Origin of the sequence: Neorickettsia risticii str. Illinois, assembly GCF_000022525.1 — a bacterium.
In the GTDB taxonomy this organism is placed as follows: Bacteria; Pseudomonadota; Alphaproteobacteria; order Rickettsiales; family Anaplasmataceae; genus Neorickettsia; species Neorickettsia risticii.
The window spans coordinates 346,029-576,714 of the sequence record NC_013009.1; the positions used below are offsets into that span (position 1 = coordinate 346,029).

Annotated in this window: 183 protein-coding genes, 9 tRNA genes, 1 other RNA gene and 1 pseudogene (2 of these 194 only partly in view); 98 read left to right on the forward strand and 96 right to left on the reverse strand. The window is 40.4% G+C overall.

Features of this window, described 5'->3' with window-relative positions; translation table 11 throughout:
• Positions 1–1,202 carry the 3' portion of an ABC transporter ATP-binding protein gene (locus NRI_RS01715; protein WP_015816266.1) on the forward strand. The gene continues 472 nt to the left of window position 1, outside the view, so the window shows 1,202 of its 1,674 coding nt (coding positions 473–1,674); its start codon lies beyond the left edge, outside the window; the stop codon is at positions 1,200–1,202.
• Positions 1,203–1,272: 70 nt separating this feature from the next.
• Here NRI_RS01715 and NRI_RS01720 read toward each other — a convergent pair whose 3' ends face one another.
• The gene (locus tag NRI_RS01720) at positions 1,273–3,099 is read right to left on the reverse strand and encodes a ribonucleoside-diphosphate reductase subunit alpha (RefSeq protein ID WP_015816217.1); all 1,827 of its coding nucleotides are present in this window, start codon (positions 3,097–3,099) and stop codon (positions 1,273–1,275) included.
• A gap of 367 nt (positions 3,100–3,466) precedes the next feature.
• On the opposite strand from NRI_RS01720, the gene NRI_RS01725 reads away from it, so the two are divergent.
• The 3 genes from NRI_RS01725 to NRI_RS01735 all read left to right on the forward strand — a co-directional run bounded on the left by NRI_RS01725 (position 3,467) and on the right by NRI_RS01735 (position 5,028).
• A tRNA-Met gene (locus tag NRI_RS01725) sits at positions 3,467–3,540 on the forward strand.
• An 85-nt stretch (positions 3,541–3,625) separates the two neighbouring features.
• Positions 3,626–3,973 carry a histidine triad nucleotide-binding protein gene (locus NRI_RS01730; protein ID WP_015816218.1) on the forward strand — a complete coding sequence of 116 codons (348 nt, stop codon included), beginning with the start codon at positions 3,626–3,628 and terminating at the stop codon, positions 3,971–3,973.
• A gap of 257 nt (positions 3,974–4,230) precedes the next feature.
• Entirely contained in the window at positions 4,231–5,028 is a 798-nt protein-coding gene (locus NRI_RS01735; protein WP_148205714.1) for an exodeoxyribonuclease III, read from the forward strand.
• A gap of 203 nt (positions 5,029–5,231) precedes the next feature.
• Here the strand turns inward: NRI_RS01735 and NRI_RS01740 are convergent, their stop codons facing one another.
• The gene (locus tag NRI_RS01740; protein ID WP_015816268.1) at positions 5,232–6,041 is read right to left on the reverse strand and encodes a ComF family protein; all 810 of its coding nucleotides are present in this window, start codon (positions 6,039–6,041) and stop codon (positions 5,232–5,234) included.
• 191 nt (positions 6,042–6,232) lie between these two features.
• On the reverse strand, positions 6,233–7,129 hold the full coding sequence (gene secF / locus NRI_RS01745) for a protein translocase subunit SecF (RefSeq protein ID WP_015816269.1): 897 nt from the start codon (positions 7,127–7,129) through the stop codon (positions 6,233–6,235).
• Positions 7,130–7,497: 368 nt separating this feature from the next.
• Here secF and NRI_RS04230 point away from each other — a divergent pair, with 368 nt between their 5' ends.
• Together NRI_RS04230 and NRI_RS01750 are read left to right on the forward strand one after the other, a co-directional pair.
• Complete coding sequence (locus NRI_RS04230; RefSeq protein WP_238523032.1) at positions 7,498–7,644, forward strand: hypothetical protein; 147 nt, start codon at positions 7,498–7,500, stop codon at positions 7,642–7,644.
• Positions 7,645–7,661: 17 nt separating this feature from the next.
• Positions 7,662–9,918 (forward strand): annotated as a pseudogene (locus tag NRI_RS01750) (NADP-dependent malic enzyme).
• A gap of 150 nt (positions 9,919–10,068) precedes the next feature.
• Here NRI_RS01750 and NRI_RS01755 read toward each other — a convergent pair.
• Positions 10,069–10,449: a DUF2628 domain-containing protein gene (locus NRI_RS01755; protein ID WP_015816272.1), complete on the reverse strand. Its 381-nt coding sequence runs from the start codon at positions 10,447–10,449 to the stop codon at positions 10,069–10,071.
• Positions 10,446–12,356: an ATP-dependent zinc metalloprotease FtsH gene (ftsH, locus tag NRI_RS01760; protein WP_015816219.1), complete on the reverse strand. Its 1,911-nt coding sequence runs from the start codon at positions 12,354–12,356 to the stop codon at positions 10,446–10,448. Before ftsH ends, NRI_RS01755 begins: the two co-directional genes overlap by 4 nt.
• A gap of 288 nt (positions 12,357–12,644) precedes the next feature.
• Here ftsH and ytpR point away from each other — a divergent pair, with 288 nt between their 5' ends.
• Together ytpR and ftsA are read left to right on the forward strand one after the other, a co-directional pair.
• Complete coding sequence (gene ytpR, locus NRI_RS01765; protein WP_015816273.1) at positions 12,645–15,275, forward strand: YtpR family tRNA-binding protein; 2,631 nt, start codon at positions 12,645–12,647, stop codon at positions 15,273–15,275.
• Positions 15,276–15,349: 74 nt separating this feature from the next.
• Positions 15,350–16,555, forward strand: coding sequence for a cell division protein FtsA (gene ftsA, locus NRI_RS01770; protein ID WP_015816287.1), 1,206 nt, complete (start codon positions 15,350–15,352; stop codon positions 16,553–16,555).
• Positions 16,556–16,875: 320 nt separating this feature from the next.
• Here the strand turns inward: ftsA and NRI_RS01775 are convergent, their stop codons facing one another.
• Entirely contained in the window at positions 16,876–17,289 is a 414-nt protein-coding gene (locus NRI_RS01775) for a DoxX family membrane protein (RefSeq protein WP_274377736.1), read from the reverse strand.
• A 206-nt stretch (positions 17,290–17,495) separates the two neighbouring features.
• Between NRI_RS01775 and NRI_RS01780 the strand changes: the two genes are divergently transcribed.
• From NRI_RS01780 to NRI_RS01805, 6 genes are all read left to right on the forward strand, one after another.
• Positions 17,496–17,888 carry an NADH-quinone oxidoreductase subunit A gene (locus NRI_RS01780; protein WP_049751170.1) on the forward strand — a complete coding sequence of 131 codons (393 nt, stop codon included), beginning with the start codon at positions 17,496–17,498 and terminating at the stop codon, positions 17,886–17,888.
• 180 nt (positions 17,889–18,068) lie between these two features.
• Positions 18,069–18,572, forward strand: coding sequence for a NuoB/complex I 20 kDa subunit family protein (locus tag NRI_RS01785; protein WP_015816275.1), 504 nt, complete (start codon positions 18,069–18,071; stop codon positions 18,570–18,572).
• Between the two features lie 15 nt (positions 18,573–18,587).
• On the forward strand, positions 18,588–19,148 hold the full coding sequence (locus NRI_RS01790; RefSeq protein WP_015816289.1) for a complex I 30 kDa subunit family protein: 561 nt from the start codon (positions 18,588–18,590) through the stop codon (positions 19,146–19,148).
• 6 nt (positions 19,149–19,154) lie between these two features.
• Positions 19,155–19,237 (forward strand) — tRNA-Leu (locus NRI_RS01795).
• 70 nt (positions 19,238–19,307) lie between these two features.
• On the forward strand, positions 19,308–20,312 hold the full coding sequence (gene gap / locus NRI_RS01800; RefSeq protein ID WP_041351605.1) for a type I glyceraldehyde-3-phosphate dehydrogenase: 1,005 nt from the start codon (positions 19,308–19,310) through the stop codon (positions 20,310–20,312).
• Between the two features lie 315 nt (positions 20,313–20,627).
• Positions 20,628–21,764: a phosphoglycerate kinase gene (locus NRI_RS01805; protein ID WP_015816290.1), complete on the forward strand. Its 1,137-nt coding sequence runs from the start codon at positions 20,628–20,630 to the stop codon at positions 21,762–21,764.
• 103 nt (positions 21,765–21,867) lie between these two features.
• On the opposite strand, the gene ispH is transcribed toward NRI_RS01805, so the two are convergent.
• Positions 21,868–22,779 carry a 4-hydroxy-3-methylbut-2-enyl diphosphate reductase gene (gene ispH / locus NRI_RS01810; protein ID WP_015816277.1) on the reverse strand — a complete coding sequence of 304 codons (912 nt, stop codon included), beginning with the start codon at positions 22,777–22,779 and terminating at the stop codon, positions 21,868–21,870.
• A 219-nt stretch (positions 22,780–22,998) separates the two neighbouring features.
• Here ispH and NRI_RS01815 point away from each other — a divergent pair, with 219 nt between their 5' ends.
• The 4 genes from NRI_RS01815 (at position 22,999) to NRI_RS01830 (ending at position 26,434) form a co-directional block, all read left to right on the forward strand.
• Entirely contained in the window at positions 22,999–23,295 is a 297-nt protein-coding gene (locus NRI_RS01815; protein ID WP_015816278.1) for a hypothetical protein, read from the forward strand.
• On the forward strand, positions 23,292–24,002 hold the full coding sequence (locus tag NRI_RS01820; RefSeq protein ID WP_015816292.1) for a uroporphyrinogen-III synthase: 711 nt from the start codon (positions 23,292–23,294) through the stop codon (positions 24,000–24,002). The genes NRI_RS01815 and NRI_RS01820 overlap by 4 nt, the downstream gene beginning before the upstream one ends.
• A gap of 93 nt (positions 24,003–24,095) precedes the next feature.
• Positions 24,096–25,268, forward strand: a complete 1,173-nt coding sequence (locus NRI_RS01825; protein ID WP_015816293.1) for an EAL domain-containing protein — start codon at positions 24,096–24,098, stop codon at positions 25,266–25,268.
• A complete protein-coding gene (locus NRI_RS01830; RefSeq protein ID WP_015816294.1) occupies positions 25,265–26,434 on the forward strand; it encodes a 1-deoxy-D-xylulose-5-phosphate reductoisomerase in 1,170 nt (389 codons plus the stop codon). The genes NRI_RS01825 and NRI_RS01830 overlap by 4 nt, the downstream gene beginning before the upstream one ends.
• A 195-nt stretch (positions 26,435–26,629) precedes the next feature.
• Here NRI_RS01830 and cgtA read toward each other — a convergent pair whose 3' ends face one another.
• Positions 26,630–27,655 carry an Obg family GTPase CgtA gene (gene cgtA / locus NRI_RS01835; protein WP_015816281.1) on the reverse strand — a complete coding sequence of 342 codons (1,026 nt, stop codon included), beginning with the start codon at positions 27,653–27,655 and terminating at the stop codon, positions 26,630–26,632.
• A gap of 519 nt (positions 27,656–28,174) precedes the next feature.
• Here cgtA and NRI_RS01840 point away from each other — a divergent pair.
• Positions 28,175–28,849: an SDR family NAD(P)-dependent oxidoreductase gene (locus tag NRI_RS01840; protein WP_015816282.1), complete on the forward strand. Its 675-nt coding sequence runs from the start codon at positions 28,175–28,177 to the stop codon at positions 28,847–28,849.
• A gap of 96 nt (positions 28,850–28,945) precedes the next feature.
• Positions 28,946–29,869, forward strand: coding sequence for a tyrosine-type recombinase/integrase (locus NRI_RS01845; RefSeq protein WP_015816296.1), 924 nt, complete (start codon positions 28,946–28,948; stop codon positions 29,867–29,869).
• 218 nt (positions 29,870–30,087) lie between these two features.
• On the opposite strand, the gene NRI_RS01850 is transcribed toward NRI_RS01845, so the two are convergent.
• The gene (locus tag NRI_RS01850) at positions 30,088–30,810 is read right to left on the reverse strand and encodes a phosphoribosylformylglycinamidine synthase subunit PurQ (protein ID WP_015816283.1); all 723 of its coding nucleotides are present in this window, start codon (positions 30,808–30,810) and stop codon (positions 30,088–30,090) included.
• Between the two features lie 91 nt (positions 30,811–30,901).
• Complete coding sequence (locus NRI_RS01855; RefSeq protein WP_015816297.1) at positions 30,902–33,655, reverse strand: hypothetical protein; 2,754 nt, start codon at positions 33,653–33,655, stop codon at positions 30,902–30,904.
• A gap of 455 nt (positions 33,656–34,110) precedes the next feature.
• On the opposite strand from NRI_RS01855, the gene NRI_RS01860 reads away from it, so the two are divergent.
• The 5 genes from NRI_RS01860 to NRI_RS01880 all read left to right on the forward strand — a co-directional run bounded on the left by NRI_RS01860 (position 34,111) and on the right by NRI_RS01880 (position 39,473).
• Positions 34,111–34,545, forward strand: coding sequence for an acyl carrier protein (locus NRI_RS01860; RefSeq protein WP_015816298.1), 435 nt, complete (start codon positions 34,111–34,113; stop codon positions 34,543–34,545).
• Positions 34,546–35,793 carry a beta-ketoacyl-ACP synthase II gene (gene fabF, locus NRI_RS01865; RefSeq protein WP_015816285.1) on the forward strand — a complete coding sequence of 416 codons (1,248 nt, stop codon included), beginning with the start codon at positions 34,546–34,548 and terminating at the stop codon, positions 35,791–35,793. It abuts the gene before it with no gap.
• A gap of 12 nt (positions 35,794–35,805) precedes the next feature.
• A complete protein-coding gene (hemF, locus tag NRI_RS01870) occupies positions 35,806–36,645 on the forward strand; it encodes an oxygen-dependent coproporphyrinogen oxidase (protein WP_148205715.1) in 840 nt (279 codons plus the stop codon).
• Between the two features lie 44 nt (positions 36,646–36,689).
• A complete protein-coding gene (locus NRI_RS01875; RefSeq protein ID WP_015816286.1) occupies positions 36,690–37,271 on the forward strand; it encodes a retropepsin-like aspartic protease family protein in 582 nt (193 codons plus the stop codon).
• Positions 37,272–37,448: 177 nt separating this feature from the next.
• Positions 37,449–39,473 (forward strand): inverse autotransporter beta domain-containing protein, encoded by a 2,025-nt coding sequence (locus tag NRI_RS01880; protein WP_049751171.1) that lies wholly within the window; start codon positions 37,449–37,451, stop codon positions 39,471–39,473.
• Between the two features lie 282 nt (positions 39,474–39,755).
• On the opposite strand, the gene NRI_RS01885 is transcribed toward NRI_RS01880, so the two are convergent.
• Positions 39,756–40,292, reverse strand: a complete 537-nt coding sequence (locus NRI_RS01885) for a HesB/IscA family protein (protein ID WP_015816314.1) — start codon at positions 40,290–40,292, stop codon at positions 39,756–39,758.
• Positions 40,293–40,651: 359 nt separating this feature from the next.
• Here NRI_RS01885 and NRI_RS01890 point away from each other — a divergent pair, with 359 nt between their 5' ends.
• The 6 genes from NRI_RS01890 to NRI_RS01915 all read left to right on the forward strand — a co-directional run bounded on the left by NRI_RS01890 (position 40,652) and on the right by NRI_RS01915 (position 45,575).
• A complete protein-coding gene (locus NRI_RS01890; protein WP_015816301.1) occupies positions 40,652–41,809 on the forward strand; it encodes a deoxyguanosinetriphosphate triphosphohydrolase in 1,158 nt (385 codons plus the stop codon).
• Positions 41,810–41,863: 54 nt separating this feature from the next.
• Positions 41,864–42,580 (forward strand): DNA repair protein RecO, encoded by a 717-nt coding sequence (recO, locus tag NRI_RS01895; protein WP_015816315.1) that lies wholly within the window; start codon positions 41,864–41,866, stop codon positions 42,578–42,580.
• 164 nt (positions 42,581–42,744) lie between these two features.
• Positions 42,745–43,060: a transfer-messenger RNA gene (gene ssrA / locus NRI_RS04105) on the forward strand.
• Between the two features lie 7 nt (positions 43,061–43,067).
• Positions 43,068–43,529 (forward strand): ClpXP protease specificity-enhancing factor SspB, encoded by a 462-nt coding sequence (locus NRI_RS01905; protein WP_015816316.1) that lies wholly within the window; start codon positions 43,068–43,070, stop codon positions 43,527–43,529.
• A 238-nt stretch (positions 43,530–43,767) separates the two neighbouring features.
• Positions 43,768–45,141, forward strand: a complete 1,374-nt coding sequence (gene lpdA, locus NRI_RS01910; protein ID WP_015816317.1) for a dihydrolipoyl dehydrogenase — start codon at positions 43,768–43,770, stop codon at positions 45,139–45,141.
• A gap of 80 nt (positions 45,142–45,221) precedes the next feature.
• Complete coding sequence (locus tag NRI_RS01915) at positions 45,222–45,575, forward strand: YraN family protein (RefSeq protein ID WP_015816304.1); 354 nt, start codon at positions 45,222–45,224, stop codon at positions 45,573–45,575.
• Between the two features lie 175 nt (positions 45,576–45,750).
• Here the strand turns inward: NRI_RS01915 and mgtE are convergent, their stop codons facing one another.
• The 4 genes from mgtE to mnmA form a co-directional block, all read right to left on the reverse strand.
• Positions 45,751–47,064, reverse strand: coding sequence for a magnesium transporter (gene mgtE, locus NRI_RS01920; RefSeq protein ID WP_015816318.1), 1,314 nt, complete (start codon positions 47,062–47,064; stop codon positions 45,751–45,753).
• A 172-nt stretch (positions 47,065–47,236) separates the two neighbouring features.
• A complete protein-coding gene (locus NRI_RS01925) occupies positions 47,237–48,346 on the reverse strand; it encodes a phage major capsid protein (protein ID WP_015816305.1) in 1,110 nt (369 codons plus the stop codon).
• 176 nt (positions 48,347–48,522) lie between these two features.
• Positions 48,523–51,240 (reverse strand): UvrD-helicase domain-containing protein, encoded by a 2,718-nt coding sequence (locus NRI_RS01930; RefSeq protein ID WP_015816319.1) that lies wholly within the window; start codon positions 51,238–51,240, stop codon positions 48,523–48,525.
• Between the two features lie 108 nt (positions 51,241–51,348).
• A complete protein-coding gene (mnmA, locus tag NRI_RS01935) occupies positions 51,349–52,455 on the reverse strand; it encodes a tRNA 2-thiouridine(34) synthase MnmA (protein WP_015816306.1) in 1,107 nt (368 codons plus the stop codon).
• Positions 52,456–52,605: 150 nt separating this feature from the next.
• Between mnmA and NRI_RS04110 the strand changes: the two genes are divergently transcribed.
• The 3 genes from NRI_RS04110 (at position 52,606) to NRI_RS01945 (ending at position 55,306) form a co-directional block, all read left to right on the forward strand.
• The gene (locus tag NRI_RS04110) at positions 52,606–52,776 is read left to right on the forward strand and encodes a zinc-finger domain-containing protein (RefSeq protein ID WP_015816320.1); all 171 of its coding nucleotides are present in this window, start codon (positions 52,606–52,608) and stop codon (positions 52,774–52,776) included.
• Positions 52,757–53,446, forward strand: a complete 690-nt coding sequence (dnaQ, locus tag NRI_RS01940) for a DNA polymerase III subunit epsilon (protein WP_238523033.1) — start codon at positions 52,757–52,759, stop codon at positions 53,444–53,446. Before NRI_RS04110 ends, dnaQ begins: the two co-directional genes overlap by 20 nt.
• 222 nt (positions 53,447–53,668) lie before the next feature.
• Positions 53,669–55,306, forward strand: a complete 1,638-nt coding sequence (locus NRI_RS01945) for a M24B family metallopeptidase (protein ID WP_081436402.1) — start codon at positions 53,669–53,671, stop codon at positions 55,304–55,306.
• Positions 55,307–55,381: 75 nt separating this feature from the next.
• On the opposite strand, the gene NRI_RS01950 is transcribed toward NRI_RS01945, so the two are convergent.
• From NRI_RS01950 to NRI_RS01970, 5 genes are all read right to left on the reverse strand, one after another.
• A complete protein-coding gene (locus tag NRI_RS01950) occupies positions 55,382–56,167 on the reverse strand; it encodes an alpha/beta hydrolase (protein WP_015816308.1) in 786 nt (261 codons plus the stop codon).
• 186 nt (positions 56,168–56,353) lie between these two features.
• Positions 56,354–56,893 (reverse strand): c-type cytochrome, encoded by a 540-nt coding sequence (locus NRI_RS01955; RefSeq protein ID WP_015816322.1) that lies wholly within the window; start codon positions 56,891–56,893, stop codon positions 56,354–56,356.
• Between the two features lie 144 nt (positions 56,894–57,037).
• Complete coding sequence (gene purN, locus NRI_RS01960; protein ID WP_015816309.1) at positions 57,038–57,616, reverse strand: phosphoribosylglycinamide formyltransferase; 579 nt, start codon at positions 57,614–57,616, stop codon at positions 57,038–57,040.
• Between the two features lie 59 nt (positions 57,617–57,675).
• The gene (locus tag NRI_RS01965; protein WP_015816323.1) at positions 57,676–59,196 is read right to left on the reverse strand and encodes a leucyl aminopeptidase; all 1,521 of its coding nucleotides are present in this window, start codon (positions 59,194–59,196) and stop codon (positions 57,676–57,678) included.
• 46 nt (positions 59,197–59,242) lie between these two features.
• Positions 59,243–59,315: transfer RNA gene (locus tag NRI_RS01970), tRNA-His, on the reverse strand.
• A 317-nt stretch (positions 59,316–59,632) separates the two neighbouring features.
• Here NRI_RS01970 and aspS point away from each other — a divergent pair.
• On the forward strand, positions 59,633–61,429 hold the full coding sequence (gene aspS, locus NRI_RS01975) for an aspartate--tRNA ligase (protein WP_015816310.1): 1,797 nt from the start codon (positions 59,633–59,635) through the stop codon (positions 61,427–61,429).
• 347 nt (positions 61,430–61,776) lie between these two features.
• On the opposite strand, the gene NRI_RS01980 is transcribed toward aspS, so the two are convergent.
• Complete coding sequence (locus tag NRI_RS01980) at positions 61,777–62,757, reverse strand: Mur ligase family protein (RefSeq protein WP_015816324.1); 981 nt, start codon at positions 62,755–62,757, stop codon at positions 61,777–61,779.
• 336 nt (positions 62,758–63,093) lie between these two features.
• Between NRI_RS01980 and pstA the strand changes: the two genes are divergently transcribed.
• From pstA to NRI_RS02000, 4 genes are all read left to right on the forward strand, one after another.
• A complete protein-coding gene (gene pstA, locus NRI_RS01985) occupies positions 63,094–64,221 on the forward strand; it encodes a phosphate ABC transporter permease PstA (protein WP_238523035.1) in 1,128 nt (375 codons plus the stop codon).
• A 6-nt stretch (positions 64,222–64,227) separates the two neighbouring features.
• Positions 64,228–65,241, forward strand: a complete 1,014-nt coding sequence (locus NRI_RS01990; protein ID WP_015816325.1) for an ABC transporter ATP-binding protein — start codon at positions 64,228–64,230, stop codon at positions 65,239–65,241.
• Positions 65,242–65,253: 12 nt separating this feature from the next.
• On the forward strand, positions 65,254–65,409 hold the full coding sequence (gene tatA, locus NRI_RS01995) for a twin-arginine translocase TatA (RefSeq protein ID WP_011451871.1): 156 nt from the start codon (positions 65,254–65,256) through the stop codon (positions 65,407–65,409).
• A 279-nt stretch (positions 65,410–65,688) separates the two neighbouring features.
• A complete protein-coding gene (locus NRI_RS02000; RefSeq protein ID WP_015816312.1) occupies positions 65,689–66,459 on the forward strand; it encodes a thiazole synthase in 771 nt (256 codons plus the stop codon).
• Between the two features lie 286 nt (positions 66,460–66,745).
• Here NRI_RS02000 and folP read toward each other — a convergent pair whose 3' ends face one another.
• Positions 66,746–67,531 carry a dihydropteroate synthase gene (gene folP / locus NRI_RS02005; RefSeq protein ID WP_015816327.1) on the reverse strand — a complete coding sequence of 262 codons (786 nt, stop codon included), beginning with the start codon at positions 67,529–67,531 and terminating at the stop codon, positions 66,746–66,748.
• A gap of 244 nt (positions 67,532–67,775) precedes the next feature.
• On the reverse strand, positions 67,776–68,336 hold the full coding sequence (folK, locus tag NRI_RS02010; protein ID WP_015816328.1) for a 2-amino-4-hydroxy-6-hydroxymethyldihydropteridine diphosphokinase: 561 nt from the start codon (positions 68,334–68,336) through the stop codon (positions 67,776–67,778).
• Positions 68,337–68,351: 15 nt separating this feature from the next.
• Here folK and metK point away from each other — a divergent pair, with 15 nt between their 5' ends.
• Complete coding sequence (gene metK / locus NRI_RS02015; protein WP_015816329.1) at positions 68,352–69,584, forward strand: methionine adenosyltransferase; 1,233 nt, start codon at positions 68,352–68,354, stop codon at positions 69,582–69,584.
• A 2-nt stretch (positions 69,585–69,586) separates the two neighbouring features.
• Here metK and NRI_RS02020 read toward each other — a convergent pair whose 3' ends face one another.
• The 4 genes from NRI_RS02020 to NRI_RS02035 all read right to left on the reverse strand — a co-directional run bounded on the left by NRI_RS02020 (position 69,587) and on the right by NRI_RS02035 (position 72,733).
• Positions 69,587–69,991: an IS1/IS1595 family N-terminal zinc-binding domain-containing protein gene (locus NRI_RS02020; RefSeq protein ID WP_448605933.1), complete on the reverse strand. Its 405-nt coding sequence runs from the start codon at positions 69,989–69,991 to the stop codon at positions 69,587–69,589.
• 18 nt (positions 69,992–70,009) lie between these two features.
• Complete coding sequence (locus NRI_RS02025; protein ID WP_238523036.1) at positions 70,010–70,429, reverse strand: YbaB/EbfC family nucleoid-associated protein; 420 nt, start codon at positions 70,427–70,429, stop codon at positions 70,010–70,012.
• Positions 70,430–70,673: 244 nt separating this feature from the next.
• The gene (gene dnaX / locus NRI_RS02030) at positions 70,674–71,885 is read right to left on the reverse strand and encodes a DNA polymerase III subunit gamma/tau (protein ID WP_015816333.1); all 1,212 of its coding nucleotides are present in this window, start codon (positions 71,883–71,885) and stop codon (positions 70,674–70,676) included.
• A gap of 188 nt (positions 71,886–72,073) precedes the next feature.
• Entirely contained in the window at positions 72,074–72,733 is a 660-nt protein-coding gene (locus NRI_RS02035) for a CADD family putative folate metabolism protein (protein WP_238523037.1), read from the reverse strand.
• A 327-nt stretch (positions 72,734–73,060) separates the two neighbouring features.
• On the opposite strand from NRI_RS02035, the gene htpG reads away from it, so the two are divergent.
• The 3 genes from htpG (at position 73,061) to NRI_RS02050 (ending at position 80,893) form a co-directional block, all read left to right on the forward strand.
• Positions 73,061–74,923: a molecular chaperone HtpG gene (gene htpG / locus NRI_RS02040; RefSeq protein WP_015816335.1), complete on the forward strand. Its 1,863-nt coding sequence runs from the start codon at positions 73,061–73,063 to the stop codon at positions 74,921–74,923.
• Between the two features lie 203 nt (positions 74,924–75,126).
• The gene (locus NRI_RS02045) at positions 75,127–76,350 is read left to right on the forward strand and encodes an ankyrin repeat protein (RefSeq protein WP_015816336.1); all 1,224 of its coding nucleotides are present in this window, start codon (positions 75,127–75,129) and stop codon (positions 76,348–76,350) included.
• Between the two features lie 151 nt (positions 76,351–76,501).
• Positions 76,502–80,893, forward strand: coding sequence for a hypothetical protein (locus tag NRI_RS02050; protein ID WP_015816337.1), 4,392 nt, complete (start codon positions 76,502–76,504; stop codon positions 80,891–80,893).
• A 43-nt stretch (positions 80,894–80,936) separates the two neighbouring features.
• Here the strand turns inward: NRI_RS02050 and lnt are convergent, their stop codons facing one another.
• Both lnt and NRI_RS02060 read right to left on the reverse strand, forming a co-directional pair.
• Positions 80,937–82,355, reverse strand: a complete 1,419-nt coding sequence (gene lnt, locus NRI_RS02055; protein WP_015816338.1) for an apolipoprotein N-acyltransferase — start codon at positions 82,353–82,355, stop codon at positions 80,937–80,939.
• Positions 82,352–84,814: an AsmA-like C-terminal region-containing protein gene (locus NRI_RS02060; RefSeq protein ID WP_015816339.1), complete on the reverse strand. Its 2,463-nt coding sequence runs from the start codon at positions 84,812–84,814 to the stop codon at positions 82,352–82,354. The genes lnt and NRI_RS02060 overlap by 4 nt, the downstream gene beginning before the upstream one ends.
• Before the next feature lie 177 nt (positions 84,815–84,991).
• Between NRI_RS02060 and ribD the strand changes: the two genes are divergently transcribed.
• On the forward strand, positions 84,992–86,071 hold the full coding sequence (gene ribD / locus NRI_RS02065; RefSeq protein ID WP_015816340.1) for a bifunctional diaminohydroxyphosphoribosylaminopyrimidine deaminase/5-amino-6-(5-phosphoribosylamino)uracil reductase RibD: 1,080 nt from the start codon (positions 84,992–84,994) through the stop codon (positions 86,069–86,071).
• A 23-nt stretch (positions 86,072–86,094) separates the two neighbouring features.
• On the opposite strand, the gene ligA is transcribed toward ribD, so the two are convergent.
• The 7 genes from ligA to leuS form a co-directional block, all read right to left on the reverse strand.
• Complete coding sequence (gene ligA, locus NRI_RS02070; protein ID WP_015816313.1) at positions 86,095–88,107, reverse strand: NAD-dependent DNA ligase LigA; 2,013 nt, start codon at positions 88,105–88,107, stop codon at positions 86,095–86,097.
• 14 nt (positions 88,108–88,121) lie between these two features.
• Positions 88,122–88,448, reverse strand: coding sequence for a dihydroneopterin aldolase (locus NRI_RS02075; protein ID WP_081436403.1), 327 nt, complete (start codon positions 88,446–88,448; stop codon positions 88,122–88,124).
• On the reverse strand, positions 88,429–89,538 hold the full coding sequence (gene carA / locus NRI_RS02080; protein ID WP_015816343.1) for a glutamine-hydrolyzing carbamoyl-phosphate synthase small subunit: 1,110 nt from the start codon (positions 89,536–89,538) through the stop codon (positions 88,429–88,431). The genes NRI_RS02075 and carA overlap by 20 nt, the downstream gene beginning before the upstream one ends.
• A gap of 11 nt (positions 89,539–89,549) precedes the next feature.
• Entirely contained in the window at positions 89,550–89,780 is a 231-nt protein-coding gene (rpmE, locus tag NRI_RS02085; RefSeq protein ID WP_015816341.1) for a 50S ribosomal protein L31, read from the reverse strand.
• Between the two features lie 68 nt (positions 89,781–89,848).
• Entirely contained in the window at positions 89,849–90,082 is a 234-nt protein-coding gene (locus NRI_RS02090) for a hypothetical protein (RefSeq protein ID WP_015816344.1), read from the reverse strand.
• Positions 90,083–90,269: 187 nt separating this feature from the next.
• Positions 90,270–90,821, reverse strand: coding sequence for a DUF1013 domain-containing protein (locus NRI_RS02095; protein WP_041351615.1), 552 nt, complete (start codon positions 90,819–90,821; stop codon positions 90,270–90,272).
• 108 nt (positions 90,822–90,929) lie between these two features.
• A complete protein-coding gene (leuS, locus tag NRI_RS02100) occupies positions 90,930–93,425 on the reverse strand; it encodes a leucine--tRNA ligase (protein ID WP_041351464.1) in 2,496 nt (831 codons plus the stop codon).
• 178 nt (positions 93,426–93,603) lie between these two features.
• Here leuS and NRI_RS02105 point away from each other — a divergent pair, with 178 nt between their 5' ends.
• Positions 93,604–94,053 (forward strand): hypothetical protein, encoded by a 450-nt coding sequence (locus NRI_RS02105; protein WP_238523038.1) that lies wholly within the window; start codon positions 93,604–93,606, stop codon positions 94,051–94,053.
• Between the two features lie 80 nt (positions 94,054–94,133).
• Here the strand turns inward: NRI_RS02105 and NRI_RS02110 are convergent, their stop codons facing one another.
• Entirely contained in the window at positions 94,134–94,751 is a 618-nt protein-coding gene (locus tag NRI_RS02110) for an XRE family transcriptional regulator (protein ID WP_015816348.1), read from the reverse strand.
• Positions 94,752–94,979: 228 nt separating this feature from the next.
• On the opposite strand from NRI_RS02110, the gene ccsA (NRI_RS02115) reads away from it, so the two are divergent.
• The 3 genes from ccsA (NRI_RS02115) (at position 94,980) to NRI_RS02125 (ending at position 98,651) form a co-directional block, all read left to right on the forward strand.
• The gene (ccsA, locus tag NRI_RS02115) at positions 94,980–95,681 is read left to right on the forward strand and encodes a cytochrome c biogenesis protein CcsA (protein WP_015816349.1); all 702 of its coding nucleotides are present in this window, start codon (positions 94,980–94,982) and stop codon (positions 95,679–95,681) included.
• On the forward strand, positions 95,662–96,540 hold the full coding sequence (locus tag NRI_RS02120; RefSeq protein WP_015816350.1) for an aspartate carbamoyltransferase catalytic subunit: 879 nt from the start codon (positions 95,662–95,664) through the stop codon (positions 96,538–96,540). Before ccsA (NRI_RS02115) ends, NRI_RS02120 begins: the two co-directional genes overlap by 20 nt.
• A gap of 512 nt (positions 96,541–97,052) precedes the next feature.
• Complete coding sequence (locus NRI_RS02125; protein WP_015816351.1) at positions 97,053–98,651, forward strand: hypothetical protein; 1,599 nt, start codon at positions 97,053–97,055, stop codon at positions 98,649–98,651.
• 336 nt (positions 98,652–98,987) lie between these two features.
• Here the strand turns inward: NRI_RS02125 and NRI_RS02130 are convergent, their stop codons facing one another.
• From NRI_RS02130 to NRI_RS02140, 3 genes are read right to left on the reverse strand one after another with little or no spacing between them, the layout of a single operon-like run.
• Positions 98,988–100,361: a PleD family two-component system response regulator gene (locus NRI_RS02130; protein ID WP_015816352.1), complete on the reverse strand. Its 1,374-nt coding sequence runs from the start codon at positions 100,359–100,361 to the stop codon at positions 98,988–98,990.
• 51 nt (positions 100,362–100,412) lie between these two features.
• A complete protein-coding gene (locus NRI_RS02135; protein ID WP_015816353.1) occupies positions 100,413–100,691 on the reverse strand; it encodes a hypothetical protein in 279 nt (92 codons plus the stop codon).
• Between the two features lie 4 nt (positions 100,692–100,695).
• On the reverse strand, positions 100,696–105,456 hold the full coding sequence (locus NRI_RS02140) for an NAD-glutamate dehydrogenase (RefSeq protein WP_015816354.1): 4,761 nt from the start codon (positions 105,454–105,456) through the stop codon (positions 100,696–100,698).
• Between the two features lie 227 nt (positions 105,457–105,683).
• Here NRI_RS02140 and NRI_RS02145 point away from each other — a divergent pair, with 227 nt between their 5' ends.
• A complete protein-coding gene (locus NRI_RS02145; RefSeq protein ID WP_015816357.1) occupies positions 105,684–105,959 on the forward strand; it encodes a hypothetical protein in 276 nt (91 codons plus the stop codon).
• A 77-nt stretch (positions 105,960–106,036) separates the two neighbouring features.
• Here the strand turns inward: NRI_RS02145 and NRI_RS02150 are convergent, their stop codons facing one another.
• The 5 genes from NRI_RS02150 to NRI_RS02165 are packed head-to-tail and all read right to left on the reverse strand — an operon-like array spanning position 106,037 to position 109,697.
• Positions 106,037–106,963, reverse strand: coding sequence for a hypothetical protein (locus NRI_RS02150; protein WP_015816358.1), 927 nt, complete (start codon positions 106,961–106,963; stop codon positions 106,037–106,039).
• A complete protein-coding gene (locus tag NRI_RS04255) occupies positions 106,963–107,796 on the reverse strand; it encodes a glutamate--tRNA ligase family protein (RefSeq protein ID WP_187145999.1) in 834 nt (277 codons plus the stop codon). The genes NRI_RS02150 and NRI_RS04255 overlap by 1 nt, the downstream gene beginning before the upstream one ends.
• An 8-nt stretch (positions 107,797–107,804) precedes the next feature.
• Positions 107,805–108,263 (reverse strand): glutamate--tRNA ligase family protein, encoded by a 459-nt coding sequence (locus tag NRI_RS04260; protein WP_015816360.1) that lies wholly within the window; start codon positions 108,261–108,263, stop codon positions 107,805–107,807.
• The gene (locus NRI_RS02160) at positions 108,260–108,736 is read right to left on the reverse strand and encodes a Na+/H+ antiporter subunit E (protein ID WP_041351467.1); all 477 of its coding nucleotides are present in this window, start codon (positions 108,734–108,736) and stop codon (positions 108,260–108,262) included. Before NRI_RS02160 ends, NRI_RS04260 begins: the two co-directional genes overlap by 4 nt.
• Entirely contained in the window at positions 108,729–109,697 is a 969-nt protein-coding gene (locus tag NRI_RS02165) for a ribonucleotide-diphosphate reductase subunit beta (RefSeq protein WP_041351468.1), read from the reverse strand. The genes NRI_RS02160 and NRI_RS02165 overlap by 8 nt, the downstream gene beginning before the upstream one ends.
• Before the next feature lie 237 nt (positions 109,698–109,934).
• Between NRI_RS02165 and nusA the strand changes: the two genes are divergently transcribed.
• From nusA to NRI_RS02195, 7 genes are all read left to right on the forward strand, one after another.
• Positions 109,935–111,548, forward strand: coding sequence for a transcription termination factor NusA (gene nusA, locus NRI_RS02170; protein WP_015816363.1), 1,614 nt, complete (start codon positions 109,935–109,937; stop codon positions 111,546–111,548).
• A gap of 9 nt (positions 111,549–111,557) precedes the next feature.
• Complete coding sequence (gene infB, locus NRI_RS02175; protein WP_015816364.1) at positions 111,558–113,882, forward strand: translation initiation factor IF-2; 2,325 nt, start codon at positions 111,558–111,560, stop codon at positions 113,880–113,882.
• 8 nt (positions 113,883–113,890) lie between these two features.
• Entirely contained in the window at positions 113,891–114,184 is a 294-nt protein-coding gene (locus tag NRI_RS02180; protein ID WP_015816365.1) for a ribosome-binding factor A, read from the forward strand.
• Positions 114,156–116,180 (forward strand): RecB family exonuclease, encoded by a 2,025-nt coding sequence (locus NRI_RS02185; RefSeq protein WP_015816366.1) that lies wholly within the window; start codon positions 114,156–114,158, stop codon positions 116,178–116,180. The genes NRI_RS02180 and NRI_RS02185 overlap by 29 nt, the downstream gene beginning before the upstream one ends.
• Positions 116,181–116,220: 40 nt before the next feature.
• Positions 116,221–116,496: a hypothetical protein gene (locus NRI_RS04175; RefSeq protein ID WP_238523042.1), complete on the forward strand. Its 276-nt coding sequence runs from the start codon at positions 116,221–116,223 to the stop codon at positions 116,494–116,496.
• 195 nt (positions 116,497–116,691) lie between these two features.
• Positions 116,692–118,137 carry an IMP dehydrogenase gene (gene guaB / locus NRI_RS02190; protein WP_015816369.1) on the forward strand — a complete coding sequence of 482 codons (1,446 nt, stop codon included), beginning with the start codon at positions 116,692–116,694 and terminating at the stop codon, positions 118,135–118,137.
• A 245-nt stretch (positions 118,138–118,382) separates the two neighbouring features.
• Positions 118,383–120,863: a hypothetical protein gene (locus NRI_RS02195; protein WP_015816370.1), complete on the forward strand. Its 2,481-nt coding sequence runs from the start codon at positions 118,383–118,385 to the stop codon at positions 120,861–120,863.
• A gap of 4 nt (positions 120,864–120,867) precedes the next feature.
• Here the strand turns inward: NRI_RS02195 and NRI_RS02200 are convergent, their stop codons facing one another.
• Genes NRI_RS02200 through recA form a run of 4 tightly spaced genes read right to left on the reverse strand, consistent with a single transcriptional unit; the run spans position 120,868 to position 123,243 of the window.
• The gene (locus NRI_RS02200; RefSeq protein ID WP_041351617.1) at positions 120,868–121,305 is read right to left on the reverse strand and encodes an MlaD family protein; all 438 of its coding nucleotides are present in this window, start codon (positions 121,303–121,305) and stop codon (positions 120,868–120,870) included.
• Positions 121,306–121,327: 22 nt separating this feature from the next.
• The gene (locus NRI_RS02205) at positions 121,328–121,591 is read right to left on the reverse strand and encodes an NADH-ubiquinone oxidoreductase subunit NDUFA12 family protein (protein ID WP_015816372.1); all 264 of its coding nucleotides are present in this window, start codon (positions 121,589–121,591) and stop codon (positions 121,328–121,330) included.
• Between the two features lie 9 nt (positions 121,592–121,600).
• Entirely contained in the window at positions 121,601–122,221 is a 621-nt protein-coding gene (locus NRI_RS02210; RefSeq protein WP_041351469.1) for a ribonuclease D, read from the reverse strand.
• 38 nt (positions 122,222–122,259) lie between these two features.
• On the reverse strand, positions 122,260–123,243 hold the full coding sequence (gene recA / locus NRI_RS02215) for a recombinase RecA (protein ID WP_015816374.1): 984 nt from the start codon (positions 123,241–123,243) through the stop codon (positions 122,260–122,262).
• A gap of 206 nt (positions 123,244–123,449) precedes the next feature.
• Here recA and NRI_RS02220 point away from each other — a divergent pair, with 206 nt between their 5' ends.
• Positions 123,450–125,009: a sensor histidine kinase gene (locus NRI_RS02220; RefSeq protein ID WP_015816375.1), complete on the forward strand. Its 1,560-nt coding sequence runs from the start codon at positions 123,450–123,452 to the stop codon at positions 125,007–125,009.
• A gap of 54 nt (positions 125,010–125,063) precedes the next feature.
• A tRNA-Ser gene (locus NRI_RS02225) sits at positions 125,064–125,153 on the forward strand.
• A gap of 304 nt (positions 125,154–125,457) precedes the next feature.
• Here NRI_RS02225 and NRI_RS02230 read toward each other — a convergent pair.
• Positions 125,458–126,222, reverse strand: coding sequence for a succinate dehydrogenase iron-sulfur subunit (locus NRI_RS02230; protein ID WP_015816377.1), 765 nt, complete (start codon positions 126,220–126,222; stop codon positions 125,458–125,460).
• A gap of 280 nt (positions 126,223–126,502) precedes the next feature.
• On the opposite strand from NRI_RS02230, the gene dnaJ reads away from it, so the two are divergent.
• Positions 126,503–127,642: a molecular chaperone DnaJ gene (dnaJ, locus tag NRI_RS02235; protein ID WP_015816378.1), complete on the forward strand. Its 1,140-nt coding sequence runs from the start codon at positions 126,503–126,505 to the stop codon at positions 127,640–127,642.
• Between the two features lie 71 nt (positions 127,643–127,713).
• Here the strand turns inward: dnaJ and der are convergent, their stop codons facing one another.
• Positions 127,714–129,135: a ribosome biogenesis GTPase Der gene (gene der, locus NRI_RS02240; RefSeq protein WP_041351470.1), complete on the reverse strand. Its 1,422-nt coding sequence runs from the start codon at positions 129,133–129,135 to the stop codon at positions 127,714–127,716.
• 663 nt (positions 129,136–129,798) lie between these two features.
• Here der and ileS point away from each other — a divergent pair.
• The 3 genes from ileS to NRI_RS02255 all read left to right on the forward strand — a co-directional run bounded on the left by ileS (position 129,799) and on the right by NRI_RS02255 (position 134,752).
• Complete coding sequence (gene ileS, locus NRI_RS02245) at positions 129,799–132,936, forward strand: isoleucine--tRNA ligase (RefSeq protein ID WP_015816380.1); 3,138 nt, start codon at positions 129,799–129,801, stop codon at positions 132,934–132,936.
• Between the two features lie 2 nt (positions 132,937–132,938).
• A complete protein-coding gene (gene pyrE, locus NRI_RS02250) occupies positions 132,939–133,562 on the forward strand; it encodes an orotate phosphoribosyltransferase (RefSeq protein WP_015816381.1) in 624 nt (207 codons plus the stop codon).
• A gap of 161 nt (positions 133,563–133,723) precedes the next feature.
• Entirely contained in the window at positions 133,724–134,752 is a 1,029-nt protein-coding gene (locus tag NRI_RS02255) for a hypothetical protein (RefSeq protein WP_015816382.1), read from the forward strand.
• A gap of 83 nt (positions 134,753–134,835) precedes the next feature.
• On the opposite strand, the gene ffh is transcribed toward NRI_RS02255, so the two are convergent.
• From ffh to NRI_RS02280, 5 genes are all read right to left on the reverse strand, one after another.
• Entirely contained in the window at positions 134,836–136,185 is a 1,350-nt protein-coding gene (gene ffh, locus NRI_RS02260; RefSeq protein ID WP_015816383.1) for a signal recognition particle protein, read from the reverse strand.
• A gap of 6 nt (positions 136,186–136,191) precedes the next feature.
• Positions 136,192–137,514, reverse strand: coding sequence for a hypothetical protein (locus NRI_RS02265; RefSeq protein ID WP_187146000.1), 1,323 nt, complete (start codon positions 137,512–137,514; stop codon positions 136,192–136,194).
• Positions 137,515–137,649: 135 nt separating this feature from the next.
• On the reverse strand, positions 137,650–138,315 hold the full coding sequence (locus tag NRI_RS02270; protein WP_015816385.1) for an RDD family protein: 666 nt from the start codon (positions 138,313–138,315) through the stop codon (positions 137,650–137,652).
• A gap of 5 nt (positions 138,316–138,320) precedes the next feature.
• Positions 138,321–139,331 (reverse strand): methyltransferase domain-containing protein, encoded by a 1,011-nt coding sequence (locus tag NRI_RS02275; protein WP_015816386.1) that lies wholly within the window; start codon positions 139,329–139,331, stop codon positions 138,321–138,323.
• Between the two features lie 171 nt (positions 139,332–139,502).
• Positions 139,503–140,483 carry an NAD(P)H-dependent flavin oxidoreductase gene (locus NRI_RS02280; RefSeq protein ID WP_015816387.1) on the reverse strand — a complete coding sequence of 327 codons (981 nt, stop codon included), beginning with the start codon at positions 140,481–140,483 and terminating at the stop codon, positions 139,503–139,505.
• A gap of 170 nt (positions 140,484–140,653) precedes the next feature.
• Between NRI_RS02280 and ftsY the strand changes: the two genes are divergently transcribed.
• A complete protein-coding gene (ftsY, locus tag NRI_RS02285) occupies positions 140,654–141,598 on the forward strand; it encodes a signal recognition particle-docking protein FtsY (protein ID WP_041351471.1) in 945 nt (314 codons plus the stop codon).
• A 122-nt stretch (positions 141,599–141,720) separates the two neighbouring features.
• On the opposite strand, the gene NRI_RS02290 is transcribed toward ftsY, so the two are convergent.
• From NRI_RS02290 to odhB, 3 genes are all read right to left on the reverse strand, one after another.
• Positions 141,721–142,362 (reverse strand): RlmE family RNA methyltransferase, encoded by a 642-nt coding sequence (locus NRI_RS02290; protein WP_049751176.1) that lies wholly within the window; start codon positions 142,360–142,362, stop codon positions 141,721–141,723.
• Complete coding sequence (tmk, locus tag NRI_RS02295) at positions 142,334–142,933, reverse strand: dTMP kinase (RefSeq protein ID WP_015816390.1); 600 nt, start codon at positions 142,931–142,933, stop codon at positions 142,334–142,336. Before tmk ends, NRI_RS02290 begins: the two co-directional genes overlap by 29 nt.
• Before the next feature lie 209 nt (positions 142,934–143,142).
• A complete protein-coding gene (odhB, locus tag NRI_RS02300; RefSeq protein WP_015816391.1) occupies positions 143,143–144,426 on the reverse strand; it encodes a 2-oxoglutarate dehydrogenase complex dihydrolipoyllysine-residue succinyltransferase in 1,284 nt (427 codons plus the stop codon).
• 265 nt (positions 144,427–144,691) lie between these two features.
• On the opposite strand from odhB, the gene NRI_RS02305 reads away from it, so the two are divergent.
• The 4 genes from NRI_RS02305 to NRI_RS04120 all read left to right on the forward strand — a co-directional run bounded on the left by NRI_RS02305 (position 144,692) and on the right by NRI_RS04120 (position 148,567).
• A complete protein-coding gene (locus NRI_RS02305; protein WP_238522972.1) occupies positions 144,692–146,011 on the forward strand; it encodes a TldD/PmbA family protein in 1,320 nt (439 codons plus the stop codon).
• 317 nt (positions 146,012–146,328) lie between these two features.
• Entirely contained in the window at positions 146,329–146,889 is a 561-nt protein-coding gene (locus tag NRI_RS02310; protein ID WP_015816393.1) for an SCO family protein, read from the forward strand.
• A 168-nt stretch (positions 146,890–147,057) separates the two neighbouring features.
• Positions 147,058–147,132: transfer RNA gene (locus NRI_RS02315), tRNA-Pro, on the forward strand.
• Positions 147,133–147,157: 25 nt separating this feature from the next.
• On the forward strand, positions 147,158–148,567 hold the full coding sequence (locus NRI_RS04120) for a replicative DNA helicase (protein ID WP_187146001.1): 1,410 nt from the start codon (positions 147,158–147,160) through the stop codon (positions 148,565–148,567).
• Positions 148,568–148,697: 130 nt separating this feature from the next.
• On the opposite strand, the gene NRI_RS02325 is transcribed toward NRI_RS04120, so the two are convergent.
• From NRI_RS02325 to ndk, 5 genes are all read right to left on the reverse strand, one after another.
• Positions 148,698–149,216: an HK97 family phage prohead protease gene (locus NRI_RS02325; RefSeq protein ID WP_015816395.1), complete on the reverse strand. Its 519-nt coding sequence runs from the start codon at positions 149,214–149,216 to the stop codon at positions 148,698–148,700.
• Positions 149,217–149,504: 288 nt separating this feature from the next.
• Complete coding sequence (locus NRI_RS02330; RefSeq protein WP_015816396.1) at positions 149,505–150,422, reverse strand: RluA family pseudouridine synthase; 918 nt, start codon at positions 150,420–150,422, stop codon at positions 149,505–149,507.
• A 125-nt stretch (positions 150,423–150,547) separates the two neighbouring features.
• Entirely contained in the window at positions 150,548–151,492 is a 945-nt protein-coding gene (gene trxB, locus NRI_RS02335; RefSeq protein ID WP_015816397.1) for a thioredoxin-disulfide reductase, read from the reverse strand.
• 8 nt (positions 151,493–151,500) lie between these two features.
• Positions 151,501–152,103 carry a peroxiredoxin gene (locus NRI_RS02340; RefSeq protein WP_041351627.1) on the reverse strand — a complete coding sequence of 201 codons (603 nt, stop codon included), beginning with the start codon at positions 152,101–152,103 and terminating at the stop codon, positions 151,501–151,503.
• 153 nt (positions 152,104–152,256) lie between these two features.
• Complete coding sequence (gene ndk / locus NRI_RS02345) at positions 152,257–152,676, reverse strand: nucleoside-diphosphate kinase (protein WP_041351476.1); 420 nt, start codon at positions 152,674–152,676, stop codon at positions 152,257–152,259.
• Positions 152,677–153,155: 479 nt separating this feature from the next.
• Between ndk and murJ the strand changes: the two genes are divergently transcribed.
• The 3 genes from murJ to NRI_RS02365 all read left to right on the forward strand — a co-directional run bounded on the left by murJ (position 153,156) and on the right by NRI_RS02365 (position 157,016).
• Positions 153,156–154,640: a murein biosynthesis integral membrane protein MurJ gene (gene murJ, locus NRI_RS02355; RefSeq protein ID WP_238522973.1), complete on the forward strand. Its 1,485-nt coding sequence runs from the start codon at positions 153,156–153,158 to the stop codon at positions 154,638–154,640.
• A gap of 213 nt (positions 154,641–154,853) precedes the next feature.
• The gene (locus NRI_RS02360) at positions 154,854–156,281 is read left to right on the forward strand and encodes a proton-conducting transporter transmembrane domain-containing protein (RefSeq protein WP_015816401.1); all 1,428 of its coding nucleotides are present in this window, start codon (positions 154,854–154,856) and stop codon (positions 156,279–156,281) included.
• A 108-nt stretch (positions 156,282–156,389) separates the two neighbouring features.
• Positions 156,390–157,016, forward strand: a complete 627-nt coding sequence (locus tag NRI_RS02365; RefSeq protein ID WP_015816402.1) for a hypothetical protein — start codon at positions 156,390–156,392, stop codon at positions 157,014–157,016.
• A gap of 12 nt (positions 157,017–157,028) precedes the next feature.
• Here the strand turns inward: NRI_RS02365 and NRI_RS02370 are convergent, their stop codons facing one another.
• The 6 genes from NRI_RS02370 to NRI_RS02395 all read right to left on the reverse strand — a co-directional run bounded on the left by NRI_RS02370 (position 157,029) and on the right by NRI_RS02395 (position 162,244).
• On the reverse strand, positions 157,029–157,610 hold the full coding sequence (locus tag NRI_RS02370) for a hypothetical protein (protein ID WP_015816403.1): 582 nt from the start codon (positions 157,608–157,610) through the stop codon (positions 157,029–157,031).
• The gene (locus NRI_RS02375) at positions 157,607–158,773 is read right to left on the reverse strand and encodes an NADH-quinone oxidoreductase subunit D (protein ID WP_015816404.1); all 1,167 of its coding nucleotides are present in this window, start codon (positions 158,771–158,773) and stop codon (positions 157,607–157,609) included. The genes NRI_RS02370 and NRI_RS02375 overlap by 4 nt, the downstream gene beginning before the upstream one ends.
• Before the next feature lie 79 nt (positions 158,774–158,852).
• Positions 158,853–158,925: transfer RNA gene (locus tag NRI_RS02380), tRNA-Asn, on the reverse strand.
• A gap of 602 nt (positions 158,926–159,527) precedes the next feature.
• Positions 159,528–160,775 (reverse strand): serine--tRNA ligase, encoded by a 1,248-nt coding sequence (gene serS / locus NRI_RS02385; RefSeq protein ID WP_015816408.1) that lies wholly within the window; start codon positions 160,773–160,775, stop codon positions 159,528–159,530.
• A gap of 229 nt (positions 160,776–161,004) precedes the next feature.
• Positions 161,005–161,922 (reverse strand): tRNA (adenosine(37)-N6)-dimethylallyltransferase, encoded by a 918-nt coding sequence (locus tag NRI_RS02390; protein WP_015816409.1) that lies wholly within the window; start codon positions 161,920–161,922, stop codon positions 161,005–161,007.
• 13 nt (positions 161,923–161,935) lie between these two features.
• The gene (locus NRI_RS02395) at positions 161,936–162,244 is read right to left on the reverse strand and encodes a hypothetical protein (RefSeq protein ID WP_015816410.1); all 309 of its coding nucleotides are present in this window, start codon (positions 162,242–162,244) and stop codon (positions 161,936–161,938) included.
• A gap of 510 nt (positions 162,245–162,754) precedes the next feature.
• Here NRI_RS02395 and ccsA (NRI_RS02400) point away from each other — a divergent pair.
• A complete protein-coding gene (gene ccsA, locus NRI_RS02400) occupies positions 162,755–164,500 on the forward strand; it encodes a cytochrome c biogenesis protein CcsA (protein ID WP_274377738.1) in 1,746 nt (581 codons plus the stop codon).
• Here ccsA (NRI_RS02400) and NRI_RS02405 read toward each other — a convergent pair.
• On the reverse strand, positions 164,497–165,489 hold the full coding sequence (locus NRI_RS02405) for a hypothetical protein (RefSeq protein ID WP_015816412.1): 993 nt from the start codon (positions 165,487–165,489) through the stop codon (positions 164,497–164,499). The genes ccsA (NRI_RS02400) and NRI_RS02405 overlap by 4 nt on opposite strands.
• A gap of 732 nt (positions 165,490–166,221) precedes the next feature.
• Here NRI_RS02405 and ruvA point away from each other — a divergent pair.
• A complete protein-coding gene (gene ruvA / locus NRI_RS02410) occupies positions 166,222–166,803 on the forward strand; it encodes a Holliday junction branch migration protein RuvA (protein ID WP_015816426.1) in 582 nt (193 codons plus the stop codon).
• Positions 166,804–167,114: 311 nt separating this feature from the next.
• Positions 167,115–168,110, forward strand: a complete 996-nt coding sequence (gene ruvB, locus NRI_RS02415) for a Holliday junction branch migration DNA helicase RuvB (RefSeq protein WP_015816428.1) — start codon at positions 167,115–167,117, stop codon at positions 168,108–168,110.
• Positions 168,111–168,349: 239 nt separating this feature from the next.
• Here the strand turns inward: ruvB and NRI_RS02420 are convergent, their stop codons facing one another.
• The 6 genes from NRI_RS02420 to rpsD all read right to left on the reverse strand — a co-directional run bounded on the left by NRI_RS02420 (position 168,350) and on the right by rpsD (position 173,787).
• Positions 168,350–171,073, reverse strand: a complete 2,724-nt coding sequence (locus NRI_RS02420) for a 2-oxoglutarate dehydrogenase E1 component (RefSeq protein WP_041351485.1) — start codon at positions 171,071–171,073, stop codon at positions 168,350–168,352.
• Between the two features lie 184 nt (positions 171,074–171,257).
• Positions 171,258–171,845 carry an L-threonylcarbamoyladenylate synthase gene (locus NRI_RS02425; RefSeq protein WP_015816430.1) on the reverse strand — a complete coding sequence of 196 codons (588 nt, stop codon included), beginning with the start codon at positions 171,843–171,845 and terminating at the stop codon, positions 171,258–171,260.
• A complete protein-coding gene (locus NRI_RS02430; RefSeq protein ID WP_015816431.1) occupies positions 171,842–172,636 on the reverse strand; it encodes an MBL fold metallo-hydrolase in 795 nt (264 codons plus the stop codon). The genes NRI_RS02425 and NRI_RS02430 overlap by 4 nt, the downstream gene beginning before the upstream one ends.
• Complete coding sequence (gene iscX, locus NRI_RS02435) at positions 172,633–172,836, reverse strand: Fe-S cluster assembly protein IscX (RefSeq protein WP_015816432.1); 204 nt, start codon at positions 172,834–172,836, stop codon at positions 172,633–172,635. The genes NRI_RS02430 and iscX overlap by 4 nt, the downstream gene beginning before the upstream one ends.
• Before the next feature lie 241 nt (positions 172,837–173,077).
• Positions 173,078–173,160: transfer RNA gene (locus NRI_RS02445), tRNA-Leu, on the reverse strand.
• A gap of 9 nt (positions 173,161–173,169) precedes the next feature.
• Positions 173,170–173,787 carry a 30S ribosomal protein S4 gene (gene rpsD / locus NRI_RS02450; RefSeq protein ID WP_015816434.1) on the reverse strand — a complete coding sequence of 206 codons (618 nt, stop codon included), beginning with the start codon at positions 173,785–173,787 and terminating at the stop codon, positions 173,170–173,172.
• Positions 173,788–174,143: 356 nt separating this feature from the next.
• Between rpsD and NRI_RS02455 the strand changes: the two genes are divergently transcribed.
• Positions 174,144–174,680: a cell division protein FtsQ/DivIB gene (locus tag NRI_RS02455; protein WP_015816435.1), complete on the forward strand. Its 537-nt coding sequence runs from the start codon at positions 174,144–174,146 to the stop codon at positions 174,678–174,680.
• A gap of 261 nt (positions 174,681–174,941) precedes the next feature.
• Here NRI_RS02455 and NRI_RS02460 read toward each other — a convergent pair whose 3' ends face one another.
• From NRI_RS02460 to NRI_RS02470, 3 genes are all read right to left on the reverse strand, one after another.
• A complete protein-coding gene (locus NRI_RS02460; RefSeq protein ID WP_015816436.1) occupies positions 174,942–175,484 on the reverse strand; it encodes a GTP cyclohydrolase I in 543 nt (180 codons plus the stop codon).
• The gene (locus tag NRI_RS02465) at positions 175,468–176,277 is read right to left on the reverse strand and encodes a F0F1 ATP synthase subunit gamma (RefSeq protein WP_041351490.1); all 810 of its coding nucleotides are present in this window, start codon (positions 176,275–176,277) and stop codon (positions 175,468–175,470) included. The genes NRI_RS02460 and NRI_RS02465 overlap by 17 nt, the downstream gene beginning before the upstream one ends.
• 469 nt (positions 176,278–176,746) lie before the next feature.
• Positions 176,747–177,595: an FAD-binding protein gene (locus NRI_RS02470; protein WP_041351492.1), complete on the reverse strand. Its 849-nt coding sequence runs from the start codon at positions 177,593–177,595 to the stop codon at positions 176,747–176,749.
• A 95-nt stretch (positions 177,596–177,690) separates the two neighbouring features.
• Between NRI_RS02470 and NRI_RS02475 the strand changes: the two genes are divergently transcribed.
• Positions 177,691–179,244, forward strand: a complete 1,554-nt coding sequence (locus tag NRI_RS02475; protein ID WP_041351494.1) for a hypothetical protein — start codon at positions 177,691–177,693, stop codon at positions 179,242–179,244.
• Positions 179,245–179,364: 120 nt separating this feature from the next.
• On the opposite strand, the gene NRI_RS02480 is transcribed toward NRI_RS02475, so the two are convergent.
• The 4 genes from NRI_RS02480 to NRI_RS02495 all read right to left on the reverse strand — a co-directional run bounded on the left by NRI_RS02480 (position 179,365) and on the right by NRI_RS02495 (position 185,685).
• A complete protein-coding gene (locus NRI_RS02480; protein WP_015816442.1) occupies positions 179,365–180,303 on the reverse strand; it encodes a fructose-bisphosphatase class II family protein in 939 nt (312 codons plus the stop codon).
• A gap of 345 nt (positions 180,304–180,648) precedes the next feature.
• On the reverse strand, positions 180,649–183,132 hold the full coding sequence (gene topA, locus NRI_RS02485; protein WP_015816444.1) for a type I DNA topoisomerase: 2,484 nt from the start codon (positions 183,130–183,132) through the stop codon (positions 180,649–180,651).
• A 256-nt stretch (positions 183,133–183,388) separates the two neighbouring features.
• Positions 183,389–184,684: a hypothetical protein gene (locus NRI_RS02490; RefSeq protein WP_015816445.1), complete on the reverse strand. Its 1,296-nt coding sequence runs from the start codon at positions 184,682–184,684 to the stop codon at positions 183,389–183,391.
• 371 nt (positions 184,685–185,055) lie between these two features.
• The gene (locus tag NRI_RS02495; RefSeq protein ID WP_081436405.1) at positions 185,056–185,685 is read right to left on the reverse strand and encodes an O-methyltransferase; all 630 of its coding nucleotides are present in this window, start codon (positions 185,683–185,685) and stop codon (positions 185,056–185,058) included.
• A gap of 414 nt (positions 185,686–186,099) precedes the next feature.
• Between NRI_RS02495 and acnA the strand changes: the two genes are divergently transcribed.
• Positions 186,100–188,817, forward strand: coding sequence for an aconitate hydratase AcnA (gene acnA / locus NRI_RS02500; protein WP_015816447.1), 2,718 nt, complete (start codon positions 186,100–186,102; stop codon positions 188,815–188,817).
• Positions 188,818–188,986: 169 nt separating this feature from the next.
• Here the strand turns inward: acnA and NRI_RS02505 are convergent, their stop codons facing one another.
• Both NRI_RS02505 and NRI_RS02510 read right to left on the reverse strand, forming a co-directional pair.
• The gene (locus NRI_RS02505; protein ID WP_015816448.1) at positions 188,987–189,958 is read right to left on the reverse strand and encodes a class I SAM-dependent methyltransferase; all 972 of its coding nucleotides are present in this window, start codon (positions 189,956–189,958) and stop codon (positions 188,987–188,989) included.
• 262 nt (positions 189,959–190,220) lie between these two features.
• Positions 190,221–192,857: a valine--tRNA ligase gene (locus tag NRI_RS02510; protein WP_015816449.1), complete on the reverse strand. Its 2,637-nt coding sequence runs from the start codon at positions 192,855–192,857 to the stop codon at positions 190,221–190,223.
• A gap of 294 nt (positions 192,858–193,151) precedes the next feature.
• Here NRI_RS02510 and prfB point away from each other — a divergent pair.
• The 5 genes from prfB (at position 193,152) to mutL (ending at position 203,230) form a co-directional block, all read left to right on the forward strand.
• Positions 193,152–194,250, forward strand: a protein-coding gene (prfB, locus tag NRI_RS02515; RefSeq protein WP_148205718.1) for a peptide chain release factor 2 whose coding sequence is annotated in 2 segments (ribosomal slippage) — positions 193,152–193,220 and positions 193,222–194,250 — 1,098 coding nt in all. Because the reading frame shifts where the segments join, the coding sequence is not laid out codon by codon here.
• 223 nt (positions 194,251–194,473) lie between these two features.
• Positions 194,474–195,865 (forward strand): hypothetical protein, encoded by a 1,392-nt coding sequence (locus NRI_RS02520; RefSeq protein WP_015816452.1) that lies wholly within the window; start codon positions 194,474–194,476, stop codon positions 195,863–195,865.
• A gap of 203 nt (positions 195,866–196,068) precedes the next feature.
• The gene (locus NRI_RS02525) at positions 196,069–199,314 is read left to right on the forward strand and encodes a hypothetical protein (protein WP_041351497.1); all 3,246 of its coding nucleotides are present in this window, start codon (positions 196,069–196,071) and stop codon (positions 199,312–199,314) included.
• A 603-nt stretch (positions 199,315–199,917) separates the two neighbouring features.
• Positions 199,918–200,850, forward strand: coding sequence for a hypothetical protein (locus NRI_RS02530; protein ID WP_041351499.1), 933 nt, complete (start codon positions 199,918–199,920; stop codon positions 200,848–200,850).
• A 424-nt stretch (positions 200,851–201,274) separates the two neighbouring features.
• Positions 201,275–203,230, forward strand: a complete 1,956-nt coding sequence (gene mutL / locus NRI_RS02535; protein ID WP_015816415.1) for a DNA mismatch repair endonuclease MutL — start codon at positions 201,275–201,277, stop codon at positions 203,228–203,230.
• 250 nt (positions 203,231–203,480) lie between these two features.
• Here mutL and bioB read toward each other — a convergent pair whose 3' ends face one another.
• Positions 203,481–204,458, reverse strand: a complete 978-nt coding sequence (bioB, locus tag NRI_RS02540) for a biotin synthase BioB (protein WP_015816456.1) — start codon at positions 204,456–204,458, stop codon at positions 203,481–203,483.
• A 582-nt stretch (positions 204,459–205,040) separates the two neighbouring features.
• Between bioB and NRI_RS02545 the strand changes: the two genes are divergently transcribed.
• On the forward strand, positions 205,041–206,222 hold the full coding sequence (locus NRI_RS02545) for an aminotransferase class I/II-fold pyridoxal phosphate-dependent enzyme (RefSeq protein ID WP_015816458.1): 1,182 nt from the start codon (positions 205,041–205,043) through the stop codon (positions 206,220–206,222).
• Positions 206,219–206,866 carry an alpha/beta fold hydrolase gene (locus tag NRI_RS02550; protein WP_015816459.1) on the forward strand — a complete coding sequence of 216 codons (648 nt, stop codon included), beginning with the start codon at positions 206,219–206,221 and terminating at the stop codon, positions 206,864–206,866. The genes NRI_RS02545 and NRI_RS02550 overlap by 4 nt, the downstream gene beginning before the upstream one ends.
• Positions 206,867–206,977: 111 nt before the next feature.
• Here the strand turns inward: NRI_RS02550 and bioC are convergent, their stop codons facing one another.
• Positions 206,978–207,730: a malonyl-ACP O-methyltransferase BioC gene (gene bioC / locus NRI_RS02555; RefSeq protein ID WP_015816460.1), complete on the reverse strand. Its 753-nt coding sequence runs from the start codon at positions 207,728–207,730 to the stop codon at positions 206,978–206,980.
• 458 nt (positions 207,731–208,188) lie between these two features.
• Here bioC and bioD point away from each other — a divergent pair, with 458 nt between their 5' ends.
• The 11 genes from bioD (at position 208,189) to secD (ending at position 218,777) form a co-directional block, all read left to right on the forward strand.
• A complete protein-coding gene (gene bioD / locus NRI_RS02560) occupies positions 208,189–208,959 on the forward strand; it encodes an ATP-dependent dethiobiotin synthetase BioD (RefSeq protein ID WP_238522974.1) in 771 nt (256 codons plus the stop codon).
• Positions 208,960–209,184: 225 nt separating this feature from the next.
• Complete coding sequence (bioA, locus tag NRI_RS02565) at positions 209,185–210,528, forward strand: adenosylmethionine--8-amino-7-oxononanoate transaminase (RefSeq protein ID WP_015816462.1); 1,344 nt, start codon at positions 209,185–209,187, stop codon at positions 210,526–210,528.
• Positions 210,529–210,727: 199 nt separating this feature from the next.
• Positions 210,728–210,801, forward strand: a tRNA-Val gene (locus NRI_RS02570).
• Positions 210,802–210,943: 142 nt separating this feature from the next.
• The gene (locus NRI_RS02575; protein ID WP_015816463.1) at positions 210,944–211,174 is read left to right on the forward strand and encodes a hypothetical protein; all 231 of its coding nucleotides are present in this window, start codon (positions 210,944–210,946) and stop codon (positions 211,172–211,174) included.
• A gap of 221 nt (positions 211,175–211,395) precedes the next feature.
• Positions 211,396–212,163: a cytochrome c oxidase subunit II gene (coxB, locus tag NRI_RS02580; protein ID WP_015816464.1), complete on the forward strand. Its 768-nt coding sequence runs from the start codon at positions 211,396–211,398 to the stop codon at positions 212,161–212,163.
• A 28-nt stretch (positions 212,164–212,191) separates the two neighbouring features.
• Positions 212,192–213,751, forward strand: coding sequence for a cytochrome c oxidase subunit I (gene ctaD, locus NRI_RS02585; RefSeq protein WP_015816465.1), 1,560 nt, complete (start codon positions 212,192–212,194; stop codon positions 213,749–213,751).
• 9 nt (positions 213,752–213,760) lie between these two features.
• Positions 213,761–214,669, forward strand: a complete 909-nt coding sequence (gene cyoE, locus NRI_RS02590) for a heme o synthase (RefSeq protein WP_041351501.1) — start codon at positions 213,761–213,763, stop codon at positions 214,667–214,669.
• A 14-nt stretch (positions 214,670–214,683) separates the two neighbouring features.
• Positions 214,684–215,205, forward strand: coding sequence for a ubiquinol-cytochrome c reductase iron-sulfur subunit (gene petA, locus NRI_RS02595; RefSeq protein WP_015816467.1), 522 nt, complete (start codon positions 214,684–214,686; stop codon positions 215,203–215,205).
• Positions 215,198–216,430: a cytochrome b gene (locus tag NRI_RS02600; RefSeq protein WP_015816468.1), complete on the forward strand. Its 1,233-nt coding sequence runs from the start codon at positions 215,198–215,200 to the stop codon at positions 216,428–216,430. Before petA ends, NRI_RS02600 begins: the two co-directional genes overlap by 8 nt.
• Before the next feature lie 11 nt (positions 216,431–216,441).
• The gene (locus tag NRI_RS02605; RefSeq protein ID WP_015816416.1) at positions 216,442–217,212 is read left to right on the forward strand and encodes a cytochrome c1; all 771 of its coding nucleotides are present in this window, start codon (positions 216,442–216,444) and stop codon (positions 217,210–217,212) included.
• A gap of 56 nt (positions 217,213–217,268) precedes the next feature.
• On the forward strand, positions 217,269–218,777 hold the full coding sequence (secD, locus tag NRI_RS02610; protein WP_015816469.1) for a protein translocase subunit SecD: 1,509 nt from the start codon (positions 217,269–217,271) through the stop codon (positions 218,775–218,777).
• A 283-nt stretch (positions 218,778–219,060) separates the two neighbouring features.
• Here secD and ubiG read toward each other — a convergent pair whose 3' ends face one another.
• Positions 219,061–219,753 carry a bifunctional 2-polyprenyl-6-hydroxyphenol methylase/3-demethylubiquinol 3-O-methyltransferase UbiG gene (gene ubiG / locus NRI_RS02615; protein ID WP_015816417.1) on the reverse strand — a complete coding sequence of 231 codons (693 nt, stop codon included), beginning with the start codon at positions 219,751–219,753 and terminating at the stop codon, positions 219,061–219,063.
• A 194-nt stretch (positions 219,754–219,947) separates the two neighbouring features.
• On the opposite strand from ubiG, the gene NRI_RS02620 reads away from it, so the two are divergent.
• A tRNA-Arg gene (locus NRI_RS02620) sits at positions 219,948–220,024 on the forward strand.
• A 295-nt stretch (positions 220,025–220,319) separates the two neighbouring features.
• On the opposite strand, the gene NRI_RS02625 is transcribed toward NRI_RS02620, so the two are convergent.
• From NRI_RS02625 to NRI_RS02655, 6 genes are all read right to left on the reverse strand, one after another.
• Positions 220,320–221,255 carry a beta-ketoacyl-ACP synthase III gene (locus NRI_RS02625; protein WP_015816471.1) on the reverse strand — a complete coding sequence of 312 codons (936 nt, stop codon included), beginning with the start codon at positions 221,253–221,255 and terminating at the stop codon, positions 220,320–220,322.
• Positions 221,256–221,671: 416 nt separating this feature from the next.
• Positions 221,672–222,724 (reverse strand): phosphate acyltransferase PlsX, encoded by a 1,053-nt coding sequence (plsX, locus tag NRI_RS02635; protein WP_015816419.1) that lies wholly within the window; start codon positions 222,722–222,724, stop codon positions 221,672–221,674.
• A gap of 25 nt (positions 222,725–222,749) precedes the next feature.
• Positions 222,750–222,941, reverse strand: coding sequence for a 50S ribosomal protein L32 (gene rpmF, locus NRI_RS02640; protein WP_015816472.1), 192 nt, complete (start codon positions 222,939–222,941; stop codon positions 222,750–222,752).
• 243 nt (positions 222,942–223,184) lie between these two features.
• The gene (locus NRI_RS02645) at positions 223,185–225,839 is read right to left on the reverse strand and encodes a hypothetical protein (RefSeq protein WP_238522975.1); all 2,655 of its coding nucleotides are present in this window, start codon (positions 225,837–225,839) and stop codon (positions 223,185–223,187) included.
• Between the two features lie 257 nt (positions 225,840–226,096).
• A complete protein-coding gene (gene nuoE, locus NRI_RS02650) occupies positions 226,097–226,615 on the reverse strand; it encodes an NADH-quinone oxidoreductase subunit NuoE (RefSeq protein WP_015816473.1) in 519 nt (172 codons plus the stop codon).
• 11 nt (positions 226,616–226,626) lie between these two features.
• Entirely contained in the window at positions 226,627–228,003 is a 1,377-nt protein-coding gene (locus NRI_RS02655; protein WP_015816421.1) for an ABC1 kinase family protein, read from the reverse strand.
• Positions 228,004–228,299: 296 nt separating this feature from the next.
• Between NRI_RS02655 and NRI_RS02660 the strand changes: the two genes are divergently transcribed.
• From NRI_RS02660 to NRI_RS02670, 3 genes are all read left to right on the forward strand, one after another.
• Positions 228,300–228,842, forward strand: coding sequence for a hypothetical protein (locus NRI_RS02660; protein ID WP_238522976.1), 543 nt, complete (start codon positions 228,300–228,302; stop codon positions 228,840–228,842).
• Positions 228,843–229,162: 320 nt separating this feature from the next.
• The gene (locus NRI_RS02665; protein ID WP_015816423.1) at positions 229,163–229,459 is read left to right on the forward strand and encodes an HU family DNA-binding protein; all 297 of its coding nucleotides are present in this window, start codon (positions 229,163–229,165) and stop codon (positions 229,457–229,459) included.
• Between the two features lie 40 nt (positions 229,460–229,499).
• Positions 229,500–230,225, forward strand: coding sequence for a YebC/PmpR family DNA-binding transcriptional regulator (locus NRI_RS02670; protein WP_015816476.1), 726 nt, complete (start codon positions 229,500–229,502; stop codon positions 230,223–230,225).
• A 187-nt stretch (positions 230,226–230,412) separates the two neighbouring features.
• Here the strand turns inward: NRI_RS02670 and groL are convergent, their stop codons facing one another.
• Positions 230,413–230,686, reverse strand: partial view of a chaperonin GroEL gene (gene groL / locus NRI_RS02675; RefSeq protein ID WP_015816424.1) — the end only. Its footprint extends 1,373 nt past the window's final position; 274 of the gene's 1,647 nt are visible here — the last part of the coding sequence; its start codon lies beyond the right edge, outside the window; its stop codon occupies positions 230,413–230,415.

The window sequence follows — 230,686 nt, forward strand, 5'->3', positions numbered from 1 at the left end:
TTCTTGCCATTCCTGTTCTTCTAGTGCCGCTCTTATTGGTTGGTGCAAGAGCAAGGAAATTATCTTCTCTTTTCGCAGGCAAAACTGATAATTTTCATGCTGAGCTTAGAGAAAATATCGGTAATATTCAAATGATAAAGTCCTTTTTGAAAGAAACATTCTTTCTGGAAAGATTGCAGGATTTATCTAAGGGGTGTTCAAGTAGCTTTGTTCAGTATGTGATCATACGTTCTGTACTTATAGGTATCGTTGTGGCAACTGCCTTTTTAGGAACCGTATTTTTTATGGATTTTGGTTTAAGGTCTGTCTATGCAGGTGAAATAAACATTGCTACTCTCGCTGAGTTTGTTTTTTATGCATTATTTGGATCCAGTTCTATAGGGAGGGTCATGGAGCTTTATCCGGATCTGCGGCAGTTTTTGAATATACGCACCAGGGTTGAAAATTTATATAGCACGATTCTTGCCTCTAGTGAGGAAGAAGTTGGGAAGAAATTGAAGCGTTTTGAAAAGCTCGAATTTAAAGATGTCGGCTTTTCATACACTGTTGATGGCTCAGATGCTGTTTTTAAAGGACTTAATTTCACTGTAAATCGCGGGGAAAAAGTAGCCTTTGTAGGTGCTTCTGGAAAGGGAAAAAGCACAATTTTTTCTCTTATTTTGAGGTTTTATACCACTTTTAGTGGCAGCATACGGATCAATGACATTCCGGTTTCTGAATTGTCTCTTGCTTCGATCCGATCACTTTTTGCATGGGTTCCACAAGAGTTAAGCATAGTTTCTGGTAGTCTTATGGAAAATATTTGTATGCAAGCTTCGATAGAGCAGAAAGAGGAATCTCGCTATAAAAGTGTATGTATGGCCGCGAATATCCACCAATTACCTAAAGATACGCATATTACGGATCTTTCTAGGGGGCAAAGGCAGCGTATTAATATTGCTAGAGCGCTGTTTGCTGATAGGCAGGTAATTTTACTTGACGAAGCAACATCTTCTTTAGATACACAAAATGAAAAGGCGATAGAAGCTGTTATTTCTAATACGTCGCGTGATAAGACGGTTGTTATTATCGCGCATAGATTCTCCAGTATTAAGTGTGCGGATAAGATAATCGTTATAGAAAACGGAAAAGCAACCGCGGTGGGAACACATGATGAGCTGCTTGCTAGCAGCCCATTTTATAAGCAGATGGCAGAAGAGTAGGCTCACCTCAGGGTAAAAGGAAGGCCTTGCCTTGAGGGGTTCTTCTTATAGATACGACCCACGGCGTGAGCTATTGGCACGCGATGCAATCATCCGGTTCACCAACAGGAGAAGGAGTATCACTTTTATGTTTGTATTCCTGTGATATTTTATATGTACGCTGTATGGATTTTGACCGGCAATAGTACAGGCTTTTTAGGCCTTTTTTCCATCCGAGAAAGTGTAGATTACTCAGTTCTTTTTTGTGTATATTAGAGTGTAGAAAGAGATTTACCGACTGGGATTGGCATATGTAGGGTGTACGATCGGCGGCGAGTTCGATAATCCACCGTTGATCCATTTCATATGCTGTTCGAAAAACCATCTTTTCATTCTCATCGAGGAAGTCTAAGTGCTGTACAGAGCCCTCATTAGAAATAATGGAAGACCATACACAATCCGTATTCTTCCCCTTGCGTTCTAGAAGGGCAGCAAGATGCTTATTTTTGACAATAAAAGATCCACTTAAAGTTTTTTGTGTGAAAACATTTGCTGCGTATGGTTCAATACCTGGTGAAGTATTGCCCGCAATGATCGAGATGGATGCGGTCGGCGCAATAGCCATCTTATGGACAAACCGCTCCATCATATCGCAATCCACTGCATCTTTACAGGGACCCCTCTCTAGCGCCATTTCTTTCGAAATCTTATCTGCTTCGTGTTTGATTTTTTTAAAAATTTTCAAGTTAACACTTTTTGCAATTGCCGATTCAAACGGAATACTCCTACTTTGTAGGAAGGAGTGAAATCCCATCACACCCAAGCCTATACTTCTTTCCCGCATGGCAGAATATCTTGCCCTGTGCATACAATCAGGCGCTTTTCTAATAAAGTCCTCCAGCACGTTGTCCAAGAAATGCATCACGTCCCGTATGAATTGCTCATCATGCTCCCATTCATCAAATTTTTCTAAATTTAGGGAAGAAAGACAACAAATAGCAGTCCTATGATTATCGAGGTGATCTTTACCCGTTGTAAGTGTTATCTCGCTGCACAGATTTGACATTTTGACTTCGAGACCAAGGGTTTTATATACATCAGGCCTTAATTTCTGGACCGTGTCAATAAACAAAATATATGGCTCGCCAGTTTCGAGACGGGCTGTTAGTATTCTTATCCATATGCCTCTTGCTCCGACTGTTGCTATCACGGAACCATCCTTTGGACTGATAAGATCCCACTCTTTATCCTCGAGGACAGCTTTCATAAAGTCGTCATTTATAACGACTGCGTGATGTAAATTAAGTGCTTTTCTATTCGGATCACCACCTGTTGGTTTTCTAAGGTCTATAAATTCAACGATTTCCGGATGGTTTACTGGTAAGTAAACGGCTGAACTTCCACGCCTAAGTGAGCCCTGCGATATTGCAAGAGTTAATGCATTTTGTACAACAATAAATGGAATAATTCCCGAAGTCTTACCACTACATTTTACTTTCTCTCCTATTGAGCGTAAGTTACCCCAATAACTTCCGACCCCACCACCATGTGACGCGAGCCATACATTTTCATTCCAGAGTCCGACAATTCCCTCCAATGAGTCTTCTGTTTCATTGAGGAAGCATGAAACCGGGAGTCCACGACTTGTACCACCATTGCTGAGAATAGGTGTAGCAGGCATGAACCATAAGTTGCTCATATAGTCGTACAGTCTACATGCATGTTCCGGGTCATCGGAGTAATATTGAGCTACTCTTGCAAAAAGGCCCTGATAATCTTCGCCATTCTGTAAATACCTATCTTTGAGAACTGCCTTTCCGAAATCTGTAAGAAAAGAGTCCCTTGCATGCAGTGTACGGATTTTTTTCTCATCGTGGTCATGATGCTTCCAATGAGAAATGGCGGAAGGATCTAACATTTTAACTTCTTTGTTCATATGAGGTGATATCATTTCCCTAGACCAGTGCCGTGACGACGTACATGGCCATAAAGCCTATATATAGTGGAAAGATCAACAGATGCTACCATATTTATAATGGAAATCAATATCGGGTAAGCGTAAAAAATTAGTAGCGCGAGGATGTTTTTGTTATGTGAAGCGGTATAAATAATAAAATTGTTTATTTTATTTTTCGACAAAGATTAGCAACTTGAGCTTAAATAAGCAGTCTTTTGACGGGGAAATTGATTAATATGCTACGATAAAAGTTATCATTGAAGAAGAATAGTTATTACTGTTGACAACCTAATTGCTTATGACAGATAATGAAAGCCGTGCATTCTGTCGCGGAATGGAGCAGTTTGGTAGCTCGTCAGGCTCATAACCTGAAGGTCGCTGGTTCAAATCCAGCTTCCGCAACTTGTTTTTCTAGTAATTTTTTATTAGCTGTTTCTCTCTCCACCTTTTTTGGTGGCGGGATTGTTTCTGTTTTTGGCGTGGGTCTATGTATGATCAGCAAAATGTTTTCGCAAAGATATTGCGCCGTGAATTACCCTCTAGAGTCGTTTACGAAGATGATGAGGTTCTAGCCTTTTACGATGCGTTTCCTAGGGCTCCCGTGCATGTCCTTGTAATACCGAAAGGGCAGTTTGTTTCTTTTAGTGATTTTATAAGCACAGCGCCGGTTGAAGTTGCTTCTTTTTTTTCGAGGGTTGCTCATGTTATTGACCTTTTGGGTGTGAAAGAAGCCGGGTACAGACTTGTTACAAATCATGGCGAAGATGGCGGTCAAATAGTAAAACACTTTCATGTACATATTTTGGCTGGTAAGAAAATGTCTGATGTAGCTTAGCTACTCATGGTGTAGTCGCTCGAATTTTCTCGGTCTACATCTTTCATCTGGGTATTGCGTTAGGCGAATTTGTTAAGGAGATAAAGAGTCGGGTTTTGTTGGTGTTGTCCCAGTTTATTCCCAACAGTGTAATTTGTAATAGTTGGAATGATTTGAAAGCTCCAAGATCTGGTTTGCCGGGTGGTAAGCAAGTCTGGTTGCCGTATTTGCAAGGCTCATGTACAATCTCTTGACTTTCTTTTATTCTTATTACGCCTTTGAATATTCATAGGATGCTCAAAGTTGCTACCTGGAATGTCAATTCCATAAGGCAACGTGCCGAAGCTGTCTCAGCCCTTCTTGTTTCAGAGGATCTCGACGTGCTTCTTTTACAGGAGCTTAAGTGTCAGGAAAGTGATTTTCCGTTACACGTTTTTCACGATCTTTCCTATAACGTTATTTTAAAGTGTCAAAAGGGATATAACGGGGTTGCGATAGCGTCTAGATTGCCAATTACAAAGATCTCTGATGAGATTTATATGGATGGTGAAGCGCGATATGTAGAAGGAGTAATAAGTTTTTTTGATAAGTGTATAAGGTTAATAAGTGTATATGTACCGAATGCACAAGCAGCAGGCTCACCGCGCTTCGAATATAAAATGCAATTCCATGATGCACTTGCTAGAAGGATCCATTGTTACCTTCTAAATAATAATGACATTATTCTTTTAGGTGGTGACATGAATGCTGCACCAGAAGATATAGATGTGTATGATCATGTGAAGCTCGATGGATGTACTGGCTTCCATATTGAGGAGCGTAGTAAACTTAGGGAATTACTCAACCTTGGACTGTTTGATACATTTAGAATGAAATACCCAACTAAGCAGGAGTTTAGTTGGTGGGACTACAGAGGTGGTGGACTGCAGAGAAATGAAGGGATGAGGATAGACCACATTCTTGCTTCTGCTGAAGGTATGGATCATCTTTTAGATTGCTATATATTGAAAGAACTGCGTCACATAGCAAGGCCTTCTGATCATGTGCCAGTAGTGTGCGTTCTTAATGGATTCTGAGAAACGTGGCCAGAGTTACTTTTAGCATTGTCTGAGTGGATAATTGCTTGTTTTTCTCGCAGATTGAATAAATTAGGTTTCTCCACACTTTTTTATGGAGTTCTTAGGTTTGTTCTTATACGGAGCAAGCAGGCTGAACTTTTCTGTTATCAATGAGTGATTTTTGCTGTGTGAGTGGAAGCTCTCCATCTTTTAGGCATTTGCTAATACAGGATCGACCTCGCTACAGCAATGACCACTATTTTCTTGGGATTGTATTTTAAAAGTGCATCTGCACAACGTGAAACTGTAGTACCCGTAGTTATAACGTCATCAAGTAAGATGATAGATGCGTCCTTGATTCCAGCTTGGTTTCGTACTGTGAACGCATCCTGTAGACTTGTTTTTCGTTGATGTGTAGAAAGATTAAGTTGTGGTGGTGTGTTTTTTATTTTGTGGAGGACATCCAATCGTACTTTTACGTGTATCAACTTTGTCAGTTGCATAGCGATCAATGCTGATTGATTGTACTGTCTTTGAAACAATCTAATACGGTGTATCGGTACCGGTATGATAAAATCACACTTTTCGAGATCTTCTTTAAAATGCCGTAGGATCATTTTTGCCAAAGATTTTGTTATGAATGTTCCATCATGAAATTTGATTTTTTGCATGAACGCTGAAACATAAGCATTATAGACAAATACAGCTTTTGCTTCGTCAAACTTAGGTTTCGATGCAGCACATGTGATGCATAAATTGGAGGTCTTCATCTTCTTACCACAACAGTAACAGTGTAAGTGATCCTTCAAGAGATGAACTTCATTTCTACAAGGCTTGCACATACCATATTCTACTAGTTCTTCTTTACTGGAGCAGATTATGCAGCAATCCGGGAAGAGGAACGTAAGAAAGCTTTTAAAAGTGCATTTGATTAGTCTCACGGTTTTGCTAAAGCTATTTCGCTTGAAGATAAATCGTTGATTTTTGTATAGGTCGCTCAAGAGAACTAAAAACCGTTTTTCATAGTTCATGACAGTGATGCAAGCCTTTTAAAGTCCTCCTTTAGTATTCGAGGAATTAGTGTAAAGGAAGAGCTTATTTCGGCTGATTGCATTGAAAATGGTTTTACACATAAGTCACTTAGCTTGTATCTTTATTCGTGAAATACTGACGCTTCCAACTCTAATGCGGAGAGATGCATAAAATTCATCATATGTAGAAATCACGAATTCTCATGAGTCACTTCATGTACATTCTTTCCTAGGAGTGCAAGCGGTGCCGCGATAAAAATCGAGGAGTAAGTACCTATAGCTATACCTGCTAGTATTATCAAGGAAAAAACTCGTATATCTCCGCTTGAGAGAAATGCCACTGGTGCTATTGCAAGCATTGTCGTTACAGAGGTAAGAACTGTCCTGGATAGAGTCGTGTTGACGCTTACATTAATGCGCTTGGCTATGTTTTTTATGCCAATGTTCTCACGCAACTTATCGAAAATAACTACAGAGTCATTTATAGAATACCCAACTATTGCAAGCACTGCAGCCACCGAAGAAGTGTTGAACTCCAATTCATAAGCAGAATAGAGGCACACAAGCAAAATAATATCGTGCAATGTCGTCAGGACACCTGATAGCGCAAAGGCAGGAGTAAACCTAAAAAATAAATACACAAACATTGCAAGCACTGAAAATATAATTGCTAGACCACTCCTGTATATAAGAGACTTGCTTATTTGTGGGCCCACGCAATCTATTTTGTCGTAGCGAAAATTATACGGTTTGAGGAAGGATTTCATTTTTGTCAGGCCATCCTGAAAATCTTGTGATCGCACCTTTATCATGATGTGCTTTTGATCTTCCAAGTAATGTATAGATGCAGTCGGTAAACTCTGATTTTTCGAGAAATCGTCTCTGAGTTGTGTTATATCGATGCTTTTCTCGGAGTATACCTCGAGTACCATTCCACCTGTGAAATCAATACCAAAACTCAAACCCTTTGTTTCAAGAAATACAAACGCCACCACCAGCAGAGTCGAACTTATGAGGAAGGCAGCTTTCTTATACTTGGCAAAGTCAAAACTGCATCCATCTAAGAGGCTGCTTATGATGAATCTCACCTACGGTACCCGAAAACAGAAATACTATTACCGATGTGTGCAAATTGCAAATTCACGCTCCGTTAGGTGCGCATAATCGTAATCTTGCATTATCTAATCACCTTAGTGCTTTACTTATTTGGGCCAACTCTAACAATGTAATAAAACCTCCGGCTTAATAGTGCGGTTCTTTTTCACATTTTGATTGAAAGGGTGCATCTTTTATACAAGTCTCATCTTCTTTCGAGTACATTTTCACGTTTGTACGGAAGTACATATCTGGATTTGGTGTGCAAAAACGGATACACAGCTCTTAGCACGTTTTTAACACAACATACTGTATGTGCATATCTTAGCTTTTGGATTGGTCAGACATGTTTGTTTTGTCTGTGAAGCGAAGTTGTTTAGCTTTTGGTAGAATGGGGTTTTTTCTAGAACGTAGCGGAATTCTTGTAGTGGAAGATACATTCTACTTCGGTATACAGAACGCTTTCTTTATTCCAAGGAAATGTCTTGTGTGCTATAAGTTTGTGTGATCTATGTGCATCGTGTTATGGAAGAGGAAAGGGACGATCTTGGTATACAAGCGTTGCGGTATCACTCTAAGGGTAGACCTGGTAAATTGGGGGTTCATGCCACAAAGCCTCTTCTTACGCAGGAAGATTTATCACTTGCCTACTCGCCTGGTGTAGCACATCCATGTTTGGAGATAAAGAAAAACCCTCTAGATGCATATAAGTATACCTCTAAGGGTAATTTAGTTGCAGTTATTTCAAATGGGACTGCTGTTCTCGGTTTAGGAAACCTTGGAGCAATGGCTTCTAAACCTGTGATGGAAGGAAAGGCTGTGCTATTCAAAAAGTTTGCTGATATAGACTCAATTGACATTGAGGTCGACACTCAGAGTATAGAGGAATTTATCCTCACAGTGAAGAACATAGCTTCTACTTTTGGTGGTATCAATCTTGAAGATATTAAGTCACCAGAGTGTTTTGAAATAGAGGAACGTCTAGCAGCAATGCTGGATATTCCAGTCTTTCACGATGATCAGCACGGCACCGCAATTATCGTATGTGCGGGTCTTATAAATGCTGCTGACGTTACTAAGAGAGAGGTAGAGGAACTTAAGGTAATCGTGAACGGTTGTGGTGCAGCAGGCATAGCATGCATCGAGTTAATGAAGGAGATCGGAATCAGTGATATAGTGGTCTGTGATCAAAGTGGTGTTATTAAAAAAGATAGAGATTTTCATGACGGTGACCGAAAAGCTCTTTATGCCGTTGATGTAAGTGCAAACACGCTTGAGGAGGCACTGGTCGGCGCTGATGTCTTCATTGGTTTATCTGCTGCAGACGTCCTAAAGCCGGAGTGGTTAACTGGAATGAATAAGGATCCGATAATTTTTGCTTTGGCTAATCCGGATCCTGAGATAAAGCCAGAGTTAGCAAAGAAGGCACGTCCGGATGCAATAATAGCAACTGGCAGATCGGATTATGATAATCAAATTAATAACGTTATGTGCTTTCCATACCTGTTTAGGGGAGCACTTGATGTTGGTGCGAGTAAATTCAATAGTGAAATGAAGCTTGCTGCTGTGCATGCAATTGCTGCAATAGCAAAAAAGCCAATCTCGATGGAAGTAATGGATGCCTATGGGGATTCTCATATGCAATATAGTAAGGAGTATATACTCCCAAAGCCTTTTGACAAGCGTCTTATTGCCGAAATCGCTCCAGCAGTTGCGCGTGCAGCAGTTGAGACAGGTGTTGCAAAGAAGCCAATTTATGATTTTGATGCGTACAAGGATGATTTAGTCAGACGGTTGGCTTCGGGTTCAACGACCCTATTCGGGATGGTGAGCAGTGTGCTCAGGGATAATGGGAAACGCATCATTTTTGCAGAAGGTGAGGAGCTTAAGAGTATTCGAGCTGCGCTTCAGTGGCGTGACATGGGGTACGGTACTCCCATTCTTGTTGGGAGAAACAGTGTTATAGAGGCAAAAATGGATGAAATGAATCTTCGTAATCGTGAAGGTTTTGAAGTAACAAATACGGCTGTTTCACAGAGAAGTGGCGAGTACATAGAGTACATGTACGGTACCTTGAAAAGAAAAGGATTTCCTTATGAAAGATGTGTCAGGGATGTTGAAACGAATAATGACGTGTTTGCAGCTTGCATGCTTGCACTGAACGATGGAGATGCGGTGATCACTGGCCTAACATGGAGTAACGCAGAGGATCGTCTTAAGAGTATTGTGCCAATCGTCGGTACTGCAGGTGTTGTTTTTGAAATGTCGATTATTGTTGCTGATACAGGCACTTTTTTTTATTTGCAATACTGGCATTAACGATACGCTAGATGCAGGCGATATTGCTGAAGTAGCAATAAAAGCTGCTGAAGTAGTCAAAAGTATGGGATGCGTTCCAAGAGTTGCTGTGATAGCAAATTCGAATTTTGGGAGTGTAAATAGTCCTAGTGCACTGATGGCACGTGAAGCAATTGAGATATTAGATGATTTTGGTGTTTCGTTTGAATACGAGGGCGAGATGGATCTTGATATTGCTTTAAACGAAAAATCTAAAAGGCTTTATCCTTTTTCTAGGCTTACGGATCGTGCGAATGTGCTTATTATTCAAAACGTAGAAATTGTCGATGCAGTGCGTAAGTTCTCCAGTGAGGTTATGGGAACAACTGTTATTGGACCTCTGTTGTTTGGATTAAAGAGATCCGTGCAGATAGTGCGGCCGTCGTACGGTGCTACGGATATCCTAAATCTTGCTCTAATTGCTGCAAAGACAGGCTCTCTATAAGTCAATTTTCATTCGCGGGCTTATATGGACTGACTTCGTGTGTTACGTCCTCATCGCTTTTTGTTATTTTTCAGGCTTTTTCTGCCATGAATTCGATCTCACTCTTCGCAACACAATTCTTATCTGCGTCCTTCTTTGGATAATACTCATCTAGATAAAGTGTCCCACTTCTCTGAAAAGCCTTAACTGAGCTGCTGTCATGTTCTCTGCCATGAGTATTGCATACAATCTATAGCCACTTCTTATTAGATGCTTCTCCCTGATTTGGTGAGCAAAAGCCCCTAAAAAGAAAGAGGGAATTCCTGACAGAACAGAAGATGCTGCTGGCGCAAGTACTATTGAAATCTTGTACACCAATACCTGGAGTAACACAAAGATTATTAGGAAACGCCACATCCCATGAAAAGCAAGCCAAAGATGTGAGAAGAAAAATGCCCAAAACGAAAACGATGAGCTCAGGCAAACAAACCTTACCTTTTCATGAAGTAAGCCTTCGGAATCTATGTTATGGTAAACGTAAAATGCCTTCATTCCTTGTCTCCAGTATCAAGATCGGATTCCAATTTTTCCAATGTTTCCTTGTCTACTGTATCATCCTCAACATCTAATGAAGATTTAGAAACAACCTTTTTATCATCAGCAGTCTTTTTGAGGAATGGCTTCCCTTCAAGTAGATCAGACAATTCCTGTCCTGTAAGGGTCTCATACTCAAGCAATGCCTTTGCTATCCGATGGAGTGATTCTATATTCTCATTGAGGATTTTAGTGGCTTCTTTAAGGGCATCCGTAATAAGTTGCTTCACCTCACTATCAATGAGATTAGACATCTCAATTGAAAGGATATGGTTATTTGGATCATTTTGTTCACCGTAAAGGAGTGGACCGACTTTTTCACTCATTCCCCACTTTGTAACCATTGATCTTGCGAGATGAGTTGCTTGTTTGATATCTGAGGCAGCACCACTGGTGGTTTTATCATCTCCAAAAATTACCTGTTCGGCAGCTCTTCCACCCATTGCAACAATTAAATCGGCGTGCATCTTCGCTCTGGTGAAGGAAACACGGTCATGTTCGGGAAGTCGCATCACGAGTCCCAGAGCTCGTCCACGTGGGATAATAGTTGCTTTATGTATTGGATCAGATGCTTCAAGTTTTAAGCTAGTAACAGCATGTCCTGCTTCGTGATATGCAGTCAGTAACTTTTCTTCTTCTCTCATGACAAGAGATTTTCTTTCCATTCCCATGAGTATTTTATCTCTTGCGTATTCAAAATCCTCATTAGTTACTACTTTCTTGTTCCTGCGAGCCGCGATAAGCGCTGATTCATTGACTAGGTTTGCAAGATCTGCGCCAGAGAAGCCAGGTGTACCTCGCGCTATAATTGAAACCTCTACGTTTGGTGCAGTAGGAATCTTTTTTAAGTGAACTTCTAATATTTTTTGTCTTCCTGCTATATCAGGAATAGAGATTGTTATTTGTCTATCGAATCTACCTGGGCGCAATAGAGCAGGGTCAAGCACATCTGGTCTGTTTGTAGCAGCGATAATGATGACACCCTCATTTGCTTCAAAACCATCCATCTCGACTAAGAGTTGATTCAGGGTTTGCTCACGTTCATCATTACCGCCACCGAACCCAACTCCACGGTGGCGTCCAACTGCATCAATCTCGTCTATGAATATTAAGCATGGGGCATTCTTTTTGCCCTGTTCAAACATATCTCTGACCCTACTTGCGCCAACACCGACAAACATCTCAACGAAATCTGAACCAGAGATGCTGAAGAATGGAACCTTTGCTTCTCCAGCAATTGCCTTAGCCAGCAATGTTTTGCCGGTACCTGGCGGCCCTATCAGTAAACATCCCTTAGGGATTTTTCCGCCTAATTTTTGAAACTTCTTTGGTTCCCTTAAAAACTCAACAATCTCGGCGAGTTCTTCTTTTGCTTCGTCTATCCCTGCAACATCATGGAAAGTTACTTTATTGCTTCTGTCACTCAGAAGTCTTGCCTTTGATTTTCCAAAGGTCATGGTCTTGTTGCCCCCGGCTTGCATCTGCTTCATAAAAAAGATCCACACACCGATTAAAAGGAGCATTGGAAACCAAGATATAAGAATGTTGAAGAGTAAACCCAGGAAGCTGTCTCCAGAAGCTACCTGAAAGTCAACATTATTTTTTCTTAGGAGGGGAATCAGTTCCGTGTACTGAGTAGCTTTCGTGTAAAAACGCGTTCCGCTTTTTAATACGCCCGATATGTCATATCCTTCTATGACTATTTTCTGGACTTCCCCCTTCTCTACGAGGTCCAAAAATTCTGAAAACTGAATTTTCTCGTTTCTGATTCCAAAACCAAAGTTCAATGCAACCTGTCCAAACAGAAGAGTTACAAGGATTATTATCCCCATCCAGAGAGAAAGGTTTTCTAAAAGTTTCTTCATTGAGCTTTCGGCTTAAAAAGGAAGATGTAACCCTGATTATAAAATTTTTCTTTTATTTATCAATTGTGGCGACGTCTGACTTTTCCTTGCAATCTCTGCAGTTGTGCACACAAAATAACTTTATTAATTTGTCTAGGAGTGGATTTTGGTGTTATGGCAATTTTTCCATGCAAGGAAGGACGCTTTTAAGATCAGCGTACCTAATGCAGTGATATTTGACATAAAAGAGCTTTCATAAATGAGGCAATATCATGCTATCTTTAATAGCTCTATAGTCTTTTCCTTTGTATGAAATTCACTTTTGGGTGGTTATTAGAACATCTAGATACGACGCTTTCTTTAGAGCAAATTGTGGAAGCACTGATATCTTTGGGTTTTGAGGTGGAAAATTGTCATTCGATAGGGAGAGGTTTTGTCGTAGCACAGGTTACTGAGTGTCGTAAGCATCCAGGAGCAGATAGATTGACTCTCTGCAAGGTTTTTGATGGTACGCAAGAACTACAGATTGTCTGCGGTGCACCAAATGTGAGGGGTGGTCTGAAAGTTGTACTTGCGCAGGTCGGTGCGGTTCTACCGTCCAATATGATGAAAATTAAGAAGAGTAAAATCAGAGGATGCGAGAGTCTAGGAATGCTCTGCTCTATAGAGGAGTTAGGACTTCCTGGAGGGGATAATGGAGGTATTATTGAGCTCTCTGATGATTATAGAGTTGGGGATACTTTCACAGTTGACCCACTTATTGAAATTGCTGTTACACCTAACAGGGGCGATGTGTTAAGTGTGCATGGCGTAGCAAGGGAATTAGCTGCAGGAGGATACGGTGTTCTCATTGACACATGTAAAGCATCCTTTGATGGTTTGTACGCAGAGTGTAACTATAAAAACAGGTGTCGTGATTCTGGTGAAGCAATCAACATTACAGCCAATCATGATGGTAATGTTTTTCATTCTCATATTACTGGTTCTCAAGGCAGTGCAGTGATTGATGAATTAGCTGGTAATCTCCTTAAGAAGGATACGAGTGTAGAAGGTGATGCCAATATTCTATTCAATATTTGTGACACCACTGCTTGCCGAAAATTTTCTGGATTAGTGATCAGAAACGTGAAAAATTGCATCTCTCCAGACTGGCTTAGGAGTAAGTTGGAAAGAGTAGGTGTAAAATCAATTTCTGCTCTCGTGGATATAGCAAATTATGTGATGTTCTCGTATGGGTCACCATTGCACATTTATGACCTAGATAAAATTGCTGGTGAGACTCTACAAGTATCCGTATCAAATGAGGAATCCTACTTGGCTGCCTTGAATGATAAGGAATATCGAGTCCCACCTGGGTCCATAATAATTAGGGACCGAGATATGCAATTGCAGGCAGTTGCTGGAATCATAGGAAGTAAATTAAGCGCTTGTACATTGTCGACACGAAATATTTTTGTCGAAGCAGCTGTGTTTGATCCAGTGATGGTAGCTTCTACAAAAAGGGCTATGAAAATTAATACAGAATCTGCTTATCGGTTTGAACGTGGCGTGGATCCAGATTTTACAGAGAAAGCACTAGGGCTTGCCGCTCAGCTGATATCTGATGTTTGTGCTGGGAAAAAAGAGAAAATAGAAAGCTTTTTCACTAAAAATGAGAGAAAATTCATAGATTTTTCTTTATCGTTTTTTACCGAACTCACCGGTATAGAGATCGATTCGGGTAGGGCAATTCAGATTCTTAAAGGACTGGGATTTGAAGTCCATGAGATACGTACGCCTCATGACTGTACGTATAGCGGGTCATATTCTGATAACACTAATATCGGGAATAGAAAAAATTTAGCTACCGAAGATTCCATAGGTGATACTCATGTTTCAACTGCTGAGTTTGGGGTTGGTTCAAAAAAGGATTTACAGATTTTCAGAGTTGTTCCTCCTAGTTGGCGCAATGATGTTACGACTCAGGCATGTATAGTTGAAGAGCTTCTTAGAGTATATGGTTATGCTCAACTTCGTAGTACTCCTCTGAAAAGTAAGATACCAGTAATTTTCGAGACTTCCAAGGAAGACAGGATCAGAGAATTATTACTGAATAGGGGTTTTTCTGAGGTAGTAACATGGCCCTTCATGTCAGAGAAGAAGTGTTCTGCTAATCGAAATGTCTTGCATATAAAAAATCCATTAGGTGCTGAGTTTAATGTTATGCGACCTAGTATCGTTCCTAATTTGCTTGAAGTTGCGCAAAGGAATATCAAAAACGGGCTTCACATCATCAAGATTTTTGAAATAGGTAAAATTTATTCAACTATTTGTGAGGAAAAGATGCTTGCAGGGCTAATGTGTGGTGACTCATTTCCTAGAAATATGCATGAAAAAGCTCATAAGATGGATTTTTTTGACGCAAAAGCTGATGTAGAAGCACTTCTAACCTCTTTAGATTTAGGGGGGAGATACTCTTTCGAAAAATGCGATGGGCCGTCCATATATCACCCTGGGAAAGTGGCCAATGTAAAAGTTGAAGGTAGGGAAGTTGGTTTCATAGGGGAATTGCATCCAAGGATTGCCTCAAATAGGCAAATTATCGTATTTGAGTTATTTCTAGCCAAACTTGCCTGCAGCCTTAAATTGAAGGAAAACACTTTTGGCAAATTTCCTATTGTCGAAAGGGATTTTTCCTTCGTATTTGATCTGGACAAAGTGCCACTTTGGGGTGATATTGAGAGGGGTTTGTACTTGATCAGTGATTTCATCAAAAATGTGACTCTCTTTGATAAGTATGAAGGTGATTTTAAGGGAAAACGAATGCTGTCATTAGCCTTTCTCGTGAGTATGGAAAACCAAATACAGGGTTTGTCGCAGGAAGAGATAAAAAGTCTCAGTGATCAAATTATATGTTTTATAGAGGAAAAGTTTTCGGGAACCTTGCGTTTGAGTTGTTGAGTATCTCAAATAGCCTAAGTGTAAAGTTAATCCGAATATGATAACGGGGATTCTGAGGTAAATTTTACTAGAATATGGAAATAAGATTGCAGTCATTGCACGACGGAGCGCGTTTTACCATTCTTGATTTAGGTAGTGATAGACTCAAATGTGCAACTTTTAAGTTCACAAATGCTGGGGAGCTCGATCTGATTGGTGCTGCTGAGGTACCTACGGTTGGTATAAGGGGAGGTGCCGTAGTCAACATAGAAAAGGCGAAGCGCTCCATAATGGACGTTTTGGAGGCAGCTGAGAGAGTTTCAGATGAAGCAATAGATGATGTGTATGTTATTACTTCTGATACTAGTATTACGGGGAGGCATTACGGAGAAAAAATCGAAGTCAAGGATAAGAAGATTTCTGCTGCAGATGTAGAGCTTATTAGGAAAAAAATCGCTGATAGGGCGAGTACTCCAATAATACACATGTCTCAACAAGAGTGTTTTATAGATGGGGTGCAAAGCGTCTCTAATCCGATTGGAATGTATGGTAGGTGCTTAAGTGCGTCGTTTTATGTCGTGAGTGGCGTTAAGACTATGATGCTTAACTTAGAGAATCTTATATCTCAGTGCAGCTTGAGATTTTTAGGATGTTCATTCGCTCCATATTCAGGGGGTTATTCCGTATTATCCAATGATGAAAAGGAGGTTGGTGCCCTTGTCGTCGATATGGGTGCGGTTTCAACAACTGGTGCTGTCTTCAAAGATGGTCGTGTGTGTCATGTTGCTGGTGTTCCTATTGGTGGATCAAACGTTAGTAAGGACATAGCTTTTGGACTGAATATTGGTGTTTCAAGTGCGGACCTGCTAAAAAAAGACAGAGCAGCTCTTTTCTTGGATAAAAATAATGAGAGCAATCGCGTGGATCTTTCTCTTTTTTCTGATGTTTCACATCTTAAAGAAATTAGCATACGTGAAATTGCAGATATGGTTATTCCCCGTTTGGAAGAGACTTTCGAGTTGCTCAACGAGAAGCTTAAGGATGTTAATTTTTCTACGGTTGTGCTTACTGGAGGCGGTAGTAGGATAGGGAATATCAAGTATATAGCAGAAAAAGTTTTCTCAAAAAAGGTGCGTACTCATGGGAATACAAAAGCGCGCAATACCCATTATGGACCTGAATACAGTGCAATTTTTGGTCTTGCAACAATGATTCTTGATTTGCGCAAGGAAGCATTGGAGAAGAAGTCGGTAGGTTACATAAGGAAGATTCTGAACGCTGTTTCCATGAGGGGTGAATAGTAATGGGCATTGAATTTTCACTATAGGGAATTTACATATCTCGATTGCGCTTAGTATTTTTTTAGATGCTGTGATTCTGTGTGATACGTCCTTTTGGGAGATTCATCGAGTAATTGAGCATTGCAAATTTAATTATGGACGGCATATGGTGTCATGATATGCTGCTGGCGAGAATTTTTCCTATGCACGTTTGTTTCAGGAGGTGTTTAGATAGTTTAGGGGTTTAAATCACTTTGCATACTTCACTTAATAACACCCACCTTGGGGCAGATTAATGAGCGAAACTTGTATTACCTAATTGCACAGAAAATAAAAAAGATCTACGCCGACAAATAGTTGTGTTCCATTTTTTCTGCGTTCGAAAGAGTCGACTGGGAAAAGCTAAATCCAAAAAGAGCAAGAACACTCCCGGCTACCAACCAATGAAAATACCCCGAAAGACAGCTATGAGATAGATAAACAATAGTAGTTGCAACAAGCATTTGAAAAGATGCCACTCTGCTGAGGAGCCCAAGGCTAACTAAAAGCGCGGACACAACGTCGCTTGCTGTGCATAAAACCGCCAATAAAACACTTCCCAATAACGAAAATTTATATTCACACAAAGAAAGCAGAGAGCAAGACAACAAGGTCGACAATCTAGAGAGACCGCAATAGAGAAAAACCCCCACCATCCAGAGTCTTACAGTCAAAACCAGCAGTGGGACAAAATATTCCTCGAGAACTACTGGCACGCATCTGAGGACACTAAAGAAAAACCGCGTTTTGGAGTCCAACCTTAAGAAGCGAGAAGCATAAAACAGATGATATTGATCGTATACCTATTCCTCCATTAAAGCAAGAGGGCTAAATCTTAGCTACAGCGAGCGTAGAGCGAATGTACACTCACCACGGCCACACTGTAAAGTCGTTATCTAGCTCTATTTATGTGCTCACAAAGATGTTAGAATCCCCGATTGTTGAAATAGGAAAGTGGGTAATGGAAGGCTATATCTTCATCGGCCTCTTTTTTGTTGTAGCGTGCTTCATTAGCTGCGTGATGCTTATCTTGCCGGTTTTTATTGCGCCTTCTTCACATGAGAGGCATAAGGGTGATAGCTACGAGTGCGGCTTTGACAAATTAAGCTCTACTGGTGAAAGATTTAATGTTCGATTTTATTTGGTGGGAATACTGTTTATTGTCTTTGATCTGGAGATAATTTTTCTTTTCCCATGGGCCGTAAGTGCTAGAGAGCTTGGTCCTGCAGCTTTTGTTTCGGTATTAATCTTTCTCGTTATTTTGACTGTCGGATTTGTGTATGAATTTGTTTCTGGTGCACTAGATTGGAGGTAGATGCTCTGGTTGAAAATTGGTTGTATCGGTAGAATCTTTTTTAGGCACAAAGATGTGTTGGTTTGTCTCATGCGACAACCCGCTATCAGTGATTGTTTTATCTTCTTGCGTTGGGTTGTGTCAGTTTCGGTAGGTTGTAGGAGTGATCTAGACTATTTTTGTTCAATTACTTGATGCTTTATGGGAAATGGTTTCAGTGATATAAATGCACTTTCTAACGTTGGCAGTGATGGTTATCTTGTTGCTAAACTTGACGACCTTATAAATTGGGCTAGGGCGGGTTCTTTATGGCCGATGACTTTTGGTTTGGCGTGTTGTGCGGTTGAGATGATGCATTTTACTGCTAGCCGATATGATATGGATAGATTTGGAATGATTTTCAGGCCGAGTCCAAGGCAGTCTGATGTTATGATCGTTGCTGGTACCCTGACCAACAAAATGGCACCAGCCCTCCGTAGGGTGTACGATCAAATGGCCGAGCCCAAGTATGTAATCTCAATGGGAAGTTGTGCTAATGGCGGGGGATACTATCATTATTCCTATTCTGTCGTAAGAGGTTGCGATAGGATTGTGCCCGTAGATGTATATGTTCCTGGTTGTCCGCCTACTGCAGAAGCGCTTTTGTACGGTGTTTTATGCCTTCAGAAAAAGATAAACCGTCAGAGGAACTTTATCAGGAGATAAACCGATTTACCGAATATGACTATTGACACAAGTAAAGTTGATGCTCTAATTAATGCACCTGAGAAATGTACTGTTAATTCTTCGCTGGAGTCCTTAGTTGAGCTTATTTCTTATCTGTCTTCCTGTGGCTTTGAGCAGCTGATTGATATTTTTGGGATAGACTATCTAGAGCGAGAGAAAAGAATTGAAGTTGTGTACCTTTTGCTCAATTTAAAACGTAACAGAAGATGTTGCGTGAAGGTGTCTGTAGATCCGGCCTCTGAGAAAGTGCCTACGTGTTGTGGTGTTTTTTCGGTTGCGAATTGGTTCGAAAGGGAGGTGTATGACATGTATGGTGTGGTTTTTGAAGGCCATCCTGACCTTCGTAGGATACTTACCGATTACGGTTTTGAAGGTTTTCCGATGTTAAAGGACTTTCCTCTTACTGGTTATAAGGAGGTGAGGTACGATCTTGAGTCGAAAGAGGTTGTTTATGAGAAAGTTGATCTTTCTCAGGATTATAGGTCCTTTGATTCTCTCACTCCGTGGAAAGGAATAGGTCACCCAAGTGGTGCCTTCGATGGAAAGAAGGAATAGTTATGTGCCCTTGTGGCGGAACGGTAGACGCGGCAGACTCAAAATCTGCTATCCTCACGGATGTGCTGGTTCAAATCCAGTCAAGGGTATTTAGAGTTTTTTTATGTTCCTCTAAGTTTTTTGTTTTATGATTTCTTCGCTGGTTCTTTGATTGAACAGATGAGAATAGCAATTAATGGTTTTGGTCGTATAGGTAGGGCGCTTCTGAGGATATTAATAGGTTCTCCGCGTGACGAATTAGAAATAGTGGCTGTGAACACGCCTAGCACAGTTGAAAATTGTCTGCATCTTTTGAGATATGATTCTGTACACGGAAAATTCGACTGTTCGATGTCTTTAGCTGAGGACAATGTGGCTATCCTAAATGGTGTACCAGTTCGATTTTCTAGCGAGAGGGATATATCGCTTCTTGATTGGCGTGCTATAGGTGTTGACACCGTTTTAGAATGTAGTGGGGTTTTTAATTCTCACGCCAAAGCGTCAGGTCACATTAAAGTTGGTGCAAAAGCTGTTTTAGTTTCTGCACCTGTTTCGGATGCTGATTCTATAATAATTTATGGGGTGAATCACCATGCTTTAACTCCTTCTGATAGAATAATTTCAGTTGGTTCGTGTACCACTAATTGTCTCGCGCCGCTAATCGAAGTAGTGCATAAAAATTTCGGTGTTGAGGCCGCTTTCATGACTACCATACACTCGTATACGAATGACCAAAATATTGTTGACAATAGTCATAGAGATTTGCGTCGTGGTAGGGCTTGTGGGACATCAATTATACCGACCACAACGGGGGTGACAAAGATTGTGGGGAAAATATTCCCGGATTTAGATGGGAGAATTGATGGTGTTGCAGTCAGGGTCCCAACTCCCAATGTTTCAATGGTGGATTTGACAGTTACCACTTCTAGATCGGTTACTACTGATGAAGTAAATAATTTATTTATCAAAGCAGAGTCTTCCTATTTAAATGGCGTTCTCTCGACTTGTGCTGAACCACTCGTCTCAGTGGATTTCAATAAAGATCCTCATAGTGCAATAGTTGATCTTACTGGCACTTATGTTGTTGGGGGTAGGTTGCTACGTTTGGGTGCTTGGTATGATAACGAGTGGGGTTTTTCTGCACGCATGTTGGATGTAGCTAGGTTTATCAGCACTAAATTATAAGGTCCTCTCATCTTGATTTGAGCTGTTTGCGAAATAGAGTAGTTTTTATTATACGCTGATGTAGCAAAAGGGTCTTTTTGATGCTTTCAAGCAGTTTAGTGTCCATATTTTTTATATAGTCAGTTTGGATGGGAAGATTGCTTACTGTATTACAGTGTCAAAATTCGTTATGTTGATGGGATAATTTTTAGTGTAATTTCGTTGTGTTGCATGGGGCGCTTCTTCTTAAAGTGCACATTTAAGTTGTATTTAGCGCTGCAGAAGTGACATGGCTGTCTACGTAAGATGTAATGAATGTTCTAAAGTTATCGGTAAATGATTGAGATAGAAGATATAAAAGAATGCAGAGTGGTTCTTCGGGTCGATTTTAATGTTCCGGTTAACCAAGAGGGTTTAATAACTGACTTTTCCAGGATTGCTATAGTTTTGCCGACCATAAATCTACTTTTAAGAAATGGTTGCAGCATATTATTGGTCTCTCATTTTGGTAAACCAACTGCTGCTATTAAGGAGAAATTCTCATTTGAAAGAATCATCAGGCAGATTTGTCAGTTCACTGGCTTAGATATAAGGGTTGTATCAGATCTGAGTGATGAACTTCTGCTCGGACAAGGGGAGATTGTACTTTTAGAAAACGTGAGATTCTTTGCTGGTGAGGTGGAGAACGATTCTGAATTTGCAATGCTTATTGCAAGATACGGTGACGTGTATGTAAATGATGCTTTTTCTGTTTCGCACAGGGAGCATGCCTCCATAGTAGGACTACCACAATTTCTTCCATCTGCTATGGGTTTGGCATTTTTACGGGAATATCAAGAGCTAGATAGTGCAGCTACGAAGGGTACTGTTGCAGTAATCGGTGGCAGTAAAATTTCGACGAAGCTTCCATTAATACGAGGTCTTCTAAAAAAAGTAAAAATGGTCATATTGGGTGGTGCTCTGGTAAATGTGATATTGCGTTCTAGAGGGTATAATATAGGCAGATCCATGTGTGAGGATTGTCACTGTGATATTTCATTACCTGAACTTTTTATACCGTTTGATTTCGTTACCTCACGTGGGGTTGATGATCAAAATTTCCACTTTGCCGATGCCAGGATGATCCCTCAAGATGAAATGATTTTGGATATAGGGCCGGCATCACTCATTGCAATGAAGGGCATTCTTTCAAAAGCAGAAAAGATTTTATGGAATGGTCCAATTGGCGCCTTTGAATTTGAACCGTTTTGTACCGGTACACATGAGTTGGCTAGATTTGTTTCTTTTCTAACAAAGAATGCAAATATTAAGAGCATAATAGGAGGAGGCGATACCTTAGCCGCAATTAAGTCAGTCCAGGAGCCATGTTTTTCCTATATATCTACATCTGGTGGTGCTTTTCTTAAATTTCAGGAGGAGGGTACACTTCCCGGGATAGAAGCCATCAAAAAATGCGAGGTACAATCTCGATAAATTGTGGGCAGCAAATGTATATAAGAGAAGTATAAAGTTGTATCCGACAGTGAAGGTGGAAGCACTATAAATCGCATAGGAATTGAGGTTCCATCTTACTTCTCTATATAAGCGGGAGCTTGAATTGTACTTTCTCTTTCTTAAATTCGAAGTCCGAAACTTCTGCAGAAGGAAACCTTTTTTTCAAAAATGACACAAGATCTTGTACAAGTATTTCCGGAGCAGAAGCACCCGAACTGATTCCTACTCTTTCTACTCCTTCAAACCAGTCGGGTTCGACCTCCTTGCAATTATCTATGAGAAATGCTTTTTGGCATATTTCTGATGAGACCTGCATTAGGTTCCTTGAATTGGAACTGTTGGTAGAGCCAACTATCAACATTAGATCCACTTCTTTGGCAAGTGCTTTAACAGCTTCTTGTCTGTTTTGAGTCGCATAACATACATCAGACTGTCCGACAACATTTGGGAACTTTTCTTTTATCTTGTTTATCATTGTTGATGTGTACTCAAGCGCAAGTGTACTCTGTGTGACATATGCCAACTTTCCGTTTATTGAGGGGAGATTGTCTATATCTTCAGGCTCTTGGACGATGTAGGTTTGTGTTTTAGTTCTTCCAACCGTTCCAATTATTTCAGCATGATTTCTATTTCCTATGACTAGAATAATGAAACCTTCTTTTTCAAATCTCTGAACCTCACGATGGATTTTTGAGACCAGAGGACAGGTTGCGTCTACAAGTACCAAATCTAGTGACTTTGCGTATTTTTCAATTTCTTCAGAAACACCGTGTGCGCTAAAAATCAGTACTGACTTTGGTTCTGCTTTAGTGATGTCTTCTATAAAGGCTACGCCTTGCGCTTTGAAATCCTGAATGACACGGGAATTATGAACTATCTCATGGTAGACAAAAATTTTTTTTTCTGGATATCTTCTTATTGCTATCTCCACTGTTTCTATTGCACGTTCCACCCCTGCGCAGAAGCCCCTAGGGCAAGCAACGAATATTTGCATCTTAATTTTTTCTTTACAGCAATAGCCTGTGTACCCGGTAGCACTCAGCAAGGAATTTGTCAATTCTCATAGGGTTTTTGCGCATTTTTGTGTTAGGATCATTATGGTCCAAGTGAAATTCTCTGACTAGCTTTGTGAATTTTCCAAACAGAGATATCCTTGACTTGGAGGTCTTTGTAAGTGCTGGTAGCGGTGAGTCTTTGAGAATTCTTCTGTCAAATGAAAAAGTTTGGGACAGCGCTGTGTCAGTTTGATCGAGATTTAATTCTGCAATACGGTGGTGCTAGATTCCTTATCTATTACCATTGGGGTGAAATCATCGGTGAAGATAAGAGATTCGATGGTGTAACAGTAAGGCGAGTTTCGTATAGCGGTACTGGAAATATTATAGTTCACGTGTGTGCGAGAAATTCTGGAAATGCAGTAAAGCTTCGCCACTGTATCGATGAATTGGAGGAACGGATAAAATTGTGTGCTAGAATTGGATGTGGGATCAAGGTAGTGTTGTCGCTATGATCTTGATAACAAGGCCAGTCGAGGATGCCATATATTTGCAGGAGCGGCTACAAGGTTTGAAAATAGAAAGTCTTGTGGAACCACTCTTTGTACTGCAACCGCTTTGCTTTGATGTTGCCACACTCGTTGCTGCAAAGGTGATTGTCAGTAGTAAAAATGCCATTAGAGCCTTAACTTGGTCCAAGGCCAGTAAAGATTTACAATTGTACGCAATGAGTGACAATATTGCTAAGTTTGCAATTTCTAGTGGATTTTCTAATGTTCTTTCGTGCGGTTGTAGTACAGCTAAGGAATTAGAAGCTTATGTGCTTTCTTACTTTGGCAAAGATGAGAGGGTTATTTATCTTTCTGGAGCGGAAATAACTAGAGATATTGTTTCCAGATGTTCAGAAAAGGGTTTTAGATGGGTAGAGCGACGAATCTGTTATATGATGTGCCCGCTGAAAGAGTTTTCCAATAATGTGTATGTTGCGTTAAGGAGAAAGAGAATTAGTGGTGTAACCTTGTTTTCAGTGCAAGCAGCGGTTTTGTGCAAATCATTGTTTCTTAACCATGGCATAACTCCGAATTTTTTCTCTTATTTTGTTATGAGCCATAGAATAGCATCGACTTTGGATTGTGATACAGTTTATGTGTCTAGTGTGCCTACTTTAGATGCCCTTGTTGATGTAATAGAAAGGCATTACTATGTTGGGCAGAGAGCTTAACTCACTAGAGTTGTACTTTACTGTGGGTTTTTTAGGTGGTACTTGGTCGCTCGTCTTCCTGTACAGGTGGGTTGTATTTGAAGGACTTTTGCAATGTTTGAGGAGTGTAGCTACTTAGTAAAAAAGAGGATCTTACAGTCTAAATCGGGTGTTTTTCTTGTTGCAAAAATATCGAATCCTCTTGCTTATAAGGTTTTTTCTTATGATCAAAGGAAATGTGAGTGGTATTTAGTTGAGTTGGAAAAACAAATGCTGGCAGCTGGCCTGAATGTCATAGCGTTCAAGCCACCGGTTATCCTGATTCTTGAGAGTAGTGGAAGCTCTGTGTGGAGCATATATGAAAAGATAACAGAGGTTGCTTCTTCCGTATTTCAAGAGTATGTGAGTTTTGCAGTGGGTTACTATGTTTTTTCATGTGAGGCACCAAATGAAGTGATAAGTAAGGCTTTTGCGGCTGTGTCTTTTGGTGAAAAAGAAGGTAGTGGGATCGTTAATTATGCGAGCTGTGCTTCAAGATTAAAAGAATTCTCGAATGCAGTTGCGAAAGCTACAGTGTTACACAACGCTCTAAAGAACAACGAGTTATTGAATGTCTTTCAGCCAATTGTTGATACAGAGACCTCATGTGTAATTTTTCATGAATTCCTGCTGAGGGTTAGAGGCGAAGAAAGCATTAGGAGTTGTATAGTTGCGGCAGAAAAAACACATTTAATTTCTGTGGTGGATAAGTTTGTTTTCAAGCGCGTTGTCGAACTTCTTGAGCGTCATACTGATCTAAGATTGTCATTTAACCTTTCTATGTTAAGTGCAAGTGATGCACTACAGACAGAGGGATTTTTACAATCTTTTGCTACACTGCAATTCGTTGCGAAGAGGCTTGTCGTGGAGATTACAGAGGGGATACTGTTGCATGATACAGATAGGATGTTTGACTTTATCTTTAAGTTGAAATCTCTTGGATGTGCTATAGCTTTAGATGATTTCGGAAAGAATTTCTATCTTCCTTTCTCGCAGCTTGAGAAGTTGCCAATAGATTATTTGAAGCTTGATAGGGAATTTGCTGGGGAAATTAAAACTAGTAAGAATGCTTCTATTTTTATTAAGAATATTCTTGAGATTGCAAACAATCTAAATATTAAGGTAGTTGCAGAATTTGTCGAAGATAAAAGCGTGTTTGATTTATTCAAGGAATTGGGAATCAGATATATGCAGGGTAACTACCTACAAGAGGCCAGTTCAGAGTTGAAAGACACGGTTAATGCATGAAAAAAATTTCTATTTTAGGTTCGACTGGTTCGGTTGGCTGTCAGTCTGTTGATGTAATTTCCCGTTTCTATAGAGATACAATTAAGGTTGACGCACTGAGCTGTAACAGTAACCATGCATTGTTAATACAGCAGGCACGTTTATTGTCTCCACAAAAGGTTTTTGTTGCTGATGAGTCTTCTTATAAGGAGGTCAAAACTGCATTAGGTTCGCAAAATATAGAAGTCATACTTGATCGAGGGGTCGAAATAGGTACTGCACTCTGCGATAACGATATGCTTATTGTAAGCATTTCTGGAATTGCCGCTTTAAACCCAATATATAGCGCTATAAGTCGGGGGATTAAAGTTGCGACCTCCAATAAGGAAAGCCTTGTGTGTGGAGGTAGTCTACTCTTACCTTTTGTTGATAAGATCATTCCTTTGGACTCCGAGCATCATGCTATAGCTAAGTTGCTGCGTTCCAAGACGCCTACGTCTGTTTCGGGGATTACTTTGACTGCCAGTGGGGGACCGTTTTTTCGAAAAGAGAAGAGAAATGTCACGGTTGCTTGTGCTCTTGCTCATCCAATCTGGAAGATGGGTAAGAAAAATTCAGTGGATTCTGCCACTATGATGAATAAAGTTTTAGAAGTCGTAGAGGCGCACTACCTTTTTCGAATACCTAAAGAGAAAATTTCTGTTCTGATACATCCAGAGGCTCTAATACACGGGATGGTTGATTTTTTAGACGGTTCTCAGCATGCTTTTATATCCTTACCAGATATGAGAATTGGTATAAATAACGCGCTTGCAGGATTGGTTGATGGTGGTTATGAGAACACCTATGCCTACGGTAGGGTTCCCTTAGTGATGAGAAAACTTACATTCTATGCCGCAAAGGAGGAAGAATTTCGAGCGCTAAAATTTCTTGGAACCGATCAAGAAATTGTTCTGAGTGCGGTAAATGATCTTGCTGTGGAGGATTTTCTTGCTGGGAAACTGGATTTTCATAGCATACCGGACTTCATTTCTTCCGGGTTGGATAGATTTCAATACAATAAAGCTGATGTAAAAAATATTGGTGATGTTTTTTCTATTTATGGTAAAGCTCAGCGTGTATGTAGGAGTGGCAATAGTCGATCATTTTTCACGAAGAGGTATCACCCATTGGTATCAGGTGCGTAAACTTGTGCTGTAGATGTTTGTGCCTATTGCTTTTCTGAGGTGCCTTTCCGTACAGCAAAAACGGACTCTCTCTCATAAGAGCTACTGGGGGCAAGATCTACTAACTTTTGTTTGTGCAGTGCTACGCTTTTTATCGGAGCAGTCCATGTAAGACCTACAGTAAGTTTTTCCCTTTTATGCTAAAGAATGTGGAAACTACACTTCTAGTGGATCATATTTGCCGCGTGATTTGTTTTCCGATTGGTGAAGTTCGACAAGTTTTTGAGCGGCCTTCAGAGAGGACTCAAGTTCCTCATCGATACCTGTGTGCAAGGTAAGCTTTCCGGTTCTTTCCTGAATATATTGGCACTTTTCTTGTACTTCATCTTTACCAAGTAGATCTGATTTTGTAATAAGGACAAAGTGCTCTTTTGTTTCCAGGTTTTTACTATATAGAGAAAGTTCATTCGATAAGAGTGTATAAACTGAGTAAATGTCCTTTTCGGTTCCATCTATAAGATATATCAATGCCTTACAGCGTTCTATATGTTTCAAAAATTTGAACCCTAATCCAAGGTTTTTGTGGGCTCCTTGGATAATACCAGGAATATCTGCTACGACTATTTCGTGGTTATTTATTTTTGCTATTCCGACGATTGGCTCAAGTGTTGAAAAAGGATAGTCAGCGATTTTTGGTTTAGCGTTCGAACACCTAGACAAAAACGTAGATTTTCCCGCGTTTGGGAGTCCGACTAAACCGATATCTGCTAATATTTTCAAGTTTAAAATTACGGTTTTCTCTTCGCCAGGTTCACCATAGGTAAACTCGGTTGCAGCGCGGTTTAGTGAATTTTTGAATGTTGCATTACCACGACCGCCTTTTCCACCGAAAGCAGAAATAAAGCTTTGTTTGGGTTGCTCTAAATCAGATAAGAGTACTCCATCCTGCGTAAGTATTTGAGTACCTATAGGTACCTTACAAACCAAATCAGAGCCACTTTCACCACGTTTATTAGATTTTCTTCCAGGTTTTCCGTTTTCAGCTTTGAGGTGAACCCTATGTCGGTAATCCAGTAATGTGTTTAGATTCTCATCTGTGATAAAGATCACGTTTCCTCCATCTCCACCACAACCACCATCCGGTCCACCAAACTCAACAAACTTCTCCCTACGAAAACTTGAACAGCCATCGCCACCATTTCCTGCCTTCAAAAAGATTTTTACTTCATCTATAAATTTCAAATTCCACTCTCCATTTAAGGTGCGTTTTATTTACTGCTCGTACTCTGAAAATTGTCTCCTGTGAGGTTCATTGTATAGTAATTTCTTGTTTTTACCTAAATACAGCTCCAAAAGGTAATTAGCATTCTTTTTTGCTGTGTAGAGTGAGAATTGTTGTCTACTCAAACATATAAATTTTTATTTTCTTGTCCAGATACAAAGTAACTCCACCTATAAGTAAGGTTCATAGAATAAGACTATTCTGTGCAATGAAGCAGCTTTTATTGAGCGAGGATAAATATCAAAGAATTTTAAATAAGATTATTAGAATGAAGTTGTCTTATGTAATGAGGTCGCTTTTTTCGATTCGGCGAGATAAATATGGGAGGTTTTAGGAAAAATATTCTTTTTGCTCTTTTACAAAGAGTATAATTTAGGATTTAAAACGAGCATGTTCACTGTACATGTCGTAGTTTGTTTTACAAAGCTACTGTCCCTATTATAAGATCTTGTACAGGCTTTTTTGTTGAAGAGACTTTTATGATGCAGGGAAAAATAGTCTTAGTGACTGGTGTGTGTAACAGGGTCGGAGCATCTATAGCGCGGAGATTTGCTTCGGAAGGGGCTTCTCTAATTTTGCCTGCAGCAGATCTATCAGATCTTGATGAGTTAAATCAAGATATAAAAAAATTGGGAGGAGAGTCAATCCTGGTTCAAGCGGATGTATTGGATGTTTCTCAGATGGAGTCGCTTAAAAATGCTATCTCGGGTACTTCAAAAAAGTTAGATGTTCTTATCTCTGCGCATTTCTATACAAGTGAGCCTAACCTCTTAGTAGATTATGAAGTTGATGAGTGGAGAAGAATAGTGGAAGAAAATTTTTCTTTAAATTGGTATATGCTAAAGAATTTTGATGGGCTTTTGAAACGGTCTGAGCACGGTAGAGTGGTTTTTCTTTCTCTTGAGAGAATTGTTGGAAAAAATCCTTTATACTTTTCCCCCTACGTTGCAAGCAATGCAGCTCTTGCTCAGCTTATGAAAGGGTATGCCAATGATGTTCTAAATTACGGGATGTGTGTGAATATGGTTGCCCTAGAGGGATACGAAGAGGATATTTCTGTGGAACCTCAGCCCGAATGTGCAGAACTTTTCCTTCGGTTGAGCTCAGTACACTATAAGATCTCTGGTAGGAAGCATTATGTTTCTTATGCCTAAATTTAAATATTAATTTTGCTTGAATTCAGCTTTTACTTAGAACTTCTTTGTTCTTTTTAAAAAGTGTCTCAGTACTGTAAGTTTTTCCTATGAATCGTGGAGTGTAGAATTGATCCCTCGGTTTACGCTATTCTTGATGAGTGGACAAGATGGTTAGGTAGTGTAAAGTGCTTTTCTAGTAATACATTGGTTGCCTACAGTAGAGATACAATTGCTTTTCTAGATTTCCTTTCCACTTTTAGAGGGGAATCTGTGAATTGTGCTAGCCTGGAGGGCATAGATGATAAGGATTTGCGTGCTTGGCTTGCAAGTAGAAGAAAAAATTCTATTTCTTTTCGCACAAATGCGAGAGCTTTGTCTTCAGTAAAGAGCTTTTTTAGGTACCTTGCAAAGCATAATGGAATTATAAACGAAGATGTCTTGGGTGTTGTATTGAGGTTTAAGCCGAATACATTACCACGTTCTCTGACTTTTAAGGAAATAATAGAATTAATTGAGAAATTTTCTTTCTTGAAAACAGGTTGGATAGTAAAGAGGAACATTGCTCTATGCTATTTGTTATATGGTTCTGGCTTGAGGATTAGTGAAGCGTTAAGTCTGACAGTTGCGGATCTTGCCAATACTGAGATCAAGATAATGGGGAAGGGTAGTAGGGAAAGGATGATTCGGTTATTGCCCATAGTCCGTGTTGCATTAGCAGATTACATTGCTTCATGTCCGTTTCAGTTGGATGGGGGCGGTTTTCTTTTTTTGGATCGAAATGGAAACAAGCTTTGTAGGACTGCTGTAGCGGGGGCTTTTCTCTCAATCCGCAGACGATTCAATCTGTCGAACCATATCACGCCGCACGCGCTGAGACACAGCTTTGCTACGCATTTACTTCAGGAAGGTGTTGGTGTTCGTAAAATACAAGAATTATTAGGGCACGCTTCACTTGCGAGCACTGCGGTCTATACAAAACTGAATGCTGAATCGCTCATGGAAAAGTATAGGCAATTCTGCTTGAGAGACAGGGATTGAGCTCTATCTAAGAAGAGCTGAATTGTGCAAAGTTAGTTTAATCAGGGTGCTTTTTATTTTGATGTTCCTGTTTTTTGTACACTTTTAAAGTTGGTGCGGAGAAATAGAAGGGTTTTTTGCTCATGATAAGATGAAACGCATGGCTCGTTATCACGACGCGACTGTAAGACGTACTAAAAACCTAGACACACCGAGGCAACGCAGCCAAAACAGAGGGTTTAGTGAAAGTAACCATATGCGTTCTTAAAAATTTGCATTCCAGGGCCATCCTCGGGGGTTGGTAAGCACTTTCTTCTGTACTCCTCTCGAACTAGATAGTAGTCGTCAGTTTGTACGAGGGAAATCGCCCTTTCTGGATGGGGCATGGTGATCAGCATCTTTCCGCCGTACGCGGTGACCGCAGCAATTCTGTTGTAAGAACCATTAACATCCTGCTTATATCGCATGGCGACACTGACTTTCAGATTGCTCTTATCTAAGGGTAGTAATTTTCCTTCACCATGCGCAATTGGTAAACGGATTTTATGGATGCCTCTCATCCAAATAGAACCACTTTCGGGCACTTCAATGTCTTGCCATCCACATTGATACTGGTTCGACGTATTTGCTTCAAAAGTGACTTCCAGATCCTTGATCAAACGCGTAAGTATCTGAGCGCCGTTACATATACCTATGACTAGTTTGTCTTCGTTGAGGAAATTCTCCACCCTTTCTAGTAAGGGGATAGTTTTACACGCGAATGCGTTTCCCGCGCCTGTATTATCAGCAAAAGAGAAACCACCAGGAATCGCCAGAACTTGGTAATCGCGAAGTTTATCAGGGTTGTTGAGTAAATCATTCAAGTGCAGCATGCTTCCAGTAAAACCGGACAGCTTGAACGCCCGAAGTGTCTCATCCTCGCAATTGAGTCCATACCCAGATAGTACAAGTACACTAGCCATCTTCTTCTCAAAAATCGGAGCGTAGTGTAACACACTCACGTACAAAATACATATCGAAATATCTAACGTTATTAGGTTGTCTTTATAGTGTTCATTCCCTTTGATGGGAATCGCTCTGAATTTTAGTAGCGCATGTATAGGCAATACAAGATATCAGCGCACCGGTTAGGATACTACCAACAGCTTGTAGTGCTTCAGGGATATTTTTGAGTCTTGGTATTAAAGGAATGAGTATATAGATTATGGCTGCCAGTACTACAGCTGCAGCTGTGGCAATGAACATGTTTCTTACACGGCTAGACATTGGTAGTCCACCTTTTTTTGGCGTTGTTGCTTTATCTTTACTTCTGCTCCGCTCAAAAAATGAACTAACATTTCCCGAAAATCTTTGTAATATTCCCGGTTCAGCTTTATCTGTAGCGGTTTTGTCTGCAGGTGTATCGTCTTTTCCAGTAAACTTACTTAAGAAGCTTTTTGGGAGAGCTGGTTCAGGAATTTTTTCTTCTTCTATGATGATTTTTAATTTGCGTCTTATTTCCTCCGCTAATCTCTGAATTTTACTCCACTCTTGAGTGAATATGTTCAATTGCATTACTATTCCCTCATCGAAGCAGTGTACCCCGTGTATTTTGGGATCTTTTTCTAGTTTAGTTTTACGGCCACTTTCAAGAAATTGTTCACTCCATGAAAGTTTTACCGCTGGTGTAGATGCATGTTCCCCGTCGATAGTAGTTTGAGAATATCCAAGGAGAGAAAAAAGAGCTCTACCTTCTGTCTCTAAGGGTAATGTGGCTATTACTTCTTGAGCAATTATTGTTATATTTGCTTGAATGTCTGGGATCTTAGCTGCTGTTTGTGCTACCCTGTTCATTCCTTCTTGTGTTAATTCTGTAAGGCGATCACTAGAGACCTCGCAACTGCACCAGTTGTCTACAGAGTGATGTACGTGCGTGAAGATCGGCCTATTTGGAATGATATCTTGGGTTTCTGCATTGAGTACCATCATCACCAAGGGTGCAGTTTCTGCTTTAATTTTTCCTACACTTGCATTGCAGAGCGATCTAAGCTGCGGTTGTATTTCAGCATTTGGGACGAGTTTGCAAAACTCAGCTGTGCATTGGTATTTATTCAGTGCTTCTTGTAGAGCTTTCACCAGACGTGGGAGTAAATCTTCTGGATTATGCGCATCAATAGCCATGCTGCCTCTCCCATCCGTGGCTAATGCGCACATTTCGTAGTAGTTATGTTTACGATAGATAGATTCGTTTCTAGCGCAACAGTTACTCGTCTTAGGAAGCGTATCGACTAAACTGGCTGAAGCTCCTAAGTTGCTGTAGAGGTAATTTAATAAACATCTGGTCCAAGGCCGCTTCAATAACTCAGTCGGAACTTGAACAGCACATCTCCTCTCTACTAGATCAAATAATATTTTGAACTGGGGTGGTGGAGTGCCTCCTGAAAGTGGGGGAGTGGTGCAATCTATAATTGCCTTGAGTAAGCTATTGGCAGCTTTAAAATGTGGTGTGTATTCCAGCGAAAGTGCACATATTTCTTGAATGAAAGGGAAGCACGCACTTTCTCCGGTAGGGAAATTATTGAGCACTAGGATTGCACCTTCACCGTGGTCTTCTAATCTTACTTCTTGGTAAGGTACGCGTAATCTCGGTTCTGTAGGAGATGTCAGACTTGCGCAAAACGCATGCAAAGCCTCTCTTTGTTGAGGTGATAAAGATTCTACCTTGTAGAGGATTTGTGAGCATTGTGCCCTTTCCTCGCTAAGTGGAACAATCGATGATGCTGATGGACCAATTGCGGCTTGTGTTGCGGTGGTTGCTCCTGTGGCATAATCAGCCGCAGCGCCTCTTTCAAGAGTTCCTGGAGCTATCGGAGTCAGTGATGGGGTTGTCCCAGTAACATTCATAATTGCTCTAGCCAGGATTTGCATTAACCACGGCTCAGGAACCCTTGCTGCGGCTATCCACTCATGTATAGCCCTATAACTTCCAAAAGGAATGCTTTTTTGGGATATATTTTCACATTTTGGTTTACCCAGATCATCTATATGCCTTATGAAATTTACGCTTGCATCCAGGTAACTTGCACTGACAACTACTATGCTTTCCCCTATATCTGATGAACTGACATTTACATTTTGCAATCCGAAGACGCTAGCTATTTCTGCTGCATATGCGTTTGCTAACTCCATTCCAGGTTGGATTTCTTCTTTGAGGACCTTAGCTTCTTCAGCTTTTAAAAGCTTTCGTCGGGCTTCTTCTGCACTCTCCCCTGGAAGAATTTTGTCGAGTGTTTTTGCTGCTTTTTCTACGCTTGCTTTAGCCTTTTTCTTCAATGTACTGCTGCTGGCTGCAAGACTTTGTGACCAGCGTTGAAACACCTTTCGTGCTTTCTGAAGGCGTTCTTGTTGTTGTGAATCCGGTGCGGCTTGTTGAGGAGTAGCATCTAACTGTGCAGGCTCCTCTGGTTGTGGTTCTTCTTGTTGTTGTGAATCCGGTGCGGCTTGTTGAGGAGTAGCATCTAACTGTGCAGGCTCCTCTGGTTGTGGTTCTTCTTGTTGTTGTGAATCCGGTGGGGCTTGTTGAGGAGTAGCATCTAACTGTGCAGGCTCCTCTGGTTGTGGTTCTTCTTGTTGTTGTGAATCCGGTGGGGCTTGTTGAGGAGTAGCATCTGACTGTGTAGGCTCTTCTGGTTGTGGTTCTTCTTGTTGTTGTGAATCCGGTGCGGCTTGTTGAGGAATAGCATCTGACTGTGCAGGTTCCTCTTCCTGCGAGTATTCTTCTTGTTGTGTGTGTTGAATATCCAATTCCTTTTTGTCAGGTGGTAACATCGACGTACTCCTTGTTTATCTAGATCATAATGAAAAACCACCATCGGCCCTCGACACTGTGGAGAGTAAAGCTTTGAAATGGTACTTCTTGTATTTGATTTGGAAATCTCATTCAGCTTGTAATGCAACTAGGTGCATTATCTACTCTTTTTATGCGCTAACAGAGCAGTTGGTTTTAGCTATTTCAATACAAAGCGCAATGCAGATTAGACTAAGGTAAACCATTTTATATTAGATTTTAAGGTAAAATCCCATTTTGGAGTTACATAATGATAAATAATTTCTAATTTTTCTTTATAAATTTTTTTTAAAGACAATTTATCGAATTGTGATATGCCGAAGACAAAACTTTATTCTGGCAAAACTGACAGGAGTTTTGTAAAAAATAAAATTCGAATGATTGCAGTAGGATTTTCATTAAGATATATTTGTCCTGGATCTAGCGTTTTGTTTTAATGGAAGCAACACAGGAAAAACTTAGGAAGATCGTTCTTGAGCACACAGTTAAGGTCTCTGTCATGGGTGCTTTGAACCTTTCGGATGAGAAGTATGATGAAATAAAGTTGGAAACAGACCTTAGCTCTGAGCTTGGTATAGATAGTCTCGATGCTGCAGAAATCATCATGCGCGTTGAAGAGGATCATGATCTTGAAGAGATTCCTGAAGATTATGCTAGGAAGGCGAACACAGTTAAACACATTTATGACTATCTTCTTGAGCACTGTACTAAACCGTTAGATAAGTTAATTGACTTCAGCAAGAAGGACGCTCTCTTTAATAAATTTTTGGCTAGTGTTTCTGAGTCGTTTGATTGCGAGCTTGCCAAACTTGAGACTGTTTCCAGCATGAGTGATTTAGTCTCTATGCTTATTTCCCCCTCAGCAAAGTAAATGTCAAAGAGAGTTGTAGTAACCGGGTTGGGGTTGCTTACCTGTCTGTCCAGTAGTAGAGAAGGATCTTGGAGTCTGCTTCTTGAATCAAGGTCTGGTGTGCGGACGCTTTCTACTATAGAAACAGAGGGTCTTCCCGTTACTATAGGTGGGGAAGTATTAGAGAATGGAGAGGATGGCTTTGACTGTAAAAAATTTGGTGACCCACGAAAACATGATCGCTATATATTATACGGTATAGCTGCATCTAGAGAGGCAATACAACATTCGCAATTGCTGGAATATCCTTCCTTAGACAAGAGAAGGGTCGGTGTATCGATAGGTTCCGGCATAGGAGGGTTACCACTCATCGAGAAAAACTCAATTCTTCTACGTGAAGAGGGTATACGAAAGGTGAGTCCGTTTTTTATCCCGGCGAGTTTGATCAATCTTACTTCGGGTAATGTTGCCATTGAAAATGGATTTACTGGGCCAAATGATGCCTTGGTCACTGCATGTGCAACAGGCGCTCACGCGATAGTTAATTCTTGGCGCATAATTGCCAACGATGAAGCTGATGTTATGATAGCTGGCGCTTCTGAAGGGGCTTTATGTCGAGTTGGTATAGCTGGGTTTGCAAATATGAAAGCCCTTTCGAGGCGTAATGATGAGCCGGAGAAGGCATCTAGGCCGTGGGATGTTGATAGGGACGGTTTCGTAATGAGTGATGGTGCGGGGGTTATGGTGCTCGAAGAGTATAGCCATGCAAAAAAACGTGGAGCGCGAATTTATGCTGAGTTAATGGGTTTTGGTGTTTCTGGAGATGCATATCATGTCGCTGCTCCTAACCCGGATGGAGATGGTGCGCTTGCTGCAATGGCCTCTGCAATAAAAATGGCAGGAGTTAGACTGAACGAGATTGATTATATTAATGCACACGGAACGTCCACACCAAATGGTGACGCTGCTGAGTTGAATGCTTTAAGGCGTTTGTTTGGCAACTCCTTAGGAATGGGTGTGTCTTCAACAAAGTCATCTATAGGGCATGCTTTAGGTGCTGCTGGTGGTATAGAAGCGGTTCTCTGTGTACTCGCTATGCGTGATTCAGTAATGCCTCCAACACTCAATTTGGATAAACCTGATGATTGTGCCAGTGGATTTAATTTGGTACCACACACGCCCCAAGAGAAAATTCTGCGGTATGTACTCTCAAATTCTTTTGGGTTCGGGGGAACTAATGCATCATTACTGTTTGGGCAATGTTCATAATTGGGGGTCTGTGTGTTAGGTGAGAAAAAAGATACAGCAGCTGCCTGGTTTAGGGAGTTGAGGGATCGTATAAGGGATGAGTTTATTGCTATAGAAAAGGACTTTGATCCCAATTTTCAGTCGGGTTTTGCAGTAGAATCTTGGGAACGAGAAGGCGGCGGAGGCGGTGAAATGAGTCTCATGTACGGTACTGTATTTGAGAAGATAGGTGTAAATATATCAACCGTGCATGGGATTTTCAGCGAAGACTTTGCGTCCAAAATTCCTGGTGCAGCAGAAAATGGAGGGAAGTTCTGGGCTAGTGGTATTTCATTGGTGGCGCATATGAGTTCTCCACTTGTTCCTGCAGTGCATATGAATACACGCATGATAGTTACCGATAAATACTGGTTTGGTGGTGGTGCAGATTTGACTCCTATGTACTACAACGAGGAGGATGCAAAGAGCTTCCACGCTGAGTTTAAAGAAACGTGTGATAGACATGATAGCAAGTATTACGATGAATTCAGTAAGTGGGCAGATGAATATTTTTACATAAAACATAGGAATGAACCTAGGGGAATAGGGGGAATATTCTACGATTACTTAAGAACAGATGATTGGGAGAAGGATTTTGCTTTTACAAAAGATGTTGGTAAGTGCTTTCTTTCTGTATATCCAAAGATAGTGAGGAAAAATATGCACCTCTCTTATACAAATGAGCAAAGGCAGTTTCAGCTTCTCAAGAGGGGTAGGTATGTTGAGTTTAATCTTCTATACGATAGAGGTACCGAGTTCGGGCTCAAGACAGGTGGTAATGTGAAAGCAATCCTAATGTCCTTGCCTCCTGTAGTGGAGTGGAGAGATTTTTAAAGGTAGTTTGCTATCCTTTTTCGTACAGTAGTTTAGTCTAATACATGGAGTTTGTTTACCTGCTTGTTGTTCTCGCCGTTTTTTTCTTTATTTGTTGGCAGACTTCAAGCAGGTCGGGTTCTGGTGGATTACTCAGTCTCCTTGTTTGGGGCATTGTGATATGTCTGGTGGTCTCCATATACAACACTGGGGACCGAATTTTTCAAAACAAGCTGCTTGGTGAAATCTATGAGAAAGTTCAAAGTGGAATGTCAAATGAGCAGGTTGGTTTTAGAAAAGCAACGGATGGGCACTTTTATGTCGATATTGTTGTTAGTGGTGTGAAGCTAAAATGTCTGGTTGATACAGGTGCCTCAGATACAGTGTTATCACAAAAAGATGCTATAAGACTGGGAGTCGATCCTAGAACTCTCAACTACAGCAAGGAATATAGTACTGCTAACGGAAAGATAAGGGCAGCTCCTGTGATCTTAAGAGATGTCTATCTAAGAAGTTATTATCTCCCTTACTTGGAGGTAAGTGTGTCGGGAGTGAGAGAGCAGGAAAGATCTCTATTGGGTATGTCATTCTTAAAACATTTTGATTTTTTTATAAAAAAAGATGTTTTATTTTTGCTACAAAAATAATCTTCGAATTATCTAGCAAAAATTGGCGGTTTGTATTACTCTTACCTCGGAATTATTTTTAATATATTGTAGATCTCTTTTAGAATCCAAAGAAAATTCATTTGTGTATTAAGAGGTTTGCTGAAAATTAAAACTTTCCTGAAAGAATGTGCAAAATTTCTTGTAATGCCGTTATTGATGAAAAATTTCAGAAGTGTTTCTAAGGCAAGGTTATTGCTCTTCCTCTCTGGTTTTTGCCTTGCAGTTCCCGCTCCGCTGAATGCGTCGAATCTGAAAAATGGTGATGAAGTTGTAACTGAGACTATTTATTCGAAGGGGAAAGGCGTGTACTACAAGAAGGTTGCTGGTACAGGGCTTTTGAGTAAAGTAAGTACAACATTCAGTGCATTAAGAAATTCCAAGATTAGTGATGAGAAACACTTCGTTGACAGGGAAGGTAGTGCTATCAAGTTCAATCGTACACCGCACGATTCGCAGGGTAATTCTTCCCAATCAACAATTCAAGCGGATAAATTGCAAGGTGGAAATCTATCTCGAGCAGAAGGTTCAACGTTAAACCTTCATAAAGCTAATGTCTTTGGTCTTGAAAAAGTAGCAACGCAGGATGATCCGAACAATAAAAATCGTCGTACAATTGGTGCACGCTTTACAGTCACTAACGAGTTTAGTGATTCAAATGGCAATGCGGTAAATATGTCCGAGTTTGGCGCTCTTTTGCCACTGTTATCCATAGAAGATAATCTTATTTATATTGATCTTAAATCGAAATTGTACGATGCCAAAGAAGGTGAGGTCAGTACAGGAGTTGTTTTTCGTAGAAAAATGTCCCCTTTGCTCACGGGAGGTATAAACTTATTCACAGATGTACGCTTCTTACCTGAGGGTAATTATAGATGGTACTCGCTAGGTGGGGAGATATTTTTCAAATCTTTCTCTTTAAATGGTAACTATTACCGTTCTGATAAAAAAGGTAATCTTTCGGTTGTTAAAGGCTTGGATTTAAATTTTACAAGTCCGGGAAAGTCAACTGTTATCCTTAATGAGAAGGTTCCTGGCAATGGCTATGATCTGGGCCTTGGTTTGACTCTTAATAAGTATATTCATGTTCATGGTAGTGCATTTTCCTTTAACAGTCCTCATAATAAAGAAGAGAAATTTTCTGGTTATAGGGCTGGCATAGATCTTTCATTTTACCTGAATGAGCGCTTCAGTGTGCTGGTATCACCAGAGTTTGTAAGCGATAATGAGAAGAATAGATTCTCAGTCAATGTTGGGTTTGATCTACCAGTTGGTAAGGATTACGCAAGATTGTTGGGACATGTGAGGAGAGATAGGGATGTGGTATTGTTCGATACTGATAATTCCTATCCTGTTAATGCTGTGTTCTTGAATGTGGAGAAAGAACACAAAATTGAAGAGATAGTTGAAGTCTCTAAGGGAGATGAAATAAAAAGCAGAGAAAAGCCTACTACTGACGGTGATTCAAGTGCGAAGGGTGAGGAAGCTGAGCAGCTAAGGAAACTATATGTTATCAAGGATGATGGAAAGACCGAAGATATCACTCTACCCAAAGAGCTTGACTACGTAATAGTTGCGGATGGAGCAGTATTAAAAGTGCATATACCATATTTAGGTGGAGAGAAGGTAGTAGATTATCTTATCCCTAGAAGTAAGAAAACGCTTAAATTCAGCACAGATGATAAGGGAAAAATCTCACGCTCAATTATTAACGGCGTGACGGTGGATTTAGGTGATTCGAGTAAATATACTCTGACAGACGTTGTGTTCAACGCAAGTCTTATCAAGAGTGATAAGGAACATCCATTCCAGAATGATGAAAATGTAAATATATTAAACTCTGAATTGGGATTTTCACATGCTAAGCTAAAGTCCGCGTTTTACTCAACTAAAAGTGATACTAAAGAGGGAAAACCAGTGGTAAATTACACGCTTAGGAATGTACGCATAGAATTGCCTAATGTTGTCCATGATCCACAGAACCCAGCTAAGAGTGATTTTAAAGCTCTCTTTGCGAGTGATCTCGATAAGATGGGCAAAATTGATGTCAAACTTGCAGGTGAGATCAAGGTAGATACAAAGACCTCGATTGACGCCAGAAAAAAGGCAGAAGAGGAAGCGAAAGCTGCCTCCGAGGCTCAAAATGGTAAAGCCAAACCTGTACCACCAGCTCCGGCTGCGTAGTGAGGATAGGTGAAGTTTATTTGGTGAGACGCACTAGAATAAAACCCAGGTTGGTGGGCAAAGAAAACAATGGCATGGACAAAAGCAGGCCTCAGAAAATTTGCTGAGGTCTTATCGCTTGAAGTGATAAGGCCTCACTCTTTGAGTTTGCTTCTTAGCTTAGTGCTTTTTTGATTACTGCTCTTCTATGAGCTAAATGAACTTTGCGCAGTAAATGGTTGGTCTTCTTCAGTTGTAGGTTTAGGTGGATCACCTTGAAAATTCGTTTTTTATGAAAGCTTCTTAGAGGCCAAAACTATTTCCGCAGCTGCAGGTGGATTGTGAATTAGGATTTTTTATAACAAACCTTTCTCCGACGAGCTCTCTTACGTAGTCAAGTTGGGCGGAGCGGATTAATTCCAAAGACGCGTTGTCTATTTCAAGGATAATCCTTCCGTTCCAGGTAATGCAGTATTTTCCTTCTTTGCTTGTGTGAGTCATCTCATCTTGAATAGTACCTGTAGGATTTTGGCTATGGTATGCTTCACCTTCACTTTGAAAGCAACTTGCTGTGCTACGAACTGTTTCCACATCATATTTGGAAATTATGCTTTGCTCATGCATTAGGGGATCGGAAGCATTTAAAGAGCCATTCTCCTTAGGAAGGTCGCGATTTGGGCACAACACTGCGTTATCACAGCTCTTGATCTCGAATTTGTATTCAAAACCATTACAACCACCGGGCTCCACGGTTATGCTCAAGCATTCCCCACTTTTTGTAATTGCTAGTATCCTTTTCAGCGCTGCATCAGTGAGTGAAATCTTTTTTTCTGTTTCCACTGGAAGGATTGATGTACCTCATTTAGAAGACCTAAGTATAACATTTTTTTTACTTGCAGAATGAAGCTTACATTGTTCAAGGTTTTAGAGTTGGAATTTTTTTAAAAGCGACGGTTTCAAGAAGTGCGGACGTAATTTTGTATGAGCAATGATGGGAAATAGATGTATCGAATGAATGCTTAGAAACAATATCTCTTGTTATAGACTATATGAAGATTTCCTTAGTTGTGTAGTTAATTTGATTAGTATAGTTCTATAGACGGGGTGTTATCTATTTAGAGGCAATGTCTTTTGCTATAGACTATATGAAGATTCCCCTAGTTGGGTAGTTGATTTAACCAACGTGCTTCATAGATAAAATGTTATCTTCATATTCGTCATTTCCAGAAAGATCTAAGGGAAGGTTATTTCTAGAAAAAGAGGATCCTCAGCGCGATTGTTATCAGAGGGACAGAGATAGGTTGATACATTCTTCAGCTTTTAGGCGCTTGATGTATAAAACGCAGGTCTTCAGCTATTGTGGCGACGATCATTATAGGACCCGTCTTACGCATAGTCTTGAGGTGTCGCAAATTGCGCGCTCTATGGCTAGGCTTCTTGGGGTTAATGAAGATTTAACAGAAACCATAGCATTGGCTCATGATATAGGGCATCCACCGTTTGCGCATATAGGTGAGGAAGCTCTTCAGGAAGTTGCAGCTGAACACTATAGATTTGAGCACAATGCTCAGGTTCTGAGGATCTTAGGAGAGTTTGAGCATCAGTATATGGATTTTAATGGGCTCAATCTCACTTGGGAAACAATAGAAGGTTTGGCAAAGCATAATGGTCCGATACAGAAGCCACACCAAATAATAGAAGAGTATGATAGATTGCTTAATCTAGAGCTTAACAAGCAACCTTCCTTGGAGGCTCAAATAGTATCGTTAGCTGATGATATTGCTTACAGCTCGCACGATATAGATGATGGGCTTTTATCTGGTGTGATCACTTACCAAGATTTGCGACATTTGCCTATTATAGGAGAGAATATTTTGAAATTCGAAAAGGCTTTTCCTGAGGCAAGTAAGAGTCAGGTGATGTATAAGGCTCGGAGGCGAATGATAAGGTTTCTGATTCATGATGTAGTTGATGTAGCACGGGAAAATATAAAACGTTATCTGCTAAAAACTGTAGATGAGATAAGAGAGTTAGGATTCCCGGCTGCGAATTTTTCAGAGAAAGTGGGCAACGAGATGAAGGAAATTAAAGCGTTCCTGTATAACAATCTCTACTTTTACTACAGTATAAGAAAGAGCAGGGTAAAACTTAAAAGAATAGTAAAAGAATTATTTGAAGTTTTTTTCCACGACCCTCAGTGTCTACCGAAAGATTACTACGAAAGGTTCCGTATAGCTGACTCTACGAACAAAAAAGCTCAGCTGGTGTGCGATTTTATTGCGAATTTAACTGATAGCTCCGCAATTAGAGAACACAGACAATTCTTTAGTACCTGTGTCCTTGAGCGGGATTACTGATTTCTTTTCCGCTGAATAGGTAACAATTTCTAGTTAGTAGTTAGTGATAAATCGATGCAGTGGGAGAATGAAGGTATAGTTTTATCGAATAAAGGACTCGTTGAAAACAAAGCCGTAACGACTTTGTTTACTAAGGATTATGGGTTAAAACGCGGTTTATGTAGTAGGAAAGCAACAATTGATGTGGGGAACGTAGTCTACTGTAAATGGAGTGCTAGGTTGGAATCACAGTTGGGCTACTTCAGAGTTGAAGTAAAAGAGATAATTTCTCCGTTTTTGTTCACCGATTATAAAAAGTTGAAGCTCCTTAATGCGGTTTTAAGTATTTTGCTTAAGGTTCTTCCAGAGAATGAACCACAGAAGGAAATTTATAAAATATTTATCCAGTTGTTACAGGCATTTAAGTCGGAGACTTCTTGTTATTATAGGCAGTATATAGAAATGGACTTATCAATATTACGGCATTTAGGGTTTCAATTGGATTTGTCTCGTTGCACTGTAACTGGAGAAACAAAAAATTTATTCTATATTTCCCCAAAAACTGGTAGAGCTGTTACGAAAGCGGTCGGTGAAGCATACAAGGATAAACTACTTCTATTGCCACCGTCGCTATACAAAATTGCTAATGGCTTATCGCTGGAAGATGGGATATCTAAAGAGGAGTTCTTGGATTGTATCAGAGTGACAACTTTTTTTCTTCGGACATTCCTGTTTTTCTTACTACATTTGGACCTTCCATATCATAGAAAGTCTGTGTTGGATGGGATATGAGCATTTTTTCTTCTGGCACTCATACAGAGTTCTCATAGGAGTGTGCTGGAATATAAATTACAAGATGTGTTTTGTGGTCGTAGGTACCCCTCTCATTGTAGGTGTATTTTTGGTGAAAATCGCTATTATGAGAAAGGTGATGGTACATAACAAGCTGGAAGTTAACAGTTGAAGTTATTGCATTTGTTTGATACAATACACGGCGCGCTATTTTGCGCTATAACAATAAATGGTTTTTCGTAATAAGTATCTTGGACCCGAAGGCAGAATTCGGCACCTCCACCGTTTTGCGGGGGTGAGTTAGTTTCGACAGGTATTAAAAGCTAAACTTTTGTTCGGTTGAGTGATCCCGTGATTCACGACACTTTTTATAAGTGCAAACGACAATTTTGAAGCTGATTCTGCTGAGTACGCAGTAGCTGCCTAGTTTATAGGTAGTACAGCGCGGTTTGGGGCGGCCGGTCAACAGAACGCCCCAATTTTGTTTATGAAAGAGATTAAGTATAAGGCACTGGTAAACACCGCGATGCTCGGTGTTGTTCGCTCTGTGATGAAAGACGTCTCCGCTGGGGAAGCAGCAAACTTTTTCATTACTTTTTCTACACGAAATGCCTCTTTGTCAGATAGTCTGAAGAAAAAGTATCCGTGTGAGATGAGCATTATTTTGCAAAATCAATTTAGGAATTTGCAAGTTTCTTATGAGAGGTTCAGCGTGGTGCTCAGTTTCTCTGGCGTTGAGGAGTGCATTACTGTGCCCTTTTCGTCGATCTTGTACTTCCTTGATAGGGAGTGCAATTTTGCTTTGGAATTTCATGATTTAGCCAGCGAGGGTAGTGTAGATGAAGTTGATTCTTGTGATGCTGGTGGTGCTTATGTTCCTGGGACCGGTACTAAGGGGGAGCAACAGGGGAAGATAATAGATATTACTGATATGTTGAAGAAAAAGTAGTTTCTGTGTAGATTTGTTGGTCGTCAGCGTGTAGAGGTATATATGCCCTTCGTGGGGCTGCCTTTCCTTTTTGCAAGTGTTGGTGTTTGAAGCTGTGCGATTTTTACTCTCTCCTGTTTGTTTTCGTTGTATTCGGTCGAGCTTGCGTAGCTAAAATAAAAAAATTGAGTTGTGCTTACGTCAGTTGGGTTTGGCTTTTAGATGAGTTTACATAATTTAAAGTTGGTTTTGGCTCTCTATGTACGATGTTATAGTAGTTGGTGGTGGTCCGGCCGGGTATCCTGCAGCGATTCGGGCGAGTAGGAGTGGTCTTAAGGTTGCGCTTGTTGAGAAAAATAAATTGGGGGGAGTGTGCCTCAATTATGGGTGTATTCCAACTAAAGCGCTTTTACATGTTGCAGAGAAGTATCACTTTGTAAAAACCGGAGCGGCTGAACTAGGTATCAATGTCTCTGGTGTCTCTCTTAGCTTTGGTAGTGCGATCGCGTATGCTCAAGAGAAAATTAAGAAACTTGCTGCTGGTGTTTCCTACCTTATGAAGAAAAATAAGGTAGAGATTTTTTATTCTAGTGGAAGAATTTTGCCTGGTAAAAAAGTCGAGTTAGGGGATTTAGGTAAGACGATAAGTGCAAAAAATATCATTCTTGCAACCGGGAGCACTCCGAGAGAGATTGCAGGTCTAGAATATGACCATGAACTGATTTGGAATTACAATGATGCAATGACGGCAAGTAAAATGCCCGAATCGTTGTTAGTGGTTGGAGCCGGCGCTATAGGTGTCGAATTTGCATGTATTTACAATGCCTTTGGCAGTAAGGTGACTATCATAGAAATGCAGAGCCAGGTTCTTCCAGCTGAGGATACTGAAATCAGTAATCTTGCTGAAGCTGCATTTAAAGAAAGTGGAATCACTATACAGAAGGGTACTACTATTCAATCCTTAAAGAAGGATAAAGATAAGGTTCTTGTAGCATTAAGCGATGGAACCAATCTCGTGGTTGAAAGAATTTTGGTTGCAGCTGGTGTAGAGGCGAACTCTCAGAATCTTGGCCTTGAACAGATTCCTACAATAAGGATGAATAAGGGTTTTGTTTCTGTTGATGAGTACTGTGAAACAGGTGAATCTGGTGTATATGCGATTGGTGACTTAAGGGGATTCCCTTGTGTTGCTCACAAGGCAATATATGATGCATATGTTTGTACGGCAAAGATAGCGGGAAAAGAACCCATTCCTTTAGAAATGAATAGCATTCCTAGTTGTATTTATTCCTTTCCTTCAATTGCAAGTATTGGTTTGACGGAAGAAGCCGCTGTAAGAATGGGTCATAAAGTGAAAATAGGCCGTGCAAAAGCTGAAGGAAACGGCAAGTCAGTTGTACTTGGTAAGGATAAAGGCTTGGTCAAAACAGTCTTTGATAGCAAAACAGGGGAACTTTTAGGAGCTCACATAATTGGTTATGAAGCAACGGAGATTTTGAATGGTTATATTATTGCAAAAGCTTCGGAAGCAACAATTGAAAGTTTGAAGGCTGTTGTTTTTCCCCACCCAACTGTTTCTGAGATGATGTATGAGGCAGTACTAGCAGCAGATAATGAAGAAGTTCATTCATAAAATACAATTTTCTATTTTCTATAGTAGAGATATTGCTTTATTTATATTGTCTTTTCAGAAGGTAGATTTAATATAACTAAATGTCGCAAAGGTTGGCTCATAGCTCATTAAATGGTTTAGTAGGCCGTTTAGCGGAAATGATAGTGGCTCTACATCTTTCGATTAAGGGATATATGCTCTTATGTAGACGTTATAGGAATCCACATTGTGAACTTGATTTAGTCTGTATCAAGTCTGGGGTTCTACTTTTTGCAGAGGTGAAATTTCGGAGCTCGCTGCAAGCAGTCGAAACCACGGTAGATTACAGCCGTATGGAAAGGATGTATCCAGCTTCTGAGAGTTTTTGTAGTGAGTTTCAGTTGTACTACTACCTTGAAAGAATCTTTAAAGTCTTTCTCATAACCCCCTCAGTGATACAAGTTATAACGCTGTAAGCTGCTGTATAATAGGTGCTAACTTTTATTAATATTTTTTTGTGTGCTATACGATTCTGGCTTTTTAGGGGAAAATTTGGAAATCTCGCAATTTCTTTAAGTAGATTAGATGACCATCGAAGATAGAGGATTTATAGGGTTCTCTACCGAGATAAAGAGCTACTTTGCGTTCCAGCTAGACAAGAATAATGCTTGCGATCGAAAGGAGCACTACAAATGCCAGGATGTCCGTAAAGGAGCTAGTGATGATCGAAGATGAAAGAGCAGGGTCACCACCAAATTTCTCAATTATAAACGGAATTGCAGCCCCAAAAGATGTGGCAAGTGCAAACACAAGGGTGATAGAGATAAGAAAAGTAGATTCCAAGGCCAGATTGTGAAAGCGTAAAGCTATTATTACTACCATTAGTGCCGACATTACGAGACCGTTGCACAGCCCTACAATCAACTCTTTTACAAAAAGGCGTAGAGCATTACCTTGACAAAATCTCTTTGTAATTAGCGCTCTAACCGCAACTGTAGATGCTTGTATGCCTGCGTTTCCACCCATTGCAGCAATTATGGGCATAAGAATTGCAAGTTCCACGTGTTGTTGTAATGTTAGCTGGAAAAAGCCGATTATGTAAGACGAAAAGTTGATGCTTAAGAAGGTCACTATGAGCCATTTAATTCTGCGCATTACCGTGTTTGCAACGTCTGAGTTGATGTCCGATTCTGAGACTTTACCTGCATGCAAGATATCTTCTTCTGCCTCTTCAGAGATTACGTCCACTACATCGTCTATTGAAATTACACCGACAATGCTTTTACTTCTATCGACCACAGCGATTGAACGTAGAGAATAATCCCTAAAAAGGCGAGCTACTTCCTCCTGATCTTGACCTGTCTCTACAGTTGTTATATTTGTCTGCATCAGCGTCCTTACCAAGGATCTGCTCTTTGCACATAAGATATCATTAAGAGAGACACTCCCTATTGGGCGATTTTCCTCATCTACAACAAAGATTTCGCTTATATATTTTGGTAGCTGCTTTTGAACACGAATAAACTGTAAAACTTGTTCTATGCTCCAGTCTTTTGGGATAACAATGAAGTCTTTGTGGATCAACCTTCCTGCACTTTCTTCAGGATAGGCAAGAATTTCCTTGATTACTTTTCCTAGTTTTGATGGGAAAAATTTAACGATCTCTTTTACAAAATCCTGTTCGATTTCCTCAAGTACATCAACTATTTCATCTACTGGAAGAGAGGTAATAATTTGTGCGAATCCTCGAACACCAACTGTCTCGACTATTCTTCTCAATAATTCAGTTGGTATCTCCGCTAAAATATAAGTATGATGAATTAAGTGCTTGTGCATGAAGTGTTCTTGAACCTCACTTTTTGCGTTTATAAACGCATCTACAAGCTCTTTTTGATTCTGTATTCTATCTTGCTCAGGTATTTCCTCGGTAAGCTTCTTTAGGATAAGAGGGATAGTATCATTCATCTTCTTAACATTTACATCAGAATTCTCTAAAAAAGCTTATCTACCAACAAATTTCAGAGTGTCTGTGCCTGAGGGAAAGTGTACACCAATACTATTGTTGGTGTACACAGTTGAAACCTGGCCTAATGAAGTTTAGTCTCTAGTAAGCTAGGCACAATAGTCAAGTATTTATTTAGGATTTCATTTCCAATAAAACAAAAGCCTTTGGATTAATTACCTTTGCGCCAACCCTCTTAGTAATATAGAAAGAAACATAAGGTTTTGCGGAGTATGGGTCTCTTAAAACCCGCATTTCGCTTCTATCGACGATTTGATATCCGCGCTTGAAATCTCCAAAAATGATTGGATATTTCTTTGCCGAGCCTTGAGATTTATCAGATGTCGGTATTATAGGCATTTCTGAGCATTCAGTAACAGGTATTCCCATTAATGTATCGGGTTGACCTACTGAAATTCCTGGCTGGAACATATAGTGTCCTGTCTGTTCATACTTCAGACCTCTTATTAACTGGATACTCGCACTGTGCATAAGAAATGTTCCATTGACGGAAAACTCTCTTTGTAAGGAGTAATACAGATTCAGAAGATCTTCAGGAGTTATTCTGTCTTTCTCCTTGCTTGTGATCTTACAAATCTGGGTTCCGGTAGAATCTGTATTATGTTGAAGTATTCCGTGTGGTTTATTTTTTCCATCACCGGTAATAAAGGTTTCGTTTTCGAGTTGTGTAAATGCCAAAGCAGCCTGTTCAATTAACCACCTTTCTACGTTTATAGATGGATCATCAAGGACTTTTTGGGTGGTCTTTGGTTGTGTATAGAGCTCATAGGTATTTATTTCTGTTGTGATTATATGCTCTTTTGCATTGCTGTTACTTATCTCATCTTCAGAAACCCATTGTGCCTCCAATGCATCGCCGTTGCTGATGTAGGTTATACAGTCTGTTGAGATCATATTAACAGATGCTAGTTGTCTGATAGGAGAGAGCTTCTTCATATGCTCATGGATTGAGTTAATTAAGGTATCTGCGAGCGGAAAACCATTACTCTTTATTTCAATAGAATTTGTTGAGCCCTTCTTAAGATAACTCTTGAGTTGCTTCTTATAATGACAATCTTCGTGTATTTCGGTCGAAGTAAAAGGTCGTTTCACAGCCAAGTCATAGCCGTCTTCTAAATTTTTCAATCTTTTTTCATAACTCTGCAATCTTTCATTTTCTTTTTCTTTGAAAGATTTAATCTCTGTTTCGAGGCTTAGAAGTAAATTATTTACTGTTGTGTCCATTTAGTTGATTATAAATGAAAAATTTAGTTTATTTCGTTTATCTGCTTATGAGGAAGCAGAACATTATTACTACATAGGAATTTAGGTCTTATGGACAAAAGTGAGTCTAAGTACATTAGGGAATGTATTGGAGCAGTGGTACTTCAGAAGTGCTTTGGAAAGTTTTTTATAACTATCTAAAGCCAAATTATTTCAGTTATTATATTCTTTTCTGGGTAGATTGCTTGCATAGCCTCTTTGTATCGATGCATTTGTTTCTCTATGGCAAGATCGATGTTTTTATCTTTTCCAGTTTTATAATCTCTAATCGTTATTGTATCCTTTTCGAATTTCACATTATCCATTCTGAGTAGCTCGCCATCGAAACAGACTTCCAGTTCGTTTTTGCCACCTGCTTTGCGATTTTTTTCAAGAAAAAGCAAAACTGTTTTTTTGATTTCATTTTTTTGCTCGCTTGACAATTCTGGAGAATACTCTTCCAGAAATAAATCTGTCCATTCTTCAGCTTTTTCAACTTTAGAAATGTATTCGAGAATCTTATGTATTAATTCGCCCCGGACAATCTGAAAGGTCTTCTCAGAAACTTTTGTTACATCATCGATGCCATTTTCCGAGGTTTCATCTTCTTTGCAAGGAAATTTATATGAGTTTGCTAAATCACTTTCCTTGTTTTGTAGCTCTTGCGTATTTTTCTTGCAACAGTCGCTATCTCTTTCTCTGAGTAGACTGCGGTTTTCGTGTGATCTATCTACCTTTTTTTTAATTTCTACAGGATATAGCAGATCATTTGTATGGTAATATGCTCCATCTTGATCTTGTGAGCCTATTTTTACGATTCCGTTACTGCATGCTTCATACCAAGAATTCTTTTTAACTTGTTTACCAGTTCCCATAATGTACAATTCGTCCTCTGCACGTGTTAGGGCAACGTAGAGGAGTCTCAGGTGTTCGTATCGGAGCGATTCCTTTTTTATATTCCTAATTTCCTGTACGACTCTAATATGATTTTCGGATGAGAGGAGTGGTGTTCCATCCTCAGTAAAGAAAAAAATATCACGATTTTGTGGTACGTAATTACTGTCTACTATAAACACAATAGGTGATTGCGTACCTTTACTTCCATGAACGGTTGAGATAGTAACACCGTTTTCGTTGTTGCTTTTGATTTTTAGACTCGCGTCTTCACCAGAAAAGATGTAAACAAAATCATGTATACATTCCTGTTCGAGCGTGTTGTCTAAAAAGATGTCAATATAATATGGGGTTTCGCTTCCATAGTGTTTGGCTAATGTATTGACAGTCCTTGCGTCAAGGACTCGTGAATATATGTCGAAAGTCGTGCCGTAAAGTTCAAGCCACTTCTTAAGGACTTTTCCTGCATACGTGCCACAAATCTGCTCGAACAGTCGTTCCTTTCTTTTCTCAGCTTTGAGTTTTAGTAGAGCATTGTGGCTCCAGGCAAATATAGGAGATTTTAAGAGTGTGATCAGAGCTTCATCATCGTGTTTATAGATAAGAAACTTTCCTAGATTTATAAGAAGCTCAAACAGGGGATTGTTTTTTACTGTGAATTTACCCGTAAAATTCACGGGGATATTAACTGCACTAAGCTGCGTGTAAATATGGTCAACTAAATTGGTTCTGTGTGCAACAAGGATCAATATGTCACTTCCTTTTACAGGTCTGTTCTTTGCTTTAAGCATTCTACTCCTCTTAAGCCAATTTTCTATGGTTTCCCTTATAGAAATTGCCAGTTGAAGTTCTGCATCGACTTCTCGATCTTGTAGTAACGGTATTAGTTCTATGTAGCCCGGTGCTTCAGCTCTATTTGTATTATGGCAAATCTTTTCACTCGATGTTGTACAAAGTTGGACGTTTTCAAAGACGCTGTCAACGAATCGTAGAATAGCTGCAGATGATCTATAGGACTTTGCTGTCGTAACCTGAACAAGCTTATTTTGGGGATCTCTTTGTTTAAGTATGTCGTAAAACGCAAGATATATATCGGGACTCGCCCCCTGAAACCCATAAATGGACTGTTTGTAGTCACCAACTACGAAGATACTCTTATTATTTGTTTCATCTATGAGAAAATCCCTACAGAGATTGGATATGATATACCACTGTTTTAGGTTATTGTCTTGCGCTTCATCGAGCAGGATATGGTTTATTTTCGCGACAATTTCATAAGCATTCCATATTTCCATGTTTATAGCAGTTTCTATGATTCCGTTATGGGAAATGTAGTGCTTTGAAATATTTTGATTAATTTCTAAAAATTCAGCGAATGCCGATAATATATCTATACTTTCCGTTGCTAATTGTTCCAGTGGATCATTCTTAAGTTTCTCGATTATTTTTCTGTAGTCTAGGTGAAAGTTACTTAGCAAAGATGCTAGCATTTCATGCAATTTTCTCTCGGTTGTGTTTTCCGCGGTTTTCTTGGAAAGTTGACACCTTTCCCAAATAAACCGTGCCAGTAATTGGCAAAACATGTGTTGGTTTTCCTCATATATTTCTTTTGAAAGATGTTGTGGGTCAGACATTCTGATTGATTGCCAGCAGAACGAGTGTAGTGTCTGTATTTGAATAAGTGCATCGGCTGTGTGTACAAGTTTCCGGACATAATCCGGATCTTTTACAGTTCTGTTAATTGTGGAAAGCAAATACTCGTCCATCTCTGTATCATTCATTACAGAGAGCTTTCCCAGTATAGCGAAAATGCGGTTGTGCATTTCTGCTGTTGCTACCTTTGTAAAAGTTATGCACAGTATATTCTTCTCTTTGCTAACCAGCAATGATATTGCCCTCTTTACAAGCAAGGCAGTTTTGCCGCAACCGGCAGATGAATTAATCCAGACTGAGACATTGGGATCAGTAACTTTTTCTATCATTTGTCATAGCTATAGCAAGTGATACCGTTCAGGTAACCATGACAGAGCACCAAAAGATGTGCAATAGGTGGATAAGTAACGCTGAAAGAATTTTGATGTGAGACATGATCATATGATCCATCCACCGCCCAATACTTTACTTCCATGATACATAACACAAGCTTGGCCAGGAGCTATAGCACATTTGGGTTCCTCAGCTAGGGAGACCTTTAGGAGATCACTACTTGGATAAAGATATCCTTTTACCGTATCAGCGCCAGAACGCAGTTTGACCTCGCATTCTAGTCCAGCGGTTAATTCTTTTCCATCAAGCCAGTTTACTTCTTTCACGTAAAGTGAACGTTGTTGCAATTTATCACGTGTGCCAACAATTATGATGTTATTCTGAGCATCAATTTTTACTACATACAGTGGAGTAGGAGATGATAATTGTAAGCCGTGTCTTTGCCCAATGGTATAATGAATTGTTCCATTGTGTGTGCCGAGGACTTCTCCATTTGTTGAGAGTATTTTTCCTGGTTTCTGTGCATCCGGCCTAAATTTCTTTATCACATCCGCATAAGATTTTCCATTTACAAAACAAATATCCTGGCTTTCTGGTTTTTCCGAGATATCCACACTTAGTTTTCTAGCTAAGTCTCTTGTTTCGCTTTTTTTAAGATTTCCTAAGGGGAAGCGGAGAAATTCTAATTGTTCACGTGTAGTATTGAAGAGAAAATAGCTTTGATCTTTTGAAGGATCGATACCTTTATGGAGCTCTACACCATTTGTTGTGGTTAGTCGCCTTACATAGTGACCGGTTACGAGTGCATCGACGGATAGATTTTTAGCAATTTTCATGAGATCCCTAAACTTTACTGTCTGGTTGCACTTTACACATGGTATAGGAGTCTCTCCTCTGAGATACGACTTTGCAAAGTCTTCTATCACTTCTTTTCTGAAAGTTTCCTCCATATTTACCACGTAGTGTAAAAAGCCGAATTGGGCTGCCACACGTTTTGCGTCAAATATGTCCGACCCTGCACAGCAAGTTTTTCTGTTTGTTTGCGTGGAAGTGGAATTACTATGAAGTTGTAATGTTACTCCTATGACCTTGTAGCCAGCTCTATGTAGATAAGCGGCAACGGTTGAGCTATCCACACCACCCGACATAGCAACCATTACTTTTATGTCACGAGATGCTTTTCCGGGAATGATTTCTACAAGTTCTTGCATTAATTTCACAAACAGTTAACGAGCTATTATAACAGGATCATGATCTTGCTTAACACCCGATTAATATGTCCCTGTTTTACAATTTAAATTTGTTGTTTATTCTATGTGCTGTACTAACGATGGAGTTGTTTCTGTAGAAGGGAATTAAATATGGAAAAAATTATTCGCTACACATCCAGTACTAGAGTTGCCTGTTATGGAGAAGAAAATTCAATGCATCCACTTGTTTACCTAGATCTGCAAAGGGACGGGCGGGTTACTTGTCCTTACTGTGGTGCTATATTTGTTCACAGGGGTACAAATGATGACTCAGAGACGTAAAGTTATTCTAGATACCGAGACCACAGGTCTCGATATGAAGAATGGAGATCGTGTCATTGAAATTGGCTGTGTCGAGATGGTGGATTTTCGAATTACAGGCGAAATCTTTCATATTTATTTGAATCCTGAGCGTGAGATTTCAAAAGAGGCAACACGTGTACACGGTATCACTTTTGAGCAACTTGCTGATAGTCCAAAGTTCATCGATATAGCAGATGATTTTCTACAATTTATAGGTTCATCAGAAATAGTCGCTCATAACGCAAGTTTCGACATCCGTTTTCTCAATTCTGAACTTATTCGTGCAAGGCAGAGAAGATTGATCAAATTGGAAAATGTTATAGATACTCTTGCTATGGCGAGAAAGATATTTCCAGGTTCTCCGGCTTCATTAGATGCACTATGTAGGAGATTTAGAATTTCACTTGAGCAGAGAGAGTTCCACGGAGCTCTATTGGATGCGCAGCTTTTAGCTCGTGTTTACATAGAATTGAGTAAGGGTAGTCAGGTTAGTATGAGCTTTTTAGAAGGATCTAGCGCAAGTTCTGAGAAAAAAATGTTCAAAGAACGCGAGAAGCTCATTATTACGCCTGAGGAGTCGCTTGCGCATAGTGAACTGATCAAGCGCCTTAAAGATCCTCTTTGGGATGAAATTTTGGTGGAAGAATAAGAGTCATCTACCGATAGAAGTCTGCTTTAACTCGGTTTTTTTGACTAGTATACGCTGTGTATTTATCTTCAGTTTCAGCTTTATCTACTGTGAGTGCGAAAGGTGGTTTAGTGGTTATTTTCTTTCTTTTAAGAGCACAAAGCTTATGGTGATTTCTATGACCTACATATCCAAGACTGGACAAGAATGCTAAAACACTTGGTTTAATTTTCTGTGATTAGTGTGATAACGCCTGAAGAGAAATTGTCTGCTCTAAGGAGAATAATGGAAGATAAAGGGATAGAGGGTTTTCTTATAACTATTAGTGATGAATTCTTACTTGAATCTCCTCTTCCCTATAATAACCGCCTTAAATGGCTTACTGGATTTTGTGGATCGTTTGCTATGGTCCTCATTACTTGCGAGAAGGCGTATTTCTTTACTGATTCTAGGTATTTGATTCAAGCAAAGCTTGAAGTTTCTGAAATATATACGCGCCTGCAGTTTAGTCTTGCTGAAATTGAGCGTGTGATAAAGGAGAATTGTATTCGGAGAATTTGTTACGATTCAAGATTGCTTAACCGAGCTATATTGAGCTTCTTCCGGTGTCAGATGGAGCCTTTAAATTGGAATCCCATTGATTCCCTCTGGGATAGAGACACAATTTCTGTTGGAAAGGTCGTAGTTCACCCACTTTGTTATGCAGGGTTATCTAGTCAGGAAAAGTGCAAACAAATTATCAACGTAACAGGTGGAAATAACTATTTTTTTTCTAATTCAGAATCCGTATGCTGGTTAGCAAATATACGTGGTTCGGATCTTGAATATACACCTGTAGTTTGCTGTAGAGCCATTCTTTATTCAAATGGGTTGCTGAGGATCTTTCTACGTGGCCAAGTAGAGGATCTACCTTTGTTGGAAAGTCATATAGAGATTTTGCGATTGGAAGAATTACAGTTTTACTTGACCCAGTTAAAATCGGTAGCTCTAGATGAGCAGAAGATAAATATTTACTACTTAAATCTAATAAAAGATACAGATGTGCAAATTACTCATCTGCAGGATCCATCGGTTATTATGAGAGCTTGCAAGAACCGCATAGAACTTGAAGGTAGTATAGCAGCTCATAAAAGAGATGGCTTGGCTCTGACAAAGTTTTTAAACTGGCTAAAAGTAAATGAGTCTTCAGATGAATTAGCATCAGCAGAGATGCTATTAAGTTTTAGAAAAGAGCAGGATCTGTTTTTTTCCCTAAGTTTTCCTACGATTTCTGCATTTGGTCCACATGGTGCGATAGTTCACTATACTCCCTCTAAAAAGAGCAATCTGCAGTTCAAACCCGGAAATCTATACCTGCTCGACTCCGGTGCTCAGTATTTGGATGGCACCACAGACGTGACACGTACTGTTGCAATAGGGGAACCAACTGAAGAACAAAAGTTTTATTATACTGTTGTCCTGAAGGCGCACATTGGGCTTGCTAAAGCTGTGTTTCCAGTTGGTACTACTGGTAGACAGTTAGATGTACTGGCTAGATCTCACCTGTGGAGTTACAAACTGGATTATGCTCATGGTACTGGTCATGGGGTTGGAAGCTTTCTTAATGTTCATGAAGGGCCGCATTCATTTGGAAGTGAGGTTCCGTTAAAAGTAGGTATGATTATTTCAAATGAACCTGGTCTCTATTTAGAAGGGAAATATGGCATAAGACTTGAGAATCTTATGTATGTCAAAGAAGCTGGAGATGGTTTTTTGAGTTTTGCTCCTCTTACTCTTGTTAATTTTGATGAGAATCTAATACGACATGATATGCTTTCCGATGGTGAATCACAGTGGCTAGAAGATTATTCGTATTTAGTCAGGACAATACATAAGTGTTAGCACTTTTCTCTTTGAAAAAGCAAAGCAACGTACCTAGAAAACAACAAGTTAGGTCTAAAAGTGCGCGCGGTTTACTTACTTTTTGCTAATCACACTTTTATTTTCTTGAGGACAAAAAGAATGAGGCCTGCGCATTTGAGCTATCGCTTCCTCTAAAACACTCAGGCTGATAGGATCATTCATCCTGTGATCAGCATTACGGAGTAAACGGACTTCTGCGTGAGGAGCAGCTACATGTTCGAGTAGCCTGATGGATTTCTGATATGAAACAATGTCATCAGCGAGACTATGTAGAAGAATAACTGGACAGGAAATGCTTAAAACTTTGTCCAATATTAGGTTTTTTTTGCCATCCTCTAAGAATGACCTAGTGACTAGGAGCTCCCTGCCATTATCAAATGAAAAAACAAAATAACCTTGCTCTATAAGTTTTTGGCGTGTTTCAGGAGTAAGTTGTTTGTCTAGATCTTCTGTAAAATCAGGTGCAGCAGCAACCCCGATTAATCCCTTCACCTTTTCTGGTAAAGCCTTAGCCAATGCGAACATCATCCAACCACTCATGCTTGAGCCGATTAAAATCTGCTTGCCGGTGGTCACGTTTTTTAGCACTTCGAGTGCGTTTTGAGTCCAGATACTTATGCTGCCATCTTGGAAGTCTCCATCTGATAGGCCATGGCCAAAGTAATCAAATCTAGTAAAAGTAATCCCGTTTTCTTTGCAAAAAAGCCTTAAATGTTCCGATTTGGTGCTTGTCATATCTGATGCACGACCGCACATGAAAAGAATTCCATCATCAGAACGGCCTGCAAAGGTTTGATAAGCTATTTTTCCTGTTGGTGTAGACAAATATTGTGTAGACATCAAATACCCGATCTGCAAGAACTGTGCAATTCTAACTTGTCTTTTGTGGAAAGAAAACAATAAAGGAGCAGAAATCCTGATCCTATTGACCTCTCGATTCTAGAGCAGGGGTGCTGAACTCTAAAGAGCTCAAAAGCATACCACCCAGCTCTCAATATCACCAAGAGTCGTAAAGAAAGTTCATATTTATTCTGGCAGCGGGACGGGTGAATCAGAGAGACTACGTAGGTATAGTATTACATGTGCTATATCCTGAGGATTGGAAAGTCCCGCAAAGGACATTTTGGTTCCCTTGATGTACGAGGCTGGTTTGTATAGTAGATGTATCATTGAGCTATAATCCCAGGTACCACCTTTTTCCAGTAGAGCTTTGGAATATTTAAATGCATCCCCCAAGTGAGCTTTATTTTTTCCCAAGATATCCCAAAGATTGGGACCAACTTTGTTATGTCCACCCTTTTCAAAGGTGTGACAGGCAACACACTTTTTAGATAATTTTTTGCCCTCTTCTATATTTGCATCTTTAAAGAAGGTAGCCATATCAACGGTTGCCGGATCAAATTTATTTTTTTGTGAGTCTACAGTTTCAGCATTTGCAACTGCATATTGGTAATGTGCAACCTCTTTGGGATGGTAGAGAACGTCCACTATGTTGCTTACCGACAGAACCGTTATTCCAAATAGAAGCACAGATGCAAAAAGCTTATTAAATTCCAGACCTTTCATTAGAAAAATGATGACAACAGGCGTATCGCATGAGGAAATGATACACGAACTAACTATCTTTCTTCAATGGGCACAAAAAGCAGGTTGTGTATTTTTTTTATGTAGACAAGTTGCAGTCTTATTTATTATTTCTTCATTTGCGTTTTATTCCTGTAAAAAAATGAAATCTGCCCGTATATTGTCGGTGAGTACCTTTTCAACGGCAATTGGAAAACATTTGTGCTCAGCTTTGAGTATTCTCTTGCTTAGTGATTCGACGGTGTCGTTTTCAAGTACTGGCACAGCAGCTTGGATAATTATCTTTCCTGCATCAACCTCAGGGGTGACATAGTGCACAGTGCATCCAGCAATCTTTACTCCTGCTGCCAATGCTTCTGCTTGGGCATTTAATCCCCTGAATGAGGGTAGCAGAGAAGGATGAATATTGATGATGTCACATCCAACTCTCGATATGAAGTCCTTACTCAGTATTTTCATGAAACCGGCCAAACATATAAGATCCACCTTTACGTATGACAGTACACTGAGTATTTCTTTCTCTGAGGTGCAAATTCGTGTTTCTACACCATAAGTGTGGGCTATGCTAATACCACCGGCATTGGGCTTATTTGAAATGACAAGAGCAACAGAGAAAAATTTTTTTCCTTCATTTTTCGAAAAATCCAGCAGGGAGTTCATGTTTGAGCCCCTGCCCGAAATAAAAATAGCAACCTTTTTTCTCATTCAACCTTCAAAACGCAGAGCCTTATTTTCCGTTATGGGTACGTAAGTAAAGCAAAGATTTACTTAGAAGTGTCTTTAGCTGATTCTGATATAAATTCCGTTAGTAGTCGTACACCAAACCCAGAAGCTCCAGTGCTAGAAAAATGGGAAGTACTGTTATTCCATGCAACGCCGGCAATATCGAGGTGAGCCCATTTTGTTCCGTCGTTTATGAATCGTTTCAAGAATTGAGCTGCTGTTATGCTGTCGGCGCCATGGTTTTCTGTGGAGATGTTCTTCACATCTGCGACTTCTGAATTCACGAGATCATCGTAATTCTTTGACATAGGCATTCTCCATAGTTTCTCACCAACCTTTTTCCCAATATTTGCAAGGTTTTCGGCAAGTACATCATCATTGGAGAACAATCCGGCATGATCGTGTCCTAAAGCAACAACTATTGCTCCTGTGAGTGTAGCTACGTCTATTACTTGGTTTGCTTTTAAGTGTTCTTGCGCATACCACAACGCATCTGCGAGTACCAATCTACCTTCTGCATCAGTGTTGAGTACCTCAATTGTTTTCCCAGAGGCCGACTTCACTACATCTCCTGGACGTTGTGCGACTCCCGAAACAGCGTTTTCAACGATTCCGAGTACGGCCGCAACATTGGCTTTCACACCTTTTTTTGCTACAGCATGGATTGCGCCCAAAACTGTCGCAGAGCCAGCCATATCCGATATCATATGCCACATTCCACGTGCTGGCTTAAGTGAAATACCACCGCTGTCAAAAGTAACACCTTTTCCTACAAGAGCAATGTAAGGTTCATCTTTGTCCACTGCACCGTTGTATTTTACCACCGCTAGTCTCGAAGGATATGCACTTCCCTGACCAACGCCTAAAAGTGCATTCATGCCTAACTTCTGCATGATCTTTTCATCGAGTATTTCAATTTTTAGGTTTGGAGCTGTTTTAGTAATTTCTCTTACAGCATTGGCGTAAGTTTCTGGATTAAGGTGATTTGCGGGTTCATTTATCAGATCCCTAGTTAATTTAATTGACTCAATTAACGGCTCGACTTTCTCTCTGAAAACCGAACAGATGTGTTCGTAGTTCTCAATTCCAATTACAAGTCGCTCTAGCGTTATGCTCTTATCATCGACCTTTTTCGTTTTATATTTATTAAATGAGTAGTCTTTTACCTTTGCCCCAAAAGCCAGATCCAAGGCATAGTCATCTTTCAAACCATCTAAAAGTACTGTCGCAGAAGAAACATTATTCTTCTTCATGAGCGAAGCAATCTGCGTTCCTATTTTCTCTGCGGTGTGAGCACCAAAATCTTTTTGCTTTCCAAGTCCAATGAGACACAGTTGTTGCAGTTTTGGATACCCTTCGACAAGGTCACTGAGAAAAATACAAACGTTTTCGCCAATTTTTCCGGTAAATGAAGTCGAAGCAATGCTTTTGGAGATAAACGAAGAGCTTTGTTGATCCAAAATAGAAATCCTTCCAAAGAACTCAGAATTTTCATACAGTCCGCTGAATAGAATAGGCTCACTTTGCATTGCCTCTACTGGACTCAAAAAAAACACTTCCATAATAACTCCTAGAAAAAGAATAGCGCAGTGCTCTGAAAAAACGACGGGCGAACGACCAGATTCGAACTGGCGACATCCAGTACCACAAACTGGCGCTCTACCAACTGAGCTACATCCGCCAAAGTGCACGTCACGGCAAATGGCGATTATACTTTAACATCTTTTGTATATCAAACAGTATTCCAGATAACCTCGAGGTTATGGAGGTGTCGGGTGTCAAATGCATTGCAGCAGCACATACCTTTTGTGTGTTGGGGTAATTATTCATGTGTGGGTCTCTTATTCAATCGTAGAAGTATCACAGAAGCCTCCTCAGGATCTGAATGTTAGATTGAGTTTCATCAGGAAGAGGATATAATTTTCGGGGCTGTGCATGGGTGGACAGAGTGATGTGTTTTTGCACTCATGCAGGGGTTTTCCTTACCGCAGTGGATCGATGATAAGGGCCTTTCATAGGGGGATTGGATTGCTGAAGTCAAGTTATAGAGATTGTGGAATTGGTGAAATATCAGAGGAGCACGTTGGTGAGGTTATAAAGCTCGCTGGATGGGTTTTTAGAAAAAGGGATCATGGTGCGATTCTCTTCATTGATCTGAGAGACGCTTATGGTGTGATACAACTTGTCGCATCAGAAAGTATCGATGGATTTGAAGAGCTCAGATGTGTCTCCTGTGAGAGTGTAATCACCGTTCAGGGTTTGGTTTCGGCAAGATCACCTGAAACGATAAATAATTCGCTTCAAAATGGTAAAATAGAAGTTATTGTTAACTCCTGGAGCGTGAATTCCCATGCTTCTTCATTACCACTTCAAGTGGATTCCGAGTTTCCTTATCCCGAGGAAACACGCTTGAGGTATAGGTATCTCGATCTTAGGAGAGACAAACTCAAGAAAAATATCATACTTCGTTCAAAGATTATTTCTGAGATACGGAAGTTTATGGAGGGCGAGGGTTTTACAGAGTTTCAGACACCAATACTTACTGCTACCTCACCAGAAGGGGCTCGCGATTATATTGTTCCCAGTAGGATTCACAAGGGAAAGTTTTACGCTTTGCCTCAGGCGCCACAACAATTCAAGCAGTTGCTTATGGTTGCTGGTTTTGATCGATACTTTCAGATAGCACCATGCTTTCGTGATGAGGATTCTCGAGCGGATAGATCTCCTGGGGAATTTTATCAATTAGATGTGGAGATGTCCTTTGTGGGACAAGAGGAAGTGTTCGAACTGATGGAACGCCTTCTAACGCATATCTTTTCAAAGTACTCAAATAGAAAAGTGTCTGGGAGTTTTGAGCGTATCCCATATGAGGAGTCGATGCTTCTATATGGGACGGATAAGCCTGACCTTAGGAATCCAATAAAAATTGCTGATTTTACTTCCATCTTTGGGGAATCCGGTCTTGCAATTTTTGCAGAGCAAATACAAAAAGGAGCTGTTGTTCGTGGGATTCCAGCCCCAAATTGTGGAAATAAACCAAGAAAGTTCTTTGACGAGATGATAAAATATGCTACCACAGAGCTCTGTGCTCGTGGGTTAGCATACCTTTGTTTTGATAGTGGGATTCCTAAGGGACCGATTGCAAAGTTTTTATCTTTTGAACAAATAAGTGAGATTGCCAAAAAGGCTTGTCTTAGCAAGGATGATGCGATTTTTTTCTCATGTGATGCCGAACAAGCAGCTACAAAGATTGCTGGTGCCGTTAGAAAGAGACTAGGACTAGAACTTTCTCTGATTGACAATACAGAGTATAAGTTTTGTTGGATTGTTGACTTTCCATATTTTGAACTAGATGAAACTACTGGGAAATTAGATTTTTCTCATAACCCTTTTTCTATGCCTAAGGGTGGTTTGGAGGCTCTTAACGGAGATCCGCTCAAGGTTGTATCACAGCAGTACGATATTGTTTGCAATGGGGTGGAACTATCGAGTGGTGCTGTAAGAAATCATAAGCCAGAGATAATGTATCGTGCTTTTGATATGCTTGGCCTGGATAAGGAATATGTTAATCGTGTTTTTGGGGCTTTAATTGAATCATTTCAGTATGGCGTACCGCCACATGCTGGGATAGCACCTGGAATAGACAGGATGGTGATGCTTATTGCAGAAGAGGAAAATATAAGGGAGGTAATTGCATTCCCAATGAACCAAAGATGTGAAGACTCTCTAATGAGAGCTCCTTCTCCTGTGGAGACAGAAAGATTACTTGAATGTGGTGTCAAATTGGTAGAGTAGGGAACAGTAATACCGAGTGCCTGAATCAGACGTGGGAGTACTAGGATGTATTTTTTTCCTTTGATTTTTTACCTATCAAATCTTACTCCGCCGGCCAGCTTACTAGTTCTGTCTTTCTTATCCTTTGCAAAAGTTTCTTTGTTCTTTGTAAGCTTGCGCAAGCTGGAGTTTTGAGGGCTAACGATTGCGACTATATTGTCGTTAGTTGGCAGATTTTCCTTATTAAAATCTCCTATTAGTCTTCTATAGATAACCAGCGCAATTAAATTTTTTTAACTAATCCGTTAGGGGCATGATGGAGTCGTAATTTGTGTCCCAAGCACTAGGTACCGTGATATTTTTTCCATTTATGTAGTAGCCATATTATTTTGTGGTTCCATTTTGGATTGAAAGACAGAGAGAGTGTTATTTAAACTATTACGAGTAACTTTTAGTTTTAAGGCTTTCATTACGCCTATCGTAGCAAGCACTGCACATTTAAGATGTTGGTTGTGATCAGATAGTTTATATGTTTTTTGCGATCTACCTATCTTCACTACAGCAGTGTTATTTGAATGGCTAAGTAATCGGACATCGCAATTCTCATTTCCCCCAAAGGAGATGATTGTTGCTTTGTTTTTTCTTGCTTCTTGGAGGAGTAATTCAGTATAAGGTGTATCAAAATTAAGCACGGCTACACACCCGTTTTGAAAAATTTTTGCTTTTTCCCTTACAGTGGATTCTCTTAAGTCTATCGACCTAGCTGGGTGGAATCTGATATCCGTTATTACTCCTACCTTTGGAAGTGTAATTTGATTAAATAGATCAATATTTCCACTGTGAGTTGTATCAACTTCTAAAACCAAAAACTTGCATGGAAAATCTGCGTTTAATATACCCAGAGTGAAACCCGTAAAATCCCCAGCACCATCTTCGTTATAGCATGTTTTACCGTAGTTCTTGAGTAATGTAACAATTAAATTTTTTGTTAAGGTTTTACCACTGCTGCCAGTGATGCCTATAACAATTGGTTGATAATTTCTTATTAAGATTGCAGCTAATTTTTCCATTGCTCGCAGTGGGTCATCAACCTTAATGATAGGAATTGGAACTTTCGGGCATGCGGTATCTTTCTTCGTAATTATTGCCAATGCACCATTCAAATATGCAGTCTCTATAAGATGATGGGTATCATGGTTCTTTGCATCTGCTGTAACGAATATTTCACCCTTTCCAACTTTTTCATAATCCATCGAAAACTTGCTTCTCGAGATGTCAATTTTTGCTTGGTATTCACAAATTAGCTCTGCCTTCAGAATGCTTCTAATGAGATCCGCAGTTAGTAACATAAGCAGTACCTATTGACCACGCATTGGTAGCAGATATTAGGTATTTTACGATAAAAGTAAAGCAAAATAATTTATTTTTTTTATATTTAACGTAATATTTACATAACAAACTAACTTAAATATAGAACCGAAAGCATAACATATAAATTTTATTGGGAATATCGATTTTATGTACTTCGAAAAGGTGGCATAATCCGTTTTTTGCTGATTAAATTTGAGTTCATTCTAGTTGTAAAGGTATAATGGAGGTTCCGGAAAAACTTGTCTGTAATGAACATAAGTTACCTTCGTTTGAAGCTTAATACGCGTAGTTTTACCAATAGGTTTTTCTCATTTATGTGCGTTTTTTGCGCCTTTCTTCCGGTAGTTTTCCTTTTTGTACTCCTCTTTAGTACTTTTTCAGGAGCATATAAAGCTCTTCAGCAAACAAAGTTTGCAGTTGACCTGGAGAAGGTAGGTGTTGCATCTGGTAACTCTCGTTACGAGATACGGGAAAAGTTCATAAGCTATTTGAAAGATCAGCTTCCATGGGAGGAAGATCCTTTTACTATAATGAATTTTTTTAGTAACTATGCGGTAGACGAGGTGTTAGAAGCCTTGAACGTTGGAGAAAAAAAGGTTTGGACGACAATTTCCGGCGAAGCAGATACAGTCCATAAATATGGACACTCCGGGAGTCCCGGAATGAAAAAGGTTGTCCAGTATTTTTCCGAGCACGGACTTTTGAAAAAGGCATTCAATTATAAACTTTTCATTAATCCTGATTCTAGAGATAGTAGCCAAGCTGGTATAGTAGGTGCACTAATCGGGTCTTTGTATACTGTATTTGTTAGCTTGTTGGTTTCTTTTTTTATCGGTGTTCTGACGGCTTTGTGGCTTGGTGAATACAGCAGTAGAAGCAGTATCACGAGAGTCCTTGAAGTGAGTATTAATAACCTTTCATCTACTCCGCCGATTGTATTTGGTATACTTGGCCTAACGTTCTATATAAATTTCCTTGGCTTGCCTAGATCTTCCTCTCTGGTTGGAGGACTGACCTTAGCATTTATAATGTTTCCTATTCTAGTGACTTCTTCTTTACATGCGATCAGGAGCGTACCCGATAATATAAAGCAAGCTGCGTTTGCTCTGGGTGCATCAAAGGTTCAGGTTATCCTGCACCATGTATTACCCATTTCAATGCCCGGCATAATGACCGGAACCATCTTAGGGATTGCAAGGATTTTAGGAGAGTCAGCACCTCTACTGATGATAGGAATGGCTGCGTTTGTTGGTAGCATTCCGGAAAGCATCAAAGAGCCGGCAAATGTTTTTGCGGTGCAGATCTACATATGGGCGACTAGTCCTGACGTTTCAACAAATGAAAAGACTTCCATTATGGTACTTGTGCTTTTGCTTTTACTTCTTACGCTTAACTGCGTCGTCCACTTTATCAAAAAGGTATTTCACTACGATTTCCACTAAGATATTATGAGTTTGTCTCTGAAAGACATTTCGCACCGTTACGAGCATTTTTCTATAAAGAAGGTTTGTTTTGAATGTTCTAGAGGGAAAATTGTTTGCTTAGTCGGTGAGTCCGGAAGTGGGAAGTCGACGCTTTTACGTTTAATAGCTGGTCTGGAAAATCCTTTTTTTGGTACCATAAAGATTTTGGATAGAAAAGTCTTTGATCATGTAGAGAAAATTTCTGTCCCGACTGAGAACAGAAATATTGCAATGATTTTTCAGCACTCTTCACTTTTTCCGAATAAGACTGTGCTTGAGAATGTCCGTTTTGCTTTAAAAAAGACTGGAAAGGGTAGGATTGCTGAAGAAATGATTGAGTTAGTTGGAATGACAAAGTACAGTGGTGCTTTGCCTTTTCAAATCTCCGGGGGACAGCAGCAGCTTGTCACATTGGCTAGAGCTTTTGCGCAGTTTCCTGACATCCTCTTGTTGGACGAACCATTTTCGAATTTGGATACCACCTTACGGACGAAAATAAGGGAGGATATGATTTCTCTCATCAGTAGCAAGAATCTCACTACCGTCATTGTGACACACGATCCCTACGAGGCGTTAGAAATTTCCGATACCATAGTTGTTATGGATGAGGGAAAAGTCGTTATGCAAGGTGTCGCAGAAGAAGTTTACTACAATCCCGCGGATAAAAAGACGGCTGAACTCTTTGGTATCATTAATGTGATAGAAGGGCAAATTATTAAGAATAAGTTTTGTTGTGATTTTGGAAGTTATCAATTAGAAGGTGAATTTCCTGACATTGAAAGAAAAAATGCTTATGTAAGGCCGTGTGGCATAAGAGTGTGTTTCTCAGGAGAAGGGCGTGAGGCGACAGTCTGTAAGGTGAGAAGTTTTTCTAAAATATTTAATGTTGAGTTATCTGGAAAAAGCTACTGGGTACAGGGCTCCGTGGATGTTTTGCCAAAAAAGTATGATAAAATCTTCCTTCGATTAGATCATAAAGATCTAATTTTTTTTGATTGATAAGGAGGTTATATGTCATTAGGACCCTGGCAGATATTGCTTGTTTTTCTTATAATTCTCGTTCTTTTTGGAGCTGGAAAGTTGCCTCAAGTCATCTCGGACATAGGTAGAGGACTTAGGACACTAAGAGAAGAGCTTAAAGATTCTGAGAAAAAAGCGGAGCGTTAGCGTCTCTCGTTTTTATTCTGGTGGCAAAGCAACTTTTGCTTTGCCACTCCTGAGTTAATCGGACTTTTTCTAGCTGTGCTTTTAACTGCTTGCAGTTGGTTCTTTTCTCCGTCCTGTTTGGTTCTGGGGATGCCTGTTGTTGGATTGTCCGTTTTTTTGCTTAGGGTGAGACTATTTGATCTTCTGTGTTCTGAATAGCGAGGTTTGAAAAAGCTTGTCTTGGATCCTATTTAGCTGGTAATCTTTTTAAGTCGCTAATGATTCGAGATCCCAGCATTTATGCCCGACCACTTAGAAATTGCAGGAAGAAATTTCACCTCTCGTTTGATCGTTGGTACTGGTAAGTACAAGAGTTTCGATGAGACTGTTAAAGCAATAGAAGCCTCTGGTGCCGAAGTGGTCACAGTTGCTCTAAAAAGGGTGAACATTACTGATAATAAACGTGAAAGTTTGCAGGATTATCTCGATCCTAAGAAATATACTTATCTTCCTAATACTGCCTTCTGTTTTACTGCGGAAGAAGCAGTTCGGCATCTAGCTCTGGCAAGAGAAATAGGCGGCTGGAACCTTGTTAAAGTAGAGGTTTTTTCAGAGAAGGAGTTTCTTTATCCGGATATGCAGGAGACGTTAAAAGCAGTCAAAATTTTGGCTGGAGAAGGATTTCACGTTATGCCGTACTGCAATGATGATCCCGTAATGTGTAAAAGGCTAGAAGAAAGCGGTGCGGTTGCGATTATGCCACTTGCAGCGCCGATAGGTTCAGGTTTAGGTATACAGAATCTTTTTAACTTGAAGGTTATTGTGAAGCAATCTAAGGTTCCGGTGATAGTGGATGCTGGAGTTGGTACGCCATCAGACGCTGTAATAGCAATGGAAGCTGGTTGCGATGGGGTTCTTATAAATACTTCAATAGCAAAAGCGCGTTTTCCTCTTCAAATGGCAAAGGCGATGAAATATGCTGTTCATGCTGGTAGATTAGGCTACTTGGCTGGTAGGATGTCACCTCAACAGTTTGCTTCTCCTTCCTCAAATAGTTCGGGTATTGTTTGAATTTATTGTTAGATATGCTCCTTGTCCAGAAAAGAATTTGAGGCCCTTTTAGTTTTCCGCTGCCCCTCTCGCATGTGTGTACATATTGCATGCATTTCCTAGGAATGATCCGTTAGGGAACAATGAATCTTCAGTCTGGGTTTTGCTGCTTCTAAATTTCCAGGGTAGTACTCTGTCTGTTCTGCGCTTTCCTCTGATATTTTTTGTTAGAACGACAGCTTTCCCACGCTAACACATTTTTTTCTTTGGAATAAGTTCTTCCAGATGAAGAATTCAATATAATGATTTAAAAGAAGTTTGAACGTAACACATGGTGTTCCTTTACTGAGTGCACCCTTATGTACTCAACTTTTTTTGTAAGTAAGATAGCGGATATAGGAAGGGTGAAATTTACTCCAGGACACTGATCATTTAAGTGCTTAACGAGCCTTTTGTTTGAGTGACCAGCGAAAATCGGCAAGGAGAAACACCTTAGGCTTTCTACACTCTTTATAATTGTATAGCACTGCTGATTCGTTTTCCCAAAGCCTAAACCTGGGTCGATTAGGATATTTTTCCTTGGTATACCTATTGACTCCAAAACTGCTAATTTTTCTTCAAACCAGGTTTTTAAGGTTTCAATGACATCTATATTATCCGGAAGGTTAAGATCCCCTTTTACTGGTATGGTTAATGCATGAGGTAAGACAAGTGGAAAATCTACCTTGCCTTTTCTAACAAGGAGTTTTGCTACTTCCTCTATATTTTTCTGACTGTTAATAAATGTAACGCCGTTTTCTAGAGCAAATTCCACCGTTTCTGGATTGTAACTATCGATCGCTGCAACGATACCATGCTTCTTACATAGCTCTACTATCTCCGGTAGGATTCCGTCTAGGCGGTTTATTTCTTCCCTCTGTGAAATTGGATCTCCATCTGGTCTTGTTGACTCCGCACCCATTTCTATTATATCAGCGCCATTTTGTATCATGTGCAGTGCGTGCCTTATAGCATCATCCTTCTTAAAAAATTTTCCTCCATCGAAAAATGAATCCGGGGTAATATTTAAAACCCCAACGATTTTTGAAATCATTATCTTAAGTTTTATACAAATATAGAGCAGGATATACAACTTATATACGCTCCAGTATAAGGGAGTCAACAGTATACCTGCTTGGTTCAAGATCTACAGATTCGGATCAGTTATAACTACACTTATGCTTATAGTGTATTCACTGAGGTGACATTTTCGGACAAGTGAAATCAATCGGCATGGTAATAGTGAAACAGGAGATCTTATAGGTACGGTAATGGTGTATATACCTTATACGCGAGAACTAATATTCTTTTAGTTGGTGCGAAAACTTTGTGTCTTTACTTTGTGGACTAATGTGATCTTCAGAAGTGAAACTCCTTCTAGTGTTTCTATTGTAATTAAGCAAAGCCTGCCTCATGTTTATTTTACAGATTGGATGACGCAGAAGAGGTAATATTTCTACTGTTGGTTTGAGCGTAAAGTACCGGTTCAGAACTTCTTTGTGCGGGATCCTGAGTTGTTTTTCGAGTAGGATAGCCTTTCCCCAAAATAAGATATCGATATCTATAGTTCTTGGGGAATACTTACCTAATTTGATCCTTTTCATCTGCTTTTCTATCTTTTTGAGGCGATTCAGTGTCTCGAATGGCCCGAAGAGTGCTCTTCCGATAACAACAGCATTGTGATAATCCATATTCCACTCTTCAGGAGCATTCTTTGTTAGAAGCGCTTTCGTTTTAATCATTGGAGAAAGTATTTTTCTTGTCACAGGTAACTTTCTTACCGCAGCTAAAATATTTTTTTTCGTATCACCTACGTTTGAACCCAGGCCAAGTACTACTAAATAATTTCTCTGAAGCATCACCAGAGGATCATAATGGAAAAGTACAGGGCGGTATTGTATAATGCCTCCCTGAAATATAAAAGATTTTCCTATATTTTTATGCATTTTGGGTTCAGGTATTTTAGCAGCGAGGCGGTTTTACCTGGTCATCCTGATAAGATAGCTGATCGGATCTCAGATTTGGTTTTGGACACTTATCTTCAAAAAGATCCTTCATCCAGAGTAGCAGCTGAAACAATGGTGACTCCGGATAGGGTTATTGTAGCTGGTGAGATCTACGGTCCAGAGATTACCAATGCAGAGCTGGAAGAAAAAATTCGCTTGTTTTTAAAAAGTGTAGGATATGAAAAACACTTATTGGACTGGGAATCTTTGGAGATAGTTAATCTTTTACATGAACAGTCCCCCGAAATTTCTGCGGGTCTACGGCGTTCAGCTAAGCTAGGCGCCGGTGATCAAGGTATCATGTTTGGATACGCAACTGATGAGACGCCTGTTGGTATGCCGGCCCCGGTGTATTATGTGAGGGAAATTATTCGTGCCATAGGAGAAAATCCTCTCTTTGGGCCAGATGGAAAAAGTCAGATTACAGTTGAATACGATTTTTCTGGGAGACCAGTTGGAGTTACCAATGTAGTTGCGTCAGTACAGCATCCGGTAGGGATGTCTACACAGGATGTCAGAAATATGTTGTTGGAAAAGATAATTTCTGTTTTACCTAAGGATTGGTCATTTTCAGCGGATAGTGTCATTATTAATCCAGCCGGTGCATTTACAATAGGTGGTCCTAAAGGGGACTGTGGTCTGACTGGAAGAAAGATAGTTGCAGATACTTATGGAGGTGTAATTCCAAACGGTGGTGGTGCATTTTCTGGTAAAGACGCAACTAAGGTTGATCGTTCTGCGGCTTATCTTGCGCGGTATATTGCGAAAAATATAGTTTTTTCAGGTGTGGCAAGCAAATGTGTTGTACAGTTATGTTACGCAATTGGGATGGACGCCCCATTAAATGTGCAAATTTCCACGCCCGGAACTACTGCCTGTGACGAGGAGATTTTTTCTTTGATTGGGGATAAAATTGATTTCTCTCCTTTAGGTATATCCGCCCTTCTTCATCTGGATAGGCCGATATATCTAAAAACATCGACAATGGGTCATTTTGGTCATTCATATAGTCCTATGGATATGTCTTTCAAGTGGGAAGATCTCGACTTAGTTCCCGCAATACAGGAGAGACTAAAAGAAGTAAAAGAAAGAGTAAGTTGATCTCACTTTTCGCTGGCTGGCTTGCGTATGGTGATACAAATTAATTCCTCCGTGATGCGTGTCAGTATGACCTCCGTCTCGCTACCTAAGTCGGCACATACTATTTCAAGATTACTTCTCTCTGAAATGCTCGAGGTTTTCTTGGAAAAATCTTCCCCGAATGAATCACTAAACTGATTAACCCATCGCATTACCGTCGGTGGGGATACCGAAAATATCTTTGCAACGGAGTTCATCGAGATCCCAGAGAGAAAAAGCTGCACGGCATGCATCTTTAAACGAAGTGGTGCTCCGTGCTTTTCGTTCCTGCTGAACTGACACCCACAATTCAAGCACTTATACCGTTGCTTTTCTTTTGTTTTACCGCTCTTGATAAACTTCACACTGTTGCACTTTGGGCAATGCACTGCAGAAATTCTCGGAATTCAGAAAGGTGGCTTTTTCATGTCAAAAGGCATTGGAAAACCTTTTAACAAGTTATCTTCAAAGGATTCTTCATCCTTTGAAGCGAGATCTTTTGCGTGATTGTACGCAGCAATTATGAGGTCTGAGAGGATGCACATATCTTCTTCCAGCTTCTCATCTATTATTATTTCTTTAAGGTCAAAGTTTCCATCGATTATAACCTTAACCATTCCACCAGCAGCCTCACCTGTATAACGAGCATTATCCTTTTTTTGTTTGATATCACTCATTTTTTTCTGCATTCCTTTGAGCATTCCCTGAATGTCCATACGAATTACCCCACAATAGTCGATTACTCTCTCCCTGAGGGGATAGTAGCATTCCTTCCTTAATTTTGCCAGCTTTGCGTTTTTATTGAAGAATAAACAAATTTGAAGCATAAACAGGTCTGTATAGTACAGTAGAGCCTTCAGAGGGTTTACTCTAGATTTTTCCTATATAGAGAACAATCTATCTTGCTATTGTCTTAAAAAAATCTTTGTCCCACACACTGTGCTGTGTTTGTGTTGAATATTTCTCATCCGTTCACTATGAGAGACTGTCTGGCTAATTTTTATATTCGAAAAATATAGCTGCCAACTCAGCGACTACATGCTTGAGGGTTGCAGCTTCTATAGCTATTTATTAGTCTAACAATTCTGAACCACCAAACTCTTTAAGTATATAGTTGGTCAACTCAGCAGAATTCGTACTGTTGTTCTTAGATATTTCAGAATTGCTAGGAGGCGTTGTACACACTTCATTTGAAAAAATCTTTATAATTTCTCCTGGAGAAGGTAAGTCGGCTATATATGACATTCTGATTACAGCAAGCTCAGCAACATTGTGATCGCAATTAAAAGATTTAATTTCCTCAATGCTGGAAAGCATGCATTGTGCAAGTCTACAAAAAAATCCAGACTTACTGTCATCTCTAGCGGTGAGTTTATCCTGGATCTTTTCGTTTATCAATGCCACAAGCTCCATAAAAATTGTAAGCATCTCGTGCCCTTTGGAGTACAAATCATTTAATTTACCAAGCGAGGTTTTGCAATCACCTGCAATGATGGAGTCCAATAGCATGTATACTTCAGATAGGTCTGCAAGACCCATCTTGTTTCTTAAGACATCTACTGTGATTTTTCCTTCAGAAGGATGAAGAGTAACTTGTTCCAGAAGAGATAAAGCATCTCTAAGCGAGCCATCCGCTTTTTCTGCAATGAATTTTATGGCATCTTGAGCGATTTCAATTTGTTCTCTCTCAGCAACTTGGGTGAGTCTTTCCGTGATTACGAACCTACTTAACCTCGAAAGTCGATAATGTTGGCATCTTGAGATTATAGTCGCAGGAATCTTTTGCAATTCCGTGGTTGCGAGGAAAAATTTTACATGTTGCGGTGGTTCTTCAAGTAGCTTCAACAGTGCATTAAAGGCACTTTGAGAAAGCATATGAACTTCATCAATGATATAACTTTTGTATTTCGAGAGAAGCGGCTTGTAAAGCGCACCTTCTATCAACATTCGAACATCTTCGACGCCTGTATTGCTTGCTGCATCAATTTCCAGAACGTCCGGATGGGATCCATTCAGTACTGATAAGCAAGAATCACATTTTAAACAAGGCAGAACATCCATCCGATTTGAGCACAGCAGAGAAAGAGTCACTGCTCTTGCTGTTGTTGTCTTTCCCGTTCCATAGGGACCTGACAGCAAGACAGCACCAGCAACCTCATCTCTCGCTATTGATGCGGAAAGGCACTTGACCAGAAAATCCTGCCCAACAATTTCATTGAGTAGACGCGGCCTATATTTGTTTGCAAGCCCTATGTAACCCATCCTAACGCGAGACAGACCCATTACAAACCATACACGGAAAAACTATGTCCACGCAACAGCTGCAGACTTTCCACCTAAGCCCACAAAATTGGGCTTAGGTGAACTATAGAAAAAACAGGCAGCCACTCTCACCCCGGGAAAAAAGCGAAGAATACTCGAGCAAATTCAAACGTAACAGCATCTCTTTCCAGACGAACGGGACTAAAAAGTCAAACGTTCAGATGCCCACCTTTTAATCTGATTTCTTCCATTCCATCCAGAAATCTCCACAAAGCAGAAGCAAGCTCAAGAGCTCCTTTCCTTGCTGACTCTTTCTCGTGCTCGTCCATTTCTTTGATAAGATCTTCACATTCTTGAGAGTGCCACTTATCTGCTTCTTCATGCACGGAAAAGAACTTCAGCGCCCTTTCATCATTCACAGAATGGAATTTCTTCAGGCTGGCTATTTTTACACGTGCTATTTCGGGAATTTGTCTTTCATACGCGTATAAGGCGCCTATACCTTCAGCGACAGAGCTATTTGACAATCTAAAAAATGTGCTGCTTAAGTTCTTGGTTGTTTCAAGCAACTTTGCATTTCTAACTTTTTTACTCTCTAATCCGATGAAGGAACAAAAATCCAACCACAACTTTGGGTGATTTTCCTCTCCCTTTTCCTCATCGATTAAATTGTCAAGCAACACCTGCCTAGTCTCCATATCCAAACATTTTGAATGAAGAGTACTAAGGTACCTAGGTGTCTCATTGACGTGATTAAAGTACTGGCAAGCGTACTCTTGTAAATCTCTTTTAGATAATTCCCCTCTTTCCCAAGCTTGATAAAAGCAGTGTCTAAGGAGGGATTTAGGTTCTAATTCTCTTGCAAACATCGGAAGACAGAAAAAAGCACAAGCAGAAGTAAAACACAATATTGAACTGTTTTAAAGTGTTCACTTGACACTAAAAGTAATTAACGGTCGGCTGTGTATGGCTAGATAAATTCCTGCATTCTTGAATATAACATTCGTGTAACATAGGACCCTCTGAGTGGAAAAAAATCTCAATAAAAGCTGCTATCCCACTATATGGGTGGTTCTGTAGTACAAAGTCTCCTTTATTTTGTCTTTTCGATCCCATGGTAACGTGTTTGGGATTGAAATTATGAAATAAGACACTTATATCTTCTCGAGTAGACTTGGGACTTTTATAGCTAATTCATGGAGAAAACAGAGCATAAGAATACTTATTCTTTTGATGCGGATGCATCGAAGGTTTTGAATTTGGTTATACATTCTCTTTACAGACATAAGGACGTTTTTCTTAGGGAGCTCATCTCCAATGCGTCTGACGCTCTGAATAAACTACGTGAGGCATCTTACTTTGATCAAGAATTACTTGAAGATAACCCTGAGCTTGAGATTCTTATCTCTCTTAATAAGGAGAAAAAAACATTAGAGATCTCGGATAATGGGATCGGAATGGACGAAAAAGAGCTTGTAGACAACTTAGGAACAGTAGCCAGATCTGGAACTGAGAAATTTTTGGAATCACTTAAGGACAAAAAAGTCGATTTAATAGGGCAGTTTGGGGTTGGATTTTATTCAGTCTTCATGGTGGCAGATAAGGTTGAAGTGGAGACAAGAAAGGCAGGTACAAAAAAAGGTTATATTTGGGGATCTCGTGGAAGAGATAGCTTCTATGTTGATGAACTTGGTGGAGGTGTTTCTAGGGGAACAAAGATCAGAATCTATCTCAAGGATAATTCTGAGGAATTCTTGGATAAGTTCAAGCTAGAGCACGTTGTTGTAACAAATTCCAATCATATTGCCTTCCCAATATACCTGATTGACGAGAAGGGTGAGAAAGATCAGATTAATTCTGCGAGTGCTATATGGACGAAGAACAAAACTGAAATTACTGATGAAGAACATCAAAACTTCTTCCGCGATGTTGCACATGTAGGAGGAAAGCCATGGATGATCATCCACAATAAAAATGAGGGTAGCACTGAGTATATAAATTTGCTCTACGTGCCGTCCATAAAGCCGTTTGATCTCTACAATCCTGATAGGAGGACTTCTGTAAAACTGTACATAAAAAAAGTTTTCATAACCGAAGAGAATGTACAGTTAATTCCTCAATACTTGCGGTTCCTAAAGGGTGTAGTGGACTGCGCTGATCTTCCACTCAATATAAGCAGGGAAACACTTCAATATAATAATGCACTTGTTAAGATAAAGAAGTCCTTGACTAATAGGGTGCTTAATGAGCTTAAAAAAAGGGCAGATAGCAATCCTGAAGAGTATATCTCTGGGTTTTGGAACAATTTTGGGGCTGTTTTAAAAGAAGGCCTCTGTGAAGCTATGCCAACAGATGAAAGGGAGCGTTTATTTGCTTTGTGTCGTTTCTATTCTCTGAAAAAGGAGAAGCTTGTCAGCTTGGATGAATACATACAGGATATGCATCCGGAACAGAAAGAAATCTACTGTCTAGGCAGTACAAGCTTGGAGAGTGCTAAAAATAGTCCTCAGCTTGAGGGTTTTGTTAGCCGTGGGTTGGATGTGTTGTTTTTTACTGATCCAGTAGACGATTTTTGGATAAGTGTTTCTCATGAATATAAGTCGTACAATATTAAATCGATTACCAGGTCTAGTATTGATCTTGATGCTTTTGCCGAACTTGAAAAAGCAGGACAAGAGGTTCAACAGCATCACGATAAAGAGATAGATCGTTTGATAGCAAAAATGCAAGAAGTCTTGAAAGATGAAGTTGAGTCTGTAAGAATCTCGAAGAGACTCACGGAAAGTCCTGTGTGTCTTGCCGTTCCAGATGGTGCAATGGATATAAGGATGGAGAAGTTTATGCTTGAGCAGAAGCAGCTTCATTCTAGATCAAAAAAGATTTTGGAAATCAATACTTCTCATCCTGTCATTGGAAAGATAATTGGGAAAATCGATCTTCCTGAAGTAGATGAGTGGATACTTCTTCTCTATGACCAGGCGTGCATTTTACAAGGTGATGAAGTAAGCAATCCCATGAGAATGTCTAAGGCGCTAACCAAGCTGCTTTTGATGACATGATCTGGGGTGGCTGTCTTGTAAGTATAGTGCACTAGAAACCGTTTTTAGATGCTGAGTTTGTTAGTAGCATTTTTTTAAACTGTTTTGGGTATAATCGGCACCTTATCCTTGGGTTTGCCGTTCTCTTCTAGAAAAGGATGTGTTAGGCTGTTTTGGGGTTTCGTTTTGTTGTGTTCAAGCGATTTTTTGCTTTATAGTGGGCTATGCAGGGTCTATACAATAAACTTTTGGATGCTATCAGTTGTGGCAATAACTCTCTTTTCTCTCAACTCACTAGACGTGTCGAATTTGATTATTCGGGGGCTGCTTATGATGAAGTCCCTCTTTTTAATGCAGTAGTTTCAGCTATTTGTATAGAAACTCCAAAAGACGAGAAGAGCATTGCCGATTTGCTTTCTGTACGAACAAAAGAATCGGCTACTGCAATTGCAGGATTAAAGGCAAGAATAGCGGGTAGAGAGGAAATTTTCGGAGATTTATGTAAACATCTTCGTGTAAATAGTTTGATAAATTTAGCAGATTTTGCCACTGGTCTCACACCGATACAAATTGCTTTGGATGCTAATAACGTCACTTTAGTAAATCGATTGTTCGTGAACGGTGCGCTGAGGGATGCCAGATGTGATATTGATGGGGTTTCTGGTTGTACTTTGTTTATGAAAGCGCTTAGTTGTGCAAGTAGTAAGACTTCTGTGGAAATGTTAAAAGCGGTTGCTCGTGGCACGTCTGATGTTCGGCAGTTGACTACAACAGATAAGACAGATAAGCAGCTAGTAAGTGACCTACGTAGCTATTTTCACTCTCTTGCGTCGAATTATGAAGAAGCATTAGCAGTTTTAATATCTTCAGACTGCGACGGGAAAAACATATATCATAGGGCAATTCAAAAAAATGATTCTGAAGCTTTGCAGTGGTTGAAGAATCTTCTTCTATCAGAGAAACCCATCATTGAGGAGGCACAGGAACTTCTGGATGATATTAATCTGTCAAGTAAATATAAAACACAAATTCTGCAAAGTGCTCGTTATGCGAATGATAGGTTTGTCCGTAGAAGGAAAGCAGTAGGTGCAGCGGATGTGGTATTTAATATGCCGTGTGAAGGCCTCACTCCAACGGAGTTCATAGTAAGCAATATGCCTTTTCAAGCTGCTGAAGAGTTTGCTAGGAATGCAATGATTGGAAGCAGTGCTGGAAGTACTTACATGTCTCTTGCGGAAATAGTTGACGGTGGGACGGATTCGCCTGAGTTAATTGAGATTGCTGATGCAATGGTTCGTTGTGCTCCAGAGAACGTGTGTGCAAAGTTTTTTGCTGGTCGCTCTGGTTCGATTCTTTTGAGAAAACTTTGTGATTTTTGTGAAAAGCGTGATGGTGCTATAAGTGAAAAGTCACTTATTGCTTTCTTGATAAAAAATCGCTTTCCCTAGCTGCCTAGAACTTGTCGCGGAAGGTAGGATCAATGTTGAGGATATCCTACATGAGGTAGTTGAAAGTCGTGACCCCAACAGGATTGCTGATATTGCTGTTTATGCTCCACCGAAATTTTGGGAGCACGAGAATGAGGCAGGATATAATCCATTGGAGCTTGCTATTGCAAATGATGATCCTGCTTGCGTTGATGCGATTCTTCAAAGCTTACAAGGTACCTTGGCGACTGCAAGTACTCAGGAAGAGGTCAGCGCGAACCAGGAGTGTATAGATAGGCTTCTTACAAGGGTTGGTAAGATATCTGGAAAGGCAGTCTTGCACTTTGCTGCTGAAAAAGCCCCTGAGCTGGTGGATAGGATTCTTGACTTATCTTCTAATGGTGAAGCCTTATTAGGTATTAAGGATGCAAGAGGCCTCTTGCCGGTCCACCATAACAGAGATATAGAGGCTTTTTATCGACCTTTGTGTGCGAAAAAATACGGTGTATCCGATACGGGACCAACAGCGGCTCAGATTGACGATCTGAAGGAAAGTGTCATACTCCATAAAAAAATTGCTGATGGGGATAAATCTGTCCTGCAAACACTATTTTTGGAAGATGAATCCAATGTCTACAGATGCATAGATACCGCTGGTGGTACGAAAAGCATTCTTGAAGTGGCTGCTGAAAGCGGTAGGTCGGATTTGGTCAGGTTCATTCTTCTAGAACATAAGAAATTACAGGAAAAAAGTAAAAACAAATGTAAGGAACTTGAAGCTGAGCTTGAAAAAATAGCAGTCCTCCAGATTCCTGAAATGCGAGAAAAGTTCAATGATCTGGAAGCTGAAAGGATGTTTCAAGACGGGATGCAGCGCGCTAGGTCTGATTCAATGTCTAGCCATGCTAACGCAACGCTGTTAAGGGTGCTTAGTACCCAGGAACCACAAGATTGGCATCAAGAAGTAATAAATAGTGCAGATTTACGTGAAGAGACGCTTGTTGCAACACTTTTGGATAGTGGTGCAAACCCACTAGTTACAGCTGTACAAAGTGGTAACAATCCGGTTGCACAGAAGATATTGTCAGAAGCCAAAGAGTGCGCAGATGATGATCTCAAGGATAGTCTTATCAAAAATCAAGATGTTGTGGGCCTTTTGAGGTATGGCTTTGGATCAGCTGGCTTATATGATGCTACTTCTACTCCGTCTAAGGATCCTGGAAAGTACAAGGCAGAGTTTGAGCCTTCAAGAGCCGCTTTTGCACTTGTGCGTGAGGAAATGAATGTTCTTAGGGCACAGGTTACCTCAAAGTTTTCTGGTAAGGGTGCTTTGCTTACCTATGCGCATGCTCTTTCCATGGATACACCTGAAGCAGATAATATAAAAGATAAGTTAAATGGCTTTGAAGATGGAGACAGAGCGCTTCTTTCAGTGCGTAGCCCAGATGGTCATAACATAGGCACTCTCATTGCTGCCTTTGGTGGTATTGCGCAATGGCAAGCATACGCGAACAAGTATAGCAAGCTAAAGGCTGCAGATAGTGGTGGTGTTTCTCCTGCGGCGAACGTGTCTGCTGATATAGGCAGTCCCTTCCAGGTTGCGCTTCTGGCAAAGCACTTTGCAAACAGTGGTCCGGAAAAGAGAAGGAGGGCAATCCTCTTTGATTATTTGGTACAGCACTACTTAGATGATGTTTTTACTCCAAACGTGAATGGGGAAAATCTTTTGCACACGGCTGTCAGATGTAACGATGTAGAGGTGCTAGAGTTGATGTTGACGCATGCTGCCTATACAAGTACCGTTACTTTTTCCGCCTTGAATCAACGGAACGGGGCTGGTAGGAATGTTCTGGAGCTTGCTGTTTACATGGATAATGCTTCAATGGTTAAAGTGATGCTTGAGAGTGTGTTGGCACGCCATGGGGCCGGTGCTACGAGCACTTTACTTCTCAAATCGCACCTCTTACATACTGCGGTGGCGACAAATAATGAGGCGATGCTTAAGCTGATTGCAAGCATGCAAAAAATGCTTAATGTGATTACTGCTCCAGAGCAGAAGCTCTTATTGGAGAATCAGAAAGATCCGCAGGGTAGGGATCCATTTGTTCTTGCTGTAGAAATGGGAAACTTTTCTGCTGTGAAAGTGATGCATAAGGCTGGACTGCAAATGAATGTGGAGAGTGTTAAAAGAGCAATTGCAGGGCTTCCAGCCAGCTTTGATGAAAATGAGTTGAACAAATTGATTGAATTTCTCAAGTTGAATAAAGGTGAGTCAGCTGCGCTTCTTGCTGAACGTGAAAAGCGTTTAAGAGAAACTCTTCCTCCAAAACCGCTATTGGCTGCGGAGCCCCAAAGCGCTAAAGTAAGAGAGGGATTTATAGATCAGGTGTGCTGCCTTGCAGAAAATGAATCTAAACTATTCAAAAAGCAGTCTTCTCACGCACACAGTAATGTTCTTTCAAAATTTCAACAAGAGTATAACAAGAGCGCTGCGTCTTTAAAAGAAGATATTACGAGTGACAGGATAGATGCTGCTCTTGCTAGCATGCGCTTGTATGCAGGTCTTATGGACTCTGCAGATGACAGGGGCGGCATTATAAATGCAATACTAGAATCCAATAACTTGCAATTAGCTAAGATTGCTGTGCAAGGTTCAAATAAATTCATAAAGAACTCTAGTGGTGATAACTTGCTGAATTGTATTATAAAGCGTGCTAGCGATGAAACCTTAAGAGAATTGGTTGCCGAGTGTATGAGGGCTGGCTATAGTATTGCTGAGATTTCAGGGGATGAGACAAGCACCTTTCAACTACTAGAAGCAAGAGATCCAACCTTTGCAGCGGGATTAAGAAGTACGTATGAAAAAGAAAGTGCTAAAAGCACCAGTCTAATGAATTGTTTGGAGGATGTTCTGCAGTCTGCAAATGTAGGTGAGAAATCACGTGCAGCTTCTGCATTGCTAGCAGAAATGAATTCTTTTCCCAAAGGCTATAATTTCCCTGTTTTTTCACAGATATTTTCGCAAATACTCAGTGAGGAGATTCATGGTGAGCACTCGTTGGTTACGAAGCGTCTTGGTATGCTCTGCTATTTTTTCAAGGGAGTTTCATACTTTGGAGAAAAAAGCCCCGAGAACGGGGATACAGTTCTGCATATGTTATTTAAAGTGCTTAAAAGCGCTCCCGCAGCTATTGTTGAGGTACGTGATGCTCTTAAGGCTGTTCTTGCAAATGAACATTTTTCTCCTGAGTTACTTTTGGAGAAAAATTACTATGGTGTTTCGGCCTTGGATGTGTTAGCAGGTGTAAAAGGATCGGGGTACCTTTTAGATGTCATTAGGAAAGCTGTTCCAGATTTTGAGGATAAAATTAGCTTTGCGAGAATGTTGATGCTTTCTGTACTTGAGGCAGACTTAGACGAAACCAGAGAATTTTTGGAACGTCATCAGGGTTCTCTCTTAGATGTTAATGCTGAAGATGAAGATGGTATCTCCAGTCTTGAGTGTGCCATTTTGAACAGTAATGTTCCTATGTGCAAGCTTCTCCTTGAATATGGTGCAGAAATAAATACGATTGATGCTTATGGACGCAATTTTCTTGATAAGCTACTTGATCATTCTCTTGAGATAGGTGTTCAGCCTAATCCTGAGATGGTGTCTCTACTTGTAAGTAGAGGTGTAGATTTGATGCACTCTAGCGGAGGTTTAACTACTTTAGAACGATTCAAGAGGTTTGAGCAGAAAAGAGATGTGCACCGTGCTCGTTTAGCTGTCCTGATGGATAAGCCTGAACTCTGCCAGGATGATTATACGGAGTTGCGCGTTTTAATGAATGCACAGTTGGACCGAGATTATTGTCAGATTCTCCATGAGGCTGCACTTGAGCGTGAGCGACTTAATAAAGAAGTGAGCGGACAGGTCGCAAGTGCGTTATATGTTGCAAGTAGTGTTACCTTTGTCAAAAATATAAAGTCAATTGTAAGTGCTCCATTCAGATTAGCAAAAGATAAAAGTGCGGCAAGCATTGTTGGAGGTGTGTTGTGTGTCAACGTTGATGAGAATGCTTCTATTGATACTGATGAACTTTTTTCTTCTGCAAAGCCCTATGGAATACGGTGTAGTAATTTATCGTTCAATGGGGGCAAGGATGTCGTTAAGGTAGAAAGGAGAGCGGATGGTTTAACGAACTATGTTCCTAAAAGTGGGTGTGTCATTGTCTCGGTTGAGGCGAAAGTGAAGGGAAATGACAAGAAAGTTGACATATTCATGAATAGTGATGGTTCTATTTCTTTTGGTTCCAGAAAGAATTCTGATAAGTTGACTTCTCTTTTCAAGGAGGGCAAGATTGACTTCACTTCTTCGGGCGTATATGTCGATGGTATACCACTTGAGAAAGCATTCGGTTCAGCGCCTAAAAAGCCTGTAGTGCATAAACAACTTCATGAGGTAGCAAAAACTTTGAGGGAGGCCGGTGCTTCAGGCGCAGAAGATGTTCATACCCACCAGGGGCACGCACCGACTGGTGGGACGCAGCACGTTGCAGAGCGCAGAGGTGATATAACATAGAAACCGTTATTTAATGTAATGGCCGGCTTTGTACATATTATAATTACCAAGGGCAGAGTCTGTTAATGTTATGGATGAGTGAACTGTACAAGGTCTTCTTTTTATGTTTTTCAGGTATTGCGATGTCTAACACTCCTTCAGAGGAGTAGTCTATTTTTTCCAGAATTCTTCCATATGGGTCAATGACCGCAGAAATACCGGTAGTAGTTGATCTCACAACTGGAAGGCCATATTCTATCGCTCTGATACGTGCCATTTGTAGGTGTTGGTACCGTGCAGTGCTATTTCCAAGCCAACTGTCATTCGTAAGGTTGACTATCCATTCGGCAGACTTTTTTCGGCCAACAAAAGTGCTAAAAATACTTTCGTAACAGAGGATTGGTGATGCCTTGATGCTATCTAACACCTTGGTGTTATCATTACCCCGAGTAAAACTACTCATGCCATTAACAATCTTTTTTATTGGTATTATGTTTTCAAGAGGTACATATTCTCCAAATGGGATAAGTTTGACCTTGTCGTAATATTCTGCGATAACCCCATTGCGAAGTACAAAAATTGAATTAAATAACGCGTTTTTATCTCTACGTGTTCCGGCAGCTATGAGAGGTTTTCCGAGAGCTTGACTCACGTAAAGCGTTATATCTGTTTCAGGTCTCGAGAAAAGGAACGGTAATGATGATTCTGGCCACACGAAATAGGTGATTTTTGCTGAAGGTCTAGAGGTGCTCAATTGAATGTACTTTTTGAGTACCATCTTTTGAAATTCGGCTGTCCAAACCTGCTGATGAGAGATATTTGCCTGCACTATTCTCACGACTTTTGATGAGTATTGTGTTGGATAAAGGCTCAAACGTCTAAGGCCAAAGCAAAAAACTGATATGAATAAAATGACTGAACAAACACAGTAGATTCTGGCTTTTTTTGAATCTTTGAAAAGAAGTTCTCCAATTGATCCAGAAATAAATGTTGTGAATGCTGTAAGTCCAAAGATACCAAAAAGTGATGTTAGCTGAAGAATCTCTAGATGGTTCCATGAATAACCAATGAGGTTCCATGGGAAACCACCAAAACACACTTCTCTTAGGTACTCTGATCCTGTTATTATGATAGAGAAGCTAAGTGGATTTTGCATTGCGATTGCCTTAAATAGAATAAAGGCGCACGTGAAATAAAGAGAAAGAAAAATAGAGAGTACAATAGGAACTGGTATGATCAGCCACCATAAATTTTGTATATCTGTCGCTAATGCAAAAGCAATCCAATATAAAGAAGTCAAAAAAAAGGCACTTCCAAAATGGACAGAAAACAAGAAGGTTTCCCTCATAGAAGAAGATAACCTTAGTTGTTTATATACAAGTGCAAGCGCAAAAATCAGAATGAGCGTCAAGTGAAAGGGTGCAAACCCAAGCGTCATACACACTCCTAGGAGTATTGATAAGTATTTTTCCGATACCTTCATGTATAATTTGCTTTTGCTTCCCTGAGAGTCTCGAATATCGTTTTATTATCAAAGAAGATTCTCGGTTTCCACAGGCTACCTTCAACATTAATGTCAACGGCGATTGGATTGCCGTTAAGATTAAAGAAAACACGTGCAATAGAGGAATTTTTCATATCAATAAGACCGAAATGCGATGAAAAAACACCACTAGTTGCCTGGGTTATAAAACTAAGTGATGCACCTATAATACCGTTGGCAATGTTTCCTGAACCGTCAATTTGAAAGAGGGGAGTAGCCTTCTCAAAGAAACCAACTCTGATAACCTCATCCAATTCTTTTATTGAATTTGCTTCAACTAGTTTCTCTGGAAGACCATCTATATCACCCCCTTCTAGAGAAATACTAGGAGCATTAAAAGTGATTTTGCCGTTCAGATTTCTAACTATTTGAGCAATACTAAAACCTTTAGAAGAAAGATCACCCCGGATATTTGCTTTGCCAGAGACGTAATCGATTTTGAAATGTTTTTTTAAAAGTTCTCCGAGATCTAGGTTAACGGCCGCTATCGATGCAATGATGCTATTTTGTCCTTGGGTAAAAGTGAGATTTGCAACCATTTCAAGGAGTAAGTCTTCTTTTTTGACAGAGAACTTAGTTAGTTTGAGTGTTCCATTTTCTGTCTCTGCTGAAATTGCAAGATTCAAAGGGGGCTCTTCATTATTGATAGCAAAAATATTATTACACTTGAGATTAAACTTGCCACTTAGATTATTAGGAATATAAGGGAAAGAATCTTCGTTCCACTGTATTTTGAAATCTTTGTTGTTTTCTTTTAGAACGTTAAACAGGCTCGGGGGCTCAATTATGCTTTTATCGAATTTATTTCCATCAAGATCTATTTCTAGAATATTTGCATCCTGAGCAAACCTCACCCTCCCTGTAAAACCCATTTTATCCGAATCTACAGATATATATGAAGCATTATTCCTATTTTTTATGTGGTGAACAAAATCAATATGGGAGATTTCATTCTTTCCAATTTTTGTATTTTCTAGCTCGAACCTGACCACCGTATCCAATTCACTAAAGTGATCAAGGAATGCACGAACATTGTCTTTGATAAGCTCTTTTAGCTCCAGCGAGCTGGCTTTGAAATCAGTCCTTATTTTCTTTAGGAGTCGATTGTACTGAATTACTGCATCAACCGCTATTTCATCTGTGAGAAATTTACCACTATTAATGAGGAACATATCCGGGGCAAAAATAAAATTAACTGAAAAATTGAACTGCTTTCCTATCAAATTTGTAATATCCACATACCTCGTCAATAGTGGTGTACCGTTGATCCATTCAGGAACTGTACCAACGCAGTTCCCCTCTGCACGTAGGATAGGATGTTCCCTCAGATTTCTTTCGACAACACCTTTTGCAGTAAACGTCCAATTTTTTGATTGAGAAGAAAAATTATCAATATACGAGAACTTACCTTTATCAATGAAATCAAATTGGATCCCTACAGTTTCGGCCTCCCTAAGCTTAATTTCGTGTGCAACAAACTTTAATTCTCCTTCCCCAAGAAAGTCTCTTTGGATATTTAGAAATGCTAAAAGAGTTCCTTCGGGTGAGCTATTTGTTACACGGCTTAGGTCCACATAACTACTATTGATCTCAACTTTATTTTTTTCGTTATTTTGCGAGACATTGATCACCGACTTCACTAAGTCCGAATCAATCGTTATCAAATAGTTGTTTTTGTTCTGTTCGTAGTGACTACCAATGACGAAGCTGCTATCTTCCTTCGGGTGATAGGAAATACCTGTAAATGTAGAGAGGATTCTAAGTAGATCGTTCCCGCTGCCCGAAATGTGTTTTTCTTTTTCTGAAAGCAATACCTCTATTTTATCCTTCTTACTCGAGAGCTTTACAAGCGATTGGTTTTTTTCTTTTTCCAGGCTTAAAAGAATGTTGTAAGACACTTTATCAGGTCTACCAACTTCACCAGAAAATAGGACTTCTTTCTCTGAAGCAGAAAATGTCCCATTTTTTATGTAAGTGTTAATTGAATAATCGGGGACAATGAGCTCTACATTTTGAAAGTGTAAGTTGTGAAACTTCAGCACAGGGAATTCATTCGTGTCGCTTAATGTGACTTTTCCATTTTTGAGCACAATTTTCGAAATCCGAGGCTTGCCGAAAATGAATGAACTTGGTTCGAAGTCTATATCAAGTTCTTCGAACATATACCGGGATCCAGACACATGCTGAAGAAAATTTAAGGATGTAATTTTCAACCCCAGATTTAAAAAATTGATGGATATATCACCATGAACTTCGATATTTCCACCGAGTAGATGGCTTATTTCATCGAGGTATTCTCTCTTATGAGAGTTAAGTTTTATAACAAATCCGCCAAGAAAACATAAAATCATCATCAAAAGAAAACAAACGACAATTTTAGGAAGACGGTAAGAAGCCATATTCGAAACCAGAGGATAAAACTAAAGAAGATTAACAGAAAAACTCTCTCCCAATTAAAGCTAGCAAATAAAATACTAAAAATCGTTGTTCTGCAGAGAGATAGATGATAGTTTTGTTGCTGTCATTCCCGTATTTACATGAGTTTTCCCAAAACACACGGCCGTATTGTATATTACATGGAAGCGGCAGTAAATGCTTCGCTTTTTGGACAAGGTTTTACTGCTGATAATCCCTCTGTTGGATGCATTATCGTGAAGGATGACGAGGTAGTTGGAAAAGGTGTCACTGGGATTAATGGTTCTCCACATGCGGAAGCGGTTGCTCTGAAAGTTGCCGGTATAAAGGCAAGAGGCGCCGACTTGTACACCACACTCGAGCCCTGTGCACATCACGGGAGAACAGCACCTTGCACAGATTTAATTATTGGATCCGGAATAAAGAACGTCTTTATCGGAACTAGGGATCCAGATACCAGAGTTAACGGTAAAGGGATACAAAAGCTTCGGGAAAGTGGAATTGTTGTTACTACTGGAATTTTAAAAAGGGAGTGCTGTATTAGCAACATAGGGTATTTTTACCGTCAAGTTTTTGGGAAACCATTTGTTACCCTTAAGACTGCAACTACCCTTGATGGAAAAATTGCTTGTTTTAATGGCAAAAGCACTTGGATTACGAGTCCTGCTCTGAGGAGAACAGTACACATGCTAAGACGTATATCTTCGTCTGTTATGATTAGCTATTCAACTCTTAAACATGATGATCCACAGCTTAGCTGTAGGCTACCTGGTGTGAAAAAAGAGTCGATTAAAGTAGTGCTTGATACTCGAGGTGAAATTTCTTCTCCTAATTTTAAAATCTTTAATGACGGCATTGTCTGGTCATTCGGTAAAAAAAATACATTCAAACATAAGAATTTCTTTAATTTTGAAGCTAATCTAAACGGGGAAAAGTTGGATCTGGGAGACATCTTACAGCAACTTGGAACGATGGGTATTAATAGCGTGTTGGTAGAATGTGGAGGCAAATTATTTTCGTCGTTTGTAAATGGAAATTTATTCGATCAGATTATCTGGTTTAGATCCAATAAAGTTGCTGGTGGTGATGCACTGAGTTGTTGCAGTAATTTGAATTTCGATCATCCTTCGAAGTTTATTAAATTAAGAAAAACCAACGAAATAAAAATTCACGATGAATCAGTTGAGTTTTTCGCTAATGATAATTCTGGGAGATTCAATACTGTTTTAGGAAGTTTATAGTAGCTAAAAAATCACTTTATCCATTAGTTGGAGCTTGTATCTCTCTTAAGAGCAGGTGTGTTGTTCCCAGTTGTGAATTCTATGAGGGTTTTTTCTTCTATGATTGCAATACCAAGTTCATTGGCTTTTACTAATTTTGAGCCCGCCTTTTCTCCAGCTACAACATAGTCGACTTGCTTGGAAACACTGTTCAAAACTATACCACCAGCTTTTTTTACGATCTCTTTTGCTTCTTCTCTAGTAATTGAGAGAAGCGTACCTGTAAAAACAAATTTTTTCCCACTAAGTGGGCCACCTATACTAATGGCATGATCAGTAATCATGACGTGATTAGATAAACTTTTTACCATATTGCAATTATCTGGATCACTGAAAAAATCCAGTAAAGATTCACAGACACAACTTCCCATACCATCGAGATTCCTGATCTCATTTTCAGTTTGAGTGTCGTCTTTGAGTATGGACATTTTGTCAAACCAGTTGGCAAAACTTTTGAACTGCTGTGCAAGCATATAAGCAGTCTTTTCACCTACATTTTTTATTCCAAGGCTAAAAATAAATTTTTCCAAACTTATTTTCCGAGACTTCTCAATGCTTGTGAGAATATTATCTACTGATTTTTCTCCCCAACCATCATATTTTTTGATCTCATCTCTGTGCTTATCTAAGCAAAAAATATCTGCTGGTTCTGAAATAAATTCCTTCTCAATAAAAAAAGAAATGTGTGATGTCCCTATACCATCTATATCGAATGCTTGCGCTGAGACAAGATGTTTTATTTGCTGTATTACCTGTTCAGTACATTTTTTGCGATTATTGCAACGAATCGCCGCTTCGTTATTTTTTCTTATCAGTGTAGAAGAACAGGATGGACATTTATCAGGAAAGATAAACCTCTCCTGATTAGTTCTATACGAGATGTCTACTTCAAGTACTTTTGGAATGACGTCTCCAGCTCTTTCTACGGTTACCAGATCTCCTTCGCGGATGTCTTTTCTTGCTAGTTCGTCTTCGTTGTATAGGCTTGCCCTTGATATAACAACTCCGCCTATGGTAATCGGTTTTAAGTGAGCAACCGGCGTGATGATACCTGTACGCCCAACGCTGAGCTTAATTTTTTCAAGTATAGTCTTGCCTCGATGTGAGGGAAATTTATGCGCTATGGCCCATCTAGGTGCATCTGATAGCGTGCCCAGCCTCGCATGTAACTTGAGGTTATTCACCTTGTAAACCAGCCCATCTATATCGTACTTGATTTGCGAGCGTCCACGATAAACTGAATCGTAAAAGCTCATGATTTCAGGCACTTTTGATGAAGCTAGTCTCAACGGATTTGTCATAAAACCGCGCTCACTGAGAAAATGTAACACATCTTCCTGATGTTCTATTCCATCGATTTTGCTGATGCTATAAGCGAAGTATTGCAGATTGCGTTCCTTCGTTATTTCAGGATTAAGTTGCCTAAGTGACCCCGCAGCAGCATTCCGAGGATTTGAAAAGCCTTCAAGAGTTTGAAAAGTATCATGGTCAAGGAAAACTTCTCCACGTACTTCCAAAAGATCTGGTACATCCACAATTTCTATAGGGAACCCATTGATAACTTTCATGTTATCAATAATGTTTTCTCCTATTTTCCCGTCTCCTCTTGTTGCACAAGAGAGCAGTTTTCCATTGATGTAACGTGCAGAAAATGACACGCCATCTATTTTAGGCTCACATAGGAATTCAAGTTCATTTTTGAGATTAAGGAATCTTTTTGTTCTTTCTATGTACTCTACCAGTTCTTCTTCCGAGAAGATGTTGCGTAATGAAAGCATAGGAGACAAGTGTTTGACTTTTTGGAACTTCTCGGAAGCAGGATAGCCAATAACCACCGGAAAGCCTAGACTCGGATTTGCTTCCAGAAGCTTAAGATAACGGCCCTTAATGGAATCATATTCAGCATCTGTTATCTCCGGACTATCATCTTGATAGTACTTCTTATTGTGTCGTAGGAGTTTCTCGTAAAGCTCTTGAATTTCCTTCTTTGCTTTCATTGAACGTGGTGCTTTTAAGAACCGGTTTCACTATCATATTCCACCTGCACGGAGGCAGACTCAAGCAGTTTAAAAAAAGACGGTTTTTTTACTTCAAGTGATAATTTAATTGGAGCAAAACAATTAATCAGTGTTGCAGCAAGAGTCTCTGCTAAGTCCTCAACATACTCAAAATGCACATCAGCAACGGACAAGGCAAGGCGTTCAAGAATCAAGCTGTAATCAAGTAACTTATCTGAATAGAGAGTAATGTTAACCAAAACTATTCTTCTCACAACCCTTTCCCAAGAACGGATTCCTAATCCCGTATGTAGAGTAATTCTATTGAGAACTAATTTCATCAAAAAATTTAGTAAAGATATAGTGAGAGTCATGCGTCCCTGGCGAACCTTCAGGATGATATTGAACAGAAAAGATTTTTCTGTCTTTTATCTTGATTCCCTCCACAGAACGGTCAAACAAGGATCTGTGTGTAACAATAATATCTTTATTATTTAACGTCGATTCGTCTAATACAAAACCGTGATTTTGACTTGTGATTTCTACCTTTTGCGTCTCAAGATTGATAACAGGGTGATTAGTTCCTCTATGTCCTACAAGCATCTTTCTTGTTTTACATCCAAATGCGAGAAGCAGTAACTGGTGTCCTAGACAGATTCCTAAGACCGGTAAATTAGATGCAAGAACTCTTGAAAAATCCTCACACAACTGTAAGTACGTCGCAGACGGATCACCCGGACCATTCGAGAGGACGATGCCAGCAAAGTCCTCCGACTCCAAAGCAGACGAAAACCCTTTTTTTCCATCTACTACCACAACTGCAAAATATTTTTCCAGATTTCTTATGATGCCGTCCTTTATGCCAAAGTCGACTACACAGACTTTCTTTCTCTTATCACCAGCACAGTAGGGTGAGCATCGCGCATTTCCACTTGCAGATATAGCTAACTCATTTCCATTCATATCCTCAGCTTCTCTAAGAAGTGAGAGAGCTTCATCTACACCGATGTCATTAATGGGAAAAATGATACCGCCCTGATTACCCTTTAGGCGAACTAACCGAGTAATCGCACGCGTATCAACTCCGTATATTGCTGCAATACCATTATCTTCTAGCCAGCTAGAAAAGCTTCTTATCTTCAAATGATGCAAGAAATCCTGTGGCCTTTCTCGAAAAATCAGTCCCCTAGCAAAAACACGGGAAGACTCATTGTCACAGGAATTAATTGCAACATTCCCAATATGGGGAAAAGCAAAAAGAATGATTTGACCAGAGAAAGAGGGATCAGTGATGGTATGCTGGTAGCCTGTCATACCAGTAGTGAAACATACCTCACCAACCGCAACGCCCCTCCTGCCATACGAAAATCCGAAAAAACACTCACCACCGGCAAAAGCGAGACAGCTATCGTATGACAAGTTCTTGTTCATCCTCGAGCAAATTACATGAAGTCCTCTCCAAACTTCTCCTTGAATTTATTGACCTTACTAGTGGACCTGATGCTTGTAGAAGCAGATTTTGTCCAGGCCGGGTGAGTTTCAGGAGGCCAGTCGCCAGCATTGTGAACAATAACCTCACCTTCTTTACCAATGGTTGACTTTACTTTGAGTCTCATTCCATTGGTAAATTCAAGGATAACATCGTACACTGCCGGATGAATGTTTTTTTTCATGAGCTAAGACTCTTCGGATCGACAACGGAATAACATTCTAACCGAGTAAACCAGTTTCAGCAACCGAGTTAATGTCCTCCCAAAAAATCAAAATCCATAAAACCATAAATCGTAGTAGAGCATTCACCGCCGTTGCGAATAATCTCGTCCCGTTCTTCCGGAGTCGGATCTACCACGTGCTCTTTTCCATCCGAATACCGAAAGACCATACAACAAGGCTTTACCGCTTGTTTCGCACGTTCCATATGCTGTTCTATGAACCACTCGTCATAAGCCTCAAATGGATCAAGATTTTTTGTCATACATTAAAACCACTAGGACTAACAATATGTTAACATATTAATTGAATAGGACCACCAAGCCAACTAAGCTTGATCGTTGCAAAAAACTCAAGAGATAAACAACTCAAGCACTCACGATGCCATTCGAAAAAAGCTCTGCGGCGAAACCGCAATCGTGCAAGGAGAAATAGGCAAATGCACCCTTTAGCTACATAGAATCTTCCATACTTTCCTCGATCTCACGAAGGCGCTGTTCACTTTGCTCTGAAATCTTCACTTTTAGCAAGGCTTCATCTAAGTCCTCCTGCGAGTAGAGATTGAACAAAATCGGATCACGAGGTTTTAGGTTTTCATAATTCCAATAAGTCCTATCCCTAATGGACTTTACAATTTTTGCAGTAGTCCCTATGAGGGATACTATCTGTGCATCACTCAACTCAGGATACTTATTGATAAGCCACAGAGCCGCATCCGACTTAACCCTACGTTTAACAACGGGGGTATATGCCCTGCCTTTTCTTTTTCTCTTATCAACAATGGATTTAATACACAACTTCCTACTGGGATCGTTCTCACAAGCTTCTATATCAGCTTGCTCCACCTCTCCCGTAATACGAGGATCGCATCCTATGAGACCGTGTGCGACGGTGCCATCCGCGATACCCTCTACTTCTAAAACGTGCAAACCGCAAGCTTGTGCAATTTGTTCAAAAGTCAGAGCTGTCTTATCTACCAACCAGACAGCTACTGCTTTGCGCATTAAGGGCGAAGCCATAATTAGTAAACCACAATAGTGAAACCTAACCGTAATTCCGCACGGCAGAATATATCAAGAAGGTATCTTAAATTTAACGTTCTAAACATTCGGTTAACCAGAACTGCTGCAAAGAAAATTAACCATCTTACCAGGAACATATATAACTTTATCAACTACGGCATTCTTGATCAATCTTTTTGCTAGGGAAATTATCTCTTCTTCAGAAGAATCTTTCTTCACTTCTAACAATTTTACGAATTTTCCATTCTTCCGCACCATTAATGTGACCGCATCGCTTTGAATGAGTACTTCATTATAAGCAACCCATGGGGAGCCGTATAGAACGACATCGGTTTCAAGCTTTGAGGCCAAATATTCAGCTAAGTGTGGTACAAATGGTTCGAGTATCCTCAAAAGTATGTGAATCGTTTCTTTAGATAATGCTCCGGACGCACTCAGCAAGTTGACCAACTCGTGAATCTTTGCAACTGCACAATTTAATTTTATTTCATCAATGTATTTCGTCATATCGGAGATAATCCTGTTAATCTGGATTTTAACGTTCTGCTCTGTTTGAACTTCAGCACTGGTTTTACTGGAAAGATATCTTTCTACAAGATTTTTGATTCTTTGCAAAAACTTAAACGACGCATTTATGCCCCTATCTGACCATCCAAAACTGTTTTCTGGAGGATTATCAGAAAGAATAAAGAACCTTGCTGCATCAGCACCATATTTTGAAACTATTTCGTCAAGATCCACGATATTCCTTTTAGATTTACTCATTTTCTCCATTTTACCAACCAGAACTTTTTCACCTTTTTCCAGCAGTAATTTTGCTTCCTCAGGGTACAGATATTCACCGGAAGAGTTCTGGTAGCTCTCATGGCAAACCATACCCTGTGTGAGTAGACTATGAAATGGTTCCACTACATCTACGTATCCACATTTGTTTAAGGCGCGCGTAAAGAACCTAGCATAAAGCAAATGTAATATTGCATGTTCTATTCCGCCGATGTACATGTCGACAGGAAGAAAATATTCGCAAGACTCCTTATCTATTCCTCCCTCTTTACTGCAAAAGGCCGCAAAATACCAAGAAGATTCAAAAAATGTATCGAAGGTATCTGTATCTCTAACTGCAGGACCACCACATTTTGGACAATTTGTATATTTCCATGTTGGATGGTGTTCTAGTGGATTACCTTGTACTGTGAAATTTATTTCTTCTGGAAGTGTAATAGGCAGATCTTCAACTTTTACTGGTTGCATCGAACACTTTTCACAGTACACAACCGGAATCGGACAGCCCCAATATCGCTGCCTTGATATTCCCCAGTCTCGCAATTTGTACGAGTTCTTTGCCTCACCGATACCAATCGAAGAAATTTTTTCAATTATAAATTTTCGTGCCTCTATCACCTGCATTCCATCCAGGAAATTTGAATTACACATTACTCCTTCTTCCAAACAGTAGGGTAGTGCAATATTTGTGCATTTTGCTGAGATAACTCTTAAGCACGGTAAGTTGTATTGCTGTGCGAATTCAAAATCTCGTGTATCATGAGCTGGGCAACCAAATATTGCTCCCGAACCGTATTCTGCAAATACAAAATTTGCTACGTATAAAGGAAGCTCACCGCCAGAAAAGGGATGCTTCACTTTTATTTTTGTTAGAATGCCAAGCTTTTGCCCATCAACTTTCTCAAGATTTACCGTCCCAGACAAGTTTTTGTTGTCATCGCAATGATCTGACTCACAGGTAGTTTGCGTGCACAGTATTTCTCTCTCTGCATTACTCAATAAATTTAGTTCATTAACCAAAGGATGATTAACTGAAATAGCACAAAATGAGGCACCAAAGATCGTCTCGGGTCTAGTAGTGAATACCTCAATAAATCTTTGCTCATATCCGCTTATAGGAAATTTTATCAGTGCCCCTTCAGATTTTCCTATCCAATTTGCTTGCATAGTTTTAACCTTCTCTGGCCAGCCAGTAAGCGAATCTAATCCCTTCAGGAGTTCTTCGGAAAAGTCGCTAATTTTAAGGAACCATTGCGGAATCTTTCTCTTCACGACAACCGCACCTGATCTCCAACCACGCCCATCAATGACCTGTTCATTTGCAAGGACTGTGTTATCGATAGGATCCCAATTTACTTCGGAATTTTTTTTGTATGCTAAACCAGCTTTTAGAAAGGCCAAAAAAAATTTTTGTTCGTGCTTATAATACTCAGGAGAGCAGGTTGAAAGTTCTCTGTTCCAATCATACGATAGACCTATACTCTTGAGAGAGGTTCGCATCTTTGCAATATTTTTTTCCGTCCATATCCTTGGGTGGATATTGCTACTTATCGCGGCTTTTTCAGCTGGTAGACCAAACGCATCCCAACCAATTGGGTGTAAGACATTGTACCCCTGACTTCTCTTATAACGTGCTAAGACGTCTCCAATAACGTAATTTCTCAGATGTCCCATGTGTAGTTTTCCCGACGGGTAGGGAAACATACTCAGAACATAGTACTTTTTTCTTTTGAAGTCACAACTGGAAAAATCCCATAATGATTGAGAAAACTGTTCTATTTCCTTAAAATTGTAATTCGACATGTATCCCAACTGTAAGCAGTCTGAACAGGATTCTAGCACAAGACAACTTACATGACACAATAAATGCATACATGCGTGTTAATTCTCTTTCCTTTTTTACTTTACAGCATTTTCTTATATCTAAATTTAAGTAATATTTGCAATATTTTCTGTATGAAATAAGGGAATGTATATAAATATGGGAAACTTTAATATTAATAAATTTATAACTTGCTTTGTAATTGGAGTAATACTGTCTGGCTGCATCACCTTTGACCCCGTATATAGAACATCATATAGCTTTATTCCTCCAAAAAGTCAGAACGGAAGGGAATGTGCAAACAAGTGTCTGCTCATGAAACAAACGTGTCAAAATTCTTGTAATAAGAGTAATGATACACAAACAGCAAATATCCTCATCAACATAGGAAAAGAAGAAAAAAAGGAAAAACCCAATTCCTCAGATAAATTCCACGAAAGCAGTAGTTGGGAGATGGATGAGTACCGCAAAAGAGTACAAGAAAGGGCAAGATATGAAAGATGCCAAAACTCTTGTAATTATGATCACAGATTATGTCACACGAACTGCGGCGGTGAGGTAATAGTAAAAACAATGTGTGTACAAAATTGCAACGAAGAAAAAAAATAACGCCGTACCGGCAAAGCATACTACTCATAAATTTTGTTTCTTACAGAGCAGTCAGACTGTTCTATAAGAAACTTAAAGTGTTACAATCTCCTGAGTGTAAAGATTACTTTACCTATTATGTCAATTTCGTCAAAGTGTTTGATATAGGTTGAGTATTTCTCATTATCCGGGGTTATCTTAACGTCTTGGCTTCCAAAGATATGTTCAACGCTTCGCACTATACTGTTGAACTTATCGCGTATAAGAAAGACCCCGGACTTCATTCTATCGCCCTGAACAAATTTTTTTATTATCAAAGTCTCATTTGGCATTATGCTTGGCGACATACTATCGTCATACATAATGCAGGAGTATAGTTTACCTGCCTCGCTTATATGTTCTTCGCAAAAGGCCCTGTTAAAGAGAAAGCTAACACTGAGCTGATTATCTAGGCTATGCACGGGTAGATAGTTTTCGTAATCTATTGAATCTGGTGATACATTTATAAGATAAGAAATCGAGATACCTAATTCCCTTGAAATGGAATTAAGCTTTTTTGAAGTAGGATTTTTTGACTTACCATTCAATATGTCGTATACGAATGATTTTCCGACCCCTGCTCTCTCAGCGAGTTCTCTCGCATTAATGCCGATTTCTTCCATCCGCTTCCTTATTTTATATGCCATTACATTCGTTATCTGGTCAGCGATTTTTGTCATGTCTGCTGCTCAATCAAAAAAAATATACCGTGGATGTATCACAATTTAAAATTGTGCACAATCTTTTTTGTACAATTCTTCACAATTATTTATTAAAATAGATGTAAATTATCAACTTCAAGCAGAAACATAGTAATTCTTATTCTGATCTTAATCAGCACCAATGTTTAGTTCTATTAGGCGTTAAGCGGTTGTATTCAATATTTAATGTAACAATTCCACTACACGATGAAAAAAAACTTCCTCGATACCAGTATATCAAAAAAGTGTATTTTTAGCTTGATATTCGCTTTATGCGTTTTATATTCATTCGCTTTTTATTTTGTATTTTCGTCTCCTATTGACCAATTACACGGTAACTTAGTACGGATCATGTACATTCATGTTCCCGCTGCTTGGCTCGGTATAGGTCTGTACTGCGTCATTGGACTACTGAACTTGCTGTATTTATCCTTTTCTGTGCTAAGGTTTGGTGTAATTGCATATGCATTAGCACCAATCGGTATGGTTTTCTCCTTAATCTGTTTGATTACTGGAGGTCTCTGGGGAAAACCAATATGGGGAGCATTTTGGGTATGGGACGCCAGATTAACATCAATGTTAGTCCTCTTTTTTTTATATTTGGGTTACTACATACTCTGGGACTACAAGGAATTTAACATCAAATTGGCTGCTATACTTAACTTAGTTGGTTTGGCAAATATCCCGATTATTAAACTCTCAGTTTATTTGTGGGCAACATTACATCAGAAATCCAGTTTTATAAGAAGTGGTGGTATATCAATTCATCCATCAATGCTTACGCCTTTGTTGTTGATGTTTCTAGCATCCTTTGTGTTGACACTCCTATTATGGTATTTTAACGCTCGTGCAACGCTGAACTTAAAGAAAATAGAGAAGCTGCTTTTATATGAGAAGTCTACTGACTAATAACGATATTACCGTTGATGAGATTTATGAGATCTTCGATCTGGCTGCTTTCTATTTAAAGAATGGAATTAAGAATGATCTGCTTGGAAAAGTGGTTTTCTCGGTTTTTTTTGAGAGCTCGACACGCACCGAAACTTCTTTTTCGCTTGCTGCAAGTAAACTCGGTTGCCTAGTTGAAAAAGTAAATGTAGCAACTGTCGCACTAAAAAAGGGTGAGCACTTAGTGGATTTTTTTACTTCCTTAAATGGCCTTTCACCAAACGCGTTCATAATACGACACAGCCAAAGTGGTGTTCTTCATATCTTAGAAAAATATATTGATTGTTGCATTGTTAATGCAGGTGACGGGACAAACGAACATCCAACGCAGGGATTAATAGATGCATTTACCGTGCTCCTACTGAAGGAAAAGATAGAGGGTTTAAATATACTTGTCTGTGGAGATATTATAAGGAGTAGAGTTGCTCATTCTACTATACCTATACTCCAAAGACTTGGGGCAACCGTTTCAATTTCTGGACCGCTGAGTTTTATGCCCACAATCCAAGTAGAACAAATTATTTACTATGATAACTTTCCTGCAGCGGCTAAATCTGCTGATGTCATAATAATGCTGCGTACTCAGACCGAACGTACGGGACAGAAAGTTTTGGCTGGTACTACGGCCCCTTTTTGTCTTGATGAAAATATTCTGAAAGATTTAAGTCCTGACGTGCTTATAATGCATCCGGGACCTATTCATAGAAATTGTGAGATTTCAAATATTGTCCTTGATGACCCTAGGTGTGCAATACTTACACAAGTGAGGAATTCCCAATATGTAAGAGCAGCTGTATTGAACTTTCTCATAAAAAGTTAGCACCTATCATTATCAAGAAAATGAACTTGGAAAAGGGTGGATGCTCCTCTGGACTACTATAATAAGTTCTCTGTAGCAGTGAAGTTTGGCTGATGTCATGGTGTTGCCACATATTCGGAGCGCAAACATAGAACAAAAGGTTTCATCTGGTACTATGGTTCCAGGATGAATTTTGCCAGTTTTTCAAGTTTTATATTTTGGTAGGACACTTATACGCTACTACAACTCATTAGGTTCTTCGTGAAACATTAAGTTAGACGCTTTTTACTACCTAACTTGGAGATAATGAGAATTAACTCTAATGTGCTTTATCCATGCAGTATCTTCTACAGCGCCTGACCTAGAGTTCGAAAAATGCTGAATCTGTCAATGAGGAGAAAATTTCAGAATTCCTACAATTTCCCAATTTTGATCAAGAATTTTACTAAAAAATAAATTATTTTACATCTATAAAAGCCGTCGTGTTTATTGTTATAATTTATTAATAAATTTATAAAAAATGCTATTTTTTTATGCAAGGGCAAGAGAACCGACTCGTAAGTTATCTCACCCACGGGGGATGTACGTATAAGTTACTTCAAAAAGGAAGTAACTTAACTTTAGAAGTCGAAAACTCATCTGGCCAAAAAGCTAGCGTAAACGTAGATGGGGTTGATTCCTCATCTTTTACACCAAAACTTGATCCACTCTCTAAAAGTAATACAGCCCAAGTTGCGCTAACATTTAAAGAGGCTGGAAAAACATTTAAGAGCTCCGTTTATCTATATGATAGTAGCAAAGTTTCATTGACGGAGCAGGGTAGTGGGTATACACACCCGGGAAAACTGTTAAATATAAATGTCTGTGGGCCAGTAAACCGTGAAAAACTCTGTGCAGTATATGATGAATCCGGCGTTATAAAAGTTCAGGTCCTTTCTGTAAATAGTGACACAGGTGCCATTGTAAGTAGTGGCACTTCAAAGACAGTAAAGGGCTTGGAAAATAGAGTGACAGCAATTTCTGCAGCAGAAGTAGGAAGAGGGCAGCGCATTGTAATACTTGCAAAAGATGGCACTACTTTGAAAAGGGGTAGTTCTACAGGAAGTAGTATTACTATGTCCACATTTACACCCACTGGTGGATTAAGTGGAAACAAAGTAGAAAAAATCATTCTCAACGCGTGTAAAGAGAACAAGGTTTGCGCAATTGTAAGTTGTGCAGATGGAAAACTATATTATTTGAAGTCCGGCAGTAATGATATCAGTAATGCTGCGGCTGAAATTATGAGCAGCACAGGCAACACTGCAAACCTGAGCGTAGACCCAGAATACGATAGTGGTAGTACTGTAGCAAGGTTTAATGTCTTTGTAACAGAAGGCGAAGGTAGCGTCAAAAAAGCTACCTTCGCCATTACTGGAAATCAATGTGAGAAAAGTAATAGCGTTACTGTCACAGAAGAAATCAGCACAGTACGTCCATTAACTGCAACAACAGATCAAGCAGGCAGAGAATCTACAGAAATAAGCAGAGCAGTAACCACGTCTCAGATAGCGGTGACCAATTCAAGCAGGGAATTCAGGAATACGAATAGAGCGATCACATCGGCATCCACAACCACTCAAAAAACAACTACGTCCGTCGTAGTGAGAAGAAAAAATATTACTCCTCATACTAGCTCTAAGTCGAACACCGCATCCAGAACCCCCAGTAGCAAAAGAAGAGCAACTAAAACTACAGATATAACCCCTCGAAAACCCACTCCAATTGCATTAGAGAGCTCAAGTACTGCCTTTTATACCCAAGCAAATGCTAGACAATTGTTTGGTGATACGACTGTCGGAAGAGGAAGCACCTCGACGACAGTTGCACCTTCCAATGCAGGCAGCGCAGGTGCTGTGCTTGGTATGATAGCTGGAGGTGTGTTTTTCCTTCTACTTCTTGGGTTCCTATGGCTTATACATCGTGTATGTCGGAGAAGAGCCAGAATGAGACATCTCTTAGAAGCAGAACTTTCAGCACTCGCAATGGAGAACCTTAATCCTTCTGAGGATGAGAATTCCGATACCGAAATACCCGGCCCACTACAAGAAACAAGCACAGAACGTGGGCCTGAGAATCACAACCAAAAGTAACTTACTCTAAAAATGAGAAAAAAAATTTCCATCACCTTTGATTCCTCATTACTATAAAAGAAAGTCGTATTGTCAACCCCCTCTTTTACCTTTACTTATGCACAATAGAAAAACGATTACGTGTTAACACTGATAAAATACAACTCTGATATTGAAAACTATGCCATAAACAGATGACTAAAACGCCCACAAGTACTCGGTATTGCTTCATATACATGGATTGATCGTACAACCAAAAACCTCTTTTTATGTACACAAATACTTGGAGACCAAAGCACTACTTTAATATCAAGAAAATTTAGGTATTCAGAGGTCTTAATGAGACATAAAACAGATTCATTGGTGACAATGATCAGACATTACCACCCGGTTTCTACCTTTCTCCTTTGCGATGTAGAGGTTTGCGTCAGCTCTGCCTATTAAGGTTTTCGTAGTATCCTGAGGTTGATATTCGGACACTCCTATACTAACAGTCAACGGAACTTTTACTTCATCATTGATAGTGCTAAATTCCGTTTTCTCAACAGTTTTTCTAATTCGTTCAGCAGTAGCAAAAGCATCTTCAAGCCCGATGTCAACAAGAACAACTACTATTTCCTCTCCTCCAAATTTAGCCACCAAGTCATTAAGCCTGAGACAGCCTTTTAAACATGTAGCAAGTTGTTTTAAAACAAGATCACCAGAAAGATGCCCACAAGCATCATTGATTTTTTTAAAGTAATCAATGTCTATCATCATTAAGGAAAAGGTCTTATTTTGTGACTTCGTTAAAGTCGCTAGAAGCTCATCCATGTACTTTTCAAAATAGTATCTATTGTACAACGATGTTAGCGGGTCTATGACGGCCATTTTAAGACTGTCTTCCACATTTTTTTCGATTATATCTTGGTATTTTTTCCGCTTGACCTGCGTAGTTACTCTAGCAATGAACTCGCTTTTATTAACTGGAACGCATATATAATCATTTATTCCAAGTTCTGTTATCTCAGTGATTAAGCTTTCATCGTCTTCATCATCAACTATAGCTATAATCGGTATAGACCTTGTCTTGAGTTGGCTTTTGATCGCAGAACAAAGTCTAAGCAGATCCTTAGAGAGACTGATATTCACTATCAGAACATCGAAAGTCGTATATTCTGCTTCTTTTTCAGTAAGATAAAGTACGTGTGGAAATGTTGGCTTAAGTATTTCTTCTAGCTCTTTAGATTCAGAATACTGTTGATTAACTATTGCAATCACTCCAGACGAGACATTCTCCACATAATTTATAATTTTACTTTCCGTGCCGCTGGTAATTTGGGATTTAGTACTTATTCTGAGACGTACTTCATCCAGGACAGTTTTGAATCGTAATAGAGACTTTATTCTTATGAAGAGAGTAAAGTCTTTCGCTGGTTTAACAAGAAAATCGTCAGCTCCACTACTTAGACCTTCCACTTTATTTTCAATATCGTTGAGCGCAGTGACAATAATCACTGGAATGTGCATGGTGGAATAGTCACTTTTCAGACGTCTACATGTTTCAAATCCATCCATTTCTGGCATCATCACATCCAGCAAAATCACATCCGGCTGGTGCTGTCTAGCAAGCTCTATCGCGGCAACCCCAGAAGAAGCAGTAATCACTTGATAGTACTTCGCTGTTAATTTGATTTCTAATATTTTAATATTGCTTGGAATATCATCCACAACCAGAATTAATGCAGTCATTTTCTTTTCCTTTCACATTCAGGTAGCAAAACGATACACTCCACCGCACTGTCATTCAGAATCACCCCCTTCGATTTTCTTTGCATCTTTTTCTTCTATCTGCAAATCCAAGGGAAATTCATAAGCTTCGTATATCTGCTCATCATCTCCAGTAATAGATTTAGAATGGATAGGTCGGTGAAGATAATCTATCCACTCCTTTTTTAGTAGCTCAAAGCGCTCATGGAGACTTCTGAGTGTCCTAAAAATTTCTCTTATGGACGCCTTATCCAAAAAGAAGACTGCTATTCCAAGAATTACAAGGAGCTCAAAAAAGCCCACTCCTAACATAATACTAATACTCCTTCAACAGCATTGAGCGTAAACGCTTTACAAGCACCATGAACTTATTCATATCAAGTTCTCCAGAAGACGCAACGTCGTTATAAAATGACTGATAGCGCTCAAGTTTTGTAGAGTACTTACTACTCCACTTTTCAATTGCCTCAGTATAATCAATGTCCTCGGTAACATATTTTGCAATTTCACGAGTAAAGGCAAACTGTTCCTTGCAGAGTTCGTCTAATAGACAATACACGGACATTCTTTGCCAATAGGAGGCATTCTCGAATTTTTCACATGCCATTTCCCTTAAAGAGGAAAGAGATAAAGCTGCACCTATATTAAAATAAATCCGTCCAACAGTCAGACAATCTACATTGTGGCCATCATTTTCAAGAATGATCTTACGGGTCTGTGCAATTCCCAAAGCAGCTGAAACAAATTCCAAGCTTGCTAATTTAGCACTCAGTTCAACTGGCAGGCCAATAGCTTCAAATGAAGAAAGTGAATCTTGATATTTTTTAAGGGAAGCAGCGTCAAGGATTTCCACTAGTTTTGCAGTTATTTCTCTAATTTCTTCAGAAAAATCTTCTACAACTGAAACAACACTTATTGGATTAGGATAATTTCTGAGCAACCAGTGCACTGAACGGTTTAAAAACTGCACGAAAATCGAATCAATACAGTAAAAAGAATGAATATCCACTTTCCCTATGAGATTCTCCAGCTCATCAAAAATAGGAGAGAGCTCATATATTTCCACAACTGCAACGAGCACACAGATTACCTCTTTAGACGAGAAACCAGTGTTTTGTACTGCATTTTGCACAAACGTACATCCAAATCTGTTGACAATGTCATTAGCAAGCTTAGTCGCAATGATCTCACGTCTAAGTGGATGATTTAAAATTTCATCTATGAATCTTTCCCGCATCAAAGTTGGAAAATAATTTATAAGGTAGCGGTTCAAAATTTCTTCATCCGGCAGGTTAGAAGTTATGATTTTTTCATAAATGTACATCTTGCTGTAAGCTGCCAACACAGCTAGCTGAGGTCGCTCGAAACTCCTACCTTCTGCAAAAAGGCGCTTTATTTCCTCATCGGAGGGTAAAAACTCTACCTTCCTGTCTAAAAGACCCACTTTAACTAGCTTGTTCAGTAAACTTTGATATTGCTCAAGTTGTCTACCGGCTCTCATTGTCTCCATAGCCATCATAAGAGACTGAACCCTGTTAATATTTAAGAGTATTAATTTAACTACTCCTGGCTCTATTGCTGCCAGTAGAGTATCTCGCTCTTCAAGTGTAATCTTTCCTGATCTTACAGCGCTGGATAGAGCAATTTTGATATTAACCTCCATATCCGAGCACGATACACCAGCACAATTATCTATAAAGTCGGTGTTTATAATACCACCCCTTGCAGCATATTCTATCCTACCGAGCTGCGTGCAACCTAAGTTTCCACCTTCAATAAAGATTGAAGCTCTAATATTTTTCCCATCGACCCTTAAATTGTCGTTGGACTTATCTCCGACTACGTCGTTACTTTCCTGAGAAGATTTAACATATGTTCCTATTCCACCATTCCAAATAACATCCACATCTGCCTGAAGAATATGTCTGATCAACTCATCGGGGGTAAGGTTATTCTTGTATATTTTGAAAAGATCTTTCATTTCGCTACTGATCCGTATGGATTTTTCACTGCGCAAAAAAACACCTCCACCACTGGAAATAAGAGAAGCATTGTAATCTTTCCAAGTTGATCCAGGTATATCAAAAAGCCGTTTTCTTTCCTCGAAAGAGTCTTTTGGATTAATTGGATTCGGATCTACAAAAATGTGCACATGATTAAACGCAGCGACGAGCTTTATTTCATCTGACAGTAGCATCCCGTTTCCAAATACGTCGCCGGACATATCGCCTATACCAACAACCGTGAACCCTTTTTTCTTCAACTCACCAAACTTCTCCCAGAAAGCCATCTCAAGAGAGATCCATGCACCACGAGCAGTGATTCCCAACTTTTTATGATCATATCCACGTGAACCACCCGACGCAAAGGCATCCCCGAGCCAGAAACTATACTCCGAGGAAACCTCGTTTGCGTAATTTGAAAAATTAGCTGTCCCCTTATCTGCAGCAACCACAAGATAGCAGTCATCCCCATCGTAAGCAACAATATCCTTTACTTTTTGACACTTTCCATCAACAATATTGTCTGTAAGATCAAGTAAGCCCCTCAAAAAATCCTGATAATATCGGATTGCCGTTTCAGCCATAAGCTTCCTATCTTCTATGCTTTTCTTGATAATGAAGCCGCCCTTTGAACCAACCGGAATGATAGCAGTGTTTTTTGCCATCTGGGCTTTCATAAGCCCGAGAATCTCAACACGAAAATCTTGAATTCTATCAGACCATCTGATGCCGCCACGTGCAACCTTTCCACCCCTTAGGTGTATTGCTTCGAATTGACTGTGGTAAACAAAAACCTCTACAAAAGGTTTAGGAAGAGGCATGTCAGCAATTTCCTTAGAGGAAACCTTAATTGAGATATACTCCTTGTTCATGTAATAATTTGTCCGCAATATCGCGAAACAGAGCCCTGCAAGACCTCTAATGATATTGTCATAAATGATGTTAGTCACCGACGATAAAAGCTCCTCAAGCTTTGCCTTCAGTATCTCAATTTTTTCACTTCTTACAGTGTTGTCTACTTCCCGCGAAAAACGCACATGGAACATCTGGACAATCAACACTGCAGCTTCCGGAACATGTGACAGCGCGGCCTGTATATAAGCAGGATTATACTTAAAAGATACCTGCTTCAGGTATCCAGCAAAAGCGCGCAATAAAACAACTTCACGCCAAGATAAACCTGCCAAGACTATCAGAGCATTGTAAGCATCATTTTCTAGCTGCTTATTGAGAATCCTCAGGAGTGAATCCTCAAACTTGTCTTTTATTTGAGAAAGAGGAAAAAGCATCTCTTCACCACTTTTAAGGAGAAAATGGTGTATCATCACCCTAGGTGTGCACTTGATCTTGTAGCAATTATGCTCTACCACTTCCATCGCCATATTTTCTATAACTAGTATCAGCTGGTAGAGTTCTAATTTCCCTTCAAGAAAATATATCTTCAAGTAGCGCTGTTTCCCTTCTTCATAGAGTTTGACTTCTATAAGTTTCTCTTGTGTGACATTGCATATTTTTCCAATATCTCCGTAAGCTGAGGTAACATCGAAAGATTCCTTATAACTTTCTGGAAATTTCTCAACGTACTCCCTATATTTTAGTTTTTCCTCCTTTTTAGCTGTGGAATCTGTTATCAATTGTCCGAGCTCATCTTCCCAGTCTTTTGCCATGAAGGTAAGGTTTCCTTCTATTTCTTCATCCGTACATGAGGAAGTAAAAGAATCAACATTAAACACAAATTGCAGTCTAACAAGCCCAGACTCTCCAATTACAACACATTCATCCGCAAGAGTACCATTCAGCGTTTGTATGAGAAAATCTCTGATCTTATAGCGCAGTTTCATACTAAACTGTGCATTTGGAACAAAAACCACGCAATAAACAAACATCCCGACTTCGTCTCTTCTAAGAAAAACCTTCAGACTTGGCTTAACAGCTAAAGAGATCATACCTTTGCAGATTTTGTGGAGCTCCTCACTTGAGGTCTGAAACAGCTCACCTTTCGACATGCCCTGCATTAGCGCTAAGAGGGACTTGTGATTATGTCCACCCTCTACAAAACCTGACATTCTTTCGATGTTTTCTATTTTCCTACGCAGAATAGGTATCAGCCTTACATCTCTGTAGTGTGCTAGAGAGGTAAACAAACCAAGAAATCTTTTTTCTCCGATTACTTCTCCATTTTCTGAGAGACGCTTTATTCTTACACAATCGGCATTGACCCGCCTATGGACACGAGAAACATATCTGGATCTACCAATATGGAGAACACCTTTATACTCTCTAAACTTATCATCACCACCAAGCTCTCTTTCAAATTTCGAAATACCAAGAGAAAGGGTAGGCTCTTTTTCAAGTTTTTTACCCACTAGGGTATACTCGTCGTAACCTAGGAAGATGAAATTATCATCATTCAACCATTTAAGGAACGCAGTAACTTCATCACTGAGAGAACAGCTTGGATTTTTTTGCTTGGCAGGATCAGAAGAATCAATTCTTTGAATCTCATTTTCCAAAACAGTAAGCATTTTTTTCCAGTCAGCAACCACAATTGCAACAAGCCTACTTACATCTTCGAGCCTTTTCTGTAGCTCGGAGATTTTTTCAGAGAATGCAGAACTGACAAGAAAGTAAATGAAAGACTCATTCTTACAGTTACCAGGACTTTCCTTCTTATATATTTTTGTCAATTTTCCGTCTTGGTTTCTTTCAACTGATAAAACAACGTTCAATCGTCTATATATAGTGAAACCACTTGCCTTAATTTCTTCAGTAAAAGAGTCGACTAAAAACGGACTATCAGGATTTAAGATTAATATCGCTACCCGGTCCTTTTGCAAAATATCACATACTTTCGGCGAGCTAATAATCCTTATTTTCCTTTGATCTCCCAAACGCTCCTTCAAAAAACCATAAGCTTCATTTGCAATCTCAGAAAAGAGTTTTACTTCTATGTATTTTTCCGTTGGTAGCGTCGCATAAAACTGTTCCACAAATGATACGAAATTTTCGGACACCCCATCCTCAAAACACGAGGCTATGGCTGCGACAAATTGGGGATATGTGTTTTTTTGCATGTTACTCTGATGGCTGCGAACCGGACTACGTCATTGTAGCACAACTTTTCTTTATTTTTGGTTGTAAAAATAAAGCCTACATTTTTCTTTACTGTGAAATAAAAAAGTCATCCGTAACATAGCATATACTGCACCACAATATGAAGGTCATCCATTATGGAGATTGTCTTTTCTTGCAAAGCAATGTTAGAATCCACGTGCTGTTTTATGAAACGAATCTTTAGTTTATGCGGGATCATATTCTTCTTAAGAGCGCAGCTCTTGCTGGGATTGTTCTTTCGGAAGACGATTTAAGGGAATTCTCACCACAAATAGAAAGTCTCCTTACTTGGGAAAAGGGGATTTCAAAAATGGTAAAGCAGAGAAAGGGTGATCCTAAAACAAGAACAACAAAAGAGAAGCTTTTCACATTCAGCTTTGAAGAAGGATCTCACTGCGATGAAATACGGTCGCATGTTAAGACTGAGTATGGGTATTTCGTTGTCCCGAAAGTAATTGGTTAATCTCTTTTGTTTCTTGGTTTATACAAACTCGGGTCCGTTTTTTCTTACTCGTCCTCAGCTCTGTAGCATCTGGTTGACTATCTGAATATGAGGATGGTCTCCTTCATATACGGTATAACCTCTACACTAACTGCGTTCTCACCTAGGTCCATTCTTATTGTTTTTGGAGTAACTACATGCTTAAGCTCGATCTTTCGTCTATTAATCGCTTTATCCAGCCCCTTTTCTTTTAGATACGCTCTGGAGCACGCTATCTTGTGCATATTGTGATCAAGGATTATGATCTTCTCCGACGTATTCTTCAATATAATCTCTGTCCTCTTATTATAAAGCTCGACGATAGCGCTATTTTTTCTAAGACCTGCATTATCCTGTCCAAATAATGCAACCACGTCACTGTCGATTCTAGCATCAACAAGAAGAGATTTAGTGTCTCTTTCAACTTCAAAAACACAACTTTTACCCGGTAAACTAATGAACTCCTTCCAGTTCGAATATTCTTCATTGTAAACTTCATGAGCCGCGTTCTTCCCGTACAATAAAAACGGCGAGCTATCAAGAATCTGCTGCGTAAATCCCAACTTCTTCCTGAGATATGTGTTTTCTTTTTCTAACTTACTAACACTTTGCAAACTCACAGAAAGATCCAGGAATAATATTGCACTCTTACTACTTTCTACTTTACAGAGAACAGCAATCATAGAGATCTCCCCGGTTTTACTTTTCAAAAAGAATTTTCCATGTTCTAAATGCTCCCCAAGTGCTTTTTGAAGAGCATCACCGTTTGTGAAATTCTGTAGAAATTCTGCCAGCGAATAATATTGCTGTCTATCTAGCTCAAGCTTGAAAATCTCTGTATCAGATGCAGAGTCACGGATATAAAAATTGTCACAACTTTTAACTAAACAATCAGTAAAAGAGTCTTTACTTTTCGTACGACGCCTGATCCTACCGCTTTGAAAGAGTACAATCAATAAAACGGCTAATATTATTAACTCAAACATCAACTAAGCGAATCATTCAGTCTGATTAATATTCTCTTTCTACCTATAAAGGGAAGGATAACTGCCATCTCAGGCCCACGCTCTTTTCCAGTCAATGCAAGCCTAAGATTGGTATGAATCACTTTTTTATTATATCCATAGTTTTCTGCGATTAGCTCAACCCACCGCCTATATGTCTCGTGAGAGACTTCTTCCTGAGGAAGTACTGATATAGCGTCTCTGACAAGTTGTGCATCGCACCCCATACCATGGTAAACCTTAGCCTCAGTAGTACATGTTTCCCACCAATAATTTACTTCAGGAATATTTCTCACATTGCTTTTAACAGCATCCCAAAAAGTCTCCGACACACCACCTAAACGTTTTGCAAGATCCTCATAGTTGGAAAGACGTAAAAAATCAGTGTTAAGGCTATAAATTTCATCTTCCAAAACAGCTACTGATGAAGATGAAGAATAATTTTCCAGATTAAAATTGCTATAATTCCTATAATTCTTGAAAGTGCTTTGAGACTTGCTACCCAGATTTAACAAGTACAGACATATGACTTCGGGTTCTATGTAGTTTTCCCTAAAAGTTTGTATTTCATTACCGCCAGCTCTTTTAGACATCTTTCCAGTTCGCATTTTAAGCAGTGGCATATGAGCAAACTTTGGAATTTCAGTGCACCCCAGTGCTTCAAACATCTGTATCTGCACAGCAGTATTAGAGATATGGTCCTCACCACGGATAACAGTGCTAATTCTACACTCAATATCGTCAACAACTGAAGGCAACATATACGTATAAGTGCCGTTTTCTCTTATGACAATCGGATCACTCGTGCTATGCAAATCTATTACTATTTTCCCCGAAGTTTATCCTCCCATGTAACTACTCGCTCAGGGTCTAGTTCAAAACGATAGTATGGGGGCCGAGTTGAATGTTGAGGTCCACTTTTTTTTCTGTATACAGGTGGAAGACCACGAGCCAAAAGTGCTCTACGCTCTATTTCGAGCTCTTCAGGTGACTCATAACAGGGGTAAATCCGACCACTTTCTTCAAGTCTAACTACTGCATTTGCATAAAGCTCACACCGCTCAGACTGTTTTATACAAAGATCTTCCTTGATACCAAGCCATGATAGGTCTGTAAAAATCTTGTCCACATATTCACTTTTGATTCTTGTGACATCCGTATCATCGATTCTTAAAATAAATTTACCTCCAGAAGATCGAGCTGCAAAATATGCAATTAGCGCCGTTCTTGCATTTCCTAAATGAATAAGTCCTGTCGGACTTGGTGCAAAACGGGTAATCATCTGAGAAGAGAATTAGAAATGCGGCGCTTCATCTCAGATATCCCAGAACTAAAATCTTCACTGAAACAATGAAAGCAAATCCGCTGCTTATCCATCATAACAGTCACCGTACCGGGAGTAAGCGTAACAGAAAGCCCAAAAATAACATTGATGACATCATCCTTGAATAACTCCTCCTCAACAAGGAGTTGTCTATTACAATTAAGATTCGGTATACGCCTGGAGTATACAAGTTTTAAAAGTGAGAAGGACGACAAAAGGATCTGTACTAGGAGCCACTGCAGGTATTTTAAGAAGCGAAAAGAAAAAACAACAGAGAAATCAAGTGAAGATCGCAAAAGAAACAAGTACGAAAAATAAGAAAGTGCTGCAGCACCTAATCCAAGAGCAAAAAGGAACATCGACTTTTGCCCCGAAATAATCAGCCAAAATACAATCAGAGAAAATATCGGAAATATGAAGCCCTTACGCATCACTAAAATTGAACGCCTCGTCCCAAGTACCTTTCGTTGCAGCTTTAGAATATTCAGTAGCTTTATTTTCAAAAAAATTAGTGTGTTCAACTGTATTCAGTACTGCCTCTAACCAGAGCAAAGGATTAACTTTCTGCTCATATATCTCTGAAAAACCCAACTGCTTCAGCCGTAGATTTGCAATGTATCTGATGTACTCCTTTACTTCAGATGCCTTTAAGCCTTCTACATCCCCCATCTCGAAAGCAAGATCTATAAATGCATCTTCATGATGAACCATGGCATCGCATATCTCTCTGATCTCTGCTTCTAATTTTAACTTGTCAATATCGTTCTCAAGCAGAAAAGTACGGAAAAGCTTAGTAATCGAGTTAGAATGTAGCGTTTCATCACGAACAGAATAGGCAATAATTTGCCCCATACCCTTCATTTTATTGAAGCGCGGAAAGTTTAACAGAATCGCAAATGATGCAAATAATTGAAGTCCCTCAGTAAATGCTCCATATACAGCAAGGGTCTTTGCTATTTCAGTTGGACTGTCCATCTTGAAAGCCTTTAGATACTCGCATTTTTCCTTCATTTGTCTGTATTTTGTAAAGGCAAGGTACTCTGTTTCCGGCATACCAACCGTATCTAGCAAGTGTGCATAAGCAGCTATGTGTATGGTTTCCATATTTGCAAAAGCAGTAAGCATCATACAGACTTCCGGCGGCTTGAAAACACCAGCATAGTGCCTCATATAACAGTCGTGGACCTCAACATCTGCTTGAGTGAAAAAACGAAAAATCTGAGTCAGCAAATTTTTCTCCGTACTACATATCTTATGATGCCAATCCTGCACATCGTCAGCCATAGGAATCTCTTCTGGCAACCAATGGATTTTCTGTTGTATTTCCCAAGCTTGGTATGCCCAATCGTACTGAAACGGTTTATACGAGAGACGGGGCTCTAGCAGGGACATATCATACCTCAAATAATGGAAGGAAGAAGGAGTGCCATTGTCTCAAATTGATCCACAAAATTCAAGGGATTACGTACGCAATAAAATTGCCAATTCGATCGACACCATATAACCGCTATAACAGTTCATATTGCCTTTTAAAGTGTTTAAGCTTACCATGTTCTACTCAGGGTGTAAGAGCTTCTCCCCTGGTATCAGTCTTTTGTTTGAGCACAGTAGGCAAGTTTTAGTTCAGTTATGTCTTTTTCCGATAATGGACCCAGTAATCTCCAAATTGTGGAATCCATAAATTCTGTTGCAGAAAAAGAAGGACTCAATCCTGACGCTCTGTTTCGCGCAATAGGAATCGAGTTAGCACATGAAATAGGGAAAAGGCAGTATGGGGATCATAGAATTTTCGTTGAGATAGACAAAAAAAGTGGCGAGATAATTGTATCAAAGCGACTTCTTGTAGTCGAAGATTCTGATAAAGCCCGTATGCTTGAGCAGCTGGAAGTCACTACTGAAGAATTCCCTGATTCGCCCTCGTCGTTTGGTGTACAGGAGAAAATTCACCATGATGATATAATTGACTTGTCGACCGCAAAGCTGAAGTACCCGAATGTTGAGCATAAAGCGGGTGATATAATCACGGAACGTTTACCCTCATTTTCCTCTGGATACATAATTGCCAGAGTCATGAAAGCGAAGCTTGAGCGCCTCATTACATCGTTAGTGCGGGAAAAACAGTACCACTGTTATAAAGGCAGAGTTGGGGAGATTGTTACGGGCATCGTGAAAAAATCCATCGACTTTAAGGCGGGTAGTCGAAGCATTATCGTCGATATTGCAGGAGTAGAAGGCCTTTTACCTTATTCATCACTAGTGAAGGGCGAGAGCTTTAGGCCCGGTGAAAGAGTCAAGTGTGTGATACAAAAAGTTGAGTATTCAGTTATCAAACCTCAAATCCTACTCTCTAGGTCTAGTGGCAGTTTTGTTGCTCAGCTCTTTTCTCAGCAGGTACCGGAAATATACGATCGTGTAGTAGAAATAAAGAAAGTTGCCAGAGATGCTGGTTCCAGAAGCAAGGTTGCTGTCTTTTCATCAGATAGAAACATAGATCCAGTTGGAGCATGTATCGGCATGGGTGGAAGTAGAATAAACGCCGTAGTAAGCGAGTTGCACGGTGAAAAGATAGATGTAGTCGAATATTCGAGCGATACTGCCACCTTTCTAGCGAATGCCCTTAAACCAATCAGGCCAGTCAAGATTGCTGTAAACGAAGAGGTAAAAAAGATAGAACTAGTTGTCCCTGATGAAAGTGTTAGCCTTGTTATAGGACGCGGTGGGCAGAATGTATACTTGTTATCCTCTCTTCTTGGATATCGTGTAGAGGTCCTTAGTGATGCCGAAGTTTCTAAAAAGAAAATGGAAGAATTCATCTCAGGGACCGCACGCTTCGTAGAAGCACTGAATGTCGAGGAAGTAATAGCTCAACTATTGGTTACTGAGGGATTTTCGACAGTCGAAGAAATCGCTGACTGTAATACGTCAAGGCTAGCCTTCATTGAGGGATTTGATGAGGATGTCGCTGAAGAGATAAGGAGCAGGGCGGTTGAGTATGTGAATGAGCAACCTAAAAGAACGCAGGCTCTAGTGGAAAAGTATAAAGCAAATCCGAATATGCTTGCCCTTTCAAGCTTTGACACGGGATTACTTGAGGTACTTTTCTCGTCTGGACTGACGGATCTTGAAAAGGTTGCCGAGTTATCTTGTGATGAATTAAGAGAGGTCATCGGAGATAATGGATTTGCTGTACCGTTGCTAGAACAGCTTATCATCAGATCAAGGGAAACTCTGGGTTGGTTGTAGTGCAAGCATATGGATACTAAAAAAAGGCTCAGCTTGAATCTGAAGAACGGGAAGGAAGAATTGTCGCGCAGGGCGCTGAGAGAGTTTATCGGCAAGTCTTCTGCTGGTAGCAATGCTCCAGCTGCAGGAAGCAGTGGGGATCGCACGAGTCATCTAACCAGACAAGAAGAGCGGAATAGGTTGGATGCACTTCACAGATACCGGAAAGCGAATATGTCGGTAGCTGCCCAGCAAAATTCTGCACAAGAAGAAGTAGTAGAAGCGTCCACACAAACTGATCCCGCTTTACCAGCAGGAGCAAAGATATCCTCAACTCGCACTAGTGACTCACGCTTACCAGAAGTAAATGTGCAGGAAGGTCCTCCATCACTTGTACAATTGGATAAGCCAGAAAGTGATAGCTCTTCTTTGAAAAAGGGTAAGAAAGGACATAAGACTTCACATCATAAGGATGGATGGAAGAATCAAGAGGTAAGGAAGCGGAAAGATCCTTTAGACCTTGAAATAAACTTGCAAAATGTTGATGGAAAAGATCATATTGGGAAGGCTTCCTTGAGATCACCGAGTCTGAGAAAAAAATCATCTAAGAGTTCCTATAATTCGCAGCCAAACACGAATCCAAAGCGCGGACAGCTCATCATGATAGATAAGCGCTCAGTAACACTGCGAGAGCTTTCTGTATTACTCTCTGAACCCATGGTGCGGATGAGGATGATCCTAAAAAAAATGGGGGAGATTTGGGGAGAAGATGATTGTCTTAAGCAGGAAACTGTTGAACTGTTGGCACTGGAACTTGGTCACGAAATAAAGTACAAACCCTCTACAGCTGAGATCTTTGCCGCCACAAGAAGGAACACAGATGAATCTGATCTAAGGCCAAGAGTTCCAGTAGTGACTGTCATGGGACATATCGACCACGGGAAGACAACTTTATTAGATGCACTAAGGAATACGAGTCTCACAGCAACTGAAAGTGGAGGTATAACGCAACACATAGGAGCTTACCAGGTTCAGGTGGGTGATAAAAGTATCACTTTTATAGATACGCCAGGGCACGCCGCCTTCACCTCAATGAGAATGAGAGGTGCAAAGGTTACCGATATAGTCGTTCTTGTCGTTGCAGCAGATGATGGTGTGAATGAGCAGACTGTCGAAGCAATTAAGCATGCAAAAGCAGCAGATGTGCCAATAATTGTTGCAATAAATAAGATCGATAAAGAAGCTGCTAACTCTGCAAGAGTTTTCACTGAGCTTGCGCAGCATGGGGTGATAGTGGAGGAAATGCATGGTGATGTTATGAGCGTCAACATCTCTGCAAAAAATCATACCAATCTGGATAAATTGAAAGAACTGATCTTAATTCAAGCCGACTTTCTTGACTTAAAATATAATCCTAAACAGAATGCAGAAGGTGTGGTTATCGAATCTAGAGTTGATAGAAAGCGCGGCGCTTTCTCTACTTTGATAGTAAAAGAAGGTGAACTGAAGACTGGACAGGTAGCCGTACTTGGATCCTTCTACGGGAAGATAAGAAGCATGATGACTTCGTCAGGGGAGGTTGTTGGAAGTGCAGTCGCAGGAACTCCTGTTGAAGTGATGGGTTTAAGTGAAGCTCCGGAGCCGGGTACGTCGTTTTTCGTTGTCAATAGCGAAAAAGAAGCAAAAATGGTTGTCAGCGGCCACGAGCATGTAAAAGGGGATTCCTATAAAAGACCTTTGCGTGATTCATTTGAAAGCGATAAGCATAAGCTGAATTTCATAATCAAAGCCGACGTAAACGGTTCAGTGGAAGCACTTGTACAGTCAATAAGTGGGCTTTCTCATCCAGAAGTCGATATTGCTATCATACACACTGGTATCGGTGATATAAGCGACTCTGATGTGTTGCTTGCGCAAGTGTCTGGTGCATATATTGTAGGTTTCAGGGTTAAAACAGAAAAAACCGTAAAGGATTATCCGAAGATTATTTTTCAATCGATCATATATGACGTAATAAAGAAAGTTCAAGAAATGATCGAGCTGCTTGTCTCACCAAAGACAAGAGAAGTTGTTTTAGGCTCCGCAGTAGTCAAAGAAGTCTTTACACTTTCTGATAAATCTAATGTCGCGGGATGCCAAGTAAAGTCTGGAGTAATCAAAAAATCTGCTTCTATAAGGCTTTTAAGAAATGGAGAGAATATAAAGGATCTTTCAATAAAATCGTTAAAGCGCTTCAGGGAAGAAGTAAAAGAGGTAAAGTCTGGTTATGAATGCGGGATCCTGCTTAATGGATATAACGAGATCAAGGTTGGTGACATCTTGGAGTCGTTTGGGCTGCTTTCGAATGAGGAGTAGGAGCTTATATGCAACCAATAAAAAAGTTACGGGTTGAGTCTTTACTTAGAAGAAAAATAACTGAAATTATTAATAAAACTTTTGGCCCGGTGGCTGCAGTATCGAATGTAGAAATAACAGATAACTCGAGATTTGCGATGGTGTCACTCCAATTATTTAATGGGGCCCCGGAACCGCGCGAAGTAGAAAACGGTATAAAAGCAAAAATAGGAAAATCTCTTGAGATGCGCAAAACACCAAAGCTGCATTTCATCAGCGTAAGAACATGCCTCGATGCTTTACAACCTGCATCTCAAGAATGACATCTATGACGCGATAGTCAGTTATCTTTTCTCAAGGGACAATGCTTCGAGTGATTTCTCGCACTGCCTAGTGTTGACACCGAATTACTCATTCTCCTATTCACTAAAGAAATCTTTTACTAAACCATGTATTTTACCTAAAATTGTTAGTACTGATGCTGTTTTTCAAGACTTTGCCATTAAAAATGGATATTTTAAATATCTAAATTTTAGCAAGAAGGCGGTTCTAACGCTGTACAATCTAATGAAGGATGAGAAGCACTGCTCAATAGAAGAGGCTATGCGCATTTTCACTAACCTTCAGCAAGGTAAGATAGAACATGACGATTCCATTCACAGCGAAATCTATAAAAAGTTCACTTATCATCGCGAATATAAGGAGTTTAAAGAGCTCGCACTGGATCTGATCTTTCGTGATTATGAAGAGGTGATAGTCGCAGGGATATATATTACTGATGAAACTTCCAGATATATTTACGAAAAGGCGTTAGCAAATAATTGTCCAATTTTTATTTATGGTCTAGAGCCAACCTATGACGCTGCACCAGAGCATTTCCTATATCAAACCTTGAATTTTCAAAAAGAAAAGAATCTTGGAATCGCATCCTTAAAAAAAGACAGAACAGTATCGCAGCTAAACACTGACCTGGATCCAAATTTTTTCCCTGAAACAAAAGAAAATAAGGAAAAATCTCAAGTCAGATACGATTTACGCTTTTGCGAAGAGAGTAATGAACACCATATGGTAGAGTCTGCTGTAACATATTTAACAGATTTCTACCCAGATGTAGCACTTGTGACAGCTAACTATTGCTTAGTTAAAAAGATTGGAGCAAGGCTAAGCAACAAGGAAAATATCAACCTCATATTTAAGGAAAAATACACAGCCCATCCAGATGGAATTTTTCTCTTAAAACTTTTAGATACGGCAATACTTGGTGAAACTGATATCAGCTTCATTGCACTTTTGAAGCATCCGTATATCTACGAACAAAACACCGAAATCATTGATTGCATAGAAGATTCAATTATAAGGACGACAAAAAGTAAACAAATAACACAAGAAGCACGACTTTTCTTGGAAAAAACAAAGAGGTGGGGCAAAGGCTTTCTCCATGCAAAAAACTTTGCTGAGTATCACATCAAGTGGTCAGACGCAATTACAAATCGTATTACCTGTAAAGGAAAAAGAATTCTCGAATTTATAAAGAAATACTCACCAAGATTCACTGATATATATGAGTATAGACAAGTATTATCATTTTTTCTGGGAAGACAGTATTTTTATCCATTCACAGATAACAAACGGTTCATTAATGTTTTCTCGCCAAAGGAAGCATCATTCCTAGCATATAGGAATGCAATTCTCCTTGATTGCACTGAAGAGGACTTTCAAATAAGGGATCCGTTAGTGATGCTAAACTTATTTCATATCCTTAGCACAAAAAGAAGTATTGTTATTTTTAACAAAGAGAAAGCGCTCTCTAGGTTATTCTTACAAATTCAGCACTCATGTGCAGGTAACTACGAGATAAAAAAAGAACCAACTCAACCAATAGAAACAGTAGCGGTTGTAAAAGAGAAACTTTTCGTGCCAATGGAAATGCTTCCTAAAAAGCTTTCTCCGACCATGATAGAGTTACTCATCAATGATCCTTATAAATTTTATGTACGCTACATACTGGCAATCAAAGAGACAAATTCCGTAGTAGTAAAGCCAGGCCAAAAGGAGTTTGGGTATATAATGCATAAGGTTTTTCAAGGTGCAAGTAAAACTCACTTTTCTAAAGAAGAATATACAAGAATTTTAGGAAACGAGCTCAAAATATATGCAACGCGGTACCAATACGTAAAAAATTTATGGCTGCCACGGGGATTAAAGATCCTCGAACAATTCGCTACTTTTCACAATGAAAGACTAGGAGAAATCGATACACTAGAAAATGAAAAAGAGCTAAGCATTTTTATCGCAGATGGATTAGAACTTTTTTTGTAGATTTGATAGGATAGAATCCCTGAAGGATGGTACAGTAAACATTGTAGAATTCAAAACGGGTACTATACCAACTTTTAAGGACATAAGCAGTCTTGCAAAGCCACAACTTCCTCTTCAGGGGCTGATATTACAAAAAAACAGGAACGTGAGATTCAATTCAATGATGTATTGTAAACCTTCAACTGAGAAAGTGACTGTGAAAAAACTTCAATCGCCAGAGGAGACAATAGCAGAGACACAAGAAAAGTTAACGACGCTAGCACAGATATATCTTTCCGGAGAGTTTGATTTCCTCGGTAATATACCGAAAAACTAAATTGGTTAGATGCAATTGCTGAAACCACTAAGCTGAATTTAATGGGAAGGGGAACCCAATTTAAGAAAAACGCTTTCGAAATAAAATTGCTTTAAGTCTGTCATGCGACTGTCAAGTATCTGAACTGTAGGATAATACCGAAAAAGTAAGGTAGCCTTACTTTTATTTTTTTGATAAAAATGCTAGGAATTAATGATGGAACAGGGATACACATTCGATGACGTACTGCTCGTCCCTAAATATTCAGAAGTTCTTCCGCGAGATGTAAGTACGGAGACTTACCTCACGCAGGAAATAAGGCTTGGTGTACCTATCGTCTCGTCCGCGATGGATATGGTGACGGAGGCTCGTCTTGCGATATGCCTGGCTAAGCATGGGGGAATTGGGATAATTCACCGAAATATGACTCCGGAGGCTCAGGCTCTAGAAATTCGCAAGGTAAAGAAATATGAGAGCTGGATTGTTTCTGATCCCGTAACAGTTTCCCCAGATGATAGATTGGAGAAAATCTCAGCACTTAAAAGGCAACATGGCTATTCTGGTTTGCCCGTTGTAGATGAAAAGAACAAACTCATAGGAATACTGACAAATAGAGACGTGCGTTTTGTTGAAGATGGTTCCAGAAAGGTCTCGGAGCTCATGACAACAAAAAACCTGATCACAGTAAAAGAAGGAATAACCTATGATGAGGCTAGACTGTTGTTTCATAAACACAAAATAGAAAGACTGATCGTGGTTGATGAGGAATTTAGGTGTGTTGGCTTAATAACAGTCAAAGATATCGCTAATACCAATGCTCACCCAAATGCTTGCAAAGATTCGAAGAGTAGGTTGAGAGTGGGTGCAGCAGTTGGTGTGACAGGTAGCTTCTTGGAAAGGGTCGATTTATTAGTAAGAGAAAATGTAGACGTCGTTGTGATAGATACTGCCCATGCACATACAAAAATCGTTGGGGACGCAATAAAGCAAATAAGGAGCCACTTTGGAAATATACAGCTTATTGCTGGAAATATTGCAACTGCTGCAGCTGCAGAATACTTGATCAAAATGGGTGTGAATGGAGTCAAGGTTGGCATCGGTCCTGGATCGATATGTACAACTCGTGTAGTCACAGGGATCGGAGTCCCTCAATTCACAGCTATTCTAAATGTCGCAAGTGTATGTAAAAAAACAGATGTTAAGGTCATTGCAGATGGTGGTATACGCTATTCAGGTGATATCGCTAAGGCGCTTGCAGCTGGAGCAGATTGCGTGATGATTGGCTCCTTATTTGCCGGAACTGATGAATCTCCAGGGGAAGTAATATTATATAAGGGACGTTCATATAAGAGCTATAGAGGAATGGGCTCTGTGGGTGCTATGAGCACTGGCTCCTCAGATAGGTACTTCCAGAATTCCTCAATGAAGCTCGTACCTGAGGGAGTCGAAGGGCTAGTACCACTAAAGGGCGCACTCAGCGAGACAGTATATCAGCTCGTCGGCGGTGTAAGATCCTCTATGGGCTATACTGGCTGCAAAAACATCTACGAAATGAAAAATAACTGTAGTTTCATTCACATAACCACCGCTTCAAATAATGAGGGACATCCACACGATATCGTGATAACTCACGAATCTCCCAACTATTCCAAAACTCACTAAATCAAACAAACCGTTTGGTGTCTACTTAGGTAGTTCTCTTTAGTTCAAATTTTATACTATTTTAGATTTTTTATATCTATGTAATATATCTTTTATAAAATTATTTTAACAGATATGTTATGAATTGCTTTCTAGCAAAATAAATGTAATACTAGAAAGTGTATCCTTTATATTCTATGCCAATAATATTTGGCCTGGGTCTTTGTTTGTATACACGTATATTCAGTTACATATATTTAATTGTCGTGCCTAGTTTCTACAATGATCATAATGCTCCTCCCTTCGCAACTACAGGAGTACCAATCAGTGGTGCTTTTTCTGAATTCAAAGCGGTTCTAAGTCCTAGAGAAAATGGTGACTTTAGGGGCCAGAGCATTCTTGTGCCAGGTTACTCTCATTCTCCAACGAGCTTTGACACTTCTAGCTCAAGTGAAGATGAAGATATTTCCGAGGTGGAATCGTTGTTCTCAACCTCCACTTCTTCTCAGGATCCTCAGAAAGAAAATCTCCACTTCGGACAAGTCCTATCTGATGCAGGATCAGTTTCTTCAAGTGTCACTCCTACTGTTGAAGAAGATTCCAGTACACGTGAACCTGAGATACTCATTGAAGATGGTGAACTTCACACTATTCCAACTCTGGAACATCAGCACCCACCTTCTTATACGAGTCGTGTTTTAAGCGGCATAACACAGAATACTTCCGCTGCACTGGATATAGCAGGAGGCTATGTGCAATCCTTCTCTTCTAACTTAAGCGGTGCTTTTGGCGGCTTAATGCAAGGTACTTCAAACGCTTTATATGCCGCAGGAAGCTATATTTACAATAGTGTGGCTCCTGTTTCTTCAAGTGTCACTCCTACTGTTGAAGAAGATTCCAGTACACGTGAACCTGAGATACTCATTGAAGATGGTGAACTTCACACTATTCCAACTCTGGAACATCAGCACCCACCTTCTTATACGAGTCGTGTTTTAAGCGGCATAACACAGAATACTTCCGCTGCACTGGATATAGCAGGAGGCTATGTGCAATCCTTCTCTTCTAACTTAAGCGGTGCTTTTGGCGGCTTAATGCAAGGTACTTCAAACGCTTTATATGCCGCAGGAAGCTATATTTACAATAGTGTGGCTCCTGTTTCTTCAAGTGTCACTCCTACTGTTGAAGAAGATTCCAGTACACGTGAACCTGAGATACTCATTGAAGATGGTGAACTTCACACTATTCCAACTCTGGAACATCAGCAACCACCTTCTTATACGAGTCGTGTTTTAAGCGGCATAACACAGAATACTTCCGCTGCACTGGATATAGCAGGAGGCTATGTGCAATCCTTCTCTTCTAACTTAAGCGGTGCTTTTGGTGGCTTAATGCAAGGTACTTCAAACGCTTTATATGCCGCAGGAAGCTATATTTACAATAGCAACACCTCCCAGACAGCTTATAGCAGGTTTCAGAACTACCTTGGCAATGGCGCTGAGAATATGAGGAATGGGTTCAGTAAAGTTGGAAAAAGGATTTTGTCGTCGACTGCACACAATGTTGTGAATAGTGCCTTTCCAGAATCCATGGAAACATTACAGAACCTTAATCGATTTTTAAAGGATGGAAGTGAACTGTCGTCAAGGATAGAGAAATCCTTAATATCGGGCATAAATAATGCTGTCACACATCTGGAGGATACAAGCGAAAATGTTTCAGCTGCTGCAGCTGCATTCTCCGAGTCATTCAATGGAACTTCGCTCCACATAACTCGGTTGTTCCATATATTTATGGAGCTGAACAATGCTGTCTTGCGTCGTAATCGTGAGGGTGTTGTTGATGCGCTTGAGAAAATGCTCAAGCAGGTAGCAAAACTTCAAGCTTTGTGTCTTTTGAATAGTGACACTCAAGAGAATCATAATGATAAACTCACGCATTTAGACCGTCTTTCTATAAAAATTGCGCGACTTTTATCCATAGCTAAGGGAAGTGATACTTTATATTCGTGGGATTGTATATATTCGTGGAATCGTAATAAACTATATACTTTCCTTGAATTAGACAAAATAAAAGAATATTTTCCTCGTTCCAGTAATATCCAAGACACGATCGAGCATATGCATGGTGTAATCCCTCGCGTTAGAATGGCCTGTCTTGATACATCCAAGTCTGCAAATTCGCTCTCTGTTATTTCGGATAACATAAAGCTTTTTAGTCTGATCGGTAGTGTTCAGATTTTACCACTTGCAGCGTTTGTGCTTCGGTGCTCGGTCAATCAGGATAACAATGTTGCTTATGTGGCTTGCGCGGTAATGCAGGCTCTCGCTGTTGCAATAATATTCACGCTCACGGGTAGATATTTTCAGGAAGCAAAGCTTTTTAAAAAACTCGACAACAACGGCATTGCAAGCGATCATGCCTCAGTTACAAAAGTCTGTGCTGCGCGCACAATCATAATTGGAGCATTCTCGGCTTTACCTGTAGCATTGATAACACTTGGTATTTATACAGCAGATGCTGCAACCACGACAAAGACCCACATAGCATTGGTATCTACACTCTTCGTCCTTTCATTAGCTCTGAGTATAGTCTTGCCCGTAGTATACAAGGTATATCCACAACGTCAGGAAGAAGCGGGTCCGCATACACCTAATCACCCTTCTGTGCATCCGGACAGCAAAACTCCCCCTAGCACTAGTATTCCGTCTAGCAGCGTCGTCACTCCTACCAACAGACAGAGGTAAGCGTCTATCTAAGCTTTAGCGTTATTATCGACCTAAGGATTTTTTCCATATCCAGTGCGGAGCGCGTCCTCTCAAATGTTCCGCCTGGTGGGAGTACCTCACTGCTTGTACCCGGGTCTATGTTAATGTGCTTTGTGGTAGACAAGATGTTTCCTGCCGAAACCATTGCTACGCTATCACTCGGCAGGCGAATTCTTTCACTAACACACATTCTTATATGCACCATAAATGAGTCCTCTATGGAAACCTCTGTAACTCTGCCAACCTTTACACCAGAAAGGAAAACATCGCTGCCGATTGAAAGACCCGATGCATTATCAAATATAGCATTTAATTCATAACAATCACTTCTTTTTAGAAGAGAGAAGTTACTACTCAGAAAAACAAAAATAAGAGCCGACACTAAAAGAACAAGTGTCCCAGAAAAAAACCTCAGATCCATACCGATAAGCGACACTACTATGCTATGGCCTCCACGGTACATAAGGCAAAGCACCTACTTCATCCCTTGCCGAAGTCTCACCCAACCCACAAAACCGCGATGCTTCAGTAGAGGATGAACCATCCGGAACAAAATCAACAGCGTGGTGAAGCCAAAGATGCCACTCAAAAGCAATCTTGGTTGGATCACACTCACTTGTTGCATACCGAACAAACCTCCGACTACCACGCTTGTAATAACGATTCCCTGCATTATCAACACCAACCAGCGTGTCCTTACAAAACATATTTAAACCTCAAATCTTATGGCTGAATATATCCTGATTCTCCCATCCAAGTAAATCTAGTTCTGCTCTATAGGGTAAAAACTGGAAACACGCCTGCGCAAGCTCAATCCTCTTTTCTCTCTTTAACATCACATCCAAGGCTTCTTTTATTGCATGCAAATACAACACATCAGAGGCAGCATAGCTCATTTGTTCTCGCGTCAAGGAGGCTGAACCCCAATCCGAACTCTGCTTACCCTTGTTAAGCCTCACACCCAATAGATCTGAGCAAAGCTCCTTAAGACTATGATGATCTGTATACGTTCTAACAAGTCTGGAAGCTATTTTCGTGCAGTAACAATTCTCTGTCAAAACACCAAGGTAGTGGCGCAAGATCGCTATATCAAACCTTGCAAAATGGAAAATCTTGATGACCGCAGGGTCAACGATCAAACTCTTGAGCCGTGGAGCAGAATAGTCCGTACCATTGAACCTCACCAGATGGGCTGTACCATCACCTGTAGACAGTTGCACAAGACACAGTCTGTCCCTTCGATTTACGAGCCCCATAGACTCCGTGTCAACTGCAATCGCGTCAGACAGAGGGAAGTCAGCGGGCACATCACCCTCATAGATATAATACTTATTCACGGTCGGTAAAAAAACTAAAATATAAATCACACTGCACGCTACGTTGCAATAAGCAGCAGGGAATCCCTCACTTTCCCCTCTAACTCCGCTGCTAGCTCCTTATTCTCTTTTAAGAACTGCTTCACATTTTCCTTACCCTGACCAAGCTTAACATCCCCGTACGAATAATATGAACCTGCCTTTTCTATTATTTTGTTGCGTACACCAATCTCGATTATTTCACCAAACTTCGAAATACCCTCAGTGTAAATGATATCAAACTCAGCTTGTTTAAACGGAGGTGCTACCTTATTTTTAACCACCTTTACCCGCGTCTGGTTACCCACAACATCCTCTTTATCCTTAATTGAACCAATTTTGCGAATATCAATCCTGACGGACGAATAGAATTTCAATGCATTGCCCCCCGTCGTTGTTTCGGGACTACCAAACATAACACCAATCTTCATCCGGATCTGGTTAATAAACACAACAACGCAGTTGCTACGAGATACGGAAGCTGTGATTTTTCGGAGTGCCTGACTAAGCAACCTAGCCTGAAGCCCAACATGTAGATCCCCCATTTCTCCTTCTATCTCTGCTCTTGGGGTAAGAGCAGCAACAGAATCGACAACTATCACATCAACTGCACCAGACTTAATAAGACTGTCTACTATCTCCAAGGCTTGCTCGCCAGTATCCGGCTGCGAAATTAATAGCTCTTCAATTTTAACACCTAATCTTTTTGCATAAACAGGATCCAAAGCATGCTCAGCATCAACAAATGCACACGTTCCGCCGTTTTTCTGCGCTTCAGCTATTATGTGAAGCGTAAGCGTAGTCTTCCCAGAACTTTCCGGTCCAAATATCTCAATAATTCGCCCCTTTGGTATACCTCCACCGAGAGCACTATCCAACCCTATGGAACCTGTAGAAATACACTCCACCGAAGCCGGCTCCTGACTAAAAGTCATTATGGAACCTTTCCCAAACATTTTTTCAATCTGAGCCACAACGCCCTTAAGCGCATCTTCCCTGTCCATTAAAAATCAACTCGCAACCCTCACGCTCCCAGACATTGTATGACACAATTTACTTAGGAACAATGCCATTACTACACTAGCATCAGCTATGTAAATCTCTTCTACTCCGTCGTACCTCTAAGCTACATAATTTAGCAAACTATCTATATTTTTCATTACATTTGGTTATTATAAGCAGAGAAAGCACCATATACAGTGTATACAAAATGATCTTTCACAAATATGATCCCAAACCTGAAAGATACATTCGGTACGTTAAATTACTTCTTTCGGTTCTTGCACTGGTCAGTTTTTATTTTTCTTTGACCCACAATAAAGACGCCATCACAAACCATAACGCAATCCGTTCTATTGAGTCCTCTGTCATATTCAGTGTTGCACAGAACACAATAGAAAGTTTCTACTCGGCTGTACAGAACGAGATTTCCATTGTTCGCTTCCTCGTTGAGAGCGGAATGCCTATCAGCTCAAACAGCAAGCACTTAAGCACGCTTCTTCAGTATGGTGAATTCATCGGGCTTGGTGAAAGTGGTAAGACAACTGGATATGAGTTCGGCCCGATACGGACGGAAATCTTTAAAGACATGCCAAGTGAATTAGTTACAATCGAAAATATTTCTTTAAAAAACTCTTCGTGTCTTCAGCATAAAAATTTTGATCAATTGGGTGGTGAAGTACGTCGTATGGTATATTACCTCCCGGCTGTGGCTCTTCTAGATAAACTAAAAGGAGCTTTGGTTGGACTAGAAGGAAAACAAAATTTCTCCATTGTAGATAAAAACTATAATGAGATATATCGACCGGATCCCCATATCCAAGATAGGAGTATGAAAGAATGCAGAAGTATTTATTCCTCCTTGGATAACGAGCTGTACTTTTGTCAATACGGACCAAGTCACGTAACATATGGTAGCGTCATTGCAAGGGTTATCAGTATTCTGCTACCTTTGTGCATTATTCTTTGGATATTTATCTTTTTAAAAAGGCTTGAGTTTGTATTTGTAGATAGCAGGACGCGTGGTTCAACAGGGAGGGAAACCAAAAATTCTTCCGTTCTAGGTCAAATAGCAACAAACTCAAGTCATTTTATTTCTTGCATCACACATGAATTGCGCACACCCCTAAATGTGATAATCGCATTTTCGGAGATGATAAAAGACGAGTGCCTTGGAACCATCACAAATAAAAAGTACGTATGCTATGGAGAGGAAATTTATAAATTTGGAACGAGCTTACTAAAAACCGTTGATAACCTAATCGATATAACAAAATCAAATAGCATGCTCATGATTCCGAAAAAGGGTTATGTGAGTGTCCAGCAAATAATAGCGGAAGCCGTAAGAAATTGTAGAACCTTCGCATTAACAAAAGAAATATCTCTTTGTAAAAGTATTGATGCAGATCTTCCGGAAATTTTTTTAGACCGCGATCAAGTCAAAAAGGCAATTACTAATATCTTAAGCAATGCAATTAAATTCAGCGAAAATGGCGCAACTGTTTCAATAAGGGCGTGTCAAAATTGTGAAGAAGGAAGCATTTCTATCACAATTGAAGATTCGGGAAGCGGTATGAAAGTTGTCAATGGTGTACCACAGTTAGAAAATTCCCTAACAAAGAAGGCAGATGGATTGGGAATAGGGTTGTTGTTATCAAGAAATATCATTCACCTCAACAACGGTTCTCTTGAGATATACTCTCAAGTTGGAAAAGGAACGAAAACCACAATTACCTTCAACCAGAAGCAAGCAGATGAGATGAAAAATTAGCGTGTCCTCATAACACGAATAGTAAAATGCGCAAAGATATTATACAATCTGCACGGAAGAGTGGCCGAGTGGTTGAAGGCGCACGCTTGGAAAGCGTGTTCAGGTGTGAACCATCTGACAAGGGTTCGAATCCCTTTTCTTCCGCCGCTGCTTGCTATGGCATACTTTCTACTTAGAGACTCGTTGTGATTGTCATAAATAGTTTTAGTGCACACTGCTCTCAAGAAGGGGCATGATAGCACAAGTTGTGAAAGCTCACTCAAGCATTAGCATCCTGATACGCAAAGAGCAAAGCTCCTAACCCACTACTTCTTCGTCCTTCACCGGAAAACACCAGAGACAGTTGCTATCCTCTAAATACCGCATGCACGCTGCCTCGCTGAGAAAATATAACCTCAAAGCACGAGCCAGGACCGATATGTAAAACGACACAAGCAAGTAATCAAAATTACCCCAAAACAATCATCTTCTTTATTTCGGCAATTGCCTTAGCCGGATTCAGACCTTTAGGACACGCCTGTGCACAATTCATGATCGTATGGCAACGATATAACCTAAATGAATCCGTTAAAAACTCAAGCCTCTCCTTCTTTTTTGAATCTCTGCTATCAACTAACCAACGATAGGCTTGTAGCAATGCAGCAGGACCAAGGTACTTATCACCATTCCACCAAAAACTTGGACAACTCGTCGAACAGCAGGCACATAGAATGCAATCATGCAGCCCAGTGAGCTTTTCCCTTTCCTCAGGCATCTGAAGATGTTCTTTTCCATCATTACTTTTTTCGGAGTGCAACCAAGGCTTTATGGAACGATAGTGCTGAAAAAACACGGTAAGATCGGTAACCAAATCCTTTAACACTCTCATATGAGGAAGAGGATAAATTCGAATCTCACCCTTGATTTCATCCATGCGTTTTGTACATGCAAGCGTGTTACGCCCATCGATGTTCATGGCACATGAGCCACAAACCCCCTCTCTACAAGAACGTCTGAAAGTTAAAGTAGGATCTACTTCATCTTTCACTTTGATGAGAGCATCTAAGATCATGGGCGAGCAGTCCTTCTCGTTCACGTAATAGATATCCCTTCTCGGGTTATCATCACCAGGAGAGAACCTGTACACGACTAACTTTCTTGCACCAGAAGAAGGAGAATTGTGAACTTTTCCCTCAACGACACGTGAATTTTCAGGTAGCCTAAACTGCGCCATGCTATAAAAAGTGATGAACCTGAACGAGATCCTAGCATTTTATCAGGAACAGGTAAATAAAGCGCGATTTAGACATTATGCCACAGCATAAATAAGATCATAGTTACGCATAGTTAGACAAGCATATGGATTAAAATGCCAATGCATCCTCCACCTTAATATTCTTTCATAAGGACAATACCAAAACTCATGATCTTACTTTTAATTATCACCTTGTTTTTTCTGATTACTATCCTTACCTATTGTAGGATTGCTGTTTACACTGATAGGTTCTCTTAGAATGCCAGAAAAGAAAAAAGATTACTACGAAACACTTGGCGTGAGTAAAAGTGCCTCGACCGAAGAAATAAGGAAGGCTTATAAGAAGCTTGCACTTCAATACCACCCAGATCGTAATAAGGGTGATAAGGAAGCAGCGGAAAAATTTAAAGAAATTGGTGAAGCGTACAGCGTCCTAAGTAACCCTGAAAAAAAGGCATCCTATGATCAATATGGACACTCGGCATTCAACGGAGGCGGTTTTGGAGGGGCAGGTGGTTTCTCTGCAGACTTCTCTGGCATGGACTTCTCAGATATTTTCAACGATCTTTTCGGAGGGGGAAGGACGCGTAGAACAAAGGCTGATTTCAACGAAATCATCAAGGAGGACGGCTCAGATTTGCGATATGATGTATCAATCACTCTAAGGGAGGCATTCGAAGGTAAGGAAGTAAAAATTTCCTACACAAAACTAGCAGAATGTGAGCAGTGTGGTAATACAGGATGTGAAGGAAAAATCAAACCGGTGCAATGCAGTACGTGTAATGGTGCAGGATCAATCAGGTCACAACAGGGCTTTTTTACTGTAGAAAGAAGCTGCAGTACCTGCAACGGCAGTGGAATGATTATTGAAAATCCATGCAAAAAATGTGCAGGCACAGGACGAATCAGGAAAAGTGTAACCACTTGTGCAAAAATACCGCGTGGAATAAGTGACGGTGCAAAAGTATTACTTAGAGGTCAAGGGGAAGCGGGCTCTAGAGGAGGTAAGCCAGGTGACTTGTATATGATTGTCCATATTAAACAGGACGAATTTTTCACACGTAAAAACAATGACCTTTATTGCGAAGTTCCAATAAGGATGTCTTTGGCAGCCCTAGGTGGAGAAATAGAAGTTCCATCATTAGAAGGTAAAAAGTTCAAGATCAAACTCCCAGAAGGATCTCAAACAGGTGATAAACTTAAACTCAAAGGAAGAGGTATGTATCTCCTTAACTCGGAGTATAGGGGTGATATGTATGTTCGACTCACTATAGAGACACCAGTAAAACTTACGAAAAAACAGAGAGAAATATTAGAAGAATTTGAGAAAGAATCGCTTGGGTGCAGCCCAAAGTCTGAGAAATTTTTTAGTAAGATTCGCTCTATGTTTGGCCTCTGAAAACTGGACCGTTTTAGTACTTTATTGATCTACCTGATGCCATTGTAAAACGCTTAAATTCGGAGTATTACTTACGAGGACTTTCCCATGCTGCTCTTACGATAAGTAGGTCTAGAACCAGGTGACGATCCTCTTCTGGATATCGATTCCATGTTTTTTTGTTTAGGAGGCCTGCTTTCCACGTATGGATTGGCGTTCTTTTTTAAAGTAAGGGTCACTGGAATACCATAAATCCGAAAATCTCTAACAAGTGAGTTCCTTATGTAATTTAGATATGACTCAGCAACAAGTTCAGGACGATTTGCACTCAGCACAAAAGCAAACTTATATAAGATTTTCTTTATATATTTAAGTTTCACTGGTTTGGAGTTCACCATAGGATGCGGGTGATGACGTATAATTTCTTGGAGCCACACATTCAATCGATGTGTCGGAATGTTTCGTTTTGAGTCATCATACAGCCTCCTACATTCGTCTAGTATGCAGGAAAAATCGCTCTCATGGAGACAGGAAATAAAAAATATCGGTATCTGCGAAGCAATTAATTTTTGCGCTTGCAGACTAATAAAGTCCTTGATACTTTCAAGTTCAGTTGCATTGACTGCATCTTTCTTATTCCCCACGAGTATCATTGGCTTACCTTGTTCTAGGATCTTATTCATAAGAAGGAAATCCTGTCGCTCCAGCGTGAAATTCGATATATCGCACATAAAAATCACTACATCACTCTCTGCTGAAGTACGTAATGCCCTTGAATTGCATATTTTTTCCAATCCATCAGTGACTCTTTGTTTTTTTCTCAAACCGGCAGTATCAACAAGTTCGAAGGTTGTACATTTCCACTGAAACTCATCACTTATCGGATCCCTTGTAGTACCTGCTATTGGTAGCACGAGGACACGATCTTTACCTATAAACTTGTTCATTAAACTGGACTTACCAACGTTTGGCTGACCTAAAATAGAGACTCTAATTCTCCTTTGTTTCTCAGAATCATTTTCCGGAATATCTAATTGCTCGGGTATAAAGGACTCGATATAAGAAATGAGCTCACTGAGACCTAATGAATGCTCGGCAGATATTAGAAAAACATTCTGAAAGCCAAAAAGTGAACAATCATCTCTATCCTTACGATCACTCTTGTTGCAAACCAAAACTATTTTACTATTTCCAGCATTCCTTCTAAGCCAACTGGCAAAAAGCATATCCTCGGAATCGATTTTATTATCAATCACAAAAAGAATCATATCGCTTTCCTTTATTGCGTACTCAGTTCTTTCAACCGTTTCTGGATGTTGTGGATTGAAACCTGCAGTATCAAGTAGAAGAAATGATTTCCCCTCGTTTAGTGAAATTTTTCTAACAACCACATCACGAGTGACTCCTTTTCTGTCCATGGTAATTGAACGTTTTTCCCTCGCCATCTTATTGAATAATGTCGATTTACCAACGTTGGCCTTTCCAACTATGGAAACTCTAAAGACGGACTGCATATTAAAGACGAAAAGGAGCAACTAGTTAGATGTTAACTTGTATGGAACACATCTAATAGCAATATAGCTGAATAAAGCTCAAAGAAGGAGAGGGCAAGATACTTTTGCTAATCCGCACATAACAATACTCATAAGAATAGACCAATAATATTCACCCTTGAGGAAGCTCAATGAAATAGCCACAAAAGTATCATTCTGTATAAACAGTTATAGAACATTGATTAGATCTTTTCCTAGAGGTTACCTAATCTGCTTTGCTAGAACCTTATTAACCCCAGAAATGGAAAGGGGAAAGCCTAGAAGGGTAGAACTTTGAGTTAAGAAAAAACGCAAGCGAAAAGTGAGAGTGCACTAATCACAGAGAGAACCACATCTATAACATCAAATAAAAGAAACTAGGAGATCCCAGTTTCGTACAAACAGGCTTTTCAAACAAAGGCAGCACAAAACCAGCCCTATGAGCATTATTAAGGCTGAATACGTCATGAATGAAAGTATCAGTTTAAGAAGGTTATGGAAATGATTTTAACACATACAAACCAATCATAAATGTGAAGTTCCCGTTCAAAGATTATTAAAAAAGGCCGATCTTGTCGTAGTACAACCTAATTGTGCTGCTACGCCCAATTAGCTAGAATTCTATGCAGGCATTACTAGTTCAAAATGAGTAACTCTTCTTACCGAGAAATTTCTCAAAATCTTTCTTTTGCGAAGATAGAAGAACAGATTCTGCAATTTTGGGAGAAAAATAGGGTTTTTGCTCATTCTGTCTCTTCAAGAACAGATAATGGAGAGTTCGTCTCTTATGATGGACCACCTTTTGCAAATGGATTGCCACATTATGGACACCTTCTTACCGGCTTCATTAAGGATACCGTAGCCAGATATCAGACGATGCTCGGCAAAAAAGTGGAAAGGAGATTCGGATGGGATTGTCACGGTTTGCCTGCGGAGATGTACACCGAAAAAACACTTAAGATTTCAGGAAAAGAGGCAATAAAAAACTTCGGGATAGATAAATTTAACGCGGAGTGCAAAAAATCAGTTTTACTTTTTTCATCTGAATGGGAGTACTACGTCACTAGACAAGGAAGATGGGTCGATTTTCACAACGACTACAAAACTATGGACCTTTCCTTTATGGAATCCGTCATTTGGGCATTTAGGGAGTTGTATAAAAAAGGTTTGATTTATGAATCCGTAAAGGTAGTGCCTTATAGCTGGGCATGCCAGACACCATTATCGAACTTCGAGACACGGCTGGATAACGCCTATAGGGAGAAAAAAAGTAAGTCTGTGACAGTCGCCTTTGAATTGGAAGAGGATTTATTTGGTGACGGTAAAACATCTTACCTGTTAGCATGGACCACAACACCTTGGACCCTACCTTCAAATATGATGCTTGGTATATCGGAGCATGTTGTCTATACCCGTGTTGAAAAGGATGGTAAGTACTATATCTCTTCTCAATCTTCAAACAAGGAAGTAGGTGGGATAATAGTTCCAAGCGAGCTCCTGGTTGGTAAAAGGTATAAGCCACTTTTCAAATTCTTCGCACACGAAAAAGAGAATGGTGCCTTTGTTATACAGTATGCAGACTTTGTAACGGACGAAGATGGAACCGGAATAGTACATATAGCACCTGGATTCGGTGAGGAAGACTTTGAGCTGGCGAAAAAACACGGGATAACAGTCGTTTGTCCTGTCGATGATGGAGCTAGATTTACATCTGAAGTGCCACAATTTGCCGGTAGGCATGTCTTTGAAACAAATGAGGATATCATTCTCATACTCAAAGAAAAAAAACAGCTCATTAAAATCGAGGAGTATGTTCACAGTTATCCACATTGCTGGCGTACTGATACTCCACTCATATACAGGGTTGTTCCGTCATGGTATTTGAGTGTCAGTAAAATAAAGGAGAGGATGCTCGAACTCAACGACAGTATTAATTGGATTCCTGCACACCTTAAAGAAGGTCTGGTAGGCAAATGGCTAGAAAATGCAAAGGATTGGGCAATTTCAAGAAACAGATTTTGGGGAACACCCGTACCAATATGGAAATCTACGGATCCATCTCATCCAAGAATTGATGTATATGGAAGCATAACTGAAATTGAGAAGGACTTCGGTGTGAAAATTACTGATCTACACAGACCTTTCATAGATACATTAACAAGAAAAAATCCGGATGATCCTACAGGGAAGTCATCCATGGTAAGAGTCGAATCAGTTCTGGACTGCTGGTTTGAATCAGGTTCAATGCCTTTTGCACAAGTTCACTATCCTTTTGAGAACAAAGAGTGGTTTGAGAAAAATTTCCCATCAGATTTCATTACAGAATATGTTGCGCAGACCCGTGGTTGGTTTTATACGCTCATGGTTCTTTCTGTAGCGCTTTTTGACAGCGTGCCGTTTAAAAATTGCCTTGCCCACGGGGTGATATTGGATAAAGACGGAAAAAAACTCTCTAAAAGACTGAATAATTATAAAGATCCAAAAGAATTATTCGACGAATATGGAGCTGACGCATTGCGCTTCCTAATGTTATCCTCTTCAGTAATGAATGGGGGTACTCTGTTGATAGACAAAGGTGGAGAAATAATCAAGGACGTTATTAGACTTCTTCTAAAGCCTCTCTACAGCGCATACAACTTTTTTGCAACGTATGCAAATTACCACTCAATACGTGTCCCGAATGGCATGAATGATTCCGCCAATTTACTCGATAGGTACATCTTGTCAGAGTACAGAGCATTTTCACAAAAAATTAGAAATGCAATGGATGGCTATCACATACAGTCTGCATGCAAAAATGTACTTAGTTTCATCGATACGCTCAATAATTGGTATATTAGACGCTCTAGGGAAAGGTTCGTGGCAGGAGAGCAGCAAGCCTTCGAAGTCCTACATTTTGTTCTTTCAGAAATGCTTAAGATAATCGCGCCGCTCCTTCCAATGAATGCGGAAAAGATTTGGATGGCATTGCACAATGATAAAACGACATCTGTACACCTAGAAAAATACCCAGAGGTTAATGTTTTACCTGAGGACGAAGAAATCATACAAACAATGCAATTAACAAGAGAAATATGCAATACAGCCTTTTCCATAAGGAACAAAAACGCCGTTAGAATAAGGCAGCCATTAAGACATCTCGAGGTTATAGGTAAAGTCAGCTCAACATTTACAGGAAACACCGAACTATTATCTATCCTGAAGGATGAGGCGAACGTAAAGTGCATTACCTTCAAAGAAAGTGATCCTCAAGTAAGGCAATCACTTAAACTAAACTTTCACGTTTTAGGCAAAAGATACCCAAAAGAAGTAAAACACATGATCAATGAACTCAAAAGTGGAAATTGGGAAAGTATACTCTCTGGCGAAGTATATCTCGGCGGTAGACTTCTGAAAAACGATGAATACGAGATTTCGGTTGTCTCCGAAAGCAGCAATACGGGACAAGTCGCTTCGTTTTGCCTAGCTGTAAAGTTGGACTTAAAACTAGATGAAGAACTGATGTCTGAAGGGAGATTCAGAGATCTAGTACGCATGATACAACAAACCAGGAAATCAGCTGGTCTAACAATAAAAGAAAAGGTCACAATAAAAGTGTATGCTCCAGCAGAATATCTTGACACACTTGAGAAGTTCAAGAGCTCGCTAATTGTATCAACATATGCGAATCAAATAATTGCAAATAGATCAAATAATTTCTCTGATTGCTCATTTATCGAAGAGATTTCACAGAAAATAAAAATTGGTATAATGAGGGAGGATAGCGCGTGCGGACATAGTTGATAATGGGGGTTTCTAACAAAGGCCAGGTGGAAGAAGAAGCACTACTTGATGAGCTTTACAACTCTGGCGCCATATTAAAGGGGCATTTCCTCCTTTCTTCCGGACTGCACAGCGATACGTATATACAGTGCGCTCTTTTACTGCAAAATCCACGGCGTACCTTTAAGTTCGCATCAGCTTTAGTGCAACTCATCCCTGAAAAAATCAAGAGTGCGATCGACTTAATCGTCGCACCAGCACTCGGTGGATTGATCATTGGATATGAGGTAGCACGCTTATTGGATAAAGATTTTGTCTTTTTTGAACGGTTTAACGGGGAACTCACTCTGAGACGCGGTTTTAAAGTCGAGAGTAAACAAAACGTTCTGCTCATAGAGGATGTAGTCACTACAGCCGGTTCTTCTATAGATGTTATACAAAAAATCCATGACCGCGGTGCAAGTGTAATCTTTGCAGCTTCAATAATAGACAGATCTGGAGGAGCCGCAGAAGAACGTTTTAAAAAGCACAGTTGCGAATTCCTTAGTGTCGTAAAACTAAGTTGTATCACATTTGATACAGCAAATATCCCGAAAGAATTGAGCAATGTTCCTTGTATAAGGCCGGGTTCTAATAATCTTAATTGACGGACACGTACTGAACAAATTCTAGCCAAGAATATCAATCTGCGTGGTGGTTCGCCATTTATTTTCCATAAGCAAAATTATGTGTGTAAGCGTTTGAGATAGACTAGAAATAACATCAGTGTTAGTTTAGAAAATTAGTATGTTTTGATAATGCGTAATGTATGGATCTACAAGAAATACAAAAGTTGGAAACCTCGCTCTTTAAGTTGCGCAAATCCGAAGGAGAGAAGTGGAACTTTAAATTGTTAAGCTGGTCTCAGAAGCGCGGTACTTTGAGTCTAGAATTCTCGGGTGCTGATGATGAGCACCTGGTTGTGGCGGTCGAGAAGAATAAGGATGGCTCTGTTGCCACTGGCAAGATTTTCACCAAAGTTCAGGAAACTATTGATTTAGGTGCCGACTACGCTTCCATACTTTTCTATGATGGTTCTACAGCAGCTCTGGTAACTGAGGGAAAGCCGTTTCAGCCTTCTTCCTTGCTCGGTTACTTTGGCGCTTTTTTTCAAGGCGTTAATTGTCGTCTTTCCCAAGTTAATTATCACGTCCTTAATGGCACGCTTTGTCTCTCTTTGTCAGGAGCTGTTCGTTCTCCCACAGTTGATGGGAAGTTTCTTTTATGGCCCTTCTCACAAGCTGAAATAAGTGTTGAAAGAGTGCGTGGGTCGTCACAATGCCGTTGCACAGTCAAAAAAATAAAGGCGGTAGAGCGTAATGCAAATTTGCATTACAGGTTTAATATTCCCGGTGCTTATATGGGTTTTGATAATAAGGATGCCCAGTATTTTATATCTGGGCGTGGGATACTGCTTTCGCACGGCGAGCTTTCAGACTTCTCAGATCAATCAAAATGTTTCGCTGCTCCTATGGGGATATTGAATAGCTTGTTAACTTACTTGAATAGGAATTGCACTTTTGCGCAAGTACGGTCATGGCTTTTCCACAGTGGAAAAGAGCCGGCTTCTACTGCTTCAGCTAATGCTATAATTCATTCAGGCCAGTGTAGCTCCCAAGATAATCAGTTGGCTCATCAGAGACTGAGTAAAGCCATCGACTCCAAAGTGGATAGAGAATCCGAGAGTAAAGGCCTTCCTCATACAAGAAAATTATCTACCGAAGGCACTTCCAAACCGGTATCTGAGATGAGCGACGCTTCAACAATAACACATTATTTTCCTAAAGTGCGTAGGTGATACGCACGGGGGTCCCGCTTTTTACTTCTGATTCCTCGGATACTACCCATCTGTGGGGCCCCCTTCTCTCTTTCTTGTTTACGTTATTTCCTGAGTAATTCTTCGAGATCGTGCATGGCTTTGTCATTTGTTGCGCCTACTTTTCCTATTTTTAGAGCGAGCAGGCGAGCTTTCTCAAAGTTTTTTATTAACTTGTTTACTTCGTATATCTTGACTCCCGACCCGCTTGCTATGCGTGATTTGCGTGACTGGTTAATTGAATCGAGACACGCTCTCTCTCTCTTTGTCATACTGCCTATCATGGCCAGATTTTTCTTCAGGGTTGTATCATCGACGAGGTGCTCTGATGGAACCTTATTAACTCCAGGAATAAAACGTAAAAGTTTAGCTATTCCACCAAGCTTATCGATGCTTTTCAGCTGTAGCACAAGATCATCATAGTCGAACTTACCAGCTTCGATTCTTTTTCTCATAGAACCTATTCTCTCTTCACCAACTTCAGACGAAGCATATTCAACCAGGGAGGCAATATCTCCAGCCCCCATTATTCTTCCCGCCATACGTTCCGGGTGAAATTCTTCTAAATCATTAACCCTTTCTCCAGCACCACAAAATCTAATGGGAAGACCAACAGATTGCCTAACTGAAAGCACTGAACCAACGCGTGCATCGCTGTCCAGCCTGCTCACTATTACCCCAGTTGTACCGATCTCTGAGTGAAATGTCTTCGCAACATTAAGTGAATCTTGCCCCATCATCGCATCTAGAACCTGAAATATCTCGGAAGGCTGTAAGCAATTCTTAATCACTCTCAACTCTTCCATAAGCACGGAATCAATTTGCGAACGTCCAGCAGTGTCAACTATGAGTACATCATAATTTTCATTGCTATTATTGAATAAATCTAATGTTTTCTTTACGATCGCATCGACATCCTCACCTTCCACTATAGGAACACTATCGACGTCAATTTGCTTTGCAAGAATTTCAAGCTGTTTCCTGGCTGCAGGCCTATAGATATCTACAGAAGATAAAAGAATATTTTTTTTAAATTTTTTCCGAATCAACAGAGCTAACTTTGCTGCAGTTGTCGTCTTCCCAACTCCCTGTAAGCCAACAAACATAAATATCTGTTTCCCAAATTTCGGGAATTCAAATTTCTGCGATTCACCTCCCAAAATTTTTACCAATTCCTCTTTTACAACACTTCCGATTACCGCTGGTGTCGAGATCCCCTTAACACGAGACTTCCCAATAACCGATTCTTTTACATTTGCGATAAACTGTTTAGTTACAGGAAGACTAACATCTGCCTCGAGAAACGTCAGACGCAATTTCCGAACAAAATCGTCAAACTCCTTTTCGGTAATCACTCCTCTGTTCTTTATTCCATCCAGTGCACCACCAATTTTTTTAGAAAGTGAATCAAACATAACAAATCAAACCCCTGCAAAGAGAAACAATACAACAACAATGCTCATTAAAAAAATCACAATACTAAGCGACAATGAGTCTAAACAACTACAGGTCGTTGGAATCACTGATCCAAACAAAGCGCACAGTCCTCGAACAGCCGAGTTCCAAAGAAAAAACAAATGCTTTTCCATTTTTGAAGTAAGCCGATTAAGTGCCAGTGAACTCGATCGTAGTAGTGCATTCAATTCTAAAAGGAGCATATGCACCGTACCTGAGAAAAGAAAATATAGGACGGCAGTACTAAGAACTACCGCTAGCACTATAAAAAACTCAACAAGATCATGAAGCCAAGTGGTGAAAGAAAGAAACAAATAGATACAAACGCACGCAATACAGAACCTTTCACCTAAAGAAGCTTCAAAAGTTTTGTTGTTGATCCTTCCACTGGCAGCATAGCAACAGTATAACAACCTTACTGGTATCATAGAAGTGAAAAGAGCTTGCAAAAAGAAGACTGTGATTTTTCCTCCGTATCCAAAGGACTGCAAAAAAAGAAAACCAGAGCTCAAAGGAGAAATAAAACTCGCGGAAATTGCAATAAAAGATGCAAATAAAGGAATCGGTGAAAGAAAGCGAAATTTTGTCACTTTTGTAAATGTATCTACACCCGACCTCAAAAAGAGTGAACAAACAAAATACACCACCAACTGATAAACAGCAGAGATGAAAATACAATGATATACATAACTTATAGAGCAGTGCAGTATGATACCTGTTAAACCCACCTGCCCTATTTGGTTTACCATAAGTGCATCTAGTAGCTTTTTCTCAATCGTCATCCGGTAAAATGCATATAGCAACGTGAAAAAACTTAAGACGAATAAAAATTCACTGTGGCCAATGCCGATTTTCCCAATTAAGGCTAGCGGCAATGTATATGTGAAGATGCTAAAAAATGGAAGGAAGAGTGCTCCAGTACTTACATACGCACCTTTCATTACTGGAGCCATGATAAACACACCAGCATAGAGAAAAAGTAAACTTCCGAATAACTTTCCCTTCACATCATGAAGATGTAAAAAATTAATGTTATCCGCCGCAAAAGAAAGGTCATGAGGTATGAGCACAGCCATAGCAGTAGCTACGGCAAAACTGCATGCCGCATATGTAACGGCTCCTTTTACATTACCCCGCGAAGCAATTAACGTCGAGTATATCAGCGAAAGAGTCTCAAGGCCCAATAAAATATAAAATAAGTTGTTCTGAAAAAATGTAAAAAGACAAGCAAGTAAAATTAATGTGCTGCTGACTTTCTCAAAAGTGTTCAACTTAAAGAAAAAAAACACAAAGATACAGAAAAAAACTGAAGTCGCAGAAATAAAAAAAAGACTGCTCACAGCATCAAGCACCACAGAAGGATCCTTAAATAGTAACAGGGAAGGAGAATTTACTAAACCGGTTTTCTACAGAGAAAGAGCATCTCAATCCGGGATATGAGTTGAATCCCCAGCTTTACCCTTGCAAGTTGCATAACGAAAAGCGTCTTTTTTAAAAATCTCAGCACTATTCGACACAACCACGGTTCCAGCGAAAATATCATGCCAGGTTCTACTTTTCTTATCAAAAATGCTCCAGAGTATGCCGAGGAAAAACGCAAGCAAAGATAAAGGTAACATAATTAATCTTTTTATACACGCAGAGACCGAAGGCTTTTCCAAGGTCTCATCGTCAAGAAGCCTTAACCTTAAAATCCACTTGCCCGGCGTACAGCCAAACCTGTGCCAACATGTAACAAATAGTATTGCCAAAAGTATCAACTGAAACACTTGTACTACTAGAACACTCTTATAGAACCCTGTAATAAGAGCCCTTTCTGCCTGACTTATAGGAAGACTAAATCTATACCTTTCAAGAACCTCGACTGGAAACTGCAAATCAACTAAAAAAGAAAGTAAGTACCCACTAACCTTCAATATCAGAACGCAAAAAAGAAGGTCCGTAATCGTACTGACGGAACGTTTAAATTGACTGGCGTAAATGACTCCCCGCCGATCAGTCTTGCTTTTATGAGGAAAAGAAAAAAGCCTATGAGGAAAATCAAAGATTGATTTTATAACACTAGGAAACAGTGAAAAAAGCTTATTCATAAGAGCTAAGAGATAGCACAATCCCCCTTGACGTAGAACGCCATGATTCCGCTGCATGCACTTTTGAAAGTACACTTTCTAACTATGGAATTTTTCAGAGCAAGACCTTCACCCAGATTTTTCATGTATTCATAGGAGTAATAGAATAGAGACCTATTAACATCAAAGACATAATCATGAATCTCCTGTTGCTTTGCCGCACGCACCAGAACTGCTAGTACACCTCCATCTTTTAAGATAGTAATACAACTCGGTATAACATCCGATAAATCACCAAGGTAAGAAAAAGAATCAGCTGCTATCACAAGATCGTATTTATTCTCTTGAGAAAGAAGGAATGACTTTATGTCATTACAGATAACTGAATCAAAAACCGGCTTTCCATCAACCAAACATCGTTTTGCAACTTCCAACATGTTTTCTGATATATCAACGCCTGTTGCCTCGCCTACCACACCACTTAATTTCAGGAAATGTGTGCAAATACCTGTTCCACAACCAAGATCCAAAATTGAAAGCTCATCAGAAGTAAGCTTAGTACCGATAATCGCTTTCAGCCCTTCAAAAATAAGCTTATGTCCAATGTACCTTCTACCTATAAGAAACCTCTCAACATACTCCTGCGCCAAGTGTTCAAATCTTTCTTTAACGATAAAGTTCGGGATCCTATTTATTTTTTGACCATTAAGAAAATCCAAAAAGAACCTCACCTCCTCATACTCTCTCCCTTTAGAGACAATACTCTCAAATATAGCCCTAGCTTTCTTCGTTTCTCCGGAGATCAAAAAGCATCTAGCTAGATTATATGGAATCAATGGTTTATTCCGGTACAAACCATTAAGCATCTTAAAACGAAACTTGGCATCACCAAGATTACCTCTATAGAAATGATAAAGACCTAGAGAAACATTATTCTTATAAAACTCTCTAAAATTAGAAGAAGAGTGAAAGTTATCCTTGATTACTTCATAAAACTTCTCCTTCTCTCCAAAGAGACTACAGAACCGCGTTAACAAATCGGAAATCTCCCGGTAGATCCGCGACAGTAAGAGAAGAAACGAATTAAACACCGAACCAAATATTCAAAGAAGCTAAACTAAAAATACAGGAAAAACATTTCTCCACAAGGGCTATTAACGCAAGGAAGACTTAACTATTAGTTTACCAGAGAAATTTCCTGCATACATTCACACACAACTGATTAGATCATTCAATATCTCTCTTACCGGACGCTCGCCTTTAACTAAACCCACAACCTCACCCGCCATCACCGAGCCACGTTCGGTATCACCTTCTATTACAGCTCTACGTAGACTTCCAGCCCAAAATTTTTCTATGGCAAGCTGTGCTTCCTCCTTAGAAATATGAGCAGAATCAAGCTGCCTAATTATTTCTCTTTGAAAAACTTTAAATTCTTCAGTTGCATCGTTCTTTAGTAAACGAACTGGGATAACGGCAAGCCTCGGATCCAGCTGCTCTGAAACAACCGCATCATGAGAAGAGGCTGCTACACACTTTGCTTTAAATCTTGGGTGCGCAATGGATTCTTTTGCACAGGCAAAAAGCGTCCCAACTTGACAACCAGCAGCTCCCATTTCTAGGTAACTTTTCACGATAGCTCCAGTACCTATTCCCCCAGCAACAAAAATAGGAACGTCGCGAATCTCCGGCAAAATTTCCTGAGCAAGCACAGATGTACTTACCCTAGTGATATGACCACCGGCTTCCCTACCCTCTATTATCAGGGCACTTGCACCGATTCTACACATTTTTTTCGCGATCGAGATGGAAGGTGCAAATACAATAACCTTAATCCCATGATTCAAAACAAGACTTAAAACCTGTTTTGATGGAATACCACCTGCTAAGATTACATGTGTAACGCCAGAACGAATGCACACATCAATCAGCTCAGGTAACTGAGGGTGCATTAAAACTATATTCACACCAAATGGATTAGAACCAACGAGCTCTTTTGTAAGGCATATTTCTTGTTCCAGTTGATCTGGAGACATCGCAGAACACGCTAATACACCAAATGCGCCAGCATTGGAAATAGCAGAAACCAAACGGTGCTCAGAAATCCAACTCATTGCTCCTCCCATAATGGAATACCTGGTACCAAGGAACCCTTTACCACGATTCCAGCAATCTATAAGGGAAAACATAAACCGAATTTCTCTTTTTATGTGCGAAAATTCTCCTATAACACCTTAGGTATTGCAATACCAGCGCGACCCACTTTACTGACTATTAAGAGGAGCTACTGTTTCTGAATTTTAGAAAAAAATATCCTTATGCAGAAGTTTCTATGTTAGAGTGAAGTCTCATGGAGTAAATGAGGCTTATAATCGTGTTAAAAAGTGTCTTTTCCTCAATTAGAAATTCGATCGCAAAGAGTAGAGATTACTTGTCAAGTGGAATCGATAATATTTTTGCAAAAGAGAAAATAAGTGAATCCACTATTGAGCAGTTGGAAGAACTACTTCTTTCCGCTGATATTGGTCCCACTGTGACCGAGAGAATCGTTAAAGCGGTCAAAAAAATTAAAGTAAAAGATGGCGAGTCACTTGAACAAGTGAAAAGTATTACACGTGAACAAATAAGGAAAGTACTTGATCCCACCTCAAAAAAGCTGATTTTCCCACAGACCGGACCGCAAGTCATTGTATTTTGTGGGGTGAATGGCAATGGTAAGACAACCACCATAGGGAAATTAGCATACAAATTTATTCAAGAGAATAAAACGGTCATGATTGCTGCATGTGATCTTTTCAGAGCAGCCGCAATAGAACAACTGCGTTTCTGGGCGGAAAGAGTATCTGCGACATTTTTTTCAAGCGAAACAAGCAAAAATGCCTCTGGTACTGCTTATAAAGCCTTAGAAAAAGCTCTAGAAGATAAAGTTGATGCACTTATAATAGATACTTCTGGCAGGTTACACACACAGAATGACCTCATGGAAGAACTCAAAAAGATATGTAGGGTACTTTCGAAGCTAATGCCCTCAGCACCCCACGAGGTCATACTGGCTCTGGACGCCAGTACTGGGCAAAATGCTCTAAACCAAGTGCAGGTTTTTAAAGATGCGGTCAATCTCACTGGACTGGTCGTGACAAAACTAGATGGCACGTCCAAAGGAGGAGTGATTGTAGCTATAGCTGAAAGATATCCCAACCTTGGTATATACTTTGTGGGAACAGGAGAAAAAATAACTGATCTGGAAGAATTCTCTTCTTCAGAGTTTGTAGATGCTTTGCTTGAAGTAAAAACTACATCTTAATAGAACTTATTACCACAGAATCAGGACTTCAAAAATTCCACGGATTTTTGCGGCACGTAATCTGATAGTAAGCATTCCATTTTACCACCAAAAAGAGATTTCGTACTGTAGAAATAGACAGACTAAGCAAGCTTACCAAGGAAAATAAGGTATATTTCCCGAGAAGCCTTCCTACTGGCATCCGGTTTGAAATACTCTATTTTCTTAAACTTTTTCTTTAGCGAATTAACAAATCTATATTCGTCCTCACTACCCCTAAGGATCTTGATTACCACTGTACCAAACTTCTTCAAACTACTTTTTGCATACTCGAGAACTAGCTCAGCCAATCTTATGGATGAAATGCTATCTGTAACTCTGCTGCCAGAAGCGCTTGGTGCAAGATCCGAAACAATAACATCTAATTCAACACCGCTAATGTATTCATAGAGCTCTTTACGCTGCAACTCTATATCCAATTTTATGACCTCAACCCCAGGGATAGGATCCATATCAGCCAAATCAACCGCAATTAGCCGTCCAGTACCATTCAAAGCATTTGCGATTACTTGACTCCAACCACCAGGTGCACTTCCAAGCTCAAGCACAACAGAACCCTCTCGAATGAGGTTAAACTTCTTATTTATCTCTAGAAATTTGTACGCTGCTCTCGACCTGTATTGCTCAGCTTTTGCCTTTTTCACAAAAGGGTCATTAACGTGCCTATAAAGCCACCGACTTGAAGAAGCAGTGCGTCTACTTATACGCCGAAGTTTGTTTTTCACTTATTTTTCCTTGCACTATCTTAACGATCTCCTCACTCGTACGACCGACTCCCATGCGTTTAATAACGTGAATATTCGAATACGTATGTGCAATTTTCTCATATCCCATGCATACGTTCGAAAGGTACTCTCTAGGCATACGTTCAAAGTTATCACGACCTAATTTTTTACGACCAGATCCCGAAAGAAGCAGAGTTAAATCGGGTTCAACCAGACAACCGGAAAGCTTATGTAAATCCAAAATTGTCTGCAGGTCAATTTTCTCCCCATATCCCTGATATGCTAAAGTCGAATAAATGAACCTGTCGCAAACGACAATCTTACCTTCTTTCAACGCCGGTAGTATTACTTTATTGTAATGATCAACACGTGCACCAACTATAAGCAATAACCGCGCCATAGGGTCTATAGAATCATGGAGGATCATGGACCTTAAACTTTCGGCAAATGGAGTACCACCAGGCTCCCTTGTTAAAACGCAAGGATACCCATTTTTTGCAAGAAACTTACTCAAAAGCTTCACCTGTGTACTCTTACCAGACCCATCAATCCCCTCGAATACTATAAACACACTACCTGCACAAACCAGATAAGAAAAACAAATCTTCCTGCGAACCTGCCTCTAGAAAATAGCATCTCTGCACATTACACCCTAATTCTTTGTGCAACTAAGAAATCCCACTCTTACTGAAAAACGGCGACATAACAACGCAACCAAAGTAAATAAATTCCCCTAAGGCAAAAGGTCAAGTAACACTTGAACCATCTTTAGAAACTCTACTAGACTTTGAGTAAGAGCCTCTCAGGATTTTCCAAACACTCTTTCACACGAACAAGGAAGCTAACTGCCTCCCTACCATCAACTATACGGTGATCATAAGAGAGAGCAAGATACATCATTGGCCGCACAACAATCGCGCCATCAATAACAACAGGCCTTTCTTTTATTGCGTGCATTCCAAGTATGCCAGATTGTGGAGGATTAATAATTGGCGTTGACATGAGTGAACCATAAATACCACCATTAGAAATGGTGAAAGTACCACCCTGCATATCGTCTGGCTCTATTTTGCCATCCCTAGCCTTTTTTCCGTATTCAAGTATTTGTCTTTCAATTTCTGCAAAGGAAAGATTCTGCGCATTTTTTATTACTGGCACAACAAGACCATTCTTTGTACCAACGGCAACCCCGATATTATAGTAATCTTTGTAAACTATGTCCTTTCCACGAATCTCGGCATTAATTTCCGGAAAAGCTTCAAGCCCACAAATAACAGCTTGTACAAAAAACGACATAAAGCCAAGTTTCAAGCCATGGACCTTTTCAAAGGAATCCTTGTAACGCTTTCTTATTTGAATGACATTCTCCATATCCACTTCATTGAAAGTCGTTAAAATTGCAGCTGTATTTTGTGATTCCTTCAGTCTCGATGCGATTCTTTGTCTCAACTTAGACAGCGGTACAAGCCTTTCAGGGAACTTAGGAGCTAAAGAACCACTACCAGCAACTGCACGCTGTTCTGATTCCGAATCTTGTTTTTGGGCTGGATCACCGTAAAAAAGTCGACTTAATACATCAACTTTCCTTATCCTGTTATCTTTCCCAGTACCAACAATATCCCTTGGGGATAACGACTTCTCTTCCAGCAGAATTCGCGCAGATGGTGCGTCCTGCTTTGCATAAACTAACTCAGAAGATTGCAGCGATGAAACATCCTTTCCTGTGCTTACACCTAATGCAGTTCCTCCTGCAATGGCAACAGATGGTGGAACGATATTACCACCATCAACCCCAGGTGAAATTGGGCTGCCTCCATCGGAAGCAACAACATTTTCGTCGATTAACCCGAGAACATCGTCTACTTTCACCGCTTGCCCTACCTCAACATTGATTTTACTCAAAACTCCAGAAACAGGAGCAGATACTTCTACGGCTGCCTTATCGGTTTCAAGCTCAAAAAGTAACTCGTCCTCCCTCACGGAATCACCGATATTTTTAGTAATTTTCACAACGGATGCCTCCGCAATTGATTCACCCATTCTTGGGACGAGAACTTCTTTCATGTTTTAGTTAATACAAATCTAAATGTTTATAACCAGCACTCAGAGCCAATTATAAACCTACTCTAACTGAATGGACATAGCTTCTCGCAATTTCATTTCTTCATTACATAAATGATGAATGAGATCAAATTATTACATTTATGATGTTTGCCAGCTAACATTATTAATGTAATAAAATCTATAAAACATCAGCGAATGTAATAACAATGCATTGCGAATTGAGGGAAAGATACTTAGCTTTTATAAAGATCTCAAAAATACCAAAATGAACGTCATAAATTGCATAGAACTCATATTAAGCGAAGCAAGAAAACGAGATTGCCAAGCAGATTTATTAGCGACTCAAACTAAAAGCACGATTGTGAACGCAAGAAACTTCGAGATAGAAAAATTAGAAGAATCCTTATTCTCGAGCATTACGTTTAGACTAATAAAAGATAAGAGGGTAACCTCTATAAGATGCGATCCTTCCGCAGATGTCCGACGCCTAGTTTCGCAAGCATACGATGCATTAGCATATATTCCAGAAAATGAATACGTTTCACTACCACAAAATGTAGCAGTAGTCGATGACGTTTATGGTACTCACACTGACCACAACTTTCCCGATAAATTAAAGGAGTTGGCAATCGAAACTGAGCAAATAGCTCACTCAAATGGGAAACTAAAAACCACAGAAACCATTGAATTTGGAAAAAAAATCATAAAAAAAATAGTTGCAAATACGAATGGGTTTTCTGGGACCTTTGAAAACCAACTATTCTCTGCCGTAGTAAGCTTAGTCGCGGAAAATGAAGGCAATCTAAATGCGGGTTATTCGTACATCACTAGCAACTCGCTTAAAGACCTTGTCCCAGCAGAATTAGCAGCCGAAGCAGAAAAAAGAGCTACAGAAGGCCTAAAACCGCAGAAAGTCTCAACGTGCAAACGAGAAGTTATATTTGACGCAAGGTGCGCTTCGAGTTTCCTCAATAATTTTAACAGTTTCCTTAGTGGCAAGTCAGTTACCCAATCAGCAACTTTCTTAAAAAGCTATATGGATAAAGAGATACTTCCAAGCAGCATAAGCATATTCAACAATCCAGAAGGAATAAACTGTAAAATCGAAACACCAGCCTTTGATGATGAGGGAAACTACACGACCAAGCGCTTTCCGCTAATAGAACGAGGAGTATTGAAAAACTGGATACTTGATCAGTACAACGCCAACAAACTCGGCTTACAAGCAAATGGCTTTGCTAAACGCACCTTTAGTGGAAGTATCTTTCCTTCAGTAACAAACATTTATCTAGAAAGCAGCGACACATATTCCGAAAGAGAACTGATAAGTAGAATTAAGGAAGGGTTGTATGTAACAGGCTTATTTAGCTGCGGTATTAACCCAATAACTGGAGACTATAGCCAGGGAGTTCAAGGATTATGGATTGAAAATGGACAACTTTCGTTTCCCGTGAGCGAGATTACGATTGCTGGACAACTAAAAGATGTTTTTAAAGAAATTATCGCAGCCAATAACATAAAGTTTTTTGGTAGAGCGAACTCTCCTTCTCTATATCTCGGATTCATGTCTATCAGTGGAACATGAAATAAAGATATTCCCTACTTTAAAATGGGTCTTTTAAAAACCCTATCTTAAAGTAGGGTTTTATTTTCACCAAAACTTATGGCTATCCCATATAGGAACTATTTACAAGATCAGATCTCGATAAAATGTCTACATTAGTAGCTCAAGTAACACTTTAACTATAAAAATTCACATAGCAACGCTTTAATGTATTACTTTAATATACTCGAATAGACTCCCTTTTCACCTATATTATCAATACTGATGATACTTTTTTTTTACTTTAACAAAAATCTCAGCTATAAAGAAATGAGCTGTATGCGCATGATGGTAAAAAGATGATCAATAAAATCGGTTTTATTTTTAGATTGCTAAGTGTTGCTTTGCTTTTGGGAACCTCATATCAAGCAAAAGCATTAAACAAAGAAATTACGACCTCACAGATAGAGATAGGTGGAACGTTTAAACTAACCGATCAGAATGGCCGTCAAGTCACGAACGACATACTAAAAGGGAAATATACTCTCGTGCTTTTTGGCTTTAGTAGATGCCCACATATTTGTCCAGGACAATTAGCTCTTTTAGAAAAAACGCTCGATGCGTTCCCAAAACTTCAGGCACTTTTTATTACTCTAGATCCTGCAAATGACACAGTGGAAGTGCTAAATAAATTTAGTCGCTCATTTCACAAGCGAATACTTATGCTTACAGGTTCAAACGAGATGATAGAAAAAGTTGTCAACGATTATAAAGTTTATGTAGCAGCGGATGAGGATCCTGAAAAATTCAATCATTCAGCACTTATGTATCTTATGGGACTAGATGGTCGTTATATAAGTCATATAGCACCTCGCAGTGAAGATGAATTACTCGCATTTGTAGATCACTATACAATATAATTCACTCGGGCATAATTTCACTTTTTTTAGCTAATTGAACTTCTACGTATACACGCTTGCCCGTTTCATCTTTTCAAGAACTCGCTTTTGAAAGCGGGAGACAAAATTAATGTGCGTGCTCCTGAATTGACTATAAATAAGCTTTGATTTAGAATCTCGAGCTGTGTGCGGAGTGTAGCACAGCCTGGTTAGTGTGCTTGGTTTGGGACCAAGAGGTCGGGGGTTCGAATCCCTCCACTCCGACACTTTTCTGCATTATCAAAAAGCATTGAGTAATTCTTCCGCTGAGCTTCCTAACAACATTGAAGCAGAACAACTTATACTCGGTGCTCTACTCACTAATAACGATGCCTGTGATGAGATAGAGGAGCTTATCTCATCATCTTCTTTTTACGCTCCGGTACATAGAAAAATCTTTGAAGTTTTGCTTCACCTTAGATCAAAAGAACTCGTTGCTAATCCCGTAACCCTAAAGAATTATCTTGAATCAAGCAATGAATTAAGTGCTATTGGTGGTCAAGAATATCTGCTCAATATAATTGAAAAAGCTAGTATTGTAGTGGATGTATCAAGTTTGGCACGTGTAATACAAGAGCTTTATATAAGAAGACAACTAATCGTTTTGGCACAAAAAATAATTTCTGGTGCCACCGGTGAACAGAGTAATACAACTACAAGTGAGCAGATAGAAGAAGCTGAACATTCTTTATTTCAACTTGCAAGCTCAGGTGAACTTGATCCATCTTGCTTACACATTTCTAAACCGATTGAGATCGCGGTTGAACGAGCAAAAATTACTTTCAAAGCAAAGGTCCCATTTCAGAATACTTCCACCGGCTTCAGGGATATAGATAATCTTTTAGGCGGGCTACAAAATTCAGACCTATTAATAATAGCAGGACGTCCATCTATGGGTAAAACATCTTTAGCCATAAGTATGGCACTACGGGTAACTAGAGAGTTACAAAAACAAGGAATGTCCGCGTGCTTTTTCTCTTTGGAAATGTCAGCTGATCAAATTGCTTCTAGAATGCTATCTGTGCATTCTGGAGTCGATGCATTCAGCATTAGAACAGGTAAAAAGTTTTCTGAAGAATCACTGAAGAAAGTGATTGAAAGTAGCAAAGAATTATCGGAATTACCCCTTTTCATAGATGATACTGCTTCTGTATCAATCTCAGCACTACGCACAAAACTACGCAGACTACATCGAAAGACAAAACTTGGGGCAATTTTCATAGATTACCTGCAACTTTTGCGAGGCTCTAAGGGTACAGAGTTCAATAGAGTACAAGAGGTCTCCGAAATCACTAAGGGACTAAAATTAATCGCTAAGGAACTTAATGTACCAGTTGTTGCTCTCTCGCAGCTCTCCCGACTGGTTGAACAGAGAGAAGACAAACGTCCGCAACTTTCTGACTTGAGAGAGTCGGGTTCAATAGAACAAGATGCAGACGTTGTAATGTTTGTTTTTCGCGAAGCCTATTACATGATGCGTAAACAACCTTCAAGTGATGATGAAAATTATGAGAATTGGCAATTCAAGATGGATGAAGTAAGAAACAAAGCTGAGATAATAATAGCAAAACAAAGGAACGGTCCAGTTGGGACCGCCCTACTTTTTTTCGATCAGTCAACTACAGTCTTTGATGATCTGTCCCTCTTTTCAGATGACTGACAGGCAGTTTGATGCACTTTTTCATGCTGTATTATAAGTGCTTTTTAAAAGGCTTACCTGTTTAGGACCATACTTTTTTTGAAGAAAGCGTAATAGTCAAAGGGATCCCCCATAAAGAAACAATAAATTTTTAGGCAAATTCCTTTCTCACTATTTCTATTAGTCTTGCTAACCTTGCTTCTAGCAACTGGTCCGCATCATATTGACTTTTCACGGAGCTTACCCTTGCATACTTGTTTGCTGGAAAAGTCACGAGGCTTACCTCTATGAGTTTCACAGCTGTCATAATTCTCGCTCCTGTATGCTTATCCATCTTATACTTTTTTGGTATGTATCCAATTGATAGCCCGTTTAGTACTCCTGCCTTGAGCAGCTTATATGCTTCATACCCCTGATTTACCTCCATAATTATATGACCTTTTAAATAAAGTCCTTTCTCAGTTTCCTGCATTTCAAGAACTTTCCCAATAGGTTGATCTTGCCTGTGTTGCCACAAAAGTGGTACACACTTCGTCAAGTCAAAAGCACCACTACTGATAATATCTCCTTGTTCATCAACTACATCAAAGACGCTAGCATAGCCATAAAAAACACCTTCTTCGTTGAGGTTCTTTGTATCAATGTCAAAAATAACTTTTTTTTCAATCACAATTGCGCATATATAGGAAAAGCATCATTTTAATAGGAGAGATTTCTTAAGGTAAGCAAATCACATGAATTGGATTCCCATAAATCGCGATTAATACCTGCATCATACAAACAGTTTCGTAGAAGTGCCCCTTCTTACATCGGACTCCTCTAATCCACTTTTGTGCAACATAGTTATCGCACACCATAAATCATTTTCACCCGTGAATGAGACCTTTTAGTTCCAACTACTGCAATGTCTTGCAAAAAGGCATTGCTAGTGAAGATCTTTAAAATACAACAAATTGGATCACATTATCGCGAGATTTTCGGCAAAGTGAACTGGTAGCTCCGCAGTGACTTTTATAATTTTTCCAAAAAGTTCAAACTCTATTTCGCATGCGTGCAGGCATAATTTCTTATTCACGGAGCATTCTAAAAAGGCTTCTCTTCTTCCATATTTTCCGTCATTCAATACCGGATGCCCAATACTTGCCATTTGGCTTCTAATCTGGTGTTTTCTTCCGGTTAAAGGAAAGAGTTCAATTAGTGACGCATTTTTGAATTTCTTGATAACGTGAAACTGTGTAATAGCATGTTCACCATTGCCAATATGGTTGCACTGCATTACTTCTTCACCCTTAAAAAGGACTTTGTTTATGTAGCAATCAACTGCCCCTTTTTTTTCCTTCAACTCTCCAATCACTATAGCAAGGTACCTTTTTTTGACGAGCCTGTTCGAGAACAGTCGCCACAACTCTCTAGCTGCATCGAGCGTCTTTGCAAAGATAAGTACGCCAGTAGTATGTTTATCAAGCCTGTGAACAACACGATATTCAGGATTGATAGATTTCATCGCATTATCTATGCTCGTTGTAATCCCGTAACCCGACTGAACAGGAAATCCAAATGGTTTATCAATGGCTAACACATTTTCGTCCTCGTATAACATGAGCGACGCAATAAACTTGACAAACTTACTGTCAACTACCTTTGAGCTATCACTCGGTATTTCTCTGGGTGAAGATAGAATTTGGAGAAAATTGGCACTAAGAGTCAGCGAATCGCCTTTCAAAACAGCAGCAGAAGCCTTAACCACAACATTATTAAGCTTCACTGCTTTCTTTCTCAATGCCTTTTGAAGTGCAGACTGAGGAAACGGACCAAACGTATCTCTCAGATATTTATCTAATCGTCGACAGTCATTTTCAACAACAAAACTTTTCACCAGACCGAACTACCACCAAAAGGACTACAATGCCAAACAAAAAGCGAACACTCTACAGACAAAACATAGACAGTGCTCCACGGCTTGCACACACATTTTATAAGCTAACACACAAAGAGTATAAACTATATGCAGTCAAGGAACTTCATGGCATCAAGGGCAGCCATACAACCGGTTCCAGCTGCGGTAACAGCTTGTCTGTAGACGGGGTCCTGAACATCGCCACACGCAAAAATACCGGACACGCTAGTAGAAGTATCTGAGCCGGCTGTCTTGATGTACCCAGCAGAATCCATTTCTAAGATACCACTGAACAGCGCGGTGTTTGGAGTATGACCAATAGCAACGAACACCCCGGAAACAAGTATCTCCTTAAAAGTACCGTCTATCAATGAGCGGACACGCACGCCTGTTACCTCAGGTGGCGAGTCGCGGCCAAGGACCTCATCAAGAACAGAGTTCCAAATTAACTCTACCTTTGCATTTGCAAAAAGGCGCTCCTGAAGAACAGCCTCTGCTCTAAGACGGTCCCTACGGTGAAGCAGGTAAACCTTTTTAGCATGCCTGGTAAGATAGAGCGCCTCTTCTACAGCGGTATTTCCACCACCAATAACAATTACGTCCTGGTCACGAAAAAAAAAGCCGTCACACGTCGCACAGCCGGATACTCCATAACCCTGGTATTTCTTTTCGCTCTCAAGACCCAACCACTTAGCCTGTGCACCTGTTGCGACAACAATACTTCTAGCACGATACTTATTTCCGCCCTCTCCTCGAAGAATAAATGGAGAGCTATATGGAGCTTCAACTTGTGAGATGTGGTCATTAACAAAACGGCACCCGACGTTCACAGCTTGCTGCTGCATTTGCTCCATGAGCCAAGGACCCTGAACAGGTAGAGCAAAACCCGGATAATTTTCGACTTCGGTTGTTGTACTAAGTTGCCCACCCGATTGGTTTCCACTGACTATAATGACGCTGAGAGATGCACGCGCTGCATATATCCCAGCCGTACATCCAGCTGGCCCAGACCCGATTATTAGTACATCGCTTTCAAGAGCATCACGCATCTCTCTACTCAAAGCTCATCCCTATTGGAAGCTAGATAATCGGAAACACTCTCATGCGTCGCCTTGATCGCTTCCTTGCCCTTACTCCAACCTGCCGGACAAACCTCTCCATTTTCGTCACTATACTTGAGCGCATCCAAAGTACGGAGAACCTCATCGACATTCCGACCTACGTTCAGGTCATTAACATGAGCAACTCTGATAACAAAATTCGGATCTATGATAAATGTACCACGAAGAGCAACTGCATCGTCTAGCAAAACTTGGTAGTCACGTGAAATAGACTTTGTTATGTCTGAGACCAGAGTGTAACCAATACTCCCTATTCCACCATCTTTTACAGGCAGGCTACGCCACGCAAAGTGGGAAAAATGGGAGTCAACACTAACACCTACAACAACCGCGTTTCTCTCGATAAACGCAGGAATCCTATTACTGAAAGCAATAATCTCCGTTGGACAGACAAAAGTAAAATCCAATGGATAAAAGAAGAGCACCCCATATTTGCCAGACAATTCACGCTGAAGATTGAAGTCATCACAAAAAGAACCGTTCTTGAGTACAGCCTTTGCTGTGAAATCAAATGCTTTCTTACCAACTAAAGTAGACATACCAATAAGACCACCTCCAAGAAGGGCATTGTATACCATTTACTTTGAAGCTTAAAGTATCCTAAAAATTTTTTGTTTCAGATACATAAGCAATGTGAAAATACACACTGTGCTCGAACTTTTAGTCAAAAGAGCAATAGTGCTTTCGGGATATCATCTTTCAAAAATCTCACACCGACTAAAAAAGAATGCAATTTCATTTTTAGCATTCTCTTCGCTGTCAGATCCGTGAACGCAGTTTGCATCTATACTCTCGGCAAAGTCACCACGGATCGTCCCCTTTGCAGCCTTCTTTGGATCCGTATCACCCATAAGCTTTCTATAGCGATGAACAGCATCATCTCCTGATAATACTTGAACTACAACAGGAGCAGATGTCATAAAGTTAACCAGGTCGTTGAAAAAGGGCCTATCCTTGTGGATCACATAAAAAGCTTCGGCTTGAGCACGCGTCAGATGAAGTTGCTTCATCGCGATAATCTGCAGACCAGCAGCCTCAATATAGGCATTAACCTTACCTGTTATATTCCTGGAAATAACATCTGGCTTAAGAATGGACAAAGTTTTTTTCATAACTAATGCTAAAATGCTCTTTTTAACAACCAAAGGGCTTGGACTTAACGGATTTAGAAATCCACAACACTTCTGTACACTACTATACTCTAGTTGCGATACTCTACCAAATCATGAATCCCACATCGAAGAGTTAGATGAATTTTTACAAAAACACCTGTCGGAACACGCAAAACACGCGGGAATATCGGCTAATCCTGCAACAAAACTGCTTTCAATCCAACAGATGTATAAATTTATTTATATAGCCAAATGCTGCACATATTTTTGCACACAGAGATGGAAAAATGGTTCACTATCTTTTGCCAACAAAAAGTTCTTTCGTTAACAGGAAAAAGGAAATTGACTCATTTCCTGCTTACGTTATTTTCTTTCTTTAAAATAGGATCTCCGTTCACTCGGTATGAATTATGAGAAAATATTTTTCAATTCCAAGTAGTGTAATTTTCCTATCGAAGTTCTTGCACGTAATTAGAGATATGCTAATCGCAGTAGTCCTAGGAACGTCAGCATTCGCAGATGCCTTCTTTGGAATATCAAGAGTACTAAGCCTAATAACATCTTTATTTGCAAATGGTATTTTCTCTGCAGTTTTTTCACCGATTTTTTCGCAACTCTTGAAAGAAAATCGAAATTCAGCATTGCAATTCTCACATGAAATTCAATTGATACTTGCTTTCACAGGAACTGTTGTATTTATAGTTGCAGAGATATTTACAGAAAAAATTTTGTTTTGTCTGATACCAGGAATGCTTTCCTCTCCAGCAAGAGATTTCGTTATTACGACTGCTAAAATCGCATTTCCACTCATTCTTTTTATCCCGCTTACGTCACTTTACTACTCGATGCTATATGCACGAGGAAATTTTGCTTTCATAACCCCATACACGATTATAACGAATACTACCTTGATAGCAGTAATCCTTTTTACAGGGAACAATAGTACTCTTCTCTTACCTAATATGGGCTGTGCTATTGCATTGTCCGGAATGATACAGATGCTTCTATTTTTATATCAACTTGAAAAAAGTGGCCTAATCCCAGTTCTTACACAATTTTCACTGAGTAAGAATATAAAGAACTTTTTCAAATGCTTTCTCCCTTCAGCACTTGCATCAGAAGCGCATCAAATAAATACTTTGGTTAGCATTTTTTTTACTAGTAAGATTCCACAAGCAATTTCTTCACTATGCTACGCAGAGGGAATAATCCAGCTGTTTTTCGTTCTCACAAATACATCACTTGGGGAAATAGCAGGTTCCTCATCAATTACATTGACACACAATACGGAGGAGCTAATAAAAATGCAGAATAAAGCTCTCAAAAAAGTGATTACCGTATGCATCCCAGTAACAATCATGTTAGTTTTCATGGCGGAACACATTACTACGTCATTATTTCTACTTGGAGGAAAATTTGACCTCCAATCTGTAAAACACACGACACACACGCTAGAAATACTCGCTTTTGCCCTCCCAGCACATGCTTTGAACAAAAGCTTCTTGGGACCCTTTCTTGCCTTTGACAAACTAAAAGCTCCAATGAGCTTTACCATTGCTTCGGTGGTTTTAAATGTTACCATGAGCATAATTCTGGTGCCGCACTATTCATATACTGGAATAGCAATAGCCTTGTGTACCGCAGCATGGCTGAATACGCTTTTAATTATCGTCTACTTAAAAAGAAGGAAAATATTTAGTTTGAATGAGAAAATTCCACGTTTATTAAGCACAGTCTTTTTCGCGGCTTCTATAACAATTTTCTTCATACAGATTTGCGAAGCATTCATAGAGAGCCATCCAGGCATATCAACAATTTACTCACTAAGGCTGGCTTCTTTGGTGACCGTCTGTATATCAAGTATATCCATCTACTATTTTTCGCTTTCACAGCTTAAAAAAAATTCCATGGAAGGGAAATTGATCATTGAGCTTAATTATTATTGCCTATGGCCATTCTCGTAGGATACTTGGCGACTGCGAACTAAAAAGTCGACAGGATAGTTTCAAACAAAGCTAAAAACTATCAATTACCCCGGAACATTCTACATAAACTTTCTTCTATTTGTGATAAATTTACCACATGACTTACTTACTCTTCGCACAAATCCTACCTTACAGTAGGCAACTCACAAAATTTCCATATGCTTAAACAAATAGATGAGTTACAAGTGAGAAATGAGCGAATCAGGTTTTTTATGGGTTACTGCGCTGGCACACTTGTTCGCATTTTTGCTGTACTACACAGCAGGACGGTGCAAGCCCGTTTTTTACTATACAATTAGCACCTTTACTGCAACATTAAGTTTTGTTGCTGCAGCAGTGCTAGCAATAAAAGGTGAGCCACTTGCGATTGAAGTGTTTCAAATCACGCATCACATAGGAATCGCATTCGGGTTGGATAGAATCACACTGACGTTTGCCTTGTTATGCTCGCTACTTAGCATACCAGCGACAATATATGCAATCAGCTATATGTACGCAATCAATGGAAGAAGAAAAGCCGTATTTTTCGCACGGATTCACCTTTCGCTTGCTATTACTATGCTTTTAGCATTCTCAGGAAACTTGGTTACGATGTTTATTTTCTATGAGCTACTCACCCTCGCGACCTACACACTTGTAAATCACGACAATACAGAAAATAGTCTCAGAGCTGCACGAACTTACCTAGCATATCTAGTTCTTCCGTCAGTCGGATTACTATTACCCGCTATCCTAATTACATACAAGATTACTGGCAGCTTCACCTTTGATGCAAGCTTACACATAAGCATCGTCGGACTTCCAAGGTTAGCACTATTCTTGATGTTCGGGTACGGAACTGCGAAAGCTGCAATCTTTCCTTTACATGGTTGGTTACCAAGAGCCATGGTCGCACCAACCCCTGTAAGCGCGTTGTTACACGCCGTTGCAGTTGTCAAGGCTGGAGTATTTTGCATGCTGAAGGTTGCGAAATACGTTTTTACAATATCTGATCCGGCCAATGTGGTTCTCATGACACCAATAACTTGTATTTATGCCTTTACGATCATCTTCGCATCTGTCGTTGCACTGAAAAAACACTCCCTCAAGGAAATCTTAGCTTATTCTACTATTAGTCAACTCTCCTATATTGGAATTACTTTAAGTATATTCACTGAAAACGCGTTCCATTATGCAATTCTATATATGATCCTACATGCCTTTGCGAAAATAACACTTTTTTTTACTGCAGGAGCTATATATGCGAGAACCGGAAGAACAAGCATCAAGCAACTCCACGGAATAGGAAGAGAAATGCCTATAGCAATGTCCTCATTTACAGTAGGAGCACTTACAATGATAGGACTCCCACCTACTGCGACCCTTCTATGCAAGGCTGACATTTTATCAGAGGCATTGGCACAAGGTAACTACATACTTATTGTCACTTTAGTTATAAGCACTGCTCTTAATTGCGGATACTTCTTACCAATTATCTTCAATGCGTTTTTCCGTGAACCTATAGTAGCCACTTCTATTGCAAAGACTCGGACTAGACATACACTGTGCGATCCGCTTGCACTTTCATATCTCTTTACTGGAAGCGTCTGTATCGTTCTTTTTGTATACAAACTTTTTTAAACAGTAGTGTTTATACAACAGCAGCTTAAACACCGCTGCCCTCTACTAGTGGCTGTAAATACTCATTTAACCAGGTAGATATATGATTTCGGTTACTTAAACGACAAGATGCTTTTTTACAGGGTACTTTTATTTTCGTATCTAATCGATTCACTACTCACATTAATCCCAAAGCTGATATTAGCAGTAGCATACCTTTTTTTCTCAAGTGTGATACTTATCGCTCTTCTTACGACTAGTATTTCCACTACCAAATACGCAATTCTGAACCCAGGTGAGAGTCTTCATTATCTGCTTGGGTACCTAAAATGGCTATGGTTGAATAAAAGACATATCAGTCTAGAGTATTTCTTTTATACACTTGTTTCGTTTATTACACCTTACTTGAGTTGGAAATACATAAAAAAGACAGCAAAAACAACAATAGGAAAACTCAGAAAAATTGGAAAACAATACTTGAAAGTTCTAAAACCACAAATATTAAAAAAATTACTATCTAAGTGTGCGCGATATCGTGCGAACCAACCTGTGCCCCCATGGAAAAAGGGCATAAACAAATTGAATAATCGGAGTGACACGTTCAACGACACGTGCCACCATACTTCATACATAGAAGATAATGCAGTACCAACGCACCCGTCCCACGAAAACAGACAGGTACAACAGGAAATGGACCAACAACAAGAGAGTAACGACGACGCCCCAATTAGAAACAAACCTACTGAAGACAAATAAAAGGAAGTAGTGTTACGAGTCAGATACAGAACGCTGATAGGAAATGGCGCCTAAAAGTCTATTAGAAAGGCTTCTTAGATACGGGTTCACATCAACAGATGCTCCTAGGTTACTTAAAGACACCTCTGCATTATCTACCTTACCCTCCAAAAATTGCATAACTGCACCCAGAAACTGTGAGGTTGAGGCATAAATAAGATGGTTCTCAACGTGCCGATCGAGCAATTCGAGGTTCAACTTAGAAAGTTCACGAATGTACACATAAGGTGAATTGAGACAGACAAAATTGTACAACTCTTTCCTTTTTAAATCATCTAAGTACTCAGGCGGGAAGCTAGCAAGGTAGATAGCAGCAATACTTGCATAGGGCTGATGCTTCGCAGCCACGATGCTTTGTAGTTTTCCCTTTGAATCACGAAGATTTTCTGTGCTGAGAGCGTCGTAAAGCAAGATACTCTCCCTAAGTGCAGGAGCCTTGTCGAAATGTTTGTATAAACCAAAACTACTCAGGCCAACAACACACAAAAAAAGCAGCAGTGATACTAAATAAAAACTCTTGCTCCTCTCAAAAATTAGACCGTACCAATCGATCATCTGTCTACCTCACCAAAAACAATGTCCAATGACCCAAGAATAGCAGGTACATCAGCAAGCAGATGTTTTCGGGAAAGAGCATCAAGAGCTTGCAAATGGACAAACCCAGGTGCACGGATCCTGCAACGATATGGCTTATTCGTACCATCGGAAACAATATAAACTCCAAACTCCCCTTTTGGAGATTCTACCGCAAAATATGTCTCTCCCTCTGGAACATGATAGCCCTCTGAATAGAGTTTGAAGTGATGAATAAGAGCTTCCATGGAAGTTTTCATTTCAGCACGACTCGGTGGAGCAACTTTCCTATCATCCACCACAACTGGCCCTTCTGGAAGCCTATCTATACACTGTTTGATGATTTTAACTGATTCATACATTTCAGCCATCCTCACCAAATATCTATCGTATGAATCACCGCAATTTCCTACTGGAATCGCAAAATCCAACGACTCATATACTTCGTACGGCTGACTTCTGCGTAGATCCCAAGGTATGCCGGAAGCACGCAAAACTGGGCCAGAGAAACCAAGCGCAACTGCTTCCTTTTTACTTACTTTACCTATATCAACTAAGCGTTGCTTAAAAATTGGATTATCCGTAAGAACATCTGCAACATCGTCAAGCTTATGTGGGAAACTTTCTAAGAAGGACATTATTTCTTCATCGAGACCATCTGGTATATCGGCAGCCAGCCCACCAGGACGTATATATGCAGCATGGAACCTCGCCCCAGAAGCCTTTTCATAGAAAGAAAGCATCTTTTCACGCTCCTCGAACATCCAAAACAAGGGATTCATAGCACCTACATCGAGCGCGTGAGTAGTGATGTTTAGTAGGTGGTTCAAAATGCGAGTGATCTCGACAAAGATTACCCTTAGATACTGCGCTCTAGGAGGTACCGTAATGCCGAGCAGTTTTTCCACACAAAGCGAATAGGCATGTTCCTGCGCCATTGGTGAAACATAATCCAACCTATCAAAGTACGGTAAAGCCTGAAGATATGTTTTATGCTCTATTAGCTTCTCAGTCCCTCTGTGCAAAAAACCAATATGCGGATCAAGGCGCTCAACTGTCTCCCCATCAAGCTGCATAATCAGACGCAGTACTCCATGTGCAGCCGGATGCTGAGGCCCAAAGTTAAGCTCCTTTATTACGGTCATACCTAATACAAATATGAAAAAGAAAGGGCACCGTACAACCCGGATACCAACTGTAGCTCGCAACTAGCAGAGTCAGACGCTCCTCGGGCCGGGCTCGAACCAGCGACCCTGTGGTTAACAGCCACATGCTCTACCAACTGAGCTACCGAGGAAACTCCCAGGATTCTACTATAAAAGCCATATTGAAACAAGAGGAAACACAAAACGGATTTGAGCACTTTGCTCCACATCTGTAAGTACAAGAACACGTCTTTGATCAGATATTTGATATCCAAATTCCGTGAAACACACTCATTCAACGTCGATTTTGACAAAACCACACGATTCATTCTCCTCAGATAAGACAGCAGAAACGACTATCCGTCTTACGTACACAGCGAGAAATTCTACTCCTATTTGAATGGGTTTTTTTAAATTAGATAGTAACAACCGAGATTAACTACTCGCCATTGATTCGTGAGTATACAAACTAATAAGAGCAGACCGTAGAACGAGTGACAGAAACATACACACATTCCAGGCACCTTGTTTCAAGTCGAGCTGATAGACTCAACGAGGAAAGTACTTTCTTCCGGAAAACTCCGCAAATCACGTGAAAGGGGAAATACGATTTGCATCGACGCCATTTTTGGAACCGCATAAAGGAATTGGACAACCGCCCTGGTTCTCCTTGAACAAGGCATGTCACTAATATTAGCAAATTAAAAGGTGCACTATTCCTATCTCATAGGGACTGTTACAGCAGACAACTTACCTACTTGATAAAATCAGCACCGAACCTGCTTCTCAAGACTTCTGGAACTTCAATAGAACCATCATGCATCTGATAATTCTCCAAAATTGCAACAATAGTTCTACCAATAGCAAGAGAGCTCGCATTCAGTGTATGCAAAAAGCCCTTTTTTTTCTTGAATTTATACTTGATCGCTAATCTTCTAGATTGAAAATCCCCACAGTTGGAACAACTAGAAATCTCTCTGTAACAGCATTGAGATGGAATCCAAACCTCTATATCATATGTTTTTTTTGAACAGAAGCCAATATCACCCGAACATAAATTAACAACTCGGTATGGTAGCTTCAGCTTCTGTAATAAACCTTCAGCTATGCACAACATTCGCTCGAGTTCCTCATCCGATTTTTCCGGCTCCGTTATCGACAAAAGCTCGACCTTGCCAAACTGATGTTGCCGTATTATACCTTTAGTATCCTTACCACTGCTCCCTGCCTCAGAACGGAAACATTCACTGTAGGATGTCATCCTAAGTGGTAGTTCAGCCTCCCCAAAAAAATTATCAGACACAAAGTTTAGCAGAGTAACTTCACTTGTGGGAACCAAGCGCATTCCGCCATCCACCCTAAATGACTCTTGGGAAAACTTCGGTAACTGCCCGGCTTTATACATAGCATCTTCTTTTACCAGGTATGGTAGAAAATATTCACGGTGACCATGCTCTGTATTGTGATCAAGCATGAAATCTTTGAGCACTCTAAACAGCCTCGCCCCCTTGCCAATGAATCCCGAAAATCTCGCCCCTGAAACCTTAGCAACATTTAAAAAATCCAATATACCCAGAGCAACACCAAGTTCATCATGGGCTTTGGGTTCAAAACCAAAATCCCTAACCACACCCCATGACTTTACTACAACGTTAGATCTATCATTTTCACCTATTGGGACATCTTCAGCTAAAATGTTAGGTAAATCTAACATCATCAACTCAAGCTGCTCACAAATTTTTTGGAGATCCTCCTTAACTCTTAGAATTTCCTTATCTATCACTTTGGCTTTTTCAAAAAGCTCACCTTTGCCCTCCTGAATAACCTGAAAAGATTTGGTCAATTCGTTTTTGCTCGCTTGGAGATTATTGAGTGAAGTTACACAACTTTTTCGTTCTTCATACAGCGTAATTAGAGGTAGAGGATTAAAGCTTGCGCCCCGCCTCTTCATCATCTCAGTGAACACTTCTGGATTAGAGACTATATACTCGAGATCATTCATCGTTCATTTTGCCTGTGCGACTCAATGAAAATATACCGCCTAACGTAGTCAGTTTGTACTCTTAGGACATGATTCGCAGTAACACAACACCGAAGGACTTCTTCTGACAACCTAGAAAACCTTAACAACCGCCAGGGAGGTTCAAATAAGATACCTAAGTGGCCAACTTTATGGGAAAGCAGCTTTTCTCATTAATTCTCTTATTTAGTCTCGTAAACTATGCTAGACGTTAGAGAAGTATTTCCCCTAAAATGTACCTCTCAGCATCCTGAGGTTGGTCAAAAACTTTAATTTTATTAAACTTGTTTCTAAACCAGGTTAACTGCCTTTTGGCGTAATTACGAATGCTTCGCTGACCCATTGCGAGCATGCGCTCGAAGGTGATTTCATCTCTTAAATATGAGGCTATCTCTCTAAAACCACATATGGTTGTCACCGCACGATTTCTAAAAGCCGCTTTATTTTCAACAACCGAGGCTACCTCATTTATCGCACCTGAATTCACTGCTTCGAGAAACCTCTCATTTATTTTTAAGTAAAGAGAGTCTCTATCCGATGGGATAATGGATACAACGTCAATGGAATCATACGGAATCTTGTATACGGAAGACTCGCGATACAACTCCTGAATCGTTTTACCAGTATACAGAAAGTATGCAACATCCCTCAGCATCTTATATGGATCGCACGAAAACTGAGATAAATCCTTACCTGCTTTACGAACAAAGCGATCAAGAAAACCAGAGGGACCAAGATTCTCAAGCTCCACAGAAAGCTCTCGCACCAGACAATCGGGCAAGGAAGGAAGAAGATTAATCCCATTTATCAGGGAATACACATACATTGGTGTCCCACCAACAATTAAAGGTATGCCTTTCTGCTCCCAGACACTTTGGAGACAAGCAGCACAATCACGCATCCAAGAAGCAACTGATGGAACAAATTCATCAAAAACCGACAAATACCCGTAGAGCATACCGCAAGAAGCCTGACTAGTCAAAATGGGCAACTCCCTATAAACCTGCTTTGAGTCGGCGTTAACAATCACAAGACTATCAGACACCTGACCGACCGCACACGCGACAGAAGTCTTCCCAGAAGAAGTAGGCCCTGTAAGAACAAGAACCCTCCGACTTGCATTGGGCATGGCAAAGTGGCTCCTACTGCACCAGCTCCTCTTCTTTCTGGTGAATCTCTTCAGAGTCGCACTCTTCCTGCTGCGAATCTCCTTTACTCCTTCTCACACCACGCATCACACCAGTAGGAATCTTCTCAAAGGTTTGCGTCCTGCGATTCCAAAAATACTTCCTCATGATCAACTTAGATTCAAACAAAATAACCTGATCATTACTATCGATCAACATATCCTGATCCCCAAGAACAACAGCATTATAGTACATCTCCTGCAACTTGTTCCTGAAAGCCTGCCTTATCGAATAATCCTCTTCGAATCCTACTTCTTCACTCATATTATTTCCACGATCAAATATTAAAACACAAAGGGTATACTTTATTACAATAAAAGCATATTAACTCATGAATGTAAATATCTATTTAACTAGACTAATTTAATAATTAAAAAACAGCTTTTATTAGAAACACCAAGAACACCCAGAAGACACCGACAAACCAAAACTCACTCCCATAAATGCTAGAAATATGAGCGAAAGAGCAGAAGTCCGTACAGATCTTCGGTAATACCTTAAATAACATAAGTTAATATTGAATAAACTAGAAATTCCCTTTATTCTAATAGAGAATGCTTTAGTATAGCAACTAACGCATCTCGGAAAAACTGCTGGACCCCTATCAAAAATAACTTATCCTTTTTTGACAGCTGGTCAACTATTTTACTTAAACAACTTAAATGCGTCATGTATAATCCATAGATGATACCACCATCGTGCATATCGATGCTCACAACAATTCATTACTATCTTGGAACAACACTGCTTTTTCTCAGTCTATTCTCTAGTCTCATGAGAAAACCCGGGGCGTTGTTTTTCTTGAATTCGATCATTTTCATCATTCTTTTTCACGCACATCTATCAAATAATTTTCTCCTGCAAAGCGTATACTCAAGCTCTCACACAAACCTTCCATTTTATTACAAACTCGTAGCAAGCTGGACAACCCATGAGGGATCTATGATCCTATGGATCTGGTCACTTTCACTATATTTATTTATATTTTCAAGAAAATATAGAAACTCACAAATTTACCAAGGCGTTATAACAATACAATCTTACATTGCATCCATATTCCTATTGTTCACAATTTATTCGAGTAATCCGTTCAAACTCTTCATTCTTGCCCCCTCTGAAGGCACTGGGCTGAAACCGATTTTACAAGATACAGCTCTCATGATCCATCCACCAATTCTCTATCTTGGGTATGTGGGAACCTCAATCTGTTTTTCAATTGCAATAGCGATTTTACTAACGGGAAAATCTGGAAAAGAAGAGTTTAAGCTGTTGAACGTCTCTCTTCTACTCGCATTTACCTTTTTGACACTCGGTATAGCACTTGGCGGATGGTGGTCATACAGGGAACTTGGATGGGGAGGGTTTTGGTCTTGGGACCCAGTGGAAAATATATCATTATTCCCATGGTTACTTATGCTTGGTGCAATACACTCGTCATTTCTATCAATTAAAAAAGGGAAGTCTCAAGCTCTTTCCGTAGGACTTTCAATCCTCGGATTTGTCACAGCAACATTCGGTACCTTTATCACTAGAATGGGCATTACAGATTCTCTTCACACATTCAACACGAGCGCAGAAAGTGGAATGTACTTATTGATGATAACCAGCCTATTATCAATAACCTCAGCAGTTATTTTCATTGCAAAATTCCGTATTCTCCGTAGCAGCGACATGAGCAGCAACACCGATACAGACTCAAGAGACTATCTAATGTCAGCACAGAGCATTTCGTGTCTTGGATTGTTTATAGTGTTATTTTTGGCAACACTTGCACCAAAGTTCTCTGAGATACTTGGCTACGATTCCGTTTACATAATGCAATCTTTTTACAACACTGTTTCCGGAGAAGTTGCTGGAACCTTAGCGGTCTGTGTTTGCCTGTTTATTGTACTTAAAAGCAAGGAAAAGTGGATAAAATTCATCGTATTAACCCTGGCTGCGATAGCACTCTCATTAGGAAATTTCGTAAACATTCTTACTGCTTTTCTCTCGATTTCGGGAATGATGACGATGCTCAGTCTCCTGGCCAAACATGTAAAAGACCTACAACAGGAGGGTAGCATAAAAGGGATCTTCTCAGCAAAAAGAAGTGCTTTCTTTCTGACACACTTTGGGTTTGGATTATTTCTTTACTCAGTGGCTGGATTTGCATCAAATTCATTGGAAAACAAACAATACTTTCAGGTAGGAGAGCAACTTACAGTAAAACAGCATGTTATAAAGCTCATAGATTGTAACAAAATCAACAACGATCTTTTTTCCGGTGTAAGGGCTGCTTTTACCATCGATGGAAAAGCCAAATTAGAACCAGAATTACGATTTTATAGGAATGAAAATGCTCTTAATGCAGAGTCAGACACCTTCCACTATCCGTTGAGTGATATACAGATCCTAATAACTGGTGTAGACGAAACCTTGGGACTCGCAGTAGAAATTTATTATAGAGACAAGATACAGCTAATCTGGCTGGGACTAGCGCTAATTATACTGGGGACGACACGCAAGTTACTCATTCGTTAATCCGGGATTGATTGCACTCCAAGCGTTTCCGTACAATCACCCTTCTCAATAGCACGCTTCACATCACCGCTTTCCATCTCAAAACGAGTTTCTACGTTTATATATTCGATAACAGCGGAAATGGCTTTAAAAACACCCAGACAAAGAACAAGGACAACGCAAACCGCTTTAATAGTAAACCCAAGAGGAAAGGTACCATGGGAATCTTTATCTATCTCGATTACAGCATTGCTTTCCATGCCTTGAAGTACTTTAGCAACTGTGGCACAGATCCCTATACAAAGGGAAAATAGAGGAAGCGAGATATACGAAAATACACCGGCAGCTTTATGTTGCGACTTTTTATTCCCGGTAGTAATATCTTTACGGCGCCTTTCATCGGCCGCGATCACCCTTAAAACGGAAGCAGCAAGTAATATAGCTAGAGCGACAAGATCTATAAGGCATTGGGCACTAAAGGGCATTCCCCAGGATTTATGTAGCCCTCTGAACCCATAGGGATGGAATATCTCAGCAATTGTAAGAACCTGGTTAACAAGGAAAACCGAGGTTGCAAGGATTTCCAATGCAGAACTGCCATTAACAATTGAAGAAGTACTCTCAGCACAACGCTCTACTGCATAGAAAAGCTCTGTATCACTGATCTTTGCATCAGAGTTTTCTAGTAGTTTCCGTAACCGTGCCTTTTTACCGCTAATATACGCTGAAGATACAACACTCAGAACAAGTGATGTGAGCACCAATAAAAGCGCTGCGAACTCGACAAAGGTCCAGATTTTGCCCTTCAGTTCACTTCTAAACAAACCCCTCTGATTCAGTACTGATACAAACGAAACGAACACCAGAGAGGCTATGCTCTGAATAACAGCGGAAACCGCAACAACCGCTTCTGCTTTTTTTACCTTTGTGTATTGACTAAGCAATTCACTGGACTGAGTACTCTGAAGAAGCTTATATTTGCTCTTCTTTTTTCTATTATTACCAAACATCAAAATCCTCCAACGAAAGGAAGGTAAATCAACTAACCATAAAACAGACGATAAAGGAAAGAGTGGACATCCCAGTCGAATTATCACACAGCACAACAGACAGGGATTACTGTCCAAAAGGAGGATCCTTTAGTTCTCCAGTAAAAAAATCTAAAACTCGGGCACAGGTCCAGCTGTGAAAAGTGGGTGAAAAAGAACCTGCGGAGTTAAGCTAATTATAGCATATTTACGGTAAGAAAGAATCTTTAGGCTACCCATTTATGATCCTCTACTATATGGCAATTTTTCTTTTGATCGGTAAAGTTGAAAAACCACTGGAATATAAATTGCAGATCTATTAACCCTGATTCTACACATAAGGATTAGACTTTCCATAATCTAAAAAACACTGCCTATGTCCTCCATGTCCTTGACGAAGATTTAATTTTATTCTCAAAGTATAAAAATATTATTCAATTACCATATGTTTTATACTATTATTTTCCAGAGCCAATTGCTAATGGCTTTATAATGGAACACCTGCTTTATCACTTGTCTTTTAACTTGTCTTTTATTGTGCGACCAAATAGAATCATCCATGTCCTGAGCGTTTAGATATAATCGGGCATCGTCTGCGCTGCGTGTGTCTTCAGCCAGAGAAAGCGCGTAAACACTCTTTGCGCTTAATCTGCCACTAGATTTACTCTTTACAGTGTTACTTTACTTATTTTATCGCTAAAATCTTTTCTTCCAATGATAGGTAAACTCACAGGCACGGTAACAGACCTATGCCAAGAATCTCTTATATTAGACGTAGGCGGAGTAGGATATAACGTATTTACAACACGTAGACTGATTGACAGTCTTCGTACTGGGCAAAATCTATCTTTGTACATAGAGCATTATTTCTCCGAGAATATAAACAAACTTTACGGATTTGAATGCAAAAAATCGCAAGAAGTAGCGAGAATGCTGAGCAAAGTAAAGGGAATAAACTATAAGATTGCTCTGAGTCTGCTAAATCATCTCGAACTAGGAGAGCTGATCCTAGCAATTCAAAATAAAGATGAATCTCGGTTAAAAATCAAAGGTATAGGAGAGAAGCTAGTAAAACGCATCATCACAGAAACGTATGAAGACTTCTTGAAGTTAGACTTACAACTTCCTGGAACTGTTTCTTCGACAAATATACATATAGTAAGTGAGGCCGTATCTGCACTAGTAAAGCTAGGTTTTCAACATAAACCCTCCCATAAAGTGGTTATGGAAATCATGACAAACCAACCTGCAATTGAAATAGCTGAACTGATCACACTAGCACTCAAAATGCTGTAGTCTTTAAATAATTGATAAGATATTAAAAGAGCGGAAAACATCTCTGCGACTTTAATGACATGACTAAATACAGTCCCGTTCGGTAAATTAGCAACACAGTTCCATTACAATGATCATTTCAGCAATAAAAAAGTACGGTAACTACTGATGAAAAACCCATTCTAATTGAAAATGCCTTAGTGAATTAGCTACATACGGTAATTCAGCTAAACACATCAGAAATTCAAGGAAAATAAGACTATCATCACCACTATGTTGGTGATGGAAAGTATAGTAAAGTTACGTTATCTTCTGGGCCCGACCAAGAGAAAGTGCGAGATAGTATATTTGAGCAAGAGGAGACTTTCCAGGACCTTTCACTTAGACCGAAATCTATTAAAAAGTTCGTTGGACAGAAGCGTGTCATAGAAAACTTGCAAGTTTTTATAGACTCCGCGCAAAAAAGGAATGACTCTCTCGATCATGTACTTTTCTGTGGTCCACCAGGCCTCGGAAAAACAACATTAGCACACATCATAAGTAACGAGCTTGAAAGTAGAATCCACACAACCGCTGGACCGCTTCTTTCAAAGGCCGGTGATATTGCAGCAATACTTACAAACCTGCACAAAAATGACATCCTTTTCATAGATGAAATACACAGGCTACCTTCAGCTGTAGAAGAAGTCCTCTATCCCGCTATGGAGGACTACCACCTTGATCTCATTGTCGGAGATGGACCAGCAGCAAAGAGTATTAGAATAAATCTAGCTAAATTCACACTAGTTGCAGCAACTACGCGCGTAGGGATGCTCTCCAATCCGCTCAGAGATAGATTTGGTATTACACTTAGGCTTGACTTTTATACTGTAAATGAACTACTTCAACTTCTTCAGCAAGCGGCAGAGAGGTTGTCTGTTAATATAGAAAATGGTGCCATGATAGAGCTCGCAAAACGCTCTAGAGGAACACCGAGAATCGCTCTCAGATTACTTAAGAGGATGCGTGACTTCCTTGAAGTCAGCGATTTTGATGTCATCACTCCTGAATTTGCAGACCTAGCACTGAATAAGATGGAGGTAGACCAATTCGGTTTAGATAAGTTAGACTACACCTATATGCACTTCATAGCAGAAAATTATTCTGATAATCCAGTGGGTGTAAAAACTATTGCTGCCGCAATCTCGGAAAAAGAGGATTCGATAGAGGAGTTAATAGAACCATACTTGATAAAAATAGGCTTTCTGAATCGTACACAACGGGGTCGCCGCCTAACAAGAAAAGCATTAGACTACTTATCAACAATTAGCCTAACAAGGCCGCCATGAAAAAAGATTCTTTGTAAAGTGTAAACTTACATTTGCTTTTGTTCTGCAGGTGGGAATGATGCATTCAGTGTTCTTCTTGGAAAAAGTCTGAGTAAGAGATATGCCTATTACCAAAATGAGTCCGCAAACCAAAGTAACGCATACCGAAGAGCTCGCACATGGGTAAGCTGCGTTTACAAGCTGGAGTAAGAGCAAACCCTCACCACGACCCCCCAGCTAGAAAACTGTCTTCACTTCTCCTAGATGCTAATAGCTTCCTTAACTAGGGCAGCTTGGTTAGCAATATGATTATCCATGAAACCTTCTGACGGAACCGGATAGTAATCCCGGCCAATATACCTTAACTTCTTCGAATAGCGCTCTTCGAATACCTGAAACATGAAAGACCATCCACCCATATTTTTCGGCTCCTCTTGACACCATACAAACTCTGCATTCCTATGCGCACCCAAAATTTCACGAATTTCACGATCTGGAACTGGGTAAAGTTGCTCCACCCTCACTAGTAGTATGTCCTCTGAATTGAGTTCTGCCCGAAGATCATAATAAACCTTACCACTACAGAAAATCACCCTACGAATTTTCTTAGTATTACTACAATAATCACTAATTATAGGCCTGAATCTCCCTTCATAGAATTCCTCTAACTTTGAAACAGCCATTTTATGTCTAAGCAGTGACTTAGGGGTGAAAACCACCAAAGGTCTTACTATCTCACTAAGAACTTGTCTACGCAGAACATGAAAAAAATTTGCTGGAGTTGTACAATTCACTACACGCATATTATTGTCAGCAGCAAGTTGCAAGAACCTTTCAATTCTCGCGGATGAATGTTCAGGGCCTTGGCCTTCATGCCCATGCGGAAGCAACATAACTAGACCACTTCTGCTAAGCCATTTTGACTCAGCAGAGGAAATAAACTGATCTATAATGATCTGAGCACCGTTGGCAAAATCACCAAATTGCGCCTCCCATAACACAAGTGTCTTTGGATTAATAAGACTGTAACCGTACTCGAACCCCAGTGCAGCATATTCAGATAGTGGTGTGGCAACCACTTGCATTTTTGCTACGTCGGAAATGTGATTCAGCAGGCACAGCTCTTCCCCTGTAGACTGAGACGTGAGAACAGCATGCCTATGCGAAAAAGTACCCCTTTTACAATCCTGTCCAGCAAGCCTTACTGACATCCCCTCATTCAGTATTGTCGCAAAAGCAAGATTCTCTCCATTTCCCCAATCTATATCACACCCAGAGAGAATAGTTTCTTCTCTCCGTAAGAGCAATCTCAGTACTTTGGAATTAACATCAAATCCTTCAGGAACATGGTTAAGCTTTTCAGAAAGAGAAAAAAGAACTTCTTTAGTTACCTTCGTTTCCACTTCAGGCTCATCACGACCTTCCTGCCCAAGGTATTGCTCCCAGCCTTTCTGGATCAAACCCTCATAGCTAGGTTTATAAGTCTTAGCTTCCTTCAGCTCTTTATCGAGAAGCCCCCTGAAATTTTGAGTAAGCTCCACAAATTTATCTTGTGAAATAACACCTTCCTTTATAAGCCGCTCAGCGTATATATCAACCGACCGTTTGTGCCCCTCAATCACGTCGTACATCTCTGGCTGAGTGAACTTTGGCTCGTCGATTTCATTATGCCCATAACGACGGTAAGAGATTATATCAATTATAGCACTCTTATTAAATGTATTTCTGAACTCTGCAGCAAGTAAGGTGACATAAAATACTGCCTCCGGATCATCTCCATTGACATGAAAAATAGGAATATCAAATGACTCTCCAATGAAAGAAGGATAATGCTGCTTTCTGACATCCCGTGGTGAAGTAGTAAAACCTATTTGGTTATTAAGTATAATGTGGATCACGCCCCCTGATTCATAGTTAGGTAACTCTTCCAAGAGCATGGTTTCATATACCACTCCTTGCCCAGAAAATGCAGCGTCACCATGTAAAAGCACAGGAAAGACTACCGCACCAGAATCTTTAGCAGCACGCGCAGCACCAACAAGCACTGGGTCAACAGAATCTAGATGCGACGGATTGTGCAATAACCTCGCAAATATAGTCTTTTCACTCAGAAAAGGTTTCCGCTCACAAGAAAACCCGTAATGGTATTTTACATCACCGTGAATTTGACATCCCTCCGGGAAAGGTGACTTACCTTCAAAACCATGGAATAGAGCCCTATATTTCTTCCCGAATGTGTTAACCAGAGAATTCAGCCTCCCCCTGTGAGACATCCCTACCATAACATCCGTATATCCAGCATTAGCTGCAACTTCTATTATGGATTCCAGTGCAACTAGTGCAGTATCACATCCTTCAACGGAAAAGCGTTTAACACCCCTAAACTTGGTGTTAACAAATTCCTCAAGCCCATTTACCCTTATTAGTACATCTAGAAGAGCAAGCTTATGTGATGTCTCAAAACCTATGCGACAGAACGGTCTACCTTCAAGCCTCTCTTTGAGCCAAGTAACTTCATTATTATCGCTTAGATGCATAAATTGCACCCCGATGTGTCCACAATAAACGGCATGCATTTCACACACGATCTGCTCCACTGTGAACCCACTTGAAAGACTACACGATACATCACTCAATCCATGAAACTCCGGGTTAAGCTCTGGCCTAACAATTGGCTTAACTAACCCAAGAAGATCCAAATCAGCAGCGAGGTAACCAAACCTCCGGTATGCATCCTTCAAATCTTTGATCTTTATGTCAAGTAGACATTGCTCACTAACCGCAATTTCTCTAACAGCCCCATTATCCACTCGAACGAACGACATGTTCGAGGACCCACTCTGACCAACAGAGCGTTTCACATATCCCCCCGATTCGAAAAAAGTTCTCCAACTTGGATCAACAGAATTAGGACTATCAAGATAGGCCTGGTGAACTTTCTTCAATAACTCATCATCTGCAACTTTCATGCACGTTCCCTTCATGCACCCTAGAGGCGCTAATCCTATCTGATATTAGACTATAACTTTTAGAAGTGAGCAATATTTTTGATGAATGAATACACCAAATAGAATTTCACTCAGTGAAATTTTTCTACATTCCTGAGATTCTAAATTGGCAAATGTAGAGTTTATAATGATAAACGCCGTCTGAGAACTGCAAAGCACTCTATTCTACAAACTCTGAATTTTCGACGAACGGAGTGCTGAACGCTCCTTTTCGTACTAAAACAGCTCTTTTCCCAGAAATGTCAATAATGGATGAAGCAGTACCTTTAACTCCACGGTTATCACATATAATACGACTGACTCTTTTTTTCATATAACTACCTATTTGAGTAAAACTGCTCACCGCTGGTCTACCTGAGAGATTTACGCTGGTAGCAAAAACTGGCCGGTTGAATCCTCTGAGGATTTTAAGCGCTACTTTCGAGTCCGGAACTCTCACTGCAACCTTCTCTGGAAACCTGAATCTTAGGTGAGCGCTTTTCTTACGCTTAAGTATGAACGTCACTGGACCAGGACAACATTCTTTTATCAGCCTTGCTTGAGATTCATTAAATGACGCAAAGCTTTCCAACTGTGAAATACCTGCCACCATAACAGGTAAGTTCTTTTTGATATTTCTTTGTTTAATATCGTATATCCGCAACATAGCACGATAATTTGATGCATCACAAGCAAGCGCATACACAGTCTCAGTTGGAAAGATAACAACCCCACCAACACGTAGCAAACTAACTGTCTCAAAGATCATATCTCCAAAAAGAGACCATCGTGTGCTGGCATCACATGACTGACACCACTGACTTTTAGCCTGGTAACCAGATCGTCGTACGCTAACTTATGCGTCATGTGGGTGAAAAAGGCACTTTTCGGTCGTACGAGATTTATATACTCCAAAGCTTCGACAAAATTGGAGTGAGCATAGGACCCTTCATAGTCAAAGCACTCAATAACAAAAACCTCTAGCTCGAGGGACTTCATAATATCAAGGGCACGATTCGGTATTAAACGAACATCAGTACAATACGCAAACTTTCCATTCAGAATAATTCCACAACTGTTTATATTGCCATGTGTTTGGGGGAAAATCATGCAAAGCATATCCCCCACAGCAAACTCCTCGTAGTACGGGACAACGCTTGCGCTAAGGTAACATCTTTTCCACATTGCATTGCTTAAATGTTCTGGCTTGAAAAGATACCCATAGAGATTCTCCATGTGAGATATAGTAAATTCATCACTGAACACGTGAATACAATTCCCCTCTGAGGTGGCAAAGGAAGAAAGCTCATGAGTTCCAGCGTGATGATCGAAGTGTATGTGAGTGTAAAAAACCTGATCTACACTCGAGAACCCCTCACGCATTGCCTGGGCCCGTAAATCCGGTGAAGCGTCTATGAGTAAACGAGTAGAAGAAGTCTCTACAAGAACGGAACACCTTGTTCTTGTATCAAGCGGATTACTTGATAAACATACCGAACATGCACAACCTAAAACTGGTACACCTGAAGAATTGCCACAACCTAAAACCGTAACCCTCATTCCCTGTCTTCCCGCTCAGAAATCCAAGCCGCTTGTATGGATTCTAGTATTCTCTCATTGCAAGCATCGGGATGGTCATCAAAACCCTCCAGTGAAAGAATCCACTTGCGCAGATCAGTAAATCGAAGATTAACATTGTCCTTATCGGAATAACGGAGCTCTAGGGCACTTGCTATATCCTCGAAATCATTCCATTTCATTTAACAAAACAAAAACAATAGAACCTGCGCCAGAGACAGCACATTCAACTCCACAAATTCCACACACCAGCACAAGATTGTAGCCCGCGCTTTAACGCAAGTACACCAAAGCCTGACCGACCCCTATTTGCAAAAGACAGAGACAGCAGACCCGCTGACAAACGCACAATACAGCACACAACTCTGCCCAGCAAAATGACAAATGACATACCAAAGCCACCATATAAATAAACTCTGGAAATACCCATGGGGAGAGTTGAACTCCCAAGGCCAAAAGGCCCACGGATTTTAAGTCCGCTACGTCTACCGTTCCGTCACATGGGCAGAAGAACCTTACATCTTACTAGAAAAATACTCGGTCACCAAGTTCGGCTCCATTACAACAGGATATGGGACATCCTCAAATTTTGGCAAAACCAGCAGTTTAACAGATCTCTTTTCTCTATTCACTTCCAAATAGTGTGGACTTTCAGAATTCGAACTAAGTGCGGCAACAACACAAGGAATATTGCTAGCCCTATCCCTTATCTGGACGACGTCTCCCTCTTTCAAGGTAAAGCTGCAAATGTTTACTATTTCCCCATTAACGGTGACATGCTTGTGCGATACCAACTGTCTAGCAGCAAAAATCGTCGGAACCATACCAGACCTGTATAGAACTGAGCTAACACGGCTTTCAAGAAGAGAAATTAAATTATCATTCGTATTGCCCTTACCCCTATAGGCCTTACCGAATACGTTCGCGAACTGCTTTTTCCCAATAACATAGTAAGTTCTGAAAGCGCGTTGCGCAGCATTCTGCTTATAAAAATCCGAAATCTTCTTTACTGGGGCTCTCCCATGCTGTCCTGGACCATAATTCCTTTTATGCACTGGATCCTTCTGCGACCCCCAGAGACTTGCTTTCATCTGCCTGCTTACCCTGAACTTTCTTCTTATCGTAGTTGTCATGGTCGTATAAAATCACCAGTTACTTCTAACATGTCACGACCTTTTGAGCAACAAAGAAACAAATATTTCTCTAACTAAAGAGGGCATAATCTTGTAGCAATCTATAAAAAGCATGAGTAAAGTAGTATTGTGACTCGCCTCGAAATATACATACAGTCATTAAGATCTAGATATCAAAGGAATGAAAATCAGGTGGCTACACAAAAGCAAGACATTACCTATACACTTTTCTCAACGAAATATCCCAAGGAGATTCTTCGTTGATTTAATAGTTGAATGAGCGTTACTAACTCAACGAGGTATGGCTTGCTCGTTTTGTATTACCTACTAGACCTAGTTTTGGTACTCAGAAGACTATGAGTAAAAGAATTAAAAAATCCTTTACTTTACTATCTTGTTTGCTTTTCTCCTTGATCTGTATATTCGGAGGAATAAGTCTCACAAGTAAATTAAAGCACCTTTTTAATACTCTGCTTATAGAGAACGGATACACCGTGAGTAAAGTAGAGACCAGAGGCTGTAATTATATGGATAAACAACAGGTATTCTCGTTTGTTGAACAGTATAAAGGCGGGAATATACTCTCAGTTCCACTTACTGAAATAAGAAACAAAGTTCTTCAAGAGAAATGGGCTGCCAAAGCATCCGTAATAAGGAAATTACCCAATACGATCATAATCATAGTTGAGGAGTATAAACCGCTTGCACTGTTGAACGATGATAGTGTGATAGCTGACGACTTAGTCACTATCATTCCGTTAAAAACCCCACAGGAAAGAAAACGTTTCCGCAACCTCATGAGAATCGAATCAAATAGTTTAAACAAAGGGATACAATTACTGGCAGAATTGCGCGAAAAAATGAGGAAGGAAGACTTTAATCAACTTACATAGGTCCAAGATCCACCTAGCGAAAACCGCAACCCGACACTCAAAGGTAATAAGATGATGCCCATCAATAAGAAAGCACACACAAAACGTGGAAGAACATGAAAATCCCTTCGTGAGGAGGAAAGGCGTGATGCGCACAGATAACAAACTCCTTGAAACAACCCTGCAGCCCTATAGAAGGATGCACCAGTTATCCGGAGCGTCACGCAACACAATTTCAGAGAGTATTATCCCCAAAAATTTCCAACTAACAGGAATGAGAATTTATTTTAAGATAGAAAAAAATTCTTGAACTTCTCCTTTGGCATTAGCAGCGAAAGCCCCTCTTTTTGCTACAGTCTCAAAGACCGAGGTATTATGCGCTACGCAGGCATGCCTGGCCGAAGCATACACTATTACCCCTTTTGGGGACAGAGACTCCTCAATCGCAAGTGCAATCTGAGCACAAATTCTCTCTTGTAACTGCAATCTTTTAGTACAAGCACTTACCAATCTTCCTAGACTCCCAAGACTTGTGATACTTTTATCTGGAATGTATCCGATAGAAATATATCCAGAAATAGGTAAAACATGGTGTTCACAAAAAGACAAAAAGGGAGTCCTTTTTAGCACGAGCAAAGACTCACCTTCGTCAGGATTTTCCATTCTTGCAACAAGGGAGGAGAAGTCGCTGCATGCGTAACCCGAAAAATAGTTTGCAAACATCTTGAGAAATAGGTGTGACGCACCACGTAGCCCTAGGTGATCAGTCTCACCTACCCTTGCACCTGGAAAATCCTGGACACCACCCTCAGATAACTTCTGCACCACTGACAACCTCTATCAATTCCTTTGTAATCTTCTCCTGCCTTGCGCTGTTATAGCGACGTCTCAGCTTATCACCGACTTCCTGGGCATTCTTAGTTGCGCCATCCATTGCAAGCATTCTGCTCATGTTTTCACTTACCTTTGCTTCTCTTAGGCATACGTAAAGTTGTGCACACACATATTTAATATAAAGGAACGCAAACAACTGCTTATGTTCTGGCTCAAGGTATGAAGTACGCTCATCATGAAAGACAAAATCACTGGCTGCAGGTATTCTAAGTAACACAGAGTGCATATTCATCGCACTCTCGTACTTAGTGTAGAGACAATGAAAAACAGCGCTACTACCTAAGCTGGTAACCACCCTATTGAGAAAGTGGAAATCTACCTCGCTGCCTGAAGTATTTGTGTGCACAGATGGAAATTGCTCAGCAAAAAAAGAAATTTTCTTTCCGATAAAGTAAAATGTAGCACCCCTATCCCTAAACTCGTCAGCAAGACTGCGTAGATGCCTAATCAATGAAGAATTATACCCACCACACAACCCTCTATCCGCAGAAAAAGCAACCAACACATCTCCTTGCGTTGGAATATCTGAAGAAGATCTTTCTTCACGAAATTTGCCAAATATCTCCAAAGATCGTAGCACCTCGTCTCTATAACGACGCGCAGCTATCAGCGAAATTCTTGCCTGTTTGAGTTTCGACGTGGCAATCATTTGCATCACTCTGGTAATCTTTTTCGTAGAATTTACGCTGTTAATCCGGAGTAAAAGGCTCTTCAGATCCGACACTTGACGATATAAAATAAGCAGTAGGCCTATAGCATAATAGCAGCTCCGTGGATTTTTTAAACACCAAAGGAATAAACCTCTCTTACTTTTTCGTGGCTAGATTGTTCACAAAGGTGCGTGAAGCAACACTTGACCTCAATTTCATAAAGACAGAAAGCCAATAACTCAGAAAACCCCGTACAGCCAACCCTTACACTCTTGGAGGTGTCCAAAAGAGACGATAAAACGAGACAGTCTACTTTCCAGTACTGATACAATCTAGTCAAGCGGATGATTTTACACATTAAACGACTCTTCTAGCACTCACATGCATTGCATATTCATCAGTTAGTTAGAGCACACATTTTTTCTAGAACAAAAGACCCAGGATAAGCACATTATGCACACCTTACATCCATCACTGTGTGAAACGAAATTACGTAGATGAACTTTTTGCGTTATTCATTATTCCCCGCTCATGAATAAAGTCTCATATGAAAACCACCGAGAAATCCAAGGTAACTCCCAATCTGTTTTTTACCCCATTCCTTACAATGTAACAAAGCTCTACAAGTGGATCAGCTGTTTTGCACCCACCATTTACGATGAAATTGTTGTACTTTTCGGAAATCCTTGCACACCCTAAAGAAAACCCTGCATATCCAGCCTTGGCAATAAGCTCACAGGCTTTTTGTTCTGGTGGATCCTGAAAAACCGAACAGGCTGATTCAGAAAATGCAGGTTGGAAATCCTGGCTTTTTCTTAACATCTCGAGTGTCAGAAGTTTTATCTTCTCCTTCTGCATCCTACATCCAGCATCGAAAACTGCTTCAACACAGATGTAATTCTTCGGCAATGAATTGCCTCCATTTTTAAAACCTATTTCCTCACGAGAAAGTGTGAGCATCTCTCCGTTCTCATCAATAAAAGTTGCAGCTACTAAAAGGTCTGAGCTCCTCTGATCATAAGCACCCGCATTCATTGTGATAGCACTTCCGACAGTCCGGTGCATAACCGCAAAAAACTCAAAGGCACCAATCTCATTCTCAAGTGCAAATCTCGCCAGACTCGATGTCAGTACTGCCGCCCCGACTTTCACTTTTCCGTCTGCGTATGATACATACTCGAATCCTCTTCCCAGTTTCAGAATGGGCTTGTCTAACACTTGGCCCGCAAGAATATTGGACCCAGCACCTATAACATGGAAATTGTGACTCTTAGCGAAATGCACAACTTCATTTACATTTGCTGCGTAAAGCAACTTGGCCTTACCTCCAACTCCGAGCCGAGTGTATCTACTTAACTCAACTTCTTTCACCTTATACTTTGCGTTGCGCAAGATTCATAGAAATAAAACAAATATCGTGATATCTTAGCAATCTCTGCTGCTGCATTCCAAGGGGCAGGCTTTTAGTTTGTGAAGTTGTAGGATAAATGTTACGGATCCGTTTTGTTATACTTTCCCTTATACTGCTCCTCTGTTTACCTTCCTGTGGGAAAAAAAGAAGAGACTTTGCATCCTATCCACTCCAGAACCCTCAAGGAATAGATTTTGAAGGCGATCCTGACTTTGTATCATCCTACATGAGATACATAGGCGTCACAGAAAGTCAAAAAAATCCGGGAAGAGGTGCAAGCATATTCGAACTAGACAGTGTTGAAGAATTAGAAGAGTTCGAACCTGTTGATGCAGGCTGGGAAGTCGACAAAATCCCTCCAGGAAAAACAGAACTTGAAGAGTTCCTCACTGATAATTTGGATGCCTTGAAAAGCAATGTCGCGGATGCTGTTAAACAAGCAAAGGATTCGTTTGAGGCAGTTGCAAACGTAACAAAGAAATCCCTTACTGAACAGCGCGATGGTGATGTTAAAAAGCGTGTTAAAAAACGTGCCAGAGGTACCTTTCGCGGTGCTACATCCAAAACTGCATCAAGCAAATCAAACAACAATCGGAGCACCCCTGAAATAACAGAGATCACTGGAGAAGCGGAGGCTGAAAATGTAGCGGCCTCAAATAACACGCAAGGAAAGGATACAGCTTTCGAAGAAACTGATCTGCAGAGCAACCAAAGTACTCAGAATGTTGATGAGCTTCCAGAACCTTCAGCGGAGGAACTACCTGAAACAGATGATACCAAAACAGGAGACAGTGACGTAGGTCGGCTGGAGCAAGAGCTGATGAGTGTCGACAAGGAAGAAAACTCTGATCCAAACAGTCGTGGCGACAGCCGTGCGACACAGAATCTTGATCATGAAAAAACCAACCACGAAATCGCACCAGATCAAGAGAGTTACGGGGAGGGTGAATCTCAGCAAGATACGCTTAAGCCGAATGCAATAACAGATACAGAAGATTCAGGTTTCAGTGATCCATCTCAATCGGAAAGTGAAGATGACCAAAAAAGCGAAACAGCTGAAGATAATCAATATAGAAATTTGACTTTGCAAGATGGCGCTACGCTGGAGACAAAAATAGAAGATTCGAGTTCCACTGAATCATCTAACTCAGAAAGCGCGGATGATCAAAAAAAGGAAGCAGTTCAAGAAAAGCAAGATGGAAATGTGGCGCAACAAGATAATCCTCTTGTTTGCACTTGTGGCTGTCTTCTTTGTGATGGAGTCGATGAAAGAGAAGAGACAAGTCGAAATAACATATTTTCTGCAGAGGAAGACGTATCTCAGCAGAACGATCCTACTGTAGATCCATGTGAGTGCTCCTGTTGCAGTGGAAGCAACGAAGCAAAAGAAGAGATTCAGAAGGGCATCCCTCCGATGGAAGTAAGTAGGACGGTGCAAAGCACTCAGAGGGGTGATGCAAACTGCAGTATTGAGAAGGGCGTAACGCGCACTGCTAATAGCAGTGAAATCCTAGCAAAAATTCTATCAAGCTTGCCATTTTGCAAAAGCGAATGCGCCAGCACAGTTATATACTCAACTGACCCGATAATAGAAAATATCCAGGGTAGTCGGTCTGAAGAGCAAAGTTAGTAAAAGAGCTACCGTATAACAGTTTCATCATAGACCACAAGAAGTTTCCTCAGTGCAGGGAACCAGTAAACCTACGCTTGTACGGCCCCCTTTGCTACCCAGAAGCTCTTTTTAGTCATCCTACGTGCGGGGGACCCCGTGAATGGTGGAACACACTTTGTTAAATGACCCCGGCAATATAACTAGTGACTCACAATAAGTCGGGTATTTAAGATCACCTTTCCTGACGCCACCCAACAACTTCCCCTCTGTAACGCCAGTTAAAATAAGTATCACATTCCCCTTTACGAGTTCATCATGCGAATAAGACCTTTCAAAATCTGTGATCCCAACTTTTTGTGCACGCTCCCTCTGCTCATCGCTCTTAAAAAGGAATTTACTTACCATTCGTCCTCCGAGATTACGTACAGCCATAGCTGACAAGACACCTTCTGGAGCACCACCACTGCCCATATACGCATCTCCGGCATTTCCAATAACCATTGAGACAATAGCTGATATATCTCCATCTGTCACCAGTTGGACCCTTGCACCAACGTCCCTAACTGCGGCAATGAGCCCTTGATTACGTTCTCGCTTTAGGATTACAACAATAAGCTCTTCGGGTCCTTTAACTCCCTTAGCAGAAGCAATCTTCTTCAAATTTTCAGCAACCGTATTGCCAAAACTTATATCACAGTCATAAGGAGTGTATATCTTTTCCATATAAACATCCGGAGCAGAAATTATGCTTCCGGGCTCACCAAAACCAAGTACAACTAGCGAACCATCCATAAAGGATGCACAAACATCTGTCCCCTCTAATGGATCCACAGCTAGATCTAAGAGTGGTCCCCCCTTGCCTAGCACTTCTCCTACATGTAACATTGGCGCACAATCTCTTTCGCCTTCGCCTATCATAACATTAACAGTTGCATTGATCTCATTCAGAGCATTCCGCATCACCTCTACAGCGACACTATCCGCTTCTTTACTATCACCCAGGCCAGCCATGTCATAGCAAGAAATCGCTGTTTTCTGTGCTACAGATAAAAATTCCAAAATATATGAACACAACATATTAATTAGTCATCACAGACACGCCCCAGGAAGATTACCCGAAATCCAGAAATTGGGCAAATTAGCTCTCACCCAATGAAGAAATAAGCAACACGATTAAACTCACGCGAAATGCGAAGCATTCCTTGTACGAACACCAAGCAACACGCATCTAACGCTCTCTTTATGAGGTATCTCATTATAACATCGGGGGATGCACAGCATACAGGTTATTAAACAGGCGGAAATAGATCATGTAAGCCGAACAAGGCACTTTCAAGAAAATGGAAAAAAGCTAAACCCCTCTCCGCTCTCGAAACTGCTGTATCCATTTTCCCATTAACCCTGAAATGCATATTGAAAGCGTTATTTCTTCTCTTTTGTGGAAACCTTTCTCTTTGTTGCTACTTTCTTTGCAGATTTAGAGGTATTTTTCTTTTTTTCAATGAGAAGAATCGCCGTTTCAATGGATAACGACTCCGGACTTTCCGCCTTCGGTATAGGAACATTCATCTTACTACACTTGATGTACGGACCGTATCTCCCATCACGAATTTGTATCTCTTCACCTTCATAGGATCCAAGCACACGGAGCAAACTCTTGTCATGGATAACATAACTCTGTATGAACTGAACGGCTTTATCTAGTGTCATTTCATCCATTTGGGAAAACTGCAAGTTGTAATATTTTGCATTCCAAAAAAGATACAGACCATATGGGCCCAGCCCCATCTTGATTTCTTTACCATCTGCCGGGTGTTTACCAAGAATTTTCGGTAAAGAAGCTATTTTATGAGCAAACTCTTCATCTATAGAAACGGGATCAACATCTTTTGGTATGCTACTATTTTTGCCCTTGTACTTAAGGTAGATACCATAAGGACCCTTGTGCAGACTGATATCTTGAGCAATTTGCTTAGGATATTCAGTATCATCATCAGTGCTATAACTATTCACTATAAACCTACAAACTGGATAATTTGTGCAGCCGAGGAAAACTCCATAACGACTCACACTTAAATGCATATACCCTTTTTCACATTTTGGACACTTGTCACCCACCTTTACTTCCGCCGAAACAAGCTTTTGTTTTGCAAGGGCACCATTTACAAATGCCAGAACCTCAGTGATCGGAACCTTTTCTACCTCTTCTACGTTAGAATGAAAGCTGTCCCAGAAATCCTGAATTACATCTAGCCAAAAAATTGTTCCATCTGCGACTTTATCCAGTCTGTCTTCCATTTCAGCAGTAAAATGATACTCAACATATTTGCTAAAGAAATGTACCAAAAACTCAGAAACTAGCCTTCCCCTGTTCTCTGGAATAAACGACTTGTTGACAATAGATGCGTATCCCCTCTCCTGCAGAACAGAAACAACAGTAGCATAAGTTGAAGGACGCCCTATACCCAACTCCTCAAGATGTTTTACCAACCCTGCTTCTGAGTAGCGATGCGGCGGCTCAGTAAAATTTTGGGTAGGCAGCACATCACCTACCTTTACCTGAGCACCTTCTTTATGCTTCTTTATGAAATCTATAACACCCTGATTTTTATTTTTGTTTTTGCCATGTGAAAACGCAGCATTGAAACCATCAAAAATAAGCAGTGACGCTGATGCAGAAGTTTTGAACTTCTCATCTTGAGATATAAATACAATGTTCTGACTACTCGTAATAGCATCACTCATTTGACAGGCAAGTGCTCTCTCCCATATAAGCCTGTACAGCTTATACTGATCTGGGGTGAGATAAGATTCAATTTCTTCAGGTGTACGAAAAATGCTTGTCGGCCGAATAGCTTCGTGTGCCTCCTGAGCGTTTTTCACTTTTTTCTTAAATAAAACAGGAGATTCAGGCAAATACTCTTGCCCAAATTTTTTTTGGATAAACTCTCTTATCGCATCAACACTCTCAACAGAAAGATGAGTAGCATCTGTCCTCATATATGTGATGAGACCTTCAATCGCACCACCTATCTCGATGCCCTCATACAGCTTTTGCGCGAGACTCATTGTTTTTTTCACACTAAACCCAAGGACGGTTGATGCAGTTTGCTGCATAGTGGATGTAATAAACGGTGGACTAGGCTTCTGCTTGAGTTCTTTCTTCTTGATTTCTTCAACAAGGAATGGAAGCTCCCTGATTTCCTCAACAATCTTTTCAGCCTCCTCTGCTCCTCTTATGGACATTCTCTCGAGTTTTTCACCATTTATGTGTGAAAGTTGAGTAGGAATCACAAGACCTTCACCATCGGTCATATTCACACTCACTATCCAATATTCCTCTGGCGTAAACAGACCTATCTCATTTTCTCTATCGCATAGGATCCTGAGGGCAACAGATTGAACCCTCCCAGCAGATTTACTTCCGGGTAATTTCTTCCATAACACTGGAGAAATACTAAACCCAACAAGGTAGTCAAGTGCTTGCCTCAGCCTTTGCGCGCGAACAAGATTCTCATCTATCTTCCTTGGAGAAGCGATGGCATTTTGCACAGCGGTTTTTGTAATCTCATGAAACACAACCCTGTGTACATTTTTAGGAAGCACATCGTTCTCCTTAAACACCTCAACAAGATGCCAAGAAATGGCTTCCCCTTCTCTATCAGGGTCTGTAGCAAGGTAGAGGGCTGTCGCGTTTTTTACATCCTTAATTAATTGAGGCACCACCGTCTCACCGGTATCGGTAAGTTTGTAGAGCATCTCGAACGAGTCCGTTACATCAACAGAGCCCTTTTTATTGGGAAGCGCTCGCACATGACCAAAGGACGACAGTACCCTAAAGTCTTTACCTAAATATTGGGCAATAGCCTTACCTTTAGTGGGTGATTCTACTATGAGGACATTCATCTCTCAGAGACTTTTTATGAACAAAAACAATAAAAACTCAGAAACAACGTGGTGCTTCAGATAAAGAGATAAATTACCCCGAACAATTCGGCAAGTATAGTTCAGAAAAATAACTGAACCTCATCGTTGAACAAAACCGAATCTGTACATCCCCAGTACGACAAAGCTATCTCACAAACAAAACCGCCTGCATGGAGCACAACCAATAAGGAGGTGCCCCAAACGAAAAAACTAACCTAACACGCCGTTCAAAAACCTAAGCATGTTTCATAGAAGCAGAAATGGCTGCGGCGGATTCAACAGCTGCAGACTCTTCTAACATACTCGGAACACCTTCAAAAGTAGAAGCAGAAGTAGTTGGAACCGGCTCAAAAACTACATAACCACCTCTACTCGAATTAGACGAATCGTTTTCCAATGGAAGGACAGCTGAATTCCTTCTATGAAAAACTACCCCCGACAATGCTTCCGACTGTCCGCTGACTCCAGGACACACAGCCTCCTCCGATGAAGAATTATGTAGATGAGTTCCACACACACGTAGACGAACTTCCTCTACACTGAGCTCTTCCCCCTGATAACAAAGCTTATCTGGACACAATTGCGCATGATACTTTCTCCACTCAGCCATGCTTGAACTCGCAGCACGTTTAGGAAGATAAGCAAGCTCTTCCTCGGTAAGAAACTCGACGCAATCAAGACCAAAACTCCACCTTCCTGCTCTACTACCAGCTAAAAATTCACCAGCAATATACAACATTTTTTCCTTCTTACATTCAGCTTCATAGGCATCACTAGGCGAAACACTGCATTCTGTGATACGCAAACCTTCGTAAGATACTTTTGCACCTCCCCGCTTAAAAAGACTCTCCTTACTCACAACTAGGACAGAAAAAAAGTCCATTAAGGATGACAAAAACAAGAGCAGCATTGTTGTGCTAATCTCTTTCTTTTGCGGGATTTCTCTTTTAAAGCGAAAGAAAACGGAATGGAAGCGCATACAAGAACCACCTGGATCACCCTCAAGGTACCCTTCTTTCGGCGCACCAACCCTTACTGCATCCGCACCCTTCACCACATTTATACTCATGTAGATGGGACGCTTACTGAAAAACTCTTTGAACCCCTCTACCACGGCTGCTACGCTACTTGACCCTAGTGGTAAATTCTGTTTCTCGCAGTCTGAAACAAATTTGCAGAGTGCATATTCAAAAAGCTCAATAAAAAGGTCTCTGCTTTGCTCATCCACAATGCAGAGGTCACACATTAACTTATTCGCATCCCTAATCCTTTTGGCCTCAGAAGAAGTCCTTTTAGCAGCACCCTTATATACGCCCCCATTTACAGCAACCCTCTCCTTTATCGCTACGCTATAAGGCTCTATAGACTCCGGACCAGCACTCCAGAGCTGGGTTACCAAATACACAGGGTTAGTTTTATCCAAAAACAGCAGATTACGAATCCCCTTTAGAACACCTTCATAAAAAGGTCGATAATCAACCAGAAGCTTTGAATCATCTACTTCTACCTCAACAACCGCTCCACTATGCATAACACTCTTACTTCTCAAGTAATAGAAACAAAATACTCTGTCTATAATTAGCTGTATGCTATTATGTGACAGTTATCCAGATTTAAAGTAAAGTATTACTAATTATGCGTTAATGGGCATTACTTTGCCAAATAAGAAGGTTGAACCCTTTCAAAGGAAAAAGAATAAATAATTAGGTTTCTAGTAGTGGAAGCAGTTCAGGTGATGATTCCTATTCCCGTGAGACTTTTTTCCCATTCAGATATAAAAAACCTCAACACGAAAATAGGAAAATAAGACACCTACTTCATCAGCAGTGGTGGGAATAAAAACAACAAAACACATCACAGGTGCAAAGGATATGAATGCATTCCTTTTCCACCTTTATCAAATCACTTCTTTGTTGCAATAGTAAGGCCGTTCGTGGTTGGCAAGATAACAGAGTCGTACTTATCTGAATCACTAATCATTGTGTTGAACCGCTCCATAAATTGCCAAGCTCTACTGTTACTAGAGGGATTATTTTTTCCAAAGCCAAGTGTGTTATCAGCAATAATGAGTCCGCCAACTCTTACGTTTGCTTCTCCCCATTCAAGATAAGTTGGATACCCGGACTTTTCTGCATCAATAAACAGCATATCAAAAGGACCAAAGGAGTTAAGTTCCAAAAGCTTAATCTTTGCATCACCTATAAAAAGTTCTATCTGTGGAAAAGTGGAAAAGTTTTGTAATGCAATTTGCGCATATTCAGAATTCTTTTCAATTGTGTAGACTTTACCACCATTTCCAACCGCCTTTGCCATGCAAATCGCCGAGTAACCAACTAATGTTCCAACCTCAACGATAGTTTTTACCTTATTCATTCTAATCAGAAATGCCAGAATTGCTCCTTCTATCCGTCCAATTTGGATAAACCGCCTCTTATCAGAAAAAGTTTCCTCCCTGATTTTCTTCATCAACTGACATTCCACCGGTAACTTGGAAATGATGTATTCTTCAGCACATGAATCCTCAAAACGCATGACTAGCACCGAATAAGATTAACAATATGGAAGAGCGCATGACACAAAACTTACATGGCTGCATCAAGATACTCACGCCATAGAAAAGTATCACTTCATCAGGAGTATTAGAAGCATGCTTGAAATCTGGATGTTTCGATTATCGACCTGTCAACGAAAACCAAAACTGATCTACAAAGGTACCACAAACACTTAATTCAATCAGCAAACTCAATCGCTGCGATTTATGTATTTACAGCATTACTTGCACACTCGACACTTTCGCGAGAAAAAACGGAGTGCACATACTAATGAACAATTAAACCAAAAGCTGTCTTGCATTTCACGCGCACATGCAGAGAATAAAGTTACTTCCCTGCATTATACTTTTCCTTTAGTTTTACAGGCTAGTCTGGGCTCAGGAATATACAGAAAATGAAGAAGAAACTAAAATCCAAAATAAGCTACTTCGATATAAAGCTTGAGGAAAGTGTCACTAGTCTTCCCTGTGTAATCAAAATCCTGATAGAGAATGCCCTGAGAAATAGGCAGAAAGACTCGATTGTGAGGGCATTGTGTCATTACAAACAACATATTGGAAATCTAGCTGTGGATTACTATCCCTCTCGCGTGCTAATGCAGGATTTTACTGGCGTACCTGCCATAGTGGATTTGGCAGCCCTACGTGATGCCGTTTCCGAAGCACAGGGAGACCCAAGAAGTGTAAACCCAAAAATTCCGGTGGACCTTGTTATAGACCACTCGATTCAGGTTGATTCTTATGGCAAGGCAAGCTCGGCCACCGAAAATAAAACAATAGAATTTCAAAAAAACATAGAAAGATACAAACTCTTAAAATGGGCCCAAAAGTCCTTTCAGAATTTTCGAGTGGTTCCACCAGGAACTGGTATTTGCCATCAAGTCAATCTAGAGTACTTGGCACAGGTTGTCCGCACAGAACGGCAAGAAACAGAAGTATTAGCATACCCAGATACCCTCGTGGGTACAGACAGTCATACTACTATGAGCGGTGGTCTCTCTGTGCTTGGGTGGGGTGTCGGGGGAATAGAAGCCGAATCAGTGGTGTTGGGTGAACCTATTTCGATGGTAATTCCTGAAGTAATTGGATTAAAACTTGAAGGAAAATTAAAAGCTGGTCTTACTGCAACTGACCTGGTTCTACATATTACTCACTTACTTCGAAAACACAAAGTAGTAGGAAAATTCGTTGAAGTCTTTGGTGATGGTGTCAAGAACCTTTCTGTTGCAGATCGAGCAACAATAGCAAACATGGCACCTGAATGCGGTTCGACATGCAACTTCTTTGCTCCGGACCAAAAGACACTAGATTATCTCGACCTTACCGGAAAAACACAAGAACAAATTGACCTAGTAGAAGATTACACAAAAAGTCAAACGATGTGGGCAGATTACGCACGTGCAACAGATTTCGTAGACGTGATTGAGCTAGATCTCTCCGAGGTTCGTACGACCCTTGCAGGGCCAAAAAGACCACAAGATAAGATATCTCTTCACTTAGTACCAGAGAACTTTAACAAGGTGTGTACTCGTTCTGAAAAAAAGGTGGAAACTTCTCCCGCACCTGATGAAGAATGTGTTCAAATACCGCAAACTTCTGTAGGCATAGGGGCAGATTCGCCTAAGCTTCAAAATGGGTCCATAGTGATTGCCGCAATCACAAGTTGTACAAACACTTCTAACCCCTCCGGGATGATTGCAGCGGGTCTGTTGGCAAAAAGAGCTGTACAATCGGGACTACAGGTGAAAAACTGGGTGAAGACATCTCTTGCACCTGGATCCCAAGTTGTCTCAGAATATTTGAAGCAGTCTGGACTACAGGACTATCTAGACCAGCTGGGTTTTAACATCGTGGGTTTTGGTTGCACGACTTGTATAGGTAATTCAGGTGAATTGAAAGAGGAAATCTCTGAGGAAATTGATGAGAAAGATCTGGTAGTAGTATCTGTACTTTCCGGTAACCGTAACTTCGAAGGCAGAATTCATCCAAAAGTAAAAGCAAATTACCTAGCTTCTCCCATGCTTGTGGTTGCTTATGGTATTGCAGGCAATATAAACATAAATCTAGAATCTCAACCTCTCGGGTATGATAAAACCGGTAAAGCAGTATACCTAAGAGACATCACCCCATCAGATGATGAAATTGATGCTTATGTTCATCGCTTTCTCAGAAAGGAGATATTCTTGTCAAAATATCAGGATGTTTTCTTAGGTGACAGGAACTGGCAACAATTAGAGTGTACTAGCTCAGTAACTTACAAATGGGACGAAAACTGTACCTACATTAAAAGTCCCCCTTTTTTTAAAAGTGATGGTCAGGTCAGTTTTCAGGATATAATTCCTAAGATCAATGAAAAAGTAGATCACCAACCTGCGGCATTTGATATCTCAGTGAGGGATGCACGAATACTTGCTGTCTTCGGGGATAGTATCACAACTGACCACATCTCTCCGGCCGGGACGATTCCTGTAAAGAGCCCCGCAGGGGAATATCTAAAGACATTAGGTGTAACTCCACAGCAATTCAATTCTTATGGAGCACGGCGAGGTAATCACGAAATCATGATACGTGGCACCTTTGCAAACACAAGGATCAAAAATAAGATGCTTGAGAATGTCGAGGGAGGATATACAACTCATTTCAACCGTGATGGCAGAAGGGAAATCGTTAGCATCTATGAAGCAGCAATGCGCTATAAATCCTCTGGAACCAATCTTGTTATTTTTGCGGGCAAGGAATATGGTACTGGCTCAAGTCGTGATTGGGCTGCAAAGGGCACGTACTTGCTTGGCGTCAAGGCGGTGATAGCAGAGAGTTTCGAACGTATTCATAGAAGCAACCTAGTTGGCATGGGTGTTCTTCCGCTTGTTTACTCTGATCCTGAAGAGTATGGTCGCTTAACACTCACCGGCGAGGAAATCGTTACTATAGAGTTAGAAGGCGACCCTTCACCGATGTGCAAAATGGAGTGCCAAATTATCAACAAAACAGGTCTAACAGAACGCTTGGCGCTTACCCTAATGGTTACAACGGAAAAGGAGATGGGTTATATAAAGGTTGGTAATATACTAAAGTACGTACTCAAAGAATCTTTTCTGGAACAAAAGCACTAGATACTAGGTTCAATAAAATGTACAGCTTCCTAAAATCTTAAAACGTTAGGAACGCTCGATCGGCTGGTATTTTGACTCAGGGTAAACCCTATGTGTGAGGCCTGCAACTAGTCTCTCAGAGCGATTGTGACTAGCAAACCACAGCTTACATAAGCCTCATTGATTCAATTTAAATTATCGCACACTTAAATAATCTGCCCATTTTTCCTTTATCTACAAGCCTAAATAAGGTTTGCTCAAGTATTCCGGTATCGGTAGCGGAAGACCTCTTCGCAAGCTCAAATATACCATAAAGAGATAAAAAATCTCCCTGTGTCATTAATTTGGCCCTCGGAAATAAGTAAGAAAAATCAATTTCATGGGTTATGTCTGATTCGCCTATACTTTCAAAAATATCGATAAATCTATGTCCCTTTACTGCCTGTATTGTACTTCTTCGTGTGCAGGTAGCGTGCCCATAATCTACTATGAGTCCACTTCCACCGTCTTTCGCGATTCTAGTAAGTATTGACGAGGCGATCTGCTTCCCAAGCAAACTTATCTCAACTATATCTCCATCTTTAAATTTACCACTAAATCTTTTTCGCGTTTCTTCCTCTTCTATTTGAAAATCCTCTGTTATTTTCCGTTCAAAAAAAGTTCCACCCCAAAAAATAAACTGATCTATTGGAAGTGCATCAAAAAACTCGTTTGCCAAAACAATCACTTTACCGTTCGGAAGCTCATCTATACTATTACACCACCGAATCTTACAGCTATGAGGACGTAAATTTTCCATCTGTACACCTCTGAGAAACGGACTTATCTCTATCATATAAACAGTAACTGAGTCATAGAAGGACTCGACATTCCTTATAGTATTGAGAATATCAAACATCATCATTCCGCTCCCAGGACCCAGTTCCACGATTGCTATTTCACGTGGTTTTTCCAGTCTTTCCCACTGTTCAAGGATCCATACTGCCACTGTCCTTCCGAAAAGAGACGAGATCTCTGGTGCAGTAATGTAATCCCCTGTTTTCCCTATTGGGTTTCTTGTTATATAGTACCCTTTGCTCGGATGGTACATACTCAACTCAATAAATTTTGAGAATGCGATAGATCCATTTTCTCTAATAAAATTCTTTATATAAGATCTCATCTGTTCTTAATAAAACCCGCCAATAATACATCACTCGCGCACCTTACGTAGAAGAATAATCAACACACAAACCAGCTTCAAAGAGACGTAAGAGATCTACTTCACATGATCTAGTTTGAAATCAATATATAAAATCCACATAACCATAACAGAAAACTGCGCCAGTAACCCCTACATCCTTGTAAATAATAGCACTTAAAAATGGTCCTCAGTCTGTGAAATATGCTGATTCCTCAAGCTGCACACAAAATGGAAAAGCAATCTATAAAAAGAGTTTCACTTCCACCAATCCATTTGGTACATCATCCTCTATTTCCCACACAATACGTGCGCTATTGGTGGCTGCCTTAATGTCATATTCCGCCTCCAGCATCTCAACTGCAGCTGTTTTTATCTCAACCAAGCTGATCTCTTTCTTCATAGAAATAGAGTGTTCCGATTTAAACTCTCTGACTTTTGCGAGAATTTTTATAAAATCATTACCAGAAAAAGTTATCTTACGAGCTAAAGAGATTTCATCAGGCCAAGTAAAACCGCCATGCAAGGATACAGTATCTGGGAAGAGTGCCGAATATATTTCATCTGTCACATATGGGAGAAAAGGGGCAAAAAGTTTTAAAATTACTGCTAGAGATATGCTCAAGGTATGCAGAACACTTTCTCTCCCGGGAACATCATTGTATGCCCGAGACTTGACAAGCTCCAAGTAATTATCGCAGTACTCGTGTAAGAAGAACCTTTCTATTAATGCTTTTGCATAGAAATAATCACAGTTCTCAAGCGCAAGTTCCGCACCCTTCACTACCTCAGATAACCTACTAAGAATCCATAAATCAGTTACATAATCCACTTTGAGTAGTTCCGGATCACTTACAAGGAACTGCTCAATAAACCTAGCAGCGCTCCATATCTTATTAACAAGCTTTTTACCTATGAGGAGAACGTTCTCACTAAAACACGTATCGCAGCCAAGTCCTGCACTCGCACTCCAGTACCGAACGACGTCAGCACCATGTTCAGCAATAAGTTTTACTGGATCAACCGTATTACCCTTGGACTTGCTCATCTTACTTTTGTCACTTGCAAGGCACCAACCACTGACCATAACTCTTCTCCAAGGCACTGTTTGGTACTCTAAAAATGATCGGAGAATTGTATAGAAAGCCCAAGTACGTATTATTTCGTGTGCCTGTGGCCTCAGTGACATTGGCTGAAACTGTAGCCGTTCTTCATCCAGTAAGTCAGAACTTATACCAGTGACTGGATCAGGATCCATTTGCTTTGCTCCCCTGGAATCACACATACTCTTCGTAAGTAGCGAGTAATTAATCTGCGGTGAAAGAGAGCTAGTTGCCCACGTGTCCAAGACATCTTTATCCTGTATATATGTTTTTCCGTCCCTGAAAATCACATCACTTTCCACAGGCAATTCAGACAATTCAGGTAGCAGTATACCTCCAGTTTCTTTTTCGTAATAAACTGGAACCCGCACCCCAAGATACCTCTGCCTGGAAATACACCAATCCCATTTGAGCCCATCAATCCACTGCTCTATCTTGATTCGCATTTTCTCAGGTAACCAATCAATCTCTTGGACCCTATTTTTCAGCTCTTCCTTATGCTTTAGGATTTCAATGTACCACTGATACGTCGAGATAATCTCCAACTTTCCACCCGACCTTTCTGCGCACTTAACACGATGAGTGATGGCTTCCTGTCTTGTCAAAAGTCCCTTTTCCCTTAACTTTTCTAAAATATACTCACGTGCGTCTTCGACTTTTTTACCACCGAGTAAATCTATTCTACCGTATCTATCAATTACCTCGAGTAATGGAAGATCATATTTTTTCCACCATTTGATATCCATTTCATCACCAAAAGTGCAGCACATTACAAGACCCGTTCCCTTTTCAACTATAACGTCTGGATCAGGAATAATAGGCACTCTTTTGTTGAAGATTGGAGTAATAGCATACTTACCTTCAAGATTTTTGTAGCGCTCGTCAGAGGGATTATAGAGAAGCGCTACACATGCAGGAAGAAGTTCCGGTCTTGTTGTACCAACCTCAAGTTTTCTCAAATTTGTACAGGATGACAGCACACTAGACGACCCCTGCTCAAGAGAATTAGCTCCTGTAAAATCATGTTTGCACACCCTATCGGCTGCTAAACCATTGTCATCAGGATTACCAACGACAGCAGAAACATCACCACTTGTCCTATCCGAAGTTTTGGTTGCAACCTCGCACTTACCATGAATATCGGATCCTATACTAACGTCTCCATTATCCTCACATAGGAAAATAACGTAGTTCATCTTGGAGTCAAATTCTTTTTCCTCGACCTCAGCTTGGGCAATTGCTGTCTGATCTATTACATCCCAAAGTATGGGCATCTTCTTCCTATAGAGCAGTCCCTTCTTGTACAGGTACAAAAAGGACTCCTGTGATAGACGCTTACAATCTTCACTGTTTGTTTGATAACTAAAATCCCAGTCGATACTTAGGCCTATGCTATCAAAAAGATCTTTGAATTCTTCAACTCTTTCCGCCGAAATTCCCTCACACAGAGCTACAAATTCTGCTCTATCAGATCTGCTAGCTTTAATTTTACAGGACTTTTCAACAAGTCTCTCCGTTGGAAGGCCATTATTATCGAATCCCAAAGAGTAAAAGACATTTTTGCCACGCATTCTTTGGTATCGAGCTATAAAATCGGTATGGCAATAGCTAAATACATGCCCAATATGTAGAGAGCCAGAAATAGTAGGGGGAGGTGTATCTATTGAGAAAATATCCTTATATTGCGGAGAAAACTTATACATCTGTTTCTCCTTCCACCTCGTCTTACAGTTATATTCGATCTGAGAAAAGTCGTATCTACTTGCCAGCTTTGCCATTGCCCTGAACTTGCCTATCTTTCTTTCATGTTATCCAAGAAAGAAGAACTATTAAATCACCCTCTTCCGTAACTAATGGAGTACGCTCAAAATAACAGAAGAATTTTCCATATTCTTGAGTAGAAGCTCCCTAATTCAACGCAGAGCTCATGACTTTAACAGCATGTGTAGGAAGAAGAAAGACACAAATATCTCCTGGGGTAAAATAGTTTGAAGAAAATAACACGTAATAAAACCGTTCTTTGACTTGAGGAACACCTGAAGTACAATCGTTTCGTACGATAAACAAAAGCAATGGATTTCGAGACACAATTGGCACTACATGGTTTAAAGAAGTCTATCGAAGTAATCAGGAGGCAACTTTGACATCGAAAAGAAGCACACTCGCTTGGAAGAGATTCAAGCTCTGGTTGATTCTCCTAGACTCTGGGAAGATCAATCCAGGGCACAGCTCTTACTAAAAGAGAAATCACAAATAGAAACAAGCCTAAAAGAATTCAGAGAACTATCAATTCAGCTGGATGATCTCACCGAAATGATTGAGCTTGCATCAAAAGATGGCGAAGAAGGAGCGATGAAAGATCTCGAAAGAGAGCTTTTGTTACTCAAGGAAAAAATCCAAAAAAAAGAAATAGAATGCCTTTTTTCAGGCGAGGCAGACGGTAATGATTGTCTTCTAGAAATACAATCCGGCGCAGGCGGAACAGAGAGTAATGATTGGGCAATGATGTTACTCAGGATGTATACGAGATGGGCAGAAATTTATCATAAATTTCAGGTACAGATTGTGGATAAAGTTGAAGGAGAAGAGACTGGGATAAAGTCCTGCACACTCAAGGTAATGGGAAAGAATGCTTACGGCTGGGCTAGAACAGAAACTGGTGTACATAGGTTAGTAAGGATTTCCCCGTTCGACGCAAATGCAAAGCGCCACACAAGTTTTGCTAAAGTTTTTGTTTCACCGTGCATGGAAGGTGAAATAAACATTAGCATAGATGAAAAAGATCTAAAGATTGACACTTACAGAGCTTCCGGAGCAGGAGGACAGCATGTAAACAAGACTGAAAGCGCCGTCAGAATCACTCATTTACCGAGTAAAATAGTTGTACAATCACAAAGCAGCAGATCACAGCACCAGAACAAGGCAGAGGCAATTCAGATGCTAAAGTCTAGGCTATATGAGATAGAGCTCCGCAAAAAAGAGGAAAAGGTCAACGCTGCACGTAATGTGGAAGATTCCATTGGTTGGGGCTACCAGATCAGATCATACGTACTGCACCCGTATCAGATGATAAAAGACCTTCGTACTGGACACGAAGTAGGAAACATCACCTCGGTTCTTGATGGCGATCTGGACTCTTTTATTATCGCCACCATATCTAATAATTCCTGAAGATTCACCTTCTAATAGGTTACTCCGGTTCCGCTCAACTCACTCACCTGAACCCACGCTCACAAAACTCGAGCCCATACATCTTTTAATGGTGCTTGTAATCAGGTAAGCCCTGTCTATTGGCTAGTATGTAATAAGTATATCTCACTATGGTTCGCATGGATATTTAATAATATTCTAATTAAAAAATATAAATAATATTCTTTTACGTACTTATCTACGCATGCTGGACAATAAATTTAAAAATCTTGTGGAAACCCTAATCCAAACTGATATTTCTGCCTTAGATACAGTACTCGGGCTAAATCTATCTCTAAAAGAGCAGCAACAGAAACTAAACTCTATGAAGATGCTACTGAAAGAAGCAGAAAATTCATTTGATAAGGATCTGAACACAGAAATGGGAAGGACGCATGAGTCTGCAGGACTCATACAAGATGGGATAAGTTCACTTCTCGAAACACTCCAGGTAATTGTATTGTTTGCGAAACCTAACAAAACCGGGGACCCTATGATCCCAGCGAAATATAGGGAAAACATTACCATACAGCTAAGAGAGGCTCATGGGAAATTTCTTAACGCTATAAGTAAACTGCACCTATACAATGAAATTCCCACACATGAGAAAGCTACCGAATACATCCACAAAATATTTCAAGACGCAACAAAATTCGTAACGGATGTCTTAGAAAAATCAGATAGAAAAGAGCAACAGGCAACCTATAAAGAGTACGAAAACAAGGCCCGGACCGATAGTGCTAACTCCTTTATAGCAATTACAGCACCTAACGCCTATAGGACAATGGTAACGAAAACGCTTACTCAGGCAAATCCCACGCTTGAAAATGAAGCGCTCAAAAAGCTTATCGAAGACAGGATCGAGAGTAAGACAACAGCAATGGAGGGAATAATTCAGATTCTAGGAGAACATGCAAAGAAATATGATAAAGAGGGAAAATCAGAAAAAGAATTGGGAAAAAGTGTATTAAAATCGATCGATCAGATTGAGGCTTTAATCAGAACAACCCTGATACAACGCATCGCAGGATTTATCCAGGTGGAACCAAGATTCTCAACTGAGGCAGTAGATCCAGCTAAATTAAAACAAAGAAAAGATAAGAGTAAGTCACAATGGTTATTCAATTTTATTAAGAAAAAAGTTATTCAATTGAAAGAAATAGTTGTTAATGCAAAAAAAATCATCTCCGTAGACAACAAGCTAGCTAAGGGAGAAAAGCCCCATCCTATTGGGCTAAAAAAGCAATTCTTACGCGAAGAACCACCTAAACCCACACTAGAGAACGCGAATACCCTTAAGGGACAGAGAAAACCATCTCCCACTGTACTAGAAGAAAAGCCTTACATAAGAAAACCGCCTATGACCGCACAGAGTAACGGTGGCTTTTCTAAAGGTCAAGAAAAATTATTTTCTGACATACTAAAAAGAAAAACTTCTACGCGAAAAACTAACAACGTTGTCCAACAGAAAAGAGATGCTTCAACTCAAACAGAGCATATTGTGCAACAGAAAAGGGACGCCTCAACCCAGACAGAAGACAACATTGTTGCTGTTAACATAAAGAAGGCAGTAGAAGCTACACAAAGCCACAAGTAATCAATAGTTCTGGTTCAGGAAGCTCAACTTTAGGAAGGATTTGCATGAAAAAATAAAAGCATGTTTTCCTTCCATATAGGCTTTTGCGTGCTTCCATCTAATTAGCATTCAAACAAATTAGTAAATATCCGTATTGGGATACTATATTTTTTATTAAGAGTTTTATCTTAATGTATTAGGAAATTTACTAATTTAGATACGCAATGCCCCCTTATTATGCACCTTTCCTGAATATAGAGATCGTAAACGCAATTCAATCATTAGCGCAACTGGGCTCCATATTAATTCAGGCTACCCAACAAAGGGGAACGTCTCGTGCTACCCAGGAAAGCCTGCGCATCCAAGCAGTCAGTGCCTACATTGATCTAGAGAATGAACAGAACACTCTCAAAGCGTTAGATGCTCCTGATAGGCGAGAGGCTGTTCAACGTCGTGACTACATTTGTGAGTGTTCAAAGAGCATTGTAAGACATATAGAGCCAAATGATACAGGCGCTCCCCCTATTCCACACAAAAAGGCGATAAAAATAGCAAAGAGACTTGCAAAGGCCTGTAATGGATTAGCAGGGATCTTAGAAACTAGTGCGCCTCATTTACCCCCTACGGCACGTAACATATTAACCAACATACTGCTAAGACACGCGGAAAATGTACTATCTGCTGTGAGTGCAACATCCCCTCTCAATTTGATGACAGCAGCAAACTCTACCGCAAGTATGTCTCAAGAGATACAGTCAACGATTGTCTCAGGTGGAACTGCACTTGCCCTAGAGGAAGAATTGGCATCTGTTCCAGGTCTAGCTCCAGTAGGAGATCAGGGCTACGAACAGCAAAGACATAGGCTCCACGCGCTACTTGAAGAGGCCCTGGCTGTAACAAGGGACGCTGGCTATAATTCTGTTTTCCTTGCACGCCCAGACATACAGGAAGAAGTAAACCGTGCAGAAGCAGGAGAAGTACAGGAAGTGCAAGCAGCAGAAGCGGAATCTATTGATTACGCTTCCGATTTGGCATCCGTTTCATCTGATGAAGAAGATGAAGAACTGTCCTCTGATGAGGAACTTTCTTCCGAGGAGGAAGAGGAAGAAGCTTCCCTTGATACGGATCCAGAGATGCCTCCTCTTGAAGATCTTGAGGACGACGTTTTTTTGGCCGAAGAGGGAGCTGTAGAAGCTCAAGCAGCTGCAACGGCGGAAACCCCAGGTGACACACTAGAGGCAGCACCATCTTTAGAATCTCCAACACCTGAGGATCTCGAGGTAGAGGCAATATTATCCTCTGCAGAACAAAAATCTACATCGGGAAGCAAAAGATCAGCATCTGAACCAGGAGAAGAAACAGAAACCAAAAAGAAGAGACTTGCCTCAAGACGCGCACCACTTCCGCAAAGAGAAGACGCAGAAGAGCAAAAAAAAGAAGAAAAAGAAACTCCAAGACCTGGCTTTCTTAACGCGTTATTACTAAGGGCTCTTGACTTAGCTGCAAGCGTTACAAGAAACGCATTTAGTGTAATAGTAAGAGTCCTCAATGGCGAGGCTATTAGGGAAATATGGCGAAAAAACCGTGAACAGCAAACAGGTAGACATGATTCAACGCAGCCACAGGAAGGAGTACGGCAACGTAGCGCTTCTATGTCGGATGTACGCTCCGCTGGTGAGGAACAAGCGCAAGAAGGAGTACGGCAACGCAGTGCTTCTATGCCGAATTTAAGCTCTGTTGATATAGAACAAGTGCAGGAAGGGAGACTGCAACGTGCTACTGCTTCAGCAGATTTACGGTCTGCCGGCACACAAGCACCTTCACCAAAGCCGGGCGCACCAAAAAGAAAGGCAACAGATCCTCTACCAGAGATACCAGTACAAACAAAAGCATTAAAAACAGCAACACCTACACCTGCTTCAGAGCAACCTTCTGCCGCTATGGAGACTACTCCAACACCAGCTTCAGAGCAACCTTCTGCTGCTATGGAGACTAGTCCAACCCCAGGTGAGCCACAAGCCCCTCCTAAACCACCTAGGACCTTCTCATATGAAGCCAAAATGGCAACTGCACCTACCCCTGAAAGCAGTATAGGTACTAGCAGCGCATCTACTGAACCAGAACAACGTACTACTTCAGCATCACCTTCTCCTGAGGGAAGTATTCCACTTGAAGCACCAAAAACCCCTCCAACCCGTCCGGTTGAAGGAGGAGTTACAAGAAGAATAGAAGAACTGCGTGCCTTTGTAAAAAAAGCACTAAGAAAGAAAGAGGGTGGCTCTCGTAGCGCATCTCCTGAAAGAGCGGACGCTGCTGTACAAACAGACTTCGACCCTCAACCTTTTGAGGAACAAACTACTCAAACGCCGGAAGGCAGTCCAACTTTGCCACCAAAGCAAGCAAATTATCTTTTTGCCGGTGATAAGATTGTCATGCAAGCTCCGAAAGAAAGGAGGCACTCCGACAGTGACATCATAAGATCGCAGAGACCACAAACACTGGAGGATGTGTTAAAATTAAATCCAACTCCTAGCACCTCAACAAGTGGGAGGGGCACGCCTCTTCAGCAAGATCAAAAAGCTGGAAAAGGTGAGAAACCCCTCCCTCCTCCACCACCTGTGAGGACTTCATCTCTTCAAAAAGGATTAGAGGCCGGAGAAGGTGAGAAACCTCTCCCTCCTCCAGCACCACCATTACCTGAGCCAGCTGCTAAAACAGCACCTAAGACGGTTGCACCTAGTAGGCCAAAGAAGGGCCCTAAACCGCCGTCACCTGCTGAAGCTATGATGAGTGAGCTGGAAGCACGACTTCAAGCAGGAGGTGGACTGAGACCACAAAAAGAACGTGCCCCTTCACCTAAGGCGCTTAAAAAAACTAAAGAAACACTTACTCCACGAGCAGCAATGATGCAGCAGCTTTCCCAAGTACTCGAACAGAGAAGTTCTAGACCGTCAAGTCCAACTCAAGATGGTACTACGGGAAGCAGGGATACTGGAACAAGTTCTAGATCTCCTTCACCAAAGCCGGAAGAAACAGTGTATGCCACAGTGGCACACAAAACTCCTTCACCAAAGCCACACTCGCCACCAAGGCCCGAAGAAACAGTGTATGCCACAGTGGCACACAAAACTCCTTCACCAAAGCCAACAAAGCCACCTTTACCACCAAAGCCAACTCCTGAAGCGCTAGCAGCATCAGCTGGAGCAAGTTCTAGGTCTTCTTCACCGAAGCCAGAAAAACCACCTGTACCACCAAAGCCAAGCCCTGAAGCGCTAGCAGCATTATCTACAACAGGACGGCATACACCTACTCCATCAAGCCCGAGTCCTGAAACTATCCCAGTAGCACAAGTAGCCGCAGCGGCCGCGGGTTTGGAAGGGGTCAAATCACAGGGAACAGTGCCAGAAGGCTCAGTCAAAGCACCTGGAACGGGAGGAGCTGAAACAAAACCTGAAGCACCTCAACGGTGATTTTAGACGCATTGGAGGCGAATTATTTCGCCTCCAATAACTGCGTGGTACATGATTAGCACAATACATGCACCTATTTGTACTAAAAAGTAGCAGGAAAACCTAAAACCACATCAGAGAACTGGAATATCCTTCAAGAAAAGAGAAAACCATCTCTCACTGTATCGAGTAACGGGCGCATTTCTAAAGGTCAACGAAAATCATTTACTGACATATCAAAAAGAGAAACTTCTACGCAAAAAACTAACAACGTTGTCCAGCAAAAAAGAGAAACTTCAACTCAAACAGATATTTTGCAACAGAAAAGGGATTCCTCAACCCAGACAAAAACCAAGATTATGACTGCTGATATAAGGGGAGCAGTAGACGCTACACGGAATCACAGCTAATTAAGATATTCTGCTTCAGGAGGCTAAATTTTAGTAAGGATTTAATAAAGGCTTATCCTTCCTCCATGTAGGTTTTTTGTATGTCTCTCTAATTAGCATTTAAATAAATTAGTAAATATTTTAGAGTAGGACGTTGGGAATTCTTATTGGGATATTATATTCTTATTAAGAATTTTCTCTTAATATATTAGGAAATTTGCTATTTATATATACAATGCAGTCTAGTCATACGCTTACTTCCAAAGCGCTTCTTGGGGGAGTTGATATACTCACCTCCGTAAGCGCCCTGTTAATTCAAGCTCATCACCACGGAGATGCATCTCTCGCCACCCAGGAGGGTATGGTCACTGCTGCAAAAGAGTTAGTCCAGCGGTCACAGGAGGGTACTGGGACAGCCAGAGTGTTAGCTCTTGGGGATGTTCAGCAATTGTATGCTGGTGTTATCAACGCTGCAATGAAGCTTGAAAAGTCTCTAAGGAAAAGTAAGCCAGGCTGTCCACTTATTCCACAGCAAGATGCGGAGGAAATAAGAAACATCATTACGCAATGCTGCGAGCAGGTCGGAAATGCTGTGAACCAGCTTGCTCCTACTCTACCTAAGTCAGGAGCTGCTCTAGTATCCAGGATGCTAGGTATACATGTACAAATGCTCAACTCTGCTATGCGGAGTGCCAGCAATGAGGATCTTAAGAAGGTAGTGACCAATGCTCAAGAAACTCATCGTGATATAACGAGGATTATCTATTCAGGCAGACTTGCACTTGCGATAGATGCGGAACTTGAGGCTGATCCAAGGCTAGACCCAGGAGGAAATCGTACCCAGCGTAGACATGAGATCTGCGATTCACTTCAAGCTGTCTTGGCCTCAACAACTGAGTCTGTCCGTAATGCTATTGTCACGTCACGCCCAGAGATCTTTGAAACGCCTGAGGCAGATATAGGAGCTCCTTCAACTGAAAAACCCGGGACAAGTGGTTCTAAGATCGTAAAAACTCAAAAAGCTGAGCCAGAGGAAACCCGAGGTGCAGCGGCCTTACCATCTCCATCTACGACTCTCTCAGCGGAAGGGACAAGCTCAATGGCCGAAGATCTACAAGGTGCCCAATCACAGGGAACAGGGACAAAGCCCGAAGCACCTCAACGGTAATTTTGAGCGCATTGGAGGCGAAATAATTCGCCTCCAATAACTGCGTGGCACATGATTGTACATACACTATCTATCCCATAAACAATACGGATTCACAGACTGTTTAATAAAACAAGACCCGCATCTAAAGACCACTTAAACTAGCAAAATACCTAGTACACTGAAGTGGATTTGCGTCTACCCACCCCATAAGCTGTTAAAATACCTGGCACACTGAAATGGATCGGGCTCCTACCCGGCACATAAACTGATAGAATATCTGGCACAACTAAAATGGATTCGCATTGAGATACCATGTGAACCAGCAAAATATCTGACACACCAAAGAGTAGAAAAATTATTTCTGTACTAGTATGAATAACAACGTTTAAAATGGGGGTACGATTATTCTCCCAGAATTATAAAACACACTTTCGTAAACGCAGTGAAGATACAGGTACTTCCAACAGAAATAATAAATAAGATCGCCGCGGGTGAAATCCTTGAGAAGCCTGCCAATGCCGTTAAGGAACTCGTTGAAAACGCCATAGATGCAAGCTCAACAAGCATCAAAATCGAGCTAGAAGAGGCAGGCAGAAATCTTATTCGTGTCACTGATAATGGCGTGGGAATCTCGATAGAGGACTTACATTTAGCAATAGAGAAACATGCAACATCAAAACTGAATACAAAGGATCTTTACGATATAAATTACCTAGGTTTTCGGGGAGAAGCCCTACATTCAATTGCGATCACTTCCGAAATGAAGATCGCCTCCTGTTTCAATGGAGAGGGATACATAATTGATGCTCAGACAAAAGAAATAAAACCTCACCATATAAAGTGCGGTACGGTAGTTGAAGTAAGGAAACTTTTTCACAACATACCAAATAAACTGCGTTTCTTGAGAAGCGAAAAGACAGAACTTTCGTCCATAATTGAGCTCTTGAATAAGCTGGCCCTAGTAAACCCTAATATTGCGTTTGAACTCCTCTCAAACGGTAGGCAGGTATTCGATTACCAGACTACAACCCAACTAAAACGGATGGAACAACTAAAAGTCTTGGGCAAGGAATTTGTCGAGAATATGATCCATATGAAGCACACAAACGATTGTATCTCCGGTGAACTATTTTTAGGGCTACCTACTCTCACTCAAAAGAGGAATAACTGTCTTATTTTCGTAAATGGGAGACCAGTAAAGGACAGCGTTATTTCATCGGTAATGAGACATGCATATAATGACTACATCCCAAAAAATACATACCCGATAGCTGTTGTTTTCATCAGGGTTCAGAACAAGGAGGTGGATGTCAACATCCATCCCAATAAGTCTGAAGTAAAGTTCCGTGACCCTCAGGTGATTAGAAAATTTCTCCTTTCAGTGACCAGTAAGAGCCTGTCACAATGTGGCCATACTACCTCTACAACTGTTGCAAGTCATGCAGTCGAGCGATTTAATCAACTGCTTGAAAAGCAAAGCACCTTTCGCGAGGAAACCGTTTCAAAAACAACAGAAAGTGATTTACTTCAGTCACCTAAAGAAAGAAAAATGACCGCTCAATCGGAAGAATACGCAAAACAACTTGAGTATAAAGGAAATCTGGATTTTGATCAGATGCAAAACAACAACCCATTTCACTTTTTAACGGACCAATCGGAAGAAGCACCCTTCCTGATGGGTCACAAAAAAACTTCTGATGAGTATCCGAACAAAATCCCACTAGGCAAGCAACAGAACTCTTCAATCTTCCTACATGACAATCAAGATGCTTCGTTCTTGCAGCAACAACTGAGGAAGATAAACCATCGCGAACACCTGCAAAATGAGAAGCACTTCGAGACTTTTGGAAAGTTCAAGTGCCAGGTACACGGAACTTTTATAATCACAGAAACGGAGAACGAAATAATTATAATAGATCAGCACGCAGCACACGAACGTGTACTATATGAACAGATGAAAAAGAGCATTACTTCACCTGGACAAAACTTATTAATGGCAGAGTTCGTACCACTTAGCGAAAGAGCTGTCGAGATACTTTCTCTAAACGTGGAAAAGCTCAAGGAAATCGGTTTGGTAGTAGAGCGTGTTAGTCATTGTGCCATCATGGTGAATTCGCTACCAGAAGTATTTAAAAACACACCTACGAACGAACTAATAGAAGACATCGCTTCCCTGCTAGAAGAAGAAATTGAACCGAGGACACTTCTTGAAAGAGTGTACGCAAATATAGCATGCAAAAGAGCTATAAAGGCGAACCATAATCTCACAAGGGAAGAGATAGAGGAGCTATTAACACTGATGGAGAACATTCCACACACAGGTCAGTGTAATCACGGACGCCCTACTCACATTCGTCTGCCTAGGAAAGAGATTGAAAAGTTATTCCTCCGGTCCTGAGACATATAAAAAAAACTTATCAGAGAATCATCTGCTAATAGTTGTACAAACACAGAAGAATCCGAAATTATACTTAACCAAAATTGGGTATGTGCAAGATTCTCAAAAAGAAAAAGCTATGCAAAAAAACAGCCTCCCCTAAGCGGTATTACTATCATTCCTCCAGAACGGATTTATTTTTCATATGACTCAAATAGACGCACACAAGTAGCATATGTCCCAGAAATAATCCTCAGGCAAGATGTTTTCTCTATGCTCCTGAATTAATGGAACAATCAACAGATGTTTTACTCTTCTCTCTCAGAAGACCTAATTTCAATAAGAGTTTTTCGTCGCTCTCTGGGTCAGAGTTGGCAGATGTAAGAAGCTTTTCGCCATAGAAAATGGAATTAGCACCGGCAATAAAACATAAAGTTTGTAATTCATCTGACATGCTTTCCCTACCCGCAGAGAGCCTTACATAAGATTTAGGAAACATAATCCTGGCAAGCGCAACGATCCTTACGAAATCTAAAGGATCAACAGCATTGTTTTTCGCTAGTGGCGTCCCTGGAATCGGAATGAGCTTATTTATAGGTATTGATTCGGGTGGAAAACTCAGGTGAGAAAGCTCAACAAGCATCTTTATGCGGTCTTCATTACTCTCACCCATCCCTAAAATACCTCCAGAGCAGACTTTCAAACCAGCTTTCGCAACATTCTCTAGGGTCTCTATTCTGTCGCTGAAACTTCTGGTGGTTATTATTTTAGAGTAATATTCCTGTGAAGTATCGATATTGTGGTTGTAAAAATCCAAACCAGCTGCTTTGAGAGAAACAGCCTGTTCGTGAGAGAGAAGGCCCAGCGAAGCGCAAGTTTCTAATCCGAGCTTCTTGATTCCGGAAATCATTTCACAGACTGCATCCAAATCTTTCCCGCGTGGTCCGCGCCAGGCAGCACCAATGCAGAACCTCGTAGCACCAAGCTCAACGGCTCTCTTCGCTGCCTCAAGTACTTTTTCAACCTGCATAACAGGCTCCTTTTTCAGTCCTGTGTTATAGTGGGCAGATTGCGGGCAGTAAGAACAATTTTCCGGACATCCGCCAGTCTTAACACTGAGCAACATAGTAAGCTGCACCTGATTATGTAGGAAATTTTCTCTATGCACACGCTGAGCAGAATAAAGAAGATCTAAAAAAGGAAGGTGGAATAACTCCTCAGCCTCGGAGAATTGCCAAACTTTCGTCATGATATCTGCAGAACCCAGTGCGATTGTATCACCCTCGTTAAAAGAAATGAATCTTTGTATTTAAGTGTGTACCGACGACTAGTTCAATATCTCAAACCTGATTTCTATGATGTAAGTCAGTTTTCTATACAAAAGTCCAGTTTGAACTATTCAGAAAACCCTTATTAAACTCGCTCAGAATCACAGGATCTTGACCCTAATTTTCAAGGATCACACCATTATTCCCGATTACTTGGACCCGTTACCATCAGTAACTCAGTCTAATGAAGTGTCAAAGGCTCCCAATCGTTCCACATAGCACCGACAACACTCCATATTACTAATCGAAACACATCTTCTAACTGCTTCTTCGCAAAAGAAGTGACTTTGCAAACTATGCATTTTGCATTTTTATATCAAATGAGGCAAAGCATTTTTCTAAACTCACCGCTATAGCGCTACTAACTTTGTGCCACCACGACAAATCGCATCTTACAAAAATAAGTCACATTGCCACATATGAGCGTGAGTAGAAGTAACATTTTTGAAGAAACAACTATAAAATCATAGATCATCTGGATCACTTAAAATCTCTAATTCTTCATGGAAGAGGTTTCGGAAAATACATCTTGCTATGCAGATTTTCTCATACAGAGAAGGGCAAAGAATCTCTATCGTCAACTCGAGACGTGCGTGGATGAAAGAAGTTGTATTGATTTCTCGTCAAATGACTACCTTGGCTTGAGTAAATCTAGGGAGGCATTAGAAGCTGCCTATTCGTATGGTTTAAAGAGCGGGATCGGGGCAACTGGATCGAGACTTCTCTCAGGAAATAACACAATTTTTAAAGAACTTGAACAACAAATCGCAAAAGACAAAAATACCGAAGCTGCCTTAGTAATGGGTTCGGGTTTTCAAACGAACATAACGGTGCTTTCGACCCTTCTCGATAAATCTGTCCTTGGCCAAAGAGCAATTGTGTTCTTCGATAGGTTAAATCACTCTAGCCTTTACCACGCAATACTTCTTGCTGGTGCAGAAATGGTCCGCTATAGACACTGTGATATGGAAGATCTTTCCCGATTAATGGAAAGATACTCTACAGATAGACGTCCAAAATTCGTAGTGACGGAGACATTATTCGGAATGGATGGCGATGTACAAGATATGGAGCGTATAGCTACTTTAACACGTCAACACAAGGCAGTGCTGTATCTGGATGAAGCACATGCCACAGGCATCCTCGGAAAGAATGGGTATGGTCTCTCAACTAACTTTGACCTTTCGGGGATTACACATGTAATCATGGGAACATTTAGCAAGGCGATTGGGGTCTTTGGAAGTTATATCGCATCTTCTACATTGATAAAAAATTACCTGATCAACAAATGCCCTGGTTTGATATATTCGACCGCACTCCCACCTATTTTGCTAGGTGCAATAGCGAAAGCATGGGAAACGGTAGCGCTCTTAAGTAAAGAAAGAAAAACACTCCTGGAAATGGCAAGTAAAGTAAGAAAATCTCTTAGCCAGGAAGGATACAATATCGGAAATTCAACCAATCATATAGTTCCCATCATACTTGGAGAAGAAGAAAAAGCTCTCGCATTGAAGAAAAGACTTCTCGAAAAACGAATAATTGTCTCTGCTGTGCGCCCACCAACTGTACCTGTGAACACATCAAGAATTCGGATAGCATTGTGTGCATTTCACACTAAAAATGACATTACTCGCCTTCTACAAAACATCAAAAGCACCAAAAACCTAATCAAAGACACTACATGAATAGGAAAGTGATACTCTTATGTCACGGTTGGGGTTTCGATCAAAAATTCTGGTCACCGATAATACAACTCTTTGCAAAAGATGAGGTCAAACTACTTGATTTAGGGTATTTCGGGAGTAAGATCACTAACCAAGTAATAGAAGCAGATACGAATTACGTAGGAATAGGTCATTCGCTTGGCATGGCAAAGCTTATCCTACTTTTCGGAGACAGACTCAACCGCATCATCAGCATAAACGGTTTTGTAAACTTCCTAGGAAAAAACCCCAAGTTACGAAATAAGAGAACACATGAGCTCACAAAAATGCTTCAAGCTTTCAAACACGACCCACATGGGACGTTGCAAAATTTCCACATTAGGGCCCTTGAAGATGCTAAAGACATTCAAAAGCAACTCCCAAGCGGCAAAATGGATATAAAAAAACTTCTTACCGACTTGGAGAATTTGACATCACCTGTTTCAGTACCGGAGATACCCGCGCTTATTCTGGGTAGTACCTCGGACCGTATCGTACCGGTAGAAATTCTATATGACAATTTCTCCAACCACGAAGTAGTACTTTTCGAAGGAGGCGGACACAACCTAGTAGGCTCAATACCTTTTTCAATCTATGGCTTGATAGAGAGATTTTTGCAAATTTAGCACCAGTTTGGCTCTTAAAACTACATCGTCGAATCGCTAATTCCTATGACAGTTGCAATACATGAGTAAAGTAGAAAGTTAGATCCCACTCATTCGTGTGTTTAGCGACGACTAAAAATGTGAGCGTGAAACTACCCCAAACATTACTGAGTATTTTGAAAAAAATTCACCAGGCGCATGTTTTAAAACTTTCCTCACATGATATGCGTTGAACCCAGCTGGCGAATAGTTAGAACCAAGCTGTCTCATATACCTTATAAACTCCTTTGGTGAGGCAAACCGCATATCGAAATTGCACACTTCCCAAGTAAATAATGTCGGGGAAGTATCCAACATTGCCAACTCTACTTCTTCGGATGAAATATAGTGTAATCCTGGCGATGGCAAAGAAAGCTCGTGAAATAACCTATTCCACTCATATAGGGAAGGCTGAACGAGTATCGAAAATGCAAACACCTTGCTTAACCTACACACCCTCTTTAAAACTGTTATGGGGTTTGAACTCCAGTGTATAGCCATACTGGACACAATGAGGTCAGATACGGGAAATTTAACTTTCGACATATCACCTAAGATTGTAGATACACTTTCTCCCACCATTTCCCTAGCACGGCTGAGCATTTCATAGGATATATCATTCATTGTATAGCAAGCATTAGGGAATTCTGAGAGTAATAATTTTGTCAAGTAACCAGTCCCAGCACCAATATCCAACACAGATGCCGGCATAAAATGTGGGAGCCTCTCTCGTATCATTGCAACTAACTTGTAACAACACTCTTTTTGTATTTTTGCCACGAGGTCGTAAGAGCGACTTGCTCTACTAAAGTTTGCTGCCACTACATCGTTATTTATATCTGGCATCTACAATCAGTAAGTAGCATATACAATCATATCACCCTGATGCGTTTTTTATGCAGTTGGAAAAGCAGCACAAAAAGCAGTAACCGTGAACCCTGCATATAAACTCAATGAATTCCTTCATTGTACATACGTCGATTACGGGCTGTACAATTAGGTAAAAAGGCCTAATGAAGAGAAATACAACTCACTCATCACAATTATTAGCGCATTAGCATTGTATGAAAAAAAATCACCGTGCATCCCTCACACTCGTATCTTAAACACAAAATCACCTATGGAATCCAACGATTAGCAAATTCAAAAGGCAACCCAACTATTAAATCCCTTACGAGTGTGCAATATGGATCTACGAAGCCTCACGTGTTTCCGGATCAACCATACGGCATTAGATAAGATAGATGCATACAAAACAGCTTTAGCAAATTACAAGCAAGGACATCTTGCAGCGTTAACACAGTGTGATTTATATAAACAAGCGATCCTCCGTATTAGCTGAGTGGAACATGGCCATCTTTGTCACTGGAACAGACACAAATGTTGGCAAGACAATAATAAGCAGTTGGATATGTTTGCACCTGGGTTGGGATTATTTTAAACCAATACAAACCGGAGGTAATAGTGACAACAGCTTCATTTCCAGTATCACTGGTGTACCAGCATATGATTCGATTTTTTCCTTCTCTGAACCAATTGCACCACATGTTGCGGCTAAGATAAATGGAAGTTCAATTGATATTTTCAAAATTCAACTACCTAAACACAGGAAAAGCCTTAGCAACAAAATAGACTCTATTCCGACCACAGAACACGAGCGAAGTAATTTCATCAGTGCAGCTACTCAAACAAAGGATTGGGAAAAAGAAAATAACAAAATTGTTATCGAGGGTGCTGGCGGAGTCCTTGTACCACTACAGAAAAACGGTATCAAAATGGTGGATCTGATTCGACATCTGAAAGTACCAGTGATAATTGTATCGCGCTCTACTTTAGGCACAATCAATCATACCCTGCTCACCCTTGAAGCACTTCGAGCAAGAGAAATAAAAGTTCTCGGTGTAGTAATAAATTCAACATGTGAGGAGTCACTGGAATACAATTCAAAAGCAATAGCAGAATACGGTTCGACCGAGATCTTAGCCACTTTTCCTCACTTGAAGGAAGTGACCAGAGATAGCATCCTCAGCGTACAGATGCATGATTCAATGAAAACACTACTGGAATCACACTAAAACTCAAAAATTTTCTGCTGCTCTAGCGACTCCTAAAGCAAGATATTCCTGTATGCATCATACAAAATTGAGCTACGGAGTTACTATTTCGAGCTGACAAATTTCAACTTCTTTGAAAAATAAAAAAGTCTGTTCAGTACTATTATAAAGATATTAATTTAACTTGTGTTACAACACTGGCAATAGTAGAATCCACACAGAGACGCCTGCGCAGCGATATGAGACATGTATCAAGATAATAAGATAGTTAACCTCTCTGCAAGGGATAAGAAGCTAATTTGGCACCCACTTACACAAGAAAAAACCTCTTCTCCATCAATCGCGATAATTAAGGGGGAAGGCGAGTACCTCTATGATGAGCAAAACAAAAAATACTTAGACCTTATATCGAGTTGGTGGGTAAACTTACACGGTCATGCTAATCCAGCGATCGCACATGCAATATACGAGCAGGCACTAAAACTTGAACAGGTAATTTTCGCAGGTTTTACGCACGGTCGAGCTATTCAATTATGTGAAAACCTCAAAGTAGAATTGCCTAAGAACCTTACAAGATTTTTTTTCTCTGATAACGGATCTACTTCGGTTGAGGTAGCACTGAAAATCGCATTGCAGTTCTGGAAAAACTCAGGTGAGAAACAGCGGGATATTTTTATTTCATTTGACAAGGGATATCACGGAGACACCGTTGGAGCGATGAGCTTGGGTGCATCATCTGGCTTTTTCGATCAATACAAGAAAATTCTATTCAAAGCAGTGCATGTGCCTTTTCCTGCAACCTGGGAAAACGATCCAGATGTAGAGAGAAAGGAGGAGGCTTCACTAAATGCAATCCAAAACTTCCTAGAAAAAAATTTAAACCGAGTGGCAGGTTTCATAGCTGAACCATTAGTCCAGGGAGCTGGAGGTATGCGGATGTGTCGACACAAGTACCTCGAACAATGCCTAAAATTATTCAAAGAATATGGCGTACTGAGCATATTTGATGAAGTCATGACCGGCTTTTATCGTACAGGCAAAATGTTCGCCTCGGATTACATCCTTAGCAAACCAGATATTTTATGTCTCTCAAAAGGCCTAACAGGTGGCTTTTTGCCACTTTCGCTCACGGTTACAAGTGAGAGAGTATACAACGCATTCTTATCTGACAATTTTAGCAGTGCACTAATTCATAGCCACTCGTATACTGCAAATCCCCTTGGCTGCGCAGCTGCTATCGCCTCCCTAGAATTACTAAAAAATGCAAGCACGCTCGACAAAATTTCTAACATTGAACGACTACATAGAAGTTTCATTTGTGATCTCAAACTTGCACTACCAGAAGTAATTAAAGCAGAAAGGGTTTGTGGAACCATTGTGGCATTTAATCTCTTTTCAGAAGAATGTAACTACAGTCACGTGATTGCAGCAAAACTAAAAGAAATATTCATAAAAGAAGGGCTATTGATAAGGCCACTTGGAAATACAATTTACTTAATGCCGCCTTACTGCATTTCTGAGAAAGTCCTTAAAGAGGCATACTGCAAAATAATCGAACTAATTACCTCCATTGCAGGCTCTTTCTCGTAGTTACACCCTATGTTATTGCGTTAGTGTAGCACTGCAAGAACTTACTTTTTTGTGTTCAGTTGATCGGTCTGTCACAATTGCCCATCTATACATCGGGCACTTATCTTTTCCTACACGGCTAACACAACTGCCAAATTGGCATCCCTAATTGCTTGGACTTTCCTATAACGAAAATTTTGCGTACTATTAAGGCTTATTTGGGTGGTTAGCTCAATTGGTTAGAGCACTTGCTTGACGTGTAAGAGGTTGTTGGTTCGAGTCCAGTACCACCCAGTCGCTTTGACTTGTTTTCTTATTCGGCGTTCACATATTCAACAGAAGATAAAGAACAGAAGGTAAAGCCAAAGACTTCGTGCAAACAAGTATTCTACTCTATAAGGAACGAAGAAGCATACTTTTTAGATGAGGAATCGTTTTGTCTGAAATCATTAAAAAGGCCTTTGAAGATATTGATGAGATAACAACCCTGTTGCATTCGGGTGAGGATGTGACAGGGGCAAATCAAGTGAAAGATAGGCTCCTATCACTGGAGAAAAAGGTCGATGAAATATGTCGTTTGAACCTTTCGGAAAATCTCAAGCTTGAGCTGGTAGCAGCATTGAAAAAATTGCTAAAAAGAGTGTCCCTATCGAATAGTAAAAAATAACCTTTTACGTCGGGTGTGTGACTTAGCCCTTATGTGAAAGCAAGTAAGAATAAAAGTAAGTTTTATAATATTTTAAATTAATAAAACAAGATTATTGTTTCGTTAATCTTACTTTTACTCAACTTATCTGCGAGCATTACGCTTGTTGGTACGTTTGTGATATTAAAAATCTTCTATTCGTGTTGTATAATTGACCAACTCTTTAGGATCGACGTCGTTTTATGCGGAAGCTTGTTTTAATACTTATCTTTCTGTTGCCGGTTTTCGGTTTTAGCGAACAACTTGGACAACCTCATGAATGGCAGCTTGGATTTCAGCGATCAGCTAGCCCTGTGATGGACTATATCAATGACTTCCACAATCTAATGCTGATAATCATGGTTTGCATTGCCGCTGGGGTTAATGCTCTTCTTCTATATACTGTCATCCGGTTTAACAAGAAGAGGAATCCCTCTCCTTCTAAGACATCGCACAATACTTTGCTGGAAATTGTTTGGACAGTGATACCAGTGCTTATCGTGTTAGGCATCTCTTTCCCTTCATTGAAGGTGCTAAAGTACGAGGAACATGTTCCAGATGCGGAAATGACAGTCAAAGTTGTTGGGCATCAGTGGTATTGGACATACAACTACCCGGATCATGATGAAATTACCTTTGACAGCAATTTGAAACACGACTTGGATGAAGGCGAGCCTCGATTACTAGCTGTCGACAATAATCTCGTCTTACCCGTTGATACGACAGTAAGAATTCAAATCACTTCCGACGATGTAATACACAGTTGGGCCGTCCCGTCGCTTGGAATAAAAAAGGACGCGGTCCCAGGAAGACTTAACGAAACTTGGGTTCGTATTGACAAGGAAGGAACTTACTACGGGCAGTGCTCTGAGCTGTGTGGTATACTGCATGGGTTTATGCCTATAGCTGTGACTGCTGTAAGTAAGGAGGCATTTAAAGAATGGGTTACTCAAGCGAAAGATAGTTTTTAGTTTTGGAGATTAGTTAAGGTTAATTATTATGAATAAACATTCAGAGGTCCCTAGCGGCATAAGGCGTTGGCTTTTTTCAACGAATCACAAAGACATAGGTACTTTGTACATTATTCTTTCCGTGGTTGGGGGAATTGTAGGTGGCCTTTTCTCGTTGATGCTACGTGCGCAACTTGCACACTTAGATGTCTTTATGGGTAACTATCAACTCTACAATGTATCTATAACTGCTCATGCGGCGGTTATGGTGTTCTTCATGCTTATGCCAGCACTCATAGCTGGATTTGGAAACTGGTTCGTTCCACTTATGATTGGAGCACCAGATATGTGTTTTCCGAGGCTCAATAACATCAGCTTTTGGATACTTTTCTTCTCTTTGGTGATTATCGTCATGTCTGCACTTATTGGCGAAGGACCTGGTACAGGTTGGACATTCTATCCACCACTCTCAGGAATTCATTTTCACCCTGATGTATCCATTGATTTAGCAATTTTCGGTTTGCACCTGGCTGGTATTTCATCCATTCTCGGGGCTATCAACTTTATTGCGACCATACTTAACATGCGTGCACCTGGCATGACATTGTTCAAGATGCCGCTTTTTGTGTGGTCTATTTTTGTGACATCTATTCTTGTCCTCATAGTAATGCCGGTTCTAGCTGGTGCTCTTATGATGTTGCTTACCGACCGTAATTTAGGTACAGCTTTTTTTGAAGTCGCAGGTGGTGGTGATCCGCTTCTTTTCCAACACTTGTTCTGGTTCTTTGGTCACCCTGAAGTTTATATTATTATCCTTCCTGCCTTTGGTATTGTTAGTGAAGTTGTGTCTACTTTCTCGCAGAAGCCGGTTTTTGGTTACAAAGGTATGGTTGCTGCAATGGCGATAATTGGCATAATCGGTTGTTTCGTGTGGGCTCACCACATGTTTATTACTGGTATTAACTTTAATGCTCTTGCCTACTTCACCGTTGCAACAATGCTAGTTGGTGTTCCAACAGGCATAAAAGTCTTTAGTTGGATAGCAACGATGTGGGGTGGTTCTATAGATCTTAAAGCACCTATGCTCTTCGCTATAGGCTTTATGTTCTTGTTTGTGGTTGGCGGCGTTACAGGTATTGCGCTCTCAAATTCTGCGCTAGATAAGGCTCTGCACGACACATACTATGTTGTTGGACATTTTCACTATGTGATGTCGATCGCAGCGCTTTTTGTTGTATACAGTGCTTTCTATTACTGGATTGGTAAAATTTCGGGGAGACAGTACAACGAGTGCTTTGCTAAAATCCATTTTTGGATCACGCTCATTAGCGTAAATATAACATTCTTACCACACCACTTTTTGGGCCTAGCAGGTATGCCAAGAAGAATACCTGACTATCCGGATGCATTCATTCCGTGGAACTATGTTTCTTCTTTTGGCTCGGTGCTTGCATTTGGATCGGCGTTATTTTTTGTGTTTATAGTTTTTCACACACTCTATAAAGGGAAAAAATGTGAAGCTAATCCTTGGGGTGGCAAAACTTTGGAATGGACTTTATCATCTCCTCCTCCGTTCCATTCGTTTGAAAAGCAACCAGTGGTAGAATAACATTGTAAGGTGTTTCAGATTCTATCCAAGACTGATTGGCTGACCGTGAGGGCGTATTTCGCCCTCCTAAAGCCTCGCGTTGTCAGTTTGGTCACTTTTACAGCAGTGACCGGTGCTGTGCTTGCATATTTTTCCGGGTATCATGCACCTTTTTTTTCAGTATTTACTGCTATTTTTTGCATTGCTGTAGGTTCTGGCGCAGCCGGTGCACTGAATATGTATTATGATCGTGACATAGACGCGATCATGAGCCGTACCAGCAAAAGGCCTATCCCACAAGGAAAAATCTCACCAGAAGCAGCATTGGTCTTCGGGCTAGTGCTTTTTGCCTTGTCTGTGCTACTAATGGAATTGGCAGTGAACCACTTATCCGCAGTTCTGTTATCTGTAGCGGTATTCTACTACTCTGTGATTTACACGATCTGTCTAAAAAGAAGTACACCTCAAAATATTGTCGTAGGAGGTGGCGCCGGAGCATTTCCGCCAATGATCGGATGGGCAGCTGTGGCTAATCATATAGGCGTGGAAAGTTTAGTTCTTTTTCTGATAATATTCCTCTGGACTCCCCCGCATTTCTGGGCATTAGCATTAAAAAACTCAGGGGAATATGAAGCTGCTGGAATCCCTATGTTGCCAGTTACTTCTGGAGTCAAGGCAACAAAAATGCAGATATTATGTTATTCTGTCCTCCTGTTTATAACTTCAATTCTACCGTACCTCCTAAGGTTCTCTGGTGTAACCTATATGATCGTAGCCTTCATACTTGGATTTGTCTTTTTGTATTATGCAATTAATGTTTATCTAGACGAGAAGAAATGTATGAAGTTATTCTATTATTCCGTGTTATACTTGTTCCTGCTTTTTGGAACGTTAATTCTTGATGCAGCTTTGTCCACGGCATTGGGTATGGTTATTTAATTTTCTGTAGACAGATGGTAGATAAAAAGAGAAGAGATTTCATAGTTACAACTACGGTTGCCTTTGGTGCCGGTGGTGCTATTGCTGCTACCTGGCCCTTGTTGAAGTCGTTTGGTCCCTCTGCGGATGTACTTGCGACGGCAACAAGAGAAGTAGATATAAGCAATGTGGGAGCTGGTCAGAGTGTTAAAGTTTTATGGCAGGGAAAACCCGTCTACATAAGAAACAGAACAGAAGAAGAGATAAAAATGGCGCGAAACGCTGATCTTACTTCTCTTAAAGATCCTGAACGCGACGCTGTACGTGTAAAACCAAACAAGGAGAACTGGCTTGTGGTGGTCGGTGTATGCACGCACCTTGGGTGTGTGCCACTTAGTAATACTGATGGTACTTTCTTCTGTCCTTGCCACGGATCGCACTATGATACTTCTGGCAGGGTTGTTTCCGGCCCGGCACCAACTAATCTTGTTGTGCCGGATTATTATTTCGTCAACGATACAACAGTCATAGTAGGAGCAAAAGAAAAAAATGTCTGATACTGAAGGTACTCTAAAGGGGAATTCTGGTGTTGTAGGATGGATAGAACATAGGTTACCCATCTTCTCGTTTTTAAAGGGGTTTCTTGTCGATTACAGAGCACCAAAGAACCTGAATATTTTTTGGAATTTCGGTATATTGGCCGCTCTTTCATTGGGAATTCAGCTTGTGACAGGAATATTTCTAGCTATGCATTACGATCCAAATGCTGCTAATGCATTTGCGAGTGTGGAGCATATAACTAGGGATGTTAATTTTGGATGGCTACTTAGATACTCACACCAGGTTGGAGCATCGATGTTTTTCGCTGTGGTATATATTCATATCTTCAGGGGACTGTATTATGGCTCATACAAAAACCCGCGCGAACTATTATGGATAATCGGAGTCATAATATACTTATGCATGATGGCCACTGGCTTCCTTGGATACGTCCTCCCATGGGGGCAAATGAGTTTTTGGGGGGCAACCGTGATAACTAACTTCTTTTCAGCGATCCCTGTTTTTGGTGAGTCAATAGTGCAGTGGATTTGGGGTGGGTTTGCTGTGGGAAATCCTACCTTGAATAAGTTTTTTGCCTTACATTACCTTTTTCCGTTCATCATAGTTGCACTGGCGTGTCTGCACATGATCGCATTACACAAGTTTGGTTCGAATAATCCATCTGGGATAGAAGTAGCGTCTACAAGAGAAACCGTACCTTTTCATCCGTATTACACTGCAAAGGACTTTGTGACAGTTGTGCTGTTTTTCCTTGTATTTTCAGGGTTTGTATTTTTTGCACCTGACTATTTAGGGCACCCGGATAATTTTATTGAGGCGGACCCATTGGTTACACCAAGTCATATAGTGCCGGAATGGTATTTTCTTCCTTTTTATGCAATCTTACGTGCAATTCCAAGTAAACTTGGAGGAGTGGTAGCATTGCTTTCCTCAGTTCTAATACTAATAGCAGTACCATGGTTAGATACTTCAAAAGTTAAAAGTGGTAGGTACCGTCCGCTTTTTAAAAAGTTCTTTTTTGTCTTCTTAGTGAATTTTCTATTTTTGCTTTGGTTAGGAGGTAGAGAAGCTGTGGAACCGTACATAAGTATGAGTAGAGTGGCGACGTTATACTACTTCGGTTATTTCATGGTTGTGCTGCCTATATTAGGAAAGCTTGAGAAAACACTGCCGCTGCCACAAAGTATTGAGGAAAGCATCAAGGAGAGCGACGAAAAGTAGGTCTATTAGATATGAAAAAATATTTTTTTATTGCTCTTTTGCTTTGCCAAGTTTCTGCACTTGCGAATGAGGGAAATTTTGAACCAAAAGAACCACTCAAAATGCCTTGGTCGTTTGAAGGACCGCTTGGTACCTTTGATAAACAGGCTATAAGGCGTGGTCTGAAAGTATATCAACAGGTTTGTGCAGCTTGCCACTCACTTAATAGAATATCGTTCCGTCACCTTCTGGGTGCTGGTTTTTCTCTTGAAGAGGCCAAGTCAATAGCATCGGAGTATCAAGTAAAGGATGGTCCTAATGATGATGGTGAGTATTATGAACGTCCGGGTGCGCTTTCGGACTATTTTGTTCCTCCTTATGCGAACAGAAAGGCAGCGGAAGCAGCAAATAATGGCGCTTATCCACCGGATTTGTCTCTAATTGCACGTGGTAGGATGGGTGGAGCGAGTTACTTGTATTCTCTTTTGATTGGATTCACAGACGAGGAAGCACCTGAAGGTTTGTACAGTAATCCGTACTTTTCCACTGGTAAAATTGCTATGGCACCACCTCTGTCTGAAGATATCGTGTCCTACGAGGACGGCACTCCAGCTACGGTTGAACAAATGGCTTTTGACGTAGTTAATTTTCTTCAGTGGGCATCCGAATACGAGATGGAATACCGCAAGAGACTTGGATTGAAAGTGATGGGATTTCTTTCGATATTACTAGTACTCTCATGGGTTTCAAACAAGCGCATTTGGAAAGATATTAAGCAGGTGAGTAATGAAGACGCATCCTGAATGGATTTCTTGTATTATAATAGCTGGGTTGTTGTCGCTTTTATTATATTAATCCGATGCGTTCGTTGCGCGTAAAATGTTTCCTTCTATTGTTTCTTTTTCTGATTTCTGCATTCGTTGTTTGGGGTAATTTTTCTTCTGGGCCAAATAAAAAAATCAATCTTGGATTAGACTTGCGTGGAGGTGTGAGTATTACGATGTCTATAAATCGTAACGGATACATTCACGAAAAACTGCGCAGGCTTGTTTCTGAAATCTTGGAATTTGCAAAAGAAAAAGGTATTAAAATCAAAAAAATTGGAATTGATGAGTCAAATCAAATAATTTCGATTTCTCTTGAACACTCAAAAGAAAACAATATCGCGGTTATAAGAGATTTTTTCAAAACTTCCGGTGAAATAGTGTTTGATAACATCGATCAGAAACGTGCATATATGCAACTTTCGTACTCCGAGCGCTACCTTAACGAAATAAATAAGAAATTGCTTGAAGATTCTATAACTAATCTTAGAAGACGTGTAGATGAGTTTGGTGTAAGAGAAACATTGATTTATTCGCTCGGTGGGGACCGTATTGCAATAGAAGTCCCGGGTCTGCATGATCCAGAAGAGTTAGTGACGTTACTTGGTAAAACAGCGAAGCTGAGTTTCCATATTGTTGTAAATGACACTGCAACTATCCTGGGTAAATTCTTCCTGAAAGATAAATTTGGCAGGAACCTACCACTTGAAAGGACACCCTCTCTTACCGGGGATCTCCTGGACGACGCTAGCGTCGCATTTAGTCAAAGGGGTGTACCAGTAGTGCGATTCAAATTCAATGCTTATGGCACAAAAAAACTAGAGCAACTATCAAAGGCTAATGTAGGAAGAGCGATGGCAATAGTACTGGATGATCTCATTTTGACTGCACCAGTGATCCGTGACCCAATCATTAATGGCCGTGGTGAAATATCCGGCAATTTCGATGTTAAGGAAGCAAAAGAACTTGCACTACTACTCAAGTCTGGTTCTTTACCTGCAGAACTTACGGTAATAGAACAGAGAGCCATTGGACCTTCACTGGGCGCAGAGGCAATACTTTTGGGGAAAAGGGCTAGCCTCCTTGCGATGTTATTAGTAGTAACATTCATGTTATTTGCGTACGGGTGGTATGGAGTAGCTGCAACTATAGCATTAATAGTAAATCTGACACTACTGGTGGCGAGCTTGACATTACTCGAAGCAACGCTCACTCTTCCAGGGATTGCCGGGTTGATACTGACAATAGGCATGGCAGTCGATGCAAATGTACTTATTTTTGAGCGTATGCGGGAAGAATTCAAAAGGACAGGTGTCCTGAGAAATTCATTAATAAATGGCTTTGAGCATGCAAAGGCAACAATTTTTGACGCAAATATTACCACAATACTTGCTGCAGTTATGATGATTTTCATTGGTTCTGGTCCAATCAGAAGCTTTGCCGTTACACTTTCGCTTGGGATCATCACTTCAGTTTTTTCATCAATTTTCGTGACAAGAGTATTATTGGAAGCATTTGTGTTATCCAAGAAACCGTCTAAGTAGGATCTTAGTTGCCCATGCCATAGCGATTCTCTCGAGATTATGATCGCGGACTTCTTATGAGGCCATTTGATTTTCATCAGTAACGACCCATCTTTTTATAAGCAGTAGGAAAGTCGCGACAGTCTCTTGATCGGATGTGTGTACTTTCCTAACAGAAGAATTCTAGGTATCTAGCATTGTACTAAAGAGAATCGAACCGTACCTCGACTTTCGTCCACGCAATACGCATAAAAGAATTCTAGAAGTTTAAAATTCCCAACAACCTAGGGGATAAGAGCACACTTTATTTTTTGTGCATAGCAAGACCTACATAGTTCATTGAAACATCACTGCCTAAGCTCCAAGAGTCGGATAGAACACAATAAGCTAGACCCCTGATACCTCTTATTTCTAAACCAGAACAGGCAAAAAATTTGTTCAACACGGAAGGACGTAAAAATTTTTTCCAGGAATGAGTATGCTTAGGAACAATTCCAAGGATATATTCTGCTGTAAGAATACCAAGTAAAAAGGATTTCACGGTTTTATTCAGCGTAGAAAAAAAGATTTTTCCTCCTGGGAGCAAGATTTCTGCACAAAAATGTATAAATTCCTTGAGATTATCAATATGCTCTACTACTTCCATGATACATATCAGATCAAATTTACTATTGTTATTTTGCTTCACATAATCCTCTAACGACGTAGCAAAATATTTTACTTCACCTCGACCATGATTCGCTGCAACATTTATGCTCTTGCTACACGGATCTATTGCCGTCACAATTCCTCCAAGGCTTGCTAAGTCTTCAGAGAGAAGTCCCCCCCCACAACCTATATCGAGTATTTTCTTCCCTACTATATCTCCATAGCCCAGTATGTATCGCACTCGCACTTTATTCATTTTGTGAAGCATCGCGAAACTGCCATTAGCAATGTGCCACTCATCAGCAAGAGCTGCAAACTTTTCCATTTCCTTTTTATTTACAGTCGTCATTTATTCACAGGACCCCTCTTCCTCCTTAAATTGGCACTTAAGCTTAACAATAAAGATAACCCATGCCCTTCTCTACCCAAAGAATTAACAAAACACTCTGTTCTATCTAAATAGATTATGGAGCAAAAACAATAACTGCAATGCCTCTCTTCCAAGTTTTACAAAGTGTAAGTTTCCTTTATACTTTAGGCTTGGGTCCCGTAGCTCAGTAGGATAGAGCAACAGATTCCTAATCTGTGTGTCGTGTGTTCGAATCGCACCGGGATCACCAGTGTAGTTACTTTTCAGACAGGGTTCTGCCTTACCCACATTAAGGGGTCGTGTTGTTTATACCTATTTGACTTTGCTGAGTCCGCGCTTACGCACGTACTGACGAGAGTGGTTCTACGACTTGCTTGCCTCGGTCAATCTTTTCATTTCGCTTAGACTTTCACTACCAATCTTGCTCAATTCTCACTACAACTACGCGTCCAGGATCTCCATATACAATCCTCTAGTAATGAATAAGGGATTTTCCCCACAAATATAATGGTAGGAAATCCATCCTAACCTAAACAACAGGTCTTTTAGTACTCAAAAATTGTTACACCATAGGTAAATCCAGCACCCATCGCTGCAAAAAGTATCTTAGCACCCTTTCTTATCGACCCCTGAGAATCCATATAAGCTAGTGTAATTGGTATGGATGCAGCAGAAGTGTTTGCATAACGATCCACAGTGACAATAACTTTAGAGCGATCTATCCCTATCTTCTCACCTATCAGTTCTATAATTCTTATATTTGCCTGGTGCATTATAAAGTAGTCTAGTTCTTCAACACTAATACCGGTTGTTTTGAGCGCCTCACCTATGGCAAGAGTCAATCTTTTGACGGCTGCTTCAAACACACTTCGACCATCCATTTTAAGCGTTCCACCCACCTCTGCTAAGAGTGCCTCTCCAAGGGAAGAATCACAAGCCATGTGTTCGTATAAGATCCCACCCGATTCACCAGCAGAAAGCAATACGGCACCTGCACCATCACCAAAGAGAACACAAGTATTTCGATCATTCCAATCAATAATTGTGGACATCGCTTCTGCTCCAACTAAAAGTACTGTAGAAACTTTCCCAGACGCGATCATTGCATCAACAATTGAGAGGGCATATAGAAATCCAGTACACGCAGCATTGACATCAAACGACAGGATGTGTCTCTCTATGCCTAATCTTGCCTGCAACATATTTGCAACTGCAGGTAACCTTTTATTAGCAGTACAAGTCGCGACAACGATCGCATCAACGTCTTTTTGAGAAAAATGCATTACCTTTTCAAGACAGTCCAAAGACGCTCTAAAGGCAAGCTCACACACGTCCTCTTCCTCGGCTATATACCTGGTTTTAATCCCTGTACGCTTGAGAATCCATTCATCAGATGTATCAACCAACTTCTCAAGATCAAAATTAGTAAGCACTTTTTTTGGTAGATAGCAACCAAAACCCAAGAAATTAGTTTTCTTCATTATAATCCTGTGTGAAATTCCGTGAACACATGTAAAATACTACTTCTCTTCCAGAGGCGAATAAAATTTACAATAAGGTGCAAAAAAGTGCACGTCTAACTCAGTAAAAACAACATATCGCGAGTATAAAAAGACGTACAGATACAGCAAATCCCTTTCTTGCAACCCTTGTTCGATAGAGTGAGATTCGCATTCTCCCCTGCTACCTCTTTCTAAAGAGTACACCTACTTATCGTTAGGTTTAACAAACATTGTAGAAGCTTTGCCCACATGAATCACGCAAAAGCTCATAGAATACACACTACCAATAGGACTTCAAATTTAAACACAGACCCCACCCAACACACATTCCGCACCCTTTTACAACGAGATCCGATGTAAGCTACTAGAGTGAAACCGAAAGCAAATGGGACTTTCTAATCAATCGTGCAAATACTGTCAATAATCCTCGAATTAAGATTATTTGTTACGAGTTTCACAGCAGCTCCTATTGCATTGGCGAAAGCAATACTATCAGAACTTCCATGAGCCTTTACCGCCACTCCATTCACTCCTATTAACATCGCCCCATTCCTGAGATCAGGATTAAACCTAGATATTGATTTCTTCAAGCTTTTTGCCAAAACTAGCCCCGCTAATCTAGAGAGCAACGAAGTCCTAGTTGCACTAACAATACTATCCCTAAGCAGGTGAAAAATGCTCTCAGCCGTCTTGAGCATCACATTCCCAGTAAAGCCATCACTGACAACAACATCCACATTGCCCCCAAGTACATCAGAAGGCTCCGCATAACCTATAAAAGTGAAGTCCTCATCAGTCCTTTCATTCAGTAAATGAAAAGCTTCTTTCACTGCATCAGTACCTTTGTTTTCCTCAACACCAACATTTAAAAGTGCCACCCTGGGATTTTTTACTCCCAGTGATGCCTTCGCAAAAGCAGAACCCATAAAGGCAAACTGGTACAAAACATCCGAGCTGCAGTCCAGATTCGCACCAAGATCCAAAACCACTACCTCACCCTTTTTCGTCGGAAGAGTTGTAACAATAGCCGGCCTGTATATGTTCTCCAGCATTCCTAACAGTATCTTTGATATCCCCATAAATGCCCCTGTGTTTCCCGCAGACACAACACACTGAGAAGCCTTTTCTCTCACATCTTGAACAGCTTTATACATGCTCGAGCCTTTCTTTCTCACTGCAGAAGAGGGCTTATCATCAGACATCACAACATCATCAGCATGGATGACTTCACAATTTTCCAGCAAATGAACATTAGCCTTAGATGACAAACAGCGCTCAATAGACGGAGAGTTGCCAAAGAGCCTAAAGAAAACTGAAGAGGGATTTTGCCGAAGATACACAGAGGCACCAAGAAGAATCTCATCAGGTGCTCTATCCCCACCCATAGTATCAAGGGCAACCACAACCTTACGCCCTACCTGATCCATCACATAAACCGGTACCGCCACAGCAAGAGCCCCTCAACTGAGAGAATCAACCAGAACCTGCCTTTCCCTTTGGAGAAAGAACTCTTCTACCATTGTAAAACCCATCCAACGACACGTGGTGCGACCGTTGAAACTCCCCCGTAGTTTTATTGACAACAACATTCTCAGGCCGAAGAGCATCATGAGAACGTCTTTTACCACGCCTAGACGGGCTGGTTTTCCTTTTAGGAACGGGCATAACAGAGTCAATAAGTTTTCACGCTGAGGGAATTATATTACGCAGTGCACTCTAAAACAAGACTTTCCTCTTTAAGTAGAAAACACTGTACGAGAATAAAAATTTAATAAATATTCTCATCTTAGTAAGAGCATAAAAAATCCACCAGAAATTGCAATTCTGCTAAAAAACGGCTCAACAACTTAAAAGCACAAAGGCAAACTAAATGCTGGACACGTTAAGCAAGAAATCCTATATCATTCCTCAAGTAGGTAAAGAACTTAGATTTTGTGCTGATATGGAAGAGACTGAGGCAGAATCCAATAAAGTATACTTCCCAGAAGCAGAACGACGATCGGCTTTGATATCCTCAAAAGACACACATAATGGAGGAAAGGAACCAATTTCGCACTTAGAAACCTCAAAACATGCAAGTACAAGAGCGGACATTAGCGAGCAAAGTATTCCAGCAACAACAAAAGCCCTCTCTAAGGTTAGTGTTTCTGGAGGGTTAGGTATGCTTAAGGTATCTTCTCCAATTAACCTCAACGACGACACAACAGCCGCTGCAAAAAATGCAAGCCCTGGTATCAAAGCGCAAAAAACGCCTCGACAAACCTCAGTTGACCTAGATTGCTTAGGATCAGTAGGACTTCGCCTACAAGCTTGAGCAAAAGCGGCTCCAAGAAGGACTATCCCAGCACAAAGCATAACCATTGATGCTACTCCACTGATACTGAAATCCTTAAAGTTGGGGATTCCAACACACGCAAGAGCGCCTAAAACCATCCCTAAAATGCTAGAGATACAAAAAATAACCCTTGGGCCAAACCACAAACCAACTTTTTTTATGATATTGTCGGCTTCAGCGCTCGCATCAACAACATGACGCATACCATTAGCTGCCGTGTTGAAATGCCTTTCCTTAAGCACGTTTACTGCGTATATAAAATCGAGCACTTCTGAGCGCGCAGCCAACACCGCATCAGAAATCTCTACGCTTGTGCTTTCAGGATTTTCCAGCACAGCAACTAGTAAATAGACAGCACTTAAACTCTTGATAGGCTGACTCGAACTCGGATATACACCTCCAAACAGAGACGTAAAAGCACTTCCAAGAACAGATTCTACAACCTGCCGACTTGAGCTACCATCGTGTAAAGGGCCACTTTCTCGCCTAGACGCAGTGCAGGAAGCAATGACGTCTGGATTACTTGCAGCAGCTGCAACCTCAAGAGGCGCGGTAACACTATACACTTGCATTCCATTAAGAAGCGAAGCAATTGAGGCAGCCGCTCCTCGAGGGTTTTCATTTGCATTCACCACGGCAGTGTATAGATTACCGGTAGATGTGATCAAATCCTCTATGAGCCCGTTTAGACCAAGGGCTTCCCTTAGACCTCGCATCAAACCCTCAGATTGAGCAACTACTCTACGCACTTCACTAGTAGCATGAGCGATATCACCCGGAACCTGTCTTACCGACGCATACAACTGCTGTGCCCTTTCTATGCACCTTCTAACTGTTTCTCTGGTTTGCGCATTGTTTATCCCTTCTGCAGCTGCTCTTGCAGCTGCAAAATTACCCGTACTACATGCACCAATGACACCATGAATGTTACCAGCGTCAGCTGCATTGCCTGGATCAGCTGCAAGATCTCTTAAAGCCTGTAAATCCTCAGGTGAAAGACTTAATCCGAGAAGGCTAGAAATACCTGCAACAAGATCGGATACACCTCCAACCATATTGACAACACTTCCAGGAATGCCAGTTATATTCGAGCGCAGCTGCTGTGCCCTTTCTATGCAACTTCTAACTGTTTCTCTGATTTGCGCATTGTTTATCCCTTCTGCAGATGCTCTTGCAGCTGCAAAATTACCCGTACCACATGCACCAATGACGCCATGAATGTTACCAGCGTCAGCTGCATTGCCTGGATCAGCTGCAAGATCTCTTAAAGCCTGTAAATCCTCAGGTGAAAGACTTAATCCGAGAAGGCTAGAAACACTAGCAACAGCAGTAGATGAACCATTTAGAAGAGCATTTGCATTACTAAACAGAGCTTTTAAAGCACCACTACTATTCCTAAAGATCGAATATAAGGAAAGCGCGCAAACATACCTACGACATTTAGCAATACTATCTTCACAGAACTGCCGCATCTTGCCTGACGGCACCTCTTTTACTTCGTCCGACAAAGCACGGACATAAAGAAGCAAAACATGCGCCAGGGCGATCCTTGGTGAAAAAGACGAAGAGCCGGCACTGCAAGAAGACGCAATAGAAGCGGTACTACCACCTGGTGATCCTGCAAAAGGTGAAAGCAAACCTGAGAGGTTTGCAAAAATCCTTAAAAGCGCCCCTCGGATCACGCGCGGATCTTGAGAACTCCTGCCATCTCCGAGAGAAGTCAGTAGATCTTCAGCCCTCTGGAAATGTGAGATTATTTCTGTAACAAGAGACGCAGGTAATGCGCCCTCTTCTTCAACCGCAGCTAAAAGAGCTGACAAGAATCCTGGAGAAACAAGAGTCTGAACTAGCTCATTACTGGACTGAAGTGCACCTTTAATATTGACCAACACCGACTTCTTTTGACCTACAATAACCTTTTTTTTTCTGTCTAAGCACTCGGAAGACGTCTCCCTTTCAGGATACCCGACCGGATCAAAGGCTACAGAATCGGCACCAGAACCATCAACAGACCTACTGTGACTAGAACCAGAAAACTGCTCAGAATCACATATAGAGTTGTCACCTGCAAACGAAACTTCAGTGCTACCCGTAAGACACGCTGAATCATCCACAGGAACAGATCTTTTATCTTTCTTCTTAGGAGAAAGAGCAGAACTAAGACGACCTAAGAGCGCGCGACCTTTTCCTAACTTACCCATCACAGTTTCGAGGCTACCCCTAGCCAAAAGACCGTCCTAAAAAAGGGTATACCTAAACTGTCAGACGGTCACTATATCAACTGTGATAATAGTAACATTATTCTAGTAAGATATCCATGCTTTATTGTATAAATAACATAACTATTTAAAAACCAAAATAACCTGGGCAAACCCTACTGCCGAGCTTGAGCTTTGCTTAATCAGACCCACTAACAGAAGGGCACGCTAGGCCTACATTATATCATTAAGTAATTAAAATAACATCAAAACCCTAGGACAGTGCGTTATTTGAGTCTTGATAAAAGCTCGAGAAAAGACTTTTCGTCCAAATTTTCAAAATAGTCGTCGTTAATCTGTACGACTGGTGCGTTAACACAGGCACCAAGACACTCTACTTCATCTAATGAAAATTTGTTGTCTTCGGTTGTATGGCCTACTTTGATCCCTAATTCTCGTTTTGCAGCTTTAGTTAGACAATCCGAACCTCTCAACCAACATGGCGTGGTTCTACAGACACGTATGGTATGCTTCCCCACTGGGGCAGTATTGAACATACTGTAGAAAGATACCACTTCATATACTTTAATAGCCGGTAGTCCAAGTAATTGTGCAACATGATCCATTGCAGCGATGGGAATCCAGTTTTCATGCTGTTTTTGCACAAGGTGTAGCAACGGAAGGATAGCACTTCTCTTACGCGAGGCGGGATACTTGGCAAGGATTCTAGCTACCTCTTGTGAATTCTCCTCACTAAACCAGAATTTATCCGGTTGAATTGATGCATGAGCAATACGTTTTTTCATGAAAAGCAAAACTAAAAAAACCTGCAAGCAAGTATGGCAAAGAAATTTATAATTGAGGCAAGACAGATCCAGAAAAATACCTCACGTCTTAACGCAGTAACCGCACGATACTTACCTTCCTTATTGTCCTCGAAGGCCTCTTTTAAAACAACCGCTATCTTATGGAGTTTCTCCCTCACTAGGACTGTCGGACACATCCTGTTTTTATACCACCTCCTTATCATTGGCTCTATTATTCGCCATACGTTTATCTCTGGATCAAGTTTCGCACAGTTTGCCTCGAGAAAAATTAAATTCTTTTGCATTAAAATAAGGTTCGGGTTAATCTCAATTCGAAAATCCCTAGAAAGCTTGAAGAAATCACCCAGAAGGCGAGATAGGGAGACCTCCTTCAGTGGTTTATCCACTATAGGCTCCGCAAGGGCACGACATGCAGAAGCAAAATCTGTTCGGGACCTTTCTACATATCCGGCTGAATAATGTAGTTCTGCCACACGGTCATAATCTCTTTCTAAGAAACCCTTAATCAGTTCCAAAACGTAAACCTTTGTCTGTTCATCAATCCTTCCGATTATTCCAAAGTCCACTAATCCAACTTTGTGTCCAGAAACGAGAAATATATTTCCCAGATGCATATCCCCATGAAAAAATCCATTTACATAAACCTGCACGAAAAATGTCTCAACAAGTCTTCGTGCAAACTGTGGATCACGTAGCTTACAGTGTGTCAGTGGCACCCCTTCAAGCCAAGACATAGTAAGAATTTCATTGGTCGTCAGGCCCCAATAAACTTCAGGTATTACAACTGTTTTGTTGATAAGAAGCTTATCCTTCATCTCCGACAATGCAGCTGCCTCCATTTTGAGGTCTAGCTCATTCTTTGTGGAAGCAGAAAATTTCTTCAAAATCGTGATTAGGTTGAATCGTTTCGGGAGAAAAAATGAGAAAATGTACACAACCGAAAAGGCGATTTTGATATCTCGCTTAAAGATCTTTTTTACTCCTGGTTTCAGAATCTTTACGGCTACAACTTCATCTGATAACGTAATCGCCTTATGCACTTGCGCAATCGATGCAGAAGCCGTTGGCCTCTCATCTATCCACTTGAAGAGCTCATCTATCTCTTTTGAGAATTCCTTTTCGATAGATGCCTTTACCTCTACGTAGGAAACGGGCTTCACGTTATCACACAGCTTCCTTAACTCGGTAGATAAATCTGAGCAGATAAAATCACCCATACTCGAGAAGAACTGTCCAAATTTGATAAATGCCGGACCCATCTTCTCCACTTCGGAAACCAGAACAGAATAATTTTTTCTGTAAAGGAGCTCAAAATACGCGTAAAAGATAAAATACGCTATTCTGAATATCCTAAAGAACAAATACATGCACAAACAATTTTTCTACGACGTACAAGAGCAAAAGGAAGTAAGTGCAATTTAAAGCAACTTAGGTGTTAAACTCAGAACGCTAACCCAACCCTCAGCACTACACACACAGGCGCAATCTCCAACCCAAGAAGAGTGGAAAACAGATAAAAAAATACATATACCAGGAAGTCTCTAAGATTGAAACATCACTACCCTTACACATTTGAGACTTAGAGACTTTCGATGTAACATTCCTTATTCCACATAGTTCCGCAGTAATGGAAAGAGCGCTATGCATATTGTTGTTCCTCTTCATGCCCTTTTTAACTTTAGCTGATGATACACCAACTAAGATATGGACTTTTGAGCGTTGGACTTTCTACCACCAGGTCGAAGATGGGAGAATTACATGTTTTATTGCTTCTAAACCATTCTTTGTCGCAGGATACCAAACTGATCATGGAACTTCGTATCTCTGGGTGAAACATATCAGTGCAAACATCGACGAAGTTAGTATTACTTCCGGTCATGACTATGGAAACAGTCCATTGCCCCAACTCGCAACCTACAGAAGAAGAGATGAATTTTTTAGGCACAGACAGACGATGATAGATGGCGCAAGAACAGGTAATTGCAACAAAGGAAAACCATCCGACGTGTATATCTTCGACCTGATTGAAGGTGAGAGGGCCTGGTTTAAGAATGTCGAAAACGATGAAAATGCCGTGCGCTCGATGAATGGAGATCTTTATGCAGTCGTGGTAGCAAAGTCAAGCCAGAATGGCTGTTCAACTAACTTTTATTCATTAAGGGGCTTCGCAAAAGCGTATACAAAAATGAAAGAAAACTGTAACTAGAATTTCTCTTACACCCCATTGCTCATTTCGTAAGGACATGCACGCAATGGGCTCTGATTCCAAATAAATAGATGCAGCGAAGTTTCAGAAACTCTTCAAAGCATCGTCCTAGAACGATACATCCTGATAGATTAGAAAGCAATTTCAGTCAATTTTCTTTGCAGGGCGAACAACTCCAAGAAGAGTGAAGTTTATTGATTGTAAAATTCTTAATGTGCAACTCAAAATTTCCTGAAGTTGCGCCTCGATATTCCCATTTCCTCTTGATTTATTTGGGTTTATATCATAATCTGCAGTTTTGATTGTTTCGAGAGCTTTTGATGACCAAAGAAGTAGTGAAAAATGTTGATTTGATCAACGTTGTTGCTGAAGGTGCTTCGATTTCTAAAGGCCATGCCAAGCGTGCTATAAACGCATTGTATGAGTACATATATGAATCGCTCAAACACAGGAAGTCTGTTAGAATCCCAAAGGTTGGAACCCTCTCAGTAGTTAAGAAAAAAGCAACCACTTATTGCGATCCTAAGACCAAGCAGATGGTAAGGCAGGCTGAAACTGAAAGAGTTAAGTTCACTATAAGCAGTGTTGTGAAAGGTGATCTTAGGTCTGGAAGTTAGTTTTAGCTATCTTGCATCAAGATAGTGTCTCATCTGAGTTATGGCTGGTCATTCTCAGTTTGCCAATATAAAGCATAGGAAAAGCGCTCAAGATGCGAAGCGGGCAACGAAATTTACCAAGTTGAGAAGAGAGATTCTCGTTGCAGCGCGTTCTGGCCTTCCGGATCCTGAATTTAACCCGCGTTTGCGGTCTGCTCTCGCAAATGCACGACGTTGTGGCCTTCCGAAGGATAAAATCGAGTCTGCGATTAGGAGTTCAGCCGACAAAACAGAAGGTGATTATCAAGAAGTGTGCTATATGGCCGCTGGTTCTGGGAGTGTTTGGCCTAGCGGTTTTGCGGTCGTCGTGACTGCACTGACGGATAATAAGAACAGAACTGCGTCGAATATTAAGCATATTCTTTCGAAATCTGGTTTGGTTTTGGCCGACGTTTCTTTTATGTTTGAGAATTTCGGGGTTTTTTCGTACCCAAAATCCACAGATTTCGACACGTTGATGGAGGTCGCTCTTGAGGCCGGTGCATTAGACGTTAAAACTGTAAAGAACCACTTTGATATCTACTGTAGCAGGGAGAGTTTCGCCGCAACTTCGGTAGAACTGAGAAAAAAGCTCGGAGAGTACGAACATTCGGGGCTGGTATGGATGGCAAAAACACATCAAGAAGCGTCACCTGAGGTGCGCGTCCGTTTAGAAAAATTGCTAGATACTCTCGAGGAAGATGACGATGTCCAGCACGTCTACACTTCCATACTCGCGGAACAGTAACCAGAAAAATAAGTAGGTAACCCTGAATACAACAAAAGAGGAGTGCTGACACCATCGCACGAACGAGGCATCCGTACCAACAGGAAGGATCACAAGAACCAACCAGTCAGGGTAAACAACTGCTTAAATCAGACAATGCGAAAGGACAAAAGTAGGAGGGGCGCAAAATACCCCTCCCCACAGGCAATTAGAAACCGCCCATTCCACCCATGCCACCACCAGGCATCATTGAAGAAGAACCGTTATCTTTAGTCGGTAAATCAACTATTAGGGCTTCAGTAGTCACTAGAACACTAGCAACAGAAACAGCACTCTCCAAGGCAACACGCACTACCTTCGCTGGATCTATGATACCCGCCTTGAAAGCATCTACATACTTAAGCTCGCGTGCATCAAAGATCCTGTTAGGATCCTTTGATTCCAGAAGATTATATGTGATCACAGAAGCATCTTCACCGGCA

What these genes read in the sequence shown, in the direction of transcription:
- ileS (WP_015816380.1), top strand. Translation starts at nt 129,799, where the DNA reads ATGAGTAACTCTTCTTACCGAGAAATTTCTCAAAATCTTTCTTTTGCG.
- NRI_RS02600 (WP_015816468.1), top strand. Translation starts at nt 215,198, where the DNA reads ATGTCTGATACTGAAGGTACTCTAAAGGGGAATTCTGGTGTTGTAGGA.
- NRI_RS02255 (WP_015816382.1), top strand. Translation starts at nt 133,724, where the DNA reads ATGGATCTACAAGAAATACAAAAGTTGGAAACCTCGCTCTTTAAGTTG.
- NRI_RS02105 (WP_238523038.1), top strand. Translation starts at nt 93,604, where the DNA reads ATGGGAAACTTTAATATTAATAAATTTATAACTTGCTTTGTAATTGGA.
- NRI_RS02395 (WP_015816410.1), bottom strand. Translation starts at nt 162,244, where the DNA reads ATGAGTGAAGAAGTAGGATTCGAAGAGGATTATTCGATAAGGCAGGCT.
- NRI_RS01930 (WP_015816319.1), bottom strand. Translation starts at nt 51,240, where the DNA reads ATGATAGAAAAAGTTACTGATCCCAATGTCTCAGTCTGGATTAATTCA.
- NRI_RS02405 (WP_015816412.1), bottom strand. Translation starts at nt 165,489, where the DNA reads ATGTTTGGTAATAATAGAAAAAAGAAGAGCAAATATAAGCTTCTTCAG.
- NRI_RS02530 (WP_041351499.1), top strand. Translation starts at nt 199,918, where the DNA reads ATGCAGTCTAGTCATACGCTTACTTCCAAAGCGCTTCTTGGGGGAGTT.
- rpsD (WP_015816434.1), bottom strand. Translation starts at nt 173,787, where the DNA reads ATGACAACTACGATAAGAAGAAAGTTCAGGGTAAGCAGGCAGATGAAA.
- NRI_RS02660 (WP_238522976.1), top strand. Translation starts at nt 228,300, where the DNA reads ATGCCCTTTTTAACTTTAGCTGATGATACACCAACTAAGATATGGACT.
- NRI_RS02230 (WP_015816377.1), bottom strand. Translation starts at nt 126,222, where the DNA reads ATGGCGCAGTTTAGGCTACCTGAAAATTCACGTGTCGTTGAGGGAAAA.
- NRI_RS02340 (WP_041351627.1), bottom strand. Translation starts at nt 152,103, where the DNA reads ATGTCTACTTTAGTTGGTAAGAAAGCATTTGATTTCACAGCAAAGGCT.
- mgtE (WP_015816318.1), bottom strand. Translation starts at nt 47,064, where the DNA reads ATGAATGATACTATCCCTCTTATCCTAAAGAAGCTTACCGAGGAAATA.
- NRI_RS02035 (WP_238523037.1), bottom strand. Translation starts at nt 72,733, where the DNA reads ATGTTTGCAAGAGAATTAGAACCTAAATCCCTCCTTAGACACTGCTTT.
- NRI_RS02160 (WP_041351467.1), bottom strand. Translation starts at nt 108,736, where the DNA reads ATGCGTAAGGGCTTCATATTTCCGATATTTTCTCTGATTGTATTTTGG.
- NRI_RS02505 (WP_015816448.1), bottom strand. Translation starts at nt 189,958, where the DNA reads ATGAGATCTTATATAAAGAATTTTATTAGAGAAAATGGATCTATCGCA.
- NRI_RS01890 (WP_015816301.1), top strand. Translation starts at nt 40,652, where the DNA reads ATGTTATCTTCATATTCGTCATTTCCAGAAAGATCTAAGGGAAGGTTA.
- ispH (WP_015816277.1), bottom strand. Translation starts at nt 22,779, where the DNA reads ATGCAAATATTCGTTGCTTGCCCTAGGGGCTTCTGCGCAGGGGTGGAA.
- NRI_RS02220 (WP_015816375.1), top strand. Translation starts at nt 123,450, where the DNA reads ATGATCTTTCACAAATATGATCCCAAACCTGAAAGATACATTCGGTAC.
- lnt (WP_015816338.1), bottom strand. Translation starts at nt 82,355, where the DNA reads ATGAAGGTATCGGAAAAATACTTATCAATACTCCTAGGAGTGTGTATG.
- aspS (WP_015816310.1), top strand. Translation starts at nt 59,633, where the DNA reads ATGATAAGGGCCTTTCATAGGGGGATTGGATTGCTGAAGTCAAGTTAT.
- NRI_RS01840 (WP_015816282.1), top strand. Translation starts at nt 28,175, where the DNA reads ATGATGCAGGGAAAAATAGTCTTAGTGACTGGTGTGTGTAACAGGGTC.
- NRI_RS02420 (WP_041351485.1), bottom strand. Translation starts at nt 171,073, where the DNA reads ATGAAGGGAACGTGCATGAAAGTTGCAGATGATGAGTTATTGAAGAAA.
- NRI_RS02510 (WP_015816449.1), bottom strand. Translation starts at nt 192,857, where the DNA reads ATGGCAAAGCTGGCAAGTAGATACGACTTTTCTCAGATCGAATATAAC.
- NRI_RS02425 (WP_015816430.1), bottom strand. Translation starts at nt 171,845, where the DNA reads ATGATCTTTGAGACAGTTAGTTTGCTACGTGTTGGTGGGGTTGTTATC.
- NRI_RS01730 (WP_015816218.1), top strand. Translation starts at nt 3,626, where the DNA reads ATGTATGATCAGCAAAATGTTTTCGCAAAGATATTGCGCCGTGAATTA.
- NRI_RS02140 (WP_015816354.1), bottom strand. Translation starts at nt 105,456, where the DNA reads ATGCAAAAAAACACATATCCCCAATTTGTCGCAGCCATAGCCTCGTGT.
- gap (WP_041351605.1), top strand. Translation starts at nt 19,308, where the DNA reads ATGAGAATAGCAATTAATGGTTTTGGTCGTATAGGTAGGGCGCTTCTG.
- NRI_RS02205 (WP_015816372.1), bottom strand. Translation starts at nt 121,591, where the DNA reads ATGTTTTGTAAGGACACGCTGGTTGGTGTTGATAATGCAGGGAATCGT.
- NRI_RS02150 (WP_015816358.1), bottom strand. Translation starts at nt 106,963, where the DNA reads ATGTTTGAGTTAATAATATTAGCCGTTTTATTGATTGTACTCTTTCAA.
- NRI_RS02185 (WP_015816366.1), top strand. Translation starts at nt 114,156, where the DNA reads ATGCTTTACAACCTGCATCTCAAGAATGACATCTATGACGCGATAGTC.
- NRI_RS02075 (WP_081436403.1), bottom strand. Translation starts at nt 88,448, where the DNA reads ATGAAATTAGTTCTCAATAGAATTACTCTACATACGGGATTAGGAATC.
- NRI_RS02090 (WP_015816344.1), bottom strand. Translation starts at nt 90,082, where the DNA reads ATGACAAAAAATCTTGATCCATTTGAGGCTTATGACGAGTGGTTCATA.
- murJ (WP_238522973.1), top strand. Translation starts at nt 153,156, where the DNA reads ATGCTAATCGCAGTAGTCCTAGGAACGTCAGCATTCGCAGATGCCTTC.
- NRI_RS01925 (WP_015816305.1), bottom strand. Translation starts at nt 48,346, where the DNA reads ATGGACACAACAGTAAATAATTTACTTCTAAGCCTCGAAACAGAGATT.
- secD (WP_015816469.1), top strand. Translation starts at nt 217,269, where the DNA reads ATGCGTTCGTTGCGCGTAAAATGTTTCCTTCTATTGTTTCTTTTTCTG.
- NRI_RS02480 (WP_015816442.1), bottom strand. Translation starts at nt 180,303, where the DNA reads ATGTTGTGTTCATATATTTTGGAATTTTTATCTGTAGCACAGAAAACA.
- NRI_RS01980 (WP_015816324.1), bottom strand. Translation starts at nt 62,757, where the DNA reads ATGTTACTAACTGCGGATCTCATTAGAAGCATTCTGAAGGCAGAGCTA.
- petA (WP_015816467.1), top strand. Translation starts at nt 214,684, where the DNA reads ATGGTAGATAAAAAGAGAAGAGATTTCATAGTTACAACTACGGTTGCC.
- ftsA (WP_015816287.1), top strand. Translation starts at nt 15,350, where the DNA reads ATGGAAATAAGATTGCAGTCATTGCACGACGGAGCGCGTTTTACCATT.
- NRI_RS04110 (WP_015816320.1), top strand. Translation starts at nt 52,606, where the DNA reads ATGGAAAAAATTATTCGCTACACATCCAGTACTAGAGTTGCCTGTTAT.
- ribD (WP_015816340.1), top strand. Translation starts at nt 84,992, where the DNA reads ATGGAAGCGGCAGTAAATGCTTCGCTTTTTGGACAAGGTTTTACTGCT.
- acnA (WP_015816447.1), top strand. Translation starts at nt 186,100, where the DNA reads ATGAAGAAGAAACTAAAATCCAAAATAAGCTACTTCGATATAAAGCTT.
- NRI_RS01905 (WP_015816316.1), top strand. Translation starts at nt 43,068, where the DNA reads ATGAAAGAGATTAAGTATAAGGCACTGGTAAACACCGCGATGCTCGGT.
- NRI_RS01855 (WP_015816297.1), bottom strand. Translation starts at nt 33,655, where the DNA reads ATGTTACCACCTGACAAAAAGGAATTGGATATTCAACACACACAACAA.
- ftsY (WP_041351471.1), top strand. Translation starts at nt 140,654, where the DNA reads ATGAGGCTTATAATCGTGTTAAAAAGTGTCTTTTCCTCAATTAGAAAT.
- trxB (WP_015816397.1), bottom strand. Translation starts at nt 151,492, where the DNA reads ATGCGTGATGCTCTTGAAAGCGATGTACTAATAATCGGGTCTGGGCCA.
- bioC (WP_015816460.1), bottom strand. Translation starts at nt 207,730, where the DNA reads ATGCCAGATATAAATAACGATGTAGTGGCAGCAAACTTTAGTAGAGCA.
- NRI_RS02665 (WP_015816423.1), top strand. Translation starts at nt 229,163, where the DNA reads ATGACCAAAGAAGTAGTGAAAAATGTTGATTTGATCAACGTTGTTGCT.
- ctaD (WP_015816465.1), top strand. Translation starts at nt 212,192, where the DNA reads ATGAATAAACATTCAGAGGTCCCTAGCGGCATAAGGCGTTGGCTTTTT.
- NRI_RS02060 (WP_015816339.1), bottom strand. Translation starts at nt 84,814, where the DNA reads ATGGCTTCTTACCGTCTTCCTAAAATTGTCGTTTGTTTTCTTTTGATG.
- NRI_RS01720 (WP_015816217.1), bottom strand. Translation starts at nt 3,099, where the DNA reads ATGTTAGATCCTTCCGCCATTTCTCATTGGAAGCATCATGACCACGAT.
- NRI_RS02670 (WP_015816476.1), top strand. Translation starts at nt 229,500, where the DNA reads ATGGCTGGTCATTCTCAGTTTGCCAATATAAAGCATAGGAAAAGCGCT.
- NRI_RS02495 (WP_081436405.1), bottom strand. Translation starts at nt 185,685, where the DNA reads ATGCGTTTTGAGGATTCATGTGCTGAAGAATACATCATTTCCAAGTTA.
- NRI_RS02545 (WP_015816458.1), top strand. Translation starts at nt 205,041, where the DNA reads ATGGAAGAGGTTTCGGAAAATACATCTTGCTATGCAGATTTTCTCATA.
- tatA (WP_011451871.1), top strand. Translation starts at nt 65,254, where the DNA reads ATGTCATTAGGACCCTGGCAGATATTGCTTGTTTTTCTTATAATTCTC.
- NRI_RS04260 (WP_015816360.1), bottom strand. Translation starts at nt 108,263, where the DNA reads ATGATTACCCGTTTTGCACCAAGTCCGACAGGACTTATTCATTTAGGA.
- NRI_RS01815 (WP_015816278.1), top strand. Translation starts at nt 22,999, where the DNA reads ATGAAAAAGTTTGGGACAGCGCTGTGTCAGTTTGATCGAGATTTAATT.
- dnaJ (WP_015816378.1), top strand. Translation starts at nt 126,503, where the DNA reads ATGCCAGAAAAGAAAAAAGATTACTACGAAACACTTGGCGTGAGTAAA.
- topA (WP_015816444.1), bottom strand. Translation starts at nt 183,132, where the DNA reads ATGAATGTCCTCATAGTAGAATCACCCACTAAAGGTAAGGCTATTGCC.
- NRI_RS02365 (WP_015816402.1), top strand. Translation starts at nt 156,390, where the DNA reads ATGCTTTTTTACAGGGTACTTTTATTTTCGTATCTAATCGATTCACTA.
- coxB (WP_015816464.1), top strand. Translation starts at nt 211,396, where the DNA reads ATGCGGAAGCTTGTTTTAATACTTATCTTTCTGTTGCCGGTTTTCGGT.
- lpdA (WP_015816317.1), top strand. Translation starts at nt 43,768, where the DNA reads ATGTACGATGTTATAGTAGTTGGTGGTGGTCCGGCCGGGTATCCTGCA.
- NRI_RS01915 (WP_015816304.1), top strand. Translation starts at nt 45,222, where the DNA reads ATGTCGCAAAGGTTGGCTCATAGCTCATTAAATGGTTTAGTAGGCCGT.
- NRI_RS02280 (WP_015816387.1), bottom strand. Translation starts at nt 140,483, where the DNA reads ATGTTTTCCCTTATAGATTGCTGGAATCGTGGTAAAGGGTTCCTTGGT.
- folK (WP_015816328.1), bottom strand. Translation starts at nt 68,336, where the DNA reads ATGCTTCAGAGAAATTATTTAGTAGTACTTGGCCTGGGTTCAAACGTA.
- NRI_RS02375 (WP_015816404.1), bottom strand. Translation starts at nt 158,773, where the DNA reads ATGACCGTAATAAAGGAGCTTAACTTTGGGCCTCAGCATCCGGCTGCA.
- NRI_RS01875 (WP_015816286.1), top strand. Translation starts at nt 36,690, where the DNA reads ATGGAGTTTGTTTACCTGCTTGTTGTTCTCGCCGTTTTTTTCTTTATT.
- recA (WP_015816374.1), bottom strand. Translation starts at nt 123,243, where the DNA reads ATGGACAGGGAAGATGCGCTTAAGGGCGTTGTGGCTCAGATTGAAAAA.
- bioB (WP_015816456.1), bottom strand. Translation starts at nt 204,458, where the DNA reads ATGACGAAAGTTTGGCAATTCTCCGAGGCTGAGGAGTTATTCCACCTT.
- NRI_RS02475 (WP_041351494.1), top strand. Translation starts at nt 177,691, where the DNA reads ATGTTACGGATCCGTTTTGTTATACTTTCCCTTATACTGCTCCTCTGT.
- NRI_RS02455 (WP_015816435.1), top strand. Translation starts at nt 174,144, where the DNA reads ATGAGTAAAAGAATTAAAAAATCCTTTACTTTACTATCTTGTTTGCTT.
- NRI_RS02605 (WP_015816416.1), top strand. Translation starts at nt 216,442, where the DNA reads ATGAAAAAATATTTTTTTATTGCTCTTTTGCTTTGCCAAGTTTCTGCA.
- folP (WP_015816327.1), bottom strand. Translation starts at nt 67,531, where the DNA reads ATGATTTCAAAAATCGTTGGGGTTTTAAATATTACCCCGGATTCATTT.
- serS (WP_015816408.1), bottom strand. Translation starts at nt 160,775, where the DNA reads ATGAATGATCTCGAGTATATAGTCTCTAATCCAGAAGTGTTCACTGAG.
- NRI_RS02305 (WP_238522972.1), top strand. Translation starts at nt 144,692, where the DNA reads ATGAACGTCATAAATTGCATAGAACTCATATTAAGCGAAGCAAGAAAA.
- NRI_RS01825 (WP_015816293.1), top strand. Translation starts at nt 24,096, where the DNA reads ATGTTTGAGGAGTGTAGCTACTTAGTAAAAAAGAGGATCTTACAGTCT.
- NRI_RS01880 (WP_049751171.1), top strand. Translation starts at nt 37,449, where the DNA reads ATGAAAAATTTCAGAAGTGTTTCTAAGGCAAGGTTATTGCTCTTCCTC.
- pyrE (WP_015816381.1), top strand. Translation starts at nt 132,939, where the DNA reads ATGGGGGTTTCTAACAAAGGCCAGGTGGAAGAAGAAGCACTACTTGAT.
- ligA (WP_015816313.1), bottom strand. Translation starts at nt 88,107, where the DNA reads ATGAAAGCAAAGAAGGAAATTCAAGAGCTTTACGAGAAACTCCTACGA.
- NRI_RS02430 (WP_015816431.1), bottom strand. Translation starts at nt 172,636, where the DNA reads ATGAGGGTTACGGTTTTAGGTTGTGGCAATTCTTCAGGTGTACCAGTT.
- infB (WP_015816364.1), top strand. Translation starts at nt 111,558, where the DNA reads ATGGATACTAAAAAAAGGCTCAGCTTGAATCTGAAGAACGGGAAGGAA.
- dnaX (WP_015816333.1), bottom strand. Translation starts at nt 71,885, where the DNA reads ATGGGTCTGTCTCGCGTTAGGATGGGTTACATAGGGCTTGCAAACAAA.
- mnmA (WP_015816306.1), bottom strand. Translation starts at nt 52,455, where the DNA reads ATGCAAGAACTTGTAGAAATCATTCCCGGAAAAGCATCTCGTGACATA.
- NRI_RS01850 (WP_015816283.1), bottom strand. Translation starts at nt 30,810, where the DNA reads ATGGCTAGTGTACTTGTACTATCTGGGTATGGACTCAATTGCGAGGAT.
- NRI_RS01990 (WP_015816325.1), top strand. Translation starts at nt 64,228, where the DNA reads ATGAGTTTGTCTCTGAAAGACATTTCGCACCGTTACGAGCATTTTTCT.
- NRI_RS02110 (WP_015816348.1), bottom strand. Translation starts at nt 94,751, where the DNA reads ATGACAAAAATCGCTGACCAGATAACGAATGTAATGGCATATAAAATA.
- NRI_RS02130 (WP_015816352.1), bottom strand. Translation starts at nt 100,361, where the DNA reads ATGACTGCATTAATTCTGGTTGTGGATGATATTCCAAGCAATATTAAA.
- NRI_RS01790 (WP_015816289.1), top strand. Translation starts at nt 18,588, where the DNA reads ATGACTATTGACACAAGTAAAGTTGATGCTCTAATTAATGCACCTGAG.
- NRI_RS01740 (WP_015816268.1), bottom strand. Translation starts at nt 6,041, where the DNA reads ATGAACTATGAAAAACGGTTTTTAGTTCTCTTGAGCGACCTATACAAA.
- ndk (WP_041351476.1), bottom strand. Translation starts at nt 152,676, where the DNA reads ATGAAAAAAACTTTGTCCATTCTTAAGCCAGATGTTATTTCCAGGAAT.
- NRI_RS01820 (WP_015816292.1), top strand. Translation starts at nt 23,292, where the DNA reads ATGATCTTGATAACAAGGCCAGTCGAGGATGCCATATATTTGCAGGAG.
- NRI_RS02095 (WP_041351615.1), bottom strand. Translation starts at nt 90,821, where the DNA reads ATGCGCAAAGCAGTAGCTGTCTGGTTGGTAGATAAGACAGCTCTGACT.
- NRI_RS02120 (WP_015816350.1), top strand. Translation starts at nt 95,662, where the DNA reads ATGAGAAGTCTACTGACTAATAACGATATTACCGTTGATGAGATTTAT.
- NRI_RS01755 (WP_015816272.1), bottom strand. Translation starts at nt 10,449, where the DNA reads ATGAAGGCATTTTACGTTTACCATAACATAGATTCCGAAGGCTTACTT.
- NRI_RS02655 (WP_015816421.1), bottom strand. Translation starts at nt 228,003, where the DNA reads ATGTATTTGTTCTTTAGGATATTCAGAATAGCGTATTTTATCTTTTAC.
- NRI_RS02270 (WP_015816385.1), bottom strand. Translation starts at nt 138,315, where the DNA reads ATGAATAAGCTTTTTTCACTGTTTCCTAGTGTTATAAAATCAATCTTT.
- iscX (WP_015816432.1), bottom strand. Translation starts at nt 172,836, where the DNA reads ATGAAATGGAATGATTTCGAGGATATAGCAAGTGCCCTAGAGCTCCGT.
- fabF (WP_015816285.1), top strand. Translation starts at nt 34,546, where the DNA reads ATGTCAAAGAGAGTTGTAGTAACCGGGTTGGGGTTGCTTACCTGTCTG.
- nuoE (WP_015816473.1), bottom strand. Translation starts at nt 226,615, where the DNA reads ATGAAAAAACGTATTGCTCATGCATCAATTCAACCGGATAAATTCTGG.
- dnaQ (WP_238523033.1), top strand. Translation starts at nt 52,757, where the DNA reads ATGATGACTCAGAGACGTAAAGTTATTCTAGATACCGAGACCACAGGT.
- NRI_RS02490 (WP_015816445.1), bottom strand. Translation starts at nt 184,684, where the DNA reads ATGCATAGTGGAGCGGTTGTTGAGGTAGAAGTAGATGATTCAAAGCTT.
- NRI_RS02125 (WP_015816351.1), top strand. Translation starts at nt 97,053, where the DNA reads ATGCAAGGGCAAGAGAACCGACTCGTAAGTTATCTCACCCACGGGGGA.
- der (WP_041351470.1), bottom strand. Translation starts at nt 129,135, where the DNA reads ATGCAGTCCGTCTTTAGAGTTTCCATAGTTGGAAAGGCCAACGTTGGT.
- NRI_RS01780 (WP_049751170.1), top strand. Translation starts at nt 17,496, where the DNA reads ATGTTAGAATCCCCGATTGTTGAAATAGGAAAGTGGGTAATGGAAGGC.
- ffh (WP_015816383.1), bottom strand. Translation starts at nt 136,185, where the DNA reads ATGTTTGATTCACTTTCTAAAAAAATTGGTGGTGCACTGGATGGAATA.
- NRI_RS02520 (WP_015816452.1), top strand. Translation starts at nt 194,474, where the DNA reads ATGCTGGACAATAAATTTAAAAATCTTGTGGAAACCCTAATCCAAACT.
- recO (WP_015816315.1), top strand. Translation starts at nt 41,864, where the DNA reads ATGCAGTGGGAGAATGAAGGTATAGTTTTATCGAATAAAGGACTCGTT.
- NRI_RS01950 (WP_015816308.1), bottom strand. Translation starts at nt 56,167, where the DNA reads ATGTCTACACAATATTTGTCTACACCAACAGGAAAAATAGCTTATCAA.
- NRI_RS02390 (WP_015816409.1), bottom strand. Translation starts at nt 161,922, where the DNA reads ATGCCCAATGCAAGTCGGAGGGTTCTTGTTCTTACAGGGCCTACTTCT.
- ccsA (WP_274377738.1), top strand. Translation starts at nt 162,755, where the DNA reads ATGAGAAAACCCGGGGCGTTGTTTTTCTTGAATTCGATCATTTTCATC.
- NRI_RS02165 (WP_041351468.1), bottom strand. Translation starts at nt 109,697, where the DNA reads ATGTCCCTGCTAGAGCCCCGTCTCTCGTATAAACCGTTTCAGTACGAT.
- leuS (WP_041351464.1), bottom strand. Translation starts at nt 93,425, where the DNA reads ATGTCGAATTACAATTTTAAGGAAATAGAACAGTTTTCTCAATCATTA.
- NRI_RS02310 (WP_015816393.1), top strand. Translation starts at nt 146,329, where the DNA reads ATGATCAATAAAATCGGTTTTATTTTTAGATTGCTAAGTGTTGCTTTG.
- NRI_RS01860 (WP_015816298.1), top strand. Translation starts at nt 34,111, where the DNA reads ATGGAAGCAACACAGGAAAAACTTAGGAAGATCGTTCTTGAGCACACA.
- nusA (WP_015816363.1), top strand. Translation starts at nt 109,935, where the DNA reads ATGTCTTTTTCCGATAATGGACCCAGTAATCTCCAAATTGTGGAATCC.
- NRI_RS02550 (WP_015816459.1), top strand. Translation starts at nt 206,219, where the DNA reads ATGAATAGGAAAGTGATACTCTTATGTCACGGTTGGGGTTTCGATCAA.
- ytpR (WP_015816273.1), top strand. Translation starts at nt 12,645, where the DNA reads ATGAAATTCACTTTTGGGTGGTTATTAGAACATCTAGATACGACGCTT.
- NRI_RS02025 (WP_238523036.1), bottom strand. Translation starts at nt 70,429, where the DNA reads ATGCTTCAAATTTGTTTATTCTTCAATAAAAACGCAAAGCTGGCAAAA.
- NRI_RS02000 (WP_015816312.1), top strand. Translation starts at nt 65,689, where the DNA reads ATGCCCGACCACTTAGAAATTGCAGGAAGAAATTTCACCTCTCGTTTG.
- NRI_RS01955 (WP_015816322.1), bottom strand. Translation starts at nt 56,893, where the DNA reads ATGAAAGGTCTGGAATTTAATAAGCTTTTTGCATCTGTGCTTCTATTT.
- NRI_RS02180 (WP_015816365.1), top strand. Translation starts at nt 113,891, where the DNA reads ATGCAACCAATAAAAAAGTTACGGGTTGAGTCTTTACTTAGAAGAAAA.
- htpG (WP_015816335.1), top strand. Translation starts at nt 73,061, where the DNA reads ATGGAGAAAACAGAGCATAAGAATACTTATTCTTTTGATGCGGATGCA.
- pstA (WP_238523035.1), top strand. Translation starts at nt 63,094, where the DNA reads ATGTGCGTTTTTTGCGCCTTTCTTCCGGTAGTTTTCCTTTTTGTACTC.
- NRI_RS02145 (WP_015816357.1), top strand. Translation starts at nt 105,684, where the DNA reads ATGCGGGATCATATTCTTCTTAAGAGCGCAGCTCTTGCTGGGATTGTT.
- ruvA (WP_015816426.1), top strand. Translation starts at nt 166,222, where the DNA reads ATGATAGGTAAACTCACAGGCACGGTAACAGACCTATGCCAAGAATCT.
- NRI_RS01805 (WP_015816290.1), top strand. Translation starts at nt 20,628, where the DNA reads ATGATTGAGATAGAAGATATAAAAGAATGCAGAGTGGTTCTTCGGGTC.
- NRI_RS02370 (WP_015816403.1), bottom strand. Translation starts at nt 157,610, where the DNA reads ATGATCGATTGGTACGGTCTAATTTTTGAGAGGAGCAAGAGTTTTTAT.
- ccsA (WP_015816349.1), top strand. Translation starts at nt 94,980, where the DNA reads ATGAAAAAAAACTTCCTCGATACCAGTATATCAAAAAAGTGTATTTTT.
- NRI_RS01830 (WP_015816294.1), top strand. Translation starts at nt 25,265, where the DNA reads ATGAAAAAAATTTCTATTTTAGGTTCGACTGGTTCGGTTGGCTGTCAG.
- metK (WP_015816329.1), top strand. Translation starts at nt 68,352, where the DNA reads ATGGAAAAGTACAGGGCGGTATTGTATAATGCCTCCCTGAAATATAAA.
- bioA (WP_015816462.1), top strand. Translation starts at nt 209,185, where the DNA reads ATGTATCAAGATAATAAGATAGTTAACCTCTCTGCAAGGGATAAGAAG.
- ubiG (WP_015816417.1), bottom strand. Translation starts at nt 219,753, where the DNA reads ATGACGACTGTAAATAAAAAGGAAATGGAAAAGTTTGCAGCTCTTGCT.
- NRI_RS01785 (WP_015816275.1), top strand. Translation starts at nt 18,069, where the DNA reads ATGGGAAATGGTTTCAGTGATATAAATGCACTTTCTAACGTTGGCAGT.
- NRI_RS02200 (WP_041351617.1), bottom strand. Translation starts at nt 121,305, where the DNA reads ATGGATCTGAGGTTTTTTTCTGGGACACTTGTTCTTTTAGTGTCGGCT.
- NRI_RS01965 (WP_015816323.1), bottom strand. Translation starts at nt 59,196, where the DNA reads ATGGAAGTGTTTTTTTTGAGTCCAGTAGAGGCAATGCAAAGTGAGCCT.
- NRI_RS02135 (WP_015816353.1), bottom strand. Translation starts at nt 100,691, where the DNA reads ATGTTAGGAGTGGGCTTTTTTGAGCTCCTTGTAATTCTTGGAATAGCA.
- purN (WP_015816309.1), bottom strand. Translation starts at nt 57,616, where the DNA reads ATGAGAAAAAAGGTTGCTATTTTTATTTCGGGCAGGGGCTCAAACATG.
- ftsH (WP_015816219.1), bottom strand. Translation starts at nt 12,356, where the DNA reads ATGAAGAAACTTTTAGAAAACCTTTCTCTCTGGATGGGGATAATAATC.
- NRI_RS02045 (WP_015816336.1), top strand. Translation starts at nt 75,127, where the DNA reads ATGCAGGGTCTATACAATAAACTTTTGGATGCTATCAGTTGTGGCAAT.
- NRI_RS02625 (WP_015816471.1), bottom strand. Translation starts at nt 221,255, where the DNA reads ATGAAGAAAACTAATTTCTTGGGTTTTGGTTGCTATCTACCAAAAAAA.
- NRI_RS02360 (WP_015816401.1), top strand. Translation starts at nt 154,854, where the DNA reads ATGAGCGAATCAGGTTTTTTATGGGTTACTGCGCTGGCACACTTGTTC.
- guaB (WP_015816369.1), top strand. Translation starts at nt 116,692, where the DNA reads ATGGAACAGGGATACACATTCGATGACGTACTGCTCGTCCCTAAATAT.
- carA (WP_015816343.1), bottom strand. Translation starts at nt 89,538, where the DNA reads ATGAACAAGAACTTGTCATACGATAGCTGTCTCGCTTTTGCCGGTGGT.
- NRI_RS02525 (WP_041351497.1), top strand. Translation starts at nt 196,069, where the DNA reads ATGCCCCCTTATTATGCACCTTTCCTGAATATAGAGATCGTAAACGCA.
- rpmF (WP_015816472.1), bottom strand. Translation starts at nt 222,941, where the DNA reads ATGCCCGTTCCTAAAAGGAAAACCAGCCCGTCTAGGCGTGGTAAAAGA.
- rpmE (WP_015816341.1), bottom strand. Translation starts at nt 89,780, where the DNA reads ATGAAAAAAAACATTCATCCGGCAGTGTACGATGTTATCCTTGAATTT.
- odhB (WP_015816391.1), bottom strand. Translation starts at nt 144,426, where the DNA reads ATGAAAGAAGTTCTCGTCCCAAGAATGGGTGAATCAATTGCGGAGGCA.